This is a genomic window from Rhodoferax sp. SPJ4 (assembly GCF_058216275.1).
The window spans coordinates 717,914-938,441 of the sequence record NZ_JBYZMN010000001.1 but is presented as its reverse complement, the minus strand read 5'-3'; the positions used below and the strand labels follow the sequence as shown (position 1 = coordinate 938,441).

Genomic DNA, 220,528 nt, shown 5'->3' with positions numbered 1-220,528 from the left:
CGGCGTGGCGCCGGGCCGCGGCCAGATTGCCACTGGAGGCATCGACGCCCACCACATGGGCGCCCGCCCGGGCCAGGGGCTCGGACAACAGCCCGGCGCCACAACCCACATCCAGCACACGAAGCTCGGCCATCGGGCGGTAGCCAAAGTGGGCGTTGATCCGGTTCACCAGGTGGAAAAGCCGCAGTTCGTTGACCACGTGCAGGGGGCGCATCGGCCCGGCAGGGTCCCACCAGGTCGAACTCAGCCGGTCGAAGCGGTCGATCTCGGAGGCAATGGCTGTCATGGTTTGCGCCTTCAGAGGTGCCGGCAGACGCCAACCGCCGCCCTGGAGCCGGCGCCCACCAGCCATGCCCAGGCCCGCAGCCACAAGCCGGGCGGGGCCGCGCCTTGTGCCGCGAGGGCCTCGTCACGGTGGGAAATTTCATCGGCCTGGCAGGTTTCCAAGTCCCGCCGCAGCGCCTGCAGGGCGGGTTGGTCGCGCAAGCGCAGGATCTGCTCGGCGTAGTGAAGGTCGACAAAGCGCTCGACCGCCGCGATCGTGGCATAGACCGACCGCGGCCCCGCCAGGGCCGGCAAGGCGCCGGTGAGCCAGCCGGCCACCCGCCACAGCGGCAGCAATCGGCTGTGCTGTGCGGGCGTCAGCCAGCCCTCCATGCAGCGCAGGTGCAACTGCTCGGTTTCCAGGTGCTGCTGCGCGAAGCGCCTGAGCGCTGCGTCCCTGGAAAAGAAGAGCACACCGCGGTAAATGCCCACCGCACCGGTTTCCCCGGCGTGGTCGGTGCGCAGGTCGGCCACCACACCAGCGGGCAAGGTTGGCGGCGGATGAAGCGCCCCCAGGCCTTGGCTGTGAGGGGGCGTGGATTCGCCTGGCACGGTCATCGTCATCTGGCCGCCGGCGCTCAGCCCTTTTTGGCCCATGCGCTGCACCAGCCCTTGGCGGCCACTGGCTTGCCGGCAAACAGCGGGCAAAGTCCGGCGGCATCGGCGCTTTTGCCTTGGTAGAGCGCGCAGCTCTGGCAGTTCTGCCCCGCGGCAAACTTGGGGAATTTCTTGCTGTCCACCTTGCTGGCGTCGGCAACATAGCCCAACGCCACGGCCTGCGGGTCTTTCTCATCCAGCCTGGTTTGGGCTTGTGCGGTGGCAGCCATGGCCATGCAGCCGGCGGCCGTGGTGACAAGGAAGGTGCGGCGGTTGGTTTTCATGGTGATCCTGTGGTTTGCTGTGGTGGGATGCCGGGTTCCCCCTGCGTGGGGGCCAGGGAGCCCGGCATGGGTTCGAAAAAGGGGCATGGCCTGGGTCAAGCGCTCAGGGGGTGCTGCGGGGCGGTTGACGCCAGGCCTGCCGGACGGTCAGGAAAATCCGGTACCCCCACTCCAGCGCCCACAGCGCCGGCCTCGAGCCCAGCAGGGTGGCGAGGAATGACCATCGCGGCAAGGCGCTCCACAGCCCGACGAAAGCCCCTGGGCCACTCACCAGGCTGCCGTCCGGCCGGCGCAGGTGCAGCCTGGCCAATGCCGCCTCGCGGCTCAGGCCGGGACCCAGCGCGGCGGGGTCGCAGGTGGCGGCGTCCACCCAGTCGATGCCTTCAGCCCCGGTCTGGCGCCGGTACAGGCCGATCTCTTTGGCACAGACGGGGCACGCACCGTCGAAGTAAAGAACCGGTCGGGGCGACACGGGTGGAGCAGCTTTGGACATGGCCAAATTCTATGAATAAGCAATTCACTTTAAACTCAACGGGTCAATTTTGATCGATATTGAGCTAATATCGAACTCAAATCAAACTCAAAAGACCATGAATCCCGTCAGCACGCCATCGTCGACAACCGCCCCGGAACCCGTTTTCCGCAGCGGAGCCGTCGCGAAAATGGCAACGATGCCGGTCTCCACCCTGCGGATTTGGGAGCAACGGTACGAGGCCGTGCGTCCCGCCAGCTCGCAGTCCGGGCACCGGATGTACTCTGCAGCGGATGTCGAGAGGGTGTTGCTGTTGCGTGAGCTGACCCAGAAGGGGCACGCCATCGGCACCTTGGCTGGTTTGGACACCACGCGCTTGCAAGAGGTTGCGCGGCTGGCGGCAACCGCACCCGCCGTTCAGCGGGCCGCGAGGACAGCCGCCGCTGCTTCGCTGCGGGTGGTCGTGATTGGGCAGGGCTTGGCCGCCCGCCTGCAGCGCCCGGCGTTGGGGCGGTTCCTGGGGCGGCCGCTGCATGTGCTTGCTGTTTTTGATTCGCTGTTCGAGGCCGCGAGCTCGGCTGCCGAGCGCAAGGCGGATGTGCTGATCTGGCTGTCGCCCGGCCTGCACCCGGAGATGTCAGAAGACCTTCAGGCCGCACAAGGTGCCTGGCAGGTGCGGCTGACCGCCATCGCTTATCGGTTCGCCAGCGCGGCTGCCTGCCAGGCCTGGACCGAGCGTGGTGTGGAAGTGGTTCGGGAGCCCGCCGATGACGAGGCCCTGGGAACCTGGCTGGTCTCGCTGGAAGCCTCGTTGCAGGTGGACAACCCCAGGCCAGAGACCACCCCGGAATCCCCCCTGGGCGCCGAAACCCCGGACGAGCCCGTCGCCCCTCGGCGTTTTGATGACGCGGCCTTGACGGCCATGGCGGCCATCTCGCCGTCGCTTGCGTGCGAGTGCCCACGCCATGTGGCGGAACTGCTGATGCAGCTGGCCAGTTTCGAAGCCTACAGCGCGGAATGCATGAACCGGGACACGGCCGATGCCCAATTGCATGCCTACCTGCACCAGGTCGCCGGGCGCTCACGGGCGATGTTCGAGACGGCGCTGGAACGTGTGGCCCAGCATGAAGGTTTGCCACTTCGCTGACACGCCGGCTTTTCTCCAACCTGCATCGACACCACTTCCCCCATGAGCCTGAGCTTTGCCATTCTGATCACTGCGTTGCTCTTTGGCGGCATGACGCTGTACGCCTTCGGCTTTGCGGCGCTGCTGTTTTCCGCGTTGCCACCGCAAACCGCCGGCGCGGTCATTCGCAAGGGGTTCTCCTGGTTCTACCTGTTCGTCATGGTCACGGCCGCGCTGGGCGCCTCGTCGTGGTGGCCAAACGACCCATGGTCTGCCGCTGTGATGGCGGTGGTGGCCGTCACCACCCTGCCCTTGCGCCACTGGCTGATGCCGGCGATCAACCACGCCACCGACACCGGCCTGAAGCGACGCTTCAAGTGGCTGCACGGCCTGTCGGTGCTGGTCACGCTAGGCCACATTGGCGCCAGTGGCTGGCTGTTGGCCCGGCTCGCCTGAGGTCAAGGTCATCCGACCCGCCGGCCATGCCGCGCCGCAACAGCCCAGTGAGCTCAGAGACCTGGTCGTGGAAAGGCGTTTGGGCCGATGCTCGGCCGCCCAAAAGAGCCAGCGAAACCGGCAGGCTGAAAAGCAGTGCATCCGTCATACCCTGACGCAGAAATTGCTGGCCGATGCCGCCCTGATTGGCGAGGGCGCTCGCGCCTGAACAAGGCGGTGGGCGCAGCGACTGCGCCATCGCTTCATGGGGGCCTGGTGCGGGCCTGGCCGGTTTCGGGGTCGCCCCCGGGTTTACCAGAGTCCATTTTTTGCTGCAGCCATCGAAAACAAGGGGGTTCCCCTTCCCTCCGCTGACGTGGCGGGCTTCTGTGCCTGTCATCGCGCAGTGATGTGCATTGGATCGATTCCCCGATCGCCACCGAAAGACGCCCATGCTTGTTGAAATGATCTATGCCAGCAAGGTGTCCAAGCCTTTGGATTCCAGCACGGTGACCGACATCCTGCTGGCAGCGCGGCAGCACAATGCCCGTCATGGCCTGACGGGCCTGCTGGTGTTCAACCACGAGTATTTCCTTCAGGTCATCGAGGGTGATCGCGCCCAGCTGAAGCGTTTGTTGCCCCGCCTGATGGCCGATCAGCGGCACACCGATTTCGCCCTGATCCGGTTCGCTTCCATCACGCAGCGGCAGTATGGCCACTGGTCGATGGGCTTCGTGGCGGCCCATGCCGTGAACCGGGCCGTGCTGCTTCGACACGGGGTGTCCGACAGCTTTGACCCCTGCAATCTGACGGAATCCGCCGCCATCGCGTTGTTGCGTGACCTCCGCGAGTCGTTGGTGGCCGAGCCGCTGGCCAAAGCCGCCTGAGTCACGTCGCCCCGTCGACCAACTGCAGCGCTGTGCAGGGGTCGGCGGATCGGCACACCGGTGGAGGACATCCGAAGCTGTCCTCCACCGGTCAGTCGCTGACCCAGGGCTGGACAAACGCAAACCAGCCACCGATGAGGTAGAAGGTCACGCTGGCCGCATACACCCCCAAAGACACCCGGCGCGTTCTCAGGCAGGCATCTCGCAGGGCCGGATCAACCGGGCAAGGGGCCTTTCGGTTGCGCCATTGCAAGACGCCACTGCCCGCCATCATCAAGCCGGCCAAGGAAAAAACCACCGCCTTGTGCTCGCTGAGCCAGACCACCTGCGGGAAGACGGCCACCAGTGACGACAGGGCAGCACCCGCTCCCAGGGCCACCAGCAAGGCCGGCACAGCGCAGCACACCAAGGTGCTGGAGGTGGCGAACAGGCTCGCCACCGAGGTCCAGAAGCCGCGGCGTGATTCGGTGATGCCGTCAGCGCTCATTTGCGCCCCTTGGTTTCCGTCTTGATGTCCTCGACGGACTTCTGCACGGTTTCGAGTTTCAACACGTCATAGCCGGCATCGGTGATCGCTGCAGTGATGGCTTTTTCGTCCAAGGCCAGTCCTTCCCTGGCTTCGATGGCGACCGTTTTCCTTTTCAGGTCCACATACACCGCCTTGGTTGCGGGCATGCCGGAGAGGTGCTTTTCAATGCCCTGGGCGCAGAAGGCGCACACCATGCCGTTGACGGTGGCTTTGATGCTGGTGGCGGCGAAGGACGGCAATGTGGTCAGGGCGATGGCCAAAGTGATGGTCAATTTGTTCATGGTGAGAGCCTCAAAAAATGTACATAAAGTTGATGCGGCCTTGGGCGCTGTTGTTGATTCCCAGCTCCACAAAGTAGCGCTTGTGAATGAAGCGCAGCATGGGCGTCACCTCGGTCTTGGCGGACAGGCCGTTCATACGCCGTACTTCAAGCACCAGCCAGGGCTGGGTCTCGTCGTAGTCCACTTCATGGAAGGAGAAACCCAGGCGAGCAGCGGCGTAGTCGTGGTTGATGCCTTCCGCCCGGTAGAGCCTGGCGGTTGCCGACGCATAGAAGCGGGTGGTTTCGTAGTCCACCTGGACACCGGGAGAGGCCATGGCCTTGTCGCCCGAGAAGTCGTTGCCGGTCACGCGGCCCAAACCACCCACGAACCAGATGTTGGCCTGGGCATCCGGCAGATTCCAGCGCTTCACCAGCCGGGTGTAGGTGACATCCACCAGGTGCCGGCTTCGCGTCTCGTCGTCGGAGCGCATGGAGAGCGTTGAAACACCGATGGCGTCCCGGGGCGTCAGTGCGTGGTTGACAAAAGCCTCTTGCCAATTGGGGCCGAAGTCCCCCATCGCCATCCAACTGCCTTTGAACCCCATGGGACCGCTGAAGGCCGGCATGGCCAGCAACAGCATCAGGCAGCCCAGCAGCGGGTGGCGAATGCGGCGGCTCATGGGGCGGCCTCCATCCGGTCAACCACCAGATGGTGGTTCTTCTGGGTGACCGTGAAGCGGACTTGCTGACCGGCCTTGAACGGCCCGAGTACAAGCGATTCATCCACCTTGAAGGGCATGGTCATGGCGTCCATGCCAATGCTTTTGATGTGCTGGTGCCTGAGGGTGACCCGGGCTTTTTCGGGTTCAATTTTGACGATGCTTGCTTGCGTCCAGTCAGGCGCTGCCCAGACAGACGTTGTACAGGCCAGCAAGACGGCCGCAATCCAATGTTTCATGACAATCCTTGGTCAGCGGGGCACGGGCCCCATCAACGATCCGCACTGGGCGGACGTGCTTGTGCTGTCAGGACCAGAGGATGGGTGGCTTGACCTAGCGCGCCAGATCGGCGCTGATGAAACTCCCGGCGATGGACACCGGGGGGGCCTGCTGTTCGCAGGCCTGGAGGCCGGGAGACGAGAAGTTTTGGGCGGTCAGCGACATGCACAGTTGGCATGTTTGGCAACCCACGTGGCTTTTGGAGGGGCTTGGAGACGGCTCGGTTTCCGACGCCGGCTGCGACAGCATGGGACAGTCGGCCGGCATGGCCATGGTGGCGGCCTGCTCCCCAGAAACTGCCACACTCAGTGAACCCTGGGTCATCTGCATGGCCATGTACTCCGCGCTCCAACCGCGCAGAGGCAACAGCATGACCAGCAGGATGAGCAACCAACGTCCCATAGGAAAATGGTATCGGGAAACAAAGACCCGCACCGGCACTGTGCGGTTTTCACGCGCCACCGGTTGCGGTCGGGGTGGGTCTGAAGCCCCCTTGCCGACCCGCCCATCCCTGTCGGCCGGATGGCATGGAATTCAGCGTCCGGGCAAACCACCGCGGGGCGCAAGCGGTCGGCCGTGCCTGCCACAGCGGCCGAACGCAGGCTGCGTGTACCATCGTCAGGCTTTGCGGGACCACCGCTTCCATCCTGCACCGAACCCCCTTTCACTCCCCCTTCTTCCCATGTCCCAACTCCTTCATGACGTCCTCGGCATCGGCAACGCCATCGTTGACGTGCTTGTTCAAGTCGACGATGCCGTGCTCGCCGAGCATGGTCTGCACAAGGGCGCGATGGCGCTGGTGGACGCCGATGCGGCGGCCGCGCTGCTGGCCAGCCTGCCGCCGGGCATCGAGTGTTCGGGTGGCTCGGCTGCCAACACGCTGGCCGGGTTGGCCGAGCTGGGCATTCAGACCGCCTACATCGGCAAGGTGGCGCCCGACCGGCTGGGCGGTGTGTTTGCGCGCGACATGCAGACCCTGGGTGTGGACTTCAACACCCAGCCCGGTGGCCGCCAGCCGCCCACCGCGCAGTGCGTGGTGCTGGTCACACCCGACGGCCAGCGCACCATGCAAACCCACCTGGGCGCCTGTGTGGAACTGGGCCCCGAAGACGTGTCCGACTCGCTGGTGGCCAGCGCCGGCATCCTTTACCTCGAAGGTTATCTGTGGGACCGGCCGGCCGCCAAGGATGCTTTCCGCAAGGCCATGCGCATCGCCCATGGCGCAGGCCGCCGCGTGGCGCTGACGCTGAGCGACGCCTTTTGTGTGGACCGCCACCGCGCCGAGTTCGCCGCGCTGGTGCAGCACGAGGTGGACATCCTGTTCGCCAACGAGGCCGAGATCATGTCGCTCTACCAGGTGGCCACGGTGGAAGAAGCCCTGGCCCGCGTGCCGCGCAAGGAGGGCCGCATCACCGTGGTCACGCGCAGCGAAAAAGGCGCTATCGTGATGGACCACGCCACCCAGGTGGCGGTGCCGGCCCAGCCCGGCGTGCAGGTGGTGGACACCACCGGCGCCGGTGACCTGTTTGCCGCCGGCTTTCTGTACGGCCTGGTGTCGGGCTTCGAGCTGGCCGACTGCGCCCGGGCTGGTGTGGTGGCCGCAGCCGAGGTCATCTCGCATGTGGGCGCGCGCCCGCAGGCCCCGCTGCTGCCGCTGATGCAGGACCGGCTGGGCCTCTGAGCCAGCCCGCCCGCCAAAGCCCACGGTGCCGCCTTCGGCACAGGCCTTCTGCTAACCTCGAACGGATGCCTGCCCCGGCCCGCCGTTCGCCCTCTCCGCCGCCCCTGCCCGCCCTCACCGCCCACGCCATGTCGCCGGGCCGGGTGGTGGCCGTGCTGGCGCTGCTGATGGGCATCCAGCCCGTCACCACCGACCTCTACCTGCCCGCCCTGCCGGCCCTCACCCAGAACCTGGGCGCCGGCGTGGCCCAGGCCCAGCTGACCCTCACCGCGCTGCTGCTGGCTTTTGGCACCTCGCAGCTGGTCTGGGGCCCGCTGTCCGACCGTTTCGGCCGCCGGCCCATCCTGCTGTGGGGCCTGGTGGCCTACATCCTCGCCTCGGTGGCCAGCGTGCTGGCGCCCAGCATGGCGCTGCTGATCGCCTGCCGCACGGTGCAGGGCGCGGCCATGGGGGCCAGCGTGATGGGTGCCCGCGCCATCGTGCGCGACCTCTACCGCCCGGCCGAAGGCGCACAGGTCATGGCCAAGGCCCTCACCGGCCTGGGTGTGATTGCCTGCGCCAGCGGGCCGCTGGGCGGCCTGCTGACCGAAGCCTTGCACTGGCGTGCTGCACTCGCCGCGCTCACCGTGTTCGGTGTGGCCACGCTGGCCGTGGTGGTCTGGGGCTTTGAGGAATCGCTGCCCCAGCCCAACCCGCAGGCGCTGCGGCCGGCGGTGCTGCTGGCCACCTGGGGACGTATCCTGGGCCACCCCACCTTCTGGGCGTTTTCAGCGCTGTCCATCTGCACCTATTGCGGGCTGTTCACCTTTCTGGCGGCCTCGTCCTTTGTCTTCATTGGCCAGCTGGGCCTGAGCAAAACCGGCTATGGCCTGGTGATGGGCTGGATGGCCGTGGCCTACATCGCAGGCACGGTGCTGTGCCGCTGGCTGCTGCGCCGGCTGGGCCTGGTGAACACCGTGGCGGTGGCCGGCGGGCTGTCGCTGCTGGGTGGCACCGGCATGGGCCTGGCCGGCTGGCTGGGCTGGCACACGGTGCCGGCGCTGATGCTGCCGTTTTCGCTGTTCGCCGTGGGCCATGGCATCCACCAGCCCTGCAGCCAGAGCGGTGCGGTGGGCCCCTTCCCGGAGGCCGCCGGTGCCGCGTCGGCGCTCAACGGCTGTTTGATGATGCTGGCCGCCTTTGCCATGGGCGCCTGGCTGGGCGCCCACCTCGACCAGGGCGTGACCGCGCTGACCCAGGGCCTGTGGTTCTGGAGCACCGCGCTGGCGCTGGCCGCCTGGACACTGGTGCGCCGCCATGGCCACAGCCTGCCGCCCCCCCAACCGACACCATGAGTTTGCTTCCCGTCATCTGCCTCACCGGCCCCACCGCCTCGGGGAAAACCGCCGCTGCGCTGGCGCTGGCCAGCCGCCACCCGGTGGAAATCGTCAGCGTCGATTCGGCCCTGGTCTACCGCGGCATGGACATCGGCACCGCCAAGCCCAGCGCGGCCGAGTTGGCCGCCGTGCCCCACCACCTGATCGACATCCGCGACCCCACCCAGGCCTACAGCGCGGCCGAGTTCGCCCGCGACGCCGGCGCCTTGATCACCGACATCCGCCAGCGCGGCAAGCAGCCCTTGCTGGTGGGCGGCACCATGCTGTACTTCAAAGCTTTGTGGGACGGCCTGGACGCGATGCCGGCGGCCGACCCCGCCGTGCGCGCCGCCATCGAGGCCGAGGCCCAGCAACAAGGCTGGCCGGCGCTGCACGCCCAGCTGGCCCAGGTGGACCCGGTCACCGCCGCCCGGCTGCCGCCGGCCGACAGCCAGCGCATCGCCCGCGCGCTGGAGGTCTACCGCCTCACCGGCCAGCCGCTGTCGGCCCTGCACCGCGCGGCCAAGGCCGACAAGCCCGCCGCCGAGCCCATGCACCACATCAGCCTGGAGCCCACCGACCGGACCTGGTTGCATGAACGCATTGCCCAGCGTTTTGATGCCATGCTGGCGGCCGGCTTCCTGGCCGAAATGCGAACCCTGCGCGCCCGCGGCGACCTGACACCCGACCTGCCGGCCATGCGCTGCGTGGGCTACCGCCAGGCCTGGCAGGTGCTGGACGGCGAACAGCCACTGGATGCGCTGCGCGACCTGGGTGTGTTCGCCACCCGCCAGCTGGCCAAACGCCAGCTGACCTGGCTGCGCAGCCTGCCCCAACGTCAGGTGGTGGCCTGCGACGCGCCCGATGCGCTGGCGGCGGTGCTGGCGCTGGCCGCCAAGGTCTGGCCATGATTCTGCAGGTGCAAGGCCTGGCCAAACGTTATGGCGACACCGCGGTGTTCAGCGGTGTCAACCTGGCGGTGGCGGCGGGCGAGTTTGTGGCCATCGTCGGCGAGTCGGGCGTGGGCAAATCCACCCTGCTCAACTGCCTGGCCGGGCTGGACCACTGGACCGAGGGCCGGGTGACGCTGGCCGGCACCGACCTGGCCACACTCAGCGACGACGGCCGGGCCCTGCTGCGCCGCCGCGCCGTGGGTTTTGTGTTCCAGGCCTTCCATGTGCTGCCCCACCTGGACGTGGCGCAAAACGTGGGCCTGCCGCTGCTGCTGCTGGGCCAGCCCGACCCCGCCCGGGTGGCGGCCATGCTGGCCGCGGTGGGCCTGGACGGCCTGGGCGCGCGCCTGCCACAGCAGCTCTCGGGCGGGCAGTTGCAGCGGGTGGCCATGGCCCGCGCGCTGGTGCACCGGCCGGCGCTGCTGCTGGCCGACGAACCCACCGGCAACCTCGACCCGGCCACCGCCGCCCGGGTGATGGACGCGCTGCTGGCACAAACCCGCGAGCAAGGCGCGGCGCTGGTGCTGGTCACCCACTCCGAGGCCGCCGCCGCGCGGGCCGACCGGGTGCTGCACCTCACACCCCAAGGCTTTGCCTGAGCATGCACAGCCGGCTTGAACTGCTGCGCCAGTTCTCGGGGCGCGAATTCGTCCACCACCCCTGGCGCAACGCCGCGGCGGTGGTGGCGGTGATGCTGGGCGTGGCGCTGGCCTTTGCGGTGCACCTGATCAACGCCTCGGCACTCAGCGAGTTCTCGCAGGCGGTGCGCGCGGTCAACGGCCAGCCCGACCTGGAGGTGCGGGCGGTGCAGGGCCAGTTTGACGAAGCCCTGTACGGCCGGCTGGCCCGCCACCCCGACGTGGCGGTGGCCAGCCCGGTGCTGGAGCTGACCAGCCTCACCGGCGCCGCCAATGGCCAGCGCAGCCCTGTGCGGGTGCTGGGGCTGGACGCCCTGGTGGCGGCCGCCGTGTCGCCGGCCCTGCTGCCCCGGCCGGCCGAGGGCGCCGACCGCTTTGCGCTGTTCGCCCCCGCCACGGTGTTTCTGAACCCCGCCGCCCGCGCGCTGGTGGGCCCCGGCGCCACCACCCTGCCCTTGCAAAGTGGGCTGGCGATGACGCCGATGGCGATTGCCGGCACCGTGGCGGCCGGCGGCGGCCCGCTGGCGGTGATGGACCTGGGCGCCGCGCAAGACGCCTTTGGCCGCGGGGGCCAGCTCAGCCGCATCGACCTCAAGCTGCGCCCCGGCGTGGACCGCCCGGCCTTTGTGGCGGCCTTGCTGCGCGCACCCGACTGGCCGGCCAACGTGCTGCTGAGCGAGCCCGGCGACGACGCGCAGCGCGTCAGCAATTTGTCGCGCGCCTACCGGGTGAACCTGACGGTGCTGGCGCTGGTGGCGCTGTTCACCGGCGCATTTCTGGTGTTTTCGGTGCTGTCGCTGAGCGTCGCCAAGCGGGCGCCGCAGTTCGCCTTGCTGGCGGTGCTGGGCCTCACCGCCCGCGAGCGGCTGGGCCTGGTGCTGGCCGAGTCGGCGCTGCTGGGCGCCTTGGGCAGCGCCCTGGGCATTGCCTTGGGCAGCGGCCTGGCCTGGGCCGCGCTGCGCCTGCTGGGCGGCGACCTGGGCGGCGGCTATTTCGCGGGCGTGGCCCCCACGCTGCAGTGGGACGGCGGGGCCGCGCTGGTGTACGGCGGCCTGGGCCTGGTGGCGGCCTTGCTGGGCGGCTGGTGGCCGGCCCGCACCGCCCAGGCCCTGCCGCCGGCGCAAACCCTCAAGGGCCTGGGTGCGGCCCATGGCGGGCGGCAACGCGGCTGGCCCGGCCCGCTGCTGATGGTGCTGGGCGGCCTGCTGGCGCTCACCCCGCCGGTGTTCGGCATCCCCTTGGCGGCCTACCTCGCCGTGGCCTTGCTGCTGCTGGGTGGCATTGCCACGCTGCCCAGGCTGGTGGCCTGGCTGTACGACGGTTTGAGCCCCTGGGTGGCGCAGCGGCTGCTGCCGCTGCTGGCGGTGGAGCGGGCGCGCCGGGTGCGCGAAAGCGCGGCGGTGGCGGTGAGCGGCGTGGTGGCCGCCTTGAGCCTGGCGGTGGCCCTCACCGTGATGGTGGCCAGTTTCCGCGACTCGGTCAGCGGCTGGCTGGACGTGGTGCTGCCGGCCGACCTCTACGCCCGCAGCGCCAGCGGCCTGGCCGTCGGTGACACGGTGTACTTCGGCCCGGCGCTGTTGCAAACGCTGGGCCTGCTGCCCGGCGTGGCGCGCTGGAGCGGCCAGCGCAACAGCCAGTTGCTGCTGGACACCAGCCGCCCGCCGGTGGCGCTGCTGGCCCGGCCGCTGGACCGGCCCGCCCGCGACCTGGCGCTGGTGGGGCCGGCGCTGCCGGTGCCGCCCGGCCGGGTGGGCATTTACGTCAGCGAGGCCATGGTGGACCTGTACCAGGCCCGGCCGGGCAGCGACTTTCCGCTGCTGGCGCGGCCCTTCCAGGCGCTGGCAGGTGGCACGGCGCCGCCGGCATTCTTTGTGGCCGGCGTGTGGCGCGACTACGCCCGGCAGTTCGGCGCCATCGCCATGGCCCAGGCCGATTTCCAGCGCCTGACCGGCGACACCCGGGTCAATGACCTGGCGCTGTGGCTGGCCGACGGCGCGGATGTCGCCGCGTTGCAGCGGGCGCTGCGCGACGCCGCCGAGGCCAGCCAGCCGGGGGCTGGCGCGCTGATCGAGTTCGCGTCGGCGCGCGAGATCCGGGCCATTTCGCTGCGCATCTTCGACCGCAGCTTTGCCGTGACCTATTGGCTGCAGGGGGTGGCGATCGCCATCGGCCTGTTCGGCGTGGCGGCCAGCTTCTCGGCCCAGGTGCTGGCGCGGCGCAAGGAGTTCGGCCTGCTGGCCCACCTGGGCCTGACCCGGCGCCAGATTCTGGCGGTGGTGGCCGGCGAAGGCGCGGCCTGGACGCTGATCGGCGCCCTGGCCGGGCTGGGCCTGGGGCTGGCGGTGGCCGTGGTGCTGGTCCATGTGGTGAATCCGCAGAGCTTCCACTGGACCATGGACCTGGCCCTGCCAACGGGCCGGCTGCTGGCCTTGAGCGCTGCGGTGGTGCTGGCCGGCACCGCCACCGCCTGGCTGGCCGGCCGGGCAGCCGCTGGCCGCGACGCGGTGCTGGCGGTGAAGGAGGACTGGTGATGCCGTTGCCCTTGTCGCGCCGCGCCTGGCTGGCCACGCTGGCCGGCCTGGCCACGGGCGGCGCCAGCGCCCCGCTGCAGGCGCTGACGCCCCGGCCGCTGCGATTCCCACGCGACCATGGCAGCCACCCCGAGCACCGCACCGAGTGGTGGTACATCACCGGCCACGCCCAGGCCGGTGCCCGCGAGTTCGGCTTCCAGGTGACGTTTTTCCGGGCCCGGGTGGCCGCCACCCAGGCCTTGCGCTCCGGCTTTGCCGCCAAACAGCTGCTGTTTGCCCATGCGGCCGTCACCGACGTGGCCGGGCAGCGGTTGCGCCACGACCAGCGCATTGCCCGCGATGCAGGCCACCCGGCACTGGACCAGGCCAGCGCCAGCGAGGCCGACACCGCGGTGCGCCTGCGCGACTGGTCGCTGCACCGCCGGGCTGGCGACGGCTACCGCACCCGGGTGCAGGCCGACGGTTTTGCGCTGGCGCTGGAATTCGCCACCACCCAGCCGCTGCTGCTGCAGGGGGCGCAAGGCCTGTCGCGCAAGGGGCCCGACCCCCGGCAGGCCAGCTTTTATTACAGCCAGCCCCAGCTGGCCACCACCGGTCAGCTGACCCTGGGCGGCGAGCGCTTCGAGGTGACCGGCAGCGCCTGGCTGGACCACGAGTGGAGCGACGAGCTGCTGCACCCGCGCGCGGTGGGCTGGGACTGGCTGGGCATGAACCTGTTCGACGGCAGCGCACTCACCGCCTTCCGGCTGCGCGACGCCCAGGGCGGGTCGGTCTGGGACGGTGGCTCTGTCCGTCGCCCGGGCGCCGGCGCCGCCAGCTTCCCACCGGGCAGCACCCGCTTCGAGCCGCTGCAGCACTGGACCAGCCCGCTGACGCAAGCCCGCTACCCGGTGGCCTGGCGCGTCAGCACCCCGGCCGGGGTGTACACCGTGCGGGCGGTGATTCCGGCCCAGGAGCTGGACAGCCGGGGCTCCACCGGCGCGGTGTACTGGGAGGGCCTGAGCGAGCTGTTTGACAGCCAACAGCGCCGCGTGGGCCGGGGCTACCTGGAAATGACCGGCTACGCCGGGCCGCTGCGTTTGTAAACCCTGCGAACTTTGGGGGGCCCCGGTCGGGCCGGGCAAAGCTTGAGGCCTGAACGGGCCACAAAAACCGCTCAATCGGGTCGCATATCGGCCGATCAAGAAGGCAGGGCCAGTTTCATACTGGCCAGCAACTTCGCATCACCCGTGTGGCCCTGGAACCCAATGACCGTGCCCAACCCTTCACCACCCGACCGGCCGACCCTGAGGCTCGAAGCCGCGCCGCCCGCCCTGGCTGCCAACGACGGCGGCATGGAGGCCAGCTGGCAAGAGGTGCTGAACCAGCATTCGCTGGTGGCGATCACCGACACCCAGGGGGTGATCAGCTACGTCAGCCCGCCCTTTCTGACGCTCAGCGGCCTGCAACGCGACGAGCTGGTGGGTCAGCGCTTTGGCGCGCTGCAGTCCGGCCAGCACCCGCCTGAGTTTTTCCACGGCCTGTGGCAAACCCTGGCCGAGGGCCGGTCCTGGAAGGGCGAGATCTGCAACCGCCACGCCACCGGCGCGCTGTACTGGGTGGACGCCACCATCGTGCCGGTGCGAACCCCCGACGGCAGCGTGACCCACCATGTGGCCACCTTCCACGACATCACCGCCTCCAAGCTGGCCGCGCAGTCGCTGGAGCAAAGCCAGCAACGTTTCCGCAGCCTGCTGGCGCTGTCCACCGACTGGTTCTGGGAACAGGATGCCGAAGGCCGCTTCACCCGCGTCTCCGGCGGGCCCGACTCCCCCACGCCCCAGCCGCATTGCCTGATGGGCAAATGCCGCTGGGAGCTGGACGTGGACCTGAACGACGAAGGCTGGGAAGAGCACCGCGCAGCGGTGGCCGCCCACCTGGCTTTCCGCAACTTCGAGTACCGGCTGCGGCTGTCGCAAACGCCGGACGACTGGCGCTGGTACAGCGTGTCGGGCGAGCCGGTGTTTGACACCGAGGGTCACTTCACCGGCTACCGCGGTGTCAGCCGCGAGGTGACTTCACGGCGCAGCGTGCAAGACCGGCTGTGGCGGCTGGCCAATGTCGACCCGCTGACCGGCCTGCCCAACCGCATGATGTTCCAGGAGCGGCTGGCCAAGGCGGTGCAACAGGGCCGCGACCAGGGCATTCCGTTCGCGCTGGCGCTGATCGACATCGACAACTTCAAGGAAATCAACGACACCCTGGGTCATGACGGCGGCGACCTGCTGCTGCAGGCGGTGGCCGGGCGGCTCGAAGGCGTGCTGCGGCAAAGCGACATGGTGGCACGGCTGGGCGGCGACGAGTTCGCGGTGATCATCGAGGGCGCCGACAGCGTGACCACGCTGCGCCGGCCGCTGGACGCGATGCACGAGGCGGTGGCTGCCCCGGTGGCGATTGGCCAGGAAATGCGCCACTGCACCTTCAGCATGGGCGTGACGCTGTTCCCCACCGACGCCAGCGACAGCACCGACCTGGTGAAGAACGCCGACATCGCGCTGTACCGGGCCAAGGCCTGTGGCCGCAACCGCTACGACTTTTTCAAGATCGACATGCGCAGCGCGGTGCAGCGCCGTGCCTCGCTGCTGCGCGAGATGGAAACCGCGCTGCAGACCGACGCGCTGATGCTGTACTACCAGCCGGTGATCGACCTGAGCCATGGCCGCGTCACCGGCGTGGAAGCGCTGATGCGCTGGCGCCACCCGACGCTGGGCGTGCTGACCCCCGGCACCTTTGCCCGGGTATTCGAAGACCCCGGCCTGGCCGCCCGGCTGGGCCAGCATGTGGTGAACATGGCCTCGCGCCAGGCCGAGCAGTGGCTGAGCCAGGGCATCGACTTCGGCCGGCTGGCCATCAATGTGGTGGCGGCCGATTTTGCCGACGGCTATTTCGCGGTCAACCTCGCCGCCACGATGGCGCAGCACGGCGTGCCGCCGTCGCGCATCGGCATCGAGGTCACCGAGGGCATGTTCCTCGGCCGCTCCACCGGCCACGCCATCGCCGGCCTGCAAGACCTGCACGACATGGGGGTGGAGATTGCCTTTGACGACTTCGGCACCGGCTACGCCTCATTGACCCACTTGAAGAGCCTGCCCATCGACCGGCTGAAGATCGACCGCTCCTTTGTTTCGGGCCTGACCCGCGACGGCGCCGACGCCTCCATCGTGGTGGCCATCATCCAGCTCGGCAAGAGCCTGGGCAAGGCCGTCACCGCCGAGGGCGTGGAGACCGAGCAGCAGATTGCGCTGCTGCGCGAGATGGGCTGCCACGAGTTCCAGGGCTATGCGCTGGCCCGGCCCATGCCGGCGGCCGAGCTGCCTGCCTTCATCGCCCGTTTCGAGGCCGGCCACCGGCCCGACCCGCTGGCCTTGCGCGCCGCCTGACACCCGCCTTCCAGCGGGCCGGGCCGCCGGCCTTTTTCATGGGGCAGGGCTACACTTGCCCGCATGTCCGCCCCCTCCCCCGCCAAAGCCTCGCCCCGTTCACTCTCGGGCCTGAAGCCCTTTCTTCGCCCCTACCGCTTCCGCATCGGCTTGGCGCTGGTGTTCCTGGTGCTGGCCGCCGGCGCCACGCTGGTGTTTCCGGTGGCGCTGCGCAGCCTGATCGACGGCGGCCTGGTCAAAGCCGACAAGGGGGCCCAGGCCATGGCGCTGCAGGAGCATTTCCTGGCGCTGTTCGGCGTGGCGGTGGCGCTCGGCGTGTTTTCGGCCGTGCGTTTCTACACCGTGAGCTGGCTGGGCGAGCGGGTCACCGCCGACCTGCGCAACGCGGTGTACGCCCATGTGCTGGAGCAAAGCCCGCAGTTTTTTGAATCGACCCAGACCGGCGAGGTCTTGTCTCGGCTGACGGTGGACACCACGCTGGTGCAGACCGTGGTGGGCTCGTCGCTGAGCATGGGCTTGCGCAACGCGGTGATGGGCATCGGTGCGCTGGCCATGCTGGTCTGGACCAACCCCTATGTGATGTTCCAGGTGCTGGGTGTGCTGGTGCTGATCGTGTTGCCCAGCGTCTGGTTCGGCCGCCGGGTGCGCAAGCTGTCGCGGGCCAGCCAGGACCGGGTGGCCGATTCCAGCGCCATTGCCGCCGAGGTGCTGAACGCGATTCCCGTGGTGCAGAGCTACACCGCCGAGGGCCGCGAGGCGGCGCGCTTCGACGCCTCCACCGCGGCGGCCTTCAAGACCGCGGTGCGGCGCACCAAGGCCCGCTCGGTGCTGGTGGCCTTCATCATCATCGCCACCTCGGCCGCGCTGCTGTGGGGCCTGTACCAGGGCACGCAGGCGGTGGTGCGCGGCGACATCAGCGCCGGTCACCTGGGCCAGACCGTGGTCTACGTGATCATCCTGGCCGGTGCGGCGGCGGTGCTGGGCGAGGTCTATGGCGACCTGCTGCGCGCCGCCGGCGCCACCGAGCGGCTGATGGAGCTGCTGGACAGCCGCTCGCCCATCACCTCACCCGCCACACCGGTGGCGCCACCGCCCATCACCAGCGGCAGCGCGCTGCATTTCGAGGCCGTGACCTTCCACTACCCGTCGCGGCCCACCCAGGCGGCGCTGAGCGATTTCACCCTGACCGTGGCGCCGGGCGAAACCGTGGCCCTGGTGGGCCCCAGCGGCGCCGGCAAAAGCACGGTGTTCCAGCTGCTGCTGCGTTTTTACGACCCCGACGCCCGCCACGCGCTGCGCACCGGCGCCGGCACCATCACGCTGGACGGCGTGCCCACCCATGCCATGGCCTTGAGCGAGCTGCGTCACCGCATCGGCATCGTGCCGCAGGACGCGGTGATTTTCTCGGCCAACGCGATGGAGAACATCCGCTACGGCAAGCCCGAGGCCAGCGACGCCGAGGTGGTGGCGGCCGCCGAGGCGGCCTTTGCCCATGGCTTCATCACCGCCCTGCCCGAGGGCTACCAGACCTTTCTGGGCGAACGCGGTGTGCGTCTCAGCGGTGGCCAGCGGCAACGCATCGCGATCGCCCGGGCCATGCTGAAAAACCCGCCGCTGCTGCTGCTCGACGAAGCCACCAGCGCGCTGGACGCCGAGAGCGAACGGGTGGTTCAGGAGGCGCTGGACTCGGCCATGCGCGACCGCACGACGCTGGTGATTGCGCACCGGCTGGCGACGGTGCAAAAGGCCGACCGCATCGTGGTGCTGGACCATGGCCGCATCGTCGAGCAAGGCACGCACGACAGCCTGGTGGCACTGGGTGGCACCTACGCCCAGCTGGCCGCGCTGCAGTTCCTCGACTGAGCACCCTGCCCTGGCCGTTGACCGGCCCACTCAGTGCAGCGGGTTTTTCAGGGCCTCGGGGATGGGCAGCGGCAGCACCGTGATGCCTTCGTCGCGCAAGGCCTCGGTCTCGGCGCGGCTGGCCTGGCCGCGGATGCCGCGGGCCTCGGCCTCGCCATGGTGGATGCGGCGGGCCTCTTCGGCAAACCGCGGCCCGACATCCTCCGTTTGTGCCATCACCTGGCGGGCCATCTGCAACCAGGCGGCCTGCAGGGCCGGCGGCATGGCCGGGCCGGGCGCGGCCACGGACGGCGTGGCGGTTTCAGGGGCTGCATGCTGGCCATGGCCCAGGTTGAGCCGGGGGGCGCTGAGCCGTTTGTGCACGGTGCTGTCGCCACACAGCGGGCAGGCGATGGCCTGCGAGGCCAGCTGGGTTTGGCATTCAGCCTCTGAGCCAAACCAGCCCTCGAAGCGGTGGCCCTGGGCGCATTGCAGGTCCAGCACCTTCATCGCGCGGCCGGCCTCAAAGGGCCTGGATCTGCCATTCCAGCGGCCAGTGGCCGGCCAGCACGTTTTGCAGCCACAGCGCACCGGCCAGGGTTTTGGCGTCGGTGACACGGCCGTCGAAACAGCCCTGCAGCAGATCGGCTGGCGGGGTGCTGAAAACGTCGAGGAATTCACCGTCATCGAGCTGGCTGGGGCCGGCCACTAGGCGCCGGGCAAACCAGACGTCGATGCGCTCGGTGGAGTAGGAGATGGACGGGTGCAGGCTGCCGGCCAGTGCCCATTCACGGGCCCGGTAACCGGTTTCTTCCAGCAGCTCGCGCTGGGCGCAGACCAGCGAGGGCTCGCCCGCATCGAGCTTGCCGGCCGGAAATTCGATCATGACCTGCTGCACCGGGTGGCGGAACTGGCGCTCCAGCACCACCTGACCATCGTCCAGCAGCGCAATGACCATCACCGCACCGGGGTGCAGGATGTACTCGCGCGAGGCGCTGTTGCCGTCGGGCAGGCGCACCGTGTCGCGGACGGCGTGCAGGAAATGGCCCTTCAGCAGGGCCTCGCTGTCGGTGCGGTGCTCCACCAGGTGGGCGGCGGTGTCCAGGCGCATGGGGTGGCGCTCAGTCGTTGCGCTTGACCAGGTAGCGGTAGACAAAACCGGGGAAGGCCAGCACCAGGAACAGCGCGGCGGTGGTGGCGTAGAACTCCCAGGTCTGCGGCGCGATCTGGCCGGCCCGGTGCTCCAGCGCAAGGCCCACACCACCGACCACGAAATACATCAGCACCAGCTCACCCAGCCGCCAGACCAGCGGCTTGGGCCGCGCAGACGGGCCCACCAGCGCCAGGCGCTGGCTCAGGAAAGGCAGGTTGGCGGCGACCAGGGCCAGCACGACAACCAGCCAGATGGAGAAGGTTTGCGACATCGCGACTGAAGCCTTGGCTTCAGGTGCCCAGGGTCTTGACGATGGCCTGGGCGCACAGGGTCATCAGGCCGCCGGGCACGATGCCCAGCACCAGGATCATCAGGCCGTTCAGCGACAGCACCACGCGGACGTCGCTGCCGGCCTGGATGGGTTCGGTGATGGTGGGTTCGTCGAAGTACATGACCTTGACGACACGCAGGTAGTAGAAGGCGCCGATCAGCGACATCACCACCGCGAACACCGCCAGGCCAATGTAGGCCGGGGCGCTGGAAGACACCAGGGCCTGCAGCACGGCCAGCTTGGCGTAGAAGCCCACCAGCGGCGGGATGCCGGCCAGCGAAAACAGGCACACGGCCATCACGCCGGCGTACAGCGGGCTGCGCTGGTTCAGGCCAGCCAGGTCGCTGATTTCCTCGCTCTCGAAACCTTCGCGGGCCAGCAGCAGGATGATGCCAAAGCTGGCCAGCGTGGTCATCACATAGGTCACGGTATAGAACATCGACGAGCTGAGCGCGTTCTTGGCCAGCGTCAGGTCGGTGTCGACCACCACCGCCACAAAGCCAAGCAGCATGAAGCCGACTTGGCCGATGGTGGAGAAGGCCAGCATGCGCTTGAGGTTGGTCTGGGCGATGGCCGCCAGGTTGCCCACCAGCAGCGAGCCGATGGCCATGAAGGCCAGCATCTGGTGCCAGTCCACCGCCAGCGGGATCAGGCCCTCCACCAGCAGACGGATCATGATGGCGAACGCCGCCAGCTTGGGCGCGGCGCCGACCAGCAGCGTGACCGCCGTGGGTGCGCCCTGGTAGACGTCGGGGATCCACATGTGGAAGGGCACGGCGCCGAGCTTGAAGGCCAGGCCGGCGACGATGAACACCAGACCGAACACCATCACCTGGTGTTTGATGTAGCCCGAGGCCACCGCGTTCAGCACCTCTTGCAGGTTCAGCGAGCCGGTGGCGCCGTACAGCATGGACAGGCCGTACAGCAGGAAGCCGCTGGCCAGCGCGCCCAGCACAAAGTACTTCATCGCCGCTTCGGTGGCGGTGGCGTTGTCGCGGCGCAAGGCCACCAGCGCGTAGCTCGACAGCGTGAGCAACTCCAGGCCCAGGTAGATCACCAGGAAGTTGTTGCCAGAGATCATCACGAAGATGCCCAGCAGCGAGAACATGCTGAGGGTGAACAGCTCACCACCCTGGGTCATGCCACGCACGGCGGCATAGGGCCGGCCATAGACCAGGCTGACCATGGTGGCCAGCGTGGCGAAGCACTTGAGCCAGCTGCCCATGACGTCGCTGACCACCATGTTGCCGAAGCCGTACACGGTGTCGCCCTGCATGGCGTATTGCGCTTCCATCCAGGCCACGACACCCAGGGTCAACAGGGTCAGCACATAGGTGGGGGTGCGGCGGGCATTGGTGACGCCCAGGTCGACCAGGGCGACCACGCAGGCCATGCCGAGGAGCACCAGCTCCGGGTAGACGGTGATCCAGCTGAGTTTGTCAATCATCGGGGTTTCTTCAGTTCAGTTTGGACATCGCCAGGTGCTTGAGCAAGCTGGCCACCGAGGCGTCCATCACGTCGGTGAACGGTCGGGGGTACAGGCCCATGGCCAGCACCGCCACCGCCAGCAGGGCCAGCATCAGGAATTCACGGCCATTGATGTCGGTCAGGGTCTTGACGTCGTCGTTGGTCACCGGGCCCAGGTAGACGCGCTTGAACATCCACAGCGTGTAGGCGGCACCGAAGATCAGCGCCGACGAGGCCGTCAGGCCCAGCCAGAAGTTGGCCTTGACCGCGCCCAGAATGACCATCCACTCGCCGACGAAACCGGCGGTGGCAGGCAGGCCGCAATTGGCCATGGCGAACAGCAGCGCAAAGGCGGTGAACTTGGGCATGGTGTTGACCACGCCGCCATAGCTGGCGATCTCACGCGAATGCACCCGGTCGTACAGCACACCGATGCAGAGGAACATCGCGCCCGACACAAAGCCGTGGGCAATCATCTGCACCAGGCCACCGGCCACACCGAGGTCGTTGAAGATGAAGAAGCCCAGCGTGACGAAACCCATGTGGGCCACCGACGAGTAGGCCACCAGCTTCTTCATGTCCTGCTGGACCATGGCCACCAGACCGACATAGACCACCGCGGTCAGCGACAGCCCGATCATCAACCAGGCGTATTCGTGGGCCGCGTCAGGGGCGATCGGCATGGCGAAGCGCAGGAAGCCATAAGCGCCCAGCTTCAGCATGATGGCCGCCAGCACGGCCGAGCCACCGGTGGGGGCCTCGACGTGCACGTCGGGCAGCCAGGTGTGGACCGGCCACATCGGCACCTTGACCGCGAAGGCCGAGAAGAAGGCGAAGAACAGCAGGGTCTGGGCCTTGATGCCCAGCGGCAGCTGGTGCCAGGCCAGGATGTCGAAGCTGCCACCGGCCTGGGTGTACAAATAGATCAGCGCGATCAGCATCAGCAGCGAGCCGAGCAGCGTGTACAGGAAGAACTTGAAGGCCGCGTAGATCTTGTTCGGGCCGCCCCAGATGCCGATGATCAGATACATCGGGATCAGCGTGGCCTCGAAGAACACGTAGAACAGCATGCCGTCGAGCGCGCAGAACACGCCGATCATCAGGCCGCTGAGGATGAGAAAGGCCGCCATGTACTGGCTGACCCGCTCGGTGATGACTTCCCAGGCGGCGATCACCACCACCACGGTGATGAAGGCGGTGAGCAGCACAAACCACATCGAGATGCCGTCCACGCCGAGGTGGTAGTTGACGTTGAAGCGCTCGATCCAGGACGTCTTTTCAACGAACTGCATCTCGGCCGTGCCCAGCTTGAAGCCGCCGTAGACCGGCAGCGTGACCAGGAAGCTGACGATTGCGCCCACCAGGGCCAGCCAGCGCGCCGCGCCGGCCTGCGAATCTTTGCCAAAGGCCAGCAGGACCACACCAAACAGAATGGGTGTCCAGATGGCCAGACTCAGGGTACCGAATTGGTAACTCATTTCTCGTTCTTCTCCGCGAGTTACTTGTTGAGCCAGGCGAAATAGGTCATCAGCACGAACACGCCGAGGATCATCACCAGCGCGTAGTGGTAGATGTAGCCGGTCTGGGCGCCGCGCACGATGCCCACCACCCAGCGCACCAGCTTCCAGGAACCGTTGACGACAGCGCCGTCAATGACCGCCTGGTCACCGCCCTTCCACAGGCCGGTGCCCAGCGCACGGGCGCCACGCGCCAGCACCTGTTCGTTGAACCAGTCCATGTAGTACTTGTTCTCGAGCAGCGTGTAGAGGGGCTGCGCGATGCGCTTGATGGCCGCCGGCAACGCCGGGTTGACCATGTACATGTAGTAGGACAGCGCCACACCCGACAGCGCCAGCCAGAACGGCAGTGTGGTCAGGCCGTGGGTCGCCATGGCCAGCGCGCCGTGGAAACCTTCCTTCAGCTCCTCCATCGCGCCATGGGCTTCGCCATTGACGAAGATCGCGTCCTTGAAGAAGTCGCCGAACAGCATGGGTTCGATGCCCAGGTAGCCGATCACCACCGAGGGAATGGCCAGCAGCACCAGCGGCACGGTGACTACCCAGGGCGATTCATGGGGCTTGGCGTCGTGGCCGTGGCCATGGTCGTCGTGACCGTGGTCGTCGTGACCGTGGTCGTCATGGTGGTGGGCGTCGGGGTTCTGGTCGTAGCGTTCCTTGCCGTGGAAGACCAGGAAGTACATGCGGAACGAGTAGAAGGCGGTGACAAACACCCCGGCCATCACCGCGAAGTGCGCGAAATGCGCGCCCGGCAGGTGGCTGGCGTGCACCGCCTCGATGATGCTGTCCTTGGAATAGAAGCCGGCGAACAGCGGCGTGCCAATCAGCGCCAGCGAGCCCAGCAGCGAGGTGATCCAGGTGATGGGCATGTACTTGCGCACGTTGCCCATCCAGCGGATGTCCTGGTTGTGGTGCATGCCCATGATGACCGAGCCGGCGCCGAGGAACAGCAAGGCCTTGAAGAAGGCGTGGGTCATCAGGTGGAACACCGCCACCGAGTAGGCCGAGGCGCCCAGCGCCACCGTCATGTAGCCCAGCTGCGACAGCGTGGAATAGGCCACGACGCGCTTGATGTCGTTCTGGATGATGCCCAGAAAGCCCATGAACAGCGCGGTGATGGCACCGATCACCAGCACGAAGTTCAGCGCGGTGTCGCTCAGCTCGAACAGCGGCGACATGCGGGCCACCATGAAGATGCCGGCCGTCACCATGGTGGCGGCGTGGATCAGCGCGGAAATCGGGGTCGGGCCTTCCATCGAGTCGGGCAACCAGACATGCAGCGGGAACTGCGCGCTCTTGCCCATGGCGCCGATGAACAAGCAGATGCAGATCACCGTGACCAGCATCCAGTCGGTGCCGGGGAAGCCCAGCTTGGCGAGTTCGCCGGTCTGGCCGAACAACTCGCTGTAGTTCAGCGTGCCAGCGTAGGCGGCCAGCAGGCCGATGCCCAGGATGAAACCGAAGTCACCGACACGGTTGACCAAAAAGGCCTTCATGTTGGCGAAGATGGCGGTGGGCTTGTTGAACCAGAAACCGATCAGCAGATAAGACACCAGGCCCACCGCTTCCCAGCCGAAGAACAGCTGCAGCAGGTTGTTGCTCATCACCAGCATCAGCATGGAGAAGGTGAACAGCGAGATGTAGGCGAAGAAACGGTTGTAGCCCTCGTCTTCTTCCATGTAGCCGATGGTGTACAGGTGGACCATCAGCGACACAAAGGTCACCACCACCATCATCATCGCGGTCAGGCCGTCGATCAGGAAACCGACCTCCATCTTCAGGCTGCCCACCACCATCCAGGTGTAAATGGTCTCGTTGAAACGGGCGCCGTCGACGGCCACGCTGTACAGCGTCATCGCCGACAACACCAGGGCGATGAACACCCCCAGGATGGTCAGGCTGTGGCTGACGCGACGGCCGATCTGGTTGCCACCGAAGGCGGTGCCGAAGATGCCGGCCATCAACGCGCCCGCCAGGGGCGCCAGGGGCACGGCCAGCAGGGTCGCTGCGGAAAGGGTTTGGCTCATGGTTCTGTCTTTTCGGTGTCCGGGGCTCAGCCGCGCAGGGTGTTGAGTTCGTCCACGTTGATGCTGGCCTTGTTGCGGAACAGCAGCACCAGAATGGCCAGGCCGATGGCCGATTCGGCCGCCGCCACCGTCAGGATGAAGAACACGAACACCTGGCCATGCAGGTCATTCAGGTAGTACGAGAACGCGACAAAGTTCATGTTGACCGCCAGCAGCATCAGCTCGATGGCCATCAGCAGCACGATCAGGTTCTTGCGGTTCAGGAAGATGCCCACAACAGACAGTGCGAACAGCACCGCGCCGAGCGACAGGTAATGTCCCAGGGTCAGGCTCATGCTTGTTTCTCCTCGGTGACCACCGGCGCAGGGGCCGGCTGGGTGACGGCCAGCTTGACCACTTCCATGCGGTCACGCGCCCTCACCCGCACCTGGTCGGCCGGGTTGACGTATTTGCTGTCCTTGCGCTGGCGCAGCGTCAGCGCAATCGCGGCAATGATGGCCACCAGCAGCAGCACTGCGGCCACTTCCAGCGGGTACAGGTACTCGGTGTAGAGCAGCTTGCCGAGTTCCTTGGTGTTGGACACCTGGACACCCACCTGGGCCACGGTCTCGGCGGCCTTGGTGGTGTCGGTGACGCGGAAGCCGCCCAGCAGCATGTAGGACATTTCCAGTGCAATGACGGCACCCACGGAGCCGGCCAGCGGGAAATGCTTCCAGAAGCCCTGGCGCAGGCTGTCGAGGTTGATGTCCAGCATCATCACGACGAACAGGAACAGCACCATCACCGCCCCCACATAGACCAGCACCAGCGAGATGGCCAGGAACTCGGCCTTCAGCAGCACCCAGATGGCGGCGGCCTGGAAAAAGGCCAGCACCAGGTAGAGCGCGGCGTACACCGGGTTGCGCGAGGTGATCACCTTGAAGGCGGCGAACAGCAGCAACGCGGCAAATGCGTAAAAAAGACCAGTCTTGACGTCCATGGGTCGCTTCGTGTGTGGGTGGGGTTCAGCGGTACTTGGCGTCGGCCGCCTTGTTGGCGGCGATGGCGCTTTCGTAACGGTCGCCAACGGCCAACAGCATGTCCTTGGTGAAGTAGAGGTCGCCCCGCTTCTCGCCGTGGTATTCGAAGATGTGGGTTTCAACGATGGAGTCGACCGGGCAGCTCTCTTCGCAGAAGCCGCAGAAGATGCACTTGGTCAGGTCGATGTCGTAGCGGGTGGTGCGGCGCGAACCGTCGGCCCGCACATCGGACTCGATGGTGATGGCCATGGCCGGGCACACCGCTTCGCAGAGCTTGCAGGCGATGCAGCGCTCCTCACCGTTCTCATAGCGGCGCAACGCGTGCAGGCCACGGAAGCGCGGCGAGATCGGGGTTTTTTCTTCCGGGAACTGCACCGTGATCTTGCGACGGAAGGCGTGTTTGCCGGTCAGCGCCAGGCCCTTGAACAGCTCGACCAGCATGAAGCTGGACAAAAAGTCCTTGAGGGAAAAGGCGGGAGATGCGAGGGCACTCATGGGCAGCTCCTTATTTCCAGATGTTGAACGGGGTCTGCATCCAGCCCCCCACGACCACCAGCCACACCAGCGTGACCGGGATGAAGATCTTCCAGCCCAGACGCATGATCTGGTCGTAACGGAAGCGCGGGAAGGTGGCACGCACCCACAGGAACATGGTGACCACGCAGAAGGTCTTGCCGAACAGCCAGACCCAGTTCCACAGCCAGGCCGAGGCCTCGATCCAGGCCGGCGTGCTCATGCCAAAGGCGCTGAACGACACCGGTGCGGCCCAGCCGCCGAGGAACATGATGGCGGCCAGGGCCGACACCAGGATCATGTTGGCGTACTCGGCCAGGAAGAACATGGCAAACGCCATGCCCGAGTACTCGACCATGTGGCCGGCGACGATTTCCGACTCGCCTTCCACCACGTCGAAGGGATGGCGGTTGGTTTCGGCGATGCCGGAGATGACGTAGACCACGAAGATGGGCAGCAGCGGCAGCCAGTTCCACGACAGCACGTTGACGCCCATGGCGGCAAAGTAGCCGGTGTTCTGCGAGGTCACGATGTCGGTCATGTTCAGGCTGGCCGATACCATCAGCACCACCACCAGGCAAAAGCCCATGGCGATTTCGTAGCTGACCATCTGGGCCGAGGCCCGCAGCGCGCCCAGGAAGGCGTACTTGGAGTTGGACGCCCAGCCGGCAATGATCACGCCGTAAACCTCCATCGAGGTGATGGCCATGATGAACAGCAGGCCGGCATTGACGTTGGCCAGCGCGGCATCGGGACCGAAGGGCACGACCGCCCAGGCCGCCAGCGCCGGCATGATGGTCATGATGGGGCCAATGAAGAACAGGTTGCGGTTGGCCGCGGCCGGAACAATGATTTCCTTGGTCAACAGCTTCAGCGCATCGGCAATCGGCTGCAGCAGGCCCAGCGGACCGACGCGGTTGGGGCCGATGCGGATCTGCATCCAGCCAATGGCCTTGCGCTCCCACAGCGTCAAGTAAGCCACGCAGCCCATCAGCGGCAGCACCAGGGCCACGATCTTCAGCACGTTCCACACCACCGGCCAACCCATCTCCACCCACCAGGGGGCGGCGATCAGGCCTTGGCCCAGACCAAACAGAGCGTCGATCATGCGGCCACTCCCTCATGCGCGGCGCTTTTGGCGTCGGCCGTGCGCTGCAGCGACGGCGAGCGACGGACCAGGCCGTCCAGCTGGTAGATGGAGGCCACGCAAGGCGCGGCGGTGGCGGGCGTCAGGTCGATGCCGGCCGAGGTGGTGTTGGACAAGGCGGCGACCAGATTAGCCGGCAAGGCCTTGGCGCGCACGTCCTCGACGGTTTCGGCGTCAAAGCCCGGCAGGCCCAGCAGCGAACCCAGCACGCGCAGCACCTTCCAGCCGGGGCGGGTTTCGCCCAGCGGACGCACCACACCGTGGAAGCTTTGCAACAGGCCTTCGGCATTGACAAAGCTGCCGGCGGTCTCGGTGAAGGGGGCGATGGGCAGCAACACGTCGCTGATGTCCAGGTTGGTTTTGAACGGGCTCAGCGTCACCACCATCTGGGCGTGGCCCAAAACGGCGGCATTGGCACCGGCGGCGCTGTCCAACACCGGTTCGGTATTCAGCAGCAGCAAGGCTTTCAGGGCCTTGCCGGACAGCATCTGGCCGGCGTTCAGGCCAGCGGCCTGCGGCTGGGCACCGACCAGCTGCGCACCGACGGTGTTGGCGGCTTCGGTCAAATAACCGACGCTGGCACCGGTTTCGGTGGCAATCCACTGCGCCAGCGCCAGCAGGCTGGAGGCCTTCGCATGGTGGGCGGCGGCGTTGCCGAGCAGGATGGCTTTGCGCTCACCGCCCAGCAGCGCGCGGGCCATGGTGGCACCGGCCTGGGCGTTGCCCGCGGCGGGGGCGGCCACGCCCTTCTCGGCGGCCACGGCAGCGGCCACGTCGGCCAGGGCCTGCACCCACTCGGCGGCAGGCGCCAGCTGGGTGTGGGCAATGGGCAGGGCCCAGTCGTTGGCCTGGTCGTTCAACACCACCACCTGGGCGCCCTTTTTGACGGCCTGGCGGATGCGTTGTGCGAACAGCGGGTGGTCTTTGCGCAGGTTGGAACCCACGACCAGCACGCGCTGCAGATGGGACAGCGAGGCGATCGAGGTGCCCAGCCAGCGGGCGCCCTGGGCGGCCGGGAACTCGGCGTGGCGCAGGCGGTGGTCGATGTTGTCGCTGCCCAGGCCACGCACCAGCGCGGCGACCAGCGACAGTTCTTCGACCGTGCTGTGCGGGCTGACCAGCGCGCCGATGGCGGCGGCGCCATGGTCGGCCTTGATCTGTTTCAGGCCATTGGCCACGTACTCGAGGGCGGTCTGCCAGTCGACGGTTTTCCACGCGCCGCCCTGCTTCAGCATGGGCGCGGTCAGGCGGTCGTCACCGTTCAGCGCTTCGTAGGAGAAGCGATCACGGTCGGCAATCCAGCATTCGTTGACGGCTTCGTTTTCCAGCGGCACCACACGCATGACCTTGTGATTCTTGACCTGAACAATCAGGTTGGCACCGGTGCTGTCGTGCGGGCTGACCGACTTGCGGCGGCTCAGCTCCCAGGTGCGGGCGCTGTAGCGGAAAGGCTTGCTGGTGAGCGCGCCCACCGGGCAGATGTCGATCATGTTGCCCGACAGCTCGGAGTCCACGGTCTCATTGAGCACGGTGGTGATTTCAGCGTGTTCACCGCGGTGCACCATGCCCAGCTCCATCACGCCGGCCACTTCCTGGCCAAAACGCACGCAGCGGGTGCAGTGGATGCAGCGGCTCATCTCTTCCATGCTGATCAGCGGGCCAACGTCCTTGTGGAAGACCACGCGCTTTTCTTCCTCGTAGCGCGAGGTCGAGCCGCCATAGCCCACGGCCAGGTCTTGCAGCTGGCATTCGCCGCCCTGGTCGCAAATGGGGCAGTCCAGCGGGTGGTTGATGAGCAGAAACTCCATCACCGACTGCTGGGCCTTGATGGCCTTGTCGCTCTTGGTGCGGACGATCATGCCCTGCGTCACCGGCGTGGCGCAGGCCGGCATGGGCTTGGGTGCCTTTTCGATGTCCACCAGGCACATGCGGCAGTTGGCCGCGATGCTGAGCTTCTTGTGGTAGCAGAAGTGCGGAATGTAGGTGCCGGCCTTTTCGGCCGCCTGCATCACCAGGCTGCCTTCGGCGACTTCCACCTTCTTGCCGTCGAGTTCGATTTCAACCATATGCTTTTCCCGCGCTCAAGGCTGCGCCGCAGCCTGGGGCGACTTGTGTTGGATCAGGGCTTCAAACTCAGGGCGGAAGTGCTTGATCATGGCGCGCACCGGCATGGCCGCCGCGTCGCCCAGCGCACAAATGGTGCGGCCCTGGATGTTGTCGGCGATCGAGTTCAGCAAATCCATGTCGCTGGACTTGCCATCGCCACGGTGCACCTTGTCGACCAGGCGCCACAGCCAGCCCGTGCCTTCGCGGCAGGGCGTGCACTGGCCACAGGACTCGTGCATGTAGAAGTAGGACAAGCGCTTGAGCGATTCCACCATGCAGCGCGAGTCGTCCATCACGATGACGGCGCCCGAGCCCAGCATGGAGCCAGCCTTGGCGATGGAGTCGTAGTCCATCGTGCATTCCATCATGATGGCCGCCGGCAGCACCGGGGCCGACGAGCCGCCGGGGATGACGGCCTTCAGCTGGCGGCCCTTGCGCACGCCACCGGCGAGTTCCAGCAGCTTGGCGAACGGCGTGCCCAGCGGCACCTCGTAGTTGCCCGGCAACTCCACATCACCCGACACCGAGTAGATCTTGGTGCCGCCGTTGTTGGGCTTGCCACATTCGAGGTAGGCCTGGCCGCCGTGGCGGATGATCCAGGGCACGGCCGCGAAGGTTTCGGTGTTGTTGATGGTGGTCGGCTTGCCGTACAGGCCGAAGCTGGCCGGGAACGGCGGCTTGAAGCGGGGCTGGCCTTTTTTGCCTTCGAGCGACTCCAGCAAGGCCGTTTCTTCGCCGCAGATGTAGGCACCAAAACCATGGAAGGCGTGAAGCTGGAAGTTGAAGCCGCTGCCCAGGATCTTGTCGCCCAGGTAGCCGGCGGCACGGGCTTCTTCCAGCGCTTCTTCAAAGCGGTCGTAGGTGTCGAAGATTTCACCGTGGATGTAGTTGTAGCCCACGCTGATGCCCATGGCGTAGGCGGCAATCGCCATGCCTTCGATCACGATGTGCGGGTTGAACTGCAGGATGTCGCGGTCCTTGCAGGTGCCGGGCTCGCCCTCGTCCGAGTTGCAGACCAGATACTTCTGGCCCGGGAACTGGCGCGGCATGAAGCTCCACTTCAGGCCGGTGGGGAAACCGGCGCCGCCGCGGCCGCGCAAGGCCGATTCCTTGACGGTGGCAATCACCTGGTCCTGGGTCATGCCCTCACTCAGGATTTTTTTCAGGGCCTGGTAGCCACCGCGGGCCTCGTAGTCTTTGAGGCGCCAGTTGGTGCCGTCAAGGCCGGCATAGATTTGCGGGTTGATGTGGCGGCCATGGAAACAGGTTTGCACCCCTGTGGCCTGGAACTGCGAGAGCACTTGCTGCGCGTTCATGCGTTGGCCTCGGCTTTCTTCAAACCATCGATCAGCTGGTCGAGCTTGTCGTTGCTCATGAAGCTGCACATGGTGCGGTCGTTGACCAACATCACCGGCGAATCGGCGCAAGCGCCCAAGCACTCGCTTTGCTGCAGCGTGAACAGGCCGTCGGCGGTGGTTTCGCCCATGTGAATGCCCAGCTTCTGCTCCAGGTGGTGCAAGGCCTTCTGGCCGTCGCGCAGCTGGCAAGGCAGGTTGGTGCAGACGTTGAGCTTGTACTTGCCCACCGGCTGCTGGTTGTACATGTTGTAGAAGGTGGTGACCTCGTGCACCGCGATAGGCGCCATGCCCAGGTGGGCGGCAATCGCCTTCTCGCTCTCGGCACTCACATGGCCTTGTTCCTGCTGAACAATCGCCAGACAGGCCATCACCGCCGACTGCTTCTGGTCGGCCGGGTACTTGGCCACTTCCCGGTCGAACCGGGCGCGGGTTGCTTCAGAGATCATCGGTCAATTTCTCCAAACACAATGTCCATCGTTCCAATGATGGCCACCGCATCGGCAATCATGTGGCCACGGCCCATCTCATCAAGCGCCGCCAGGTGGGCGAAACCGGGGGCGCGGATCTTCAGCCGGTAAGGCTTGTTGGCGCCGTCACTCACCAGGTAAATGCCGAACTCGCCCTTGGGGTGTTCCACCGCCGCATAGGCCTCGCCTTCGGGCACGTGGAAGCCTTCAGTGAACAGCTTGAAGTGGTGAATCAGGTCTTCCATGTTGGACTTCATGGACTCGCGCGGGGGCGCGGCAACCTTGTGGTTGTCGGTGATCACCGGGCCGGGGTTGACGCGCAGCCAGTCGACGCATTGCTTGATGATGCGGTTCGACTGCGCCATCTCTTCCATGCGCACCAGGTAGCGGTCATAGCAGTCGCCGGTCTTGCCGATCGGCACGTCGAAGTCAACCTTGTCGTAGGCGTCGTAAGGCTGCTGCTTGCGCAGGTCCCAGGCGACGCCCGAACCGCGCAGCATGGCGCCGGTGAAGCCCAGGTTCAGCGCCCGCTCCGGCATGACCACGCCGATGCCCACGGTGCGCTGCTTCCAGATGCGGTTGTCGGTCAGCAGCGTGTGGTACTCGGCCAGGTACTTGGGAAAGCGCTGGGTGAAGTCGTCGATGAAGTCCAGCAGCGAGCCGCTGCGGCCGTCGTTCAAGGCCTTGATGGCCTTGGCGTTGCGCACCTTGCTGGGCTGGTACTGCGGCATGCTGTCGGGCAGGTCACGGTAGACACCACCGGGACGGAAATAGGCCGCGTGCATGCGCGCACCCGACACCGCCTCGTACATGTCGAACAGGTCTTCCCGTTCGCGGAAAGCGTACAAAAAGATGGTCATCGCGCCGCAGTCCAGGCCATGGCAGCCCAGCCACAGCAAATGGTTCAGCAAGCGGGTGATTTCCGAGAACATCACGCGGATGTACTGGGCGCGGATGGGCACATCCACACCCAGCAGCTTCTCAATGGCCAGGCAGTAGGCGTGCTCGTTGCACATCATGGACACGTAGTCCAGCCGGTCCATGTAGGGCAGCGACTGGATGTAGGTCTTGCTCTCGGCCAGTTTTTCGGTGGCGCGGTGCAGCAGGCCGATGTGCGGGTCGGCGCGCTGGATGACCTCGCCGTCGAGCTCCAGCACCAGACGCAGCACGCCGTGGGCGGCCGGGTGCTGCGGACCGAAGTTCAGGGTGTAGTTCTTGATTTCAGCCATTACTTCAGACCACCGTAGTTGTCTTCACGGATGATGCGCGGCGTGATTTCGCGCGGCTCGATGGTCACCGGCTGGTAGATCACCCGCTTCTGCTCGGGGTCGTAGCGCATTTCCACATGGCCCGAGGTTGGGAAATCCTTGCGGAAGGGGTGGCCGATGAAGCCGTAGTCGGTGAGGATGCGGCGCAGGTCGTTGTGACCCTCAAAGACGATGCCGAACAAATCGAAGGCTTCGCGTTCGAACCAGTTGGCGGCGCTCCAGATGCCGTTGACCGAGGCCACCACCGGAAAGTCGTCGTCGGTGGCAAACACCGTCAGACGCACCCGCTGGTTCAGCGTCACCGACAGCAAATGGCACACCACCGCGTAGCGCGCGCCGGCCCACTGGCCGTCCTTGTACTCGGAGTAATCGACACCACAGAGGTCCATCAGTTGCTCGAACTGGCAGCCCGGTGCGTCGCGCAGGGTCTCGGCCGCAGCCAGGTAGTCGGCGGCCGACACCACCACCGTCACCTCACCCAGACGGGTGCTGATGCGCTTGGCCTTGTTGCCCAACGCAGCCGCCACAGCGGCCTGCGTGGACGCAGCATCCACAGAATAAACAGTCATGTTGGAACCTCAGGCGCGCGCGATGGTCTGGGTGCGGCGGATTTTTTGCTGCAGCTGGATGATGCCGTACATCAGCGCCTCGGCCGTGGGCGGACAGCCCGGCACGTAGACGTCAACGGGCACGATGCGGTCACAGCCGCGCACCACCGAGTAGCTGTAGTGGTAGTAGCCGCCGCCGTTGGCACAAGACCCCATGGACAGCACCCAGCGCGGCTCGCTCATCTGGTCGTAAACCTTGCGCAAGGCCGGTGCCATCTTGTTGCACAGCGTGCCGGCCACGATCATCAGATCGCTCTGGCGCGGGCTGGGACGGAAGACCACGCCGAAACGGTCGAGGTCGTAGCGGGCCGCGCCCGCGTGCATCATTTCCACCGCGCAGCAGGCCAGACCAAAGGTCATGGGCCACAGCGAGCCGGTCTTGGCCCAGTTCACCACCGAGTCGTAACTGGTGGTGATGAAGCCCTCTTTGAAAACGCCTTCAATGGCCATCGTGCAGTCCTTCGCTCATTCCCAGTCGAGGGCGCCTTTTTTCCACTCGTAGGCGAAGCCTACGACGAGGATGCCCAGAAACACCATCATGGCCCAGAAGCCCGTGGCGCCGATCTCCTTCAGCGCAATGGCCCAGGGAAACAGAAACGCAATTTCGAGATCGAAAAGAATGAACAGGATGGCGACCAGGTAGTAGCGCACATCGAATTTCATGCGGGCGTCTTCAAAGGCCTCGAAGCCGCACTCGTAAGGGGAGTTTTTTTCGCCGTCGGGGCGGTTGGGACCGAGCAGAAAGCCCAGCGCCTGGGGCACGATGCCCACACCGATGCCGACCAAGATGAACAACAGGACGGGGAGGTATTGATCGAGGTTCATCTTGGGGGTCTGATCACCACTGGGCCCGCGGGCTGCGGGCATTCATGTTGGTGCCGTCGGCGAGACTCGAACTCGCACAGCTTTCGCCACTACCCCCTCAAGATAGCGTGTCTACCAATTTCACCACGACGGCGGTTTTTGCTGACTGGATGGCGTGAGGAGCCCGAGGGCGTTTTGCTTGTCCAGCCAGCCCTAGAGTTTACCCTCAAATGGCGCGTTTCCCGGGCGGCGGACGCGCAATTTGTGCCGCTGTTCAGCGGACAGGAATCTGGCCCGCGCCCGAAGCGGCTTTGGCAGGCGCCGAAGCCGCCGGTGCCGGGCTGGCCGTACCGGGAATCTGGCCGGCGGCGCCGGCTTCCGAGGCGGCCGTGGCCGGTGCGGTGACGGCCGCACCTTGAAGCACGCTGTTGCCCGAGGCCGCAGGCCGCAGGTTGCCGAAATAGGCCAGCATCAAGGTGCAGACAAAGAACAAGGCCGCCAGCACCGCCGTGGTGCGCGACAAGAAGTTGGCACTGCCGCTGGCGCCGAACAGGCTGCCCGAGCCGCCGCTGCCAAAGGCCGCACCCATGTCCGCACCCTTACCGTGCTGGATCAGGATCAGGCCCACCATGACGATGGCAGACAACATCTGCACCGCCAACAAAATGTTCAACAAAACGCTCATCTCATTTCTCCTAAAGGGGTTCGGCGGTGCGCGCTCAGCGGGCGGCCGCGATGATGGTCAGGAAGTCGGCCGCCTTCAGGGCGGCGCCGCCGATCAGACCACCGTCAATGTCGGGCTGGGCCAGCAGCACCGCGGCATTGGCCGCGTTCATGCTGCCGCCGTACAAAATCTTCACCCGCTCGGCATGGCTGGATGCCGCCTGCAGCTGGGCCCGCAGCACCGCATGCACCTGCTGGGCCTGCTCGGGCGTGGCGGTCTTGCCGGTGCCGATGGCCCACACCGGCTCGTAGGCCACCACGATCTCGCTGATGCAATGGCCGTTGGTGTGGATCACCGCGGCCAGCTGGCGCTTGACCACCTCTTCGGTGTGGCCGGCTTCACGTTCGGCCAGCGTCTCGCCGACACAGACGATGGGCGTAATGCCCGCGGCCAGCGCACGCTGGGCCTTGGTGGCCACCAGCGCATCGGTCTCACCGTGGTACTGGCGGCGCTCGGAATGGCCGACGATGGCGTAGCGCACCGCAAAGTCGTGCAGCATCGCCGCCGACACCTCGCCGGTGTAGGCACCGGCCTCGTGGGCCGACACGTCCTGTGCGCCCAGGGCCACCGCGCTCTGCGCGGCCAACAGACCAGCCACCTGGGCCAAATAGGCCGCCGGCACACACAGCGCCACCTCACAGGCCGGTTGGCCCGCGCCGGCCAGCACGGCCTGCACCAAAGCCTGGTTGGCGGCCAGGCTGCCATTCATCTTCCAGTTGCCGGCGATCAGCTTTCGGGTCATGCAGAACTCCAGGTCAAAACAATCTTGCCCACATGCTGGTTCGACTCCATCAGCGCATGGGCCTGCGCCGCCTGCGAGGCGGCAAACACCTGGTGCACCACGGGACGCACCAGGCCTTGGGAAAGCCAAGGCCAGACCCGCGTGCGCAGGGCCTGGGCAATGGCCGCTTTGAAAGCCAGCGGCCGGGCGCGCAGCGTCGAGCCGGTGACGGTGAGGCGTCGGCGCAGCACCTGGCCGGCGTCGAACTCGCTCTTCACACCGCCCTGCACCGCGATGATGACCAACCGGCCGTCGTCGGCCAGGCAGGCGATCTCACGCGCCACATAGGGGCCGGCCACCATGTCCAGCACCACGTCGGCGCCGCGGCCAGCGGTCAGGGCCAGCACCTCGGCCGTGAAGTCTTGTGTGCGGTGGTTGATCGCATGGTCGGCCCCCAGGGCCAGGCAGGCGGCGCATTTGTCGTCGCTGCCCGCGGTGACGATGACCGTCGCACCGGCCGCCTTGGCCAGCTGGGTGGCCGCCACGCCGATGCCGCTGGTGCCGCCCTGCACCAGCAGGGTCTCGCCAGCTTGCAAGCGGCCGCGGTCAAACACATTGCTCCAGACGGTGAAAAAGGTTTCGGGCAGCGCAGCGGCCTCGACGTCGCTCAGGCCCGCCGGCACCGGCAGGCATTGGCCGACTGGGGCCACACACCATTCGGCATACCCACCACCAGCCACCAGCGCACAGACCCGGTCCCCCACGGTCAGACCGGCCTGGGCCATGGCCTGGGCGTCGCCCGAGTCAACGACCCCGGCGATCTCCAAACCAGGAATGTCGGACGCCCCCGCGGGTGGCGCGTAATGCCCCAGCCGCTGCAGCACATCGGGCCGGTTGACCCCGCTGGCGCTCACCCGCACCAGCACCTCGCCCGCCCCGGCCACCGGCCGCGGGCGCACCCCCACCTGCAGCACGTCTGGCGTGCCGAAGCGGGTGATTTCAATGGCGTTCATGGCCGGTGGGTGCGGTTTCAAGGCATGGCGCGCGGTGGCGACCACGCGCCACCGGCGAAACGGCTCAGTGAGCTCCGTCGTTGTAGGCCGGACGGTCCAGCAAGGCCTTCATGGACAGCTTGACGCGGCCCTTTTCGTCGGTCTCCAGGACCTTGACCTTGACGATCTGGCCTTCGCTCAGGTAGTCGGTGACCTTCTCCACGCGCTCGTGGGCGATCTGGCTGATGTGCAGCAGGCCGTCCTTGCCGGGCAACAGGTTGATCAGCGCGCCGAAGTCCAGGATCTTGGTGACCGGGCCTTCGTAGACCTTGCCGATTTCAACTTCGGCGGTGATCTGGGCGATGCGCTGCTTGGCCACCTCGGCCTTGGCGCCGTCGGTGGCGGCGATCGTGATGGTGCCGTCTTCCTCGATGTTGATCTGGCAGCCGGTTTCTTCGGTCAGCGCACGGATCACGGAGCCGCCCTTGCCGATCACGTCACGGATCTTCTCGGGGTTGATCTTCATGGTGTACAGCTTGGGCGCGAAGTTGCTCACCTCGGTCTTGGCTTCGCCCATGGCTTGCTGCATCTTGCCCAGGATGTGCAGGCGCGCTTCCTTGGCTTGCGCCAATGCGACCTGCATGATTTCCTTGGTGATGCCCTGAATCTTGATGTCCATCTGCAGCGCGGTGATGCCACCGGTGGTGCCGGCGACCTTGAAGTCCATGTCGCCCAGGTGGTCTTCGTCACCCAGGATGTCGGTCAGTACGGCAAAACGGTTGCCGTCCTTGATCAGGCCCATGGCGATGCCGGCCACATGGGCCTTCATCGGCACGCCGGCGTCCATCAGGCTCAGGCAGCCGCCGCAGACCGAGGCCATCGACGAGGAGCCGTTGGATTCGGTGATTTCCGACACCACACGCATGGTGTAGGGGAAGTCTTCCTTGCTCGGCAGCACCGCGGCCAGCGCGCGCTTGGCCAGGCGGCCGTGGCCGATTTCGCGGCGCTTGGTGCTGCCCATGCGGCCCACTTCGCCGGTGGCGAAGGGAGGCATGTTGTAGTGCAGCATGAAGCGGTCTTCGTACTCGCCGGCCAGCGCGTCGATGCGCTGGGCGTCGCGTTCGGTGCCCAGCGTGGTGACCACCAGGGCCTGGGTTTCACCGCGGGTGAACAGGGCCGAGCCGTGGGTGCGCGGCAGCACGCTGTTGCGGATTTCGATGGGGCGCACGGTGCGGGTGTCGCGGCCGTCGATGCGGGGCTCACCCTGCAGGATCTGGCTGCGCACGATCTTGGCTTCGATGTCGAACAGCATGGATTCGACCTTGACCGAATCGAACTCCACGCCATCGGCCTTCAGGCCGGCCATCACGGCGGCGTAGGCTTCGCGGCAGGCCTGGGTGCGGGCCTGCTTGTTGCGGATCTGGTAAGCGGCGCGCAGCTTGTCTTCGGCCAGCGCACCGACCTTGGCGATCAGCGGCTCGTCCTTGGCCGGCGCTTGCCAGTCCCAGACCGGCTTGCCGGCGTCACGCACCAGTTCATGGATGGCGTTGATGGCGATGTTGGCCTGCTCGTGGCCGAACACCACGCCACCCAGCATGACTTCTTCCGACAGCTGTTGGGCTTCGGATTCGACCATCAGCACGGCGGCTTCGGTGCCGGCAACCACCAGGTCCATCTGGCTGTCCTTGCGCTGGGTCTGGCCCGGGTTCAGCACGTAGGCGCCGTTGATGTAGCCCACGCGGGCCGCACCAATGGGGCCAGCGAACGGGATGCCGGAGATGGCCAGCGCGGCGCTGGAAGCAATCAGCGCGGCGATGTCGGCGTCAACTTCCGGGTTCAGCGACACGGTGTGGATGACCACGTGCACTTCGTTGTAGAAGCCTTCGGGGAACAGCGGGCGGATCGGGCGATCGATCAGGCGGCTGGTCAGGGTTTCGTGTTCGCTGGGCTTGGCTTCGCGCTTGAAGAAGCTGCCGGGGATCTTGCCGGCGGCGTAGGTCTTCTCGATGTAGTCAACGGTCAGCGGGAAGAAGTCCTGGCCGGGCTTGGCCGACTTGGACGCCACCACGGTGGCGAGCACCACGGTGTCATCGATGTTGACCAGCACGGCGCCAGAAGCCTGGCGGGCGATTTCGCCGGTTTCCATGGTGACCTGATGCTGGCCCCACTGGAAGGTCTTGGTGACTTTGTTGAAAATGGACATGCGATTCTCCTGTGGTTGGCGGGGTTATGGCCACCCCGCTTGGCCTGAAGCCCACAACACAGAACACGATGCCATCCCAGTGGGGTTCGCGGCAGACCCGCAAGCACCATTGGAATGACACAGCTTCGCTCTGTTTTTGCAGCCTTCGAAATCTGAAAACAAGAAAGCGCCTGAGCTAGTGGTGCACTAACCCAGACGCCTTCGTGGTGAACTTACCGATTACTTGCGCAGGCCAAGCTTGGCAATCAGGGCAGCGTAACGGTCAAAATCCTTGGACTTGAGGTAGTCCAGCAGCTTGCGGCGGCGGCTCACCATGCGCAGCAGACCGCGGCGGCCGTGGTGGTCCTTGGCGTGGGTCTTGAAGTGGGGGGTGAGCTCGTTGATGCGGGCGGTCAGCAGCGCAACTTGCACTTCTGGGCTACCGGTGTCGTTGGCGCTGCGGGCATTGGCCTTCACAACGTCGGCTTTGATCAAAGCGGTCATGGTTTTCCTTGGGGTTTGGCAATGAAGCCAGTGGATCGACTTGCGCTGGGCAACGGAACGGCGCCCAGCGTGCGCTTCGGCACCAATGCCAAAGCCTGTCGATTATAGCCCAGACCAGGCCGGCGGCGGCGCCCGGCAGACCCCCGAGGCCGGGTTGGCACAACCCCGGTCTTGAAAACCCCCAGCCCACGCCCATCTGCCAGCCATGTGGCAATCGTGTTGAGCGCCGCGCTGATTCACAGGAGAACCCCGATGTTTTTTGCCGCCACCACCCCCGTCGCCCTGCGCCGCCAGACCCAGGCCGTCGCCCCCCGCCACCTGGACCAGGCGCTGGAGCGATTCCTCGACAACGCCTTCCAGACCCCAGCCCGCCGCGCCCAGGCCCGCTTCGGCCAGACCGACACCCATTACACGCTGACGCTGGACCTGCCCGGCATTCCCAAGGCCCAGCTGGCCCTGGGCATCGATGGCCAAGAGCTGCGCATCGAAACCACCGCCGAAGCGCCGCGCGCCTTCCAGGCCAGCTACGAGCTGCCGCAGGACGTGGACGCCGCGGCCAGCCGCGCCACGCTGGAAGACGGTGTGCTGACCGTGACCCTGGCCCGCAAGCAGCCGGTCGACAGCCGGGTCAAAATCGCAATCGACTGAGTCCCTGGGCGCTGCTGCGGCCAGCTCAGGCCGTCGGCAGCGCCTCGGCCAGCAGGGTCTGGGCCAGCGGCCAGCGCGGCTTGACGTCAAAGGCGTAAGTCCGGCTGGCCGACTCCACCCCCGATTGCAGCCGCATCGCGGCGGCCATGGCGATCATGGCGCCGTTGTCGGTGCACAAATGCAGCTCCGGGTAGTGCACCCGCACGCCGGCGCGCTGGCAGGCCTGGTTGAGCTGGGCTCGCAACGGCCGGTTGGCGCCCACGCCGCCAGCCACCACCAGGCGCTTGAGCCCGGTGTCTCGCAACGCGGCCATGGACTTCTTCAGCAACACCTCCACGATCGCCGCCTCGGTGGAGGCCGCCAGGTCGGCGGTGCGCGCCGGCAGCGCAGCCCCCAGCTTTTTGGCCTGGGTCAGCACCGCGGTTTTCAGCCCGGCGAATGAAAAATCCAGGTTGCCACTGTGCAACAAGGGCCGCGGCAGCTTGAAGGCTGCGCCATCGCCCTGCTCGGCCAGCCGCGACAACGCCGGCCCACCGGGGTAGCCCAGGCCCAGCAACTTGGCCGATTTGTCAAAGGCCTCGCCGGCCGCGTCGTCGATGGTTTCGCCCAGCAAGGCGTACTGCCCCACCCCGTCGACCCGCATCAGCTGGGTGTGGCCGCCCGACACCAGCAGGGCTACGAAGGGGAACTGCGGCGGGTCGGCGCTCAGAAAGGGCGACAGCAAATGCCCTTCAAGGTGGTGCACACCCAGCACCGGCCGGTCCAGCGCCGCACCCAAGGCGCAGGCCACGCCGGCGCCCACCAGCAAGGCACCGGCCAGGCCAGGGCCGCGGGTGAAAGCCACCACATCGACCTGGTCCAGCGAGGCGCCCGAGGCCTTCAGCACCTCCTCGGTCAGCGGCAGCACCCGGCGGATGTGGTCGCGGCTGGCCAGCTCCGGCACCACACCGCCATAGGCTTGGTGCATCTCGATCTGGCTGTGCAAAGCATGGGCACGCAGCAAAGGCACGCCTTCGGCGCGCGCCTGCACCAAAGCCACGCCGGTTTCATCACAGGACGATTCGATGCCCAGCACGAGGAAGTTGGTCAACATAGGTCTTTGAGTTTAGGGGAAGCCCGCCGACGTCCCCGAGGGCCGATGCGCTCAGGGAACGACACAGTGCGCGAGCTGGGAACGCTGGCCGCAGCGCCGGGCCGCCCCAAGCAAGGCACGGCCCCCTCGGGGGGCAGGGAGCGACACGCAGTGCGCGACCGTGGGGGCCACCCTGGCTCGAATCTTGCGCCACCATCCGCATGAAAGAAGCCTTGCGCATTGTGGTCATTGCCCCCGATCTGGTGGTGGCCGACCCAGCCGACGACCACGCGGTGGCGCAGGCCGAGCGTTCGCGCAGCCTGCGCATCGGCTTGCTGGAAAGCGGCTTCAACTTGATCGCCATCTTGCCGGCCGACGTGTTTCTGACCGAGCGCCTGCACCAGTTGCAACCCGACATGGTGATCGTTGACGCCGAAAGCGAGGCCAGGGACGCACTGGAGCATGTGGTGATGGCCACCCGTGACGAGCGCCGGCCGATTGTGATGTTCACCAACGACGACGACAGCGCGCTGGCCCGCGACGCGGTGGCCGCCGGCGTGTCGGCCTATGTGGTGGCCGGCCTGTCGGCCGACCGCATTCGCCCCATCCTCAATGTGGCCATGGTGCGCTTTCAGCACGAGCAGGGCCTGCGCCAGGAACTGGCCAACGCCAAGTCGGAGTTGTCGGGCCGCAAGGTGATCGAGCGCGCCAAGGGCCTGCTGATGCAGCGCCAGCAGTTGTCGGAGCAGGAGGCCTACGACAAACTGCGCCGCGCCGCGATGAACCAGGGCCTGAAGCTGCACGAAGTCGCACAGCGCATGCTGGACATGGCCGATTTGCTTGGCTGAAATGGTGCGTCGCACCATCGCGGTGCTGAAACGCCCCATTCCCTGCACTCTCCCGTCTTCTTGCTGTGACTTTTTCCACGCAGGCCAGCCCGTGGGGCGGGATCAGCGGTTGCGGCGGCATTTCACCTCCCTCACAAAAGCTGGCACAGCGATTGCATAACTGATCGCAAGACTGAACAAGTCACCAGTGCAGCAGCCCAACGGCGGGTTGCAAGCCCTGGTCAAGGACAAAGGCGTCCCCATCCCTGCTCCTGTGCGCACTGCGCGCGGCGGCGGCTGATGTGGACGCCTTTTTTGTTTTCTGAACCACTAGGAGTGCCTCATGACCGACCTGTTGAAACACAACCTCAGCCGCCGCACGGTGCTGCAAGCTGCCGCCGTGGGTGCAGTGGGTTTGTCACCCGCCCTGCGCGCCACGGTGTACGCCGCCGGCTCGGACAAGCCCGAAAAGGAAGAAGTGAAGATCGGCTTCATCCCGCTGACCGACTGCGCCAGCGTGGTGATGGCCTCGGTGCTGGGTTTCGACAAAAAGTATGGTGTCAAGATCATTCCCAGCAAGGAAGCTTCTTGGGCCGGCGTGCGCGACAAACTGGTCAACGGCGAGCTGGACATGTCCCATGTTCTTTATGGCCTCGTCTACGGCGTCCACTTGGGCACCTCCGGTCCCAAGAAGGACATGGCAGTTCTCATGAGCATCAACAACAACGGCCAGGCGATCTCGCTTTCGAAAACACTGGCTGACAAAGGCGCAGTGGATGGTCCGTCGCTGGCCAAATACATGGCAGCCAACCCGAGGGAGTACACCTTTGCCGGCACTTTCCCGACCGGCACCCATGCGATGTGGATGCATTACTGGCTGGCCGCCGCCGGCATCAATCCGGTATCCGGAGCGAAATTGATTACCGTGCCGCCGCCGCAGATGGTGGCCAACATGCGCGTGGGCAACATGGACGGCTTCTGCGTCGGAGAGCCGTGGAATCACCGCGCCATCATCGACGGCATTGGCATCACCGCCAACACGACGCAGGACATCTGGAAGGACCACCCCGAGAAGGTCTTGGGTACCACCGCCGATTTCGTGAAGAAGTACCCCAACACGACCCGCGCCGTGATGATGGCGGTGTTGGAGGCCAGCCGGTGGATTGATGCTGGCCTGCAGAACAAGATGAAGATGGCCGAGACCGTGGCTGAGAAGAGCTACATCAACACCAGCGTGGACGCCATCAACCAGCGCATCCTGGGCCGCTACCAGAACGGCATGGGCAAGACCTGGGACGACCCCAACCACATGAAATTCTTCAATGACGGAGCGGTGAACTTCCCCTACCTCTCCGACGGCATGTGGTTCCTGACGCAGCACAAGCGCTGGGGCCTGATCAAGGAGCATCCGGACTACCTGGCCGTGGCCAAGCAGATCAACCAGATCGAACTGTACAAGCAGGCTGCGTCTGCGCTGAATGTCAGCGTGCCCAAGGATGTGATGCGCACCAGCAAGCTGATCGACGGCGTGGTCTGGGACGGCAAGGACCCGAAGAAATATGCCGACGGCTTCAAGGTCAAGGCCTGAGCCGCCCTGCCCCTCATGCCCCATCCACCCATCTTCCAGAGGTGACACCATGGTCAGTGCTGTTTTTCATCTTCCCCTCGATGGCCCCGCTGCCGCCGTCACGCCGGCGGTCCCCAAGGCCGTGGTCCGTCCGGTCCAGGCGGCCAACGACGCCACCCCGGTGGTCGCGAAAGCGCGCATCCGGGCCCCGATCGACTGGCGCGCCATCGCGCAGCGGGTCTTGCCACCGGTGGCTGGCCTGGGCGTGCTGGTGGGCATCTGGGCCCTGGTGTCCATGACCACCAAGGGCAGCATCCCGTCGCCGCTGGACACCCTGGCCCAGGCCATCGCGGTGTTCAGCGACCCCTTCTACATCAAGGGTCCGAACGACCAGGGCGTGGGCTGGAACGTGCTCAGCTCGCTGAAGCGGGTGGCGCTGGGCTTTGGCCTGGCGGCACTGGTGGGTATTCCGTTGGGCTTTGCCATCGGCCGCTTCACCTTTCTGAGCCGCATGTTCAACCCGCTGATCAGCCTGCTGCGCCCGGTGTCGCCACTGGCCTGGCTGCCGATCGGCCTGCTGGTCTTCAAGGGCGCCAACCCGGCCGCCATCTGGACCATCTTCATCTGCTCCATCTGGCCCATGATCATCAACACCGCGGTGGGCGTGCAACGGGTGCCGTCCGACTACATGAACGTGGCCCGGGTGCTGAACCTGAGCGAGTGGAAGATCATGTCCAAGATCCTGTTCCCGGCGGTGCTGCCCTACATGCTGACCGGCGTGCGGCTGGCGGTGGGCACGGCCTGGTTGGTGATCGTGGCGGCCGAGATGCTGACCGGCGGCGTGGGCATCGGCTTCTGGGTCTGGGACGAGTGGAACAACCTGAACGTGAAGAACATCATCGTGGCGATCTTCGTCATCGGCGGTGTGGGGCTGCTGCTGGAGTTCGCGCTCATCAAGCTGGCCACCGCGTTCACGTTCGAAGAAGTCAAGATGTAAAGGGAGCACACCATGAGCGAACACCTGACCACCAAGTACATCCAGATCGACAACGTCGAGCAGGTCTTCAAGACCGCCAAAGGCCCTTTCTGTGCGCTGCAAAACGTCAACCTCACCGTGGCCAAAGGCGAGTTCATCACGCTGATCGGCCACTCGGGCTGCGGCAAGTCCACGCTGTTGAACCTGATCGCCGGCCTGACCCTGCCCAGCAGCGGCAGCCTGATCTGCGCCAACCGCGAGATCAGCGGCCCCGGCCCCGACCGCGGCGTGGTGTTCCAGAACCACTCGCTGCTGCCCTGGCTGACCTGCTTTGAGAACGTCTACCTCGCGGTGGAGCGGGTGTTTGGCGCCTCCAGCCGCGTCACCGGCAAGGCTGCCGAAACCAAGGCCCAGCTGGTGGCCCGCACCGACGCCGCACTGGCCTTGGTGGGCCTGACCCACGCCGCCCACAAGCGGCCCGGGGAAATCTCTGGCGGCATGAAGCAGCGCGTGGGCATTGCCCGTGCGCTGAGCATGGAGCCCAAGGTGCTGCTGATGGACGAGCCCTTTGGCGCCCTGGACGCACTGACCCGGGCCAAGCTGCAGGACGAATTGCTGGCCATCGTGGCGGCCACCAAGAGCACGGTGGTGATGGTGACCCACGACGTGGACGAGGCAGTGCTGCTGTCCGACAAGATCGTCATGATGACCAACGGCCCGGCCGCCACCATCGGCGAGGTGCTCAGCGTGGCCCTGCCCCGCCCCCGCTCTCGGGTGGAACTGGCCGAGAACACCGACTACCTGCATTACCGCAAGGCCGTGATCGACTTCCTGTACACCCGGCAGTCACACGTCGAGAAGCAGGCCGCCTGACGACGGACGGGCAGTGGCACAATGCCGCGCAACAGGGCGGGCCGGGTGGCCTGCCTTGCTTCAGAAAGCCTTCACCATGCCCTTGTTTGCCCGCCCTGTCCTGTCTTCGCCCCGCTTGATAGCGGCCGGCCTGTGCCTGCTGGCCGCCTTGGCAGCCGGCTGCGCCAGCGGCCCGCGTGCCGAAGGCGAACAGCGGCTGAACGAGGCCATCGGCCGCTCGATTGCCGGCAGCTTTCTCGACACCGACGAACGCATCCTGAAAAAAGACTTTGACGCCAACCGCCTGCAGTACGTGATGCCCGACCAGAGCGGTTGCAGCATCGGCTTCCTGGTGGACCGCCGCACCCGCATCCTGCTGTCCTGGTCCTACCTGCAGTCGCCCGAGAAATGCTGGGTGAGCCGCAGCGCGCTCTGAGCCCGGTCGGCTGATCAGGTCAGCCAGGCAACCAGAAAAACCAGGTTGGCGGCCAGCGACAGCAAGGCCACCACCTGCCAGGTGCGCAGCAGGTTGCGGGTGGCCAGGGGCCGGCGCTTGAGCGGCGCGGACTGGGCCAGCGGGCCCTGCTCCAGCGCCAGCAGCAACTCCTCGGCAGTCTCGAAGCGCGCCTCCGGTGACACCGCCACCGCCCGCAGCACCACATGCTCCAGCCAGCCCGGAATGTCCGGCCGCCAGCGGCTGGGTGGCACCGGTTCGCCGAAGCGGGGGGTCTGAAAAGGCTCCACCTCGCCATAGGGGTAGCGCCGGGTCAGCAGCTGGTACAGCGTGACGCCCCAGGCATAGAGGTCGGAGCGGGCGGTGGGCGTGCCCTCGCCAAACAGCTCGGGCGCCAGGTAGGACGGCGTACCGGCGCGGCGCGCCTGGGCCAGTTCGGCCACATCAAACCCTGACACAGCCACCCCCAGGTCGAGCAGGCGCAGCTGGCCGTCGTCGCCCAGGTGCACGTTGTCGGGTTTGACGTCGCGGTGCACGATGCTGCGGCGGTGCAAAGCACCCAGGGCCCGGGCCAGCTCCATGCCGGTTTTCAAGGCCTCGGGCACAGTGAAATGGTGGCCGTCGGCCAGTTGCTGGCCCAGCGTGGCGCCCGCATGCCAGGTGGTCAGCGCGTACAGCGCCGACGGTGGCCCGGCCAGCTCCACCACCTGGGCAAAAAAGCGGGCCACAGCGCGCCGGCCCAGCCAGTGCTCATGGGCAAAGGCCAGCCGCTCGTGGGCGTCGGCCTGGGCCGCGTCGGTGAGGGTCTTCAGCACCAGCGGCCGGCCGGCCGCGTCGTGCACCCGGTAGACCAGCGTGACCCGGGATTCGTGCAGCAGTTCGTCCACCACCAGGCCGTCGTACTGGTCGCCCACCGCCAGCCGGGGCAAGGCCGGCAGGTCGCGCTGCAGTTGCAGGCTGTCGCGCAGGCCCAGCGCATCGATTTCGTCGACCCGCACCACCACCGCGGTGGCGTTGTCGGTGCCGCCCAGGTCCAGCGCGGTGTGCACCAGCGCCCGGGCGCAGTCCTCGGCGCTGCCCTCGCGGGCATGCAGGCGGCGCAGCGAGGCCGCGATGTCGCTCGGCGCGACCTTGGCCCAGACGCCGTCGGACACCAGTGCAAACACATCGCCGGCATGCAGCGGGCCAAAGCCATGGTCGACCGCCAGCTTGCTGTCCAGCCCCACGGCCCGGGTCAGCACATGCTCCATTTCCGGACGCTGCCACACATGGTCGGTGGTGAGTTGTTGCACCGTGTCGGGCGTACCCGGCCGCCACAGCAGCAAACGGGTGTCACCCACATGCGAGAAGTAGTAGGCATTGCCACGCAGCACCAGGCTGGTCAGCGTGGTGGCCATGCCCACCCGCGAATGGCGGGCCCGGGCCTGGGTCTGCACCCAACGGTTCAAGGCCTGGACGATGCGGTCCAGCGCCTGCGACACCTCCCAGTTGTCGGGCGTCGAGTAGTAGTCGGCCAGCACGTTGCGGGCACAGTGCTCGGCCGCCTCGCGGCCCCCATCGCCCCCGGACACGCCGTCGGCCACCACCGCGGCAAAGCCCTTGCGTGACAACTCGTCCCCGGTGGGGATGACAAAGCCACCGAAGTCTTCGTTGGCCTCGCGCGGGCCGGTGGCGGAGTGGTGGGCGGCGCTGATGCGGAGCGGCATCGCGAGAGCTTAACCGGCGGAACCGGTCAGATCTTCGCGGTGGTCATGGCCGCCGAGCCCCAGGTGGTGCGCCAGCGTTGCTTGACCACGGTCAGGCCCACCAGGGCCACCAGCGCCAGGCCGGCAAAGATCAGGAAGCCGGTCTGGTAGCTGCCGGTGACCTTTTGCGAGTAACCGAGCGACGAGGCCAGGTAAAAGCCGCCAATGCCGCCGGCCATGCCAACCATGCCGGTCATCACACCGATTTCTTTGCGGAAGCGCTGCGGCACCAGTTGGAACACCGAGCCGTTGCCCATGCCCAGGGCCAGCATGCCAATCACGAACACGGCCAGGGCGGCCCAGGACGACGACAGGCCGATGCTGACCACGGCCAGCGCGCAGGCGGCCACGACGTACATCACCGACAGGCTTTTGATGCCGCCGATGCGGTCGGCCAAGTTGCCACCGATGGGACGCATCAGCGAGCCGGCGAACACGCAGGCCGCGGTGTAGAAACCGGCGGTCTTGGCGTCCAGACCGTACTGGGTGTTGAAGTAAATGGTCAGCGACGCGGCCAGGCCCACAAAGCCGCCGAAGGTCACGCTGTAGAAAAACATGAACCACCAGGCGTCCTTGTCCTTCAGCACTTTGAGGTAGTCGGCCAGCGGCTTGGCGGGCGGGCAGTCGGGCGCGTCCTTGGCCATGACGAGGTAGATCACGAACACCAAGGCCAGCGGGATCAATGCCAGGCCGAACACATTGCCCCAGCCGAACCAGGCCGCCAGCGAAGGAGCGATCAGCGCGGCGATGGCGGTGCCGGAGTTGCCGGCACCGGCAATGCCCAGGGCCGTGCCCTGGTGTTCCGGCGGGTACCAGCGCGAGGCCAGTGGCAGCGCCACGGCGAACGACGAACCGCCCACACCCAGCAACACACCCAGCACCAGCACTTCGGTGTAGTTGTGAATGCCGGCCAGCCAGGCCCAGGCCAGGGCCCCCATGACGATGAGCTGGGCAATGATGCCGGTCTTCTTGGGCTTGAGGTGGTCCACCAGCACCCCCATGACGATGCGCAACAGCGCCCCCGAGAGCACCGGAACGGCCACCATCAGGCCTTTTTGGGCGGCATCCAGCTGCAGATCCTTGGCGATTTGCACGCCCAGCGGCCCCAGAATCACCCAGACCATGAACGCCAGGTCGAAATACAGGAAGGCGGCGATCAGGGTTGGCGGGTGGCCCGCGCTCCAAAAAGAGGATTTTGATTTCATGAATGCTCGGTCAAGAGGAGTTGCTGACTGTTTTTTGGTGCATCTCCCTGCGCAAGCTGCGTGCCAGCCTGCTTTTGAGGCAAAGACCCCAGGAATCCCCTGATTGCGCACGCAATTGGTGCCGGCTAGCCACCAAATCGGGGCTAGCGCCTCATGCTGGCGCAGAACCGGCATGCACCATGCCGGTACAGAGGCCGTCTGGCTGGCCCGCTGTTTGCTTATTCAGACCATCACGCAATTTCTGGAACAAGCATGAAAAAATCAAAACTCGTGATGGTGGGCAACGGCATGGCAGGCGTTCGCACCATTGAGGAACTGCTCAAGATCGCGCCCGAGCTCTACGACATCACGGTGTTTGGCGCCGAGCCCCACCCCAACTACAACCGGATTTTGTTGTCGCCGGTGCTGGCGGGTGAGCAGACGCTGGACGAGATCGTGCTGAATTCCTGGGAGTGGTACACCGACAACCACATCACCCTGCACGCCGGCAAGAAGGTCACCGAAGTCGACCGGGTCAAGCGTGTGGTGCGGGCAGTGGACGAGCAAGGCAACGTGGTGGAGGCCGAGTACGACCGGCTGCTTATGTGCACCGGCTCCAACCCCTTCATCCTGCCGGTGCCCGGCAAGGAGTTGCAGGGCGTGATCGCCTACCGCGACATCGCCGACACCAACGCCATGATTGACGCCGCGGCCAAGTACAAAAAGGCGGTGGTGATTGGTGGCGGCCTGCTGGGCCTGGAAGCCGCCAACGGCCTGATGCTGCGTGGCATGGACGTGACCGTGGTCCACGTCATGCCCTGGCTGATGGAGCGCCAGCTCGACGACAAGGCCGGCAAGCTGTTGCAGAAGTCGCTGGAAGACCGCGGCCTGAAGTTCATGATCGGCGCCCAGACCGAGTCGCTGCTGGGCGGCGCCGATGGCCGCGTGACGGCCATCAAGTTCAAGGACGGCAGCGAGGTGCCGGCCGATCTGGTGGTGATGGCCGTGGGCATCCGCCCCAACACTGAGCTAGCCGAGAAGATGCGCCTGCATTGCAACCGCGGCATCGTGGTCAACGACACCATGCAGACCGTGACCGACGCCCGAATCTACTCGGTGGGCGAATGCGCAGCCCACCGCGGCATCGCCTACGGCCTGGTGGCCCCGCTGTTCGAACAGGCCAAGGTCGCCGCCAACCACCTGGCACAGTTCGGCATCGGCCGCTACGTCGGTTCGCTGACCTCCACCAAGCTCAAGGTCACCGGCATCGACCTGTTCTCCGCCGGTGAGTTCATGGGCGGGGAAGGCACGGAAGAAATCGTCATGTCCGACCCCTATGGCGGCGTCTACAAAAAGCTGGTCATCAAGGGCGACAAACTGGTCGGCGCCTGCTTGTACGGCGACACCGTGGACGGCAGCTACTACTTCAAGCTGCTGCGCGACGGTCGCAGCATCAACGACATCCGCGACAAGCTGATGTTCGGTGAGGCCGGCGCCAACATCGGCGACGTTGGCCACGAAGGCCACACCAAGGCCGCCAGCATGCCCGACGACGCCGAGGTTTGCGGTTGCAATGGCGTCAACAAGGGCACCATCTGCAAGGCCATCCGCGAGAAGGGCTTGTTCACGCTGGAAGAGGTGAAAAAGCACACCAAGGCCAGCGCCTCCTGCGGCTCCTGCACCGGCCTGGTGGAACAGATCCTGATGTTCACCGCCGGCGGTGACTACTCGGCCACGCCCAAGCTCAAGGCCATGTGCGGCTGTACCGACCATGGCCATCAGGCGGTGCGCGACGCCATCCGCACCCCGCTGCCCGATGGCCGCAAGCTGCTGACCACCGGCGACGTGTTCAAGTACCTCGACTGGAAGACCCCCAACGGCTGCTCCAGCTGCCGCCCGGCCGTCAACTACTACCTGATCAGCACCTGGCCCAAGGAGGCCAAGGACGACCCGCAAAGCCGTTTCATCAACGAACGCAGCCACGCCAACATCCAGAAGGACGGCACCTACTCGGTCATCCCCCGCATGTGGGGCGGCGAAACCACCGCCGACGAGCTGCGCCGCATTGCCGACGCGGTGGACAAGTACCAGATCCCCACCGTCAAGGTTACTGGCGGCCAGCGCATTGACTTGCTGGGCGTGAAGAAAGAAGACCTGGTCAACGTCTGGAAAGACATCGGCATGCCCAGCGGCCACGCCTACGCCAAGGCCTTGCGCACGGTGAAGACCTGTGTGGGCAGCGAATGGTGCCGCATGGGCACGCAGGACAGCACCCAGATGGGCAAGGACCTGGAGCGCGCGATGTGGCGCATGTACGCACCGCACAAGGTCAAGTTCGCCGTGTCGGGCTGCCCGCGCAACTGCGCCGAGGCCGGCATCAAGGACGTGGGTGTGATCGGTGTCGACAGCGGCTGGGAGATGTACATCGCCGGCAACGGCGGCATCAAGACCGAAGTGGCGCATTTTTTCGTCAAGGTCAAAACCGCCGCCGAGGTGCTGGAGTACACCGGCGCCTTCTGCGAGCTCTACCGCCAGGAAGGCTGGTACCTGGAGCGCACGGTGCATTACGTGAACCGCGTCGGCCTGGACTACGTGAAGAAGCGCATTCTGGATGACCACGAGGGCCGCAAGGCACTGTGGGCTCAATTGCAGTTTGCCCTCGACGGCGAACCCGACCCCTGGTTCGAGTTCGACAAGGCCGCGGTTGACACCCGGCAGTTCGCGCCCCTGTCCGCCTGAGGCTCAGCATGCAGCGCAGAACGCTCCTGCTCGGCACCGCAGCCTGCGGCGCAGCGTCCTACCTGCCGTTGCGGGCCCAGGTGACGGGCATGAACGACGCCATCAACAAGGCCGGCCGCCAGCGCATGCTGTCGCAGCGCATGGGCAAAGCCTGGCTGGCACTGGTGCACCAGTGCCAGCCAGGCAGCGCCCAGCAGGTGTTGGACAAGTCCATGGCCTTGTTCGACCGCCAGCTGGTGGAACTGAAAGCCTACGCGCCCTCCGTCGAGATCCGCGACACCTATGTCAAGCTTGATGCGGTGTGGAGCGAATACAAAGCCGCCCTGGTGGGCAGCAAGCCTGGCAAAGGTGGCGCCATGGACCTGCTGGCCACCGACGCACGGGTGCTGGCGCTGGCCCACCAGGGCACGCTGCAGTACGAGGCCACCTCCGGCAAACCGGTGGGCAAGCTGGTCAATGTGGCCGGCCGCCAGCGCATGCTGTCACAACGCATGGCCAAGTTCTACTACGCCGCCGCCTTGCCGGTGGACCCCGACCGTGCAAAGGACGAGATCACCAAAGCCAGGAGCGAGTTCATGGCCGCCATGACGCTGCTGCGCAACGCGCCCGAGGCCACCAGCAGCATCCGCGACGAACTCCTGCTGGCCGACAGCCAGTGGGTGTTTTTCGACCATGCGCTGCAACGCATCCAGGGCACCAGCCCGACCGCGCTGTCCGACGTCTTCGTCACCAGCGAGAACCTTTTGAGTGTGATGGACCGGGTGACCAGCATGTACTCGGCCCTCACCGCCTGATTTCTAGGAAAAAAAATGAGCGAGTGGAAAAAGATCTGTTTGGTGAGCGACATCCCGGTGCTGGGTTCGCGCCGCGTGACCCGCGCCGAGGGCATGGACGTAGCGGTGTTCCGCAACAGCGAAGACAAGGTGTTTGCCTTGCTCGACCGTTGCCCCCACAAGGGCGGACCACTGAGCCAGGGCATCGTGCACGGTGAAAGCGTGGCCTGCCCCCTGCACAACTGGAATATCGGTCTGGACGACGGCTGCGCCAAATCGCCCGACGAAGGATGTGTGCCCAGGTTCGCAGTGAAGGTGTCCGATGGCACGGTGTTCCTGAACGCAGCGGAGTTGAAAACCCACGCGCTGGATCTGCCCAAGCCTCTGGCTGGGCCGGCACTCAAAGCCACCATGGCATGACGATTCACGAAACCAAATCCACCTGCCCCTACTGCGGGGTTGGCTGCGGTGTGGTCATCGAAGCCCGGGGGGACCAAATCACTGGCGTGCGCGGTGACCCTGACCATCCGGCCAACTTTGGCAAGCTGTGCAGCAAAGGGTCAACCCTGCACCTGACCGCCAGCGCCGCCGTGACGCGGCAAACCCGGCTGTTGCACCCGATGCAAAGACTGCAACGGGGTGCGGCACCCCATCGCATTGGATGGGATGCCGCGCTTGACTTGGCCACCACCGAATTTGCCAGCGTGATACTGACCCATGGACCGGACGCGGTGGGTTTCTACATCTCAGGCCAATTGCTCACGGAGGACTATTACGTCTTCAACAAACTGGCCAAGGGTCTGATCGGCACCAACAACGTGGACACCAACTCCCGACTGTGCATGAGCAGCGCAGTGGCTGGCTACAAAATGACACTGGGGGCTGATGCCCCGCCGACCTGCTACGACGACGTGAACCATGCCCAGTGCATCTTCATCGTCGGCAGCAACACCGCCTACGCCCACCCCATTCTGTTTCGACGAATCGAGGAGGCCAAGCACGCCAATCCCCAGATGAAGATCATCTTCTGCGACCCGCGCCGCACCGACACGGCCGAAATCGCCGACTTGTTCCTTCCCATCCAGCCCGGTACCGATGTGGCCCTGTTCAACGGCTTGCTGCACATCATGTTGTGGGAGGGCTGGGTGGACACCGCCTACATCGCGGCACACACCACGGGGTTCGATGCACTCAAAGCCACGGTGCGCGACTACACACCGGACCTCGTGGCTGACCTGTGCGGGCTCCCCAAGACCGATCTGCTAGAGGCTGCGCGGCTGTTCGCCACGTCGCCGGCCACCCTCAGTCTTTATTGCCAAGGTCTGAACCAGTCCAGCAGCGGCACAGCCAAGAATGCCGCCCTGATCAATCTGCATTTGGCCACCGGTCAGCTTGGCAAACCGGGGGCAGGCCCCTTCTCTCTGACCGGCCAGCCCAATGCCATGGGTGGCCGCGAGGTGGGTGGACTGGCCAACCTGATCAGTGCCCACCGCGACATGGCCAACCCAGAACACCGCGCGGAAGTGGCACGGCTGTGGGGGGTGCCAGATGTTCCGTCGAAACCTGGCAAGACCGCGGTGGAAATGTTTCAAGCGGCAGCTGACGGCGAGATCAAGGCCCTGTGGATCGCCTGCACGAACCCGCTGCAATCCATGCCCGACCAGGCCACGGTGCGCCGTGCGCTGGAGCGTGCCGAGTTTGTGGTGGTGCAAGAGGCGTTCGCGACCCCTGCCTCATGCGACTACGCCGACCTTCTGTTGCCTGCCACCACCTGGGGAGAAAAAGAAGGTACGGTCACCAACAGCGAGCGTCGTGTGTCCCGCGTGCGCCCGGCAGTGCCTGCGCCTGGCGAGGCGCGGCATGACTGGTCGATTGCAGTGGCCTTCGCCAAGCGACTTGAAGCAGCGCTGGCCAGGCACCAGCCCATGTTTCCATACACCAACGCGGAGTCCATCTGGTTGGAGCACAGGGAGTCAACCCGCGGGCGTGACCTTGACATCACCGGCATGAGCTATGCCATGCTGGAAACTGCACCCCAGCAGTGGCCGCTGCGGGAAGGCCAGACCACCGGCAAGGCCAGGCTCTACGGAGACGGTATATTCCCCACCCCCAATGGCAAGGCCAGTTTTGCCAACACCGTGTACAAGCCGGTGGCCGAACCCCGCGAATCGCGTTTTCCCTTTTCACTCACGACTGGACGCCTGCGCGACCAGTGGCACGGTATGAGTCGAACCGGCACGCTGGGCCGGCTGTTTGGTCATGTGGCCGAACCCGCCGTGCAGATGCACCCGCAGGACATGGCACGGCGGCAGCTGCGCGACGGGGATTTGGTTCATGTGACCTCCAAGCGTGGCTCCATCGTCGTGCCGGTGCAGGGCAGCGCAGAAATGGGCGCCAGTCAGGCATTCATTGCGATGCACTGGGGGGCGGAATACCTCAGTGGGCGCGCCAGCACCGGTGAGTCACTGGCCGGTGTCAACGCCCTGACCACCTCCGCTTACTGCCCCTCCTCCAAGCAGCCCGAGTTGAAGCATGCGGCAGTCAAGATTCTCAAGGCCGAGTTGCCATGGGCTTTGCTCGGTGTGGCTTGGCTGCCCGAGGCCGAAGCACTCGCAGTCCGGGAGAAGCTGAAACCGCTGATGGCGCGTTTCTCCTTTGCCAGCTGCGTGCCTTTCGGTCGGGAACGCACGGGCATCCTGTTTCGCGCCGCCGACGATTACCTGCCACCCCACGAGGTGCTGGCAGAGTTGGAATCGTTGTTGGGGCTGTCGGGCAGTGACGTGTTGCGTTATGCCGATCTGAAGAAGGGCCAGCACCGATCGGTGCGGCTGGTGCGTCAGGGCGAGGATGCCAGGTTGGAAGGTTTCCTGCTTGCGGGGGACACCAGCGCCGAAGCCTGGATCAAGACCTTGTTGCAGGACGAACTGCCGGCCCAGGCTTATGGCCGCCTGCTGCTGGTACCAGGCGCCAAGGCGCCGGTGGCCGTACAGTCCAGAGGCAAACAGATTTGCACCTGCTTGAATGTCACAGACGAAGCCATCCAGACTCACCTGGCCACCTGCAACGGTACGGAAGATGCGCGCCTGGCATCGCTGCAAGACACGCTGAAATGCGGTACCAACTGTGGCTCCTGCGTGCCCGAGCTCAAGCGCATGGTGCGCTCCGTGATACCTCTGAAACAGGCGGCCTGACCGGGGCCGGCGGTCATTTGGCTTATGGCAAAAAGTCATGAGCCATGACCGACAATCGCGACATGGGCATCAGTCAGTACATCAAGGAAATCGGTCGCGGCAAAGATGGTGCCCGAGCGCTCGACCGGGCGCAAGCCGCCGACCTGCTGGGCCAGGTGCTCGACGGCACGGTGACCGACCTCGAGATCGGCGCTTTTTGCCTGGCCATGCGCATTAAGGGCGAAACGCCGGAGGAAGCCGCCGGCTTCCTCGACGCCATCCACGCCCGCCTGCGGCACTTTCCTACCAGCACCCGGCCGGTGGTGGTGCTGCCCAGTTACAACGGCGCCCGCAAACTGCCGGTGCTGACGCCGCTGCTGGCCCTGTTGCTGGCCCGTGAGGGCCTGCCGGTGCTGGTCCATGGCGCGGCCACCGAAACCCGCCGGGTGTTTGCCTCCGAGGTGCTGCAGGCCTGCGGCGTGGCCCCGCTGTCGGCGGTGGAAGAAATCGTGCCCGGCCAGGTGGTGTTTGCCCCCACCGCGCTGCTGTGCCCCGGTCTGCAACGGCTGCTGGAGGTGCGCCGGGTGGTGGGACTGCGCAACCCGGCCCACAGCCTGGTGAAGCTGATGAACCCCTGCGCCGGCCCCAGCCTCATCGTCAGCAGCTACACCCACCCGGAATACGCGGTGTCCATGGCCGCCACCTTCACCCTGATTGGCGCCAACGCCCTGCTGCTGCGTGGCACCGAGGGCGAGCCGGTGGCCGACCCGCGACGCACCCCGGCCATGCTGGCCTTCAAGGACGGCCAGCGACGCGAGGTGCAGGCCGCCCAGGACGGCCCGCTGCTGCAGGTGCCCGAGTTGCCCAAAGCCATTGACGCCGCCAGCACCGCCGCCTATGTTCAGCAGGTGATGGCCGGCCACCTGCCGGTGCCGGCACCGATTGCCCGGCAGGTGGAACACATCTTGCAACTGACCGCAACATGACGAATTTCACCAACAACCTGTCCCGCACCCAAGGCAGCTGCACCCTGGTGGGTGCCGGCCCGGGCGACCCGGAACTGCTGACGCTCAAGGCCGTCAAGGCCATCCAATCTGCCACCGTGCTGCTGGTCGACGACCTGGTCAGCGACGAGGTGGTGGCCTTCGCCTCGCCCAACGCCCGCATCGTCCATGTGGGCAAGCGCGGCGGCTGCTCCTCCACCCCCCAGGCCTTCATTGAGAAGCTGATGCTGGTGGCAGTGCAGGAGGGTGAACGGGTGGTGCGGCTCAAGGGCGGCGACCCCTTTATTTTTGGCCGTGGTGGCGAAGAGGTGGAGCACCTGCGCGCGGCCGGCGTCGAGGTCAAGGTCATCAACGGCATCACCGCCGGCCTGGCCGGCGTGACCTCGCTGGGCGTGCCGCTGACCCACCGCGAGCATGCCCATGGTGTGGTGTTTCTCACCGGCCACGCCAAGCCCGGCCACGACCACATGGACTGGCCGGCCATCGCCCGGATGGCCCACGACGCCAAACTGACGCTGGTGATCTACATGGGCGTCAGCGGCCTGTCCGACATCCAGGGCGGCCTGTTGACCGGCCTACCGGCCGACACGCCAGTGGCCGTGGTGCAAAACGTCAGCCGGCCCGACCAGCGCCACCGGGTGACGCGGCTGGGCGACCTGGTGCGCACAGTGCGCGACGGTGGCTTCGCCAGCCCCTCAGTGATTGTGGTGGGTGAGGTGCTGCAAGGTCTGGCGGCCGCCAGCACCTCGGCCGACGGCCAGGCCTTCACCCGCGCCGCCTGACCCGGCCCGCTGCCCTTCCCTGCCCGGCCCATGGGCGACAATGCGCGCCGGTGCGGCCCTTCCCGGCGCCGCCGCTGAAGGTGGTGTGTGTTGGAGTTTGATGCGGTGATTGTGGGCGCCGGTGCCGCCGGCCTGTTTTGTGCCGGTGTGGCCGGCCAGCTGGGCCTGAAGGTGCTGGTGATCGATCACAGCGACAAGGTGGCCGAGAAGATCCGCATCTCCGGCGGTGGCCGCTGCAACTTCACCAACCGCGACGCCACGCCCGCCCAGTTCGTCAGCGCCAACCCGCATTTCTGCCGCTCGGCCCTGTCACGCTACACCCCACGCGACTTCATCGCGCTGGTGCAGCGCCACGGCATCCCCTACCACGAAAAACACAAAGGCCAGCTGTTCTGCGACCGCTCGGCCGAAGACATCATCCAACTGCTGCTGCGCGAGTGCGACGCCGGCCGGGTGACACGCTGGCAGCCCTGCCGGGTGGCCGCCGTGCGCCACACCGAGGCCGGCTACGAACTCGACACCGACCGCGGCATGGTGCGCAGCGCCACGGTGGTGATTGCCACCGGCGGCCTGTCCATCCCCAAGATTGGCGCCACCGATTTCGGCCACCGCATCGCCCGCCAGTTCGGCCTGCGCCTGACCGAGCTGCGGCCGGCGCTGGTACCGCTGACCTTTGACGGCGCGGCCTGGGCGCCCTATGCCCAACTGGCCGGCCTGTCACTGCCGGTGCGCATTGCCACCGGCGCCAAGAAATCCGCCACCGCCTTTCTGGAAGACCTTCTGTTCACCCACCGTGGCCTGAGCGGGCCGGCGGTGCTGCAGATTTCCAGCTTCTGGCGCGAAGGCCAGCCGCTGCAGCTCAACCTGGCCCCCGAGGTCGATCTGGCCGCCCTGCTGGCCCAGGCCAAGGTCCGCTCACGCAAGCTGATCGCCAACGAGCTGGCCGGTGCCTTGCCGGCCCGGCTGGCCGACGCCTGGGCGGCCCAAGACCCGGCCTGGCAGCGGCCGGTGTGCGACGCCAGCGACAAGGCGCTGCAGGCGCTGGCCGACAAGCTGGCGCGCTGGGAGCTGCTGCCCAACGGCACCGAGGGCTACCGCAAGGCCGAAGTCACGCTGGGCGGGGTGGACACCCGCGACCTGTCGTCGCAGACCCTGGCCGCCACCCAGCAACCCGGGCTGTATTTCATCGGCGAGGTGGTCGACGTGACCGGCTGGCTGGGGGGTTACAACTTCCAATGGGCCTGGGCCAGCGGTTTTGCCTGCGCCCAGGGCCTGGTGGCGCACAAAAACGCCGCCCTTTCGGCCTGAATCCACCCGGGGCAGCGTTGTGGCGCCACCGAATCCCGCTATAATTTCAGGCTTTACTGGCACCACCCCGCTGCCTGACATTCATTTTGGCGGGGAACCCCGCTCATGGGCCCGATCTTCCCAGAGCACAATTTTGGAATCTGTTCACCCATGACGATGATCCGTGTTAAAGAAAACGAGCCGTTTGACGTGGCCCTGCGCCGCTTCAAGCGCACCATTGAAAAGCTCGGCCTGCTGACCGACCTGCGCGCCCGTGAGTTTTACGAAAAGCCCACCGCCGAGCGCAAGCGCAAGAAGGCGGCCGCTGTGAAGCGCCACTACAAGCGCGTGCGCAGCATGCAGCTGCCCAAAAAGCTGTACTGAGCGCAGCCGCCTCGGCGGCTCCCAAACAACCCGCTGCGACCTGTTCCAGCGGGTTTTTTCATGCCCGACCTCATTTCAAGGAACACCCCATGGCCCTCAAAGACCAGATCACCGAAGACATGAAGACCGCGATGCGCGCCAAGGACAGCGAGCGCCTGGGCACCATCCGCCTGCTGCTGGCCGCCTGCAAGCAAAAAGAGGTGGACGAGCGGATCGAGTTGGACGACGCCATGGTGATCGCCATCGTCGACAAGCTCATCAAGCAGCGCAAGGACTCGATCGCCGCCTACGAGCAGGCCGACCGGCCCGACCTGGCCGAGAAGGAAGCCAGCGAACTGAAGGTGCTGGCGGCCTACCTGCCGGCCCGCATGAGCGCCGACGAAGTCACGGCAGCGGTGTTGGCCATCGTGGCCGGGCTGGGCGCCAAGGGCCCCGGTGACATGGGCAAGGTCATGGGTGCGGTGAAAGCCCAGCTCGCCGGCAAGGCCGATATGGCGCTGGTGTCGGCGGCCGTCAAGGCGGCGTTGGCCAACTGAGCACCCCGCCCGCCGCCCTGGCGGGTGCTACGGGGGTGGCGCAGGCTTGGGTCAGCTCCCCGCCACCTTCATCCGGTTCACCAGGATGGAGCCCACGGTCTTGGCGCCGAAGTTGTAGGTGTCGGCACCCACGGCCTCGATGCCCTTGAACATGTCTTTCAGGTTGCCGGCGATGGTGATCTCTTCCACCGGGAAGGCGATCTCGCCGTTCTCCACCCAGAAGCCGCTGGCGCCGCGCGAGTAGTCGCCGGTGACGTAGTTCACGCCCTGGCCCATCAGCTCGATGACGAACAGGCCGGTGCCCAGCTTTTTCAACATCGCGTTCAGGTCGTCGCCCTTCTTGGTGCGGCGCGAGCTCAGCGTCAGGTTGTGCGAGCCGCCGGCGTTGCCGGTGGTTTTCATGCCCAGCTTGCGCGCCGAGTAGGTGCTGAGGAAATAGCCCTCGACCCGTCCCGCTTCCACCACTTTGCGCGCTTGCACCGCCACACCCTCGTCGTCAAACGGCGAGCTGCCTTTGCCGCGCAGCACAAACGGGTCTTCGGCGATGTCGATGTGTTTGCCAAACACCGGTTTGCCCAGCGAGTCGAGCAGGAAAGAACTCTTGCGGTACAGCGATCCGCCGCTCACCGCCTGCACAAAGGCACCCAGCAGGCCGGCCGCTGCCGGTGACTCGAACAGCACCGGGCATTGCGTGGTGGGGATCTTGCGGGCCTTGAGCCGGCTTAAAGCGCGCTCGGCGGCGTAGCGGCCCACCGCCTCGGGTGAGGCCAGCTCGGCGGCGTGGCGCATGGAGCTGTACCAGGCGTCGCGCTGCATGTCGCGGCCTTTGCCGGCGATGGGCGCCACCGAGATGGAATGGCGCGAGCTGGCGTAGCCACCCCGGAAGCCATGGGTGTGGGCGCTGAAGAAATGGCTTTGCTGGGCCGACACCGCCGCGCCCTCGCTGTTGGTGATGCGTTTGCTGGTGCGCAGCGCCGCGTCTTCGCAGGCCATGGCCATGGCCGCGGCCTGCTCGCTGGTGATGGCCCAAGGGTGGAACAGGTCCAGGTCGCGCTGGGCGGTGGCGATGTCGGCCACATCCGGCAGGCCGGCCACCGGGTCTTCAGCGGTGAAACGGGCGATGTCGTAGGCCGCCTGCACCGTCTGCTGAATGGCGGGCTTGGAAAAATCGGAGGTGCTGGCATTGCCACGGCGGCTGCCCAGGTAGACGGTGACGCTGAGCGACTTGTCGCGGTTGCGCTCTACGTTCTCCAGCTCACCCTTGCGCACCGACACACTCAGACCACAGCCCTCGGAGGCCTCGGCCCCGGCGTCGGTGGCCCCCAGCTTTTTGGCATGGGCCAGCGCGGTGTCCACGAGGTCTTCAAACTGGGCACGGCTGTGGCTGAAACCGTCGGCGGGGGTGTGTGCGGGTGTGGTCATATCGGCGGCTATGATACTTGGGCACTGCCTGCGCGCGTCGCAGCGCCCGCTTTACCCACACCGCCCCCAGATGTCCAGAAAATTCAAAAAAGGCTACTTCGTTCAGGGCCAGTTTGTTGCCGAGGGCAGCGAGTTGGACCTGCAGTTGAAAGCCGAGCTCAAAGGCACGAGCGAGGCCAGCCGGACCGAGCTCAAGCGCGAGAGCGATGCGCTGCAGAAACTGGGCGAAGACCTGCTGACGCTGTCCGCTGACAAACTCGGCTCGCTGGGCCTGTCCGACAAAATGGTGGACGCGGTGACCGAGGCCAAGCGCATCACCAACTTCGAGGGCAAACGGCGGCAGCTGCAGTTTGTCGGCAAGCTGATGCGCCAGCTCGACGAGACCCAGCTGGCTGCGGTGCGCGAGGCCCTGACCGCCCAGCACAGCAGCTCGGCCGCCGACACCCTGGTGCTGCACCAGATCGAGCAGTGGCGCGACGCCTTGCTGGCCACCGACGAGGCCCTGGCCCTGTGGCTGGAGGCTTTTCCCGGCACCGACACCCAGCAGCTGCGTGCGCTGATCCGCCAGGCCCGCAAGGACGCCGCCGCCCTGCCCAATGCGCCCGCCGGTGCCGCGCCCCGCCATGGCCGGGCCTACCGGGACATTTTCCAGTTCATCAAGGAGCACCTGAGCCATGTTTGACCCGGTCAAGATCGGCATCGTCTCCATCAGCGACCGCGCCTCCAGCGGCGTCTACGAAGACAAAGGCCTGCCCGCGCTGCAAGACTGGCTGGGCCGGGCGCTGAAGAACACCCTGCGCTTTGAGCCCCGGCTGATTCCCGACGAGCAGGCCCGCATCAGCGAAACGCTGATCGAGCTGGTGGACAGTGGCTGCGCGCTGGTGCTGACCACCGGCGGCACCGGCCCGGCGCTGCGTGACGTCACGCCCGAGGCCACGCTGGCCGTGGCGCACAAGGAAATGCCGGGTTTTGGCGAGCAGATGCGCCAGATCAGCCTGCAGTTTGTGCCCACCGCCATCCTGTCGCGCCAGGTGGCGGTGATCCGCGGCCAATGCCTGATCATCAACCTGCCCGGCCAGCCCAAAGCCATCCAGGAAACGCTGGAAGGCGCACGCAACACCGATGGCAGCCTGAAGATGGCCGGCATCTTTGGCGCCGTGCCCTATTGCATCGACCTGATCGGCGGGCCCTACCTCGAAACCGACGAGGCCGTTTGCAAGGCCTGGCGGCCCAAGAACGCGGTGCGGCCCAGCCAAGCCGGCTGAGCCTGCCTCACTTGCCGATCAGCTGGTTCAGCTTGTCGGCTTCGAAACATTCGCTGCGCGCCGCGTCGGTGGGCACACAGTCACCGGCCTTGCGACTGGCCGACAACTTCTCAATGGCTTCCCACAGCAACGCAATCTGGTGCTCCTGCGACGAGGCGTTGTCGATCAGGCCCCGCAAGGCCTGGCTCAGCGGGTCGTCGTTCTGCGTCACGCCATAGGCTGAAAAGCCCATCTTGGAGGCCACGGCCTCGCGCTTGGCGTCGGACTCGGCCTGGATGATGCGCGCCGGATTGCCCACCGCGGTGGCGCCCGGGGGCACCTCCTTGGTGACCACCGCGTTCGAGCCCACCTTGGCGTTGTCGCCCACGGTGAAGCTGCCCAGTACCTTGGCGCCGGCGCCGATCACCACGTTGCGGCCCAGCGTCGGATGGCGCTTGGCGCCCTTGGTCAGCGAGGTGCCGCCCAGCGTCACGCCCTGATAGATGGTGCAGCCCTCGCCGATTTCGGCGGTTTCGCCGATCACGATGCCCATGCCATGGTCGATGAACACGCCCGGCGCGATGGTGGCACCAGGGTGGATCTCGATGCCGGTGAAACCGCGCGAGCAATGCGAGATGAAACGCCCCAGCCACTTGAAGCCATGGTGCCAGCACCAATGGGCGCGGCGGTGCAGCACCAGCGCATGCAGGCCGGGGTAGCAGGTCAGCACCTCCCAAACGCTGCGGGCGGCCGGGTCCCGCTCCTTGATGCAGCGCACGTCGGCTCGGAGACGTTCAAACATTTGCATACAACCAGTTTATCGTTTGGCCTCGATCGCTGCGCGCTGCATGGCTTTGGCCACGCCACGCAGGATGTGAATTTCTTCCGGCGTCAGGGCCGCGCGGTTGAACAACTGGTTCAGCCGAGGCATCAGCTTCTTCGGCGCCTCGGGGTCCAGAAAGCCAATGTCCACCAGCGCCTGTTCCCAATGGGCCAGCATGCCCGCCACCTGCGGCGCGTCGGCCAGCGTGGCCTCGGTTACCGGGGAGGCTGGCGAGGTGGGGGCCTCAAAGCCGCCCAGCGTCTGTCGCCACTCGTAGGCAACCAGTTGCACCGCAGCCGCCAAGTTCAGCGAGCCGAAACCCGGGTTGGTGGGGATGCTCAGCGCCACATGGCAGCGGTAAACATCTTCGTTGCGCATGCCGAAGCGCTCCGAGCCAAACAGAAACGCCATGCCTGCGCCCGGGCTGTCCATGCGGTGGGCCGCGGACCAAGGGCTTTGCAGACCCACATTGGCAGGGCTGGAGAGGGCCTCGAAGCAGGCCCGGGGCGCCATGGTGGGCGGGCCGAAATCACGCGGCGTCATCGCGGTGGCGCACAAATGGCTCATGCCGTCCAGCGCCTCGTCCAGCGTCTCGACGATGCGGGCCTTGGCCAGCACATCCAGGGCACCGCTGGCGCGCTGAACGGTTTCCTCGCGGCGCAGCACATTGGGCCAGCGCGGCGCCACCAGCACCAGGTCGTCGAACGCCATCACCTTCATGGCACGGGCGGTGGCGCCCACATTGCCGGCATGGCTGGTGTTGATCAGGACAAATCGGGTGTGCATGGCAGAAACAAGGGGCGGTCAGGGCCCGCCGCCCACGCCGTGGCGTGCAAAACAGGGGCCTGCGGGTAAAATGCAGGATTGTCGCCGCTCGCATTGCCGGGCGACCGAATGGCTCATCCTCTGCGCACGCCGACCCCGTCGGTGGGCCCAACCTCACAATTTATGTCGCTCAACCTGCACCCCATGCTCAATGTGGCCGTCAAGGCCGCTCGCGCCGCCGGCGCCATCATCAACCGCGCCGCACTCGACGTCGAGGCCGTCCGGATCTCGCAAAAGCAGGTGAACGACTTTGTGACCGAGGTCGACCACGCCAGCGAACAGGCCATCATCGAGACCCTGCTCACCGCCTATCCGGGCCACGGCATCCTGGCCGAAGAGTCGGGCAGCCAGCATGGGGCCAAGGATTCGGAATTCGTCTGGATCATCGACCCACTGGACGGCACCACCAACTTCATCCATGGCTTTCCGGTCTACTGCGTCAGCATCGCGCTGTCGGTGCGCGGCAAGATCGAACAGGCGGTGGTGTATGACCCCACCCGCAACGACCTGTTCAGCGCCACCAAGGGCCGCGGCGCCTACATGAACGACCGGCGCCTGCGGGTGTCCAAACGCATCCGTCTGGCCGACTGCCTGATTTCCACCGGCTTCCCCTTCCGTCAGGGCGACAACTTCAAGAACTACCTGGCCATCATGTCCGACCTGATGCCGCGTTGCGCCGGCCTGCGCCGGCCCGGCGCGGCCGCGCTGGACCTGGCCTATGTGGCGGCTGGCTTCACCGACGGCTTCTTCGAGACCGGCCTGCAGCCCTGGGACCTGGCGGCCGGCTCACTGCTCGTTCAGGAGGCCGGCGGACTGGTCGGTAACTTTACCGGTGAGGCGGACTTTCTGGAGCACAAGGAGTGCCTGGCGGGCAGTCCAAAGGTCTATTCGCAGCTGGTCAGCGTGTTGTCGAAATACAGCAAATTCGCCACCGCCGGCGAAAAAGCCCAGGTTCGCCAGGCTGGCGCGCAAGCCACGCTGGGAATGCCCGATTCGGGTGCGGAAGGCGGCGCGAACTAATTCACAAATGGGCGTTTTAGGTGCATTCATCTACGGTAAATAAGTAGTAACCCGGGCGGCGAAAAGGGTATCCAAAGGTACTATCCAGTACCGAAAAAAAGAACGGGCGTTCTTTTTTTAACCCTAACCTCTCGCCCCCATGAAACAACGCATCCTCACCTGCCTCGCGCTCGCCACCGCTGCCTTGCTGACTGCCTGCGGAGGCGGAGCGGCCGGCACCAAGACCCAGACGTCACGCGTGCAAGTGGTGGGCGATGACCAAGGCGACGCCGGCACCTTCGGCTACAAGTTCACGGTGCAAAGCACCACCAACGCCAAGGGCTACCCCGTCTTCACCGAGCTGGTGGCGGCCAGCATGGGCGCGCCAGCCCTGTGCAACTACTACACCGGCGCCAACGGCAGCATCGCCTTCACCACCACGCTGGGATGCTCCAGCTACGCCATCGGCGGCAGCCGCATCAACTTCCAGCCGACACTGGCCAACAACCTGGTGGCCCTGCCAGTGATCGGCCCGGCGATCAATGGCGCCCTGCCCCCTGGCAGCCAGCTCAATCAGGTGCTGTCCTTCCTGCCCGGCCTGGGCAGTCTGCTGGCCAATGCGCCCGCACTGCCGCTGATCGGTGGCACCATCGCCGGCATCACCCAGCAGGTGGCCGATTCGCTGCCCGGCACCACCGGCGCCAACACCCCACTGTCGGTGCTGAAGCAGTTGGAAACCCTGGGCACCAATGGCGTGGGCGAAAAAGACCTGGTGATCGTCATCGCCGGCACCAACGACGCGTCTGACCTCGCCACCGCCTACATCCAGTCTGACATTGACCAGGGTCTGGCCTTCACGACCTTGGTGGGCACCCAGGGCATTTCCAACAGCGACAAGGTGGCCGCCGGCAACGCCTACATGGCCAAACTGGCCGACCAGCTGTACACCTCGGTCACCGCCAATGTGCTGGCCAAGGGTGGCAAGAAAGTGGTCATCCTCAATCTGCTGAACGTCACCCAGGCGCCGCGCCTGACGCAGGCGCGCACCACCATCCAGGGCGCCGAAGCCAAGGTCCCGGCCATCGTGGAATGGGTCAACACCTTCAACCGCCAGCTGGCTGCCAACATCGGCACCGACAAGCGCATCATCCCCATCGACTACCGCAAGCTGGTGAATGACGCGATCACCGACAAAAACCTGCTGGTGGCCAACTCCGACACCCCCGTCTGCCCCGAAACGGGCAAGGGCACACTGGACATGTTGCCGACCTACGACCTGAAGAACTGCACCGACGCGATGCTGAGCGCCAACCCGCCGGCCGGCATGGGGCCTGACTGGTGGGTGCGCTATTACTTTGCCGACAGCGCCCACCCCACGCCCTATCTGCACAACCTGCTGGCCCGTGGCGTGAACCTCGAGCTGGTCCGTGCCGGTCTGCTCTGATTTCCACCAACAATTCGCCTTGACGGGAGACTCATCCATGAAACATGCCATCGCCCTGCCCCTGTTCGCGGGCTTGCTCGCCCTGGGAAGCACGACGGCCTTTGCCCAGTATGAAGGTACCTTCATGGTGCGCGGCGGCGTGATGCGCGTCGCACCCCAGGTGAAGAGCGGTGAGTTGTCGGGCCCGGCGCCGTCCGGCTCCACCACCGACAATGGCCCCAGCACCAAGATCGGCGGCGGCATCACGCTGATGCTGACCGACCACCTGTCGGTGGACCTGCCGCTGGCGCCGCCGTTCCGGTTTCCGGTGTACGGCACCGGTTCCATCCAGGGTGTGGGCCAGCTGGGCACGGTCAAGTCGCTGCCCGCCACGCAATTCGTTCAGTACCGCTTCATGTCGCCCGAGTCCGCCTTCCGCCCCTATGTGGGTCTGGGCCTGACCTACGCCTACTTCTTCCACGAGCGGGGCAGCGCCGCATTGTCCGGCCTGACCAATCCCGGCGGTGAGACCACGCTCAAGGTCAAGTCCAAGTTCGCCGCCACCGTGCAGGTGGGTGCCACCTACATGATCAGCGACCCCTACTACCTGGACGTCTGGATGGGCAAGACCTTTTTGAAGACCACCGCCACGCTGTCCACCGGCCAGACCCAGCAGTTGACGCTGAACCCGCGCACCGTGCAGGTCAGCCTGGGCATGGCCTTGTAAACCGCCGCGCCCATCTGGCCTCCCGCGCCGACCTCGCCCCTGCGGCAGGTCGGCGTTTTTCATGGGGCCGGCTGGCTACACTGCAGGGCTGCGATCCACGCCCCACCCACCGTGTCTGCCCCCGTGACCTCCCCCCCTGCCGACCTGAGCGGCCACACGCCGATGATGCAGCAGTACCTGCGCATCAAGCTGGACCACCCCGCCACGCTGGTGTTCTACCGCATGGGCGATTTCTACGAGCTGTTCTATGCCGACGCCGAAAAGGCCGCCCGTCTGCTCGACATCACGCTGACCCGGCGCGGCCAGTCGGCCGGCGAGCCGGTGGTGATGTGTGGCGTGCCCTTTCATGCGCTGGAAGGCTACCTGGGCAAGCTGATTCGCCTGGGCGAATCGGTGGCCATTTGCGAGCAGGTGGGTGACGTGGCCACGTCCAAAGGCCCGGTGGAGCGCAAGGTGGTGCGGGTGGTGACACCCGGCACCGTGACCGACACCGAGTTGCTGAGCGACAAGACCGAATCGGTGCTGCTGGCGGTGCACCAGGGCGCCCGCAGCGCCAAGGCCAACGGCGTCGGCCTGGCCTGGCTCAGCGTCACCCAGGGCAGCCTGCGGCTCGCCGAATGTGCGCTCGACGAACTGCCGGCCTGGGTGGCCCGCATCGCGCCCAGCGAGCTGCTGCACGGCAGCGACGTCACCGCGGCCTTCGAGCAGACGCTCAAAGCCATCCGCCAGGGTACAGGCCTGCTGCTGACCGAGCGGCCGGGCTGGCAGTTCGACGCCGCCTTGGGCCAACGCAAGCTGCTCGAACAGCTGGGTGCGGCCAGCCTGGCCGCCTGGCAGGCCGAGGGCCTGACCCAGGCCCACGCCGCCAGCGCCGCGCTGTTGGCCTACGCAGAACACACCCAAGGCCGGGCGCTGTCGCACATCACCGGCCTGCAGGTGCAGCGGCGCGACGAGCTGATCGATTTGCCCACCACCACCCGGCGCAACCTGGAGCTGGTGCAAACGCTGCGCGGTGAAGACGCGCCCACGCTGTTCTCGCTGCTCGACAGCTGCATGACCGGCATGGGCAGCCGGCTGCTCAAGCAATGGCTGCTGGCCCCGCGGCGCGACCGCGGCGAGGCGCTGGCCCGGCTGGCCGCCATCGACGAGCTGCAGGGCCCGCAAGGTCAAGGGGCGTGGCATGGGTTGCGCGAGCGTCTCAAGGGCAGCAGCGATGTGGAGCGCATCACCGCCCGGCTGGCGCTGCGCCAGGTCAAACCACGCGAGCTGGTGGCGCTGGGCGACACGCTGCTCAAAGCCGAACACCTGTTGCAGCAGTCGCACTGGGACGCGCCCCTTCTGACGGAGCTGGCAGCGGCGCTGGTGCCACCGGCTGACGCGCTGGCCCTGCTGCGCCGCGCCCTGCTGGACGAGCCAGCCGCGCTGGTGCGCGACGGTGGCGTGATCGCGCACGGCTTTGACGCCGATTTGGACGAGCTGCGCGCCATCCAGACCAACTGCGACGGTTTTCTGCTCGACCTGGAAACCCGGGAGCGGGCCCGCACCGGCATTGCCAACCTGCGGGTGCAGTTCAACAAGGTGCACGGCTTCTACATCGAGGTCACCCAGGGCCAGGTCGACAAGGTGCCCAGCGATTACCGTCGCCGCCAGACCCTGAAGAACGCTGAGCGCTACATCACGCCGGAACTCAAGGCCTTTGAAGACAAGGCCTTGAGCGCACAAGACCGCGCGCTGGCCCGTGAGAAATGGCTGTACGAGCAACTGCTCGACCAGCTGCAGGCCCATGTGCCTCGGCTGGGCCGGCTGGCCACCGCGCTGGCCTCGCTGGACACGCTGTGTGCGCTGGCCGAGCGCAGCCTGACGCTGGGCTGGTGTGCGCCGCAGTTTGTGCGCGAGCCCTGCATCGACATCAGCGCCGGTCGGCACCCAGTGGTCGAGGCCCGCTTGGCCGAGTTGAGTGGCGGCAGCTTCATCCCCAACGACACGCGGCTGGGCCCCAAACAGCGCATGCAAGTCATCACCGGCCCCAACATGGGCGGCAAATCGACCTACATGCGCCAGGTGGCGCTGATCGCGTTGCTGGCCAGCATGGGCAGCCATGTGCCGGCGCGGGCCTGCCGGCTCGGGCCCATCGACGCCATCCACACCCGCATCGGTGCGGCCGACGACCTGGCCAATGCCCAGTCCACCTTCATGCTGGAGATGACCGAGGCGGCGCAAATCCTGCACAGCGCCAGCCCGCACAGCCTGGTGCTGATGGACGAGATCGGCCGCGGCACCTCCACCTTCGACGGCCTGGCGCTGGCCAGCGGCATCGCCGCCCATTTGCACGACAAGACCCAGGCCTTCACGCTGTTTGCCACCCATTACTTCGAACTCACCGAGTTTCCGGCCCAGCACCATGCGGCGGTCAACGTCCATGTCAGTGCGGCCGAGGCTGGCGCCGACATTGTTTTCCTGCACGAGATCCAGCCCGGACCGGCCAGCCGCAGCTATGGCATACAAGTTGCGAAGTTGGCTGGCATGCCCGCCGCCGTCCTCCACCACGCCCGCCATGCGCTGCAAGCGCTGGAGGCGCAGCAATCGGAAACCCGGGCCCAGGTGGATTTGTTCGCCGCCCCGGCCGAGGCCGACAGCCGCGGCCCCAGCGCGCTGGAGTCCGCGCTGACCCAGCTCAACCCCGACAGCCTGAGCCCGCGCGAAGCGCTGGACGCGCTGTACACCCTGCACAAGCTCCATGCGGCCTCGCGTTGAGACCGCATTCAACCACCCTGACCCACCATGACCTACTGCGTCGCCATCAAACTCAACGCCGGCCTTGTCTTCCTGTCGGACTCGCGCACCAATGCCGGCCTCGACCAGATCAGCAGCTTCCGCAAGATGATCGTCTACGAGAAGCCGCACGACCGCTTCATGGTGCTGCTGTCGGCCGGCAACCTGAGCATCTCGCAGTCCATCCGCGAGATCCTGCAGATCGAGCAACTGAAGGACCCCGAGGACGGCCCGCCCATCACCATCTGGAACGCCACCAGCATGTTCGACGCCGCCCGGGTGCTGGGCGCGGCGGTGCGACGGGTCTATGAACGCGACGCGGCCTCGCTGAAACAGGCAGGCGTGGAGTTCAACGTGTCCATGATCTTCGGTGGCCAGATCGCCGGCGAAGGCATGCGGCTGTTCCAGGTCTACTCGGCCGGCAACTTCATCGAGGCCACCTCGGAAACACCTTACTTCCAGGTCGGCGAATCCAAGTACGGCAAGCCGGTGCTCGACCGCGTCATCACCCCCGAGACACCGCTGGACGAGGCCGCCAAATGCGCGCTGGTGTCGATGGACTCGACGCTGAAGTCCAACCTGTCGGTGGGCCTGCCACTGGACATGGTGGTCTACGAGGCCAGCAGCTTCCACACCGACAAGGTCTTGTGCATCGACGAGAACAACCCCTATTTCCGCATGCTGCGCGGCAGCTGGGGCCAGAAGCTGCGCGAGGTGTTCGATGGCATCCAGCAGCCGGTCTGGGACGGCAGCCACACCGACACCCCGCTGATGGTGCAGTCCAGCCGGGCCCAGCCGCTGAAAAAAATCACCTCGCCGTCCGAAAAGCTGATCTGACTCTGCGGGCGATATGGGCTTGATCGTTTTTTCGCACGGCAACGGCTTTCCCGGCGCCACTTACAACACGCTGTTCAAGGCCTTGCGGGTACGCGGCTTCAAGCTGCGCGCCATTGACCGGTTGGGCCATGACCCGCGCTTTCCAGTCAGCAACAACTGGCCCCATCTGGTGCGCCAGGTGGCCGACTTTGCGGCCACCGAGATCGCCCGCGCCGGTGAGCCGGCCTGGCTGGTGGGCCATTCGCTGGGCGGCATGCTGAGCGCCATGGTGGCGGCCCGCCACCCGCAGACTGGCGCCGACGGCCTGGGCGGCCATGGCCTGGCCGGCGTGGTGCTGCTGGACTCGCCCATGGTGGGGGGCTGGCGCGCCACCGCGGTGAACATGGCCAAACGCACACCGCTGTTTGGCAGCATGACGCCGGGCGCGGTGAGCCGCAAACGCCGCCACCAATGGCCAGACCGCGATGCGGCGCTGGCCCATTTCGCCAGCAAGAAGGCCTTTGCCCGCTGGGACCCGCAAGCCCTGGTCGACTACATCGACCACGGCACCGAAGACCTGGACGGCAAACGGGTGCTGCGCTTTGACCGCGAGGTGGAAACCGCCATCTACAACACCCTGCCCGACCACCTGGACCGGCTCCTCAGCCGACACCCGCCGCGCTGTCCAGTCGCCTTTGTCGGCGGCTTGCAATCGGAAGAACTGCGCCAGGCTGGCCTGGCGCTGACCGAGAAAGTCACCCGCGGCCGCATGGCCATGCTGGATGGCAGCCATCTGTTCCCGATGGAAAAGCCGCTGGCCACCGCCGCCGCGGTGGAAGCCGCCATCCGCGGCATGCAGGGCTGAGCGCCGGTCGTCAGCGCAGGCGGTTGAGCCGCGATTCGATGGCCGCCAGCGTGATCGGACCGGCCACGCCGTCGGCCTTGAGCCCGGCCGCGGCCTGGAAACCGCGCACGGCACGGGCCGTGCCCGGCCCGTAACGGCCATCGACCTCCAGCACCGGGTCGGCACCGAGGTCGTTCAGCGCCTCCTGCAGCCAGGCCGTGTCCTTGCTGCGTTTGCCCGCCTGCCAGCTTTCCTCGGGCTGGGCGTCGGTGCGCAGCATCGGCCAGAGCCGGTCGAACCAGGACTGGCGGTCCTGGATGCCGTTGAAACCGCCATTGATGACGCGGGTGATGCCGTTCAGGTCGTTCAGGTCGGCCAGGCGGTTGAGCTTGCCCCGGGTCCATTCGTTGAGCGCCGGCTGCAGCGCATGTTCCGGCGTGGTGGCCAGGCTGGGGTCGCTCTCCAGGTCCAGGCCACTGAGCTCGCCCATGGTGCGGTGGTTGGCCCGGCCGGTGGTCTGCAGCAGGCCATTGCCGCGGAAAAGGAAACCGTCGCCCGGCTCGGTGTTGCCCAGCTCACGGGCCTTGCGGGGGTTGCCCAGGCCATAAACCCGCTCGGCAAAGGCCCGCTCGTTGAAGGCCAGCTGTTGTGCCTCTTCGGGCAAGACCTTGGCCGAATGCTGGTTGACACCAAACACCTCCAGGATGCGGGACGCGCTGTATTTCATGCTTTCCCGCAGCAAGGTCATGCCACCCGATTCATGCAGCACCTGGGCCAGAAAATGCGCCTGCCGCAGCGGCGTGTTGAGTTCGTGTTCGGCCAGCAGGGTGGCGTGTTCACCCAGCGCCTGCAGGTACTCGGGTCGCGCCTTGGAAGACAGTCGGCGCACCGCCGACACCAGATCGAGTGCCATGGGACCCTCCTCCCGGTCAAAACCACCCCCGCTGTGGTTTGCCTTCCGTGCGCCGGGGGTGCGGCACGGCCCACGCCCCGGATTGTGCGGAGCGGACCCCGGCTTGCAAACCCTCCGTTGGTTGGAGAACGGTGGCTCAGGCGGCCCAGGTCACCAGCCCGCTCCAGGCCGTGCCCAGCACCACCAGGCCGAAGGCGATGCGGTACCAGGCGAACGGCACAAAGCTGTGGCTGCCGATGTAACGCAACAGCCAGCGCACACACAGCCAGGCGCTGAGGAAAGAAAACACCAGGCCGACCGCGAACAACGGCACATCGGCCAGGCTCAGCAGCGCCCGCTCCTTGTACAGGCTGTAGGCGCCGGCGCCGATCAGCGTGGGAATGGCCAGGTAGAACGAAAAGTCGGTGGCGGCCTGGCGGCTCAGGCCCAGCAGCATGCCGCCGATGATGGTGGCGCCGCTGCGGCTGGTGCCGGGCACCATGGCCAGGCACTGCACCAGCCCGACCTTGAGCGCGTCCAGCGGCCCCATCTCGTCCACGCTGTGGATGCGGGTGGCAGCGGGCGGCCGGCGCTCGGCCCACAGGATGATCAGCCCCCCCACAATGAAGGTGCTGGCCACCACCACCGGGGTGAACAAATGGGCCTTGATGGCCTTGCCGAACAGCAGGCCCAGCACCACCGCCGGGATGAAGGCAATCAGCACGTTGAGCGCAAAACGCTGGGCCTGGCGCTCGCTGGGCAGGGCCACCAGCGTTTGCCGGATCTTCTGCCAGTAGACCAGGATCACCGCGAAGATGGCCCCGGTCTGGATGGCGATGTCGAACACCTTGGCCTTGTCATCGTCAAAACCCAGCAAGGCACCCGCCAGGATCAGATGCCCGGTGGACGACACCGGCAGGAACTCGGTCAAGCCCTCCACCACCCCCATCACCATGGCCTTGGCCAACAACACGATGTCCACACGCGCTCCTGAAAAAAGAGCGCGCATTATCGCTCCGGTGACCACTGCCGCCGCTTAACACGCCCGTCGTCTGCGGCCCGCTGGACGGTCTGGCCGGCCGTGAAAATGTCACATTCACGCGGGTTTTTCCCTAGGTTTGGTCTGGCATTCCGGCTGGTTTGGGGGGTGTTGTTCTTGGACAATCCTGTCAAGGCCAGGGGCCAAACTGAATACAAAGGTACTCAAGTGGGACAACGTGTCAATTCATTGCTCGTGCTGATTGGCCTCGGCTTGGCCTCCGGCGCCGCCATCGGTCAAACAAAAGAATACATTGTTCGTTTTGCCGAAAACAAGCTGCCGGCCGTGCGCAGCAAGCCGGCCGACGACCGCATCGCCACCCAAAGCCGGGCCTGGGGCTACCTCAAGCCCACCACGCTGACCGAGGTCTTGCGACTGGAAAAAACGCTGAACTTCACTGTGCGACAAGCCTACAGCACGGTGCTGAGCGGGTTTTCGGCCCACCTGACCCCGCAGCAGGTGACGGCGCTGCAGCAAGAGCCCTCGGTGGAAGCCATCGAAGAGGTCAGACCCACCCGCATCGCCCAGTTGTCGCTGCTGAACAACCTGGGGGGCCTGACCAACCTGTTGGGGGGGCTGTCCTTCGGCGGCGGCAAGCCCGGCCCCGCGCCCGGCGCTGACCCGTCGCAGGGCGACGAATCGGTCAACGTGCCGGTGCTGCAGACCCAGCCGGCACCCGCCGGACCCGCCCCCGAGCCGGTGCCCCAGGTGACGCCCTATGGCATCCGGGTGTCGGACGGCGTGAACAGCTGGACCGCCCCCGGCGACGGCAGGGGCAGCGTGGACATCCCCACCGCCTACGTGATCGACACCGGCGTGGGCAGCAGCGGCAACGAGCTGAACCTGGTCGGCCATGTGAATTTTTACGGTGGCAGCAACACCGACTGCAACGGCCATGGCACCCATGTGGCCGGCACCATCGGCGCGCGCGACAACGAATTCGACACCGTGGGCATGGCCCCCGGCGTCAAGCTGGTCGGGGTGAAAGTGCTGGGCTGTGACGGCACCGGCACCACCGCCATCGCCATCAAGGGCCTGGACTGGGTGGTGGCCAACGCCATGCGCCCGGCCGTGGCCAACATCAGCCTGACCTCCTCGCCCAGCAAGATGTTTGACGACGCGGTGCGCCGCGTGGCTGCCGCCGGCATCGTGATCTCGGTGTCGGCCGGCAACGAACGCACCGATGCCTGTACCGAATCGCCCACCCGGGTGGGCGGCAGCACCGAAGGCGTGCTGGTGGTGGCGGCCCACGACGAGAACTTTGCCGAGCCCGGCTTCAGCAACTACGGCCGCTGCGTCGACCTGTGGGCCCCCGGTGTCAATGTGGTCTCGACCCGCAACGGCGGTGGCCAGCTCATCCTGTCGGGCACCTCCATGGCCGCCCCGCACGTGACCGGCGCCGCCGCCGTGTACCGGGGCCGCTACCCCGATGCCTCGGCCGCCACCGTGTGGAGCTACCTCAAGAACACCGCGGTCACCACCAACCAGGCCAGCAAGGACGGCGCCAAGGTGCGCCGGCTGCGGGCAGACATCCAGTAAGACCCTCCCTCGGCCCTGCATCGCCCCGCCTTCCTGCACAGGAGCCGGGGCTTTGTTTTGCCGCTGGTGGACACGTTTCGACACAAGGCCTGGTCACATCCACCTGCGATACTGAAGCCTTGTTCATTTTGCGAGCTTGTCTGCCCATGTTTCGTCCCCTTGCTGCTGCCGCCACGCTGGCGGTGCTGGCCGGTTGTGCCGGTCCCAGTTCCATGGCTTTTGACGTCGAGGCCGCACCGGCCGCCATCAAGGTGCCCGCGGGTCACCGCATCGCGCTGGAAACCGTGGCCAGCGGCAAGATCACCTACGAATGCCGGCAGAAATACGAGCAGCCCAGCCAGTTTGAATGGGTGCAGCTGGCCCCCGACGCCACGCTGAACGACCGCAACGACCGCCTGGTTGGCAAGTACTACGGGCCGCCCGCCACCTGGGCCAACCTGGACGGCTCCAGCGTCACCGGCAGCCAGGTGGCCACCGCCCCCGGCACCCCGGGCAGCATTGCGCTGCAGCTGGTGAAAGCCAACAGTTCCAGCGGCAACGGCGCGTTCACCAACGTCAGCTACATCCAGCGCGTGGCCACCCGCCACGGCACGGTGCCGGCCGACACCTGCCATGCCCAGGCCAACGGCGCCAAGGCCGACGCGACCTACACCGCCGATTACATTTTCTGGAAGCCGCTCTGAAGCCAAGCTGACCGGCCCAGACGACAGCAAGGGCTGCAAGCGGTGAGCTTGCAGCCCTTTTTCATGGGGTCAGCGAAACGCGGGTTCAGCGGGCCCAGCGGCCGTCGTAATAACCACCCCGGTGATGGTGGTGGCCGCCGTAATAGGCGGGGGCCACATACACCGGCGCGGGCCGGTACACCACCTGGGCCGGCCGGGCGTAGTACACCGGCGCCGGCTGGTAATAAACCGGGGCTGGCGAGTAAACCACCGGCGGCGGCGCGTAGTACACCGGGGCCACGTAGGCCGGCGCGTAATTGCCCACCGTCACGCCCACGCCGGGTGCGGCAATGCCGATGGAAAAGGCCACGTCACTGCGGGCCTGGGCGGCACTGGCGCCCATCAGGGCAGCGCCTGCCACCGCGGCGGTGGCGGCAAAAGCAGCAAATTTGCGAACGGTCATGTCAATCTCCTGGGTTGGCCCATGGGGGCGACAAGCCTGACACACCGGCGGTGTTTCGGGCCTTGGTGAGGAATTAACGCACCGGCACCCGTTTTCGATGCCATGGCGGCGGTGAAAGTTGGTTGCCAGAGGTAACAGACCCGACGGCTAAAACCGCCAGCGCGCCATCGGCTGCTCCACCCAGCGGTGAAACGCCGCCCCGGCCAGGTTGCTCAAGCCCCAGGACAGCAGCAGCCCCGCCGCCTGCCAGGCCGGCTCGGCCGGCACAAACACCGCAAACACCGCGTTCACCAGCAGCGCCACCGGGAAATTGAGCAGAAACACCGCGTAGGAGATGTTGCCCAGCCAGGCCAGCAGCCGGCTGCGTGGCCAGGTCAACGCCCAGCCCATGCCATGCCCCAGCGCCAGCAGCACCGCCACCGCCAGCGCCACCGCCAGGCGGCTGCGGAAGTCCAGCGCCAGCGCGGCCAGAGCCACCCCGCCCACCAGCAAGCCCCAGCGCCAGTGCAAGGTCCGGCTGGCCACCCACCAGGCCGCTGCGCCCAGGGCGTAGCTGCCAAAGAAATACAGTGCCAGGGCGTCCAGCGACACCAGGCGGTTGAACCAGACCATGGACGCCACGGCCATGGCCAGCACCAGCGCCACCCCCAGCGCCCGGGTGCCCGCCTCGCCCCAGCCCCAGCGGGCGCCCAGCTGGCGGGCCAGCCACAACAACCCCAGCAGCAAGGCGAAGGCCTGGAAATCGATGGCCACGTACCAGACCCCGGCCGACAAGGCCTCCTGGCCCAGCAGGTCCTGCAACAGCATCAGGTGGGACAGCAGTTGCACCAGCGTGGGGGCCGCCGGCGTCACCTCATGGGTGTGCAGGCTGCGCACCAGCGCCGAGGCCAGCACCGCCAGCAGCAGCGCCACCGCATAGGGCAGGACCAGCTTGAGGTAGCGCCGACGCAAGGTGGCCCCGGGTGCGGTGCTCACCAACCGGCCCATGGGCGCCAGGCTGCGCGCCGCCAGAAAGCCGCCAATCGCCAGAAACACCGCCACCGCCAGCCGACCGTATTGGCTGAACCAGGCCATCAACCCCGGCGCCAGTGGCTCGGCCAGGTCAGACATCGGGCCGTAAAACGCCAGGTGGTGCAGCACGATGAGCTGCGACGCCACCGCCTTCAGCGCGTCGATCAGCGCAAAGCGGGGGCTGGCAGTGGGTGACGGGGGGGCAGACATCGGCAAACGGAGGTGGGGGCCGGGCACGGGCCGCCGGTGCGGGCAAAGGCGCGGATGTTACCCGCTCTGCCCCCGCCTTGCTGACGCCCCCGCTACAACCACTGTGGTGAACAGGCTGCAATCGGGCCTGGACGAGCCACCGCCGCCAGCCCCACGGCGCGGGATGGCATGGCCCCCTCATAGAATGAACGGCATGAGCGCCCCCACCTCCACCGACAACAAAGAACCCCCCAGCAAGCCGAGCAACTTTCTGCGCCAGATCATTGAGCACGACCTGGCATCGGGCGCCTACGCCAGCCGCCGCTGGGCCGGCAGCCCAGGTGACGCCGCCCACCACGCCGCCGGCCAGCCCGACCCGGCCAAAATCCGCACCCGTTTCCCGCCCGAGCCCAACGGCTACCTGCACGTGGGCCACGCCAAAAGCATCTGCCTGAACTTTGGCCTGGCGCGCGACTACGGCGGCGTGTGCCACATGCGCTTTGACGACACCAACCCCGAGAAGGAAGACACCGAGTACGTCAATTCCATCCTGGACGCGGTGCAGTGGTTGGGCTTTGGCTGGGATGCCCACGGCACCAGTCACCTCTACCAAGCCAGCGACTACTTCGACTTCATGTACCGCGCGGCCGAGCACCTGATCGAGGCCGGCCACGCCTATGTGGACGAACAAACCGCCGAAGAAATACGCGTCAACCGCGGCGACTTCGGCAAACCCGGGGTGGACAGCCCCTTCCGCAACCGCAGCCCGGCCGAGAACCTGGCCCGCTTCCGCGCCATGCGTGCCGGCGAACTGGCCGACGGTGCCGCCGTGCTGCGCGCCAAGATCGACATGGCCTCGCCCAACATCAACCTGCGCGACCCGGCCATCTACCGCATCCGCCGCGCCACCCACCACAACACCGGCGACCAATGGTGCATCTACCCGATGTACACCTTTGCCCACCCGATCGAGGACGCGCTGGAGCAAATCACCCACAGCATCTGCACGCTGGAATTTGAAGATCAGCGCCCGTTTTATGACTGGTTGCTCGACCGGCTCTGCGAAGGCGGCCTGCTGGCCCAGCCCCACCCCCGTCAGTACGAGTTTGCGCGGCTCAACCTCACCTACGTGATCACCAGCAAACGCAAGCTGGCGCAGTTGGTGAACCAGGGCCATGTGAGCGGCTGGGACGACCCCCGCATGCCCACCATCGTGGGCCTGCGCCGGCGCGGCTACACACCCGAAGCCATCCAGCTGTTTGCCGAACGCATTGGCGTCACCAAATCCGACAGCTGGATCGACTACAGCACGCTGGAAGGCTGTTTGCGCGAAACCCTGGACGTCAGCGCCCCGCGTGCCATGGCAGTGCTGGACCCGGTCAAGTTGGTCATCACCAACTGGGACGCCTTGCATGGTGCCGGCACGTTGGACACCTGTGGCGCCCCGGTCCACCCCCACCTGCCCGAGCTGGGACGCCGCAGCTTCAGCTTTGGCAAGGAGCTTTGGATGGAGCGCAGCGACTATGAAGAGCTGCCGCCCAAGGGCTACAACCGCCTGTACCCTGGCAACAAGGTGCGGTTGAAATACGGCCATGTGATCACCTGCACCGGCGCGCTGAAAGACGCCAGCGGCGTGGTGACCGAGGTCCACGCCGAACTGGTGCTCGACACCAAGAGCGGCACCCCCGGCAGCGATGCGGTCAAGGTCAAAGGGGTCATCACCTGGGTGGGCGTGGCCGACGCCCTGCCGGCCGAGGTGCGGCTGTACGACCGCCTGTTCAGCGTGCCCCACCCCGACACCACCGACAAGGACTTTCTGGAAGAGCTCAACCCTGACAGCCTGAAGACCGTCGCGGCTTATGTCGAGCCCTCACTGGCCAGCGTCCAGGGGGATGCCCGCTTCCAGTTCGAGCGCCACGGTTACTTTGTGACCGACCGCAAGGACCATGGCGCGGGCCAGTTGGTGTTCAACCGGGTGACGGGTTTGAAGGACAGCTGGGGCAAGTAAACCATGCCCGTCGGCATGGGGAACCGTGGGCCTGGTGGCGGCAGCGTACGTGGCACAAGCGGTTTTGGATTTCTCCCACCGCGCGCCGGGCCCATGTGAATGCCCCTCACCCATTTGTAAGATTTTGCGTATCGTCCACGACTGTGATTCTGTGACAGATGCGCCGAGGGACAGGCCCGCGGTGCGTGCGTTTCAACCCGAGGAGCTCCCATGAACAAACTGATTCTCACCGCTGTGGCCATGGCCACCATCGCCTTCATCTCCGGCTGCGCCACCGCGCCCGCTGGCCCTGCCCCGGTGGACCCGAACACCATGGTCAACCAGTTCGAGGCCACCTTCGGCAAGTTCGAGGGCTACCGCCGTTCGGGCGCCAAGGGCATCTGCGCCACCGGCGAATTCGTCGGCTCGGCCGAGGCCCGCGCCCTGTCCACCGCCTCGGCCTTCAGCGGCAAGCCGGTGCCGGTGGTGGTGCGCTTCTCGGTGGGCGGCGCCAACCCCAAGGTGGCCGACAACGGCAAGACCCAGCGCAACATGGCGCTGCAGTTCAATCTGCCCGACGGTGAAACCTGGCTGATGGGCAACATCAACGCCCCGGTGTTCGGCGCATCCAGCCCCCAGCAGTTCCTGGGCCGCGTGGCCTCGCTGCAGCCCGATCCCGCCACCAAAATGGCCGACCCGGCCAAGGTCAAGGCCTTTGCGGACGCGAATCCCGAGGTGCTGCTGCAGGGCAAGTATTTCGCCTCCCAGCCGGTGCCGGCCAGCTATGCCGCGATCAACTACTGGGGTGTGCACGCTTATGGCTTCGTCAACGCCAAGGGCGACAAGCAGTTTGGCAAGTGGATTTTCGAACCGGTGGGCGGCGTGCAAGGCCTGACCGACGACGAAGCCAAGGCCAAGGGCGCCAACTTCCTGTTTGACGACCTGCGCCAGCGCGTGAAAGACGGCAAGGTGGCCTTCAACTTCAACCTGGAACTGGCCCAGGCCGGTGACAAGCTCGACAGCGCCACCGTGCCACTGCCCGCCGGCCGCCAGAAGGTCAACCTGGGCCAGCTCAAGGTGACCTCGGTGTCGGCAGACGCTGGCGGCGCCTGCCTGACCATCAACTTCAACCCCATGGTCATGCCCAAGGGCATGGAGCCCTCGGCCGACCCGATGTTGGCCGCACGTGCCGCGCCCTACGGCGTGTCATTGGGTCGCCGCGTCAGCGAAGGCGCCAAGCAGCAATGAGTTGATGCCCGTTGAGGGCTGGTGATGCGGGCCAGCCGCATCACACCCCTCAGCCCAAGGCCCCGGTCGTTCACCGACACCGAGCGGCTGCCTCCCTTGCGGGAGGCAGCCGCTCTTTTTTTACCGGTAGGCGGGGTAGTTGGGTGAAGGCATGGGCTGGGGCGCTGGGTAGGCCGCGCCCACCGGCTGGGGGCCGTTGATCACCGGCGTGATCTGGATCGCCAGGCTGGTTCCGGGGTCATAGGGCATCTCGACCTGGTAGGTTTTGCCGGCGTACTCGTAGGTCACCTGGTAGCCACGCACCCGGGTCTCCACCACGTTCTCGTTGGTGCAACGCTGCACCACGTCGGTTCTGGGGGTGCTCGGGCTTTCGATGCTGTTGCCCAGCACCGCGCCGCCAATCAGGCCGATGGCGGTGGCCGCCGCGCGGCCGTTGCCATGGCCGATCTGGTTGCCCACCGCGCCACCGGCCACCGCACCGATGGCGGCGCCGGCGCCGCTGGTGCGGCCAGGACTGGTGACGGCCTCGTCCCGGCAGACACGCCGCGGCACGGACACCTGCTCTTGCAGCACGACCTTGTTGACCACCCGGGCCATTTCGGTGGCGTGGGCCGGGGACAGCGCGGCAGCCGTCAAGGCAGTCAGGGCCAGGAGTGTTTTTTGCATGGGTGTGTGGTTTCGCATGGGATGTGAAAGGTGGTTCAGCGCATCAGGCCAACGGGGCCTGCCATGCTGTTTGGATCAATGTAGGGCCGCTTGGTTTCCGGCCGATGCCTGCGGCGTAACCACATGCATCACAGCGCCGACTCGCAGCGTCAGCGGTAAAAAGCCTCGACCTTGCCTTTGAGCGTGATCAGCAGCGGCTTGCCCTTGCGGTCCACGGTTTTGCCGGCCGGCACCTTGACCCAGCCTTCGCTGACGCAGTATTCCTCCACGTCAAAACGCTCCTTGTCGTTGAAGCGGATGCCGATGTCGTGCTCGAACACGGCGGCCAGGTGGAATTTGCTGCGCGCGTCCACTGACAGGCGGTCGGGCAAGGCGGGGCGGTCGGTGGTGGTGGTGGTGGTGGTGGTGGTGGTGGTTTGGGAGGTGTCGGTCATGGAAAGTTCTCAAATCAATTCAACAACGCCGATTTTCGGCGAGTTCAGTCCTCGCATTCGTCGTCCACCGGTTTGCGCTTGCTGGAACGGGCGGCTTTTTTGGCCTCGCGCTCGGCGTCTGCGGCCAAACCGGCGGCCAACCAGGCGGCGTACTCGTCGGGCGATTCCAGCGTGATGCGGCCCAGGATGGCGGTGCGGAACTCGGTGAGCAAGATCTCGGCGGCCTTTTGCAGGTTGACCCGGCCCTTGCCCAGCAGCGCGCCGCGTTTGGCGCCAATGGCCGTCAGCACCGCGTCGTCGGTCATCTGGGCCACGCCGCTGAGCTTGTAGCGGGCTTCCAGCCGCTCGGGGTAGCCCAACCGCAGCCGGGCCAGCAGCTCCAGTGCCACCTCCTCGTCGTCGTAGGCGTTGCGGCCCACCGCGCCGCTGGCCGCCAGGTGGAAGCCGCTTTGCGCCACACCGATGCGCGGCCACAGCAGGCCGGGCGTGTCCCACAGGTAAAAATCATCGGCCAGCACGATGCGCTGCTCCAGCTTGGTGATGCCGGCCTCGTCACCGGTTTTGGCCTGGCGCTTGTTGCTCAGCGCGTTGATCAGCGTGGACTTGCCCACGTTGGGCACGCCACAAATCAGCACCCGCATGGGTTTGGCCATGCCACCACGGCCGGGTGACAGCGCCTGGCACAGCGTGGCCAACTTTTGCACCGCCGCGCCGTCGGTGGCCTGCAGCGCCAGCGCCCGGGTGTCGGGCTGGGCGTTGTAGTGGGCCAGCCAGACCTCGGTGAGCGCGGGGTCGGCCACGTCCTGCTTGTTGAGGATTTTCAGCGTGGGCTTGTGGCCGGTGAGCTCGGCCAGCAGCGGGTTGGCGCTGGAGCCGGGCAAACGGGCGTCCAGCACCTCGATGACGACGTCGATGTCCTTCACCCGCTCGGCAATGGCTTTGCGGGTCAGGTGCATGTGTCCGGGGAACCACTGGATGGCCATGGTCAGGTCGGCCGTTGGGTGTTGTGCATGGCCGGGATGCTAACGCCTGCCGACCGGTCCGCCGAGAAATGGCCTGGCGCACAAGGTCTACAGTGGAGGCCATGACCCTCGTGCGCCCACCCTTCCCCACCCGCCGTCAGGCACTGGCCAGCGCCGGTCAGGCCGTGCTGGCACTGTGCGCCGGCGGTTTGCCGCCGGCCCGGGCACAGGGTGGCTACACACTCACCGAGGCCCAGATGCAGGCCACGCTGGCACAGCGCTTCCCGCTTCGCTACCCGGTGGCCGGTTTGCTGGAACTGCAGGTGGGCCAGCCCCGGCTGCGGCTGTTGCCCGACATCAACCGCCTGGGGCTGCAGCTGGGCCTGTTGGCCGGTGGACCGGCATTGGCGCGGACTTATCCCGGCCTGGCCGACCTGGTGTTTGCCCTGCGTTACGAGCCGCGCGACCAGACGCTGCGGGCCCACCAGATCGAGCTGCGCAGCCTGCGGCTAGAGGGGCTGGCGCCGGCCGCGGCCGAGCTGCTGCAGGCCACCCTGCCCGGCCTGGTGCGCGACGCGCTGCTGGAAGTGGTGGTGCACCGGCTGCGGCCACAAGACCTGGCACTGTCCGATGGGCTGGGCCTGCGGCCCGACACATTGACCGTCACCGCCGATGGCGTGGTGGTCGGCTTTACCGCCAAGGGGGCCGAGGCGCCGGCCCGCTGAGGCCCAGCCCGCGTTTCAGCGCGCCTGGCCGGCCTCGACCAGCTTGACCAGCGTCAGCAGCACCCGGTTGGCCGGTGTGGGCACGCCCAGGGCCTCGCCGCGGCGCACCACATGGCCGTTGAGGTGGTCGATCTCGCTGGGTTTGCCGCGCATCAGGTCTTGTGCGGTGGACGAGAACTGGCCGGGCATGGTCTCGGCGATGCGGCGCACCGCCGCGTCCACATCGGGCGGCAGCGTCACGCCGTCGGCCTGGGCCACGGCCCGGCATTCGGCCACCACGTCACGCATCACCTCTTTGACCCCCGGGGCCCGCACCAGCGGCCCATAAGGTTGGCGCGCCAGTGCCGACAAGGCGTTGTAGGCGCAGTTCAGGATCAGCTTGGCCCACAGCGCCCCACGTACATTGGCCGACACCTCGGTGGGCACACCGGCCGCGATGAAATGGCGGGCCACCGCGTCGCTGGCGGGGCCGGGCTCGATCAGCAGTTCGCCCCGCCCGTGGTGAAGCACATGGCCGGGGCCGGCCATCTCGGTGGCCACGTAGACCACCGCCGCGGCCACGGTGTGCTCGGGCAGCACGCGGCGCAGGCGCTCGGCGTTGTCTACCCCGTTTTGCAGCGTCAGCACCAGCGTGCTGGGCTTCAGGTGGGGCCGCAGCTGCGCACCGGCCGCCTCGGTGTCGGGCGATTTGACGCAGAACAGCAGCAGGTCGGCGTTCTGGGCGGCGCTGGCCTCGGTGCTGGCGGCCAGGGCCAGATGTTCGTCAAAGGCCTGGGTCTGCAGTCGCAGGCCCTGCTGCCGCACTGCATCCACATGGGCTGGCCGGCCAATCAGCGTCACCGCATGGCCGGCGCGGGCCAGCATGCCGCCGTAAAAGCCGCCCACGGCGCCCGCACCCATCACGGCAACGTTGAGCAAAGCGGACATGGCGAGGGCTCCAGGAAATTTGCCGGCATTCTAGGGCGAGGGCCGATCATTTAACTTTTCAATTAGACCGATTGGTTCATTTGTCTTTTTAATTACCCGGGCTAACCCTATGATTCACACCCTGCGACACCCGTGCGCAGCCTGTTCAACCATCGCCAGAAGAGAGAAAACCATGTCTTTGATCAACACCCAGGTTCAACCGTTCAAGGCCCAGGCCTTCCACAACGGCAAGTTCATCGAAGTCACCGAGCAGTCGCTCAAGGGCCGCTGGTCCACGCTGATTTTCATGCCCGCCGCTTTCACCTTCAACTGCCCGACCGAAGTGGAAGACGCAGCCGACCACTACGAGTCCTTCCAGAAACTGGGTGCCGAGGTCTACATCGTCACCACCGACACCCATTTCGCCCACAAGGTGTGGCACGAAACCTCGCCCGCCGTGGGCAAGGCCCAGTTCCCGCTGGTGGGTGACCCCACTCACCAGCTGACCCGCGCTTTTGGCGTGCACATCGAAGAAGAAGGCCTGGCCCTGCGCGGCACCTTCGTGATCAACCCCGACGGCGTGATCAAGACCGCTGAAGTGCATGACAACGCCATCGCCCGCGACGTCAAGGAAACCCTGCGCAAGCTGAAAGCCGCCCAGTACGTGGCCAAGAACCCCGGCCAGGTGTGCCCCGCCAAGTGGAACGACGGCGCCAAGACCCTGACCCCGTCGCTGGACCTGGTCGGCAAGATCTAACTCTGCCAACGCCGGTGGCCCTGGCCACCGGCCGCGCGAGCCGCGCTGCCAGCCCCTTGGTCCAGGGGGCTGCCAACCCGGTTTGACCGTTCAGCACAACTCGAACAAAAGGACTCCCCATGCTCGACGACAGCCTCAAGACCCAACTCAAGGCCTACCTGGAACGGGTGCAACACCCGGTGGAACTGGTGGCCTCGCTCGACGACCGCCCGGCCTCGGCCGAGATGCGTGCACTGCTGGAAGACATCGCCAGCCTGTCGGACAAGGTCACGGCCCGGTTTGACGGCCAGGACGCCCGCCGCCCCTCGTTCCAGATCAGCCGCGTGGGCGCCGACATGGGCGTGCGTTTTGCCGCCATCCCCATGGGCCACGAGTTCACCTCGCTGGTGCTGGCGCTGCTGCAGGCCGGCGGCCACCCACCCAAGGTCGACGCCGAGGTGATCGAACAGGTCAAGGCGCTGGACGCCGACCTGGTGTTTGAAACCTACATGTCTTTGACCTGCCACAACTGCCCGGACGTGGTGCAGGCGCTGAACCTGATGGCGGTGCTGAACCCGCGCATCCGCCATGTGGCGGTGGACGGCGGCCTGTTCCAGGCCGAGGTGGACGCGCGCCAGATCATGGCCGTGCCGGCCATCATCTTGAACGGCCAGCCCTTCGGCTCGGGTCGCATGGAACTGAGCGAGATTCTGGCCAAGGTGGACACCGGTGCGGCCGCCCGCGACGCCGCCAAGCTGGGCCAGAAAGACGCCTTCGACATGTTGATCGTCGGTGGTGGCCCGGCCGGCGCTGCCGCGGCGGTGTACGCCGCCCGCAAGGGCATTCGCACCGGCATCGTGGCCGAGCGCTTCGGTGGCCAGACCCTGGACACGCTGGGCATTGAGAACTTCATCTCGGTGACCGAGACCGAAGGCCCGAAATTCGCTGCCGCCCTTGAGGCCCATGTGCGCGCCTACGAGGTCGACATCATGAACGGCCAGCGGGTCGAGGCCTTGCTGCCGGCCACCCAGCCCGGCGGCCTGGCCACCGTGCGGCTGGCCAATGGCGCCGAGCTGCAGGCCCGCTCGGTGGTGCTGTCCACCGGTGCGCGCTGGCGCAACGTCAACGTGCCCGGCGAGCAGGAGTACAAAAACAAGGGCGTGGCCTATTGCCCGCACTGCGACGGCCCGCTGTTCAAGGGCAAACGGGTGGCGGTGATCGGCGGCGGCAACTCCGGTGTTGAAGCGGCCATTGACCTGGCCGGCGTGGTGGCCCATGTGACGCTGGTGGAGTTTGCCGACCAGCTGAAGGCCGACGCGGTGCTGGTGAGCAAGCTCAAGAGCCTGCCCAACGTGAGCATCCACACCAACGCCCAGACGACCGAGATCACCGGCGACGGCCAAAAGGTCAACGGCCTGCGCTACAAGGACCGCGTGAGTGGCAGCGAACACAGCGTGGAACTGGCCGGTGTGTTTGTGCAGATCGGCCTGGTGCCCAACACCGAATGGCTCAAGGGCACGGTGGAATTGTCCAGGTACGGCGAGATCGTCATCGACGCCAAATGCGCCACCAATGTGACGGGCGTGTTTGCCGCCGGTGACGTGACCACCGTCCCGTTCAAGCAAATCATCATCGCCGCCGGCGAAGGCGCCAAGGCCGCGCTGTCGGCCTTTGACCACCTGATCCGCAGCCCTGTGGCTGCCGTGGTCAACAGCGCGCCCGCGGAACTGGCCGAGATGACCTGACCTCACCGCCGACCGCCCATGAAAAAGGGCTGGTGGTCTCACCGACCACCAGCCCTTTGGGCTTTCAGATTCGCATCAGAACGGGTTGATGGTCTTGTTGCGGGTGTAACTCATGTAGCCGATGCTGGCGCCGGCACGCAGGCCCACACCCAGGCGGATCGGGGCCAGGATGATGTTGCCGCGCTGCTGGTAGTTGATGCCCACGCCACCCACGTAGTAGAAGCTGCCGTCCACCGAAGGGAAGCGCTTGAACAGCTGCTCGGGGTTGGTCATGTGGTAAACCAGCACAAACACCTTGGAGGCATTGCCGCCCACGTCAAAGCCGATCGACGGGCCCTGCCAGTACACCTTGCGGTTGCCGCCGGCCTTCAGCTGCAGCGTGCCGTTGCCGTAACGCAGGCCCACCGTCAGCGCACCGCTGGCCTCTTCGCCCTTGATGTAGCCGGTGGGTCGGCCATGCTCCTTGAACGCCTTCTCGATCACCGTGGCCAGGCCCTCGGTGGTGGCCCCGAAGAACTCGGTCGCGTCCTTGAGGATGGAGTCCTGGTCGTAGGTGTTCTTGTCGGTCGGCTTGGCGGCCGGCGCAGGGTCGGCAGCCAGTGCCGGCAGGGCCACCACGGACGCGGCCATCAGCGCGGCCCGCAGGCTCGCACGCCGACCCTGGCTGGGCTCGTCGGAGGGGGAAATCGATGGAATCGGGTGTGGCATGGAAGCTCCTTTTTTGGTTTTTGCCGTTCGCCGATCCAAGGTGTGGAGGCAAACGGCCGATCCATTCTGTCACCGTTCGGTGAAGTACAGGTCAAGCGATGCAACAGACGGCAGCCCCCCGGGCCGCACCGCACCTCGGGCGCTATCATGGTCCCATGCTGAGCCGGGCCACCGTGGCGTACCGGCCTGTTTCTGAGGACGTCCCCATGAAATCGCTCTCCCTCTGTCTGGCCGCTGTGTTGGGCCTTGGTGCGCTCGCCACCCTGCCCGCCCACGCCACCTCGACCACCGCCTCGTCGCTGTCGGACAGCATCGCCGCCTCGGTGGGCAGCATCTCGGACTCGCTCCGCGGCATCAGCAACAGCTCGGGCCGCGTGGTGGGTGCGGCCGAGGGCGACTACCGGGTGGTGGAAGTGGCCGCGGCCGACGAGGCCGGCCTGGTGCGCATGGTGCTGGCGCCGATGGACCCGCAGGCCGCGCAAAATGCCGACGCCCACTTTGCCTTGCTGCTGCCGCAAAAGGCCTTTGACGCCAGCGGCCTGGCCGCCGACGGCACGGTGCAGGTCAAGCACCGGCCCTACGGTCTGGAGTTTGCCAATGGCCAGACCCGCCAGGCCTTCTTTCTCGCGATGACCGAAGACTGGTACCGCGAACTGCCCAGCCACGCCGTCAGCCTCTGAGCCCGCGCGCCCTGCCCCTGGCGGCCCTGCTGCTGGCCGGCGCCAGCGCCGCACAGGCCGGCGCTGTCCAGTTCTGCAGCCGCGACGCCCGCCTGACACCGGCCCAGCAGGACCGGCTGTTCCGCTTTGGCGCGGCCATCAAGGCCGAACTGGAGGCCTCGGGCCGGGTGCTGGCCATCGTTTCGCGCTCCGGCACCGACCTCGACCGTTTTGGCGTGCGTTACTCGCACTCCGGCATCGCACTCAAGAACAGCCCCAACATCCCCTGGTCGGTGCGCCAGCTGTACTACGCCTGCGACGAAGGCCAGCCCCGGCTCTACGACCAGGGCTTGTCGGGCTTTGTGCTGGGGGGCTCCGAGACCGATCGCGGCCATGCGGCGCTGTTGCTGCTGCCGCCAGACCAGGAACAGGCGCTGGAGCGGGTGGCGCTGAACAACCCGCTGGCCTTGCAGCTGCTGGGCGGCCGCTACAGCGCCAACGCCTACCCCTACAGCACCACCTACCAGAACTGCAACCAGTGGACCGCCGAGCTGCTGGCCACCGCCTGGGGCTGGCCGGCCGACGCCACCCCTGCCGAACACCCACGCAGCGAGGCCCAGCGCTGGCTGATCGAGCAGGGCTACCGGCCCACGGTGTTCGAGGCTGGCAACCCGTTGATGCTGGCCATCAGCACCTGGGTGCCGCTGCTGCACAGCGACGACCACCCGCCCGAAGAGCTGGCGCGCTTCCGCTACCAGGTCAGCATGCCGGCCGCGGTGGAAGAACTGGTGCAACGCACCGTGCCCGGCACCCGCCGGGTGGAGCTGTGCCACACCCGCCAGCACATCGTGGTGCGGCGGGACGGACCGCCGCTGGCCGACGGCTGTGTGCCCGAGCCGGGCGACACCGTGCTACCGCTCGACTGAGGCCCTCCGGCCGGCGTGGCACAGTGGGGCCCCAGGCCCTCGAAAAACGGAGACACCATGACGCTGCGCCCTTCACACCTGCTGGCCCCGCTGCTACTGGCCGGCGGCCTGGCCCTGAGCCTGCCTGCGCTGGCCTGGGACATGGTTGGCAGCAAAACGCTGAGCCTGGTGGGCCGCGACGGCCGGGCCACCGCCATCGGACAGGTCGAGTTCAGCCCGCAGAACGGACGCACTGACTTTCGTGTGGTGATGGACCACGCGGTGGTGAAAGACTATTTTTTGTCGATGCGGGAGTTCAAATGCCTGGCCGGTGGCCCCGAGGTGCAATGCCATGTGCCCTACCCGTACAAGAACCCGGCCAGCGTGACGGCCGACGACCTGGCCTGGCTGGAACACGCGCTGCTGTTCTTCTTCAAGCAACCCACCGACTTCGGCGCCAAGCTGTGGAACGGTGTGTACTACCGGCTGGCCATCACGCCACAAGGCCTGGTGGGCACGCCGCAGGCGATTGACCTGAACGCCATCGGCGCGCCGCCGGCACAGGCCGATCTGCCGCCTTATGGCGCGGCCGAGCGCAGCGACATTCCGGCCGGCGCACGATGGTTTGGCCAGTTGCTGATTCAGTGAGGCGTTGGGCACGGTGTCGCGTAACATCGAAGCCCTTGGGGCCGCATGCGTGGCTCCTTCCACCAGGAGCACCCCATGGCCAAAGGCGAACAGCGCAGCAACAAGATGGAAAAAAAACCCAAAAAGGACACCTCGGCGCCCAAGCCCCTGGTGTCAGACCGCCCCACACCACCGGTGACGGCGGTGGTGCCGCGCGGCAAGCTCAAGACCAAGTGAGGGCCGGGCTAGACGCGGCCCTCTAGCGTTTTGGCTGCCATTAGGGCCCGCCCACTAGTGCAAGCGGACAGAATTTCCCCATCCACATTGAACCCAAGGAAATCACCATGTCCGCTCCCCAACTCTCCACCGTCACCGTTGACCTGATCGAGTCCTACGGCAACACCGCCAAGAACGTCATCCTGGCCTACCGCACCGGCGGCGAGCGCCTGGTCGGCTATGTGGAAACCCGCTGGGAAAAGGCGCTGAACCAGTCGCGCCCCCAACTCGCCGACGAAGTGGCCAGCAACGCATCGGCCGCGCAAAAGGTGTTCGGCTCCTACTACGTCAAGGGCATCACGCTGACCGCCGACGGCGCCGACGCGGTGGTCAACAACGTGGTCCGCCTGGCTGGCCGTGGTGTCGCCCAGGTCGCAGCCAACGCCCATCTGCTGGAAGAAAAAACCGGCGTCACCGCGCTCAACCTGCTGGCCCAGGCTGCCATCCCGGCCGCCGTGGCCGCCACCCAGCTGGCTGGCCAGATTGAGCAAAAGTCGGCCCAGCTGGTGAACCGCGTCGCCGGCAGCACCAGCAAGGCCTCGGTGGCCGGCGTCAAGCGCGCTTCGGCTTTCAAGAAGGCCCGCGCCCGCAAGGCCAGCTGAGTCGCCGACCGGTCAGACCCGGCCCTGGCACTGCCCGGGGCCGGTGGCACAATCAATCCAACAGAACAACCAACAACCGCCGCGGAGACAAGCATGGCCATCACTGTCAAGATCGAACTGGGTTACGAGTTTGCCGTCAAGGCCAAGGCCGCCGACGTGTTTGCATTGCTGAGCGACGTGCCGGCCTCGGTGGCCCACTTCCCCAAGGTCGAAGAATTGAAGGACCTGGGCGACGGTGTCTACGAGTGGAACATGGAAAAGGTTGGCACGGCCCAGGTCAACATCCAGACCGTGTACGCCAGCAAATACGTCAGCAACAAGGCCAAGGGCACGGTGGTCTGGACCCCGGTCAAGGGCGTGGGCAACGCGCTGGTCGGCGGCAGCTGGACCATCACCGACAACAAAACCTCCACCGGTCTGGTGTTGTCCATCGAAGGCACGGTCGACGTGCCACTGCCCGGCCTGATGAAGATGGTCGTGGCCCCGGTGGTCGAGGCCGAATTCGAGAAACTGGTCGACAAATACGTCGCCAACCTGGTGAAGAAGTTCGGCGGCGAAGCCTGAACCACCGGCACGGCCGGTCACCAGCCCTCCCATGGAGCTGAGCTCCGACATCGTCACCACCCCACCGCTGGACGCGGCCTCCATCGTGCTGTTGCGCGATGGGGAGGCCGGTCTGGAGGTGTTTCTGATGCGCCGCCACGGCGACTCGCGGGTGCTGGCCAATGCCTATGTGTTTCCCGGCGGCAAGGTCGATGCGGCCGACGCCACGCTGAACCCCACCCACCACCTCGACCAGGCGCCCGAAGCCCTGCACGCGGCGCTCTACGAGCCAGCCCTGCCGGTCACCACCGCCACCAGCTTGTATGTGGCGGCGGTGCGCGAGGTCTTCGAAGAGTCCGGTGTCTTGTTCGCCCACACCGTCGACCATGCCGCGCCCGACCTGACAAAAGCCCAGGCCCGGCTGCGCGACGGCATGGGCTTCGGCACGCTGCTGGCCGACATGGGCTTGCGGCTGCAGACCCGGGCGATGGCGCCCTGGTCGCGCTGGGTCACGCCGCGCATGCCGTCCATGGCCATGGGCAAACGTTTCGACACCCGGTTTTTTGTGGCCGCTGTGCCCCCGGGGCAGCTGGCCCGCCACGATGCGGTGGAAACCACCGCCAGCCTGTGGCTGCCACCGCGCCAGGCGCTGGAAGGCTACTGGCAACATGCGCTGCCGATGGCGCCGCCCCAGGTGATCACGCTGGCCCACATCGCCCGGTATGCCACGGTGGACGCGGTGCTGTCGGCCGCCCGGGCCGGTGCGCCGCCCACGGTGGAGCCCGAACCTTTCGATCTGAATGGCGAGCGGGTCATCTGCTACCCCGGTGACCCGGCCCATTCGGTGGCCACGCGCGCCCTGCCCGGCCCGACCCGGGTGGTGTTTCGCAACCAGCGCTTCGAGCCCGAGGGCGGTTTCGACGCACTGTTTGCCTGACACCGAACTCGCAAGCCTGCAAACAAACGGACACATCCCCTGCCATTTGCGTTTTCACAGCCCGCGCTTGTGGTGCACACTGGGGCCATGGTCCGCATCACGGCGGGCCGCTTGAACCGAAAGGACAACAGCGATGCAGATTCAGGTGAATGCCAGCGGCGTGGTGGGCAACAAAGAAGGTTTTGAGCGCTGGGCCACGGCCGAGTTGAACGAGCGGCTGAGCCACTTGTCGGCCGAGGTGACGCGGATCGAAGTGCACCTGAACGACGAGCATGGCGCCAAGGCCGGACCAGGTGACACCCGCTGCAGCCTGGAAGCCCGGCTGGTGCACCTGCCGGCGGCGGCCGTCAACCACCATGGTGCGACCCAGGACGACGCCTTCCGGGGTGCGGCCGACAAGCTCAAGCGGCTGCTGGACAGCCAGTTGGGAAAACAGAAAGACCACCGCGACCGCAGCTCCATCCGCCATGCGGACGGGCTGGCCGCGGACGACGCCGCTCAGTAGTTGCTGGTGCGCCCGGCGATGTGGCGGAACATGATGCGGGCTTTGGACAGGTCGTAGGGCGACATCTCGACCGAGACCTTGTCGCCCGCGATCACGCGGATGTGGTTCTTGCGCAGCTTGCCGCCGCTGTAGGCGATGAGTTCGTGGCCGTTTTCCAGCACCACGCGAAAGCGCGAGTCGGGCAGGACTTCAATCACCTGCCCCTGCATTTCAATCAGTTCTTCCTTGGCCATCCGCCGTGCTCCGTCCACAGTCCACTGGGTTGTGTGCACCCGCAGCGGGAGCACGAGTGCCGTTCGCTCCGTGCAAACGGCTAACCTGAGATTGTAGGCGCTTGCGGCCGGGTGCGCTGGCGAATTCCGCCAGCTGCTCAGGCCCGATGTTCGGTGCTGGCCAGCACCGGCACCGGTTTCGGCAGCCCCAACCGGGCCGGCGACAGGTACTGCACGCGGTACTGCTCGAAAGGCAGGCTGTCGGCGGCCTCCAGGCGGGCCTGTTCCGCCAGTGACTCGGCGCTGAACGCCTCGAAACGCGATTGCGCCACGGCGTCCAAAGGCTGGGCCCGCAACGCGGCCTGGGTGCGGGCCGATTGGACCTGGCCAAAGGCCACAAACGAGCCCCCATGCTCGCCCTGAATGGCCGCCAGCACCCGGGCCGACGGCAGGCGGCTGGGGTCGTTCAGCGCCGCCACGGCATCGGCCAGCGCGGCGCTGTAAGCGTCGGTGCCATGGGCGGCGTCCAGCGCCGCCGCGAAAGGCGCGCAGCCGGCCACGATCTCATGGCCCCAGTCGGTCAGGCCCACCGAGACGCCCTGGCGCTCCAGCAACAGCCCCGGTTCGCGGCCGCGCTCGGCGGTGCGGTGCTGGTTGCGGCCCAGGGCCGCGATTTCGGCCGGCGAATCGGGCGGGCTGTCGGTCAACAAGCAGTGCAGCAAAAACACGTCAAGGAAACGCAGCGTGGCCGCGCCAATGCCGATGTCGACAAAGGGGTCGAGGTCCATCAGCCGCACCTCGATGTACTCCACCCCGCGTTCGCGCAGCGCGTGCAGCGGCCGCTCGCCGGAGAAGATCACCCGCTTGGGCCGGATGGTGCCGTAGAACTCGTTCTCGATCTGCAGCAGGCTGGTGGCCAGCTGGCGGTAGCCACCTTGGCCGTCGCGCACGCCAATCGCCTCGTAGGGTGGGTAGGGCCGGGTCAGCGCGTCCTGCAGCGACAGCGCGTAGCCGTCCAGGCCGTTGTAGCTCACCGCCAGCGAGGCCTGGGCGTCGCTCTGGTAGCCCAGCCGGCCCATGCGCAGCGAGGTGGCGTAAGGCAGGTGCAGGCTGTCGCTGCCCAAGGCTTGCAGGCCATGGGGCTGCCCGGCCACGAAGCAGCGGGTCACAGCCGGCGAGGCACCGAACAGGTACAGCAGCAAGAAGGCGTGGCGGCGGAAATTGCGGATCAGGCCAAAATAGGCCTCGTTCGACACCGCCGGCAACGACCAGTTGTAGTGGATGCCGGAGATGGTCTGCATGCGCCGGCCATAGCGGTGGCCCAGGCCGGTGCGGTAAACCGTCTTGGCCTGGCCCACATTGGCGTGGCCGTACTGGCCGATGGGAATCTGCTCGTCGGCCGGCAGCACACAAGGCATGCTGGACACCCACATGCGCTCGTCCCCGAGCGCGGCGTCGGCAAAACGGTGGATGTCGGCCAGTTCGTCCAGGCAGGCCTCCACCCCGGCATGCACGCCGGTGATCAGCTCCAGCTGCGACTCGCTGAAATCGGTGGTGATGTGCGGGTGGGTCAGGGCCGAACCCAATGCGGCCGGGTGCGGCGTGGCCGCCAGCCGGCCATCGGCCTGCGCGCGCAGGCTCTCTTTTTCTATCCCCCGCCGCAGGCCCCGCAAGCGTTCGGGCACCAGGGCGGCCTGGCCTCCGTGCGTCAACGCCTCAGGGTGCGCTGCTTGACTGCTCATGCCATGGCCCTTGGAAACTTCAAGGGCCGGAAGGTAACACAGCCAGACAAGACCTGCAGGCCGAGGGCTCAGGCGGCCAGCGCCAGCGGGTGGGCCGCGCTGGGCGGCGCCGCCTGTGCCATCCAGCGGTCAACCGCCAACGGGTCGGTGACGCTGCGCAGCGCCTGGTAAGCGGCTTCGGCCTCGGCATGGCGGCGGCGCAGAAAGTTCAGCCACTGCTTGAGCCGGCCGGCCTGGTGGCGCGGTTCCAGCTGGCCACGCACCAGGGTCCAGAACCCGGCCAGCATGGGCAACAACTCGGCCCAGCCCAGCGGCGGCAGCGCGTGTTCGCCATCGGCCACCCGGATAGCCCGCGCCAGCCCTGGGTCGGCCACCATGCCGCGGCCCAGCATCAGCGATTGGCAGCCCGAAACCTCGCGGCAACGCAACGCGTCGGCCACGGTCCAGATCTCGCCATTGGCCACCAGCGGGATGGCAACCACCGCCCGCAGGTCGGCGATGCGCTCCCAGTAGGCCGGTGGCCGGTAGCCGTCGGCCTTGGTGCGGGCATGGACCACCAGCTCGCTGGCACCGCCCTCGGCCAGGGCCAAGGCGCATTCTTCGGCCCTTGTGCCGTCGTTGAAACCCAGCCGCATCTTGGCCGACACCGGCAGATCGGCCGGCACCGCCCGGCGCACCGCCGACACGATGGCCAGCAGCAGCTCGGGCTGGTCCAGCAAGGCCGCGCCGCCGCCATGGCGGTTCACCACCTTGGCCGGGCAGCCGAAGTTGAGGTCGATGCCGGCGGGGCCCAGCGTGGCCAGGCGGGCGGCGTTGTCGGCCAGGCAGGCCGGGTCGGAGCCCAGCAGCTGGGGCCGCACCGGCACCCCGGCCAGGGTGCGGCTGCCGTGCCGCAGCTCGGGCACGATGCGGGTGAAGACCCGGGCCGGCAACAGCTGGTCGGTGATGCGGATGAACTCCGAGACGCAGCGGTCCACGCCGCCGGCCCGCGTCAGCACGTCGCGCAGCACCCAGTCGAGCAAACCCTCCATCGGGGCCAACAAAATCGCCATGGGGCCGATGCTACCCGCCAGCCGGCCGCACAAGCCGGCGCAGTTGTTGCATGATGGCGGCATGGAGGGCCAAGCGATGAACAACAATTTGTTGCCAAGACGCCGCTGGCTGTTGTGGGGGGCGGCCATGCTGGTCGGCCTGCAGGCCCCGGCCCAGGCCGGGGGGGTCAGCCGGGAGGTTGAAAAAGCCATCCAGGCGGTGGTGCAGGCGCAGCTCGACGCCTTCGCCCACAACGACGCCAAGCGCGCTTTTTCGCTGGCGGCGCCCGACATCCGCAAGCAGTTCGGCACACCCGAGCGCTTCATGACCATGGTGCGGGTCGGCTACCCGGTGGTGCACCGGCCACGCAGCGTGGTGTTTCTCAAACCCGTGATGGAAGATGGCGAACTGCTGCAGCCGGTGCAGATGACCGATGCCGACGGCCAAGTCTGGATTGCCACCTACCTGATGAAGCGGCAAAAAGACAAATCCTGGCGCATCGGCGGCTGCACCGTGGTGGAAGACGAAGGTCTGGCCACCTGAGCCGCCGGGCCGGCGTCAGTAACTGCCCATGTAGTCCTTCTTGCCCAGCACCACGCCGTTGTGGCGCAGCAGCGCGTAGGCGGTGGTGATGTGGAAGAAAAACTGCGGCAGGCCGTAGCTCAGCAGGTAGGCCTGGCCGGCAAACACCCGCTCGCGCGGCGTGCCGGGCTGGATGGTGATGGGGCGGCTTTCGCTGCCATCGATCTGCGCCGCTGACAGGCCGCCAATGAAGGTCAACACCCGGGCAATTTTGGCCAGCGCGCTGGCGAAATCGGGTGTGCAGTCCTCGTAGACCGGCACCTCGACGCCGGCCAGCCGCGCGCACACGCCCTTGGCAAAGTCGCAGGCGATGTCGACCTGGCGGATCAGCGGCAGCATGTCGGGGAACAGCCTGGCCTGCAGCAGCGCCAGCGGGTCGATCTTGCGCTCGCTGGCATGGACCTCGGCCTTGGCCAGGTTGGCCGACAGGCTGCCCAGCATTTGTTGGAACACCGGCACCGACGCGGCGTGCATGGAAATCGTCATGGAAACTCCTTGAAAAAAATCAGCGGGGTCGCCGCAGGCGCTTGACCAGGTGCACCCCGGCCAGCACCACCGCACCGGCCACCAGGCCCACCAGGGCGTCCAGCAGCAGCGGCAGGACCGCCTGTGACAGCGGGCCCACGCCAGGGACGGTACCGGCCTGCAGGGTCAGCGCCTCGATGCCATGGTGCAGCACTGGCACGCCATGGGTCAGGATACCCCCACCGACCAAAAACATCGCGGCGGTGCCTGCGACCGACAGCAACTTCATCAAACCGGGGGCCGCGGCCAGAATGCCACGACCCAAGCCACGGCGCAGCGCCGAGCCGGCACGGCTCAGCCACAAACCGAGGTCGTCGAGCTTGACGATGGCCGCCACCAGGCCGTACACCCCCACCGTCATCGCCACCGCGATGCCACCCAACACCACCACCTGGGTCATGAAGGGGCTGGCGGCCACCGTGCCCAGCGTGATGGCGATGATTTCGGCCGACAGCACAAAGTCGGTCCGCACTGCGCCCTTGACCTTGTCCTTTTCCAAAGCGACCAGGTCCACCGCCGGGTTGCTCAGCGCGGCCACCAGCGCGTCGTGCTCGGCGGCCACCTCGGCCGGGCTGTGCAGGAACTTGTGGGCCAGCTTCTCAACGCCTTCGAAGCACAGAAAGGCGCCACCCACCATCAGCAGCGGCGTGACCGCCCAGGGCGCCAGCGCGCTGATGGCCAGCGCCACCGGCACCAGAATCGCCTTGTTGACCATGGACCCCCGGGCCACCGCCCAAACCACCGGCAGCTCGCGGTCGGCTTGCACGCCAGCCACCTGTTGGGCGTTCAGGGCCAGGTCATCGCCCAGCACACCGGCGGTTTTTTTGGCGGCCACCTTGGTCAGCAAGGCCACATCGTCCAGCACGGTGGCGATGTCGTCGATCAATGCCAGCAAGCTGGACGCCATGGGATGGCCTTTCTTTTTCTGTGGGGTGGTGCACCGGATTGTCACCGGGCAGGCATCGGATCTTGGGCAGAATGGCCCCGTTGCCATGAACGCCCCCCGCACTGTCATTTTCACTGCCCAGCTGGTCCCGTCGGGCCAGACCTTCGCGGCCCCGGCCGACCAACCCCTGCTGCTGGCGGCCCAGGCGGCGGGCATTGTCCTGCCCAGTTCCTGTCGCAACGGCACCTGCCGGACCTGCATCTGCCTGGCCAGCGCGGGCGCGGTGGCCTACCGCATCGAATGGCCGGGGCTGAGCGCCGAAGAAAAGGCCCAGGGCTGGGTGTTGCCCTGTGTGGCCTACCCGCTGTCGGACGTCACCCTGCTGCAATCGGCGACCCCGGGTGCCCAACGATAATGCAGACGCAATCCGGCCCGCTGGACTGCCAGCCGCCCCTGTGACGCCGGTGAAACGCACCCTTCCTCTGACACCCTCCTTCCTCCATCACCCATGGCTTTGCCTGACGCCCGACTTTCCGGCCTGCTGAACCGGCTGCACCACGCGGGTGTGCTGCGCCACCACCAGCCCCGTCCCAGCGACCTGCTGCCGGCGTTGGGCCTGCCGCTGGCCCTGGCTGGCTACCTGGTGCTGCGCGGCTGGCTCAACGCGCTGCTGGTGCTGCTGTGCCTGGCGGGCCTGTGGCAGCTGTTCCGCCAGCGGGCCGAACTGCGGGTGCTGCTGCGGCGCCCCGCGGTGCGCTGGCTGCTGGCAGCGCTGGTCTCGCCCTTCATCGCGGTGGTGGTCTCGCAATGGGCCCACCACGAATGGGTGCCGCGGGCCTTCGACTCGCCCTTGCGGCTGATGTTGTCGGCCGTGCTGCTGCTGTGGCTGCTGCTGCGCCGGGTCAACCTGCTGCCACTGGCGGCCTGGGCGCTGCCACTGGCGGTCTGGCTGTGCGCCGCATCCATCTTTCTGAACCCCAACGCCGCCCGTTATTTCTGGGATGGCCGCTTCGCCACCTATTTTGTCGACCCGCTGACCTTGGGCCAGCACATCACCATCCTGGGTTTCATGGCGCTTTTTTGCGTCGGTGTGCTGCGCGCGGGCGGGCTGGGCCTGTCAGTGCTGCAATGGGGGGCGGTGCCGGTGGCGCTGGCGGTGTCACTGGGCACGCAGTCGCGCAGCGCCTGGGTCATCGTGCCGGTGTTGGCGCTGTTGTGGATTGTGGGCGTCAAGCGCCACAGCAGCCCACTGAAGATCGGCCTGGCGCTGGTGGCCGTGGTGGCGGTGTGCTGGCTGGCCTATGCCGGCTCGGCCACCGTGCAAATGCGGGTGGACTTGGCGCTGGGTGAATACCAGGCCTATTTCAATGGCAGCAACCGCGACACCTCGCCGGGCATCAGGCTGTCGATGTGGCGGGCCAACTGGCTGCTGTTCCTCGAGCAGCCCTTGGCCGGCTGGGGCTTTGCAGCACCGCCGCCGCTGCGCGCCATTCCGGCGATTGCCGCGTTCTCCACCCCGCTGTTCGAATTCTGGTACCTCAGCTACGGCGGCCACAACGAGGTGCTGAGCAGCATGATGCACACCGGCAGCCTGGGGCTGCTGTCGCGGCTGCTGCTGTTGGGCGTGCCGCTGGTGGTGTTTGCCCAGGCGGCCCGCCGGGGTGGCCACCAACGGCGCCTGACCGGTTTTCTGGGCCTGGCCCTGGTGCTGGGCTATCTGGTGTCCAGCATCAACACCGAAGTGTTCAATTTGATTTACATCGCCTCGTTCTACGGCCTGCTGGTGGCAGCGCTGGGGGCGAGCGCGCTGCTGGAGGATGACCATGAACCCGCCTGACTACGCCATCACCTTTGCCTGCTACAACCAGGTCGACTACACCCGCCAGTGTGTCGACAGCCTGGTCAAGCACGGCACCGATTTGTCGCGGGTGGTGGTGGTGGACAACGGCTCCACCGACGACACCCGGCACTACCTGCAGACCCTGCCGCTGGGTGGCCGGGTCTTCAACCAGGGCAACCTGGGCTGCGGCGTGGCCTGGAACCAGGGCGCGCTGGCGCTGCAGGCCGAATGGACGGTGGTGATGAACAACGACGTGCTGGTGTCGGCCGGCTGGCTCGACAGCCTGGTGGCCAGCGCCCGCCAGCACGGGCTGCAATTCGTCTGCCCGGCGCTGGTCGAAGGCCCGCTGGATTACGACTTTGACGCCTTTGCGGTGGACGCCAGCGCCCGCATGCGCGACGTGGTGCGCCGCGGCGCCCGCCATGGCGTGTGCATGCTGGTGCACCGCTCGGTGTGGGACCAGATCGGCTACTTCCAGCCCACGCCCTCGCTGTGGGGTTTTGAGGACACGCTGTTCTTCAACCAACTCGACCGCGCCGGCATCCCCAGCGGCACGGTGGGCTCGTCCTGGCTGCACCACTACGGCTCCATCACCCAGAAGGCGATGAAACAGGAGCGCGGCCTGTCGGAGAAACAAGGCCTGAGCGACCGCCACAACTACCGGCTGCTGGGCCAGTCCTTCATCGAGCGCAAATGGAAAAAGCACCAACGCGTCAAACAGCTGAAGGCCTGGAATGCCCAGGAGCGGGCCGAGTTTGGCCTGTGCCTGCACGGCGTGCGGGAGAACGGCCAGTTCAACTGGGCTTACTAGCCCGCAGCTTGCTCCCTGGCCAACGCCCCCAGCGTGGCCATGGCGGTCTCGAAGCGCGGCTCCCAGGGGTGGCCGTGGTTGAGCCGCAGGCCATGGCGGTGGCCACGGTGGGCTGAAAAAATCGGGCCCGGCGCCACGCTGATGCCTTCGGCCAGCGCCTGCTGGTGCAGGCGCAGCGCGTCAAAGCCTTCGGCAAACTGCACCCACACAAAGTAGCCGCCCTGCGGCCGCGACACCCGCACCCCAGGCGGAAAATGGCGGGCGATGGCCTGCAGCATCTGCGCCTGCTGGGCCTCCAGCGCATGGCGCAGTTTGCGCAAATGCCGGTCATAGCCACCATGTTGCAAATAGTCGGCCAAGGCCATCTGCGCCGGCAGGCTGGCCGACAGCGTGGTGGTCAGCTTGAGACGTTCGACGCGTTCACCAAAACGCCCCGGCGCCACCCAGCCGATGCGGTAGCCCGGCGCCAGCGTCTTGCTGAACGAGCTGCAGTGCATCACCAGGCCCTGGGTGTCGAAGGCCTTGGCTGGCAAGGGGCAACGCGGACCGAAGTACAGCTCGCCGTACACATCGTCCTCGATCAGGGGCACCTCATGGCGGGCCAGCAAGGCCACCAGCGCGCGCTTTTTCTCCTCACTCATGCTGGCACCGGTGGGGTTCTGGAACGAGGTCATGCACCAGCAGGCCTTGATGGGGTGGCGCTTCAGCGCCTGCGCCAGGGCGGCCAGGTCCAGCCCGCCGTCGGCATGCACCGGAATCTCCACCGCCTTCAGCCCCAGCCGCTCCAGCGCCTGCAGGCTGGCATAGAAGCCCGGTGACTCGATCGCCACCAGGTCGCCCGGCCGGGTCACCGCGCTCAAACACAGGTTCAGCGCCTCCAGCGCGCCATGGGTCACCACCAGTTCTTCGGCCGGCTGGGCCATGCCCATGGCCAGGTAACGCAGCGCGATCTGCTGGCGCAGGCCGGCATGGCCGGGTGACAGGCTGGACACGGTGTCGGCCGGCTGCAGGCTGCGCGCCGAACGGGCCAGCGAGCGTGCCAGCCGGGCCAGCGGGAACAGCGTCGGCCCGGGAAACGCCGAACCAAAGGGCACGATGCCGGGGTCTTGCATGGACACCAGCACAGAAAAAACCAGCTCGCTGATGTCCACCACCGCCGGCGCCCGTCGCACCGCGACCGGGTGCACCGGCGCGGCTAGCGTCCGCGCCGGGTGGCCGGTGACGAAGTAACCCGAGCGTTCCTGGGCCCGCACCAGGCCTTTTTCTTCCAGCCGGTAATAGGCCTGGAAGGCAGTGGAGGCGCTGAGGCCATGCTGGGCAGTGAGGCTGCGGATGGACGGCAGCCGCGTGCCCGGGGCCAGCCGCCCGTTGCGGATGTCGGTGGCCAGCCACTCGGCCAGCTGTTCGTAGCGCTTCATTGTTGGGCATCCATCATCTGATATGGTGAATTCTCACAAAAAACCATCTGGTATGGTTTTAATCGTGGCATCTGCTGCTTACCCGCAGCGCTGCCCGGCGGCATGATGCAAACACCGTGAACACCAACGCACCCCACTCCCCCCTGCTGCGGCGACTCGCCCGCCTGCTGGCGCTAGCCATCGCACCCGTGGCCGCCATGGCTGCCCCCGCCCCGTTCGAAGACAGCATGGCCCAGCGCACGCTGGCCTGCACCGCCTGCCACGGCCCCCAGGGCCGCGCGGCCAGCGACGGCTACTACCCGCGCATCGCCGGCAAGCCGGCCGGCTACCTCTACAACCAGCTGCTGAATTTCCGCGATGGCCGCCGCCACTATGGCCTGATGGCTGGCCTGACCGCCCCGCTCACCGACGCCTATTTGATGGAGATCGCCCGGTACTTTGCGGCGCTGGACCTGCCCTACCCGCCACCACAGCCGCCAGCGGCCCCGGCCGAGGTGCTGCGCCGGGGCGAGCAACTGGTGCGGCAAGGCGACCCGGCCCGGGGCCTGCCGGCCTGTGTGCAATGCCATGGCGAGGCCATGACCGGCGTGTCGCCGGCCGTGCCCGGCCTGCTGGGCCTGCCCCGCGACTACATCAATGCCCAGCTCGGCGCCTGGCGTGCCGGCCAGCGCCAGGCCCATGCGCCCGATTGCATGCAGCAGGTGGCCCAGCAGCTCAGCGGCGACGAGGTCACCGCAGTGGCCAGCTGGCTGGCCGCCCAGCCCCTGCCCGCCAACCCCCACCCTGCGTTGCGGGCCCCGACACGCGCGGCGGCGGTGAAAACACCCGATTGCGGCAGCGCCGTCCCGATGGGGGTGCGATGAGCAAGCGCCTTGCCATGGTCCTGGGGGCCAGCCTGTTGCTGGCGGCCGGCACCGCCGCGCTGATCTGGCACCTGAACCTGCGCGGCGAAGCCCCGCTCGATGCCAGCGCCTCCACGCTGGCCGCCTGGAAACCGTCGGCCGAACAGCTCGCCCGCGGGGCCTACCTGGCGCGGGCCGGCAACTGCGCCGGCTGCCACACCGCCCAGGGCGGCGCGGCCTATGCCGGTGGGCGCGGCATTGCCACGCCCTTCGGCACGGTCTACGCGTCCAACCTGACGCCCGACGCCGACACCGGCCTGGGGCGGTGGACGGCCGACCATTTCTGGCGCGCGCTGCACCATGGCCGCTCCAAAGACGGCCGGCTGCTCTACCCCGCTTTCCCCTACCCCAACACCACCCAGATCGGCCGCGACGACGCCGACGCGCTGTTTGCCTTCCTCGGCAGCCTGCCGCCGGTGGCCCAGGCCAGCCCGCCCCACACGCTGCGTTTTCCGTACAACACCCAGGCCGCGCTGGCAGTCTGGCGGGCGCTGTACTTCAGCGCCGGCGCCAGCGCACCCGACCCACAGCGCAGCGCCGAATGGAACCGCGGCGCCTATCTGGTCAAGGGCCTGGGGCATTGCAGCGCCTGCCACAGCGCCCGCAACGCGCTGGGCGCCACCGACGACACGCTGGACCTGGCGGGCGGCCTGATCCCCTCACAGAACTGGTACGCCCCCTCGCTGACCGACGCGGGCGAGGCCAGCCTGGCCCACTGGCCGCTGGACGAGGCGGTGCAGCTGCTGAAAACCGGCCAGACCGACCGCGCGGTGGTGACCGGACCGATGGCCGAGGTGGTGCGCCACAGCACCCAGCACCTGAACGACGCCGACCTGCGTGCCATGGTGACCTACCTGCAGGCCCTGCCCCCTGCGGCACCGGCCCCCACGCCGGCCAAGGCCATCGCTTCCGCCGCCTTCGCGCAACTGGGTGCCAAGGTCTATGAACAGCATTGCGTGGCCTGCCATGGCGAACGTGGCCAGGGGGTGCCCGGCGCCTACCCGCCCCTGGCCGGCAACCGCGCGGTGACCCTGGCCCAGACCACCAACCTGGTGCAGACCGTGCTGCAGGGCGGCTTCGCCCCGGCCACCGCTGGCAACCCGCGGCCCTTTGGCATGCCGCCCTATGTGTTGGTGCTGAGCGACCGCGAGGTGGCGGCGGTGCTGAGCCATTTGCGCAGCCACTGGGGCAACGACGCCGGTGCGGTCAGTGAGCTGGACGTGGCCCGCCACAGGGACAGCGCGCGCCCCTGAACCGGCCCGTCGGCCTCAGGGCACCTTGGTCAGCGCACCGCTTTGCCGGGTGCGCACCACCTGCTCGGTGGCAAAACCCTCGGCCTTGGCCTGGGCCAGCCAGTGGTCGACCACCGCGTCGGGCAGTTGCGGCTCGCGGGCCAGCAACCACAGGTAGCGGCGATTCGGCGCCCCCACCAGCGCCACCCGGTAGCTGGTGTCCAGGCCCATCACCCAGTAGTCGCCCCAGACCAGCGGCAACCAAGACAGCCAGGCCGGGGCAAAACGCACCTGCAGCTGGCCGGCGTCCGGCGCCCCTGGCTGGTTCACCCGACGGGCCAAGCCACTGGCCGACAGGCGGTGGCCATCGGCCTCGGCGCACTGGTTCAGCACCGCCACCGTGCCATCGGGCTGTGGCGTGTACTGCGCCACCACATCGCGGTCGCAGTTGCGCTGGAAAAAATTGGGCAGCCGGGCAATCTCGTACCAGGTGCCGGCGTAACGCGCCAAGTCGACCGACACCACCGGCAACGGCTCCTCTGCGCGGGCCGCCGCGCTCAGGGCCACGCCCACACAGACGACCGCCAAGGCCTTGGACCAGCGGCTCATTGCAGCTGCACCGAGCCGGACACGTTGACCGTCACCGTGGTCTTGCCCGCCGCCACCGGCACTGCGGCGTCGGCCATGGCCGCGCGCGCCTCCATGGCCATCATGCGCGGCATGGGCTGATGCCCCTGGTCGTTGGCCTGCACCGCCACCTCGCGCAGCGTGTAGCCGGCAAAACCAAAGGCCTTGGCAATCTCGCCGGCCTTGTCACGGAAACGGGCAATCGCCTGGGCCTGCACCTCGGCCTCGGCCCGCTGGCGCTGTTCGCGGCTCAGGCCGAAGCCGACCTGCGACACGCTGAGCGTCTGCAGCCGCCCGGCGGTGGCGGCGATCCGGGCCATGTCACGGCCTTCCAGCACCAGCTCGGCCGAGCCCAGCCAGCCGTTGAGCTTGCCGTCCTTGCCATAGCGAGGCGACAGGTGGAAGCCGCCGGTGCGCAGGTCCAGCTGGCCAGGCTGGGCGGCCTTTCTGGCCTCGGTCAGCGCGGCATCCAGAGCGGTTTTCAGCTGGGTCTGGACCTGCTGCGCGTCAGCCCCCTCGCGCTGGGTCGCCAGCGTCATGGACAGCAGGTCTTGTGGCACATCGACCGCGGCACTGGCCGCCAGCTGAACGGTGTTGCTCGGTGGGGCCGCCAGCGGCTGGGCGCCGGCGGCACCCGCAGCGGCGCACAGCAGCGCCAGGGTCCAAAGGGTTCTCGACATCGGGGGCTTTCAATCGGTTGCAAATGGCCCAAAGGGCCGGGCCGAAACGTCAACGGCGCTGGAATTGCCCGTTGTGCTCGCGCAACTGGGAGCGCAGCTGCGCCCGCTCGTCGGCGTTCAACTGGCGCTGACTCGGCATGGGATTGGCGTCGCCGGGCGCCGAACGTTCCTGGGCCCGGGTCAGCGCCCAACGCAGGTCCATGCGGCGCTGCGCCGGGTCGCCCTGCACCGTCTGCACCGTGGCCTGCTGGGCCCACGCCGGCGGCAACACGGCCCAACAGGCCAGTGCAACGACGGAGAGGAAACGGCGGATCGCGGTCATGGTGCTACCTTAACGGCTGAACGCCGCAGCGAGACGACCCATTGTCGCCAAGCCGCCTGACGATGTCACAAGTTTTGTAACAGTGTGTCAACCCTTCGCCACACCCTCGCGCACCCCGGTTCGCCCCGGCACAATGCGCTTGTTACAACTTCCGGCGAAGCCCCACGGCCATGAATGCCCCCACCCCCCGCCTCGACAAAATCCTGGTGGTCGACGACGACACCCGCATCCGGGACCTGCTGCGCCGCTACCTGGCCCAGGAAGGCTTTGACGTGCTGCTGGCCGAAGACGGCAAGGGCCTGACCCGCGCGCTGCTGCGCGACACGGTGGACCTGATCGTGCTCGACCTGATGATGCCCGGCGAAGACGGCCTGTCGATCTGCCGCCGCCTGCGCGCCGCCAACGACCGCACCCCCATCATCATGCTCACCGCCAAGGGCGAGGACGTCGACCGCATCGTCGGTCTGGAGGTCGGCGCCGACGACTACCTGGCCAAGCCCTTCAACCCGCGCGAGCTGCTGGCCCGCATCCATGCGGTGCTGCGCCGCCGCCCGCCGGCCGAGGTGCCGGGCGCGCCGTCCAGCGAAGACGAAACGGTGAGCTTTGGCGCCTTTGTGTTCGACATGGGTCAGCGCACGCTGCACAAGGGCGGCGACGAGGTGCCTTTGACCACCGGCGAGTTCGCGATGCTGAAGGCCCTGGTGCGCCACCCGCGCCAGCCGCTGTCGCGCGAGAAGCTGGCCCAGCTGGCGCGGGGCCGCGGCTTCGAGCCCTTTGACCGCAGCCTGGACGTGCAGATTTCGCGGCTGCGCAAGATGATAGAGACCGACCCGGCCACGCCACGCCACATCCAGACGGTGTGGGGCGTGGGCTACGTGTTTGTGCCGGACGGCGCGGCCTGAGCCCCGCCTCGCCCACACCACCCCACCGAAGGCCGCCGCCTTGAGACTGTCCGACCTTCCGCCCGCCAACACCGCGCCGCCGGCGGACGTGGCCGAGGCCGAGCCGGTCGTCCCGCCGCGGCCGCGCCTGACGCTGAGCCTGTTCTGGCGCACCTTTGTGATGCTGGCCGCCTTGCTGCTGGGCAGCATCATGGTCTGGCAACAGACCTTCCGGGCCCAGGAATTCGAGCCGCGCGCCATTCAGAGCGCGCACCAGATCGCCACCCTGGTCAACCTGACCCGGGCCGCGCTGGTCTATGCCGACGCGATTGCCCGGGTGTCGCTGATCAAGACGCTGGCCGAGCAGGAAGGGGTGCGCATCGCGCCGCGCGAACCCACCGACACCTACACCCCTTACGCCCGCGACTCGCTCAGTGGCCGCATCTCGGCCGAACTCACCACCACACTGGGCCCGGGCACCGCGGTGGCCAGCGAGGTCAATGGCGAGCCCGGCCTGTGGGTGGGGTTCAACATCGACGGCGACGACTACTGGCTGCTGACCGACCCCGAGCGCATCGGCCCGGTGGGCGGCAAGACCTGGCTGATCTGGCTGGCCAGCGCGGTGCTGCTGTCGCTGCTGGGCGCGGCGCTGATGGCGCGGCTGATCAACCGGCCGCTGCAGCGGCTGTCGTTCGCCACCAGCCGGCTGCGCGACGGCGATTTCGCCGCCAGCCGGCTCGACGAGCACGCGATGACCAGCGAGATCCGCCAGCTCAACGTGGGCTTCAACCGCATGGCCGAGCAGCTGTCCAAGGTGGAGCGTGACCGCGCGGTGATGCTGGCCGGCATCAGCCACGACCTGCGCACCCCGCTGGCCCGGCTGCGTCTCGAAACCGAGATGAGCGTGTCGGACCCCGACGCCCAGGCCCACATGGTGGCCGATATCGCCCAGCTCGACGCCATCATCGGCAAGTTCCTCGACTACGCCCGCCCGGAACAGGTCACGCTGACCCGGGTGCAGCTGAACGGCGTGGTGGAGGCGGCGGCCTTTGCGCTGCGGCAGGCGCCCGACATCGAGGTCACGCTGGACATGCCGCAGTCGCTGCATGTGATGGCCGACGCGGTGGAGCTGTCGCGGGTGGTGTCCAACCTGCTGGAGAACGCCCGCCGCTACGGCAAGAGTCCCAGCGACGGGGTGGCCCGGGTCCACATCTCGGCGCGGGCGCGCGACCAGCGGGTGATGTTGCGGGTGCGCGACCAGGGCCCCGGCGTACCACCCGACCTGCTGCCCCAGCTGACCACCCCCTTCTTCCGCGGCAACCAGGCCCGCACCTCGGCCAAGGGCGCCGGCCTGGGGCTGGCCATCGTGGACAAGACCGTGACCCGCATGGGCGGCCGACTGGAGCTGGTCAACGTGCAGGCAGGCGGTCTGGCGGCCCACATCGAGTTGCAGCAGGCCAAGAAGGCCTGAGCCGCTTCAGCGGAACAGCAGCACCACGGCCCTGGCCTCGATGGCCAGACCCTGGCCCACCGGGCCCAGCTTCTCGGCCGTCTTGGCCTTCACATTGACCTGCTCGGGCGCCAGGCCCAGCGCTTCAGCGATGCGACCACACATGGCCGGGATGTGGGCCGCCAGCCGCGGCGCCTGGGCCACTACCGTGCTGTCCACATTGCCAATCTGCCAACCCTGCGCCACCACCCGGCGCGCGGCCTCGGCCAGCAGCACGGCCGAATCGGCACCACGGAACTGCGCGTCGGTGTCCGGAAAATGGCGGCCGATGTCGCCCAGGCCGGCCGCGCCCAAGAGCGCGTCGGTGATGGCGTGCAGCAGCGCGTCGGCGTCCGAGTGGCCCAGCAGACCGGCGCTGTGCGGAATGCTCACCCCGCCCAGCACCAGCGCCCGCCCGGGCACCAGCGCGTGCACGTCCCAGCCTTCGCCGACACGGATGTTGAACGCAGTCATTGGCGGCTCCTCAAAACGGCCTCGGCCAGCACAAAGTCATCGGGGTAGGTCACCTTGAAGTTCTGCGCGCCGCCGGGCACCAGCAGGGGCTTGCCGCCGGTGGCCTCGATGGCGCTGGCCTCGTCCGTCACCAGGGCGCCGGCCTGGGCATAGGCCGCGGCCAGCGTGCCCAGGCGGAACATCTGCGGCGTTTGCGCCAGCCATTTGTCGCTGCGGTCGATGGTCTGCGCCACCCGGCCGGCGGCAGCACTTTTCAGTGTGTCGGGCAAGGGCTGGGCCAGCAGACCACCCACGGCGTCGGCCCAGCAGGCGTCGATCAGCGCGTTGATCTGCGCCGGTGTCACCAAACAGCGCGCCGCGTCGTGCACCAGCACCCAGTCGTGCGGCAGCGCGCCCTGCTGCGCCAGCGCCTGCAGGCCGTGGGTCACGCTCTGCGCCCGGGTCTCGCCACCGCAGGCTTCCGCCGACCAGCCGGCGGCGGCATGGCCGTCAAAGAAGCCGTCGCCCGGCGACACCACCAGCAGCGTGTGGGCGATGCGTGGCACGGCCAGAAAGGCCGCCAAGGTGTGCCACACCAGCGCCTGGCCGGCCACCGGCCGGTACTGCTTGGGCGGGCCCTCGCCGGCCCGCGAGCCGGTGCCGGCACAGGGAATCAGGGCGAAGCAGCGGGGGCGAAGTCCTCGCGTCGGGTCGGGATTGGGCGAGGCGTCGTTCATGGGTGTGGGGCCCATTCTAAAATCAGCCCCGCACACCCCCCGCCATCCAGCGGGGGGTGTTTGCCATTGCTGAACCCCAGTGGACCTTCCCAAACTCACCCCCGGCAAGCGCTACACGCTGCCCCGACCCGCCGGCTCGGCCGACGCCTTGCTGCTGGCCCGCCTCGGCGAACGCGAACGCGCGGCCGGCCGGCGCACCCTGGTCGTCACCGCCGACGCCAACGACGCCCAGCGCCTGCTGGACGAGATGGCCTTCTTCCAGCCCACGCTGCGGCTGGCGCTGTTCCCCGACTGGGAGACCCTGCCCTACGACGCCTTCTCGCCGCACCAGGACCTGATCAGCGAGCGCCTGGCCACGCTGTGGCGGCTGTCGCAAGGCGAGGCCGACATGGTGGTGGTGCCCGCCACCACCGCGCTGTACCGGGTGGCGCCGCCGGCCTTTCTGGCCGGCTACACCTTCCAGTTCAAGGTCAAACAAAAGCTGGACGAGGCCAAGCTCAAAGCCCAGCTGACACTGGCCGGCTACAGCCATGTGACCCAGGTGGTCAGCCCCGGCGAGTACGCGGTGCGCGGCGGCCTGATCGATCTCTTCCCCATGGGCTCTCTGGTGCCCTACCGGGTGGATTTGTTCGACGACGAGATCGACTCCATCCGCACCTTCGACCCCGACAGCCAGCGCAGCCTCTACCCGGTGCCCGAGGTGCGGCTGCTGCCCGGCCGCGAGTTCCCGATGGACGACGCGGCCCGCGCCAAGTTCCGCAACCGCTGGCGCGAGCTGCTGGACGGCGACCCCACCAAAAGCCGCATCTACAAGGACATCGGCAACGGCGTCGCCACCGCTGGCATCGAGTACTACCTGCCGCTGTTTTTTGACGACACCGCCACCGTGTTCGACTACCTGGGCGCCAGCGCCGAACAGACCGCCACCGTGGTGTTGCACGGCGAGCTGGAGCCGGCCTTCCAACGCTTCTGGCAGGACACCAAAGACCGCCACCGCCTGGTGCATGGCGACCCCGAGCGCCCGGTGCTGCCGCCCGAGGCGCTGTTCCTCGGCACCGAGCAGTTTTATGCACTGGCCAACCAGCACGCGCAACTCGCCATTCGCCCGGCACTGAACGAACTGGTCGACGACGCCGCCTTCACCCAGCTCGGCAGCCTGGCCGTGGTGCGCGGTGCCGACGAGCCCCTGGCCAAACTGCAAGACCACATTAGCCACAGCGCCCACCGGGTGCTGGTGCTGGCCGAAAGCGAAGGCCGCCAAAGCAGCCTGCTGGACTTTCTGCGCGCCAGCAACATTTCGCCGCCCGCCTTCGACTCGCTGGCCGAGTTCGAGGCGAGTGACGAAAAGCTGGGCATCACGGTGGCCCCGCTCACCGTGGGATTTGGCTGGGTGGAGCCCGGCATCGACTTCGTCACCGAGACCGAGCTGTTCGCCGCCGGCCCCACCACCCGCCGCCGCAAAAAACAGGAACAGGTCAGCGACGTCGAAGCGCTGATCAAGGACCTGAGCGAGCTCAATGTGGGCGACCCGGTGGTGCACAGCGCCCACGGCATTGGCCGTTACCGCGGCCTGGTGAACCTTGATTTGGGCGAGAAGAACGCCGACGGCAGCGCCGCCGTTCAGGAGTTCCTGCACCTGGAATACGCTGACAAGGCCACGCTCTATGTGCCGGTGAGCCAGCTGCATTTGATCAGCCGCTACACCGGCGTCAGCGCCGACGAGGCGCCACTGCACAAACTGGGCAGCGGCCAGTGGGAAAAGGCCAAGCGCCGCGCCGCCGAGCAGGTGCGCGATTCGGCCGCCGAGCTGCTGAACATCTACGCCCGCCGCGCCGCCCGCGAAGGCCATGCCTTCCGCTACGCGCCCAAGGACTACGAGACCTTTGCCAACGACTTCGGTTTAGATGAAACCGCCGACCAGCGCGCCGCCATCCATGCGGTGATTCAGGACATGATCAGCCCGCGGCCCATGGACCGCCTGGTCTGCGGCGACGTGGGCTTTGGTAAAACCGAAGTGGCGCTGCGGGCCTGTTTTGTCGCCGTCACCGGCGGCAAGCAAGTGGCCTTTCTGGCGCCCACCACGCTGTTGGCCGAACAGCATTACCAGACGCTGAAAGACCGCTTCGCCAAATGGCCGGTCAAGGTGGCCGAGGTGAGCCGCTTCCGCTCGGGCAAGGAAGTCAACGCCACGCTCAAGGGCCTGGCCGACGGCACGGTGGACATCGTGGTCGGCACCCACAAGCTGCTCAGTGAATCGACGAAGTTCGCCAACCTGGGCCTGCTGGTGATCGACGAGGAACACCGCTTCGGTGTGCGCCACAAAGAAGCGATGAAGGCGCTGCGCGCCGAAGTCGATGTGCTGACGCTGACCGCCACCCCCATCCCGCGCACGCTGGGCATGGCGCTGGAAGGCCTGCGTGATCTGAGCGTGATCGCCACCGCGCCGCAGCGCCGGCTGGCCATCAAGACCTTTGTGCGCAACGAGGGCAACGGCGTGGTCCGCGAAGCGGTGCTGCGCGAATTGAAGCGCGGCGGCCAAGTCTACTTTCTGCACAACGAGGTCGAGACCATCGAAAACCGCCGAGCCCGGCTGGAAGAAATCCTGCCCGAGGCCCGCATCGCGGTGGCCCATGGCCAGATGCCGGAGCGCGAGCTGGAGCGGGTGATGCGCGAGTTCATCGCGCAAAAACACAACCTGCTGCTGTGCTCCACCATCATCGAGACCGGCATCGACGTGCCCACCGCCAACACCATCGTCATCAGCCGGGCCGACAAGTTCGGCCTGGCCCAGCTGCACCAGCTGCGGGGCCGCGTGGGTCGCAGCCACCACCAGGCCTACGCCTACTTGATGGTGCCCGACAAGGACAGCCTGACCAAACAGGCCTCGCAGCGGCTGGACGCGATCCAGCAGATGGAAGAACTGGGCTCGGGCTTTTACCTGGCCATGCACGACCTGGAGATCCGCGGCGCCGGCGAGGTGCTGGGCGAGAACCAGAGCGGCAACATGCTGGAGGTGGGTTTCCAGCTCTACAACGAGATGCTCTCAGAAGCGGTGCGCTGCCTCAAAGACGGCAAGGAACCCGACCTGCTCAGCCCCCTGTCGGTCACCACCGAGATCAACCTGCACGCCCCCGCCCTGCTGCCCAACGACTACTGCGGCGATGTGCATTTGCGCCTGAGCTTTTACAAAAAACTCGCCACCGCCAAGAACACCGACCAGATCGACGCGCTGCTGGAGGAAATTGTTGACCGCTTCGGCAAGCTGCCGCCGCAAGCGCAAACGCTGGTGGACGTGCACCGGCTGCGGGTGCTGGCCAAGCCCTATGGCGTGGTGAAGGTGGACGCCGCACCCGGTGTGACCCACATCACCTTCAGGCCCAACCCACCGGTGGACTCGATGAAAATCATCCACCTGATCCAGAAGAACCGCCACATCAAACTGGTGGGCAATGAAAAGCTGCGCATCGAGCGCGAACTCAAAGACCCCAAAGACCGGGCCCAGATGGTGCGCGACGTGCTGCGCAGCCTGGGCCAGCCGACCACGGAAACCAGCCCCGCATGACCCGCACCGCATTCGCCCCCGGCCTGACCGTTCAGGGCTTCACCCCGCCGCTCCAACTCAGCGATTTCAAGCTGATCGCCTTCGACATGGACTCGACGCTGATCAACATCGAGTGCATCGACGAGATCGCCGACGCGGTGGGCAAAAAGGCCGAGGTGGCCGCCATCACCGAGGCCACGATGCGCGGTGAAATCAAGGACTTCAAAGAGAGCCTGCGCCGCCGCGTGGCCTTGCTCCAGGGCGTGCCGGTGGCCGCGCTGCAGCAGGTGTACGACGAGCGCCTGCGGCTGAACCCCGGCGCCGACACGCTGGTGGCTGCCTGCCGGGCCGCCGGCCTGAAGGTGTTGCTGGTGTCGGGCGGCTTCACGTTTTTTGCCAACCGGGTCAAGGCGCGGCTGGACATCGACTACGCCCGCTCCAACCTGCTGGCCGAGGCCAACGGCCAGCTCACCGGCGAGGTGGTGACGCAGAGCTGGGGCGACATCTGCGACGGCGCCGAGAAGCGCCGCACGCTGCTGGAAGTGGCCTCGCTGTTGGGCATTGAGCCCGGCCAGTGCATCGCCGTGGGCGACGGCGCCAACGACCTGCCCATGATGGCCGCATGTTCGGAAGCTGGCGGCCTGTCCGTGGCCTACCACGCCAAGCCCAAGGTCCGTGAGCAGGCCATGGTGGCTATCGAGTCCGGCGGGCTGGACCGGCTGCTGGAACTGCTGCGCTAAACGGCGTTTCCCTGCGCCTCGGCCTGCAGCCAGCGCATGAAGTCCTGTGCATCCGGGTTGTGGGTGGCACGCCGGCCCGGGACGACAAAGTAGCCACGGCTTGACGCGGCCCGGGCGCCAAACGGCGCCACCAGCTGGCCGCTGCGCAGCAGCCCATCGAGCAGCGGCAGCCGGCCAATCACCACCCCCTGGCCGGCCACGGCGGCCGCCACCGCGTCGGCGTACTGGGTGAAACGCAAGGTGTTCTTCACCGTCAGCCCGTCCAGCCCCATCACCGCCAGCCAGGGCGACCAGTCCACCGGCACCGCATCGCCCGTCGGGGCGTCCACCGCCAGCAGCGTGTGCCGCACCAGGTCGGCCGGCTGGCGCAGCGGCGCGCCGCGCTGTCGCACCAGGGCCGGCGCACACACCGGCAGCACCGTCTCCTCGAACAGGGGCACGCCGGGCTGGCTGGTGCTGGGCGCGAAACGCACCGCCAGGTCCATCTGCTGGCGGGCCAGGTCCACCACCTCGAAGGTGGCCGAAATGCGCACGTCCACCGCCGGGTGGGTGGCGGTGAAGCCGGCCAGCCGGGGAATCAACCACAGCGAGGCAAAGCCCGGTGTGGTGGTCAGCGCCACCTGCCGGCTGGCCGGTCCGGCCCGCACCCGCGCGGTGGCGTCGCGCAGCCGCTCCAGGCTGTCGGCCACCGCCCGCTGCAGCACCAGCCCTGATTCGGTGAGCGCCAGCGCGCGGTGCCGGCGCTCGAACAGCAGCACGCCCAGCGACCGCTCCAGCTGCTGGATTTGCCGGCTCACCGCCGACTGCGTCAGGCTCAGGGTGTGCGCCGCCTCGGTGAAGCTCAGGTGGCGGGCCGCCGCCTCGAAGCTGACCAGCAGGTCCAGCGGCGGCAAGGCGCCCCGCCCTGGCAAGGGGGCTGGGGTTGGGGTGGTGGTTGGTGTTTTCACATTCCCATTGTGCATGCAACGAGTTCCATATGAACGCTGTCGCTGCAACACCAGGCGGCCTACAGTGAGGCCATCGTCACCCCCACCGAAAGGAACAGCGATGCGATACCTTAGTGAAAAAAATGCCCCGCCCCCGCAACGCTTTGACCTCGGCCTGCGCCGCGACGCGCTGTTCAGCGTGCCCGACGCGGCGGGTGTTCACATCCTGTGCCGGAATGGCACGGTGTGGATCACGCTGGACGGTGACCCGCGCGACATCGTGCTGGAGGCCAGCGACAGCTTCACCACGCCGGAGCACCGGCGGGCGCTGATTTACGCGATGAAGCCGTCGTGCATCAGCGTGCAGGCTGCGGCCCAGCCCAGCGGCTGGCGCCTGGGTGCCGCCAAAGGCCTGCGGCTGGAGCCGCTGCCACAGTGAACCTGTCGGGCTGAGCGCCCACGCCCGCTCAGCCCGTCCGGGGGCCCTGGCCGCTCTGTCGCGCCAAGTGCACCTGGTGCAGCGTGATCTTGCGCACCTCTTTCTGGCTGGTCTCGATGTGGGTGCGCAGCAGCAGGCTGGCCTGGTCGGCCCGGCCCCGCTGCACCGCCTGCAGGATCTTGGCGTGTTCGTCGTAGGTGGCGTCCATGCGGGGCTGCTGGGTGAAGTCGAGGCGGCGGATCATCCGGATGCGTTCGGTCACCTCGCGGTGCACCCGCGCCATCTCGGCATTGCCCGCACCCGCCACCAGCGCGCAATGGAAGGCCTCGTCCCACTCGGCCACCTGGACCGGGTCTGAAAAGCGCTGGGCCGCTGGCACCAGCCAGATGGCCGCCAGCGCCGCCATCTCCGGCCTGGCCATGGCACCGGTGTCGGCACACAGCCGCTGCACCGCGGTGGTCTCCAGCACCATGCGCAGGTCGTAGAGCTGCTCGAAGCGTTCGAAGTCAAACGGCAGCACCCGCCAGCCGCTGCGGAACAAGACCTGGATCAGCCCCTCCTGCTGCAGCCGGGTCAGGGCCTGGCGCACCGGCGTGCGCGACACACCCAGCCGCTCGCTCAGTTCGTTCTCGGTGAAACGGTCGCCCGGCACCAGCGTGAACTCGGCAATGTCGCGCTTGAGTTGCTCGTAAACCGCATCGGCGCGGGACCGAAAGGCCTTGTCGCCGGGCACCGCCCCACCGGTGGCCATCATGGCAGCAGGCTCACATGGGCGGCCACCACCCGCCAGCCCTCGGGCTGGCGCACCCAGGTCTGGCTTTGCCGGCCAGTGGCCACACTGCCGTCGCGCTGGAACTCGATGTTGGCGGTGGCGAAGTCGTTGCCGTAGGTGGTGATCACGGTTTTGAGCACCCGCCGCGCCAGGCCCGAGGGGCTGCGCGCCTGGCGAAAGGCGTTGATCTGGTCATGGCCGTAGAGGTTTTCGGTGACGCCGTAGCGCAGCGTGTGCGGGCTGTCCCAGAACAAGGCCATCAGGGTGGCCACGTCGTTGCTCACCAGGGCCTGCTCGTAGCGTTCGAAAGCGGCGGTGACCTCGGCCAGCACCGCGGGAAGGTTGACGTCCATGGGCTTACTCTACCGCGTTGGTGTGGGCCACCCCGGCCTGCTCCAGCACCCGGGCCGCACGCAGCGCCAGGTCCTCGCGCCAGGGGGCGGCAATGAGTTGCACGCCGATGGGCAGGCCGTCGGTGCCCTGCGGCCACAGCGGCGCGGCCACCACCGGACAGCCCGACAGCGAGATGGGCTGGGTCAACAGGCCCAGCGAGGGCCGGCAGGGGTGGCGTTGGCCGTTGATCTCCAGCCACTCGGTGCCCAGCGGCGGTGCGGCCACCGGCGTGGCCGGGGCCAGCAACAGATCCCATTCCGTGAACAACGCGTTGACCCGCTCGCGGTGCAGGCGGCGGAAACGCTGGGCACGCACATACCAGGCGGCCGGCTGCAAGGCACCAGCGATGAAACGGTCCACCGACAGCGGCTCGAAATCGCTGGCCCGGGTGCGCAGGTCGTCCAGGTGCAGGCTGCCGCCTTCGCTGGCGGTGATGACAAAGGCCGCCGCACGGGCCTGGGCCGCGTCGGGCCAGGTGACCGTGTCCACCGCGCCCAGGGCCTGGGCTGCCGTGGCCAGCACCGCGCGCGCGGCCGGGCTGGCGTGGTCGTGGAAATGGCCGCCCAGCACCCCGATGCGCAGACCGGCCACGCCCTCGTCCAGCAGGGGCGTGACGGCCTGCACGGCGGTGGCCTGGCAGCCCGGGTCCAGCGGGTCCGCGCCCTGCAGCGCGTCGTAGGCCCAGGCCAGCAGCGTCACGCTGTCGGCCAGCGGGCCCAGGTGGTCGATGCTGTGCACAAAGGGGTAGCTGCCGCGCCGCGACAACCGGCCGAAGGTGGGCTTGAGCCCCCAGACGCCACACAGCGAGGCCGGCACGCGGATGGAGCCGTTGGTGTCCGAGCCCAGCGCCAGCGGCACCTGACCGGCCGCCACCGCCGCGCCCGAGCCGCCAGACGACCCGCCGGCGGTGCAGGCCAGGTTGTGGGGGTTGTGGCAGGCGCCGTCGTGGCTGTTTTCGGTGGTGAAGCCGTAGGCGTACTCGTCCATGTTCAGCGCGCCCAGCAGCAAGGCCCCGGCGTCACGCAGCCGCTGCACCAGCACCGCGTCGGTGGTGGCCGGTGGGTGGTCGCGGTTGATCCTGGAGCCGGCCCGGGTGGACAGGCCCTGGATGTCGAACAAGTTCTTCACCGCATAGGGCACACCGGCCAGCGGCGACAAACGTTCGCCCTGCTGGCGGCGCCGGTCCACCGCATCGGCCTCGGCACGGGCCCGCGCAAAGCAGCGGTCGGTGAAGGCGTTGACGGCACCGTCGCTGGCCTGCACCCGGGCGATGCAGGCCTCCAGCCAATGGTGCGCGCCCACCTCGCCACGGGCCAGCGCGCCCAGCATCGCGGCCGAACCCGTCAATGCGCTGGTGGTCATGACGGTCTGGGCACGGCGGCGGGCCGGTAGATTTCGGCCAGCTCGTCGTGCGGCGTCAGGGCCAACGCGTCCAGCAGCACGGCCATGGCTGCCGTGCGCTGCAAATGGCCGGCCACCCGCTGGGCTTGCACCGCGTCCAGCGGCAGGCCCAGCGCGGCGGCGCTGGCGGTCACATAGGCCAGGGCCTGGCTGTCGTTCATGGCGGGCCTCCCGGTTCAGCGCCGCACTTCGCGCTGGAAGATCTCCAGGCTGAGCTTGCGCATCGCAATGAAGCTGGGCTCCGACAAGGTGGCCACGGTGCGTGGCCGTGGGTCGTCGTAGCGCAGGATTTCGGCCACCCGGGTGGGGCGTTTGGTCAGCAGCAGCACCTGGTCGGCCAGGTAGACCGCTTCTTCGAGGTCATGCGACACCAGCAGCATGGTGGTGCCGGTTTGCATGAAGACCTCTTGCAGCTTTTCGCGGATGAACAGCGTCATCTCGAAGTCCAGCGCCGAGAAAGGCTCGTCGAGGAACAGCACCTCGGGACCGGGTGCCAGCGCCCGCATGATCGATGCCGTTTGCTGCTGACCGCCCGACAGCTCGTAGGGGTAGCGGTTGAGGTCGAACTTCACGTCGAACGAGGCCACCAGCTCGGCCATGCGACGGTCCACCTCGGCCTTGCTGCGGCCTTCGAGCTGCAGCGGGTAGGCGATGTTGTCGATGGTGCGCATCCACGGGAACATGGCCTCGCGGTAGTTCTGGAACACGTAGCCGATCTTGGTGTCTTTGAGGCTTTTGCCGTCGAAAAGGATCTCGCCCGAGTCGATGGGGATCAGCCCGGCGATCATGTTGATCAGCGTGCTTTTGCCACAGCCGTTGGGGCCGAAGACCGAGACGATTTTTCCTTTGGGGATGTCGAGGTCGAAGTTCTCGTACAGCGGCCAGCCGGCGAAGTACTTGGTCAGGCCGCGGATGGTGATGTGGGTGCCTTCGGGGCCGGGCTTGAAAACGGGCGCCGGCACGTCGGCGTAAACGGGGCCATTGAGGACGGTGCTCATCTTCCACTCCAGTGCACGATGCGGCGCTCGGCCACGAGGAAAAGAATGTTCAGTGCGTAACCCAAGGCCCCGGCGGCCAGAATGGCCGCGTACATGGTCTTGACGTTGAGCACCTGCTGGGCGTCGATGATGCGGTGGCCCAGGCCGTTGTCGGAGCCGATGAACATCTCGGCCACGATGACGATCACCAGCGCCATCGACACCGCCGAGCGCAACCCTACAAAACTGGGTTGCAGGCTCTCCCAGATCAGCACGTCCTTGAAGATCTGCCAGCGCGAGGCCCCCATCACCTTGGCCGCCATGACCCGCTGCTTGCGTGCGTTGATGACACCGTAGGCGCTGTTGAAGACCACGATCAAAAAGGCGCCAAACGCGGCAATCGCCACCTTGTTGATGTCCGACACCCCGAAGATCAGCAGAAACAGCGGGATCAGCGCCGAGCTGGGCGTGGAGCGGAAAAAGTCGATCAAGAACTCCACGCTGCGGTAGGCCTTCTCGTTGCTGCCCAGCAGCACCCCCAGCGGCATGCCGATGACGGCGGCAATCAAGAACGCCTGCACCGTCCGCCAGACCGTGACCGCAAAATCCAGCAACAGCGGGCCACCCAGCAGGCCGGTGACCAGGGTGGCGATGGTGTCGGACGGCGCCGGCAGCAGGATGGCCTTGATCCAGCCAGCCCGCACCACGATGTCCCAAAGGATGAACAAGGCCAGCGGGCCGACGAAGGGCAGCAAACGGCCCCAGGGCCAGGCCTTGGGTGCGGTGGGTGGGGCCGGGTTGCTGGCGCTCCAGGGCGCCGCCGGGGCGCCGGGGGTGAGTGGGGTGTCGGCCATGGCTCAACCTTTGTAGAGCAGGTTGTCCACCACCAGCTTCTTGTCGAAGACACCCTTCTCGGTGAACAGATCAAAGAACTTCTGGAAGGCCGCGATGTCGGACGGCTTGAACTCGTTGTAGAGCATGTAGGAGGCCAGCGGCACCTCGCCGGTGAGCGGCCCCTCGATGGCGGTGTAGCCCTTCAGGTACTGGCGGGCCTCGTCGGGCTTGTTGCGCACCAGCGCAATGCCCTTGGCGTAGGCCGCGATGTACTTCTTGGTTTCAGCCGGGTGCTTCTGGATGAACTCGGAGGTCAGCGCCGCCGAGCCGCCATGCCAGGGCGCCAACGGATCACCCAGGATGTATTTGGCGATCACCCCCGCCTCCAGCAGCCGGGTCGTGCCATTGAGCCTGCCCACGGTGCCGGTGGGCTCCAGCGTGTAGACCGCGTCCACCTGGCCGGCCGCCAGCGCAGCCACATGCTGGCCAATCGGCAGTTCGACCACGGTGGCGCCGGTGGCGCCAGCCCGCTCCAGCACCACCATGGCCAGGGTCTTGTTCTGGATACCGGGGCCCGACGCCACCCGCTTGCCTTTGAGCTCGGCGATGCTTTTGACCGGGCTGTCTTTCGGCACCAGAAACTCGTCCAGCACGTACTTGGCGTTGCTGGGGTTGGTGGCGATGATTTTGTACAGCCCCGGCGAGGCCAGCTCGCCCACCCCCAGGTTGCCCGAGCCGGTGCCGTTGGCACTGCCGTCCGAGCGGCCAGCCAGCATGGCCTCCATCACCTGCTGGGCGCCAGCGAACTTCAGCGCCTCGACCTGCAGGCCCTCGTCCTTGAAATAGCCTTTCTCCATCGCCACAAAAAAGGGCAGACCGGCCGCCACCGGCCAGTAACCGATGCGGATCTTGGGGCCACTCTGGGCCCGCACGATGGCCGGTGCGGCCAGCGCACCCAGGGCCACCGCCGAGGCGGCGCCGGCCAGCAGCTGGCGGCGCTGGCCATCGGGCACGGCGGCGTTGATCACGGGGGGGCGGGTGTCGGTCATGGCGTTCTCCAGGTGGGTGGGTCGGATGGGATGAAAACAATCGGTTCAGGCACCGAGGGCCGGCAACGAGGCGATGTAGCGGCGCCAGCCGCCGAGGTGCGAGATGTCCTGGGCGCCGGCCAGCGCAGCCGGCTCGCAGACAAAGCCCTGCACCGTGCTGCCATCGGCCAGCGTCAAAGTGCCAATGCCCAGCGGCGAGGGAATCAGGGCCACAAAACTGCCGTACTGGGCCACAGGCATCTGCCACACCTCCAGCGCAATGGCCGCGCCTTCGCCCGGCGCTACCCGCAGCAGGCCGGGCTTGGGTGGCTGGGTGCCGGGCAAGGCATAGAGGCGGTAGAGCGGCGCGGTCTCGGTCACCGCCACCCGCGTGGCCCCGCGCTCGGTGAGCTGGCCGTTCAGCGGCATGCCCGACAAATGGGCACCCACCACCGCCACCCGCACCGTGGCCGGCCGGGCCAGCCCGGCGATGACCTGCGGGGGTGGCAGAGGCTCTGGCGTGGCGCCCTGCAACAAACCGGTGGCTTGGTGGTAGCGCTGGCCCAGCTCGGCCAGTGCCCAGTCGCTGCCGGCCTGGCCGATCAGCGTGACGCCGAACGGCAGGCCGTCGGGCCGCAGGCTGCTGGGCACCGACAGCGCGGCGTAGTCCAGCAGGTTGACGAAATTGGTGTAGGCCCCGAGGTTGCGGTTCAGCGCCACCGGGTCGGCCAGCATCTGCGCAATCGGGTAGTGGGTGGGCGCGGTGGGCACCAGCAGCAGGTCCATGCCCTGCCACAGCCGCGCGGCCTGCTGCGCCAGGCTGTGCAACCGGGTCTGGGCATCGCACCAGTCGGCGGCACTGTACCGCCGGCCCTGGGCCAGGATGCCGCGCACCGGCTCCATCACCTGGTCTTCGTGGGCGTCAAAAAAGCCGCGCACCGCGGCATACCGCTCGGCCACCAGGGCGCTGTCGTAGAGCAAGGCGGCCACCTGCTGCAGCGGGCTGAAGTCAATCACCACGGGCTCCCCGCCCAGGGTTTGCAGCCGGGCCACCGCCTCGGCAAACGCCGCCTCGGCCAGGCCATCGCCAAAAAAGTCCAGCCGGTCGGGCACACCGAAGCGAAAGCCCTGCCCCCAGGCCGGCTGGGTCATGGGCAGGTGGCGGCTGTACGGGTCCAGCGGGTCGGGCGCCATGGCCGCGGCCAGCACCTGGGCGGCCAGGCCCACGTTGCGCGCGAAGATGGACACGCAGTCCACGCTCTGGGCCGCCGGCACCACACCGCGGGCGCTGACCAGGCCCTTGGACGGCTTCAGGCCGACGATGTTGTTGAGTCCCGCTGGCACCCGGCCCGAGCCGGCGGTGTCGGTGCCCAGCGCAAAGTCGACCTGGCCGGTCGCCACCACATGGGCCGAGCCGGAGCTGGAGCCGCCCGACACCAGGGCCGGGTCGAAGGCATTGGGCACCGCCCCGAAAGGTGAGCGGGTGCCATTCAGGCCACAGGCGAACTGATCAAGGTTGGTTTTGCCCACCAGCGATGCACCGTGGTCGAGCAGGCGCTGCACCACGCTGGCGTGGGCGGTGGGGGTGTAGGCAAAGGCCGGGCAGGCGGCGGTGGTGGGCCAGCCGGCCACGTCGATGTTGTCCTTGACCGCAAAGCACAGCCCGCTCAACGGGCCCTTGTCCGCCCCTGGCAACACCGTGCCAGGCCGCAGTGTCCAGGCCGACGCGGCCGAGGCCGGGGCACCCACCGGCGTCGTCGATGGGGTGGCCACAGCGTTTGCGAGGATTTGCACCATGATGAAGCATCCAAACTTGTATACAAGTTGAGATGCAAGCGGCGTGCCAAGCCCAGGACGGGTCTCACAGCAAGGGCATCAAGAAAGCCGCACGGCGGGGTTGGGGGTGCCGGTGGGTCGACCGGTCGGCCACCCCTCCGGCGGGCTCAGACCGAAGTCGGGCGGCGGCGGGCCGTCAGCGACCCAGCGGCCGGCCGAAGTTCAGCATGCGGGTGGCAATGACCGTCTCGGCCAGGAAACACACCAGCGCCAGCAGAAAACACACGACGCCGGCCAGAAAGCCCACCACCGCGATGCGCAGGATCTGCAACTCGGTGGTCTCACCGATGAATAACACGATGATGGTCAGGCCGATCATGAAGGCGCACAGCGTCAGCAAGGCGATGGCGCCATTGGCCAGCAGGCCACGGGTGCGCAGCTCGGCCAGCTCCTGCCAGCCGGTGGCGCGGCGCTGCGGGTCCTGGCTGATGTCCAGGCCGCCTTCAACGATGCGGGCCCGGTCGATGATGCGGGCCAGCCGGGTGGCGACCGCGCCAATCATGCCGGACACAGCGGTCAGCAGAAACACCGGCGCCACGGCCAGCTGGATGCCGTGGGCGACGGTGTTCGGGTCGATCGGGAAAGCCATGCCCGACGAATTTACCTCAATGCCCGCCGAGGTAGGCCGCTTTCACCGCCGGGTCGTTGCGCAGTTTGTCGGCCGGGCCGTGAACCGAGATGCGGCCGTTTTCCAGCACATAGCCGTAGTCGGCCACCGCCAGCGCCGCGGCCGCGAACTGCTCCACCAGCAGCATGGTGACGCCCTCTTTCTTCAGCCGGCTGATGATGTTGAACACCTCTTCCACCAGGATGGGCGCCAGGCCCATCGAAGGCTCGTCGAGCAGCACCACCTCGGGGTTGAGCATCACCGCGCGGGCCATGGCCAGCATCTGCTGCTCGCCGCCCGACAGGGTGCCGGCCAGCTGCAGCCGGCGCTCCTTCAAGCGCGGGAACAGCTCCATGGCCTTCTCCAGGTCGGCCGCCACATCGCCCTTGGGGCGGGCGCCGGTGAAGCGCGGGAAGGCGCCCAGCAGCAGGTTGTCGTTGACCGTCATGGTGGCAAACACGCGCCGGCCCTCGGGCGAGTGGGCCAGGCCCAGCTTGGCGATGTGGTAAGACTCGCGGCCGGTGATGTCCTTGTCGCCGAGCAGGATGGTGCCTTCGCGCGGCGCGATCATGCCGGAGATGGCGCGCATGGTGGTGGTCTTGCCGGCGCCATTGCTGCCGATCAGCGTGACGACGCGGCCCTTGGCCACCTCGAGGCTGATGCCGTGCAGCACCTCGACCTTGCCGTAGCCGGCGTGCAGGTTGGAAATTTTGAGCATGGTGGGTATCCCCTGGGGTCGGTCAGGCGGCTTCGAGCGCGGCCGCGTCGCCACCGAGGTAGGCCTCGATGACCTTGGGGTCGGATTGCACCGCCGCCGGCGTGCCTTCGGCGATCTTCTGGCCGAAGTCGAGCACGGTCACGGTGTCGCAGATGGACATCACCACGTCCATGTGGTGCTCGATCAGCACCACGGTGATGCCTTCGCCACGGATCTTGCCGATGATGGCCACCAGCTCCTTGATGTCGGGCGCGGTCAGGCCAGCGGCCGGCTCGTCGAGCAGCAGCAGTTGGGGGTTCAGCGCCAGCGCGCGGGCAATTTCCAGCAACCGCTGCTTGCCGTACGGCAGGTTGCGCGCCTCTTCACCGGCGAGGTCGCTCAGGCCCACGAACTGCAGCAGCGCGTGGGCACGGGCGGCACTCTGGTCACGTTCGCGGCCGTAGCGCGGCGTGTGCAGCGCCACGTCGATCAGGTTGCTGTGGAAGGTGTGGTGCAGGCCCACCAGCACGTTCTGCAGCGCCGTCATTTCGCCGAACAGCTGCACGTTCTGGAAGGTGCGGGCAATGCCCGACAAGGCGATGTCCGACGAGGTGCGGCCCACCACAGAGCGGTTTTCGAAATCAATGCTGCCGGCGGTGGGCACGTAGATGCCGGTCAGCACGTTCATCATCGTGCTCTTGCCGGACCCGTTGGGGCCGATCAGGCCATGCACCGTGCCGCGCTGCACCCGCAGGTCGACATTGTTCAGCGCCTTCAGGCCGCCGAACTGCATCAGCACCTGCTTGGCCAGCAGCAACTCGGGCGCGCCCGAGCCGGTGGCGTGCTGCAGCGCCAGCGTGCCCGTGGCCAGGCTCCGGGTGGCCTCGGCGTCGGTGCGGGCGTGGCCTTCCATGTTGAGGGTCTGGCGCACAAAACCGACGATGCCGTCTTGCAGGAAATACACCACAAACAAGGTGATCAGGCCGAAGATGGACAGCCGCCAGTCGGTCATGGTGGTCAGCACATAGGACACGCCGGCCAGCGCGATGCTGCCCACCACCGGGATTGCCACCCGCGACACGGTGGTTTTCTGGCGCGCCAGCAGGTAGGCACTGCCCAGCGCGATCAGCACCGCAAAACCCACCGAGGCGGTGCGGAAGATCTCGATGTCGTCCAGCAGCTTGGGCAGCATCACGATGATGGCCGCGCCCAGCAGCGCACCGGTGCGGGTCTTGCGGCCGCCCATGATGGTGGCCAGCAGGAACAGCACGGTCAGCTCGAAGTTGTAGGTGTTGGGCGAGATGTACTGCTCGGAGTAGGCGTACAGCGAGCCGGCCAAACCGGCCAGGCCGGCGCTGATCACAAAGGCGTAGACCTTGTAGCGGTAGACCGACACGCCCATGCAGTCCGACGCCACCGGGCTGCCGCGCAGCGCCTCGAAGGCCCGGCCCAGCTGCGAGCGCAGCACCCGGTGCACAAACACCAGCGAGGCCAGCAGCGCCACACAGACCACCCAGTAGAACTCGTGCTCGTTGAACTTGTGGCCGAACAGCTCGGGTTTGTCGACCTTGATGCCCAGCGGGCCTTCGGTGAGGAAGGTCATCTCGTTGATCAGGATCTGGATGATGGTGCCAAAAGCCAGCGTCACCATGGCCAGGTAAGGCCCGGTGACCCGCAGCGCCGGCAGCGCCAGCAGCGCACCGGCAAAGGCGGTGATGGCAATCGCCGCTGGCAGCGTGACCCACAGCGGCGCGGAGAGCTTCATCACCAGCACGCCAGCGGTGTAGGAGCCAATGCCGAACAAGCCGGCATGGCCCAGCGACACCTGACCGGTGTAACCGACCACGATGTCCAGGCCGAACAGCAGGATCGCGTAGATCATGATGGTCTCGACCAGGTGGATGTAATACGGGTTGCCCGACACCATAGGGAAGACGGCGACGGCCGCGATGCCCAACAGGGCCAGCACCATTTGCAAAGGCTTCATGCTCAGACTTTCTTGATCGCAGATTTGCCAAACAGGCCGGCCGGTTTGAGCGCCAGCACGATCAGCAGCAGCACCAGACCGGGCACATCCTTGTAGCCGGTGGACAAATAGAAACCGGTGGTGGTCTCGGCCACGCCGAGGATGATGCCGCCGATGATGATGCCCATGCCGCTGGTCAGGCCACCGATGATGGCCACCGCAAAGGCCTTCAGGCCCAGCACCGCGCCCATGGTGGCGCCGGTGAGGGTCAGCGGGGCGATCAGCACGCCGGCGAAGGCGGCAGTCATCGACGACAGCGCGTACGAGAAGGTGATCACCAGGCCGGTGTTGATGCCCATCAGCTTGGCCGCGTCGCGGTCATTGAAGGTGGCCACCACGGCCTTGCCGTAGATCGATTTGCGGTTGAACACCTCCACCGCCAGCATCATCAGCACCGCACCCACCACCACCAGGATTTCCATCGGCAGCACGTTGGCGTTGAGGAACTTCATCGGCGACTCGGGCAGCGGCGACGGAAACTTCAGGTCGTCCCGGCCCCAGACGTTCTCGGCCACGTTCTTGAAGATGATGCCCAGCGCGATGGTGGACATGATCCAGCCGAACTCGCTCTTGATCTTGATCGCCGGCCGCACGCCGATGCGCTCGACCACCGCGCCCTGCAGCGCTCCGAACACACAGACGATGGGAATCATCAACCAGTAGTTGACGCCCAGGCCCACCAGGCTCAGGCCCACCAGCGCGCCCAGCATCAGCGCGTCACCCTGGCCGAAATTCAGCGTGTCCGAGGTGGCAAAGGTCAGCTGGTAACCGAACGCGATCACCGCGTAAATCATGCCCAGCGCAATGCCGCTGAACACCAGTTGGGTCAGGATTTGCATACCGTTTCCGTCCGTTCAAACCGCGGTGCCGCAGGATGCGCACCGCTCAAAAAAACCGCGCCGTGCGGCTTTCACCGGCACGGCGCGTTGCTTGGATCCAAGCTTACTTCTTGACCGGTGCCAGGGCACCCTTGGCATTCACGTCCTTGACGCGAATTTCCGAGGCCTTCTTCTGGTCGTCCGGGTAGGCGTACACCACACGCTGGCCCTTGACCTCACCGAACACCGGGATGTTGGCGGTGATGGCCTCGTGGTCGGTCTTGGAGAAGGGCTTGTTGTAGGTGGTCACCACGCCATCCACCGGCGTCTTCAGGTCTTCCAGGGCGGCCTTGACCTTGGGGCCATCGGTGGTGCCGGCCTGCTTGATGGCCGCGGCCAGCAGGTAGATCGAGTCATAGCCCTGGGCGGCCGACACCGGCGAGTCGATGCGGCTGTTCTTGGGGTTGAAGGTCTTCAGGTAGGACACGATGAAGGACTGGCGCTTGGGCGTGGTCGGTTCCTGGATGAAGGTCTGCGGCATGCGCGCACCCTCGCCGCCGGGGCCGGCGTTGTCGATGTAGTTGGCCATGGACAGCGTCCAGCTGCCGATCATCGGTACCTTCCAGCCCAGCTTGGTCATGCCGTTGGCGATTTGCGCCAGCTCGGGGCCGATGGCGTAGGTCAGGATGGCTTCGGCGCCGGCTTCCTTGGCCTTCAACAGCTGGGCCGTCATGTCGACGTCCTTGATGTTGAACTTCTCCACCGCCACCGGCTTGATGTTTTTCAGGCCCAGGGCCTTTTCCAGATCGGCCCGGCCCAGCTGGCCGTAGTTGGTCGAGTCGGCCAGAATGGCGACCTTCTTGAAGCCGCGGCGGGTGATGGCCTCTTCCACAATCATCGGCGCCTGGATGCTGTCGTGGGCGGCGTTGCGGAAGATGTAGTTCTCGGGCTGGTCGTCAAACTGGTGGGTGATCAGCGAGCCGGTGGCCACGTTGTTCATCACCGGGATCTTGGCTTCCTGGTAGAAGCGCTGGGCCGCCAGGGCCACGCCGGTGTTGATGAAGCCCACCGTGGCGGCGACCTTCTCCTTGTTGATCAGCTCCTGGGCGATCTGCACGCCGCGCTCGTTCTTGGCCTCGTCGTCGCGCTCCACCAGCACCAGCGGCCGGCCCATCACGCCACCGGCCTTGTTGATTTCTTCGGTGGCCAGGCGCACGCCGTCGCGCATGCTCACGCCCATGGACGAGGAGCCGCCGGTGAAGGGCCCGGCCACGCCGATCTTGATCGGGTCGGCCGCCAAAGCCGCCAGGCTGGAACAGGCCAGGGCCACCACCGTCAGTGTTTTCTTCAGGTTCATCGCGTCGTCTCCATGGAAAAATAGGGTGCACCCCCTAAAAAGGCGCTGGCCCATTCTAGGACTGCAGCAACGCCAAAAACAGGGTGCTGTCGTGTTGGCGACGGAGTGAAAACCCTTGCTACTTTGGTGCTCTGCCGCACAGAGGCGGGGGGCCGCCGCAGGGTCGACCGTTACACTCGCCCCACCCCATGCCCTTCCAAGAATTCGGCCGCACCGCAGGCCTCGCCCCGGCCCTCGCCCAGGCAGCGGCCGAACTCGGCTTCACCACCCCCACCGCCATCCAGACCCAGGCCATCCCGCCGGCCTTGAACGGCCAGGACGTGCTGGGCTCGGCCCAGACCGGCTCGGGCAAAACCGCCGCCTTTGCCCTGCCCCTGCTGCAGCGCCTGACAGCGCCGCCGCCCAGCGGCAAGCGGCGCACCCAGGCGCTGGTGCTGGTGCCCACCCGCGAACTGGCCACCCAGGTGGGCGATGTGCTGCGCCGGCTGTCACTCCATCTGCAGCCAGCGCCCCGGCTGGCGGTGCTGTTCGGCGGCGTGTCCATCAACCCGCAGCTGCTGGCCCTGCGTGGCGGCGCCGACGTGGTGGTGGCCACCCCCGGCCGGCTGCTCGACGTGGTGGCCCACAACGGCCTGCGCCTGGGCGACGTGGGCCTGCTGGTGCTCGACGAAGCCGACCGCCTGCTGGACCTCGGCTTCGCCGACGAACTGGCCCGCGTGCTGGCGCTGTTGACCGCCCCGTCCCGCCAAACGCTGATGTTCTCGGCCACCTTCCCGCCAGCGCTGGAAGCCCTGGCCCAGGGCCTGCTGCGCAACCCGGTGCGGGTGACGGTGGACGACGCGCCGGCCCATGAGCCGCAAATCGTGCAGCGCGCCATCGCGGTCGACACCGCCCGCCGCACCCAGTTGCTGCGCCAGCTCATCAAGGACAACGGCTGGCAACGGGTGCTGGTGTTTGTGGCCACCCGCCACAGCGCCGACATGGTGGCCGAAAAGCTCTACCGGGCCGGCGTGTTTGCCACCGCCTTCCATGGCGAGCTGAGCCAGGGCGCACGCCAGCAGGTGCTGGACGAGTTCAAGGACGAGCGCTGGGAGGTGGTGGTGACCACCGACCTGGCGGCCCGCGGCATCGACCTGCCCGACCTGCCGGTGGTGGTGAATTTCGACCTGCCACGCTCGGCGGTCGACCATGTGCACCGCATCGGCCGCACCGGCCGGGCCGGCGCCAGCGGGCTGGCGGTGAGTTTTGTCACCCCGGCCAGCGAAGCCCATTTCCAGCTGATTGAAAAGCGCCAGCGGCTGAGCCTGCCGCGCGAGGTGGTGGCCGGTTTCGAGCCCACCGAGCCGGTGCCGCCGCCGGCGCCGGGCAATGGCGGCATCAAGGGCGTTCGGCCCAGCAAGAAAGACAAGCTGCGGGCCGCCCCAGCCAAGGCCGCTGCCGGCCAAACACCAGACTGAACGGCGGGACTGACGCGGCAGCGCCCAGCGGCTCAGGCCTCTGGGCTGTCGCCAGCGGCCGGAGCGGGCTCAGCGCCCTCTTCACTTTCGACCACCGGCCGCTGCGTGCGGTGGCCATGCTTGGCCAGCACCTCGGCGTAGGCATGGGTGGCGCCGCCCTTGGCCAGCGCGTCCAGCGCGCCAATCAGCGCCGCCACATGCACCACCTCGGCGGTGTCGGCGCTGGCGCCGATGCGGCAATCAAAGTCCCAGAAATCCACGCCCGCGGGGGGCGTGCGGCGGCGCTCGCGCCGCAGGTATTTGCGAATCTCGTGTTTCACCGCTTCCAGCACCCGGTCGGGGTGTTTGCCTTCGGGGCGCAGTTCGAATGTTTTTCTCATGGCGGGCTTTCGATGGTGCCCTGGCGGGACGGTGGGAAATCGGGGGTGGGGGTGGCGATGGTACACGGGCCAGCGTGGCAGGCCTGCGCCTCAGCCCGGCCCCAGCTCGTACATCGCGTCGCCCATGTAGCGGTGCGGGCCAAAAGCCGCCGTCACCGCGGCCAGCTCGGCCGCCTGCCATTGTTCAAACACCAGCCGCTCGGCCTCGGTCAGCGCGTCGGCCTCGGGGGCTTCGCCGTAGATGCCGACCAGCCGGCGGTGGGCACTGAACATCGGCCAGACCAGCGCAGCGTCGCCCAGCACCGCCTCCAGGGCCTGGCGGAAACGGCGCTCGGCCGCGGCGCGCTCGGTGGGCGAGGCGTCGTCGGCGTCAAACAGGGTCAGGGTGTAACTCATGGGCAGGGTGGGATTGTCGCGCCTGCCGGCACCCAAACCCGGCTATGCTCTGCCCCGATGAACCCCACCCCCCGCCCCCAGGTCCCCGGCAAGGAAGCCATCGCGCTGCTGCCGCCGTTCGAGCGCCTGGGCCTGGCGCAGATCACGCTGGTGGCCGACGGCCCGCAGGCCCGCGAGGCGCGGGCCGCGCTGCTGGACGCGCCGGTGTGGGGCTTTGACACCGAGTCCAAACCCACCTTCGTCAAGCTGGAGGTGTCCGACGGGCCGCATGTGGTGCAACTCGCCACCACCGAGCGGGCCTGGGTCTTCCAGCTGCACGACACCGCCTGCCGCGACGCGGTGGCGGCGCTGCTGGACGCGGCCCACATCACCAAGGCCGGCTTTGGCCTGGGCGACGACCGCAAACGCATCGCCAGCAAACTGGGCGTCACCCCCGAGGGCGTGCTGGACCTGAACCATGTGTTTCGCCAGCGCGGCTACCGGCAAGAGGTGGGTGTCAAGGGCGCGGTGGCGGTGCTGTTCAACCAGCGCTTTGCCAAGTCGGGCAAGGCCAGCACCTCCAACTGGGCCGCCCCGCGCCTGAGCGAGGCCCAGCTGATGTACGCCGCCAACGACGCCTGGGCCGCGCTGCGGGTCTACCAGGCGCTGAGCCTGTCGCCGCGCACCGAGCCGGCCGCGGCCTGAACCCTTCAAGGATTTTTTCTCATGGCACGCACCAACCCCTGGGCCGACAAGGTGGCCGCCATCCTGCGCGGTGGCAACACCGCCGCGGCCATCGCACAGATCAAGGTCGCCCCCACCGTCAAGGACCTGATGGCGCTGCGCAAACTGCTGGCGGTGCCGCCACTGGCCGGGCGCTGGCCCGAGGTCGACGACGCGGTGACCGACAACCTGGCCCTGCTGTCGGCGCCCCGGCTGCACCGGGCGCCCTGACCCGCCCTGCCCTCAGTCGGGCGTGAACTGCGCCTGAAAGCGGGCCATGTCCTCGGCCAGCTCGAAACTCACCAGCTGGCCCATCTTGTGGTCGGCCAGCCGGCAGGCGGCGAACAGGCTGGATTTGCCCTTCAGGTGGAAGCTGGGCAGGTCGATCAGCGCATAGGGGTAAGGCACAAACAGCTCGTGCTCGAACAGCACCCGGTGCCGGTTGCGCGGCGACGGGAAGAGCTTGTAGTCGTCGGTGCTGAAGGCCTCAGCCACCGGCGACCTCCCTGGGCATTTTTTGCAATGGCTGCCAGCCGGCAAACTCCGGGTGCAAGCGGGCCACCACCGGGCCGTTGAAGTCCCAGGCCAGGCAACGACCCAGGTGGTAAGGCGGCTGGCCGTCGGCCACCACCGGCAGGCCGGCCTCGCGGCGCAGTCGCCACTGGTAGACCGGAATGGTCTGGTAGGCGGCGGTGGCCATGTTGAACAGCAGCTCGCGCAAATGGGTGCAGCCTTTCACGCCACCCAGCGCCCGCTCGATGGCCTGGCGCCAGCCCGGGCCCATCTTCACGCCCACCATGCGCTGCATGGGCGAGCCGCCCTGCTGGCATTCGTCGAACGGCGCCGACTCGGTGCTGCTGGCGATGGCCTGGATCACCAGCTCGTCGTCCACCGTGGCGCGGATGGTCATCGCGTGGATGGGGGTGCCGGGCGGCAGGTCGCCGCGCTCCGTGCCTTCGAGTTCATAGGCCTTGGTGTCGGTGAGTTCGGCCTCGATGTCCCACAGGCCGTCGGCGCGGTGGTAACCGCGGTAGACCACGGCACGGGTGTGCAAGGGGGTGCGCTCAGTGGGTTCGGGCAGCGGCATGGCGGGCACCAATCTCAGGGGAAACCCGTATTCTCTCAGCCTGGCGGATTTTCCGGCTGTCACCTGCGGGCAAGGCCCTGCCCACAGGCCCTCAGCCGCCGGCGCGCTTGGCCTTCAGCCCCTGCTGCACCAGCCAGGCCACCACCCGCTCGGCATGGTCGCCCTGCACCTCCAGCACCTGGTCTTTGACCGTGCCACCGGCGCCGCAAAAGGTGCGCAGGCGTTTGCCCAGCGCCTCCAGCGCCGCCGCGTCCAGCGGCAGGCCCCGCACCACCGTCACCGCCTTGCCGCCGCGGCCCTTGGTCTCGCGGCTGACCCGGGCCACGCCGTCGCCGGCCGGCACCGGCTTGGCCTGCTGGCACACACAGGCCGCCACCGGCTGGCGGCAGGCCGGGCACATGCGGCCGCTGTCGGTGGAATAGACCAGGCCGCCGCCCTCGCGTTTTTGCATCTGTGGTTCTCCTGGAAGCGCTGTCTCGCGCCTGACGCGGCGATTGTGCCCGGCCCGTTAGACTCCCGCCCCATGCAAAACACATTCAAGGCGGGCTGCCTCGCCATTTACGTTGCCAGCCTGGTGGGCGCGGTCTGGCCCTTCCCGACGGTGACGCTGGTGCATTACCTGGCGCTGGGCCTGCTGGCCATCCACACGCTGGAGCTGTTGGCGGTGCTGCGCCTGCTGCGTCGGCAGCCCGGCCCGCTGATCGACGGCATCACGCTGACGCTGCTGTTCGGCCTGCTGCACTGGGCCAAGCTCAAGCCGGGCGCACCGACCCGGCCCTGAGCCTCAGGCGCGCAGGCGGCGGGTGCGAAAGCTGCCCCAGCCGCTGTGCGCCACCGAGGCCAGAAAGGCCCACAAACCGCTCTCACCGGGGCGCGGCTGGCCGCCGTCACCGATGCGCTTGAGCTGGCGGGTGTACCACATCACCTCCATCATCGCGGCGCGGTCCACCAGGCCGATGCCGGTGCGGATGGGTTTCACCCGCTGCCGGCTGTCCTGGCCACGCAGCAGCGCGGCCGGGGCGTCGGGGTCGATGGCCAGCAACCGGGCCACACCCACCAGGTCCAGCGCGCCGCTGGCCAGCGCGGCGTTCATGCCGGCGGCGCTGCGGAAGCCCCCGGTCACCATCAGCGGCACCTTGACGGTGCGGCGCAGGCTTTCGGCAAAGTCCAGAAAGTAGGCCTCGCGGGCCGCGGTGGACGCCTTCTGCTTGGTGACCCCGGTCATGGCCGGTGCCTCGTAGGTGCCGCCCGAGACCTCGATCAGATCGATGCCAGCCTCGGCCAGCGCGCGCATGGTGTCGGCCGACTCGGCCTCGTCCATGCCGCCACGCTGAAAGTCGGCCGAGTTGAGCTTGATGCCCACCGGGAAATCCGGCCCCACCCGGCGGCGGATCTCGGCATACACCGCCAGCACAAAGCGGCGTCGCTTCTCGGCGCTGCCACCCCAGCCGTCGGTGCGCTGGTTGTGGTGTGGCGACTGAAACTGGCTCACCAGGTAGCCGTGGGCACCGTGGATTTGCACGCCGCTGAAGCCGGCTTTTTTGCAGATGGCGGCGCTGCGGCCAAAGCGCGCAATGACGTCCTGGATCTCGGCCTCGGTGGCCTCGTGCGGCGTGTCAAAAAAGGCCTGCAGGTCGGGCCGGAAGGGCACGGCCGAGGGCGACAGGTTGCGTGCGTTCAGGCCCTTGGGCGACTGCTTGCCGGGATGGTTGAGCTGCACCCACAGCGCCACGCCCTGGTCGGTGGCGGCGCGGGCCCATTGGCGCAGCAGCGGCAGATCGGCCTCGTCTTCGATCACCACGTTGCCCGGCTCGCCCAAAGCGCGGCGGTCGATCATCACATTGCCGGTCATCAGCAGGCCAATGCCCGACGCTGCCCAACGCCGGTACAGCGTGACCAGCCGGGGCGTGGGGTGGTTGTCGTAGGTGCCCAGGGCCTCGCTCATGGCCGACTTGGCCAGACGGTTGCGCAGCACGCTGCCGTTGGGCAGGGTCAGGGGTTGATTCAGCAGCGGCTGGGCAGTGGGCATGGCGGACTCGGTGAAAATGAAGGACGGGCTCAGCGCAGCAAGGCGCACAGCATGGCGAAGAACAGGCCCAGCTGGGCGCTCCAGAAGGTGGCGCGCAGCAACACCAGCGGGCCGCTGGTGCCCAGCAGATGGACCAGGCTCTGGCCCAGGCGGGCGTACAGCACCCAGGCGGCCAGCGGCGCGATCAATGCGGTCTTGTCGAGTGCGGCAGCGGCCAGCACGATGACGGCAAAGGCCGGCAGGTTTTCCAGGCAGTTGGCATGGGCGTCTTCGAGCCGGCGCATGAAGGCCGGGTCGGTGGCGGGCTTGGCACCGCGTGGCCAGTTGTTGATCGGCGTGCCGGTCACGAAGCGCAGGCCACGGTACAGCAGCACCGCGGCCACCAGCAGCAGCGTCCAGCCGGTGAAGCCCAGCAGGGCCTGAAGAGGGGTCATGGTCGGTCTCCGGTGTCGCGCCGCCCACCTCGGACGGCTGCGGCGCATTACAGCACCGGGCCGGGGTCGGCCACTGAGCCGTGGGTGACGCAGATGTAGACCAGCCCCTCTAAACCGCTGTGGTAGTGCGGGCGCTCAGAGCGCCCGGGCCAGCCGGGCCACGCCGTCGTTGATCTTGGCCACGTCGGCGGTGGCAAAGCTCAGGCGCAGGGTGGCGGGGTCCGGGTGGGTGGCGTAAAACGGCGCGCCGGGCACAAAGGCCACCAGCTGGTCGATGGCGCGTTTGGCAAAGGCGGCGGCGTCCTGGGTGTGGCCGTTGGCGCCGGTCAGCCGGGCCCAGAAGAACAGCCCGCCCTGGGGCTGGGTGAAGGCGATGGCCTCGCCCAGCTCGCGGGTCAGCGCCGCGCCCATGGCCTGGGCGCGCTCGGCGTAGACCTGGCGCACCTTGGCCAGCGTGGCCGGCATGCGGCCGGCCCGCAGGTAATGCGCGGCGGTGGCCTGGGCAAAGGTGCTGGTGTGGGCGTCGCTGAACTGCTTGCACATGGTGGCGCGGGCCAGCAGCTCGGGCGGCGCCACCATCCAGCCAATGCGCAGGCCGGGGCTCAGCACCTTGCTGAGTGAGCCGCAGTGCACCAGGCGCTCGCGGCTGCCCGGCACCTGGTCGCTCAGCGCCAGCAGGCTGGGCGGCGGTGGCGCACCAAAGTACAAATCACCATAGGGGTCGTCTTCCACCACCACCACGTCGTGCTGCACCGCCAGCGCCAGCACGCGGCGGCGGCGCTCCAGGTTCAGCAGCGCGCCGCTGGGGTTGCCAAAGGTGGGGATGAGGTAGATGAACTTGGGTTTGTGTTCGACGATCAGCCGCTCCAGCGCGTCGGTGTCCACGCCCTGCCCGTCTACAGGTGCACTCACCAGCTCGGCGCCGTAAAGCCGGAAACACTGGATGGTGGCGAGGAAGGTAGGCCCTTCGACGATGACCTTGTCGCCCGGGCTGATGAGGGTTTTGCCCAGCAGGTCCAGCGCCTGCTGGCTGCCGGTGGTGACGATCAGGCCCTCGGGCTTGACGTCGGCCCCCTTGGTCTGCATGAAGGCGCTGATCTGTTCGCGCAGCGGCTGGTAGCCCTCGGTGGCGCCGTACTGCAGCGCCGCACCCGGCTCCTCCCGCAGCGCGGCCTCGCTGGCCGCGCGGATGCCCTCGACGTCGAACATCGCGCTGTCGGGAAAGCCACCGGCAAAGCTGACGATGCCGGGCTTGCCCAGCAGCTTGAAAAGCTCACGGATGGCGGAGGTTTCGATCTGGTCGAGGCGGGAAGCGAATTGCATGGTGGGGCGGGCGTGAAGGTCGGGACAGAACTGCCCATTTTAGGGAGGGCCACCGCAAGCTCGCATCTCAGGGCCGCCGGGGCAAAGGCAGGGGCTGGCCCTCGGCGCTGGACGGCACCGGCAGGCCCAGGATGGCGGCCAGCGTGGGCGCGATGCCGCTCACCTCCACCCGGCCGTCGACCCGCCCCGGCGCCACCCAGCGCGGGCCATAGAAGGCCAGGGGCACCTGGGTGTCGTAGGCGTGGGGCGAGCCGTGGGTGGCGGCGTAGCCCGTGCCCACCATCCAGTTCGGCAGGATGGTGAACTGCACCTCGCCCGACACCTCGGGGTGCCAGGACTTGCGCATCGCGGCAAACAGCGGCGCGTCAGCGGCTGGCGGCGGATTGCCCAACAGCTCGCGACGGGTGTAGGCCGCGGCAATGCCGGGCTGGGCCAGCAGCAGGCGGCGGGCGGCCTCGGCCACCGCGTTGGCGTCAGTGCCGGTACTGGCGAGCAAGGCCTTGTTGAGCCACAGGCTGGAGGCCGAAAAGCGTGCCCATTCGCCGGGGCCGAACTGGGACTGCAGGCCGGCGTTCACCGGGGCCAGCGTGCGGCCCAGCGTGATGCGGGCGCTGGGCTGGCCGCGCCGCGCCAGGTCTTCCGGCGCCGGCATGAAGCCGTGGTCGGCGGTCAACACCACCAGGTGGCCGTCGGGCCCCAAGCGCGCATCAAGGTCGCGGAAAAAGGCCTGCAGCTGCCGGTCGAGCTGCAGCAAATGGTCGTGCGACAGCCGCGACTCGGCGCCAAAGGCGTGGTTCACGTAGTCATGGCCCGACAGGCTGATGCTCAGCAGGTCGGTCACGCCACGCTGGCCCAGGCGCTCGCCTTCGATGGCGGCGCGGGCAAAGTCCAGCGTCAGCGCGTCGGCAAAGGGGCTGCGCAGCAGCGCGGCGTAGAAGGCCGGCGTAGGCGCGGCCGCGTCGGCGTCGAGCATGGCCATGGGCAGCTGGCCGCCGGGGGCATACCAGGGCTGGTTATCGGGCAGCGAACGGGCGTAGGCCGCCTCGGGCAGCAGCGGCGTCCAGGCGGTTTTGAAGAAGCGGTCAGCCGGCCGGGCGGCATTGAAGGCCTCGACCCAGGCCGGGTGGGCCGCCATGTAGTGGGTGCTGGAGGCAAAGCGGCCGGTGCTGGCCATGTACATGTAGGGCGTGCCGCGCTGGCCGGCCGGCAGGATGGCGCCGCGGTCTTTGCCCGACACCGCCAGCACCTTGGAGCCGGGCTGGCGCTGCACCAGCACATCGCCCAGCGACTCGGCGCGCAGGTTTCTCGGGCTGGTGCCGTCCAGAGGCTTGGTGGGGTGGCCGATGTAGCGGGCGGCACTGTCGCTGGTGCAGTACACCGGCTCGCCGCTGGCCGGGTCACGCCAGTCGTTGCCGATGATACCGGTGCGCTGCGGCGTGGCGCCGGTGAGCAGCGTCGCATGGCCGGCGGCGGTGACAGTGAAGGCCTGGCCGTGGTGGGCCTGGGCAAACCAGGCGCCGCGGTTCAGCAGCCGGGCCAGGCCGTCGTGGGCCAGCTGGTCGCGGTAGTCGAGCAGCTGGCGCTGCGGCAGGCCGTCCACCACCAGCAACACCACCAGCTTGGGCGGTGCGGATGGCGCGGCCTGCGGCGTGGTGCAGGCCCCCAGACCCATGGCCAGGGCCAGCGCGCACAGCGCAGAAAAATGGCGGCGGGTCAGGCTCATGGTGGGCTCCGGAAAAAGCGTGGTGGGGGCGGTGGCAGCGGCGATTGTCACCCCGCACAGACCCTACACTGGGCGCCATGCGCAAGGACGATATCGCCCCCTTTTTTGCCACGCTGAAGGCCGCCAACCCGCAGCCCACCACCGAGCTGGAATTCACCACCGTGTTTGAGCTGCTGGCCGCGGTGCTGCTGAGTGCCCAGGCCACCGACGTGGGCGTGAACAAGGCCACGCGCAAGCTGTTTCCGGTGGCCGGCACGCCGCAGAAAATCCTGGCGCTGGGCCTGGCCGGGCTGGAGGAGCACATCAAGACCATCGGCCTGTACCGCAGCAAGGCCAAGCACCTGATGGAAACCTGCCGTATTCTGGTGGAGCAGCATGGTGGCGAAGTGCCACGCACCCGCGAGGCGCTGGAGGCCCTGCCCGGCGTGGGCCGCAAAACCGCCAACGTGGTGCTGAACGTGGCCTTTGGCGAACCCACCATGGCGGTGGACACCCACATCTTCCGGCTCGGCAACCGCACCGGCCTGGCGCCGGGCAAGAACCCGCTGGCGGTGGAACGCAAGCTGATGCAGCGCATCCCGGCCGAGTACATGGTGGACGCCCACCACTGGCTGATTCTGCATGGCCGCTATGTCTGCCAGGCCCGCAAGCCGCTGTGCTGGCAATGCGGCGTGGCCGCCTACTGCAGCTTCAAGCCCAAGACGCCGGCGCCCTGAGCGCGGGCTTCAGTGGCGACGGGTCGTGGGCCGGGTGCCGGCGGCCATGAACACCGTGTCAAGCCACAGCCGCTCCAGCTGCAGGCCGTCCAGCCGCTCGGCCAAATGGCTCCAGGGCGCGTCCAGCCCTTCGAAGGCCGTCACCGAATAACCGGCGGCCTGGCCCACCCACCAGTTGACCGGCCAGGCCCAGGCGTAAGCGCCGCCCCCCGCCCATTTGAGGCCGGTGGCCACCACCTGGCCGCCCGGCCGCAGGTGGGCCAGCACATGGGCCAGCGTGGCCGGTTGGCGCAGCACGTCGTGGGTGAAATGGAACAGCGCGGCATCGGCCTGGGCCGGCAACGCGGCCGTCGCGGCCGGGGACTCCACCAAGGTCACGTTGGCCCAGCCCTGCTCCGCCACCCGGGCCTGGGCCAGCGCCAGCATCTCGGGTGAGGGCTCCACCCCCACCACCCGGCCCCCAGGGCCCACCGCAGCCTGCAAGGCCGCCAGGCTCAGGCCGGTGCCACAGCCGATGTCGAGCACGGTGGCGCCGGGCCGCAGGCCCAGCCGGGCAATGGCCCGCACCCGCAGGGGCTCGAAGCTGGCCAGTTCCAGGTCGTAGGTGGCGGCGCGCTGCCGGTATTGGGCCAGCGCCTGCGGGTTGTCGCGGGCGCCCGTCGAGGGGGTCATGGGTTGCGAGGAGGTCAGTGGGTAATGACCACCAGCACGCTGCAGGGCGAATGCTCGATCAGCGCGCCCGACACCGAGCCGCGCCACCAGCGGGCGGCCCAGCCGTCGAGGTGCTTGTGGCCCACCACGATCAGGTTGGCGTCGATCTTGGTGGCGTAGCGGGTCAGTTCCTGGATGGTTTCGCCAATCAGCACCTCGCCGCTGGCGGTGAATCCGGCCTCGCCCAACCGGCGCAGGCCGTCGGCCAGCACCGCGTCGTAGCGGGCGCGTTCGCGGTCGGCCAGGGCCTGGTCGTACACCCCGCCCTCCAGGCTGACGATGCCGGTGGTGGCGGGCATCACCGCCACCAGAAACAGCTCGGAGCCGCTCCAATGTGCCAGGTCCCGGCAGTCGAGCAGGGCTTTTTGCCCCGGCTCGGTGCCGTCATAGGCCAACAGGATGCGCTTGTACACGGTGTGCCTCCGATTCATGCGCCCACGGGGTGAGCGATTCAAGTGAGGATAGACCGATTGCCGGGCCCGCACAACTGATCTGGCGCAAGGCAGGGGCATTTGCCAGGCGGTAGGTGCGCGCTCAGTCGGCGTCGAACTGCAGGCCCAGCTTCAGCACCCATTTGTCGTCGCTGCCCGCGCGCGGCCGCAGGGCCTGGCCCAGGCCCAGATTGAAGCGGCCGAAAGAAGCCTGTTTGTCCCACACCAGGTACAGCGTCTCGTTGCGCTGGCGGGGCACCAGCAGTTGCCGGGCAGGGCCCCAGTCTGAAAAATACTCCAACCCCACCTCGGTGCGGCCAGAGGCGCGCACCGCCCACTTGGCCGAGGGCTGGAAGCGCGGCGTGGTTTCCGGACCGCGCAGCGCCTTCTCCACCGAGGGGTTGAACACCAGCCGGTAACCGGCGCCGCGGTAGCCGATGATGGGGTTGACCTCCAGGTGCAAGGCCGTGTCATCCTCGTACACCGAGGCGATGCGCCCCAGCCCGCCCCGCACGCCCCAGAACCAGCCGCCGGCCTTGTCGTGCGGCGCCACGTACTGCAGCTCGACGGCCATGCCCTGCAGCTTGCGGGTGTGGGCGGTGTACACCGCGGGCAGCTCCAGGCCGATTTCCAGCCCTGGCGCCAGGCCGTGCGTCACCTCCAGCAGCATCTGCCCCACATGGCCGGTCGAGACCGCCGTGCTGCGCGGCCGGGCCACGGAAAAGGTGGTTTCCAGCTCCGTCTCGCCCGGTGCGGCAACGTCGTCGGCATACACCGTCAGTTCATACGGTGCGGCCTGAACCGCCGTGGCGGCGCACCAGACCAGGGTGAAAGCGAGCGCGGTGGGAGAGGTGTTTTTCAGCATGAGGTGGGCAACAAGGCCCTCCATTATTGGCTGGCCGTGTGCCCGCCCCCTGCCCTGCAACACCATGGCCCAAGCCATCGGCGTTGCCGGTTGAAACGCCGCGTGGGCCCGGGCTATTTGCGCTGGGCCAGATGCCAGGCCACCAGCGCGTTGGCGTGGCCATGGCCCAGTGCGTGCTCGGTTTTCAGTAGCGCCACCAGTTCCATGTGCTCGCGCGGCCCCGCCTGGGCCAGCACCTGCATCCAGTGCGCAATCGGCTGGCCGTAGGTCTTCTCGATCGACGGGAAGTACGAGGCCGGCCCGGTCACTTTGCCTTCGGAAGCCATGACGTCAATGCCCGGATGCGTTCACGCCGGCCGGTGCAGGGCGCAGAGCTTGTTGCCGTCGGGGTCGCGCACATAGGCCAGGTAGACCGCGCCCGCGGGCCCATCGCGCAGACCAGGCGGCGCCTCGATGGACACACCGCCATGCGCCACCGCCACGTCGTGGAACTGCTGCACCTGCTCGGGCGAGGTGCAGTTGAAGCCGATGGTGCCGCCATTGGCACAGGTGGCCGGCTCCCCGTTCAGCGGCTCGCTCACGCCGAACGACACGCCGTTGTGACGGTAGAACAGGCGCGCCTGCCCGGTGGCGTTCTGGTGGCGGAACGGCTCGCCCGCCCCTACCACGCCCAACACGGCGTCGTAGAAGCGCTTGGCTCGCGCGATGTCGTTGGTGCCGACCATGACGTGGCTGAACATGGGTGTCTCCTGATGGTTTGTGGGTGACAGTGCGGGTGGTTTGCTGGAGCGCCCGAGTGCTTGGTTGGCCCTGCATTCTGCAGCGAAGCCCGAGTAAGCCCGACCGTAGACAATGACTAACTTACTTTATCAAAGCGCTTTGATGGCCGATATCGACGCGACGGCTGCGGATTCCATGATTCGCCCGCCACACACGTGCGAGGAAACCACGGGGTTAGAGACCGCTTCAGGCTGGTTGCGGTCGTTCAGCAGATGCTTAACGAGCGACAGCTACCGACCCAAAGCGGACGGTCTACCTGATAAATAAATCTGACTGATTTCCCGCAGGCCCGAATTTAAGTGTCAAACCGGGTGCCATAGTCCACTTGCAGATCTTCAACGCGGATTCCTGAGGAATGAAATAGTGCTCCAAACGTACACCCTTCTATGTTCCCAGCGGAGTCATGTGACAGAGGTATTGGTAGGCCCTCCCTGGGATCAAACCGTCCAATGCATTCTCCGCTCACCTGGAAAGGACATCCGTTGAAAACGTTAAATTTAGAAAAGCCACATTCGATGCTATTGGTTTTGCGTGCGGACGCAGAAGGACTACCAAGTAACTGATCATTAAACGCTTGGTAGTGCAGCTCTCCAATCAGCTCTGTGACCATGTCGGCATTTACGGGTGATTGAGCCTGATAACGCCCCTCAACTAGCACCGCCGGAATGCGAAATTCCTCGAAGAGCTTCATGAGTTCAACTTCGGTGCCGGTGGGGTAGACCGAAATCCATGGTTGGTCGATCCTGAGTTCCACGGCTTTCTTCATGATGCGCTGCATAGGCGATATACCAGGATGGCGCTCAAGATCGATGAGTGCTTGCAATCGTTCAAAAAGAATCTGATTTAGCCCTTTGAATTGGCAGCTTTCTAGTAGCTGATCGCAGAATTCCACGTAGCGTTCTTGCCAGCCCCCTTCCATATCTATGATGATCTCTGGCGCAGCTGCGAGCGTATCGGTTAGCAAATGGAACCGCCATGAAGGGTTTGATGCCCGCCATTCATCTTCAGTAGAGGGTATCAGTGGCTTCCAACTTATCTGCAAAGAAAGATCGCACACAATGGGGAATAGCTCGCGGGCGGACTCTCCGCACCGCTCCACAAACCAATCGTATGCCGTGGTGTAAACATCAGGGATCCCCGATCTGTCCCATGCAACGTCCTGCGGCATTCCAAGGATCTGATTTGCGAAAGAGCGTTCAATGAAAAAGGCGTGACCTTCCAATATGTCCTTGGTACACAGCTCTCGTGCTCCCTTGGCTGTTGTGATCTCTGGGTTGATTCGCCAAGATTGAGTGATAAGCGTCAGCTTCAAAGCGTCAACTGTCTTGGCGCCGGGGATCGTGACGAACCGAGCTTGGCCTATCTTGTTCTGCTCCTCGAACACTTTGTAGAGGAAATGGGCGTTCTGGTGTATGTCCAAACTCGTATTGCAGTTGGCTAGAGGAATCCTTGGCCCGCCCATAGCCGGCCAAAGCTCTTGCCATTTACGGTGAGTAAAGCCTGAAGCTTGCCTGAAACTACTCCATTGAATATGGCCGTAACCTGTGAACAGTGTCTGAAAATAGTGAACGTGCTCGTGGACATATGTGAGCAAGTTCCCATTCGTTGCGGCTTCCGCTGTAAATTTCTCCGCCTTATCGAAAAGGCGCATTTCCATCCGAGGGGTAAAAAATGTGCCCAGGGTTGCATTAAGAAAGGAGTCCATTGCATTCCTACAATTTTTATGATGACCTCGGTCATGAAGCTGACGCAGAGTTTGTTTGGTCGCTGCGCTCACTTACATGACTGAGTGTGCCTTGACTTACTAGAGACCTACCTGCCCGTGAAACGTCCGCTTCGGGCCGGCAGCGGTCACCTGGCTTGTTGTGGCGACCGGCAGCAATCGCTGCATACCGGCCATCCCCACTGCCACTCCTGGCCTTATCCCCCCAAACAAAAACCGGTCTCCCGAACCATTCGGAAGACCGGTTTCAAGGGTCTGTTCAAACCGCGCCCACCGGGCGCAGCGTCAAACTCAGTTGCAGCCGCAACCACCGCCTTGCGCAGCCGCCGGCACGGCACAGCTGCCGCCTTGTGCCGCCGGCACCGCCTCGGGCAGCTGGCCGCCGCGCGGGTACATGCCCAGCTTCTTCATCAGCGCCAGGTCGTCCAGTGACTCGGGGTTGTCGGTGGTGAGCAGTTTGTCGCCGTAGAAGATGGAGTTGGCGCCGGCCAAAAAGCACAGGGTTTGCACGGCTTCGCCCATCTGGCGGCGGCCGGCGGACAGGCGCACGCGGGCGGTGGGCATGGTGATGCGGGCCACGGCGATGGTGCGCACAAACTCCATCGGGTCGAGGTCGGGCTGGTCGGCCAGCGGCGTGCCTTCCACCTTCACCAGGTGGTTGATGGGCACCGACTCGGGGTAGGGGCTGAGGTTGGCCAATTGGGCAATGAGGGCGGCGCGCTGGCGGCGGCCTTCGCCCATGCCGACGATGCCGCCACAGCAGACCTTCATGCCGGCGGTGCGCACATGGCCCAGCGTGTCCAGCCGGTCCTGGTAGTCGCGGGTGGTGATGATCTGGCCGTAAAACTCGGGCGCGGTGTCGAGGTTGTGGTTGTAGTAGTCCAGGCCGGCGTCGGCCAGCGCCTGGGCCTGGCTTTCTTCCAGCATGCCCAAGGTGCCGCAGGTTTCCAGGCCCAGCGCCTTGACGCCGCGCACCAGCTCGCTCACCTTTTCGATGTCGCGGTCTTTGGGGGCGCGCCAGGCCGCGCCCATACAGAAGCGGGTGGCGCCGGCCTGCTTGGCGGCGCGGGCGGCGGCCAGCACGTCGGCCGGCTCCATCAGCTTGGTGGCTTCCACGCCGGTGTCGTAGCGGGCGGCCTGCGGGCAGTAGGAGCAGTCTTCGGGGCAGCCGCCGGTTTTCACCGACAGCAGCGTGGCGAACTCGACCTCGTTGGGGTCGAAGTTTGCACGGTGCACGGTCTGGGCGCGGTGCATCAGGTCAGACAGCGGCAAGGCCATCAAGGCCTCGACGGCGGCCACCGTCCAGGGCGCGGCGCCCTGTTTTTCAGCCTGCTGAACCGCGGCCATTGCTTGCACTTCGGTGGAACCCATAGACACTCCTGAATGAAAGATGAAGGGGCAAGGCACCCGGCCCTGTTGGGGCAACAAGGGAACCTCTGGCCTGGCGCGCCATGCGCTTCGCTGGCATCGCCTCCGCCCCGGCATGTTGCCTGGGGGCGGGACACATAGGCGGCCAATCTGGCACCGATTGGTGCCAGCGGCACGGTGGGTTTCACCGTCGACCGCCGCGTGCCAGACAGGGAAACGCCTGGCACGACCATCCTATTTTGCCACGGGCTGTGTTTGCTCACGCTGACAGCTGCAGCACCGCCCAGCCGCCGGGGGCCGGGGCCTCGGTGGGCCAGTGGCGGGCGTCGGCGATCGGCAGGGCCCCGCCGCCGGCGAGAAAGGTGGCGGCGCGGATCACGCCGGCATGGGTGACCCACACCGCCTCGCCGCCCTGCCCCACCTGGGCCTGCAACGCGGTCAGCGCCGCAGCCACCCGGGTGATCACCCCCTGGGTGCTTTCCACGCCGCCAAAACGGTGGTGGGCAAAGTCGGCCAGCCAGGCGTCAAAGGCGGCCTCGGGTACCGCCGCCCAGGGCTGCTGCTCCCAGTGGCCGAAGTTCATCTCGTTGAGCCGGGCGTCGGTGTGGGCCGGCCCCAGGTCGGGCCGCAAGGCACACAGGGCGTCGGCCAGCTGGCGCGCCCGCTGCAGGCCCGACACCCAGACCGGCAGGCCGGCGGGCAGTTGCGCGGCTGCCGCTTGCGCGGCCTGGGCGGTGAGCGCAGGGTCGGCCGGCAGGTCGGTGGCGCCGTAGCACAGGCCGGGCGCGGCCAGCACCGCCGCATGGCGCAGCAGCCACAGCCTCATGCGGCCGCCGCGCCCAGGCCCAGGGCCAGCCCGAGGTAGAAGGCGGCTTCGCAGACCTGCTGGGTCGCGCCCAGGCCGTCGCCGGTGAAGCCCTGCAAACGCCGCTGCAGCAGCCGGTGCATCCAGGCCAGGCCCAGCAGCGCCCCCAGCACGGCCTGCAGCCAGGGCGCACCGGGCAACCACCACCACAGCAAGGCCATGGCCCCGCCCCACCACAGCAGCGCCACGGCCAGGCCGGGTGCGCCGATGCTGTCGGCCAGCGGCTTGCTCTTGGAGCGGGCAGTGTCGCCCACATGGGCCAGGCGGTGCACCAGCCACAGCGGCGCGGTGCGCGAGCTCACATGGGCGCCAAACAGCGCCGCGCAGACCAGGGCCACGCTGTGCTGGCCCAGCAGCGCCAGCAGCGCCACCTTGGCAAGGCCGGCCAGCACCAGGGCCAGCGCGCCGTAGCTGCCGATGCGCGAGTCTTTCATGATGTCGAGCGCGCGCTCGCGGTCCAGGCTGCCGCCCAGGCCATCGGCCAGGTCGGCCAGGCCGTCTTCGTGAAAGGCACCGGTGAGCAGCACGCTGAAGATGGTGGTCACTGCCGCCGCCACCCAGGGTGCGGCGGGCAAGGCCGGCAGGCCGGCCATCAGCAAGGCGAACAGACCGGCGCTGAGCCCGCCCACCAGCCAGCCCACGCCGGGAAAATGCGCGGCGCTGGCCAGCAGCATGGCCGGGCTGAAACCCACCCAGTCGGCCAGCCGGCCGGTGACCGGAATGCGGGTGAAGAACTGCAGCGCCAGCAGGTAGTGGCGCACCAGGCCCGCCAGGGTTTTCATGGCGTGGTGGCCTCGGCCTCGCTGCGCGACACACCGGCGGCATCGAAGCTGGCCATCTCGCGCAGGATGGCGCAGGCCGACACCAGCAGCGGCCAGGCCAGCGCCGCGCCCGAGCCCTCGCCCAGCCGCAGGTGCAGGTCCAGCAACGGCTCGGCGGCCAGAAAGTCCAGCATCAGCGTGTGGCCACGTTCCCCCGAGCGGTGGGCAAACACGCAGCGCTGCAGCACCGGCGGCGCCAGCCGGCTGGCCACCAGCACCGCGGCGCCGGCAATGAAACCGTCCACCAGCAGCACCCGGCGCTCGGCCGCGGCCTGCAGCACCGCGCCCACCATGGTGGCGATCTCGAAACCGCCCAGCGCCGCCAGCGCGTCCAGCGGTGCCTGGGCCTGCTCGTGGCGGGCCAGCACCTGGCGCAGGATGGCGGTCTTGCGAATGATGGCCTCGGCGTCCAGGCCGGTGCCAGCGCCTGTGACCTCGGCAATGTCCAGGCCGGCCAGCCGGGCCAGCAGCAGCGATGCCGCCGAGGTGTTGCCTATGCCCATCTCGCCCAGCAGCAGCACATTGCCGGGCAGCTCGCGCACCAGGGCGGCGCCGTTGTCCATGGCCTGCCGGCATTGGGCGGCGCTCATGGCCGGGCCGTCCAGCGCGTCGGCGGTGCCGGGCGCCACTTTCAGATTGCGCAGGCCGGGCCGGGGCGCGAAGTCATGGGCCACACCACAGTCGACCACGGTCAACGCCAAGCCATGCTGGCGGGCCAGCACACTCACCGCCGCGCCACCGGCCAGAAAGTTCTCCACCATCTGCCAGGTCACGTCGCTGGGGTAGGCCGACACGCCGCGCGCGGCCAGGCCGTGGTCGCCGGCAAACACCACCAGCTGCGGCGCCACCAGCGCCGGCGCCTCGGTGCCCAGAATCAGGCCCAGGCGCTCGGCCAGCGCCTCCAGCCGGCCCAGCGCGCCCAGCGGCTTGGTTTTGTTGTCCAGCAAGAACTGCAGGCGCTGGGCCAGCGCGGGTTGGTACAGGTCGGCCAGGGGCAGCGTGGGTGTGGTCATGGCATCAGGGACGGATCAGGTCCTGGAGCAGCTGGAGCCCCATGTGGGTGTGGATGAAATCGGCCAGGCCGTCGAACACGGTGTCCAGCCGGGGCGCGTCGGCGCCGAACAGCGCGGTCAGCACCTGCGGGTCTTCGAACAGGCCGTGCACATAGACGCCCAGCACGTTGCCGGCGGCGTTCTGCCAGCCCAGGCCGGGCAACACCTCGCGGGCGATGTCGCCGGCGGCGGCCATGGCCGGGTGCTGGGCGGTCTGGCCGTGGTGGATTTCGTAGCCGGCCGCGGCCACGCCCGACAACGGGGCCCAAGGGCCGGTGAGCTGACCGAAAGCACCTTGCCAGTGGCGCACCGTCTTGTCGGCCTCGAACACCGTGGCCAGTGGCAGCAGGCCCAGGCCAGGGCCGTTGCCGTCGATGCCGTGAGGGTCCACCAGGGCCTCGCCCAGCATCTGCAGGCCGCCGCACACCCCCAGCAGCCGGCCGCCGCGTTGGGCATGGTCGACCACCGCCTGGTCCAGCCCCTGCGCACGCAGCCAGGCCAGGTCGCCGCTGGTGTGTTTGGAGCCGGGCAACACCACCCAGTCGGCCCCGGCCAGCTCGGCCGGGCTGCGCACCCATTTCACCCGCACGCCGGGGATGTTTTTCAGCGGCTGGAACTCGTCGAGGTTGCTGATGCGGGGGTAGGCGACGATGGCGATGGTGGTGTGCACCGCGCGGCCGGCGGCGGTGGTGCGGTCGTCAAACACACCGTCTTCCTCGGGCAGGCCGTGCTGCCACCACATCGGCAAGGTGGCCACGGTGGGCACGCCGGTCAGGTCTTGCAGCATCTGGGGCCCGGGCGCCAGCAGCGCCGCGTCGCCACGGAACTTGTTCAGCACAAAGCCGTGGATCAGCGCCTGCTCCTCGGGCGGCAGCAGGGCCCAGGTGCCGTACAAATGGGCGAAGGCGCCGCCACGGTCGATGTCGGTCACCAGCAGGCAGCGGGCGTTGGCATGCAACGCGGTACGCATGTTGACGATGTCGCTGTCTTTGAGGTTGATCTCGGCCGGCGAGCCCGCGCCCTCGATCACCACCACGTCGTTCTCGGCCATCAGTTCGTCCAGCGCCTGCGCCACCACCGGCCAGACCGAGGCGCTGCGGCCGCGCCAAGCCATGCGCGACAAGGCCTCGTCGACCTGGCCCATCAACACCACCTGGCTGCGGGTGTCGGCCTCGGGCTTGAGCAGCAAGGGGTTCATGCGCACGTCGGGCACGGCCATGGCAGCCAGGGCCTGGAAATACTGGGCGCTGCCGATCTCGCCGCCGAGGTTGGGGCGCCGGGCCGCCCCAAGGCCCAACGCGGCCCCCTCGGGGGGCAGCGAGGACACATCCGTGCCGAGCGTGGGGGCAACAACTCTTGCGTTGTTGCTCATGTTCTGCGCCTTGTACGGCGCCACCCTGAGGCCTTGGCGCGCGTACCAGCGGCACAGCGCGGTGGTGAGCCAGCTTTTGCCGGCGCCACTGGTGGTGCCCAGCACCATCACGGCACGGGCTCTTGGGTTGTCAGGGTTCATGCGGTGGCCAGCCACGCGTCGCGCAGCGCCTGTTGAGATTCGGGGGACTGGACGCTCAGCCGGGCATGGCCGGGCAGGCCAAAGGAGCTGGCGTCGCGCAATTTGACACCGGCCAGGCGCAACCGGTCCAGCCGGCGGCTGAGCGCAGCGGGGTCGTCGGCGCCGGGCAGGCGTGCGGTGAAGAAATTGGCCTGGCTGGGCAGCAGTTCGAAACCCAGTGCGGTACACAGCGCGGCTTGCGGGGTTTTCCAGGCCGACAGTGTCACCCGGCCCTCGGCCACCCAGGCCTGGGTGTCGGCGTTGACCCAAGAGGTCAGCATGGCCAGGCCATGCGCGCCCAGCAGCCAGGACGCGGCCAGTTGCTGCAACCGCTGCACCTGGGCCTGGGCGCCGCGTGGGGCGATGGCATAGGCGCCGCGGATGCCAGGCAGGCCCAGCACCTTGTTGGGGGTCCACAGCTGCCAGACGCGGTCCAGACCCTCGGCGTCCAGCAGGCTGTGGCCGGCCAGGCGCAGCGGCTCGTAGGCCCGGTCCAGCACCACGGTGCCGGGGAGTTCATGCAGCCGGGGCAGCAGCGCATCGGGCTGGCCCAGCGGGCTGCTGGGGTCACAACACCAGAGCAATGCGGCCTCTTCCGGCACGTCGGCCAGTGGCAGGCCCTGGGCCTGGGCGGCGGCGCGGTAGTCGGCGTAGCTGTGCGGCGGCAGCCACACAGCGCCGGGGCGGTCCAGCGCGGTCAGCGCGGTGATGCGGGTGATGAACTCGCTGCCGCTGGCGGCGATGGCAATGCGGTCCATGGCCACGCCGTGGAAATTGGCCAGCTGCCGGCGCAGCGTGAGGTAGCCCGACTCGGGGTAACGGCTGGGATCGACCTGGGCCAGCGCCTGCACGGTGGCTGGGCAGGGGCCACAGGCATTGGCGTTGCTGGAGAAATCGATGGCCGGCTGGCCCAGCAGGTCGTTGCCGCCATGCACCCGCAGCGCGGTGGGGAGGGTCTCAGCCATGGGGCCTGCCTTCGATCGCCAGGCCGGCCAGGGCCAGCGCCGCCACGGCCAGCAGCGGGGGCAGCACCTGGCCCGCCAGGCACAGGGCGCGCACGGTGTCGGCCGCTTGCGGCGCCTGGCCGGCCGCGTTCAGCACATACACCCCCGGCTTGCCCAACCGCACCCGCAGCGCCAGCGCCATGGCCGCCATGGGCCAGCCGCTGTTGGGCGAGGCGGTGCGACCGGCCTCCACCGCCAGCGGGCCCCAGGCCGGGCGCTGGGCACCGGCCACAGCCCACAGCAACAAGGCCGTGAGGCGGGCTGGAAACCAGGACAGCGCGTCGTCGGCCCAGGCCGCCCATTTGCCCGCCCATTCCCAGCGGCCGCGGTAGCCCCACATCGCGTCGGCGGTGTTGGCGAAGCGGTAGACCGCCGCGCCGGGCAGGCCCAGCAGCACAAACCAGAACACCGGTGCCACCACCGAGTCGTTGAGGTTTTCGGCCAGGGTTTCGATGGCGCTCTCGCGCACCTCGGTCTCGGTGAGTGACGCGGTGTCGCGGCTGACGATGCGCGACAGCCGCTGCCGCCCGGCGGCCAGCGACTCGCTCAAGCCCCCCTCCACCGCCGCCACCTCATCACGCAGCATGCGCCAGGCCAGCAGCGGCTTGAGCAGCAGCGCCAGCACCGGCACCGCCAGCCAGACCGGCATTTCAGCCCACACCGCCTGCTGCAGCCACCAGGCCAGCGCGCCCACGCCCAGCGCGCCCAGGCCCCAGGCCAGGGCGCCGCAGACAAAGGCCACGGCGGGCCGGGCACTCAGCAAACGCGGCCCCAGCGCGCCCAGGTACTGGCCCATGGCCACCACCGGGTGGATGGCGGCCGGCGGCTCGCCCCACAGGCGGTCGATCAGCAGCGCGCCCAACAGCACCGCCAGCGTCGCGACCACGGGCACCCACTCAAACAGCATCGATCTCCCCCAGGCCCTGGGCTGGCTGGCCCCACTGGTTGTCGAAGAGCACCGCCGACAGCGGCGCGCGGCGGGCCCAGCCCTGCTGCTGCAGCATGGGCTGGTCGTAGTAGCCGTCCACCGGGCCCAGGCACAGCAAGGCCACCGGCTCGGCGCCTTGTGGCAGGGCCAGCAGCCGGCCCACCTCGGCCGGGTCGAACAAAGACACCCAGCCCATGCCCAAACCCTCGGCGCGGGCGGCCAGCCACAGGTTCTGGATGGCGCAGGCGGTGGACGCCAAGTCCATCTGCGGCAAGGTGCGGCGGCCGAACAGATGCGCCTCGCGCCCGTCGGCCAGCGCCACCACCAGCAGTTCGGCGGCGTCCAGCACACCATGGACCTTGAGTGCCATGAACTCGTCTTCACGCTGGCCCAGGGCCCGGGCGGTCAGCACCCGCTCGGCCTCCACGCCCTCGAACAGCCGCTGGCGCAACGCCGCATCGGTGATGCGCAGAAAACGCCAGGGCTGCATGAAGCCCACGCTGGGGCCCTGGTGCGCGGCACGCAGCAGGCGCAGCAGCACCTCGGGCGCCACCGCACCGCCGCTGAAATGCCGCATGTCGCGCCGCTCGGCGATGGCGCGGTAGACCGCCGCCGCCTCGGCGGGCGTGAAGGGCTGGCTGGCGACGGTGGTCACTCAGTCCTCGATGCCGCGCTGCGCCGGGATGCCGGCGTTGAAGGCGTGCTTGACCTTGGTCATCTCGGTCACCGTGTCGGCCAGCTCGATGATCTCGGGCGGGCAGCGCCGGCCGGTCAGGCAGACATGCACCTGCTTGGGCCGCTCGCGCAGCGTGGCCAGCACATCGTCCAACGGCAGCCAGCCGTAGATCAACGGGTAGGTGATCTCGTCCAGAACGACCAGGAACAACTCACCGCCGAGGATGGCCGCCTTGGCCTTTTGCCAGCCGTCGCGTGCCAGCTGGGCCGAGTGCTCCAGGTCCTGGCTTTTCCACGAGAACCCATCGCCCAATCCTTCGATGGGCAGGCCGATCTGCTCGAACATCCGGTGCTCGCCAAAACGCGCGCTGGGCACCTTCATGAACTGGTAAATCTTCACCGCCTTGCCACGGCCATGGGCGCGCAGCGCCAGGCCGAAGGCGGCGGTGCTTTTGCCCTTGCCGTCGCCGGTGTTGACGATGACGATGCCGCGGCGTTCTCCCTCGGGCTTCTCGTAGGGTTTGCTGGCGGGTGGGGTTTCGATATGCATAGCGGTCTTGTCTCAAAAAATATCACAGGCGGGGCACGGCCACCCATTGGCCGGCCAGTGCGTGGATGGCAATGCGCTGCTCGAACACCTCGACCAGCGCGGCATGGGTGGCGACGTCGCCGCTGGGGCCGAAATGCTGGACGCGGCCGCGCGCCATCACCAGCACATCGTCGGCCTGCAGCGCCAGCGACAGCTCGTGCAGCACGCTGACCACGGTCTTGCCCTCGGCCACCAGCGCACGCACGGTGTGCAGCCAGTCGGCCTGGTGGGGTGGGTCGAGGTTGGCCAGCGGCTCGTCCATCAGCAGCACCTCGGCCTGCACCGCCAGCGCACGGGCCAGCAGCACCCGCTGGCGCTCGCCACCAGACAGTTGGCCCAGCGGGCGTTCGCGCCAGTCCCAGGCCTGGGTGGTGCGCAGCGCCTGCTCCACCGCGGCATGGTCTTCCGGGCCGGGGGCGGCCAGCCAGGCCTGGTGGGGCAGCCGGCCCAGCATGGCGACGTCGTAGACTCGCAGGTCGTCGGCGGCGGCCTCGTTCTGGCCCAGCCAGGACAGCACCCGGGCCCGTGGCCGGGCCGGCCAGTCGTGCCAGGGGCGTTCGTTGAGCCAGACGCTGCCGGTGGACGGCAGCAGGCCGGCGATGCCCTTGAGCAGGGTGGATTTGCCGGCGCCGTTGGGGCCGACGATGCTGGTCCAGCGGGCTGCCGGCAGGCTCAGGCTGATGCCGTGCAACACCTCGCAGGGGCCCATCTTGACCCGCAGGTCATGGGTGCGCAGTGCGCTGACTTGTGCAGAGTGGCTCACAGCCCCCCTCCCCGGCCGCTGCGCCGGTGCATCAGCACCAGCAAATAGCCGCCGCCCAGCACCGCGGTGAGGATGCCCACCGGCAGCTCCTGCGGCGCCAGCACCCAGCGGGCCAGGATGTCGGCCGCCAACAGCAGGGCGCCGCCCATCAGGCTGGCCAGCACCAGCAGCCAGGCGTGGGTGGTTTTGACCAGACTGCGCGCCAGATGCGGTGCGGCCAGGCCGACAAAGGCGATCAGCCCGGTTTGGGCCACCGCGGTGCCGGTGGCCAGCGCCAGCAGCAGCACCAGCAGGCCACGCAGCGGCGCCAGCGGCAGACCCAGGCTGTGGGCCGTGGCCTCGCCCAGCGACAGCGCGTCCAGCACCCGCGACAGCCCCCAGGCGCCGGTCTGGCACAGCAGCCAGACCACGCCCATCAGCACACAGGCGCTCCAGCCCACAAAGCCGGTGCTGCCCAGGTTGAAGGCCTGCATGGCCGACAGGATGTCGGGCGCGGCCAGGCCGATCAATTCCTTCACCGCGCCCAGCACAAAGCCCACCACCACGCCGGCCAGCAACAGCCGCAGCGTGTGCTGCACGCCGCGCGCCAGCACCAGCGTGAACAGCACGCCGCCGACCGCGCCGACAAAGGCCGCGCCGGTCAGGCCCAGCCGCACCAGCCAGGGTGTGGCCGCCGCCGACACGCCCCACAGCAGCAGCGCCACCGCCACGCCCAGTGAGGCGCCCGAGGCACTGCCCAGCAAATAGGGGTCGGCCAGCGGGTTGCGGAACAGGCCCTGGGCCACCGCACCGGCCAGGCCCAGCAAGGCCCCGGCCAGCCAGGCGCCCAGCGTGCGCGGCAGCCGGATCTCCATCACGATCTGCCAGGCCAGCGGGTCGGACCAGGCGTTCAGCACGCTCTGGAAACCGGTGCTGCCCACGCCGGCGCCCACCGCCAGCAGCAGGCCGCCCACCGCCACCAGGGCCAGCACCAGCCACTGGGCGCGGTGCTGTGTCAACGGCGCCGTCATGGCCGGTCCCATTGCGCCAGGTGCAGCAACACGCCCGACGGGTCCCAGACATGGGTCACGGTGGCGCCATAGGGCTGGGCCTTGGGCGGCGCGACGCGGGCGCCGGGGAATTCACCACTGGCCAGCACCGCCGTCACATGGTCGTGCCAGGCTTGGGCGTCGGCCACCGAGACATGCAGCATGCAGTTGTCGGCCCATTGCTGCACGTGGTAGGCCTGCAGGTAAAACCGCATGTCGCCCAGCTCGAACAAGGCCAAGGCCTCATCGGCATAGGCCTCGCGCCAGCCCAGCGCGGCGTAGAAGCGGCGCGACAACGCAAAGTCTTTCGCGGGCACAAAGGGGCGCAGGTCGGAAGCGCTCAGATTCATCGCCATGTCTCCGCTCAGCCGGCCTTGTCGCCGGCTTTGTCATTCAGGCACTGGGCCATGATGCGGGCAGCCTCGGCCATGCGCGGGCCGGGGCGCACCAGCACGTCGGACTGGTCAATGGGAAACACACAGATGCGTTTGTCACGCACCGCGTGGATGCGCTCCCAGCCCGGGCGCTGCGTCAGGCCCTGGAAGTTGCGGGCGCCGACCATGATCAGGTCGGGGTTGGCGCGCACCACGAACTCGGGGTTGAGTTTGGGGAAGGGCCCCAGTTCGGGCGGGATGATGTTCTTCACCCCCAGCCGGGTGAGGGTTTCGCCGATGAAGGACGAGGTGCCGGCGCCATAGGGCGCGCGGTTGACCTCGAAGTAGACCCGGGTGGCTTTGACGCGGGCCGGCAGCGACTGGGCGGCGGCCGACACGCTGGCGTCGATGACGCGCCAGACCCGCATGGCGTCGGGCACCTCCAGCAGCTCGCCCAGCTTGCCCAGCACCCGCTGCACGTCGGCATGGGTTTTGGGTTCCAGCGCCACCACCTTCAGGCCCAGGGCCTCCAGCCGGGCGCTGGCGCGCGAGGCGGTGGCCAGCAGCACCACGTCGGGCTTGAGGGCCAGCACCGCCTCGATGTTGGGGTCCAGCCCGCCACCGACCAGCGGCAGGGTTTTCACAAACGCCGGCCAGTTGGAATAGCGGTCCACACCGATCAGCCGCTGGCATTGGCCCAGCTCGCAGACGCTTTCGGTCAGCGAGGGCAGCAGGCTGACGATGCGCTGCGGCGATTTGTCGAAATGCACGCTCACACCGCGGTCGTCGGTGATGTCCAGCGCCATGGCATTGAGTGCGAAGGCGCTCAGCAGCGCCAGCCAGAGGTGTTTCATGCGGAATCCTTCAGTGTCAGCGGCAGGCCGGCCGCCATCAGGGTGACGCGGTGGCAGCGCTGCGCCACCGCCTGGTTGAGCCGGCCCAGGGCGTCGACAAAGGCGCGCACCTCGCGCCCCATGGGAATCACACCCAGGCCGATCTCGTTGCCCACCAGCACCAGCGGGCCGGGGGCCTGGGCCAACACGTCCAGCAAGCCGGTGATGGCATCGGCCTCGTCGGCCAGCGGCGCACCGGCGGCCGGCATGCGCCAGTTGGTGAGCCACAGCGTCAGACAGTCGACCACCAGCAGGCGCTCGGGCCGGCTGTGTTGGGCGATGGCCTGGGCCAGCTGCAGCGGCGCCTCCAGCGTGGCCATGCCAGGCACACGTTCGGCGCGGTCTTGCTGGTGGCGGGCAATGCGTTCGCGCATCTCGTCGTCCCAGGGCTGGGCGGTGGCGATCAGCGCAGCCTGGTGTGCCGGGTCGGCGGCCAGCCAGGCCCGCGCCAACTCTTCGGCGCGGCGCGACTTGCCGCTGCGCTGGCCGCCGAGGATGAATTCACTTTGGGCCACTGTCGTTCCACTCATGCCTCGGACCCCGCGACGCCGGGCCGCCCCAAGGCGCGGACGGCCCCCTCGGGGGGCAGCGAGGACACGCCAGTGCCGAGCGTGGGGGCAACATCTCGGCTCCAGGCCATGATGATCTTGTGCAGTTGTGCCACGCCGTCGGTCAAGGCCGCTGGCCCCGGCTGCAAGATGTCGGCCGACTTGATCTCGAACAGCTGGTTGTGCTTCACCGCCGGCACGTCTTGCCAGCCGGACCGGGCCGCGACCTTCTCGGGGCGGAATTTCTTGCCGCACCAGGAGCCGATGACGATGTCGGGCGCGCGGCGCACGATCTCATTCCCGCTGGCGATGATGCGGTTTTTGCCCAGCGATTCCTTGGCCAGTTCGGGGAAACAGTCGTCGCCGCCAGCGATGCCCATCAGCTCCGAGACCCAGGCGATCGCGCTGATGTGGGGCTCGTCCCATTCCTCGAAGAAGATGCGCGGCCGGCGTGGCAACGCGGCCGCCGCGTCCTGAATGGCGGTCAGTTGCTGACGCATGCCGTCCACCAGCGCCAGGCCCTTGTCGGCCTGGCCCACCATGGCCGCCACCTGGTACAACATGGCGAAGATTTCCGCCACGCTGCGCTGGTTGAACACCGTGACCTGGATGCCATGGCGGATCAGCGCCGAGGCGATGTCGGCCTGCAGGTCGGAAAAGCCGAACACGCAGTCGGGCTGCAGCGCCAAAATCTTGTCGATCTTGGCGCTGAGGAAGGCGCTGACCTTGGGTTTTTCATCACGGGCCCGGCGCGGCCGCACGGTGTAGCCCGAGATGCCCACGATGCGCGCCTCTTCGCCCAGCAGGTAAAGCCATTCGGTGGTTTCTTCGGTCAGGCAGACGATGCGCTGCGGGCCGCGGGGAAAGTCAAAACGGGTGCTCATGCGGGCGGTCCTTGTGGAAGAAACAGGCTGGCCGCGGCGACCGGGTCGGACGCGAACCAGGCATGGAAGTAACTGGCCCGGATGCTGCCATGGGCGTACACCGCTTCGCCAGGGCCGGCACGGCGCGCCGGTGTGGTGCGGGCCAGCACCGGCAACGGGGTCTCGCAGGTCGAGTAATGGAAGGTGTGGCCGCGCAGCGTGCCGGCAGGCAGGGCCAGCTGTTGCGGCCCCAGCGCGGCCAGGCGTTTTTGCAGCCTCACCTCGCCGGGCAGAAGGCCCCAGACCGCATGGGTCTGGCCGTCGCCATCGTGCAGGTGCTCGAACAAGGCCATCATGCCGCCGCATTCGGCCCACACCGGTTTGGCTGCGGTCACATGGGCCTGCAGGCTGTCGCGCAAGGCGTGGTTGGCGGCCAGGGTGGCCGCGTGCAGCTCGGGGTAGCCACCGGGCAGCCACAGGGCGTCGCAGGGTGGCAGCGCGGCATCACGCAGCGGCGAGAAAAACACCAGTTCGGCGCCGAGGGCGCGCAAGGTGTCCAGGTTGGCATCGTAGACAAAACAAAAGGCCGCGTCGCGGGCCACGGCGATGGTCTGGCCTCGCAGCGGCGTGCCCGGCACGGGCTGGCCTTCCGGCGCGGGGAAGTCCACCCGCCAGCGCTGCAGGTCGGCCGGCGTCATCTGCCCCAGCGGGGTGCTGGCCAAGGCGTCGGCAGCGGCGTCCAGCCGGGCCAGCGCGTCGCCCACGTCGGTGGTGGTGACCAGGCCCAGGTGGCGTTCGGGCAGCGAAAAATCAGTCTGGCGGGGCAAGGCGCCCAGCCAGTGTTCAGGCTCGCGCAGGCTGACCCGAAGCATGTCGGCATGGCGCTCGCCAGCCACCCGGTTGGCCAGCACACCGGCCCAGCACAGGCCGGGCCGGTAATGCTGCAGGCCCCAGGCCAGCGCGCCAAAGGTGCCGGCCATGGCCGAGGCGTCAACCACCGCCAGCACCGGCAAGCCGAAGCGCTGGGCCAGGTCGGCCGCGCTGGGCTCGCCGTCGAACAAACCCATCACGCCTTCGATGACCAGCAGGTCGGCTTCCTGCGCGGCGGCAGCCAGCCGGGCCCGGCAGTCGGCCTCGCCGGTCATCCACAAATCGAGCTGGTGCACCGGCGCACCGCTGGCCAGGGCCAGCCAGTGCGGGTCCAGAAAGTCGGGCCCGCACTTGAAGACCCGCACCCGCCGGCCCTGGCGGGCATGCAGCCGCGCCAGCGCGGCGGTCACGGTGGTCTTGCCCTGGCCGGAGGCGGGTGCCCCCACCAGCAGCGCGGGACAGGTGGCAGAGCGGCTCATGGGTGCGCCTTACTTGGGTGTGTAGCGCACGGTCAGGTAGGCCGCACGGCCCGACTGGTTGTAGCCATAGGCAGTCTCATAGGTGCGGTCGGTCAGGTTGTTCAGCACCGCCTGCAGCTTCCACTCCGGGCTCAGCGTGTAGCCCACGCTGAGGTCCACCGTGGTGTAGCTGCCCAGCGCACGCGCCGGGGTGTTGGCCGCGTCGTCAAAGCGCTGGCCCACGGTCAGCAGCGTGGCGCCGAACTGCCAGGCCCCCATGCGGTAGTCGGCCCCGGCGTTGAGCTGGTGTTCGGCGCGGCGCGGCAACTGCTTGCCGGTGAGCTCGTTGCGCGGGTCCAGCAGGTCGAGCGCAGTGTGCCATTGCAGGTTGCCGGCGCGGTCGTCGTAGGACAGGGTCCAGCCGTCGATGCGGGCGCGCGGAATGTTGGACGCGATGGTGGTGTTGCTGATGAAGCCGCGGATCTTGTTGTCAAAGCGCACCAGCTTGATCTGCTGCTCGCCCTGGGTGTAGCTCACGCCCACATCGGTGTTGCGGCCCCGCTCGGGCTGCAGGTTGGGGTTGCCGAAGTTGGGGAAATACAGCTGGTTGAACGACGGCGCCACAAAGCTGGTGCCATGCGACACCAGCGCCCGCCAGGCCGGCGCGAACTGGTAGCCATAGCCCAGGAAATAGGTGTTGTTGTCGCCGAACTGCGAGTTCTGGTCGCGCCGCAGGTTGGCCTGCCAGCTGTGGCCAGCGGCGCTGCCATTGAGACCGACAAAGCCGGAGGTGATGGTGCGCTCGGTGACGGTGTAGACCGTGGTGCTGTCGACCTTCTGGTCGCGCCGCTCCAGACCCAGCAGCGCCAGACCCAGCGGCGTGGCCACGTTGTTCTGCCAGCTCAGTTCGTTTTGCCGGGTGTTGAAACGGCCAGGAAAGGACGCCACGATGGACTCGGACTTGTCGGCGCTGGTGCTGGTGCGCAGCTCGGTCTGCCAGCCGGGGCTGATGCGGCCCTTCAGGCCCAGGCTGGCCAGCTGCGAGCGGATGGCGGTGCGGGCATCGCGGCCGGGGCCGTCGTCCAGCCGCGACACGCCGTCGGTGGCCAGCAGCGTGCCGCTGGCGCTCCAGTCGGCATTGAACTGGTGGCTGACCGAGGCGGTCAGCGAGTCCTGCCGCAGGCCGTCGCGGTCGGGGTTGTAATTGCCGAACTGCACATGGGGGTTGGTCGACGAGAAGCCCTTGTCATAAAGGCCTTGCACCCCCAGCGCGTAGCGCCAGCCGCCCTGGCCGCCGGACACGCCGGCGCCCAATTCGGAGTGGCCCTCGCTGCCCACGGTGACCGAGGCATAAGGCGAGAAACCGGTGGCGCCGCGGCGGGTGAACACCTGCACCACGCCGCCCACCCCCTCGCTGCCGTAGAGCGCCGAGGCCGGGCCCTTGAGCACCTCGATGTGGTCGATCAACTCGACCGGCAGGTTGTCGAAATTGGGCGCGCCGGTGGTGGCCGAGCCGTAGCGCACGCCGTCGATCAGCAGAATGGTGTGGCGGCTTTCGGTGCCGCGGATGAAGACGCTGGAGTTCTTGCCCAGGCCACCGTTGGAACTGATCTGCAGGCCGGCGTTGCGGGCCAGCAGCTCACTCAGGCTGCGGGCGGTGGAGGCCTCGATGGCCTCGCGGTCGATCACCACCACATCGGCCACCACCTCGTTGGTGCGGGTGGGGGCTCGGGTGGCGGTGACCACGGTCTCGGCCAGCCGGCGATCGGAGGCCTGGGCCAGCAGCGTGCCGTCGGGCAGGGATTGGGCAAAAGACGGCAAGGCAACGCCCAGCGCCAGGGACAGCGCGGCGCGCCGAAAGGGAATGACTGCGAAGTTCATGAGAAACCAATGAGACAAGTGCCCTCACCGGCTTCCCCGCCGGTGCATGGGCGTCACGATGGCGCGCGCAGTTGCACACACCACCACCGTGTTGGCCGGTATCCGGGCTGGCGGACTTGCACGCATCGCCTTCCCAGAGCCGGTGTGGAAACACCGGCGACCAGTGGCCTGGATGAATGCTGAACGGCGCCTGAGACCAGGGCCGGTTCGTCTGCTTACCGTTGCGGGGGCAGCGCAGGTTAGGCCACCGCGTGGGCGGCCCTCCTGCTTCCCGTTGAACTGCAGCGCGAGAACCACACTGCGAGCACCAACCCCTGCATTTTAAGTCGCAAAATCCGGCCTCACCCTAGAATGGCGCCGATATGCCGGAATCATCGCCCATTGACCAGATCGCCGAGCGGGTGGACCGTCTGCTGGTTCGCCACGAGGAACTGCAGCGCACCAACGCCTTGCTGACCGCCCGGCTGGACCAGGTCACCCACGAGCGCGACTCGCTGCAGTCGCGTTTGAACGCGGCCCGCCAGCGGGTGGAAGCGCTGCTGGAGCGCCTGCCCGAAGCGGCGCAAAAATCCGACGAATGAGGGCCCGCGCATGAAGCAGTTGGAAGTGCAGATCATGGGCCAGAGCTATCTGCTCGGCTGCCCCGAGGGCGGCGAAGGCCGGCTGCTGGAGGCGGTGGAGCGGGTCGACACGGCGATGTGCAAGATCCGCGACGCCGGCAAGGTCAAGGCGCGTGACCGCATCGCGGTGCTGGCGGCGCTGAACCTGGCCTTTGACGTGCCCGCACCGGTGCCGGCCATGCCGGTTGCCAGTTCGGCCGAACAAGCCCATGACCCGCGTCTGACCGCGCTGGTGCGCCGGCTCGACGACGTGCTGGGCGACGACGGCCGGCTGCTGTAAACCGCCCCCTTGCCGCCCGTCGCGGCGGTATTCCTTCACGCCCCCAAGCCCCAGCCTGCGGCCTACAATGGCAACGCTTGCGGTGCTGCCGGGCTTTATATTTCCTTGAACCAATGCTCTTAGAGCACGGACTTGGTACATCGCCCGACTGGTGTGATCATCTCGCGTCAGATGAACCCGATGTGGGGCTGCCCTCGCCCACCTGAACCCCGGTTCAGGATGACGGTCTGGTGGCGGCCGCAAGCACCTCTTCCCTGCGGGCGGCTCTGGTGGCCGCCCGTGCTGTTTTTGGACACACCCCCATGCCACTCGAACCGCTGTTGATTGTTGAACTGGCCGCGCTGGGCCTGGGCACGGGCCTGCTGGCCGGCCTGCTGGGCATTGGCGGCGGCATGCTGATGGTGCCCTTCATCACCCTCATCCTGTCGGGCCGCGGCGTGGCCCCCGACCTGTCGGTGAAGATGGCGATTGCCACCTCCATGGCCACGATTCTGTTCACCTCCATCTCCAGCGTGCGCGCCCACCACCAGCGCGGTGCGGTGCGCTGGGACCTGGTCAAGGGCCTGGCGCCAGGCATCGTGATCGGCAGCATGGTCGGCAGCCTGGGGGTGTTCGCCATCCTCAAAGGCTCGTGGCTGGCGCTGTTTTTTGCGGTCTTTGTCAGCTTCTCGGCGACCCAGATGTTTCTGGACAAAAAACCGGCGCCCACCCGGCAGATGCCCGGTGTGCCCGGCCAGCTGGCGGCGGGCGGCTTCATTGGTTTTCTGTCGGGGCTGGTGGGGGCCGGCGGCGGCTTTGTCAGCGTGCCCTTCATGACCTGGTGCAACGTCGCCATCCACAACGCGGTGGCCACCAGCGCGGCGCTGGGTTTTCCGATCGCACTGGCCAACGTGGTGGGCTACATCGTCAGCGGCCAGGGCGTGCAAGACCTGCCGGCCTATTCGTTTGGCTACATCTGGCTGCCGGCGCTGGTGGTGATCGCCAGCGGCAGCGTGTTCACCGCGCCGGTGGGCGCCCGCCTGGCGCACAAGCTGCCGGTGAAAAAACTCAAACGGGTGTTTGCCAGCATCCTCTACCTGCTGGCGGCCTACATGCTGTGGAAGGGCCTGGCCTCGCTCTGAGGCCTCAGGCGAACAGCCCCTTGTGCTGTTCGCGCAGCAGGTTTTTCTGCACCTTGCCCATGGTGTTGCGTGGCAGCTCGGCCACCACCACACAGCGCTTGGGAATCTTGAAGTTGGCCAGCTGGGCCTTCAGGCTGGCCAGCATGGCATCGGGTGACAGCCGCGCGCCGGGCTTGGCGATCACCACCGCCACGCCCACCTCGCCGAAGTCCGGATGCGGCACACCCACCACCGCGCTCTCGGCCACGCCGGGCATCTCGTTGAGCACGGCCTCGATCTCGGCCGGGTAGACGTTGTAGCCACCGCTGATGATCAGGTCCTTGCTGCGGCCAACGATGGTGACGTAACCGTCGGTGTCGACCTTGCCCACATCGCCGGTCTTGAAATAACCGTCGGCGGTGAACTCCTCGGCGGTTTTCTCCGGCATGCGCCAATAGCCCTGGAAGACATTGGGGCCCCGGACCTCGATGCCACCGATCTCACCCACCGCGCAGGGCGCCCCGCCCTCACCCACCACCCGCAGGTCCACGCCGGGCAGGGCCGGCCCCACCGTGCCGCCACGGCGCTCGCCGCCGGCCCAGGGGTTGGAAGTGAGCATCGCGGTTTCGCTCATGCCGTAGCGCTCCAGGATGGTGTGACCGGTGCGGCGTTGCCACTCGGTGAAGGTCTCGATCAGCAGCGGCGCCGATCCGGAAATGAACAGCCGCATGTTGGCCACCGCTTCGCGGGTCAGCCCTGGCTCCTGCAGCAGCCGCACGTACAGCGTGGGCACCCCCATGAAGACCGTGGCGCGCGGCAGCATCTGCAGCACGGTCTGGGGCTCGAACTTGGCGCACCACAGCATGGGGCTGCCATTAAGCAGCGCACCGTGGATGGCGACAAACAGGCCGTGCACGTGGAAGATGGGCAAGGCATGAACCAGCACGTCGCCAGCCCGCCAACCCCAGAAGGTTTTCAGCACCTGGGCGTTGCTCAGCAAATTGCCGTGCGACAGCATCGCGCCCTTGCTGCGGCCGGTGGTGCCGCTGGTGTACAAAATGGCGGCCAGGTCGTCGGCCTGGCGCGGCACCACGGTGTGCTGGTCGGCGCAATGGGCGGCGCGCTGCAGCAGCGTGCCGCTGCGGTCGTCGTTGAGTGTGAACACATGGCGCACGCCGGCCTGGAAGGCCAGCTTGCTGACCCAGCCGAAGTTGCGCCCGCTGCACACCACCACCTCGGGCTCGGCGTTGCCAATGAAATAAGCCATCTCGCCGCCCTGGTAGGCGGTGTTGAGCGGCAGAAACACCAGGCCGGCACGCAAGCTCGCCAGGTAGAGCACCAGGGCCTCGACCGATTTGTCCACCTGCACCGCCACCCGGGCGCCGGGCGCCACGCCCAGCGAGGTGAACAAATTGGCCAGCATGGCGCTGCCACGCTCCAGGTCGCGCCAGCTGTAGGCCAGGCCGCGGTCGGTTTCCACAGCCACCGCGTCGAGGTCGGCCGGGAAGGCCGCACGCAGGGCGGCATAGAGGTTGTCGCTGGCAGAAGCGTTCATGGCGTGGAGAAGCGGGGTGGGCGTTTTTCTGTGAAGGCGGCAATGCCTTCGCGGTGTTCGGCGCTGTCGGCGTAACGGTAGGCGCTGGCCAGCAGCACGGCCAGTTCGGTGTCCGGCGCCGGATTGAGGGCCCGAAAAGCCTGCTTGTTGAGCCGTGCGGCCTGGGGCGCCAGCGCGGCGATGCGCTGGGCCGTGGCCTCGGCTTCGGCCGCCACCTGGTCGTCGGGCCGCAGCCGGTTCAGAAAGCCGCGCGCCTTCATCTCGGCAGCGTCCAGCACCGCGGCCTCCAGCAGCATCTCGCGGGCGGTGAGCGCGCCGGCCGCGGCGGCCACCAGCGCGGCCTCGCGCGGCGCCATCGGGAAACCGAGCTTGGCAATCGGCGCGCCAAAGCGGGCGGACACGCCAGCGATGCGCAGGTCACAGCAGCTGGCCAGCTCCATGCCGGCGCCCATGCAAACGCCGGCGATCTGTGCCACCAGCGGCAGGTCACAGTCCAGCAAGGCCTGCAGACCGCCCCAGACGTCGTTCTCATGGAAGTCGCGCAGGCCGGCCTCGCTGAAGCGAAAGTCCGGGTACTCGGAAATGTCGCCACCGGCGCAGAAATGGCCGTCGGCGCCGCGCAGCACCACACAGCGCAACCCTGGCGTCTGTGGCAAGGCCAGCGCCAGCGTGCGCAGCTGGCGCCACATGGCACGCGACATCGCGTTGCGTTTGCCCGCGTGGTGAATCGTCAGCCAGCCCACCGCGCCGTCGCGCGAAAAAACCACCTCTCCGCTCATGCGTCCCCCTTCAGACAGGGCCCAGGCGGGTGACGCGGGCCGCGCGGCGCCACAGCCACAGGCCAAACACCACCATGGGCACACACAGCCATTGCCCCATGCTCATGCCCAGGGCCAGCAGGCCCAGAAAGCTGTCGGGCTCGCGGAAAAATTCGGCGATGAAACGGAACAGGCCATAGCCGATGAGGAAGGCCGCCGCCACCCGGCCTTCGGGCCTGGGCTTGCGGGCGTACAGCCACAGCAGCACAAACAGCAACACCCCCTCCAGCAGGAACTGGTAGACCTGCGAGGGGTGGCGCGGCAATGGGGAGCCGCTCTGCGGGAACACCATGGCCCAGGGCAAATCAGCCGCAGCGAAACGGCCCCACAGCTCGCCGTTGATGAAATTGCCCACCCGACCACAGGCCAGGCCCAGCGGCACACAGGGGGCAATGTAGTCGGCCACCTGCCAGAAGGTGCGCTGGCGGGTGCGGGCAAACCAGACCATGGCCGTGATCACCCCCAGCAGCCCGCCGTGGAAACTCATGCCACCCTGCCACAGCGCAAAAATTTCCAGCGGGTGGCTGGCGTAGTAACCGGGCTTGTAGAACAGACAGTAGCCAATGCGGCCGCCCAGGATCACGCCCAGGATGCCGGCGAACATCAGGTCTTCCAGGTCGCGTGCCACCCAGGGCCGGGGCGCGTTGGTGGAGGCGAAAGGTTGGTGGCGGATGCGGCGCAGGCCGGCCCAGGTGGCCAGCGCGAACGCGGCCAGGTAGGACAGGCCGTACCAGTGCACCGCGATCGGGCCCAGTTGCAGCGCGATGGGGTTGAATTGGGGGTGGGTCAGCATGGTGGCGCGTATTGTGCCCGGACCACCCAGGGTTCAACCGCCGGCGGTGCCCGCGGCCGGGGCCAGCCGGGAGCTCACAAAGGCCAAGAAACGGGCCAGCGCCGGCACCTTGTCGGCGTCTCGCCACACCAGGCTGGTTTCGCACAGCGCCGGCTGGCGGCCGGTTTTCACCGCGCGGTAACGCACGCCGGGCCGCTGGAACTGGCGCACGCTGTCGGGCACCCAGGCCAGGCCCAGCCCGGCCGACACCAGGTTGACGATGGTCTGCATCTGGATGGCCTCCTGCGCCACCACCGGCAGCCGGCCGGCACCGTGGTACAGCCCAAACACCGCGTCGTACAGCGAGGGCGCGATGTGGCGCGGAAAAATCACCAGCGGCTGGTCCAGCACCTCGGCCAGCCGCAGCGGGGCCGCCTCGGCCAGCGGGTGCGACTCGGGCAGGGCCAGCACCAGCGGCTCGCTGGCCACCCGCAGGTGGGCCAAGCCGGCCGGCACAAAACCAGGGGCGTGCAGCACAAAGCCGGCGTCCACCTCGCCGGCCTGCAGCGCCGCTACCTGCACGTCGCCGGTGGCCTCCACCAGTTCGATCTTCACATCGGGAAACTGGCCGCGGAACAGCCGCACCCATTCAGGCAAATGCGAAAAGCCCACGGTGGACACAAAGGTCAGCCGCAGCCGGCCCAGCTCGCCGGCCGCCGCCGCCCGGGCCTGGACGGGCAATTCCCGGGCCCGGGCCAGCAGCTCGCGCACGCCCGGCAACAGCGCCTGGCCGGCGGCGGTGAGTTTGACGCTGCGTTTGGTGCGGTCGAACAGCCGCACCGCCAGCGCCGCCTCCAGGCCGGCAATGGCCTGGGTCAGCGGTGGCTGGGTCATGTGCAGCCGGGTGGCGGCCCGGCCGAAGTGCAATTCCTCGGCCAGCGCCACAAACTGCCGCCATTGGCGCAGCTCGATGGTCGTTTCTTTCATACGCCATGCATATTAATCTAACGATAAAAATAGATTGGAGTCGATTTTCCATTCGGCGCATACTTCCGCCTGCAGCAAAACCACCCCCGCCAAAGAGGCCCCGCCATGGACAAAAAAGTCATCAAAATCAACGCCCGCTCCAGCCACATCACCGAAGGCAAGTCGCGCGCCCCCAACCGCTCGATGTACTACGCCATGGGCTACGAGCAGGGCGACTTCAAGAAGCCCATGGTGGGCGTGGCCAACGGCCACAGCACCATCACCCCCTGCAACTCCGGCCTGCAAAAGCTGGCCGACGCGGCCGTGGCCGGCATCGAGGAGGCCGGCGGCAACGCGCAGATCTTCGGCACGCCCACCATCTCCGACGGCATGGCCATGGGCACCGAAGGCATGAAGTACTCGCTGGTGTCGCGTGAAGTCATCAGCGACTGCGTGGAAACCTGCGTGCAGGGCCAGTGGATGGACGGCGTGGTGGTGGTCGGCGGCTGCGACAAAAACATGCCCGGCGGCCTGATGGGCATGCTGCGTGCCAACGTGCCCGCCATCTATGTGTATGGCGGCACCATCCTGCCGGGCCGCTACAAGGACCAGGACCTGAACATCGTCAGCGTGTTCGAGGCCGTGGGCCAGAACGCCGCCGGCAACCTGAGCGACGAAGACCTGTTGCAGATCGAGCAGCGCGCCATCCCCGGCACCGGCTCCTGCGGCGGCATGTACACCGCCAACACCATGTCCAGCGCCTTCGAGGCCCTGGGCGTGTCGCTGGCCTACTCCAGCACCATGGCCAACCCGCACGACGAGAAGATGAACTCGGCCAAGGAATCGGCCCGCGTGCTGATCGAGGCCATCAAAAAAGACATCAAGCCACGCGACATCGTCACCAAGAAGGCCATCGAGAACGCGGTGGCGGTCATCATGGCCACCGGTGGCTCGACCAACGCGGTGCTGCATTTCCTGGCGATCGCCCACACCGCCGGTGTGGAATGGACCATCGACGACTTCGAGCGCATCCGCAAGCGCACCCCCGTGCTGTGCGACCTGAAGCCCAGCGGCAAGTACCTGGCGGTGGACCTGCACCGTGCCGGCGGCATCCCGCAGGTCATGAAGGTCTTGCTGAACGCCGGCCTGCTGCATGGCGACTGCCTGACCATCACCGGCCAGACGGTGGCCGAGGTGCTGAAGGACGTGCCAGATGAGCCGCGGGCCGACCAGGACGTGATCCGCCCCCTGTCCAACCCGATGTACGCCGAAGGCCACCTGGCCATCCTGAAGGGCAACCTGAGTCCCGAGGGCTGTGTGGCCAAGATCACCGGCCTGAAAAACCCGGTGATGACCGGCCCGGCCCGCTGCTTTGACGACGAGCAGTCGGCACTGCAGGCCATTCTGGACGGCAAGATCAAGGCCGGCGACGTGATGGTGTTGCGCTACCTGGGCCCCAAGGGCGGCCCCGGCATGCCCGAGATGCTGGCCCCCACCGGCGCGCTGATCGGCGCCGGCCTGGGCGAGTCGGTGGGCCTGATCACCGACGGCCGCTTCTCTGGCGGCACCTGGGGCATGGTGGTGGGCCATGTGGCGCCGGAAGCGGCGGCCGGCGGCACCATCGCCTTTGTGCAGGAAGGTGACAGCATCACCATCGATTCGCGCCAGTTGCTGCTGCAACTGAATGTGAGCGACGCCGAACTGGCCAAGCGCCGCGAAGGCTGGACGCCGCCCGCCCCGCGCTACAACCGCGGTGTGCAGGCCAAGTTCGCTTTCAACGCCTCCAGCGCCAGCAAGGGCGCGGTGCTGGACGACTATTGAACCCCTGAAAGCACAACGCAGCCCCACAGGCCGCGTTGTCGGTCTTCAGAAGCGCTGCAGCCGGCAAGGGCTGCAGCGTTTTTTCATTTGTCTTTGCGCAAATGCGGCAGGTTGGCCTTGCGCAATTTGTCGATGCGGGCCTTCGTCCGCTCGTCAATCTCGCGCGAGGCCCGCTTTTTGGTGATGCCCAGCATCGGGTCGATCAGCTCCCAGTAGACAAAGGCCAGTGCAAACGGCGCCAGCACCACCCACCAGCTCCAGGTGGCGACCACACCGAACTCCAGGTACTTCATCAGCGACAGCGCCAAGCCCAGCAACATGAAATACATGTTTCACCCCCAATCAATGTGTGCCCATTGCCAGGCTTGTCCGGCAACCCTGTCAACGGCGTTGACTACAATTTCGTTGAAGCTAGAGCGTAACCCAACCCCGGAGACACATTCCATGAAACGTGCCCTTTTGACCCTGGCTGCACTGGCAGCCGTTGCCGGCCCCGCGCTGGCCGACATGAAACTGGCCCAGGAAAAGAACTGCCTGGCCTGCCACGCGGTGGACAAAAAGGTGCTGGGCCCGTCCTACCAGGATGTGGCGGCCAAGTACGCCGGCCAAAAAGACGCGGTCGACAAGCTGGCCGTCAAGGTGCAAAAGGGCAGTTCGGGTGCCTGGGGCCCGGTGCCCATGCCCGCCAACCCCCAGGTCAATGACGCCGAAGCCAAGAAGCTGGTGACCTGGATCCTGGCCCAGAAGAAGTAAGTCTTTGCAAGCCCCACAAAAAGCCCCCGGTGGTGACACCGGGGGCTTTTTGCATGGGCGCCCGCCTCAGGCCGCCGCCGCCACCGCCTCGAAGCTGAACTGGCCGGGGGCCTGGATCGGGTCCACCCCCACCGGGATCACGCTCTTGGGCGGGAAGCGGCCCTCCAGCAGCAGCTTGGACAGCGGGTTCTCGATGCGCTGCTGGATGGCCCGCTTCAGCGGCCGGGCGCCAAACACCGGGTCGAAACCCACCTTGGCCAGCTCGGCCAGCGCCGCAGGCGACACCTCCAGCTGCAAATCCATCTTGGCCAGCCGGGCCTGCAAGGCCTGCAGCTGGATGCCGGCGATCGCCTCGATGTGGGCCGCGTCCAGCGAATGGAAGACCACGGTCTCGTCGATGCGGTTCAGGAACTCGGGCCGGAAGTGGTTCTTCAACTCGCCCCAGACCGCGTCCTTCACCTCGTCGTACTCCTGGCCCACCATGGCCTGGATCAGGTGCGAGCCGATGTTGCTGGTCATCACGATCACGGTGTTCTTGAAGTCCACGGTGCGGCCCTGGCCGTCGGTCAGCCGGCCATCGTCCAGCACCTGCAGCAGCACGTTGAACACGTCGGGGTGGGCTTTCTCCACCTCGTCGAGCAGCAGCACGCTGTAGGGCTTGCGGCGCACCGCCTCGGTCAGGTAGCCACCCTCCTCGTAGCCCACATAGCCGGGCGGTGCGCCGATCAGCCGGGCCACCGAGTGCTTCTCCATGAACTCGCTCATGTCGATGCGGACCAGGTGGTCTTCACTGTCAAACAAAAAGCCGGCCAGGGCCTTGCACAGCTCGGTCTTGCCCACGCCGGTGGGGCCCAGGAACAAAAAGGAACCGGTGGGCCGGTTGGGGTCGGACAGGCCGGAGCGCGAACGGCGGATGGCATTGGCCACCGCAGAGATGGCCTCGTCCTGGCCCACCACGCGCTGGTGCAGCTTGGCCTCCATCTGCAGCAGCTTGTCTTTTTCGCCCTGCAGCATCTTGGCCACCGGGATGCCGGTGGCACGGCTCACCACCTCGGCGATTTCTTCCGCGCCGACCTGGGTGCGCAGCAGCTTGGGCGCACTGCCAGCGCCCTTCTGGCCCTCGCTGGCCTGGGCCTGTTGCAACCGTTTTTTGAGCTCAGGCAGCTTGCCGTACTGCAGCTCGGCCACCTTGTTGAAATCGCCCTTGCGGGTGAAGCCCTCGATCTGCGAGTTGATGCGGTCAATTTCTTCCAGCACGTCCTTGGAGCCCAGGGCCTGGGCCTTTTCGCTCTGCCAGATCTCGTCGAGGTCGGAGATTTCCTTTTGCAGTTTGACGATCTCTTCCTCGATCAGCGCGAAGCGCTTCTGCGAGGCTTCGTCCTTCTCACGGCGCACCGCCTCGCGCTCGATCTGCAACTGGATCAGCCGGCGGTCGAGCTTGTCCATCACCTCGGGCTTGGAGTCCAGCTCGATCTTGATCTTGGACGCCGCCTCGTCGATCAGGTCAATGGCCTTGTCGGGCAGGAAGCGGTCGGTGATGTAGCGGTGGCTCAGCTCGGCCGCGGCCACGATGGCCGGGTCGGTGATCTGCACACCATGGTGAACCTCGTACTTCTCCTGCAGTCCGCGCAGGATGGCGATGGTGGCCTCCACCGAGGGCTCGCCAACGATGATTTTCTGGAAGCGGCGCTCCAGCGCGGCGTCTTTTTCGATGTACTTGCGATACTCGTCCAGCGTGGTCGCGCCCACGCAGTGCAGCTCGCCACGGGCCAGCGCGGGCTTGAGCATGTTGCCGGCGTCCATCGCGCCCTCGGCCTTGCCGGCGCCCACCATGGTGTGCAGCTCGTCGATGAAGACGATGGTCTGGCCCTCGTCCTTGGCCAGCTCGTTGAGCACGGTTTTCAGTCGCTCCTCAAACTCGCCGCGGAACTTGGCGCCGGCCAGCAGCGCCGCCATGTCCAGGCTCAGCACCCGCTTGCCCTTCAGCGATTCGGGCACCTCGCCGGCCACGATGCGCTGGGCCAGGCCCTCGACGATGGCGGTCTTGCCCACGCCGGGCTCGCCAATCAGCACCGGGTTGTTCTTGGTGCGGCGCTGCAGCACCTGGATGGCGCGGCGGATCTCGTCGTCGCGGCCGATCACCGGGTCCAGCTTGCCGATGCGGGCCCGCTCGGTCAGGTCGATGCAGTATTTCTTCAAGGCCTCGCGCTGGCCCTCGGCGTTGGCGTTGTCCACGCTCTGGCCGCCCCGCACGGCCTCGATGGCCGACTCCAGGCTTTTGCGGGTCAGACCCTGGCTGCGCGCCAACTGGCCCAGGTCGCCCTTGTGGTCGGCCAACGCCAGCAGGAACAATTCGCCGGCGACAAACTGGTCACCGCGCTTGATGGCCTCCTTCTCAGCGCCCTGCAGCAGGCCGGCGGTGTCGCGGCTGATCTGCACCGTGTCAGCGCCCTGCACCTGGGGCAGGCGCTTCATCGCCGCCTCGGCCGCGGTGGCCAGGCCGGCCACCTGCACGCCGGCGCGCTGCAGCAAGGCCTTGGGGCCGTCGTCCTGGCGCAGCATGGCCAGCAACAGATGGACCGGTTCGATGAAGGCGTGGTCGTTGCCCAGGGCCAGGGTCTGGGCCTCGCTCAAGGCTTCCTGGAACTTGGTGGTCAGTTTGTCGATTCGCATGGGTTCTCCGTGATCAGGTCGGCCCTCACCCCTGTGGTGGCTCGTGCAATGGGGTCTAGCTGAGGCTGTTGCCCCCGAGTTCAAGCCCAAAATGCCGAGCCCATCTTGCGCCAGCGCAAAAGGCGCTTGTTTTCAGCCACCCTGCCGACCGGCGGGCTTTGGGACGACGCCTAAAATTGTGGCCATGGACATCCACCAGCTGTCAATCAGCTATGTGCGCGAGCAAGACCGCATTCTGTTGCGCGTCAACACCAGCGAGGGCGAGGAGTTGCGCCTGTGGCTGACCCAGCGGCTGCTGAAGGGCTTGCTGCCCCATTTGGGCCATGCGGCGGCCGACCTGGAAGCCAGCTGCACCCCGCTGGCCGATCAGAGCGAGGCCAGCAAACAGCTGCTGACCGAGTTCAGGAAAGAAGAAACGCTGAAGACCGCTGATTTCAGCACCCCCTACAAGGCCGACGCGGTGACACTGCCGCTGGGCGCCGAGCCGCTGCTGGTGACCGAGGTGACGATGAAGGCGCTGGGCGCAGGCCAGCTGGAAATCAGCTTCGACGAGAAACTGCCCCACACCCCCAACCCGCGCGGCTTTCGCATGGCGGTGCAGCCGCCGCTGATGCACGGCATGATGCATTTGCTGGCCTCGGCCATCAGCGCCGCCGAGTGGCCCATCAGCCTGCCCACCAACGCCCTGCCCTCGCCGGTGCGTGACAGCCTGGACTTCACGACGGCCGAGCGGCCCAAATACCTGAATTGAGCCGCGGCGCGGCTCAGGTGTTGGGCGCGTCAATGCCCCAGCGGGCCAAGGCGGCGTCGTCGCTGACCCGGGCATCGACCCAGCGCGCACCCTCGGGGGTTTCTTCCTTTTTCCAGAACGGGGCCTGGGTTTTCAGGTAGTCCATCAGGAACTCGCAGGCCTGGTAACTCTCGCCGCGGTGGGCCGAGGTCACGGCCACCATGACCACCTGGTCCAGCGGGGCCAGCAGTCCCACCCGGTGGATGACCCGGGCACCGAAGATGTCGAAGCGCTGCAAAGCCTGGTCGATCATGGCCTCGATGGCCTTCTCGGTCATGCCAGGGTAATGCTCCAGTTCCATGGTGGTGACGGTGCTGCCGTCGTTGCGGTCACGCACCGTGCCGATGAAGCTGCAGACCGCGCCCACCCGCTTGTCGCCGGCCCGCAGCGCGGCGATCTCGTCGCTGAGGTTGAAGTCCTGAGTCTGGATGGTGACGCGTTCGGCCATGGTCTCAGCCTCCGGTGACGGGCGGGAAAAACGCCACTTCGCTGCCCTCGGCCAGCGCGGCCGATTCGTCGCTCATGACCTGGTTCAGCGCCACCCGCACCGCCTTGCCACGGGCCAGGCTCTCGGCATGGGCGCCGCCGCGGGCGATCAACTCGTCGCGCAGCGCCTGCAGCGTGGCGGCCCCGGTGGCCAGCGTTTCGCTGCCCCGGCCAATGGCCTCGCGGATGGAGGCGAAATAACGCACGGTGATGTTCATGACTGCAACTCGGAAAAAGCCAGGAAACGGACGGTGTCGCCGGGCGCGATGGCCTGGCCAGGCGGGTTGTCCACCAGGCCGTCGCCCCACACGCCGGAGGTCAACACCCCCGAACTCTGGTTGGGAAACAAATCCAGCCCGCCGGCCGCGTTGCGCCGCACCCGCAGGAACTCGCGCCGCTTGTCGGGTCGGGGCCAGGCGAAATGGGCTGGCAGGCTCACCGCCGCCGGGGCCACCGCGTCCACGCCCTGCAGGCGCAGCACAAAGGGCCGCACCAGCAGCATGAAGGTGACAAAGCTCGACACCGGGTTGCCCGGCAGGCCGATGAAATGCGCTGAACCCACCTGGCCGTAGGCAAAGGGCTTGCCCGGCTTCATGGCGATCTGCCACAGGTTGAGCTGGCCCAGCGACTGCACCGCCGGCTTGATGTGGTCTTCCTCGCCCACCGACACGCCGCCGCTGGTGAGGATGAGGTCATGGCTCTGGCTGGCGCTTTGCAGCGCCGCCACGGTGGCGTCCAGCTTGTCGGGCACGATGCCCAGGTCGGTGACCTCGCAGCCGGCACGCTGCAGCAGCGCCCGCAGGAAAAAGCGGTTGGAGTTGTAGATCGCGCCCGGTGGCATGGCCTCGGGCGGCACCGCGCCCGGCATCACCAGCTCGTCGCCGGTGGAGAACAGCGCCACCCGGGGCTTGGCCACCACGTTCAGCGCGGCCAGGCCGATGCTGGCAGCCAGGCCCAGCGCGGCCGGGCCCAACCGGCTGCCCTGGGGCAGCACCACTGCGCCACGCGCCACGTCTTCGCCGGCGCGGCGTATCCACTGGCCGGGCTGCGGCGCGGCCTTGACGGCAATGCGGGGCAAACCATCGGCACCAGCGGGCAGGGCCTCGCAGTCCTCCTGCATCACGATGCAGTCGGCGCCCTCGGGTACCGGCGCGCCAGTGAAGATGCGGGCGGCCGTGCCGGCCTGCAACGGCTGGCCGAAACTGCCGGCTGGAATGCGCTGCGACACCGCCAGGCCGTCGGCGTCTGCGGCGGCCGCGTCGGCGCAACGCAGCGCATAGCCGTCCATGGAACTGTTGTCCTGCGGCGGCACATGCAGGGCCGAGGCCACCGCCTGGGCCAGCACCCGGCCGTCGGCCTCGAAGGTCGACACCGCCTCGCTGCGGCCCAGTGGCTTGGCAAAGGCCAGCAACTCGGCCAGCGCCTCGTCGAGCGGTTTCAGCGGGGCACGGTGGGCGGGGGATGTCGGGGCGGCGGTCATGGGGCAGGCGGTTGGCGGTATTCGAAACGGCCTTGATTGTCCACCAGCCAGTCAACCAAGGCATCGGGGTTATTCAGGTCCAGCACCGGCCGCAGCGTGGGCTGGGGCAGCGCTTCGGGCGAGTCGGTGGCAATCGCCACAATGAAGTCGTCGTCCACGTAGCGCACCGGCTGGCCGGCGCTGGCGCGCCAGACCTCGACCTTCAGCAGGTCGCTGGTTTTGAAGCCTTCCACCAGCACCCAGTCCACGCCCTCGTAGAGCTCGGCGATCAGGTGGTGCACCGACAGCAGCGCCGGCTGTTCGAACTCGCGCATCAGCGCCAGCCGCTGGTCTGACGCCACCACCACCTCGAAGGCGCCGGCCTCGCGGTGGCGCCGGGTGTCCTTGCCCGGTTGGTCGATGTCGAAATCGTGGTGGGCGTGCTTGACCACCGAGACCCGCAGGCCGCGCAGCCTGAGCTGCGGGATCAGCGTCTCGACCAGGCTGGTCTTGCCCGCGCCGGAGTAACCGGCAAAGCCAACCACCTTCATGGCGTCACGCCGAGCCCGCGGTTGTGCACCGCGCGAAAAAGCAGGGCCACCGGCGCTCAGTCGCAGTGGGTGGCGATGTAGGCCTTGACCTGTTCCACATCGGCCGGCAGTTCGGCCACCCGTCGCGGCAAGGCCTCGATGCCATTGAACTTGGCCGGCCGCTCGGGCTCGCGGCCCAGGGCCTCGACGATGGTGGCAGCAAACTTGATGGGCAAGGCGGTTTCCAGCACCACCATGGGCACGCCAGGCTGGTGGTGTTCGCGGGCCACCTTCAGGCCGTCGGCGGTGTGGGTGTCGACCATCACGCCAAAACGCGCAAAGGTGTCGCGGATGGTGGCCAGCCGGTCGGCATGGGTGCTTTTGCCGCTGCGGAAGCCGTAGCGGCTGGCGGCCTGGGCAAAGGCCGGGTCGGCGCCCAGCTCGAAGCGACCCTGGCGGGCCAGTGCCGGGCCGAACAGCTCGGCGGTGCGGGCGGCGTCGCGGCCCAGCAGGTCGAACACAAAGCGCTCGAAGTTGCTGGCCTTGGAGATGTCCATCGACGGGCTGGACGTTTCGAAGGTGTCGGCGCTGCCACGCACCCGGTAGGTGCCAGTGCGGAAGAACTCGTCGAGCACGTCGTTCTCGTTGGTGGCCGCCACCAGCGTGGCGATCGGCAGGCCCATCATGCGGGCCACATGGCCGGCGCAGATGTTGCCGAAGTTGCCGCTGGGCACGGTGAACGAGACCTGTGGAAGGTTGGGGTTCGCCGCCGGGCCGCCCCAAGGCGAACCAGCCCCCTCGGGGGGCAGCGAGGACACGCCAGTGCCGAGCGTGGGGGCACCGTTGGTCGCCTGGAAGTAGCCAGCGAAGTAGTACACCACCTGGGCCATCAGGCGCGCCCAGTTGATGGAGTTGACGGTGCCGATGCGGTACTTGCGCTTGAACGCCAGGTCGTTGGAAACGGCCTTGACGATGTCCTGGCAGTCGTCGAACACACCTTCAATCGCCAGGTTGTGGATGTTGGCATCCATCAGGCTGAACATCTGGGCTTGCTGGAAAGGGCTCATGCGGCCTTGCGGCGAGGTCATGAACACCCGCACGCCCTTCTTGCCACGCATCGCGTACTCGGCGGCGCTGCCGGTGTCGCCCGAGGTGGCGCCGAGGATGTTGAGTTCTTCGCCGCGGCGGGCCAGCTCGTACTCGAACAGGTTGCCCAGCAACTGCATGGCCATGTCCTTGAAGGCCAGCGTCGGGCCGTTGGACAGGGCCTCCAGGAACAGGCCGTTCTCGAGCGGCTTCAGCGGCACGATGGCGGCGCTGCCAAACACCGCCTCGGTGTAGGTTTTGTGGCACAGCGCGCGCAGGTCATCGGCCGGGATGTCGTCGATGTACAGCGACAAGACCTCGAAGGCCAGGTCGGCGTAAGACAGGCCGCGCCAGCGGGCCAGCGTGGCGGCGTCCACCTGGGGGTAGGTTTCGGGCAGGTAGAGGCCACCGTCGGGCGCCAGGCCCTCGAGCAGGATTTCGCAGAAACGTTTGCGGTCGGCATGGCCGCGGGTGCTGAGGTATTTCACGGTTGTCTTCTCTTCGGTTCCCGGCCTGTCACAGGCCAATCGTGTACTGCCTGACGTCCAGCCAGAAGCGGCTGCCCAGCAGGGCCACAAATCCCACCACCAACACCAGCCAGTGCAGCGCCCGGTCGGTGACGTTGTCGGTGCGTTCCAGCAGGCTGAAGTAAAGCCATGCCGCCAGAAAGCTGCCCAGGCCGTTGGCCAACAGATGCCAGCGTGGCATGGCGCCGTTCAGAGCTGCCGTCACCAGCACCGCAAACCAGAAGGCCAGGTGCCAGCGCGGCAGGTCCAGATGGGCCATTTTCAGCAAGGCCGCCAGCGTCAGCGCGGCCACCAGGGTGGGCATGACCGCCTCGGGTGGCTCAGTTCAGCTCCTCTTTGCGGATGCGGGTGATGGGCGCCAGCACGGTGGGCAGGCCTTGCATTTCGGCCATGGCGGCGTTCATCGTGCCTTCGCGGGTGTCGTGGGTCAGGATGATCAGGTCGGTCTGGGTCGAGCCTTCGCCACCGACCTCATCGGCCTCGCGCTGCAGCATCGCGTCGATGCTGATGCCGGCCGAGGCCAGGATGCCGGTGACCTTGGCCAACACGCCGGCCTGGTCGGCCACGCGCAGCCGCAGGTAATAGCTGGTGACAACCTCGCTCATGGCCAGCACCGGCAGATCGCCCATGGCCGAGTCGATGCTGTCGGGCTGGAAGGCCAGGTGGGGCACACGCTGGGCGGCGTCGGCGCCGTGCAAGCGGGTGATGTCCACCAGGTCGGCGATCACCGCGCTGGCGGTGGGTTCGCTGCCCGCGCCCTTGCCGTAGTACAGCGTGGTGCCCACGGCGTCACCGTGCACCATGACGGCGTTCATCGCGCCTTCCACATTGGCGATCAGTCGCTTGGCCGGCACCAGGCTGGGGTGGACCCGCAACTCGATGCCGTTGTCGCGGCGCTTGGCAATGCCCAGCAATTTGATGCGGTAGCCCAGCTGCTCGGCGTAGCGGATGTCCTGCGCGCCGAGCTGGGTGATGCCTTCCACATAGGCTTTGTCGAATTGCACGGGGATGCCAAAAGCGATGGCGCTCATCAGCGTGGCCTTGTGGGCCGCGTCCACCCCCTCGATGTCGAAGGTGGGGTCGGCCTCGGCGTAGCCCAGTCGTTGCGCCTCCTTCAGCACCACGCTGAAGTCCAGGCCCTTGTCGCGCATCTCTGACAGGATGAAGTTGGTCGTGCCATTGATGATGCCGGCCACCCACTGGATGCTGTTGGCGGTCAGGCCTTCGCGCAGCGCCTTGATGATGGGGATGCCCCCGGCCACCGCGGCCTCGAAGGCCACCATCACGCCCTCGGCCGACGCGGCGGCAAAAATCTCGGTGCCATGCACCGCCAGCAGCGCCTTGTTGGCGGTGACCACATGCTTGCCGGCGGCAATGGCTTCCAGCACCAGGGCCTTGGCGATGCCATAGCCACCGATCAGTTCGACCACGATGTCGATCTCGGGGTTGGCAATCACCGCGCGGGCGTCGCTGACCACCTGTACATCAGGCCCCACCACGCTGCGGGCGCGCTCGACGTCCAAGTCGGCCACCATGGTGATGGCGATGCCGCGGCCGGCGCGGCGCTGGATTTCCTGCTGGTTGCGTTGCAGCACCTTGAAGGTGCCGCTGCCGACGGTGCCGATGCCGAGCAGGCCTACTTGGATGGGTTTCATGACAATTTCAGGTTCAAAACGGGCACCGGGCCCAGACAAAAAAACTCAGGCGGCGTGGCGGTTGCGGTAGCTCTCAAGGAACTTGGCCACCCGGCCAATCGCCTCGCGCAGGTCGTCCTCGTGGGGCAGGAAGACGATGCGGAAATGGTCGGGCTGCGGCCAATTGAAACCGGTGCCCTGCACCAGCATGACCCGGGTTTCCTGCAGCAGTTCGAGGAAAAACTGCGCATCGTCCTTGATCGGGTAGACCTTGGGGTCCAGCCGCGGGAACATGTACAGCGCCGCGCTGGGCTTGACGCAGCTGACCCCGGGAATGGCGGTGATCAACTCATAGGCCAGATCACGCTGGCGGCGCAGCCGGCCGCCCTCGCCCACCAGTTCGTTGATGCTCTGGTGGCCGCCCAGCGCGGTCTGGATGGCCCACTGCCCCGGCACATTGGCACACAGCCGCATGTTGGAGAGCATGTTCAGCCCCTCGATGTAGTCGCGGGCGGGCTTCTTGTCGCCCGACACCACCAGCCAGCCGGCGCGGTAGCCACAGGAGCGGTAACTCTTGGACAGCGAGTTGAAGGTCAGCGTCAGCACGTCCTCGCTGAGCGAGCCGATGGCGGTGTGCTGGACCCCGTCGTACAACACCTTGTCATAGACCTCGTCGGCCAGGATCACCAGGCCGTGTTCGCGGGCGATGGCCACAATGCCCTTGAGCAAGGCGTCGGAATACAGCGCGCCGGTGGGGTTGTTGGGGTTGATGACCACAATGCCCTTGGTGCGCGGCGTGACCTTGGCGCGGATGTCGTCCAGGTCGGGCATCCAGCCGTTGGCTTCGTCGCATTTGTAGTGCACCGGCGTGCCGCCCGACAGGCTGGCTGCGGCGGTCCACAACGGGTAGTCGGGGGCGGGCAGCAGCAACTCGTCGCCCTGGTCCAGCAGGCCGTTGGTGGCCATGACGATCAGTTCGCTGGCGCCATTGCCCAGGTAGATGTCATCCAGCGTGACACCCTTGATGCCTTGCTGCTGCGTGTAATGCATCACCGCCTTGCGCGCCGCGAAGATGCCCTTGCTGTCCGAGTAGCCGGCCGAGTTCGGCAGGTTGCGGATCATGTCCTGCTGGATTTCTTCGGGCGAATCAAAGCCGAACACCGCCAGGTTGCCGATGTTGAGCTTGATGATCTTCTGACCCTCGTCCTCCATCTGCCGGGCCTTGTCCATGATGGGACCCCGGATGTCATAGCAGACGTTGGCGAGCTTGGCGGATTTCTGGATCGTCTTCAATGTCTCTCCCGACGCAACAAGGGCGGGCCCGGCGCGGCGCGCGAGGGCGAAAACATATAATTTGACCACAGTTGCTTCTACCCCATGAAACTCCAACCCGACAAATTCGATGTGCAGGCCATCCAGGCCTACGGTCCCGGCTGGGTGAGCGTGAGTGGCGAAAAAATCACCCACAGCGTGGTGATTGGCTCCCAGGGGCAGCGCATTGCCTGGGATTGCAGCCGCTTTGACGAGCTGACCGAGGCCCACTTTGAGCAACTGGCCGGCCTGAACGCCGAACTGGTGGTGTTTGGCAGTGGTGCGGCCCTGCGTTTTCCCAAGCCGCAATGGCTCAAGGGCTTGTACAGCCGCCGGGTGGGGCTGGAAACCATGGACACCCAGGCCGCCTGTCGGACCTACAACATCCTGGCCGGCGAGGGCCGCCATGTGGTGGCTGCCCTCCTCATCGAAACGGTGGAGTGAGCGCCGAAGCGATTCAGGTTAAAATTGTGGGTTAGGGGCAAGTCGAACGCTCAGCCCCTCAACGAGCACACCACAAGAGACAGAACGCCATGGCCATCGTTGTCAACAAACCGCTGCCCGAATTCGAGGCCATCGCCACCGGCGGCCTCAAGGTGTCCAATCAGTCCCATCTCGGCAAGGTGGTGGTGCTGTACTTCTACCCCAAGGACAACACCCCTGGTTGTACCACCGAAGCCATGCAGTTTCGCGACAAGTACAAGGATTTCGTGAAAGCTGGCGCCACCGTGTTCGGTGTGTCGCGCGACAACATGAAATCGCACGACGAATTCAAGATGAAGCTGGAACTGCCGTTCGAGCTGATCGCCGACACCGAAGAAAAAATGTGCCACATGTTCGGCGTGGTCAAGAACAAGATCATGTACGGCAAAAAGGTCAAGGGCATCGAGCGCTCGACCTTCCTGATTGGTGCCGACGGCACGCTGCAACAGGAATGGCGCGGCCTGAAGGTGCCAGGCCATGTGGACGAGGTGCTGAAAGCGGTCAAGGCGCTGAAAAAAGCCGCCTGAACCGGGGCGGCGAACGGCGCTGCCAGACCGTCACCGGGGTCGTGCATAATGAATTCATGCCTCTGAGTGCAACGAACGCTCCCACCGAACAAGCCGCCCGGGCAACCTGGCGGCTTTTTTGTTTTTTGCACTGAGGATTTCCTTCCCTTCACCACCGCCCTCAATGCCCCCACTGCCCCCCGCACCGGCCAAGCGCGCCGCCATCCTCACCCCTGACGCTTACGACACCCCCGCGCGACGACCGGCCGCCAAACCCGCCAGACGCCCTGCACAAACCGATCAGACCCCACCGGCCGTGGTGAGCGCCACCGCGCCGCCGCCGGCAACCAGCAACTTGCTGGCCCCATCGGTCGCGCCGGTGGCCGAGGTCTGGGCCGACAGCCTGGCGGCCAACACCAGCCCGCGGCGCCCCGCCCGCCCCCGGACCGAGGCTGCACCCAAACGCGCTCGCCGCACCGGACCGACCAAGCTGTTCGTGCTCGACACCAATGTGCTGATGCACGACCCGATGTGTCTGTTCCGCTTCGAGGAACACGATGTCTTCCTGCCGATGATCGTGCTGGAAGAACTCGACGGCCACAAAAAGGGCATGACCGAGGTGGCCCGCAACGCCCGCCAGACCAGCCGCTCGCTGGACGCGCTGGCCGGTGGGCCGGGCGCCGACATCACCGCTGGCGTGGCCTTGGACGCCACCGGCCACAGCGGCGCCGGTGGCCGGTTGTTTTTCCAGACCCAGCAGCTGAATTACGACCTGCCCACCAGCCTGCCCCAGGGCAAGGCCGACAACCAGATCCTCGGCGTGGTGGACGCACTGCGCCAGCAACACGCGCCGCGCGAGGTCGTGCTGGTGTCGAAAGACATCAACATGCGGGTCAAAGCCCGGGCCCTGGGCCTGGCCGCCGAGGACTACCAGAACGACAAGACCCTGGAAGACGGCGACTTGCTGTATTCCGGCGCACTGGCCCTGCCGGCCGACTTCTGGCTCAAGCACGGCAAGACCGTGGAAAGCTGGCAACAGGGCAGCCACACCTTCTACCGGGTGACCGGGCCGGTGGTGCCCAGCATGATGATCAACCAGTTCGTCTACTTTGAGGCCCCGGGCGAGCCCAGCCTGTACGCCCGCGTGACCGAGATCCGTGACAAGACCGCGGTGCTGAAGACGCTGAAGGAATACAACCACCTGAAAAACGCGGTCTGGGGCGTGACCACCCGCAACCGCGAGCAGAACTTCGCGATGAATCTGCTGATGGACCCGGAGGTGGACTTCGTCACCCTGACCGGCACGGCCGGCACCGGCAAGACGCTGATGGCGCTGGCCAGCGGCCTGACCCAGGTGCTGGACGACCGCCGCTACACCGAGATCATCGTCACCCGGGCCACGGTGTCGGTGGGCGAGGACATCGGTTTCTTGCCCGGCACCGAAGAAGAAAAAATGGGCCCATGGATGGGTGCGTTGGACGACAACCTGGAGGTGCTGGGCAAGACCGACACCGCCGCCGGCGAATGGGGCCGGGCCGCCACCAACGAGTTGATCCGCAGCCGCATCAAGATCAAGAGCATGAACTTCATGCGCGGGCGCACGTTTTTGAACAAGTACGTCATCATCGACGAGGCGCAGAACCTGACGCCCAAGCAGATGAAGACGCTGATCACCCGGGCCGGCCCCGGCACCAAGATCATCTGCATGGGCAACCTGGCGCAGATCGACACGCCCTACCTGACCGAAGGCTCGTCGGGCCTGACCTACGCGGTCGACAAGTTCAAGGGCTGGCCCCACAGCGGCCACATCACGCTGGCCCGCGGCGAGCGTTCGCGCCTGGCCGACTTCGCCAGCGAGGTGCTCTGAGCCCTGACCGAGGTGTGCCCAGGCCAGGCCTGGCCACCTCGGTCAAAGTGCTTCAGACATGAAAAAACCCCGCCGAGGCGGGGTTTTTTCTGGGCGGTGCGAATTACTTCGCGGTGCGGGTACCAACCACTTCGATTTCCACGCGGCGGTTCTTGGCGCGGCCTTCGGCGGTCTTGTTGTCGGCCACAGGCTGCTTCTCGCCCTTGCCTTCGGTGTAGACGCGGTTCTTTTCCACGCCCTTGGACACCAGGTAGGCCTTGACGGCTTCCGAGCGGCGGATGGACAGCTTGTCGTTGTAAGCGTCAGAGCCGACAGAGTCGGTGTGGCCCACAGCGATGATCACTTCCAGGTTGATGCCTTGGACCTTGCCGACCAGATCGTCGAGCTTGGCCTTGCCTTCGGGCTTCAGCACAGCCTTGTCGAAGTCGAAGAAGGCGTCAGCGGCGAAAGTCACCTTGGAAGCCACGGGCGGTGCAACGACCACAGGGGCGGGAGCAGGTGCGGGGGCCGGAGCCGGTGCAGCGGCCGGAGCCGGTGCGGGGGCTGGTGCGGGCGGCACGATGGCGCCGTCGCAGCCCTTGGCGGCCGTGGCGGGCGTCCAGTTGGCATCGCGCCAGCAGAGTTCGTTGGTGCCGTTCTTCCAGACCTGTTCGGAAGACGCATTGCGCCAATTGTCAACGGTTTGTGCGCCAGCCGCGGTCAAAAAGGCGGCTGAGGCAAGCAACATCGCCACATTATTGAGTTTCTTCATGGTTCTCCTCGAGGGGGGAAAGGGCGCAGACTCGCTGCGATATTAATACGCTCCAGGTGACCACCACCCAGACCGCTGAGAGTCATTGTGCCATAGGGACTGTGACACTAAGGGGGCTGCGGGCCACCATGGAAAGCACATCCGCCCGAATCGACCCCGCTTGTTGCGCGGGAGCGACAGCCACAAGCACATAAAATGCCAGCTGCGCAAGATTCACCAAAGTTGTCCTCCATGACCCAGTTCGCCAAGGAAACCCTCCCCATCAGCCTTGAGGAGGAAATGCGGCGCAGTTACCTCGACTACGCGATGAGCGTGATCGTGGGCCGGGCCCTGCCAGACGCCCGCGACGGCCTCAAGCCGGTGCACCGCCGGGTGTTGTACGCGATGCACGAGCTGAGCAACGACTGGAACCGGCCATACAAGAAGTCGGCCCGCATCGTCGGCGATGTGATCGGTAAATACCACCCGCACGGCGACCAGTCGGTTTACGACACCATCGTGCGGATGGCGCAGGACTTCTCCATGCGGCATTTGCTGGTCGATGGCCAGGGCAACTTCGGCTCGGTCGACGGCGACAACGCCGCCGCCATGCGCTACACCGAAATCCGCCTGGCCAAGATCGCCCACGAGCTGCTGGGTGACCTGGACAAGGAAACGGTGGACTTCGGCCCCAACTACGACGGCAGCGAAAAAGAGCCGCTGGTGATGCCGGCGCGTTTCCCCAACCTGCTGGTCAATGGCTCGGGCGGCATCGCGGTCGGCATGGCAACCAACATACCGCCGCACAACCTCAACGAGGTGGTGGACGCTTGCCTGCATTTGCTGCGCCATCCCGAGGCCAGCATCGACGAGCTGATGGAAATCGTGCCGGCGCCCGACTTCCCCACCGCCGGCATCATCTACGGCATCAACGGGGTGAAAGACGGCTACCGCACCGGCCGCGGCCGGGTGGTGATGCGCGCCAAGTGCCATTTCGAAGACATCGACAAAGGCCAGCGCCAGGCCATCATCGTCGACGAGCTGCCCTACCAGGTCAACAAGAAGACGCTGCAGGAGCGCATGGCCGAGCTGGTGCACGAGAAAAAGATCGAAGGCATCAGCCACATCCAGGACGAGTCCGACAAATCGGGCATGCGCCTGGTGATCGAACTCAAGCGCGGCGAAGTGCCCGAGGTGGTGCTGAACAACCTGTACAAACAGACCCAGCTGCAGGACAGCTTTGGCGTCAACATGGTGGCGTTGATCGACGGCCAGCCGCGTTTGTGCAACCTCAAAGACCTGCTGCAGGTCTTCCTGAAACACCGCCGCGAGGTGGTGACCCGCCGCACCGTGTTCACCCTGCGCAAGGCCCGCGAACGCGGCCATGTGCTGGAAGGCCTGGCGATTGCGCTGGCCAACATCGACGACTTCATCGCCATCATCCGCAACGCACCCACGCCACCGGTGGCCAAGGCCGAGCTGATGACCCGCCCCTGGGACAGCCAGCTGGTGCGCCAGATGCTGACCCGCAGCCGCGCCGACGGCGGCGTGGTGAATGCCGACGACTACCGCCCCGACGGCCTGGAGCGCCACTTCGGTCTGGGCCAGGACGGCCTGTACCGCCTCAGCGAAACCCAGGCCCAGGAAATCCTGCAGATGCGTCTGCAACGCCTGACCGGCCTGGAGCAGGACAAAATCGTCGGTGAATACAAAGAGGTGATGGCCGAGATCGACGACCTGCTGGACATCTTGGCCCGGCCGGAACGCGTGTCCACCATCATTGGTGACGAGCTGTCGCACATCAAACAGGAGTTCGGCCAGACCAAGCTGGGCGCGCGCCGCAGCGTCATCGAGCACAGCTCCTATGACCTCAGCACCGAAGACCTGATCACGCCCACCGACATGGTGGTCACACTCAGTCACAGCGGTTACATCAAGAGTCAACCGCTCAGTGAGTACCGGGCGCAAAAACGTGGCGGCCGTGGCAAACAGGCCACCGCCACCAAGGAAGACGACTGGGTCGACCAGCTCTTCATCGCCAACACCCACGACTACATCCTGTGCTTCTCCAACCGCGGCCGGCTGTACTGGCTCAAGGTCTGGGAGGTGCCCACCGGTTCACGCGGCTCACGTGGTCGGCCCATCGTCAACATGTTCCCGCTGCAAGAGGGCGAGAAGATCAACGTGGTGTTGCCGCTGACCGGCGAGAAGCGCAGCTTCCCGGCCGACCAGTTCGTCTTCATGGCCACCTCCATGGGCACGGTCAAGAAGACCGCGCTGGACGAGTTCAACAACCCGCGCAAGGGCGGCATCATCGCCGTCAACCTGGACGAAGGCGACTTCCTGATTGGCGCGGCACTGACCGACGGCCAGCACGATGTGATGTTGTTCAGCGACGGCGGCAAGGCCGTGCGCTTTGACGAAAATGACGTGCGCCCGCTGGGCCGCAACGCCCGCGGCGTGCGCGGCATGACCATCGAAGACGGCCAGAGCGTCATCGCCATGCTGGTGGCCGAGGACGAGCAGCAAAGTGTGCTCACCGCCACCGTCAACGGCTATGGCAAGCGCACGCCCATCACCGAATACACCCGCCATGGCCGCGGTACCAAGGGCATGATCGCGATCCAGCAAAGCGAGCGCAACGGCAAGGTCGTGGCCGCCACGCTGGTCCATGCCGACGACGAGATCATGCTGATCACCGACAAGGGTGTGCTGGTGCGCACCCGGGTCAGTGAAATCCGTGAGCTGGGCCGCGCCACCCAGGGCGTGACACTGATCTCGCTGGACGCCGGCACCCAGCTCAGCGGCCTGCAGCGCATCGTTGAAAACGACGCCAACGCAGTGCTCAATGGCAGCGACGAGGACAACGAAGGCGCGGCCGACGCCGCCCCGGATGCCGAGGCCCAGGACTGAGCAGGCCACCGCCCTTTATGACCAAGACCCTGTCTGAACTGCGCGTGGGCATCGACGCGCTGGACCTCGAGATCCTGCAACTGCTGAGCCGGCGCGCCGCGCTGGCCAACGAGGTCGGTGAAATCAAGCGCGCCGAAGGCTCGGCGGTGTTCCGACCCGAGCGCGAGCTGCAGGTCATTGAGGCCATGCAGCAAGCCAACCCCGGGCCGCTGAAGAACAGCAGCCTGGCGCCGATCTGGCGCGAGATCATGTCGGCCTGCCGGGCCCTGGAAGCGCCGCAGCGGGTGGCCTACCTGGGCCCCACCGGCACCTTCAGCCAGCAGGCCGCGCTGCAGTTTTTCGGCAGCAGCATCGAGCCCGTGGTCTGCGCCAGCATCGACGAGGTGTTCCATGCCACCGCCGCCGGCCGGGCCGACTTCGGCATCGCCCCGGTGGAGAACTCCACCGAGGGCATGGTCTCGCGTTCGCTGGACCTGCTGCGTGACTCGCCGCTGCACATCGTCGGTGAAACCAGTCTGCTGATCCGCCACCACCTGCTGCGCAGCAGCCCGTCGCTGGACGGCATCGAGGTGGTGCTGGCCCATCCGCAGGCGCTGGCCCAGTGCCAGCAATGGCTCAACACCCATTTGCCCCATGCCGAGCGGCGCGCCGCGGCCAGCAACGCCGAAGGCGCCCAGCTGGCGGCCAGCCACCCGAACTGGGCCGGCATTGCCAGCGAACGTGCGGCCAGCGCGTACGGCCTGCATGTGGTGGCCCACGCCATCCAGGACGACGCCCACAACCGCACCCGCTTTGCCGCCATCTGTTTGCCGCAGACCCTGGCCGCGCCCCAGGCGTCGGGCCGGGACTGCATCAGCGTGGTGCTGTCGGTGCCCAACCAGCCCGGCGCCGTGCACGACCTGCTGGCGCCGCTGAAACAGCACGGCGTGTCCATGACCCGCTTCGAGTCGCGGCCCGCCCGGTCCGGCCAGTGGGAGTACTACTTCTACATCGACATCCAGGGCCACCCCTCGCAGCCCCCGGTAGCCGCCGCGCTGGCCGCGCTGAAGGCCCAAAGCGCCTTCTACAAGGTGCTGGGCATTTACCCGGTCAGCGAATGAACGCACCGATGTTTGACCAACTGGGCCTGATCGGCTGCGGCCTGATGGGTGGCTCGTTCGCGCTGGCGCTCAAGCGCGCCGGCCTGGTGCGCCGGGTGGTGGGCTACAGCAAGTCGCCCTCCACCACCGAGCGCGCCAAGCAAATGGGCGTGATCGATGTCGAGGCCTCGTCGGCGCTGCTGGCGGTGTCGGGCTCCGACATCGTGTTGGTGGCGGTGCCGGTGGGCGCCATCGAATCAACGCTGAAAGCCATCCGCCACCTGGTGACACCCGGCATGCTGGTGATGGACGTGGGCTCGACCAAGGTCGACGTGGTGGACGCGGCCCGCCGCATCCTGCGTGACCAGGTCGGCGCCTTTGTGCCGGCCCACCCCATCGCCGGCAAGGAACAGGCCGGCGTGGACCATGCCGATGCCGATCTGTACTGGGGCCGCCAGGTCATCCTGACGCCCATCGAGCGCACCCTGACCGCCCAGCTCAGCAAGGCCAGCGCGGTGTGGAAGGCGCTGGGCTGCCAGGTGGTCACCATGTCGCCCGACGCCCACGACGCCACCTACGCCGCGGTGAGCCATTTGCCGCACCTGATTGCCTTTGCCTACATGCAGGGCCTGGCCAGCCAGCCCCGCGGCGAGGACTACCTGGACATGGCCGGCCCGGGTTTTCGCGATTTTTCCCGCATCGCCGCCAGCGACCCCAAGGTCTGGCGCGACATCCTGCTGGCCAACAAGGACGAGGTGATTCGCCAGTCGGCCGCCTTCCGCAGCGCCCTGCAGTCCTTTGAAGACCTGATGGCCAACGGCCACAGCGCCGCGCTGGAATCCGCCATCGCCCGCGCCAGCGCCGCCCGCAGCCGGTGGCAGATGCCCACCACCAAACCCGATTTCCTGCCCTGATGTTTGCCACTGAATTCCTGGACCTTCCGCCCTTGCGCCATGCGGACGGCACGGTGCGCCTGCCCGGCTCCAAAAGCATCTCCAACCGCGTGCTGCTGATGGCCGCCCTCAGCGAGGGCCGCACCGAGGTCTGCGACCTGCTGGACTCCGACGACACCCGGGTCATGCTGAACGCCCTGAGTGCGCTGGGCTGCACCGTGGTGCGCGAAGGCAGCACCGCCACCATCACCGGCCTGGGCGGGCGCTGGCCCACCATCGGCGCCAAGCTGTTCATGGGCAACGCTGGCACCGCCATGCGACCGCTGACCGCCGCGCTGGCCGTGCTGGGCGGTGAGTTTGAGCTGTCGGGTGTACCACGCATGCACGAGCGGCCCATCGGCGACCTGGTGGACGCGCTGCGCCAGCTGGGTTGCCAGATCGACTACCTGGGCAACGAGGGCTACCCGCCGCTGCGGCTGGGCGCTGGCGGCCAACCACCCCGGCTGACGCTGGACCAACCCATCCGCGTGCGCGGCGACGTGTCCAGCCAGTTCCTCACCGCGCTGCTGATGGCCCTGCCTGCCGCGACAGGACCGGCCCCCACGCTCGGCACTGACATGTCCGAGCTGCCCCCCGAGGGGGCTGCCCCGCCTGGGGGCAGCCCGGCAGCGGGGCGCGACATCGTGCTGGAGGTGGTGGGTGAACTGATCTCCAAACCCTACATCGAGATCACGCTGAATCTGCTGGCGCGTTTTGGCGTGGTGGTGCAGCGCGAGGGCTGGCAACGCTTCACCATCCCCGCCGGCAGCCGCTACCGCTCGCCCGGCGTGATCCATGTCGAGGCCGATGCATCGTCGGCCAGCTATTTCATCGCGCTGGGCGCCATCGCCACCCAGGGCCGGAGCGAGGCCTGCGTCCGCATCGAAGGCGTGGGCGCCGATTCCATCCAGGGCGACATCCGCTTCATCGAGGCCGCCGAAATGATGGGCGCCAAGGTGGCCAGTGGCCCCAACTGGCTGCAGGTGTCCAACGCCTGCTGGCCGCTGCGCGCCATCACGCTGGACTGCAACCACATCCCCGACGCCGCGATGACGCTGGCCGCCATGGCCTTGTACGCCGATGGCACGACCCGGCTGACCAACATCGCCAGCTGGCGCGTCAAGGAAACCGACCGCATCGCCGCCATGGCCATCGAGTTGCGCAAGCTCGGCGCCCAGGTGGAAGAAGGCGCGGATTTCATCGCGGTCACGCCGCCCACCTCCACCGATTGGCAAGCGGCAAGCATCCACACCTACGACGACCACCGCGTCGCCATGTGTTTCTCGCTGGCCGCGTTCAACCCGGCCCGGTTGCCGGTGCGCATCGAAGACCCGAAATGTGTCGGCAAGACCTTCCCCGACTACTTCGAGGCCTTGTTCGGCCTGGCCCATGCCGAGCCGGCCGACATCCCGGTGCTGTGCGTCGACGGCCCCACCGCCTCCGGCAAGGGCACGCTGGCCGCGCTGTTGGCGCACAAGCTGGGCTACCACTACCTGGACTCGGGCGCGCTGTACCGGCTGACCGCGCTGGCCGCGCTGCGCGCCGGCCTGGCGCTGGACACGGCGCACGAAGCGGCCATCGCCGGCCTGGCCCGGGCGCTGCCGGTGCGTTTTGTCGGTGAGCAGGTGCTGCTGGCCGGTGAAGACGTCAGTGCCGCCATCCGCACCGAAGACGCCGGCATGAACGCCTCCAAGGTCTCGGTGCTGCCGGCGGTGCGTGAGGCCCTGGTGGCCTTGCAGCACCGCTTCCGCGCCCTGCCCGGCCTGGTGGCCGACGGCCGCGACATGGGCACAGCCATCTTCCCCGCCGCTCCGCTCAAGGTCTACCTCACCGCGAGCGCCGCACAGCGCGCCGAAAGGCGTCATAAGCAATTGATTTCAAAGGGTTTTTCGTCTATACTGGAAGACCTCCGGCGAGATTTGGAGGCGCGCGATCTGCGGGACTCGTCCCGCGCCGTGTCACCGCTGAAGCCCGCCGAAGACGCCTTGCTGCTGGACAACTCCGCGCTGTCGATCGATGACTCGGTCGAACTCGCGTTGTCCTGGTGGCAGGCAAAACAGCCGTTTGCACCCCGCTGACGGCTGAACTGGCCCACCCGGTCCCCACCGCGCTGTCATTGCGCACCGACCGGTTGGTTTCGCAACACAACCCGCGGACCCGTCCGCAAGCTAGTCGCCGTCCAGTCCTAGAAACAGCCGCAATGGTGCGGCTGGAAACCTGCGACGGTTGAGGAAATCACATGTCTGAATCTTTTGCCGCCCTTTTTGAAGAATCCCTGCAACGCTCTGAGATGCGCACCGGCGAGGTCATCACCGCCGAAGTCGTCCGCATCGAACACAGCTTTGTGGTGGTCAACGCTGGCCTCAAGTCCGAAGCCTACGTGCCAATCGAGGAATTCAAGTCCGACAAGGGCGAGATCGAAGTCAACGTCGGCGACTTCGTGTCGGTGGCCATCGACTCCGTTGAAAACGGTTATGGCGACACCATCCTGTCGCGCGACAAGGCCAAGCGCCTGGCCTCGTGGATGAGCCTGGAAAAGGCCCTGGAATCCGGCGAATTCGTCACCGGCACCACCAGCGGCAAGGTCAAGGGCGGCCTGACCGTGCTGGTCAATGGCATCCGCGCCTTCCTGCCAGGCTCGCTGATCGACACCCGTCCCATCAAGGACCTGTCGCCCTACGAAAACAAGACCCTGGAATTCAAGGTCATCAAGCTCGACCGTAAGCGCAACAACGTGGTGCTGAGCCGCCGTGCCGTGGTCGAAGCCTCGATGGGCGAAGAGCGCGCCAAGCTGATGCAGACCCTGAAAGAAGGTTCTGTGGTGCAAGGCGTGGTCAAGAACATCACCGAATACGGTGCTTTCGTTGACCTCGGCGGCATCGACGGCCTGCTGCACATCACCGACATGGCCTGGCGCCGTGTCCGCCACCCGAGCGAAGTCGTTCAGGCCGGCCAGGAAATCACCGCCAAGATCCTCAAGTTCGACACCGAGAAGAACCGTGTCTCGCTGGGTCTGAAGCAAATGGGCGATGACCCGTGGATGGGCGTGAACCGCCGCTACCCGCAAAGCACCCGTTTGTTCGGCAAGATCACCAACATTGCCGACTACGGCGCGTTCGTGGAACTCGAACCCGGCATCGAAGGCCTGGTGCACGTGTCCGAGATGGACTGGACCAACAAGAACATCGCTCCCGCCAAGCTGGTCACGCTGGGCGACGAAGTCGAAGTCATGGTTCTGGAAATCGACGAAGACAAGCGTCGCATCTCGCTGGGCATGAAGCAGTGCAAGGCCAATCCTTGGCAAGAATTTGCCCAGGAAACCAAGCGCGGCGACCGCGTCAAGGGCCCGATCAAGTCGATCACCGACTTCGGCGTGTTCGTCGGTCTGGCTGCCGGCATCGACGGTCTGGTGCATTTGTCCGACCTGTCCTGGAACGAGCCCGGCGAAGCCGCCGTGCGCAACTACAAAAAGGGCCAGGAAGTCGAAGCCATCGTGTTGGCCGTTGACGTGGACCGCGAGCGCATCAGCCTGGGCATCAAGCAGCTGGACAGCGACCCCTTCACCACCTTCTCGACCATCAACGACAAGGGCGCCATCGTGACCGGCAAGGTCAAGACCGTGGACGCCCGTGGCGCTGAGATCGACCTGGGTGAAGACATCCTGGGTTACCTGCGTGCCTCCGAGATCAGCCGCGACCGCGTCGAAGACGCCCGCAACGTGCTGAAGGAAGGCGACGAAGTCACCGCCGTGGTGGTGAACATCGACCGCAAGACCCGCAACATCCAGTTGTCCATCAAGGCCAAGGACATGGCCGATGAGCAAGGCGCCATGGCCACCCTGAGCCAGCAGTCGTCGCGCGAAAACGCCGGCACGACCAGCCTGGGCGCCCTGCTGCGCGCCAAGCTGGACAACTCGGAAAAGTAAGCACCCCGGGGGCCTGTCCGCCGGGTGGCGTTCCTCACCGAACGCCGCTCCCGGCCAGGCCCCTGCTTCGTTTTGCCGATCCATCCTGTTGAACAATGACCCGCTCTGACCTCGTGGAGGAACTGGCTGCCCGGTTCAACCAGCTCACCCACCGTGACGCTGAGTACGCCATCAAAACCATCCTCGATGCGATGGGTGACGCCCTGGTGCGTGGCCACCGCATCGAGATCCGTGGTTTTGGCAGCTTTTCCATCAACCACCGTCCGCCACGCATGGGCCGCAACCCGCGCTCGGGCGAGAGCGTGGCCATTCCCGAAAAACGCGTGCCGCACTTCAAGCCGGGCAAGGCCTTGCGCGAAGCGGTCGACCAACGCACCGCAGAAATGCAGGCCGAGGCCCAGAAGCCGGCTCGGTAGAATCGGCGGGTCACAGAGGACCCGCATGAAACACCTCATGTGGCTGCTTGAGTGGGTACTCAAGGCAGCCATTTTTTTCACCCTGTTCGCGTTCGCTCTGAACAACCAGCAAGACGCTGTGCTGCACTTTTTCTTCGGCACCGAGTGGCGCACGCCCATGGTGCTGGTGGTGCTGACCGCGTTCGCCGTGGGCGTGGCCGTCGGTGTGCTGGGCATGGTCCCGCGCTGGTGGGCCCATCGCCGTGTGGCCAAAAAGGCCTTGCAAGCGTCCGCCCCCGTCACGCCCTCTGCCGCTGCACCGCTGCCCACCGATCCCCCCACGCCACAGCCCCCCACTTATGGACTTTGATTTCAGCTGGGTCTTGCTGGGCCTGCCACTGGCCTTTGTGCTGGGCTGGGTGGCCTCGCGGCTGGACGCCCGCCAGCTGCGCATGGAAAACCGGCAGGCGCCCAAGGCCTATTTCAAGGGCCTGAACTTCCTGCTCAACGAGCAGCAGGACAAGGCCATCGACGCCTTCATCGAGGCAGTGCAGATCGACCCCGACACCTCCGAGCTGCACTTCGCGCTGGGCAACCTGTTCCGCCGTCGCGGCGAGTACGAGCGTGCAGTGCGGGTGCACGAGCACCTGCTGTCGCGCGGTGACCTGGCCCGGACCGACCGCGAACGCGCCCAGCACGCGCTGGCGCTGGATTTCCTGAAGGCCGGTCTGCTCGACCGGGCCGAAGACGCCCTGCGCAAGCTCGAAGGCACGCCCTTCGAGCCCCAGGCCCTGCTGGCACTGCTGGCCATTTACGAACGTTCGCGTGACTGGCCGCAGGCCGCCGAGATCGCGCGCAAGCTGGAGCAGGCCGGCCAGGGCAGCTTTTCCGGCCGCCTGTCCCATTACCTGTGTGAACAGGCGGCCAGCCTGCAGGGCGCCGGCCAGGCCGAACAGGCCCTGGCCTTGCTGACCCAGGCCCAGGACACCGCCCCCCAGGCCGCCCGCCCGCCCATCGACCGGGCCCGGCTGCTGCGCCAACAAGGCCAGGCCCCTGCCGCGTTCACCGCCCTGGCACCACTGTTCGACGGCAGCTCCCCCGCAGCCCCGCTGGCCGCGCCGCTGCTGGCCGAACTGGCCATCGCTGCAGAGCAGACCGACGCGGCCCTGGCACTGCTCAAAGCCTGTTACGACACCACCCATTCGCTGGACCTGCTGGACGCCATCGTGGTACTGGAAGCCACCGCCACCGGCGCCACCGACTCGGCCCGCGACTGGTACGCCCGCCACCTCGGCACCGAACCCTCGCTGGTGGCCGCCGCCAAATGGATTGCCGGCGAAAAGATGGAACACGAACAATTCCATCCGCAGGTTCAGCGCGCGCTGGACCACGCGGTCAAGCCGCTGCTGCGCTACCGCTGCGCCGCCTGCGGCTTCGAAGCCAAACAACATTTCTGGCATTGCCCCGGCTGCCAGGCCTGGGACAGCTACCCGCCACGCCGGGTTGAAGAACTCTGACCACCCCATGACCTTCCTCTCCCCTCCGCTGTCTGTTGCCGCCCTGGCCCAGGCCCATGTGCTGGTCGTCGGCGACGCCATGCTGGACCGTTACTGGTACGGCGCCGTCGACCGCATCTCGCCCGAGGCCCCGGTGCCGGTGGTGCGTGTCACCCGCGAAGAAGAACGCATCGGTGGTGCCGCCAACGTGGCCAACAACGTGGTGGCGCTGGGCGCCCAGGCCGCGCTGCTGACCGTGGTGGGCGACGACGCGGCCAGCCACACGCTGGAAGCCCTGGTGGCCCGTACCGGCATCCAGCCCCACTTTGGCCGCGACCCACAGCTCAAGACCACGGTCAAGCTGCGTGTCATTGGCCGCCAGCAGCAGCTGCTGCGCATGGACTTCGAGAACACGCCGCAAAGCGAGGTGCTGGCCTCGCAGACCAGCAGCTTCCAGGCCCTGCTGCCCCGCCACCAGGCGGTGCTGTTTTCCGATTACGGCAAGGGTGGCCTGGCCCATGTGGCGCAGATGATTGCCGCCGCCCGCGCCGCCGGCAAGGCCGTGCTCATCGACCCCAAGGGCAGCGACTACTCGCGCTACAGCGGCGCCACCTGCATCACGCCCAACCGGGCCGAGCTGCAGCAGGTGATTGGCCCCTGGGCCACCGAGGCCGAGCTGCGGGCCAAGGCCCACGCCTTGCGCGAGTCGCTGGCGCTGGACGCCCTGCTGCTGACCCGCAGCGAAGAAGGCATGACGCTGTTCGACGCCCAGGGCGAACTGCATGTGGGTGCCCAGGCCCGCGAAGTGTTTGACGTGACCGGCGCCGGCGACACCGTGATCGCCACGCTGGCCACCGCGGTGGCGGCGGGCCTGAGCCTGCGCGAGGCGATGCCGCTGGCCAACCGGGCCGGTGGCATCGTGGTGGGCAAGTTCGGCACCGCCACCGTCAGTTACCAGGAGTTGTTTGCATGAGAGTGGTAGTGACCGGGGCTGCGGGTTTCATCGGCAGCAACATCGTGGCCGGGCTCAACGCCCGTGGCATCACCGACATCATCGCGGTGGACGACCTGACCCAGGGCGACAAGTTCCGCAACCTGGCCGACCTGCAGATCGCCGACTACGTGGACGCCGGCCAGTTCTACAGCCGCTTTGCCGCCGGTGGCTACGGCAAAGTGGAAGCGGTGTTCCACGAAGGCGCCTGCAGCGACACCATGGAGGCCAACGGCCAGTACATGATGGCCAACAACTACACGCTGTCGTGCGATCTATTCACTGCCTGCCAGGCCCAGGGCACGCGGCTGCTGTACGCCTCGTCGGCCGCCACCTACGGCGGCTCGGCGGTGTTCCGCGAAGAGCCGGCCTTCGAGGCGCCGCTCAACGTCTATGGCTATTCCAAGCTGCTGTTCGACCAGTGGCTGCGCCGCGCCATCGGCCTGAACTTCGAGCGCGCCGCCCCGCAGACCGTGGGCTTTCGCTACTTCAACGTCTACGGCCCGCGCGAGCAGCACAAGGGCCGCATGGCCAGCGTGGCCTTTCACCAGTTCCACCAGTTCCGGGCCGACGGCCAGGTGCGCTTGTTCGGCGAGTACGGCGGCTACGCACCGGGTGACCAGCAGCGCGACTTTGTGTTCATCGACGACGTGGTCGCGGTCAACCTGTGGTTCTTCGACCACCCTGAGGTGTCCGGCCTGTTCAACCTGGGCTCGGGCCGGGCCCAGCCCTTCAACGACGTGGCCTTGTCGGTGGTCAATGCGCTGCGCGCACAAAAACAGCAGCCGGCGCTGAGCCTGGCAGGCGCTGCCGAGGCCGGCCTGATCAGCTACGTGCCCTTCCCCGACGCCCTGCGTGGCAAATACCAGTGCCACACCGAGGCCGACCTGGGCCGGCTGCGCGGCGTGGGCTGCGACCACCGCTTTGCCGACGTGGCCACCGGTGTCGGCCGCTACATGGACTGGCTGGCCAGCCGGCCGGCCTGAGGCCCCCATGAACCGTCTGATGCGGTCGCTGCTGCTGGTGCTGGCCGGCCTGTTCGCCACGGCCTCGATGGCGGCGGTGGACGCCAACCGGGCCACGCCGGCGCAGCTGAGCCGCGTCAAGCACATGACACCGGCGCTGGCCCGCGCCATCGTCCAGACCCGGCAAAAAGCCCCGTTCACCGACTGGGCCGGCTTTGTCGCCCGCGTGCCTGGCATGCGCGAGGCCACCGCGGTGCGGCTGTCCGCCGGCGGCCTGACGGTGCAAGGCATGCTGTTCACCGGCTTTGAGGCCCAGAAGGGCCTGGCCGACCCCCAGGCCCAGGCCAGGCTGGCCGCCCAAGACCAGGCCCAGGCCGCCGAAGACGCCCGGGTGATGCGGCAAGCCGAGCAAATCATCAAGGGCGGCTCGCCGCGCTGACGCCGCTGAGGCCCACCCCATGCGCCACACCTTTCTCGCGTTGCTGCTGTGGGGCCTGGCGCTGGCCGCCCAGGCGGGTGTGGAGTTGAACAGCGCCACCGTGGCCGAACTCGACAGCGTCAAAGGCATCGGCCCGGCGCTGTCACGCCGGGTGCTGGAAGAACGGCAAAAAGCGCCGTTCGCCGACTGGGCCGATTTCATCGCCCGGGTGCGCGGCGTGGGCCGCCTCGCGGCGGCGCGCTGGTCGGCCGCTGGCCTGACCGTCAACGGCCAGGCCTTTGTTGACAGCCCTGCGCCCGCCGAGCGCTAAGCCAAGCCAAAACCCCCGCCGCCCGGCGTGTGGATCTCCACCATGTCGCCGGGGCCCACCTCGGTCTGGCCGATGTGGCCCAGCGTCTCCACCCGGCCATCGGCCCGGATCACCCGGTTCAGCCCCACCTGGCCGGGCTGGCCGCCGGCCAGGCCAAAGGCGCCACGGAGCCGCCCGTTGGACAAAATGCCCACCGTCATCGCTTCCAGAAAACGGATGCGCCGCACGCCACCGTCACCACCCGGCCAGCGGCCGGCACCGCCCGAGCCCGGTCGCAGCGCAAAACTCTCCAGCCGCACCGGGTAACGGAACTCCAGCACCTCGGGGTCGGTCAGGCGCGAGTTGGTCATGTGGGTCTGCACCACCGCCGTGCCGGCAAAACCGCCCACCAGCGCCCCGCTGGCGTCCCACAGGCCGCCGGCGCCCGAGCCACCGGCAATGGTCTCGTAGTACTGGTGGCGGTCGTTGCCAAAGGTCAGGTTGTTCATGGTGCACTGGCTGGCCGCCATCACGCCCAGCGCACCGTACAACGCGTTGGTGACGCAGGTGGAGGTTTCCACGTTGCCAGCCACCACCGCCGCCGGCGGCTGGGGGTTCAGCAGGCTGGCGGGCGGGATGGTCACGGTCAGCGGGCGCAAACAGCCGGCGTTGAGCGGGATGTCGTCGCCCACCAGCGTGCGGAACACGTACAGCACCGCCGCCATGCAGACCGCGGTGGGCGCGTTGAAGTTGTTGGGCTGCTGCGCGCTGGTGCCTGTGAAATCAATCTCGGCGCTGCGGCGCACAGCGTCAACCCGCACCGCCACCCGGATCTCAGCGCCGTTGTCCATGGCCAGCGTGAACTCACCGTCTTTCAGCCGGGAGATGGCCTGGCGCACCGCGGCCTCGGCGTTGTCCTGCACATGGCCCATGTAGGCCTGCACCACCGCCAGGCCACATTCGTCGGCCAGCCGCTGCAGCTCCAGCGCCCCCTTCTCATTGGCAGCGATCTGGGCCTGCAGGTCGGCCAGGTTCTGCGCCGGGTTGCGGCTGGGGTGGGCCGAGCCCGACACCCCCGCCACCTCGCCGCGCAGCAGCGCCAGCAACTCGGTTTCGCGCAGCACGCCACCGGCCACCAACTGAACGTTGTCGAGCAGCACCCCCTCGTCGCCGATGCGGGTGGAAAACGGCGGCATCGAGCCCGGCGTGGTGCCACCGATGTCGGCGTGGTGACCTCTGGAGCCCAGGTAGAACACCGGCTGGCCTTCATGGAACACCGGCGTGATGACGGTCACGTCGGGCAAATGGGTGCCGCCGTGGTAGGGGTCGTTGAGGGCGTACACGTCGCCGGGCGCCATGCGGCCGGCGTTGGCCGCAATCACCGCGCGGATGCTCTCCCCCATCGAGCCCAGGTGCACCGGCATGTGGGGTGCGTTGGCCACCAGCTGGCCCTGGGCGTCGAACAGCGCACAGCTGAAGTCCAGCCGCTCCTTGATGTTGACCGAGTGGGCGGTGTTCTGCAGCTGCAGCCCCATCTGCTCGGCGATGTTCATGAAACGGTTGTTGAACACCTCCAGCAGCACCGGGTCCACCGTGGTGCCGGCCGCCAGGCGGCGCGGCAGGGGCTGGCGGCGCTGCAGCATCAGGTGATTGAGCGCGGTGACCTCGGCCTCCCAGCCCGGCGCCACCACCGTGGTGGTGGTGGCCTCCACCACGATGCAGGGCCCGGGCAGGCGGTCGCCGGGCAACAGGTCTTGCCGGGCCAGCAGCGCGGCCTCGTGCCACTGGCCGCCGGCGTACAGCCGCACCGGCTCGCGCACCGGCAGGGGCCGCGTCGGGCACAGGGCCTGGCGGGCCTCGGCCGGCGCGTCGCCGGGCAGCACGGCTTCTACCGACACCGACTCGACCACCAGGCCCTTGCCCGGCATCAAAAAGGCAAAGCGCTGGCGGTAGGCGGCCTCGAAGGCCGCCACCAGCGCGGCCAGCGCCGGCGGCTCGCCGTCCCAGGCCAGCGTCAGCGCGGTGTCGCTGCCCTGGTATCGCAGCAGCACCCGGCGCTGCACCTGCAAGGTGGCGGCGTCGCCAGTGCGCTGGCGGGCCAGCAGCTCGACCCGTGCGGCCTCGGCCAGCGTGGCCAGAAGGGTTTGCAGCGCGGACAACAGCGCGTCGCTGAGCGGCTGCTCGACGGCCTGCTCGCGCATCACCGACTGGTCGGCCAGGCCCATGCCGTAGGCACTCAGCACGCCGGCCAGCGGGTGGACCAGCACCCGCTGCATGCCCAGCGCGTCGGCCACGCCGCAGGCATGCTGGCCGCCGGCGCCACCAAAGCATTGCAGCAGATAGCCGGTGACGTCGTAGCCGCGCGCCACCGAGATTTTCTTGATCGCGTTGGCCATCTGCTGCTCCGCGATCTGCACAAAGCCCTCGGCCACCGCCGCCACCGTCAGCCCGGTCTGGGCGGCCAGCGCCGCAAAGCCGGCCTGGGCGGCCTCGGCGTCCAGCGGCTGGCGGCCGTCGGGCCCGAACAGCGCCGGGAAATGACGGGGCTGGACCTTGCCCAGCACCAGGTTGGCGTCGGTCACTGTCAACGGCCCGCCGCGCCGGTAACAGGCCGGCCCGGGGTTGGCGCCGGCGCTGTCGGGGCCGACACGGAAGCGGGCGCCATCAAAACGCAGGATGGAGCCGCCACCGGCAGCCACGGTGTGGATGGCCATCATGGGCGCACGCATGCGCACCCCGGCCACCTGGGTGTCGAACTCGCGCTCGAACTCGCCGGCGTGGTGCGACACGTCGGTGGAGGTGCCGCCCATGTCGAAGCCAATCACCTTGGTCGGCAGGCCGGCCTCGCGGCAGGCCAGCGCCGCGGTGCGGGCCATGCCCACGATGCCACCGGCCGGGCCGCTGAGCACCGCGTCCTTGCCGCGAAAGGCCTGGGCGTCGGTCAGCCCGCCGGAGGACTGCATGAACAGCAGCGGCACGCCGGGCATGGCCTGGGCCACCTGGGCCACGTAGCGCTGCAGGATGGGCGACAAATAGGCGTCCACCACCGTGGTGTCGCCCCGGCCGACGAACTTCATCAGCGGGCTGACCTCGTGCGACACACTCACCTGGGTGAAGCCCACTTCCTCGGCAATGCGTTTGGCCGCGCACTCGTGGGCGGTGTGGCGGTAGCCGTGCAGGAAAACGATGGCCACGCTGCGCAGGCCACTCTCGTGGTGCTGCTGCAGCGCGGCCCGCAGGCCAACCTCGTCCAGCGGCGTGACCACCTCGCCGTGGGCGCTCATCCGCTCGTCGGCCTCCACCACGGCGCTGTACAGCCGCTCCGGCAGCACGATGTGGCGGTCGAACAGCCGGGGCCGGTTCTGGTAGGCGATGCGCAGCCCGTCGCCGAAGCCGCGGGTGGTCACCAGCAGCGTGGGCTCGCCGCGCCGCTCCAGCAGCGCGTTGGTGGCCACGGTGGTGCCCATCTTGACGCAGGCCACGCGGTCGGGGGTGACGGGCTCATTCGGCCCCAGGCCCAGCAGCGCGCGGATGCCGGCCACCGCCGCGTCGGGATAACGCTCGGGGTTGTCGCTCAGCAGCTTGTGGGTGTGCAGCCGCACCGAGCCGTCGGCCAGGGTCTCGCGGCCCACCACGTCGGTGAAGGTGCCGCCCCGGTCGACCCAGAATTGCCAGCGCGGCGGCTCAGACGGAGGCAGGGTGTCGGGCATGGTGTGTGGACTTTGCGCGGAAAAACACGGGGGCGGTCAGGGCCCAAGGGTACAGTAGCCGCATGCCCCTGTCCCGCCTGACTGGCCTGCTGAAACGCCTGGCCCGCGCCGCACTGACCCCCTTGCTGGTGGCCTTGCTGCTGTTCGAGGAATGGGGTTGGGAGCCACTGGCCCGGCTGGCAGCGCGGCTCAACCGGCTCCCGGTCTGGGCCGCGCTGGAGCGCTGGATTGCCGGCCTGCCGCCTTACGCCGCCTTGGCCATGTTTTGCACCCCGGCGCTGGCGCTGTTCCCGCTCAAGCTGCTGGCGCTGTACTGGGTGGGCCAGGGCCATGTGGCGGCCGGGCTGGTGGTGATTCTGGGGGCGAAGGTGGTGGGCACGGCCATGGTGGCGCGGCTGTTCCAGTTGACCCAGCCGGCGCTGATGCGGCTGGCCTGGTTTGCGCAGGGGTATGGCCGCTGGAAAAACTTCAAGGACAGCCTGCTGGCCCAGGTGCGGGCGTCAAGGGCCTGGCGCGGCGCGCGGGCCCTGCGGCGGCGGTTGCACCGCTGGGCCACGACGGCCTGGCAGGGGCTGCGCGGGCGCCCTGGCGACTGACTCAGCGGTTGCGGCCAGGGATGCCGCAGACCAGGTCGCCCGGGTCGTTGGCCTGGATGGCGCGCTCGTTCTTGGCATGGGCCACGTCCATGTCGCGTGGCAGGGTCACATTGTTTTTCACCGCCAGGATTTCCGCCATCACGCTGACCGCGATCTCGGGCGGGGTCTTGCTGCCGATGTAGATGCCGATGGGGCCGCGCAGCCGGCCCAGCGTGGCCTCGGTCTGTTCGAAATGCTCGATCATGCGCTCGTGGCGGGCGTCGTTGTTGCGGCGCGAACCGATGGCGCCCACGTAAAAGGCGTCGGTCTTCAGCGCTTCCAGCAGCGCCAGGTCGTCGAGCTTGGGGTCATGGGTGAGCGCCACCACACAGCTGCGGCGGTCGGGCCGGAAGGCCGTGACCACGTCGTCGGGCATGTCCGACACCACCTTGGCGCCGGCCACCGACCAGGCGCCGCGGTACTCTTCGCGCGGGTCGCAGACCGTCACCGCGAAGCCGCTGAACAGCGCCATGGTGGCCAGGTACTCGGTGAGCTGGCCGGCGCCGATCAGCAGCATGCGGTACTCGGGGCCGAAGGTGTTGACCAGCTCGGTGCCAGACACCGCCAGCTCGGCCGGTGCCTGGGCCTCGGTCTGGCTGATGTGGCCGTCGCTCAGGCGCACCGTGCGCTGCACCAGCCGGCCCGATTCCAGCAGGGTGACCAATTCCGACAGCGCCGCGGCGTCGGGGTCGTATTCCAGCAGCAACTCCAGCGTACCGCCGCAGGGCAGGCCAAAGCGGTGGGCCTCGTCGGCGGTGATGCCGTACTTGACGAAGCCCGGCGCGCCGGAAGGAATGGCGTTCTGCGCATCCTTGCCGGCATAGGCCTGGGTGAAGCGGTAGATCAGATCGTCCTCGATGCAGCCGCCGGACACCGAGCCCACCACCGCACCGTCTTCGCACAGCGCCATGATGGAGCCGATGGGCCGGGGCGACGAGCCCCAGGTCCGCACCACCGTGGCCAGCAGGCCGCGTTTGCCGGCGAGCCGCCAGTCACGCAGGGTGCGCAGCACCATGACGTCGAGATTTTCCATTTGCTTGGTTCCAGTGCAGTGCGTGTAGATGTTGTTCAGCAGCCACCCGGTTGCGTTTTGTGACAAAACGTCCCAGGTGGCTTGGCCGGTGCGCGATCGGTGCGCGCAGCGCGCCATTATCGAATTGCCACTCGGCGAAATTGGGGCACTTGAACCCGATCACACCTAGGCGAAACCCTGAAATATGCACGGATTCACCCCTTGCCCGAGGGGATCGCCCTCTGACGCCCGTGCTGCAATCGCTCTATAGTCTTTTTTAGATTGCCATCGCCACCATGATGATTCCCAACGCCACCCAGGACGTGCAAGCGCGTCTGCTCGCCATCGAGCAGGCTCGCCGCACCGTCATGGCCGATGGCAACAGCGCGCTGGCCAGCCACTGGCAGGGCCGGCACTACATCGAAGAGTCGTGGCGCCGCTGCCTGGGCGTGGGCTACACACCCACCCAGTCGGTGGAGTTTGACGTGGTGTCGCACTACACAGCCAGCCGGGCCATCGACGCCAACCGGCTGCTGCTGGAAGCGGGCCGGCCGGTGCTGCAAAACCTGGGGCGGGCCATTGCCGGCACCCATTACTTCGCCATCCTGACCAACGCCGACGGCGTGGTGGTGGACACCAACGGCCCGATCGACCGGCACGACCGGCGGGCCGAACTGATCACCCGCATCGGCGTGGACCTGTCGGAGCATGGCATCGGCACCAGCGCCATCGGCACCGCCTTGCACCAGCTGCACCCGGTGTGGCTGCACCGCGGCGAGCATTTCTTCAGCGGACTGCAGCACTACAGCTGCGCCGGCGCGCCGGTGTTCAATCCCGACGGCCAATGCGCAGGCATGCTGGACCTGACCGGCATTGACCAACCCGAACGGCCGGAACTGATCCACCTCGCCGCCCAGGGCGCGCGGTGCATCGAGAACGCCATGGTGCTGAACCGCCCGCATGCGCTGCTGCTGCGGCTGAACTGGCCTGGCCGCACGCTGGGCGACGAAACCGATGGCCTGGTCTGCCTGGACGGCGACGGCTGGGTCACCGCCGCCAACTCGATGGCCCGGCAGATGGTGCAGCCGCTGAGCCAGACCGGCGCGCCGGTGCATTGCCGCGACCTGCTGGCCATGCCCTACGAGACCCTGTTCAACGCGGCCATGCACAACGGCCATGCGATGGAGGTGCCGCTGTGGTCGGGCTTGCGGCTGAACGCGCTGGCCCTGCCCCATGGCCAGACCACGGCCCTGGTGCCCCCCGCGCAGGCCATGCCAGGGGGTGACACGCTGCCGCTGCGCAACGTGGAAATCGCGCTGATCCAGAAGGCTGTACAAGAAGCCCGCGGCAACGTGGTGGTGGCCGCCCGTGCGTTGGGCATCAGCCGCGCCACCATCTACCGCAAACTGGGCATGGCCAAGGGCCGCTGAGGCCGCGCAGCCCGCCGCACCCGGTTCACTGCCCCGCGTTGGGGAAGAACAACTGCTCGCCGGCGATCTTGTAGCTGGCGATCGCCGCCTGACCAGCGGCAGACACCACCCAGTCGGCAAATTTTTGCGCCTCGGCCTGCTTCACATGCGGGTGTTTGGCCGGGTTGACCACCATCACGCCGTACTGGTTGAACAAACGCTTGTCGCCTTCCACCAGGATGGCCAGGTCACCGCGGTTCTTGAAGCTGAGCCAGGTGCCGCGGTCGGCCAGCAGGTAGGCGCCGCTGGAGGCGGCGATGTTAAGCGCCGGGCCCATGCCACAGCCACATTCCCTGTAACCGCTGCCTTTGGCGCCCTCGCCCACCGCGAGTTTCCACTGGCGCAGCTCGGCAGCGTGGGTGCCGCTCTTGTCGCCGCGCGAAATGAAGCTGCCATTGGCCGCCGCCAGCTTTTTCAGCGCGGCGGCGATGTCATGGCCACGCACGCCCGCCGGGTCGGCGGCCGGACCCACCAACACGAAGTCGTTGTACATCACCGGCAACCGCTTCAGGCCGAAGCCGTCGGCGACAAACTTCTCCTCGGCCACCTGGTCGTGCACAAACACCACGTCGGCGTCGCCTCGCCGGGCCATGTCCAGCGCCTGGCCGGTGCCCAGCGCCACCACCTTGATGTCGATGCCGCTGGCCTTCTTGAATTCGGGCAACAGATGCGCGAACAGGCCCGACTGCTCGGTGGAGGTGGTGGACGCCATGACGATGGCCTGGGCCTGCACCGCGCCGCTGGCCACCAGCATCAGCGCCAGCAGAACCGACTGGGCACGCAAAGATTTGAGAAACATCACACCTGCTCTCCTTTGACAAACAAATGGGCTTCGGGGTGCTGCGCCTGCAGCAACGGCCCATGAAAAAACGATGCGGTGTCGAGGTCGGCCAGCACCCGGCCATGCTCGAGGTAAACCACCCGGGTCGCCAGGCGCTTGACCTGGCCCAGGTTGTGGCTGGCAAACACCAGCGTCATGGGCTGCTCGCCCCGACCCTGGGCAAAGTCGGCCATCAAGGCCTCGACCTCGCGTTTGGCATGCGGGTCCAGGCTGGCCGTGGGTTCGTCCAGCAGCAGCACATCGGGCTGCAGGGCCCAGGCCCGGGCCAGCGCCAGCCGCTGCTGCTGGCCACCCGACAAGGCGCGGGCATTGCGGCCGGCCTGGTCGGCCAGACCGACCCGGTCGAGTGCAACGATGGCCTGGCCGCGGGCGGCACGCCAGGGCGTGCCGGCCAGCCACAGGCCCAGAGCCACGTTGTTCTGCGCCGAGGTGCGCAGCATGTGGGGCCGCTGGAACAGCATCGCCTGGCGGGCCAGGCCGTCGTGGCTGAACTGGCCAGCGCTGGGCCGGGCCAGGCCATGCAGCAGGCGCAGCAAACTGCTTTTGCCGCTGCCGTTGGCGCCCACCAGCGCCACCCGCTGGCCGCGGGCGATGGACAGGCTGACCTGTTGCAGCGCCGGCACCCGGCCGAAGGCCAGGTCGACCCGGTCCAGCGCAAACAGCGGTGTGCTCACGCGCTCACCCCGGCCAGCATGGCGCTGCTGCCACCGTCGATGCGCTCGCGCCAGCGCCGCAGCAGGGCAATCACGCTGTTGAGCACCAGCACCACCGCCAGCAGCACCAGGCCCAGGGCCAGCGCCAGCGGCAGGTCGCCCCTGCTGGTTTCCAGCGCGATGGCGGTGGTGATGACGCGGGTGAAGCCGTCGATGTTCCCACCCACCACCATCACCGCGCCGACCTCGGAGATGGCCCGGCCGAACGAGGCAATCAACACGGTGAGCAAGGCGTAGCGATCGTCCCAGGCCAGCATCAGGCTGCGCAGCAGCGGCCCGGCGCCCAGCGAATCCAGTTGTTCGCCATGGGACCGTTCGGCGTCGGCCACCACCTGGCGGGTCAAGGCGGTCACCACCGGCAGCACCAGGATGGCCTGGGCCAGCACCATGGCCTTGAAGGAAAACAGCCAGCCCAGAAAACCCAGCGGACCGGAACGCGAAAGCAGCAGGTAGACCAGCAAGCCCACCACCACCGACGGCAGGGCCAGCAGGGTGTTGAGCAGCGTCAAAAGCAGGTCCCGGCCGGGGAAGCGGGCCACGCCCAGCCAGGCGCCCAGAGGCAAGCCCAGCAGGCAGGCCAACACCAGCGCGCAGGCGCTGACGGCCAGCGAACGCCCCACGATGGCCAGCAACTGCGCATCCAGAGAACCAATGAGCTGCAGCGCCGTGCCAACGCTTTCGGAAATCGAATTCATGAACCCAGGTATCGTAGGAGGGTCGCTATTCCCTGACCATATGAACAACGGTGCATAAGTCCATCCACCTCAGTTACGCGCTGTCGGCCGACACGCCCACCGGCGCCGGCCATGCCCCCATCCGCAACCTGTTGCTGGACATGCTGCACGCGGTGCAGGTGTCGGGCTCGATCTCGGCGGCCGCCCGGTCGCTGGGCTTTTCCTACCGCCATGTGTGGGGCGAGCTGAAGCGCTGGGAAGAGCGCCTGGGCAGCGAATTGCTGGTCTGGGAAAAAGGCCAGTCGGCCAAGCTCAGCGAGTTCGGCGACAAACTGCTTTGGGCCGAGCGCCAGGCCCAGGCCAGGCTGGCGCCGCAGATCGAGGCCTTGCAGGCCGAGTTGCAGCGCGCCTTCGCGCTGGCCTTCGACCCCGATGTGCATGTGCTGACCTTGTACGCCAGCCACGACGACGCACTGACCGCGCTGCGCGAGCATGCCGCCAGCCAGGCCCAGCTGCACCTGGACATCCGCTTCACCGGCAGCGTGGACGCGATCAGCGCGCTCAACGAGGGCCGCTGCGCGATGGCCGGTTTCCACACCCTGGTGCAGCCCGACCGCCATTCGCTGGCCGCCCGCACCTACCGCCCGCTGTTGAAACCGGGCCAGCACAAGGTGATCGGCTTCACGCTGCGCCAGCAAGGCCTGATGCTGCCGCGCGGCAACCCGCAGGGCCTGCTTCAGCTGGCCGATCTGTTCCAGCCCGGTGTGCGTTTTGCTGGTCGGGCGCTGGGCACCGGCACCCGGCTGGTGCTGGACGAATTGCTGCAGCAGGCCGGCCTGCCGCCGGCCGAGCGGCTGGGCAGCCACACCGAGCCCACCCATGCGGCGGTGGCCCAGGCGGTGGCCAGTGGCACGGCCGACGTGGGCCTGGGCATTGCCTCGGCGGCCCAGGCGCGCGGGCTGGACTTTGTGCCGCTGGTGGAAGAGCAGTACCGGCTGGTGTGTTTGAAATCCTCGCTGGAGCAGCCGCCCACACGCACGCTGCTGGCGGTGCTGCAGCAATCGGCTTGGCAGCAGCGCCTGAGCCAGATCACCGGCAACCGGCCGGCCCGCTGTGGCCAGGTGCTGCCGCTGAGCCGCGAGCTGCCTTGGTGGCAGTTCAGGGGCGCGGCCACGCCCCACTGAAACGGGCTACAGCGCGCAGGAGCGAAAGCCCACAAAGTGGGTGTCGTCGTCGGGCAAGGCCCCACCCCGCCAGCCGGGGTAGCGCAGCCGCTCGGCGGTGGCGAACGAGGCCCCGCGCAACACCTTGCCCAGGCCGAACAGCCGGGCACTGCCCTCGCGCCAGGGCCCGGGCTGGTAGCCGGGGTAGGGCCGGAAGGTGGTGGCCGTCCATTCGTGCACATCGCCCCAGCGGAACCCGCGTCGCACCGCGCTGTGGGCTGCCATGTCCCATTCCACCTCGGCTGGCAGCCGGCGGCCGGCCCAGCGGCACCAGGCGTCGGCCTCCCACCAGCTGACATGGCACACGGCCTGCTGGCCAGCCAGCCGCACGGCCCGGCCCAGCCGCTGCTGCAACACCGCGCCGCTGGCCGCGCCGATCTGCGTCACATGGCGTGGCGCGCGGCGGCCTTCGCGCACCGCGGTCTGCTGCAGCCAGTCCCAGCCGGCCGGCAGCCACAGCTCGGGGCGGTCGTAGCCGCCGTCGTCGGCAAACTCGACAAACTGCGACCAGCTCACCGGCTGGGCGTCGATCTCGACCTCGGGCAGGTCGATCGCATGGGCCGACTGTTCCTCGTCCGCGACAAAGCCGCCGCCCACCGCGCCCTGGGTCGTGCCCAGGGTCCAGCGCACCGCCGGCAGCCACAGCGGCTCGCGCAGTGGGCTGGTGGCGGGCTGGGGAATGTCCAGCCCCACGCCCAGCGCCTGGGCGGCCCGGATCAAGGCCTCGGCACAGGCGTCTTCATGGAACAGCGCCAGCCGGAAAAAATACAGCGCCTCGGGCTGGTGCGGGGTTTTCTCCAGCAATTCCAACGTGCCCTCCAGGCCATCGAGCAAATAGGCCTTGAGCCGGCCGGCCTCGGGCAGCGCCAGCGCCCAGCGCTCCGCTGGCGTGCTCTGGGCCGGGTCCCACCAGGCGTCGGCCATGGGTTCGATGGCGCCCAGCCGCAGGCCATCGGGGGCACAGGCCGCGCCCTGGCCACGCTGGGGGTTGCGGCCGATCCAACGCTCCTGAAACCAGCCGGCATGGCCGGCGGTCCACAGCGGCGGCGGCAAATGGACCAGCGAGGGGCTGTCGTCGGGCTGGCGATGCAAGGCATCGCCAAAGGCGTCGAGCAGGGCCAGGGTCTGGTTGCGCGCGTTCAGCAGGCCCAGTGACAGGGTTTCGGCGCCGGCATGGCGCATGTCGGGCGAGTCAACCGGAATGGTGGCGTGGGCTCGGCTCATGGCGGGGTCTTCAGGCGGCCAACAGGCCGCTGGCCACCGTGGGGTGCTGCAGCACCAGGCGCAGCTCGCGTTTCATGCGGCGATTGTCCAGCCGGCGCGACTCGCTCATGAAGCTCAGCAGCATCAGCGGCAACGCGTCCTGCGCGGTGCTGCGCGGCAGCCTGGGTGGGCGCGGCAGGCCGTACAGGTCGGCGGCCAGGTCGAAGTAGTCGCCCATTTTCAGTTCGCTGTCGTCGCTGACGTTGTAGCAGCGCTGCGGCCGGCCGCGCCACAGCGCCGCCAGACAGGCCCGGGCCAGGTCGTCGGCATGGATGTGGTTGGTGTACACATCGTCCTTTTCGACCAGAACCGGGGTGCCCTTGAGCAGGCGTTCGCGCGGCGTGCCGCCCTCGCGGTCGGGTGCGTAGATGCCGGGAATGCGCAGCACACAGGCCCGCAGCGGCCCGGCCGTCTGGCTGGCCAGCGCATGGAAACGGATCTGGGCCTCGGCGTCCGACCGGCGCCAGGCGCGGGCGGTGTCGGGCTGGACCGGGCGCGACTCGGCCACCAGCGCCCCGGCACAGTCGCCGTAGACGCCGCTGGTGGAGCCGTAAACCAGCGAACGCACCCGGCCACGCTGGCGCAGGGCCCGGGTCAGCGCCGCGGTGCGCGGGTCGCCCCAGCCCTCGCGCGGCGGCGGGGCCAAGTGGATCAGCCGGGTGGCCAGGCCACCCAGCCGGCGCAGGCTGCGCGGGTCGTCCAGGTTGCCCAGCAGCGGCGTGGCGCCGGCAGCCCGCAGTTCGGGCGCGCGGTCCGGGCTGGAGGTCAGCGCCAGCAACCGCGGGCCATGGGGGTGGGGGGAACGGTTCTGCAGGTGCAGCACCCGCAGGCCGACGTCGCCACAGCCGACGATGAGCAGGCGTTCGCGGCGGAAGCGGGCGGGCAGAGCGCCCAGGGGGTTCTGGTTTGAAGGCAAAATTGGCGGTTTGGGTCGACAAGAGATTCACCCGCAAGGATAACGACACATGAGTTTTGTCATCACCGTGCAGCCCAGCGGCCGCACTTTCACCGCCCATGCCGATGAGGCCATCCTGGCCGCCGGCATCCGCACCGGCATTGCCTTGCCCTATGGCTGCAAGGACGGCGCCTGCGGTTCCTGCAAATGCAAAAAGCTCTCCGGCGAGGTGGTCCATGGCCCGCACCAGAGCAAGGCGCTGAGCGCCGACGAGGAGGCCGAGGGCTTTGTGCTGACCTGCTGCGCCGTGCCCCATTCCGACGTGGTGCTGGAGTCCAAGCAGGTCACGCTGGCCGGCGCTTACCCCATCAAGAAGATGCCGGCCCGGGTGATGGCGCTGGAGAAAAAGTCGCCCGACGTGATGCAGCTGCGCCTGCAACTGCCGGCCAACGACGCCTTTCTGTACCACGCCGGCCAGTACGTGGAGTTCATCCTGCGCGACGGCGCCCGCCGCGCCTACTCCATGGCCAATGCACCGCACACGCTGGCCGAGCCGGGCACCGGTGTGGAACTGCACATCCGCCACATGGAAGGCGGAAAGTTCACCACCCATGTGTTCAGCGCGATGAAGGAAAAGGAAATCCTGCGTGTGGAAGGGCCGTTCGGCAGCTTCTACCTGCGCGAGGAATCGACCAAGCCCATCGTTCTGCTGGCCTCGGGCACCGGTTTTGCGCCCATCAAGGCGGTGATCGAGCACATGCAGTTCAAGGGCATTGCCCGGCCCACCACGCTGTACTGGGGCGGCCGGCGGCCAGAAGACCTGTACCTGGAACACTGGGTCAAGACCAAGTGCGCCGAGATGCCCAACCTGCGCTATGTGCCGGTGGTCTCCAACGCTTTGCCGGAAGACGGCTGGACCGGCCGCACCGGCTTCGTCCACCGGGCGGTGCTGGAAGACCTGCCCGACCTGTCGGGCCACCAGGTCTATGCCTGCGGCGCGCCCATCGTGGTGGACTCGGCCCGGGCCGACTACACCCGCCTGGCCGGGCTGCCGGAAGACGAGTTCTATGCCGACTCCTTCACCACCGAGGCCGACAAGCACGCCGGGGAGGCCGCGCCGCCGGTGTTTTCGGCCGAGATGCTGGCCGAGGCGGCCGCCAAAAACCTGTCAACCGACGGCTGAGCCGCTGGCCCGGCCGGTGCCGGGCGAGGTCAGCGTGCCGGCGCCACCGTCTGGCGGTCGTGTTTCTGCCGGTAAATGGCGCGGCTGGCGCGGTTTTCTTCGCGCCGCAGGTGGCGGCGCTCGGCCGCGGTCACCTTGCCGTCGGACTTGGCCTGCGCCTCGTCGCGCTGGATCTTGGCCTCGCGCTGGTCCAGCCGGGCGGTTTCTTTGGGCGTCAACTGGCCGGAGGCCACCCCCTGGGTGATGCGCTCCTGCTGGCGCACCTCGCGCCGGTCGATGCGCGGGGTGGCGGTGGGGTCGGCCGCGGGGGCCGGGGTCTGGGCCGAGGCGATGCCAGCGGCGGCCAGCGCGAAGACGGTGAGCAGGGTGTTGACGCGCATGGCGAATCCTTGAATGAAGCCGGGAAAATCCCCGTGCGAAGTCAACGGCGCCACCCGCGTTGGCGGTGACAGCCTGGCGCCGCATTTTGTAAGGGCATGTCACCTCCATCACAGCGGCAGGCCGGGCCCACGGCCTAGAATCAACACGTGACTTCCATACTCAATGCTGACCTCCATTGCCACTCGGTGGTGTCCGATGGCACGCTGACGCCCGAGGCGCTGGCCGCGCGGGCCAAGGCCAACGGGGTGGAACTGTGGGCGCTGACCGACCACGACGAGATCGGTGGCCAGCACCGGGCCATTGCCGCCGCACACGACCAGGGCCTGCACTACCTCACCGGCACCGAGATCTCGGTGACCTTTGCCAACGTCACGGTGCACATCGTGGGCCTGGGCTTTGACCCCGACAACCGCGCGCTGGCCGAGGGCCTGCACGCCACCCGTGGTGGCCGCGACGCCCGGGCCATGGAAATGTCCGACGGTCTGGCCAAGGTGGGCATCCGCGGCGCCTACGACGGCGCACTGGCCTATGTGGGCAATCCGCAGCTGATTTCGCGCACCCATTTCGCCCGTTTTCTGGTCGAGACGGGCGTGTGCAAAGACACCAACGAGGTCTTTCGCAAATACCTCACCGAAGGCAAGCCCGGCTATGTGCCGCACCGCTGGGCGTCCCTGGGCGACGCGGTGCGCTGGATTGCCGAGGCCGGCGGCGTGGCGGTGATCGCCCACCCGGCGCGCTACAAGTTCACCGCCAACGAAGAGTACGCGCTGTTTTCCGAATTCAAGGCCCATGGCGGCCGAGGGGTGGAGGTGGTGACCGGCAGCCACACACCGCCCGAGTACGTGCGCTACGGCGAGATGGCAGCCGAGTTCGGTCTGGCTGCCTCGCGCGGCAGCGATTTCCACAGCCCTGACGAGAGCCACACCGACCTGGGCAGCCTGCCCTACCTGCCCGGTGGCCTGACGCCGGTGTGGGACTTGCTGGCCGACCGCATCCACCGCGCCCCCCTCGTCGCCGCGCACTGAGCGGGGGCCAGCGCGGCAGGCCGCGCCAAAGCGGCTACCATGCCTGCCCACCATGGCCCAATTTCTCCAAGTTCACCCCGACAACCCGCAACCCCGTTTGCTCAAACAGGCGGTGACGCTGCTGGAATGCGGCGGCATCGTGGCCGTGCCCACCGACTCCAGCTACGCGCTGGTTTGCCACCTCGATGACAAAACCGCCGCCGACACGCTGCGCCGCATCCGCGGGGTGGACGACAAACACCACCTGACGCTGCTGTGCCGCGACCTCAGCGAGCTGGCCACTTACGCGCGGGTGGACAACACCCAGTACCGGCTGTTGAAGTCGGCCACGCCAGGGCCTTACACCTTCATTCTGGAAGCCACCAAAGAGGTGCCGCGCCGGCTCAGCCACCCCTCGCGCAAGACCATCGGCCTGCGGGTGCCCGACCACCCGACGCTGCAGGCCTTGCTGGCGCTGCACAACGGGCCGCTGCTGGCCACCACACTGATCCCGCCCGGCGAGACCGAGCCACTCAACGACGCCGAGGAAATCCGCGAGCGCTTCGAGCGCCAGCTGGCCGCGGTGATCGACGCCGGCCCCTGCCCGCTGGAACCGACCTCGGTGATCGACCTGAGCGGCAGCGAGCCCACGGTGCTGCGCGAAGGCCGGGGCGACGTGGCCCGCTTCGGGCTCTGACACCACCCTCTGAGACAATCACGCTGTGGACTTTGCCAACATCATCCAGACCATCGCGGTCTACGCCCTCCCCGTTTTGTTTGCCATCACCGTGCACGAGGCCGCCCACGGCTACGTGGCCCGGCACTTTGGCGACAACACCGCCTGGCTGCTGGGCCGGGTGACTCTCAACCCGATCAAACACATCGACCCGGTCGGCACCATCGTGATGCCGCTGGTGCTTTACATCGCCACCGCCGGCACCTTTTTGTTTGGCTACGCCAAGCCGGTGCCGGTGCGTTTTGGCCAGTTGCGCAATCCCAAACGTCACATGGTCTGGGTGGCGCTGGCCGGGCCGGCTGCCAACCTGATTCAGGCCATTCTGTGGGGCGTGCTGTTCTATCTGCTGCAGGGCACCGGGCTGACCGAAGATTTCTTTCTGAAGATGTGCCGCGCCGGCCTGCTGGTCAACGTGGTGATGTTTGTCTTCAACCTGTTTCCGCTGCCACCGCTGGACGGTGGCCGCATTCTGGTGGGCCTGCTGCCTTACAAGCAGGCCGAACTGCTGTCGCGCATCGAGCCCTGGGGCTTCTTTGTGGTGATGGCCTTGATCCTCGCAGGGGTGCTCAGCAAGTTCTGGATGCAGCCCCTGATGGCTGCAACCTATGCGGTGATTCAGCTGCTGCTGAGCCCGCTCGCCTGGCTGATGACATGACCGCTGATTCCTCTCCCCTCGTCGCGCCCCAAGCCGTGGAACGCGTGCTCTCGGGCATGCGGCCCACCGGTGCCCTGCACCTGGGCCATTACCACGGTGCGCTGAAGAACTGGGTGCGGCTGCAGAACGAGCTGGACTGCTACTACTTTGTGGCCGACTGGCATGCGCTGACCACCCACTACGAGAGCCGCGAAGTCATCGAGAAAAACGTCTACGAGATGGTGATCGACTGGCTGGCCGCCGGGCTGGACCCCAACAAGTGCACGCTGTTCCTGCAAAGCCGCATTCCCGAGCATGCCGAGCTGTTCACGCTGCTGGCCATGGGCACACCGATTGGCTGGCTGGAACGGGTACCCACCTACAAGGACCAGCAGGAAAAGCTCAAGGACAAGGATTTGTCCACCTACGGCTTCCTGGGCTACCCGCTGCTGCAGGCGGCCGACATCCTGATCTACCGCGCCAAATGGGTGCCGGTGGGCGAAGACCAGGCCAGCCATGTGGAGCTGACCCGCGAGGCCGCCCGCCGCTTCAACCACCTGTATGGCCGCGAGCCCGACTTCGAGGCCCGCGTCCAGGCCAGCCTGGACAAGCTGGGCAAAGACAGCGCCAAGCGGCTGGAAAAATCGCGCAAGGTGTTCCAGGAAACCGGCGACACCAAGGCCTTGGAAGGGGCCTTCGGCTTCATCGCCAGCAGCCCGCTGATCGACGCCAAGGAGCGCGAGCGGCTGGAAGGCTGGTTCCGGGGTACCGGCAAGGCGGTGCTGGTCGAGCCCCAGGCCCTGCTCACCGAAGCCAGCAAGCTGCCCGGCCTGGACGGCGCCAAGATGAGCAAGAGCTACGGCAACGCCATTGCCATGCGCGAAGACGTGGCCAGCATCACACACAAGGTCAAGCGCATGCCCACCGACCCGGCCCGGGTGAAGCGCACCGACGTCGGCGACCCGGCCCGCTGCCCGGTCTGGCAATTCCACAAGGTTTATTCGGACGCGGCCACCCAGCAATGGGCCAGCGCCGGCTGCCAGAGTGCCGGCATCGGCTGTCTGGAGTGCAAACAACCGGTGATCGACGCCATCGTGCGCGAGCAGCAACCCATGCTGGAACGCGCCGCCCCCTATGTGGCCAACCCCAAGGTGGTGCGCGACATCATCGATGCCGGCACCGACCGGGCCCGCGCCACCGCTCAGGCCACGATGCGGGATGTGCGCGAGGCCATGGGCCTGAATTACTGAAATGGTGTCTGTTTTCGCGCCAAATCCGGGCCTCAGGCCTTGGACAATCGCGCAAAATGCAGCATATTGGCACCGATCCGCAGACCGCGGACGCCACCCTCGATCGGGACGCCTGGCCGGATGGCCGGCCGGCTCCCCTGTTTAGTAGAAAGCGTGACCGCTGTGAGCTTGTACGTCATTGATGACCACCCCCTGATGCGCGATGCCATCTCCACCGTGCTGCGGCGCCTGCGCCCCGGCACCGAGGTGGTGGAACTGGAAAGCATTGGCGCCATGGACGCCGCCGTGGTCAAACACGGCGAACCCACGCTGATCTGCCTGGACCTGAAGCTGCCCGACGCCCGTGGCGTCTCGGGCGTGCGCGAACTCACCCAGCGCTACGCCAAGGTGCCGCTGGCGGTGATCTCCGGCTCCCCGGCCGAAGACTTTGAAGAGCTGTGCATCGAAAGCGGTGCCGACGTTTACATTGAAAAATCGGCCGGCGTGACCGAAATTGGCGCCGCCCTGCGCGCCCTGCTGACCGCCGACGCTGGTTTTGAAGAGCTCGAAGCGGTGGACGAGAAACTGTCCAAGCGCCAAAAGCAGTTGCTCATCATGCTGGACCGTGGCCTGAGCAACCGCGAAATCGCCGACGAGCTGGGCATCAGCGAACACACGGTGAAAGTGCACCTGTGGCGTTTGTTCCGTCGCCTCAACGTCAAGAGCCGCACCCAGTCGATTCACTACGCCCGCACCTACGGCCTGCTCGGCTGAACGGCCTGCGGCCGCGCGGTGCCGAAAGCCCGCGCCGCGCTGCTACAATCCTCAGCTGATCACCCCGGAGAGATGGCAGAGTGGTCGAATGCGCCGGACTCGAAATCCGGTATACGGTCAAACGTATCCAGGGTTCGAATCCCTGTCTCTCCGCCAGTAAGTCTGAAGCCCCTGTCCCAGGGGCTTTTTTCTTGGGAAGCGCCCAGCGGCGCGGTCGGCTCCGGCATGGTACGAACTGGGACAATCCCTTTTCATGCCCTCGCCCGCCATCTCATCAGCCCAACTGGCCTCCAAGGCAACCCGCGCTCGCCCACCAATGACCGCGCAGCCCTGTGTGCTGTGCGCAGCGGGCCCAGGCCCATGAGCGAAGCGCTGCTTGGGGTGGCCGAGCGCGCGGGCGTGGCAGCGTCGGACACCGCCACCTACGCCGTCACCGTGCGCGACCTCTGTGCCTTCACCGCCAAGGTCGGCAGCCTGGACCTGCGTTTCACGCCCTCACCCACCGCAATGCAAGGCATCGCTGGCCACCTGGCGGTGGCCCAGCGCCGCGGGCCGGCGCACGAGACCGAGGTCAGGCTCACCGGCCAGTTTCAGGAACTGCGGGTGTCGGGCCGGGCCGACGGCTTCGATCCGCTGCGCAACGAGCTGGAAGAGGTCAAGACCTACCGTGGCCGGCTGGAAGACATGCCACCCAACCACCGGCGACTGCACTGGGCCCAGGCCAAGGTCTATGGCTGGCTGATGTGCGAGACCCGGGGGCTGGCCGAACTCACGGTGACACTGGTCTATTTCGATGTGATGGCCCAGACCGAGACGCTGGAGTCCGAGGTCTTCACCGCCGACGCAATGCGGGTGTTCTTCGAGGCCCAGTGCCAGACCTTTCTGGTCTGGGCCCGGCAGGAGCTGGCCCACCGCCGCCAGCGCGACCAGCACCTGCAGGCGCTGGCGTTTCCCCAGGCACCGTTCCGGCCCGGCCAGCATGGGCTGGCCAGCGCGGTTTACCGCGCCTGCATCCAGTCGCAGGTGCTGCGGGCCCAGGCCTCCACCGGCATCGGCAAGACCATTGGCGTGCTGTTCCCGGCGCTCAAGGCCATGCCCACCCGAGGCCTGGACAAGGTGTTTTTTCTGACGGCCAAGACGCCGGGCCGCCAGGTGGCGCTGGACGCCCTGGCACGCATGAACCGGGCGCCCTTTCCGGTGCGGGTGGTGGAGCTGGTGGCCAAGGACAAAAGCTGCGAACACAAGGACAAGGCCTGCCATGGCGACTCTTGCCCGCTGGCCAAGGGCTTTTACGACAAGCTGCCGGCGGCGCGACAAGCCGCGGCCCAACACGGCTGGCTGGACCAGGCCGCCACACGGGCGGTGGCACTCAGCCAGGGTGTCTGCCCCTACTACCTGGCCCACGAGATGGTGCGCTGGGCCGATGTGGTGGTGGGCGACTACAACCACTACTTTGACCGCTCGGCCCTGCTCTACGCACTGACGGTGGCCCAGGACTGGAAGGTGGCGGTGCTGGTGGACGAGGCCCAAAACCTGTACAGCCGGGCCTGCAGCATGTACAGCGCCGAGCTGAGCCAGGTCGAGGCCATCGCCTTGCGGCCCCAGGTCAACCCCGGCATCCGGGTCAAGATCGACGGCCTGCTGAACGAATGGCAGCTGCTGCTGGATGCCCAGGCGCGCAAAGCACCAGGCGGCGACTGGGCCTTACTGGACGAGTTGCCCGAAGACTGGCTGCGGGCCTTGCAAAAGCTCAACGCCACCCTCAGCGAGCACCTGAACAACCACCCCACCGCCGCCCATGGCGCCTTGCTGCCGTTTTACTTTCGGTCCTTGAGTTTTGCCGGGCTGGCCGACGCGCTGGGGGAGCATTCGCTGTGTGAGCTCGACAGCACCGTCCAAATGCCCACCACCCCGACGGTGGTGGACGAAGCCGCAGCAGTCATCCAGCTCAGCCTGGACGCACCCGCCTTTGAAGCCGACGCCGGTGCGGCGGGCCGGCTCACGCTGCGCAACTTTGTGCCGGCGCCGTTTCTGAAAGCCCGCATCGAAGCCGCAGATGCGCTGGTGCTGTTCTCGGCCACGCTGTACCCGCAGGACTTTGACGCGCAGTTGCTGGGCCTGCCGGAGTCCACCCGGCAGCTGCAGGTACCCAGCCCCTTCCATGCCGAGCAGTTGGCCGTCAAGGTGCTGCCCCTCTCCACCCGGGTGGCTGACCGGGAGCGCACGCTGGAGGCGCTGGTCAGGGCAATGGCCACCCAGTACCACGAGGCGCCGGGCAACTACCTGGCTTTTTTCAGCAGCTTTGACTACCTGCACAGGGCCCAGCAGCGGCTGCAGCAACGGCACCCGGACATTCCCCACTGGGCGCAAGCCCGCACCATGGACGAGCCCAGCCGGCAGGCGTTCTTGGACCGGTTTGCCCAAGCCGGGCAAGGCATTGGTTTTGCGGTGCTGGGCGGGGTGTTTGGTGAAGGGGTGGACCTGCCGGGCAGCCGATTGATCGGCGCCTTTGTGGTGACGCTGGGCTTTGCCCAGCATGACAAAGTCACACAGGCCATCTGTGAACGGCTGGAGGCGCTGTTCGCGAAGGGCTATGACTTCACCTATGTCTACCCGGGCATCCAGAAGGTGATTCAGGCGGCTGGCCGGGTGATACGCACCGAAACCGACACCGGGGTGTTGGTGCTGGTGGACCAGCGGTACCAGGATGAGCGGTATCGGGGCTTGTTGCCGGGGGAATGGTGGGTGGCGCGGTCGCCGGGTGTCTAGATGGCTGCGGGAAGACCGACATCGGTCAGGAGCGGTGGTTCGTAACCACGGCACCAGAGTCCGATCAAGCCTGATGTCGTTCAGTTGGCGGCCACCCACGCCATCGGCCGCCGGTGTGAGCGTGCGATGTCCCACAGACATTCCCGGCATGGGCGACTAAGGTGTTTCTTACCATGCCATCGACACCGGCGGACGCCCCTCCTTCTTCGTGCAGGCATGCCCTGGGCAAGGGGCTGGGCCGGGCACACGCCCGCACACCACCGACGCAGCGCGGCCCGGGGCAGCCGACATGGTGGGTACGGTGATCCGCGTCTTGGTCGTCGACGACGACGACTTCATGCGCGCGCTACTCAGCCGGGTGCTCGCGGATGCCGGCATGCAGGTGACCGCCTACGCCTCTGCGGCCGAGCTGCTCGGCGCGGGCAACCTGGCCTCGGCGAGCGTGCTGCTGCTCGACCTGAAGCTGCCCGGAATGTCCGGTCTGGAACTGCATGTGCTGCTGCGGCGGCGCGGCGTCCACCTGCCGGTGGTGTTCATCAGCGGTGCGGCCGATCTGGCGCTGGCCGTGACCGCGATGCGCAACGGCGCGGTCGACTTCATTGAGAAGCCTTTCCAGGGAGCCTCGCTGGTCGAGCGGGTGCGCAGCGCTGCCGACCGGTTGGCGGCCGCCGGGCCGCCGGCAGACCCACAGGTCCGGGCGCGTTTTGCGAGCCTGACCCCGCGGGAGCGTGAGGTCTTCGGTTTTTTGGTGGCGGGCCTGAGCAGCAAGCTGATCGCCCGCGAACTGGGGGGAAGCTTCCGCACCATCGAGATCCACCGGGCGCAGGTCATGCGCAAGATGGCGGCCCAGCACCTGCCCGAGCTGGTGCGCATGAGCATCGAGTCGCTGGAGCCCGGGCATGCCCGCTCACCCTAGGTGTGCGTACGTATGGGATGTTTGCCCGTGGCCGCCTAAGGTTTGGCGTGGGTGTTGGAAAACACACCTTGGCTGCGCGGTGAACCCGCTTTTCCTGGGCTTGGACCGGTCATGAATTCAATCTCAGCGTCTCCCCCCACACCGCCTGCGGTGGCGGAAACCACCGTGTTCGCCCGGGCCCCTACCGGCATCGAGGGTTTTGACAACATCAGCGGCGGTGGCCTGCCGCAGGGGCGCACCACGCTGCTCATTGGCGGGCCGGGTTCGGGCAAGACCATCTTTGCCATGCAATGCCTGGTGCACGGCGCCCGTCATTGCCAGGAGCCCGGCATCTTGGTGGCGTTTGAAGAAAGCCCGCAACGCATTGCCGTTAACTTTCAGGGCTTCGGCTGGGATCTGGCGGCGCTGCAGCCCAGCCTACTGGCCATGGTTGATGCCCAGCCACCGCCGGACCTGGTGCAGTCCGGCACCTTTGATTTCGGCGGCATGCTGGCCGCGCTGGAGGCGCAGGCCCAGCACATGGGCGCCCGCCGCATCGTGTTCGACGCGCTGGACATCATGCTCGCCCTGCTGCCCGATGCCGGCGCTCGGCGGCGCGAGGTCTACCGGCTGCACGACTGGCTCAACGCCCGCGGACTCACCGCCATCATCACCGCCAAGGCCGATGGCGACACCTTGCACGGCATTGGCCAGCAGCCATTTGGTTTCATGCAGTTCATGGTCGACTGCGCGGTGGTGCTCAACCACAGCATGGCGTTGGGCGTGTCGCAGCGCAACCTGCGGGTGCAGAAGTACCGTGGCTCGGGCTTCGACGAGAACGAGTCGCCTTTCGTCATCGGCGCCTCAGGCTTTGACGTGGCCATGACACGCAAGCTGGACCGGGTCGACACCGTCGTCAGCACCGAACGCATTGGCAGTGGGGTGACCAGGCTGGACACCATGCTGGGCGGCGGCTACTACCGCGGTGCCACCGTGCTGGTCACCGGCTTCCCCGGCACGGCCAAGACCACGCTCAGCGGCGCCTTCGCCGAGTCCGCCTGTGGCCGGGGCGAGCGAACCCTCTTCGTCAGCTTTGACTCCGACGGCGCCGAGGTGGTGCGCAACCTGGACTCGGTGGGCATCCAGCTTGGCCCCCATGTGGAGAGCGGGCTGCTGCGCATGGTCTCCGCGCGCACCATCCTCGGCAGCGCCGAGTCCCTGCTGGTGCGTATCAAGGCGCTGGCCCGGGCCCATGGCGCGCGCTGCCTGGTGATTGACCCTGTGTCCACGCTGTCGACGGCCGGCAACGAGCTGACCGCCCATGGCGTGGCCGAGCGCCTGATCGACTGGTCCAAGGCCGAGGGGGTCACGCTGGTGTGCACCAGCCTGCTCGACGAGCTGAGCGCAGGATCGGGCTCGCCGCTGCACGTGTCCACACTGGCCGACACCTGGATCCACCTCAGCTACCTGGTGCAGGCCGGTGAGCGCAACCGCGGTCTGTCCATCATCAAGTCGCGAGGCACGGCGCATTCCAACCAGGTGCGGGAACTGGTGCTGGGCCAGGAAGGTGTCACGCTGGCAGACATCTACACTGCCGGCGGCGAGGTGCTGATGGGCACGCTGCGCTGGGAGAAGGAGCGCGCGGTGCGGCAAGCGGCCGAAACCGCCGAGGTGGCGGCGCGGCTGAAGCGAGTGCGGCTGGACACCGAAGAGGCCGAACTCGAGGTGCGGCTGCGGTCGGTGCAGACCGAGCTGGTGGCCAAGCGCACAGAAAAAGCCTTGCTGGCCAGCGCCACCGAGTCGCGCGAGGGCGAGGCCTCCGAGGGCAACACCCAGCTGCGCGAATTGCGCGGCGCCGACCACAACCCGAGTGCCGGGCCCTGCTGACATGGCAGTCTCGGAAAGCATTCCCCACCGCTTCCGGCTCTACGTCGCCGGCGAGGCGATGAACTCGGGCCAGGCACTGGCCAACCTGAATGCGCTGTGCCGCAGCGCGCTGGCCGGCCGCCACAGCATCGAAGTGGTGGATGTGTTTCGCGAACCCGGGCGGGCGCTGGCCGACGGCATCTTCATGACACCGACGCTGCTCCGGCTGGCGCCGCTGCCCCTGCGCAAGGTGGTGGGCACGCTCAGCGACAGCGCCACGCTGCGGCAGGCACTGGACCTGCCGCCTGACGACGCACCGGCCGGCGCCACACCATGAGCGCGGCGCCCGTCCCCAGCGACAACGACCGCCAGGCGCGGATTTCGGCGTTGATCGAGACCCTGCACGAGACCGAGCAGCAGTTGGAGGCGCTGACCGCCGGCCAGGTTGACACCGTGGCCAACCAGGCCGGCCGCATCTTTGTGCTGCGCAGCGCCCAGGAGCAGCTGCGTCACCAGGAGGCCGACAAACAAACGGCGCTGCTCAACGCCCTGCCCGCCCACATTGCGGTGCTCGACGCCCAGGGCGTGATCGTCGCCGTCAACGCGGCCTGGCGCCGCTTCGCCGACGACAACGGCTTGTGCGACGCCAGCCACGGCATCGGCCAGAACTACCTGGACGCCTGCGGTCCGCCGCCAGGCCCGGAGGCGGCCCAGACCTGGGCCGTGGCGGCGGGCCTGCGCGAGGTGCTGGCCGGCAACCGCAGCAGCTTTTCGGTGGAATACCCCTGCGATTCACCGGTCGAGCAGCGCTGGTTTCTGCTCATCGCCACACCGCTGGAGTCGGGGCGCCCGGCCGGCGCCATCGTCATGCACATCGACGTCAGCGCCCGCGCGCGGGCCGAACAGGCCGTGCTGCGCAGCACCGAGCTGCTGCAGGCGGTGGCCGACGGCACCCCCGACATCGTCTACATCAAGGACACCCAGGGCCGCTACCTGCTTTGCAACCAAGCGCTGGCCGACTTCACCGGCCGGCCCATCGAACAAATCCTCGGCCGGGACGACCTGGCCTTGTACAGCGCCGCCGAGGCCAGGCCATTGATTGACCAGGACCGCGCGATGTTCGCCAGCGCCACGGTACAGCCCACCGAAAAATGGCTCACCGGGGTGAACGGGCGGCGCCTGCTGCATTCGGCGCGCGCGCCCTACCGCGACGCCCTGGGCGCGGTGATCGGCGTCATCGGCATCGCCCGCGACATCACCGATGAGCGGCTGGCCCAGCAGGCCTTGCGCGACAGCAAGGCCATGCTGGACATGGCCGGCCGGACGGCCAAGGTGGGCGGCTGGACGGTGGACGTGGCGCAAGGGCGCCAGCATTGGTCGGACGTCGTGGCCAGCTTGCACGACGAGCCGGTGGGCTACTCGCCCCCGCCCGGGCTGGGCTGGGCCGCCTTTGTGCCCGCGCATCGGGCGCAGGTGCAAGCCGCGGTGGAGGGCTGCATCGCATCCGGCCAGGCCTTCGACCTGGAGGCCGAGAAAACATCGGCCACCGGCCGCCGCTTCTGGGTGCGCCTGATCGGTGAGGCGGTGCGCGACGCCGAGGGCAAGATTGTGCGTGTTCAAGGCGCGCTGCAGGACATCACCGAGCGCCGCCGCAGCGAAGAGGCGCTGCACGAACTGAACGCCGGGCTGGAAGAACGGGTGCGCCTGCGCACGCTGGAGTTGGACGGCGCACGGGAGCTGGCCGAACAGGCCAACCGGGCCAAGTCGTCCTTCCTGGCAATGATGAGCCACGAGATCCGCACGCCGATGAACGGCGTCATCGGCATGATCGATGTGCTGGAGGAGAGCCGGCTGCACCCCAACCAGCGCGGCATGGTGAAGACCGCGCGCGAGTCGGCCTATGCCCTGCTGTCCATCGTCGACGACGTGCTTGATTTCTCCAAGATCGAGGCGGGCCAATTCCAGATTGATCGCGAGCCGGTGGACATGGTGGCGGTGGTCGAAGGCGTTGGCGACGCCTTGCGTGTGCTGTCCGAGAGCAAGGGGGTGGCGCTTCGCATCCATGTCGATCCCCAGCTGCCGGCCTGCCTGCTCGGCGACGCCGGGCGGGTGCGCCAAGTACTGATGAATTTGGTTGGCAATGCGATCAAGTTCAGCAGCGGCCAGGCGCGCCCGGGGTCGGTGTCATTGCGTGCGCTGCGCGTCACGGCCACTGGCGGCGGTGACGACATGCTGGCGCTGGTGGTCACCGACAACGGCGTGGGCATGGATGCCGAC

Annotated in this window: 226 protein-coding genes, 2 tRNA genes and 1 riboswitch (2 of these 229 cut by a window edge); of the genes, 101 read left to right on the top strand and 127 right to left on the bottom strand. The window is 67.4% G+C overall.

Annotated elements, in window-relative coordinates:
- The 4 genes from ubiG to AC4BAR_RS04695 form a co-directional block, all read right to left on the bottom strand.
- Window positions 1-286, bottom strand: the 5' end (the start) of a protein-coding gene (gene ubiG / locus AC4BAR_RS04710) for a bifunctional 2-polyprenyl-6-hydroxyphenol methylase/3-demethylubiquinol 3-O-methyltransferase UbiG (RefSeq protein WP_490626649.1). Its footprint begins 452 nt before the window's first position; the window shows 286 of its 738 coding nt (coding positions 1-286); it begins with the start codon at window positions 284-286; the stop codon falls past the left edge of the window.
- A gap of 11 nt (window positions 287-297) precedes the next feature.
- The gene (locus AC4BAR_RS04705) at window positions 298-798 is read right to left on the bottom strand and encodes a demethoxyubiquinone hydroxylase family protein (protein ID WP_490626648.1); all 501 of its coding nucleotides are present in this window, start codon (window positions 796-798) and stop codon (window positions 298-300) included.
- Between the two features lie 104 nt (window positions 799-902).
- Window positions 903-1,205: a high-potential iron-sulfur protein gene (locus tag AC4BAR_RS04700; RefSeq protein ID WP_490626647.1), complete on the bottom strand. Its 303-nt coding sequence runs from the start codon at window positions 1,203-1,205 to the stop codon at window positions 903-905.
- A gap of 103 nt (window positions 1,206-1,308) precedes the next feature.
- Complete coding sequence (locus AC4BAR_RS04695) at window positions 1,309-1,698, bottom strand: thiol-disulfide oxidoreductase DCC family protein (protein ID WP_490626646.1); 390 nt, start codon at window positions 1,696-1,698, stop codon at window positions 1,309-1,311.
- A 97-nt stretch (window positions 1,699-1,795) separates the two neighbouring features.
- Between AC4BAR_RS04695 and AC4BAR_RS04690 the strand changes: the two genes are divergently transcribed.
- The 3 genes from AC4BAR_RS04690 to AC4BAR_RS04680 all read left to right on the top strand — a co-directional run bounded on the left by AC4BAR_RS04690 (window position 1,796) and on the right by AC4BAR_RS04680 (window position 4,125).
- Window positions 1,796-2,824 carry a MerR family transcriptional regulator gene (locus tag AC4BAR_RS04690; RefSeq protein ID WP_490626645.1) on the top strand — a complete coding sequence of 343 codons (1,029 nt, stop codon included), beginning with the start codon at window positions 1,796-1,798 and terminating at the stop codon, window positions 2,822-2,824.
- Between the two features lie 42 nt (window positions 2,825-2,866).
- On the top strand, window positions 2,867-3,259 hold the full coding sequence (locus AC4BAR_RS04685) for a DUF4149 domain-containing protein (RefSeq protein ID WP_490626644.1): 393 nt from the start codon (window positions 2,867-2,869) through the stop codon (window positions 3,257-3,259).
- A gap of 431 nt (window positions 3,260-3,690) precedes the next feature.
- Window positions 3,691-4,125, top strand: a complete 435-nt coding sequence (locus AC4BAR_RS04680) for a BLUF domain-containing protein (RefSeq protein WP_490626643.1) — start codon at window positions 3,691-3,693, stop codon at window positions 4,123-4,125.
- Between the two features lie 91 nt (window positions 4,126-4,216).
- Here AC4BAR_RS04680 and AC4BAR_RS04675 read toward each other — a convergent pair whose 3' ends face one another.
- The 5 genes from AC4BAR_RS04675 to AC4BAR_RS04655 form a co-directional block, all read right to left on the bottom strand.
- Entirely contained in the window at window positions 4,217-4,612 is a 396-nt protein-coding gene (locus AC4BAR_RS04675) for a hypothetical protein (RefSeq protein ID WP_490626642.1), read from the bottom strand.
- Window positions 4,609-4,935, bottom strand: coding sequence for a heavy-metal-associated domain-containing protein (locus AC4BAR_RS04670; RefSeq protein WP_490626641.1), 327 nt, complete (start codon window positions 4,933-4,935; stop codon window positions 4,609-4,611). The genes AC4BAR_RS04675 and AC4BAR_RS04670 overlap by 4 nt, the downstream gene beginning before the upstream one ends.
- Before the next feature lie 10 nt (window positions 4,936-4,945).
- A complete protein-coding gene (locus tag AC4BAR_RS04665) occupies window positions 4,946-5,596 on the bottom strand; it encodes a hypothetical protein (RefSeq protein WP_490626640.1) in 651 nt (216 codons plus the stop codon).
- Window positions 5,593-5,874 (bottom strand): copper-binding protein, encoded by a 282-nt coding sequence (locus AC4BAR_RS04660; RefSeq protein WP_490626639.1) that lies wholly within the window; start codon window positions 5,872-5,874, stop codon window positions 5,593-5,595. Before AC4BAR_RS04660 ends, AC4BAR_RS04665 begins: the two co-directional genes overlap by 4 nt.
- A 94-nt stretch (window positions 5,875-5,968) precedes the next feature.
- Window positions 5,969-6,304: a hypothetical protein gene (locus AC4BAR_RS04655; RefSeq protein WP_490626638.1), complete on the bottom strand. Its 336-nt coding sequence runs from the start codon at window positions 6,302-6,304 to the stop codon at window positions 5,969-5,971.
- Window positions 6,305-6,596: 292 nt separating this feature from the next.
- Between AC4BAR_RS04655 and AC4BAR_RS04650 the strand changes: the two genes are divergently transcribed.
- From AC4BAR_RS04650 to AC4BAR_RS04615, 8 genes are all read left to right on the top strand, one after another.
- A complete protein-coding gene (locus tag AC4BAR_RS04650; protein ID WP_490626637.1) occupies window positions 6,597-7,595 on the top strand; it encodes an adenosine kinase in 999 nt (332 codons plus the stop codon).
- A 65-nt stretch (window positions 7,596-7,660) separates the two neighbouring features.
- The gene (locus AC4BAR_RS04645) at window positions 7,661-8,929 is read left to right on the top strand and encodes a multidrug effflux MFS transporter (RefSeq protein WP_490626636.1); all 1,269 of its coding nucleotides are present in this window, start codon (window positions 7,661-7,663) and stop codon (window positions 8,927-8,929) included.
- Window positions 8,926-9,861, top strand: coding sequence for a tRNA (adenosine(37)-N6)-dimethylallyltransferase MiaA (gene miaA / locus AC4BAR_RS04640; RefSeq protein WP_490626635.1), 936 nt, complete (start codon window positions 8,926-8,928; stop codon window positions 9,859-9,861). Before AC4BAR_RS04645 ends, miaA begins: the two co-directional genes overlap by 4 nt.
- The gene (locus AC4BAR_RS04635) at window positions 9,858-10,502 is read left to right on the top strand and encodes an ABC transporter ATP-binding protein (RefSeq protein WP_490626634.1); all 645 of its coding nucleotides are present in this window, start codon (window positions 9,858-9,860) and stop codon (window positions 10,500-10,502) included. Before miaA ends, AC4BAR_RS04635 begins: the two co-directional genes overlap by 4 nt.
- 2 nt (window positions 10,503-10,504) lie before the next feature.
- Window positions 10,505-13,072, top strand: a complete 2,568-nt coding sequence (locus tag AC4BAR_RS04630) for an FtsX-like permease family protein (protein WP_490626633.1) — start codon at window positions 10,505-10,507, stop codon at window positions 13,070-13,072.
- A complete protein-coding gene (locus AC4BAR_RS04625; protein ID WP_490626632.1) occupies window positions 13,072-14,157 on the top strand; it encodes a lipocalin-like domain-containing protein in 1,086 nt (361 codons plus the stop codon). Before AC4BAR_RS04630 ends, AC4BAR_RS04625 begins: the two co-directional genes overlap by 1 nt.
- A gap of 162 nt (window positions 14,158-14,319) precedes the next feature.
- Entirely contained in the window at window positions 14,320-16,491 is a 2,172-nt protein-coding gene (locus AC4BAR_RS04620; protein ID WP_490626631.1) for a putative bifunctional diguanylate cyclase/phosphodiesterase, read from the top strand.
- A gap of 63 nt (window positions 16,492-16,554) precedes the next feature.
- Window positions 16,555-18,354, top strand: coding sequence for an ABC transporter transmembrane domain-containing protein (locus AC4BAR_RS04615; protein ID WP_490626630.1), 1,800 nt, complete (start codon window positions 16,555-16,557; stop codon window positions 18,352-18,354).
- Window positions 18,355-18,384: 30 nt separating this feature from the next.
- Here AC4BAR_RS04615 and AC4BAR_RS04610 read toward each other — a convergent pair whose 3' ends face one another.
- From AC4BAR_RS04610 to rpsO, 23 genes are all read right to left on the bottom strand, one after another.
- Window positions 18,385-18,843 carry a DUF1178 family protein gene (locus AC4BAR_RS04610; protein ID WP_490626629.1) on the bottom strand — a complete coding sequence of 153 codons (459 nt, stop codon included), beginning with the start codon at window positions 18,841-18,843 and terminating at the stop codon, window positions 18,385-18,387.
- 13 nt (window positions 18,844-18,856) lie between these two features.
- Complete coding sequence (locus tag AC4BAR_RS04605; RefSeq protein WP_490626628.1) at window positions 18,857-19,444, bottom strand: NUDIX domain-containing protein; 588 nt, start codon at window positions 19,442-19,444, stop codon at window positions 18,857-18,859.
- Window positions 19,445-19,454: 10 nt separating this feature from the next.
- Complete coding sequence (locus tag AC4BAR_RS04600; RefSeq protein WP_490626627.1) at window positions 19,455-19,757, bottom strand: DUF2818 family protein; 303 nt, start codon at window positions 19,755-19,757, stop codon at window positions 19,455-19,457.
- A 19-nt stretch (window positions 19,758-19,776) separates the two neighbouring features.
- Complete coding sequence (gene nuoN, locus AC4BAR_RS04595) at window positions 19,777-21,264, bottom strand: NADH-quinone oxidoreductase subunit NuoN (protein WP_490626626.1); 1,488 nt, start codon at window positions 21,262-21,264, stop codon at window positions 19,777-19,779.
- A gap of 10 nt (window positions 21,265-21,274) precedes the next feature.
- A complete protein-coding gene (locus AC4BAR_RS04590) occupies window positions 21,275-22,762 on the bottom strand; it encodes an NADH-quinone oxidoreductase subunit M (protein ID WP_490626625.1) in 1,488 nt (495 codons plus the stop codon).
- A 20-nt stretch (window positions 22,763-22,782) separates the two neighbouring features.
- Entirely contained in the window at window positions 22,783-24,828 is a 2,046-nt protein-coding gene (gene nuoL / locus AC4BAR_RS04585; RefSeq protein ID WP_490626624.1) for an NADH-quinone oxidoreductase subunit L, read from the bottom strand.
- Between the two features lie 26 nt (window positions 24,829-24,854).
- Window positions 24,855-25,163 carry an NADH-quinone oxidoreductase subunit NuoK gene (gene nuoK / locus AC4BAR_RS04580; RefSeq protein WP_490626623.1) on the bottom strand — a complete coding sequence of 103 codons (309 nt, stop codon included), beginning with the start codon at window positions 25,161-25,163 and terminating at the stop codon, window positions 24,855-24,857.
- Window positions 25,160-25,807, bottom strand: coding sequence for an NADH-quinone oxidoreductase subunit J (locus AC4BAR_RS04575; protein ID WP_490626622.1), 648 nt, complete (start codon window positions 25,805-25,807; stop codon window positions 25,160-25,162). Before AC4BAR_RS04575 ends, nuoK begins: the two co-directional genes overlap by 4 nt.
- 25 nt (window positions 25,808-25,832) lie before the next feature.
- Window positions 25,833-26,342 (bottom strand): NADH-quinone oxidoreductase subunit NuoI, encoded by a 510-nt coding sequence (gene nuoI / locus AC4BAR_RS04570; protein ID WP_490626621.1) that lies wholly within the window; start codon window positions 26,340-26,342, stop codon window positions 25,833-25,835.
- A gap of 10 nt (window positions 26,343-26,352) precedes the next feature.
- Window positions 26,353-27,468, bottom strand: coding sequence for an NADH-quinone oxidoreductase subunit NuoH (gene nuoH, locus AC4BAR_RS04565; RefSeq protein ID WP_490626620.1), 1,116 nt, complete (start codon window positions 27,466-27,468; stop codon window positions 26,353-26,355).
- On the bottom strand, window positions 27,465-29,573 hold the full coding sequence (nuoG, locus tag AC4BAR_RS04560) for an NADH-quinone oxidoreductase subunit NuoG (protein ID WP_490626619.1): 2,109 nt from the start codon (window positions 29,571-29,573) through the stop codon (window positions 27,465-27,467). Before nuoG ends, nuoH begins: the two co-directional genes overlap by 4 nt.
- 15 nt (window positions 29,574-29,588) lie before the next feature.
- Window positions 29,589-30,929, bottom strand: a complete 1,341-nt coding sequence (nuoF, locus tag AC4BAR_RS04555; RefSeq protein ID WP_490626618.1) for an NADH-quinone oxidoreductase subunit NuoF — start codon at window positions 30,927-30,929, stop codon at window positions 29,589-29,591.
- On the bottom strand, window positions 30,926-31,417 hold the full coding sequence (gene nuoE / locus AC4BAR_RS04550) for an NADH-quinone oxidoreductase subunit NuoE (protein WP_490626617.1): 492 nt from the start codon (window positions 31,415-31,417) through the stop codon (window positions 30,926-30,928). Before nuoE ends, nuoF begins: the two co-directional genes overlap by 4 nt.
- The gene (locus AC4BAR_RS04545) at window positions 31,414-32,667 is read right to left on the bottom strand and encodes an NADH-quinone oxidoreductase subunit D (protein WP_490626616.1); all 1,254 of its coding nucleotides are present in this window, start codon (window positions 32,665-32,667) and stop codon (window positions 31,414-31,416) included. The genes nuoE and AC4BAR_RS04545 overlap by 4 nt, the downstream gene beginning before the upstream one ends.
- Window positions 32,667-33,275 carry an NADH-quinone oxidoreductase subunit C gene (locus AC4BAR_RS04540; protein WP_490626615.1) on the bottom strand — a complete coding sequence of 203 codons (609 nt, stop codon included), beginning with the start codon at window positions 33,273-33,275 and terminating at the stop codon, window positions 32,667-32,669. Before AC4BAR_RS04540 ends, AC4BAR_RS04545 begins: the two co-directional genes overlap by 1 nt.
- A 9-nt stretch (window positions 33,276-33,284) precedes the next feature.
- The gene (locus tag AC4BAR_RS04535; RefSeq protein WP_490626614.1) at window positions 33,285-33,764 is read right to left on the bottom strand and encodes a NuoB/complex I 20 kDa subunit family protein; all 480 of its coding nucleotides are present in this window, start codon (window positions 33,762-33,764) and stop codon (window positions 33,285-33,287) included.
- A gap of 15 nt (window positions 33,765-33,779) precedes the next feature.
- A complete protein-coding gene (locus AC4BAR_RS04530) occupies window positions 33,780-34,139 on the bottom strand; it encodes an NADH-quinone oxidoreductase subunit A (protein ID WP_490626613.1) in 360 nt (119 codons plus the stop codon).
- A 48-nt stretch (window positions 34,140-34,187) separates the two neighbouring features.
- A tRNA-Leu gene (locus tag AC4BAR_RS04525) sits at window positions 34,188-34,272 on the bottom strand.
- A 120-nt stretch (window positions 34,273-34,392) separates the two neighbouring features.
- Window positions 34,393-34,803 (bottom strand): preprotein translocase subunit SecG, encoded by a 411-nt coding sequence (secG, locus tag AC4BAR_RS04520; protein WP_490626612.1) that lies wholly within the window; start codon window positions 34,801-34,803, stop codon window positions 34,393-34,395.
- Window positions 34,804-34,837: 34 nt separating this feature from the next.
- On the bottom strand, window positions 34,838-35,584 hold the full coding sequence (gene tpiA / locus AC4BAR_RS04515; protein WP_490626611.1) for a triose-phosphate isomerase: 747 nt from the start codon (window positions 35,582-35,584) through the stop codon (window positions 34,838-34,840).
- Window positions 35,581-36,576, bottom strand: a complete 996-nt coding sequence (locus AC4BAR_RS04510; protein ID WP_490626610.1) for an NAD(P)H-quinone oxidoreductase — start codon at window positions 36,574-36,576, stop codon at window positions 35,581-35,583. Before AC4BAR_RS04510 ends, tpiA begins: the two co-directional genes overlap by 4 nt.
- A gap of 64 nt (window positions 36,577-36,640) precedes the next feature.
- Window positions 36,641-38,758: a polyribonucleotide nucleotidyltransferase gene (gene pnp / locus AC4BAR_RS04505; RefSeq protein ID WP_490626609.1), complete on the bottom strand. Its 2,118-nt coding sequence runs from the start codon at window positions 38,756-38,758 to the stop codon at window positions 36,641-36,643.
- 219 nt (window positions 38,759-38,977) lie between these two features.
- On the bottom strand, window positions 38,978-39,241 hold the full coding sequence (gene rpsO / locus AC4BAR_RS04500) for a 30S ribosomal protein S15 (protein WP_490626608.1): 264 nt from the start codon (window positions 39,239-39,241) through the stop codon (window positions 38,978-38,980).
- Window positions 39,242-39,493: 252 nt separating this feature from the next.
- Between rpsO and AC4BAR_RS04495 the strand changes: the two genes are divergently transcribed.
- Window positions 39,494-39,889, top strand: coding sequence for an Hsp20/alpha crystallin family protein (locus AC4BAR_RS04495; protein ID WP_490626607.1), 396 nt, complete (start codon window positions 39,494-39,496; stop codon window positions 39,887-39,889).
- A gap of 25 nt (window positions 39,890-39,914) precedes the next feature.
- Here AC4BAR_RS04495 and tsaD read toward each other — a convergent pair whose 3' ends face one another.
- Window positions 39,915-40,982, bottom strand: a complete 1,068-nt coding sequence (gene tsaD, locus AC4BAR_RS04490) for a tRNA (adenosine(37)-N6)-threonylcarbamoyltransferase complex transferase subunit TsaD (protein ID WP_490626606.1) — start codon at window positions 40,980-40,982, stop codon at window positions 39,915-39,917.
- 200 nt (window positions 40,983-41,182) lie between these two features.
- Between tsaD and AC4BAR_RS04485 the strand changes: the two genes are divergently transcribed.
- From AC4BAR_RS04485 to AC4BAR_RS04465, 5 genes are all read left to right on the top strand, one after another.
- Window positions 41,183-41,809, top strand: coding sequence for an ANTAR domain-containing response regulator (locus tag AC4BAR_RS04485; RefSeq protein WP_490626605.1), 627 nt, complete (start codon window positions 41,183-41,185; stop codon window positions 41,807-41,809).
- Window positions 41,810-42,131: 322 nt separating this feature from the next.
- Complete coding sequence (locus AC4BAR_RS04480) at window positions 42,132-43,376, top strand: CmpA/NrtA family ABC transporter substrate-binding protein (protein ID WP_490626604.1); 1,245 nt, start codon at window positions 42,132-42,134, stop codon at window positions 43,374-43,376.
- Between the two features lie 49 nt (window positions 43,377-43,425).
- Window positions 43,426-44,352, top strand: coding sequence for a nitrate ABC transporter permease (ntrB, locus tag AC4BAR_RS04475; RefSeq protein ID WP_490626603.1), 927 nt, complete (start codon window positions 43,426-43,428; stop codon window positions 44,350-44,352).
- Between the two features lie 12 nt (window positions 44,353-44,364).
- Entirely contained in the window at window positions 44,365-45,204 is an 840-nt protein-coding gene (locus tag AC4BAR_RS04470) for an ABC transporter ATP-binding protein (protein ID WP_490626602.1), read from the top strand.
- A 76-nt stretch (window positions 45,205-45,280) separates the two neighbouring features.
- A complete protein-coding gene (locus AC4BAR_RS04465) occupies window positions 45,281-45,619 on the top strand; it encodes a hypothetical protein (RefSeq protein ID WP_490626601.1) in 339 nt (112 codons plus the stop codon).
- Between the two features lie 14 nt (window positions 45,620-45,633).
- Here the strand turns inward: AC4BAR_RS04465 and AC4BAR_RS04460 are convergent, their stop codons facing one another.
- Both AC4BAR_RS04460 and AC4BAR_RS04455 read right to left on the bottom strand, forming a co-directional pair.
- Window positions 45,634-47,343, bottom strand: a complete 1,710-nt coding sequence (locus AC4BAR_RS04460) for a bifunctional protein-serine/threonine kinase/phosphatase (protein WP_490626600.1) — start codon at window positions 47,341-47,343, stop codon at window positions 45,634-45,636.
- A 26-nt stretch (window positions 47,344-47,369) separates the two neighbouring features.
- The gene (locus tag AC4BAR_RS04455; protein WP_490626599.1) at window positions 47,370-48,587 is read right to left on the bottom strand and encodes a nitrate/nitrite transporter; all 1,218 of its coding nucleotides are present in this window, start codon (window positions 48,585-48,587) and stop codon (window positions 47,370-47,372) included.
- Between the two features lie 252 nt (window positions 48,588-48,839).
- Between AC4BAR_RS04455 and nirB the strand changes: the two genes are divergently transcribed.
- From nirB to AC4BAR_RS04410, 9 genes are all read left to right on the top strand, one after another.
- Complete coding sequence (nirB, locus tag AC4BAR_RS04450; RefSeq protein WP_490626598.1) at window positions 48,840-51,305, top strand: nitrite reductase large subunit NirB; 2,466 nt, start codon at window positions 48,840-48,842, stop codon at window positions 51,303-51,305.
- An 8-nt stretch (window positions 51,306-51,313) separates the two neighbouring features.
- Window positions 51,314-52,099 carry a type IV pili methyl-accepting chemotaxis transducer N-terminal domain-containing protein gene (locus tag AC4BAR_RS04445; RefSeq protein ID WP_490626597.1) on the top strand — a complete coding sequence of 262 codons (786 nt, stop codon included), beginning with the start codon at window positions 51,314-51,316 and terminating at the stop codon, window positions 52,097-52,099.
- Between the two features lie 15 nt (window positions 52,100-52,114).
- A complete protein-coding gene (gene nirD / locus AC4BAR_RS04440) occupies window positions 52,115-52,498 on the top strand; it encodes a nitrite reductase small subunit NirD (RefSeq protein ID WP_490626596.1) in 384 nt (127 codons plus the stop codon).
- 2 nt (window positions 52,499-52,500) lie between these two features.
- Complete coding sequence (locus AC4BAR_RS04435; RefSeq protein ID WP_490627193.1) at window positions 52,501-55,269, top strand: nitrate reductase; 2,769 nt, start codon at window positions 52,501-52,503, stop codon at window positions 55,267-55,269.
- A gap of 62 nt (window positions 55,270-55,331) precedes the next feature.
- Window positions 55,332-56,234 carry a DNA-binding protein YbiB gene (gene ybiB / locus AC4BAR_RS04430; protein ID WP_490627192.1) on the top strand — a complete coding sequence of 301 codons (903 nt, stop codon included), beginning with the start codon at window positions 55,332-55,334 and terminating at the stop codon, window positions 56,232-56,234.
- A complete protein-coding gene (cobA, locus tag AC4BAR_RS04425) occupies window positions 56,231-57,034 on the top strand; it encodes a uroporphyrinogen-III C-methyltransferase (RefSeq protein ID WP_490626595.1) in 804 nt (267 codons plus the stop codon). The genes ybiB and cobA overlap by 4 nt, the downstream gene beginning before the upstream one ends.
- A gap of 87 nt (window positions 57,035-57,121) precedes the next feature.
- Window positions 57,122-58,342, top strand: coding sequence for a BaiN/RdsA family NAD(P)/FAD-dependent oxidoreductase (locus AC4BAR_RS04420; protein WP_490626594.1), 1,221 nt, complete (start codon window positions 57,122-57,124; stop codon window positions 58,340-58,342).
- A gap of 150 nt (window positions 58,343-58,492) precedes the next feature.
- Window positions 58,493-58,705, top strand: coding sequence for a 30S ribosomal protein S21 (gene rpsU, locus AC4BAR_RS04415; protein WP_490626593.1), 213 nt, complete (start codon window positions 58,493-58,495; stop codon window positions 58,703-58,705).
- Between the two features lie 89 nt (window positions 58,706-58,794).
- Window positions 58,795-59,241 carry a GatB/YqeY domain-containing protein gene (locus tag AC4BAR_RS04410; RefSeq protein ID WP_490626592.1) on the top strand — a complete coding sequence of 149 codons (447 nt, stop codon included), beginning with the start codon at window positions 58,795-58,797 and terminating at the stop codon, window positions 59,239-59,241.
- 51 nt (window positions 59,242-59,292) lie between these two features.
- Here AC4BAR_RS04410 and pmbA read toward each other — a convergent pair whose 3' ends face one another.
- Window positions 59,293-60,663 carry a metalloprotease PmbA gene (pmbA, locus tag AC4BAR_RS04405; RefSeq protein WP_490626591.1) on the bottom strand — a complete coding sequence of 457 codons (1,371 nt, stop codon included), beginning with the start codon at window positions 60,661-60,663 and terminating at the stop codon, window positions 59,293-59,295.
- Between the two features lie 70 nt (window positions 60,664-60,733).
- Here pmbA and yjgA point away from each other — a divergent pair, with 70 nt between their 5' ends.
- Together yjgA and mog are read left to right on the top strand one after the other, a co-directional pair.
- Complete coding sequence (gene yjgA, locus AC4BAR_RS04400; protein WP_490626590.1) at window positions 60,734-61,345, top strand: ribosome biogenesis factor YjgA; 612 nt, start codon at window positions 60,734-60,736, stop codon at window positions 61,343-61,345.
- Window positions 61,338-61,928 carry a molybdopterin adenylyltransferase gene (gene mog / locus AC4BAR_RS04395; RefSeq protein ID WP_490626589.1) on the top strand — a complete coding sequence of 197 codons (591 nt, stop codon included), beginning with the start codon at window positions 61,338-61,340 and terminating at the stop codon, window positions 61,926-61,928. The genes yjgA and mog overlap by 8 nt, the downstream gene beginning before the upstream one ends.
- 7 nt (window positions 61,929-61,935) lie before the next feature.
- Here mog and cysE read toward each other — a convergent pair whose 3' ends face one another.
- Window positions 61,936-62,709, bottom strand: coding sequence for a serine O-acetyltransferase (cysE, locus tag AC4BAR_RS04390; protein ID WP_490626588.1), 774 nt, complete (start codon window positions 62,707-62,709; stop codon window positions 61,936-61,938).
- Window positions 62,710-62,724: 15 nt separating this feature from the next.
- Window positions 62,725-63,516 carry an RNA methyltransferase gene (locus AC4BAR_RS04385; protein ID WP_490626587.1) on the bottom strand — a complete coding sequence of 264 codons (792 nt, stop codon included), beginning with the start codon at window positions 63,514-63,516 and terminating at the stop codon, window positions 62,725-62,727.
- A 162-nt stretch (window positions 63,517-63,678) separates the two neighbouring features.
- Between AC4BAR_RS04385 and AC4BAR_RS04380 the strand changes: the two genes are divergently transcribed.
- The 6 genes from AC4BAR_RS04380 (at window position 63,679) to AC4BAR_RS04355 (ending at window position 71,157) form a co-directional block, all read left to right on the top strand.
- Window positions 63,679-64,575: an inositol monophosphatase family protein gene (locus AC4BAR_RS04380; RefSeq protein ID WP_490626586.1), complete on the top strand. Its 897-nt coding sequence runs from the start codon at window positions 63,679-63,681 to the stop codon at window positions 64,573-64,575.
- A 139-nt stretch (window positions 64,576-64,714) separates the two neighbouring features.
- Window positions 64,715-65,998 (top strand): hypothetical protein, encoded by a 1,284-nt coding sequence (locus AC4BAR_RS04375; RefSeq protein WP_490626585.1) that lies wholly within the window; start codon window positions 64,715-64,717, stop codon window positions 65,996-65,998.
- Between the two features lie 37 nt (window positions 65,999-66,035).
- Window positions 66,036-66,704 carry an OmpW/AlkL family protein gene (locus tag AC4BAR_RS04370; RefSeq protein ID WP_490626584.1) on the top strand — a complete coding sequence of 223 codons (669 nt, stop codon included), beginning with the start codon at window positions 66,036-66,038 and terminating at the stop codon, window positions 66,702-66,704.
- A gap of 162 nt (window positions 66,705-66,866) precedes the next feature.
- A complete protein-coding gene (gene mutS / locus AC4BAR_RS04365) occupies window positions 66,867-69,458 on the top strand; it encodes a DNA mismatch repair protein MutS (RefSeq protein WP_490627191.1) in 2,592 nt (863 codons plus the stop codon).
- Between the two features lie 27 nt (window positions 69,459-69,485).
- Entirely contained in the window at window positions 69,486-70,313 is an 828-nt protein-coding gene (locus AC4BAR_RS04360; protein ID WP_490626583.1) for a proteasome-type protease, read from the top strand.
- A 13-nt stretch (window positions 70,314-70,326) separates the two neighbouring features.
- Window positions 70,327-71,157, top strand: coding sequence for an alpha/beta hydrolase (locus AC4BAR_RS04355; RefSeq protein WP_490626582.1), 831 nt, complete (start codon window positions 70,327-70,329; stop codon window positions 71,155-71,157).
- Window positions 71,158-71,167: 10 nt separating this feature from the next.
- Here the strand turns inward: AC4BAR_RS04355 and AC4BAR_RS04350 are convergent, their stop codons facing one another.
- Together AC4BAR_RS04350 and AC4BAR_RS04345 are read right to left on the bottom strand one after the other, a co-directional pair.
- Entirely contained in the window at window positions 71,168-72,049 is an 882-nt protein-coding gene (locus tag AC4BAR_RS04350) for a peptidoglycan-binding protein (protein WP_490626581.1), read from the bottom strand.
- Window positions 72,050-72,185: 136 nt separating this feature from the next.
- Complete coding sequence (locus AC4BAR_RS04345) at window positions 72,186-73,010, bottom strand: undecaprenyl-diphosphate phosphatase (RefSeq protein ID WP_490626580.1); 825 nt, start codon at window positions 73,008-73,010, stop codon at window positions 72,186-72,188.
- Window positions 73,011-73,262: 252 nt separating this feature from the next.
- On the opposite strand from AC4BAR_RS04345, the gene AC4BAR_RS04340 reads away from it, so the two are divergent.
- Window positions 73,263-74,606 (top strand): S8 family peptidase, encoded by a 1,344-nt coding sequence (locus AC4BAR_RS04340; protein WP_490626579.1) that lies wholly within the window; start codon window positions 73,263-73,265, stop codon window positions 74,604-74,606.
- A 146-nt stretch (window positions 74,607-74,752) separates the two neighbouring features.
- Window positions 74,753-75,289: a DUF3455 domain-containing protein gene (locus tag AC4BAR_RS04335; RefSeq protein ID WP_490626578.1), complete on the top strand. Its 537-nt coding sequence runs from the start codon at window positions 74,753-74,755 to the stop codon at window positions 75,287-75,289.
- Window positions 75,290-75,374: 85 nt separating this feature from the next.
- Here the strand turns inward: AC4BAR_RS04335 and AC4BAR_RS04330 are convergent, their stop codons facing one another.
- On the bottom strand, window positions 75,375-75,731 hold the full coding sequence (locus AC4BAR_RS04330; protein WP_490626577.1) for a hypothetical protein: 357 nt from the start codon (window positions 75,729-75,731) through the stop codon (window positions 75,375-75,377).
- A 147-nt stretch (window positions 75,732-75,878) separates the two neighbouring features.
- Window positions 75,879-76,952: an acyltransferase family protein gene (locus AC4BAR_RS04325; protein ID WP_490626576.1), complete on the bottom strand. Its 1,074-nt coding sequence runs from the start codon at window positions 76,950-76,952 to the stop codon at window positions 75,879-75,881.
- A gap of 193 nt (window positions 76,953-77,145) precedes the next feature.
- On the opposite strand from AC4BAR_RS04325, the gene AC4BAR_RS04320 reads away from it, so the two are divergent.
- Window positions 77,146-78,939 (top strand): glutamine--tRNA ligase/YqeY domain fusion protein, encoded by a 1,794-nt coding sequence (locus AC4BAR_RS04320; RefSeq protein WP_490626575.1) that lies wholly within the window; start codon window positions 77,146-77,148, stop codon window positions 78,937-78,939.
- 210 nt (window positions 78,940-79,149) lie between these two features.
- The gene (locus AC4BAR_RS04315; protein ID WP_490626574.1) at window positions 79,150-80,166 is read left to right on the top strand and encodes a catalase family peroxidase; all 1,017 of its coding nucleotides are present in this window, start codon (window positions 79,150-79,152) and stop codon (window positions 80,164-80,166) included.
- Between the two features lie 120 nt (window positions 80,167-80,286).
- On the opposite strand, the gene AC4BAR_RS04310 is transcribed toward AC4BAR_RS04315, so the two are convergent.
- The 3 genes from AC4BAR_RS04310 to ylqF all read right to left on the bottom strand — a co-directional run bounded on the left by AC4BAR_RS04310 (window position 80,287) and on the right by ylqF (window position 82,249).
- Window positions 80,287-80,832: a glycine zipper 2TM domain-containing protein gene (locus AC4BAR_RS04310; RefSeq protein ID WP_490626573.1), complete on the bottom strand. Its 546-nt coding sequence runs from the start codon at window positions 80,830-80,832 to the stop codon at window positions 80,287-80,289.
- 149 nt (window positions 80,833-80,981) lie between these two features.
- Window positions 80,982-81,266 carry a DUF3297 family protein gene (locus tag AC4BAR_RS04305; protein WP_490626572.1) on the bottom strand — a complete coding sequence of 95 codons (285 nt, stop codon included), beginning with the start codon at window positions 81,264-81,266 and terminating at the stop codon, window positions 80,982-80,984.
- 44 nt (window positions 81,267-81,310) lie between these two features.
- The gene (ylqF, locus tag AC4BAR_RS04300; protein ID WP_490626571.1) at window positions 81,311-82,249 is read right to left on the bottom strand and encodes a ribosome biogenesis GTPase YlqF; all 939 of its coding nucleotides are present in this window, start codon (window positions 82,247-82,249) and stop codon (window positions 81,311-81,313) included.
- 101 nt (window positions 82,250-82,350) lie between these two features.
- On the opposite strand from ylqF, the gene AC4BAR_RS04295 reads away from it, so the two are divergent.
- Window positions 82,351-82,953 (top strand): DUF1439 domain-containing protein, encoded by a 603-nt coding sequence (locus tag AC4BAR_RS04295; RefSeq protein ID WP_490626570.1) that lies wholly within the window; start codon window positions 82,351-82,353, stop codon window positions 82,951-82,953.
- A 15-nt stretch (window positions 82,954-82,968) separates the two neighbouring features.
- On the opposite strand, the gene AC4BAR_RS04290 is transcribed toward AC4BAR_RS04295, so the two are convergent.
- Window positions 82,969-83,880 (bottom strand): ketopantoate reductase family protein, encoded by a 912-nt coding sequence (locus AC4BAR_RS04290; RefSeq protein WP_490626569.1) that lies wholly within the window; start codon window positions 83,878-83,880, stop codon window positions 82,969-82,971.
- A gap of 172 nt (window positions 83,881-84,052) precedes the next feature.
- On the opposite strand from AC4BAR_RS04290, the gene ahpC reads away from it, so the two are divergent.
- Both ahpC and ahpF read left to right on the top strand, forming a co-directional pair.
- Window positions 84,053-84,616 carry an alkyl hydroperoxide reductase subunit C gene (ahpC, locus tag AC4BAR_RS04285; RefSeq protein WP_490626568.1) on the top strand — a complete coding sequence of 188 codons (564 nt, stop codon included), beginning with the start codon at window positions 84,053-84,055 and terminating at the stop codon, window positions 84,614-84,616.
- A gap of 119 nt (window positions 84,617-84,735) precedes the next feature.
- Window positions 84,736-86,340, top strand: a complete 1,605-nt coding sequence (gene ahpF, locus AC4BAR_RS04280; RefSeq protein ID WP_490626567.1) for an alkyl hydroperoxide reductase subunit F — start codon at window positions 84,736-84,738, stop codon at window positions 86,338-86,340.
- Between the two features lie 75 nt (window positions 86,341-86,415).
- Here ahpF and AC4BAR_RS04275 read toward each other — a convergent pair whose 3' ends face one another.
- Window positions 86,416-87,048, bottom strand: coding sequence for a DUF1134 domain-containing protein (locus tag AC4BAR_RS04275; RefSeq protein ID WP_490626566.1), 633 nt, complete (start codon window positions 87,046-87,048; stop codon window positions 86,416-86,418).
- A gap of 206 nt (window positions 87,049-87,254) precedes the next feature.
- On the opposite strand from AC4BAR_RS04275, the gene AC4BAR_RS04270 reads away from it, so the two are divergent.
- The 8 genes from AC4BAR_RS04270 to AC4BAR_RS04235 all read left to right on the top strand — a co-directional run bounded on the left by AC4BAR_RS04270 (window position 87,255) and on the right by AC4BAR_RS04235 (window position 92,102).
- Window positions 87,255-87,728, top strand: coding sequence for a hypothetical protein (locus tag AC4BAR_RS04270; RefSeq protein WP_490626565.1), 474 nt, complete (start codon window positions 87,255-87,257; stop codon window positions 87,726-87,728).
- Complete coding sequence (locus AC4BAR_RS04265; RefSeq protein ID WP_490627190.1) at window positions 87,689-88,633, top strand: DUF2145 domain-containing protein; 945 nt, start codon at window positions 87,689-87,691, stop codon at window positions 88,631-88,633. Before AC4BAR_RS04270 ends, AC4BAR_RS04265 begins: the two co-directional genes overlap by 40 nt.
- Before the next feature lie 57 nt (window positions 88,634-88,690).
- A complete protein-coding gene (locus AC4BAR_RS04260; RefSeq protein WP_490626564.1) occupies window positions 88,691-89,260 on the top strand; it encodes a hypothetical protein in 570 nt (189 codons plus the stop codon).
- A 75-nt stretch (window positions 89,261-89,335) separates the two neighbouring features.
- Window positions 89,336-89,476, top strand: coding sequence for a hypothetical protein (locus AC4BAR_RS04255; RefSeq protein WP_490626563.1), 141 nt, complete (start codon window positions 89,336-89,338; stop codon window positions 89,474-89,476).
- A gap of 107 nt (window positions 89,477-89,583) precedes the next feature.
- Entirely contained in the window at window positions 89,584-90,117 is a 534-nt protein-coding gene (locus AC4BAR_RS04250) for a hypothetical protein (protein ID WP_490626562.1), read from the top strand.
- 93 nt (window positions 90,118-90,210) lie between these two features.
- Window positions 90,211-90,681, top strand: coding sequence for an SRPBCC family protein (locus tag AC4BAR_RS04245; RefSeq protein WP_490626561.1), 471 nt, complete (start codon window positions 90,211-90,213; stop codon window positions 90,679-90,681).
- A gap of 31 nt (window positions 90,682-90,712) precedes the next feature.
- Window positions 90,713-91,597 (top strand): NUDIX hydrolase, encoded by an 885-nt coding sequence (locus tag AC4BAR_RS04240; RefSeq protein WP_490626560.1) that lies wholly within the window; start codon window positions 90,713-90,715, stop codon window positions 91,595-91,597.
- Between the two features lie 133 nt (window positions 91,598-91,730).
- Complete coding sequence (locus tag AC4BAR_RS04235) at window positions 91,731-92,102, top strand: HPF/RaiA family ribosome-associated protein (RefSeq protein ID WP_490626559.1); 372 nt, start codon at window positions 91,731-91,733, stop codon at window positions 92,100-92,102.
- On the opposite strand, the gene infA is transcribed toward AC4BAR_RS04235, so the two are convergent.
- From infA to AC4BAR_RS04220, 3 genes are all read right to left on the bottom strand, one after another.
- The gene (gene infA / locus AC4BAR_RS04230) at window positions 92,096-92,335 is read right to left on the bottom strand and encodes a translation initiation factor IF-1 (RefSeq protein ID WP_490626558.1); all 240 of its coding nucleotides are present in this window, start codon (window positions 92,333-92,335) and stop codon (window positions 92,096-92,098) included. The genes AC4BAR_RS04235 and infA overlap by 7 nt on opposite strands.
- Before the next feature lie 137 nt (window positions 92,336-92,472).
- Window positions 92,473-94,056 carry a glutamate--cysteine ligase gene (gene gshA, locus AC4BAR_RS04225; protein ID WP_490626557.1) on the bottom strand — a complete coding sequence of 528 codons (1,584 nt, stop codon included), beginning with the start codon at window positions 94,054-94,056 and terminating at the stop codon, window positions 92,473-92,475.
- Window positions 94,057-94,124: 68 nt separating this feature from the next.
- Entirely contained in the window at window positions 94,125-95,108 is a 984-nt protein-coding gene (locus AC4BAR_RS04220) for a tRNA dihydrouridine synthase (protein ID WP_490626556.1), read from the bottom strand.
- Between the two features lie 76 nt (window positions 95,109-95,184).
- Here AC4BAR_RS04220 and AC4BAR_RS04215 point away from each other — a divergent pair, with 76 nt between their 5' ends.
- Window positions 95,185-95,631 (top strand): DUF4864 domain-containing protein, encoded by a 447-nt coding sequence (locus AC4BAR_RS04215; RefSeq protein ID WP_490626555.1) that lies wholly within the window; start codon window positions 95,185-95,187, stop codon window positions 95,629-95,631.
- A gap of 15 nt (window positions 95,632-95,646) precedes the next feature.
- On the opposite strand, the gene AC4BAR_RS04210 is transcribed toward AC4BAR_RS04215, so the two are convergent.
- Together AC4BAR_RS04210 and AC4BAR_RS04205 are read right to left on the bottom strand one after the other, a co-directional pair.
- A complete protein-coding gene (locus tag AC4BAR_RS04210; RefSeq protein WP_490626554.1) occupies window positions 95,647-96,156 on the bottom strand; it encodes a DUF1993 domain-containing protein in 510 nt (169 codons plus the stop codon).
- Between the two features lie 19 nt (window positions 96,157-96,175).
- Window positions 96,176-97,102 (bottom strand): DUF808 domain-containing protein, encoded by a 927-nt coding sequence (locus tag AC4BAR_RS04205; RefSeq protein ID WP_490626553.1) that lies wholly within the window; start codon window positions 97,100-97,102, stop codon window positions 96,176-96,178.
- An 85-nt stretch (window positions 97,103-97,187) separates the two neighbouring features.
- On the opposite strand from AC4BAR_RS04205, the gene AC4BAR_RS04200 reads away from it, so the two are divergent.
- The 3 genes from AC4BAR_RS04200 to AC4BAR_RS04190 all read left to right on the top strand — a co-directional run bounded on the left by AC4BAR_RS04200 (window position 97,188) and on the right by AC4BAR_RS04190 (window position 99,732).
- Entirely contained in the window at window positions 97,188-97,496 is a 309-nt protein-coding gene (locus AC4BAR_RS04200; RefSeq protein ID WP_490626552.1) for a 2Fe-2S iron-sulfur cluster-binding protein, read from the top strand.
- 93 nt (window positions 97,497-97,589) lie between these two features.
- Window positions 97,590-98,918, top strand: a complete 1,329-nt coding sequence (locus AC4BAR_RS04195; RefSeq protein WP_490626551.1) for an O-antigen ligase family protein — start codon at window positions 97,590-97,592, stop codon at window positions 98,916-98,918.
- Complete coding sequence (locus AC4BAR_RS04190; RefSeq protein ID WP_490626550.1) at window positions 98,905-99,732, top strand: glycosyltransferase family 2 protein; 828 nt, start codon at window positions 98,905-98,907, stop codon at window positions 99,730-99,732. The genes AC4BAR_RS04195 and AC4BAR_RS04190 overlap by 14 nt, the downstream gene beginning before the upstream one ends.
- On the opposite strand, the gene AC4BAR_RS04185 is transcribed toward AC4BAR_RS04190, so the two are convergent.
- A complete protein-coding gene (locus AC4BAR_RS04185; protein WP_490626549.1) occupies window positions 99,729-101,150 on the bottom strand; it encodes an aminotransferase-like domain-containing protein in 1,422 nt (473 codons plus the stop codon). The genes AC4BAR_RS04190 and AC4BAR_RS04185 overlap by 4 nt on opposite strands.
- Before the next feature lie 197 nt (window positions 101,151-101,347).
- Between AC4BAR_RS04185 and AC4BAR_RS04180 the strand changes: the two genes are divergently transcribed.
- Both AC4BAR_RS04180 and AC4BAR_RS04175 read left to right on the top strand, forming a co-directional pair.
- On the top strand, window positions 101,348-102,013 hold the full coding sequence (locus AC4BAR_RS04180; protein WP_490627189.1) for a c-type cytochrome: 666 nt from the start codon (window positions 101,348-101,350) through the stop codon (window positions 102,011-102,013).
- Complete coding sequence (locus tag AC4BAR_RS04175; RefSeq protein WP_490626548.1) at window positions 102,010-103,305, top strand: c-type cytochrome; 1,296 nt, start codon at window positions 102,010-102,012, stop codon at window positions 103,303-103,305. The genes AC4BAR_RS04180 and AC4BAR_RS04175 overlap by 4 nt, the downstream gene beginning before the upstream one ends.
- Before the next feature lie 15 nt (window positions 103,306-103,320).
- Here AC4BAR_RS04175 and AC4BAR_RS04170 read toward each other — a convergent pair whose 3' ends face one another.
- The 3 genes from AC4BAR_RS04170 to AC4BAR_RS04160 are packed head-to-tail and all read right to left on the bottom strand — an operon-like array spanning window position 103,321 to window position 104,913.
- On the bottom strand, window positions 103,321-103,893 hold the full coding sequence (locus tag AC4BAR_RS04170) for a lipocalin family protein (protein ID WP_490626547.1): 573 nt from the start codon (window positions 103,891-103,893) through the stop codon (window positions 103,321-103,323).
- Window positions 103,890-104,591, bottom strand: a complete 702-nt coding sequence (locus tag AC4BAR_RS04165; RefSeq protein ID WP_490626546.1) for an SIMPL domain-containing protein — start codon at window positions 104,589-104,591, stop codon at window positions 103,890-103,892. The genes AC4BAR_RS04170 and AC4BAR_RS04165 overlap by 4 nt, the downstream gene beginning before the upstream one ends.
- 49 nt (window positions 104,592-104,640) lie before the next feature.
- Window positions 104,641-104,913 (bottom strand): hypothetical protein, encoded by a 273-nt coding sequence (locus AC4BAR_RS04160; protein ID WP_490626545.1) that lies wholly within the window; start codon window positions 104,911-104,913, stop codon window positions 104,641-104,643.
- Window positions 104,914-105,083: 170 nt separating this feature from the next.
- On the opposite strand from AC4BAR_RS04160, the gene ompR reads away from it, so the two are divergent.
- Both ompR and AC4BAR_RS04150 read left to right on the top strand, forming a co-directional pair.
- Entirely contained in the window at window positions 105,084-105,815 is a 732-nt protein-coding gene (ompR, locus tag AC4BAR_RS04155; protein ID WP_490626544.1) for an osmolarity response regulator transcription factor OmpR, read from the top strand.
- A gap of 88 nt (window positions 105,816-105,903) precedes the next feature.
- Window positions 105,904-107,265 (top strand): sensor histidine kinase, encoded by a 1,362-nt coding sequence (locus tag AC4BAR_RS04150; protein ID WP_490627188.1) that lies wholly within the window; start codon window positions 105,904-105,906, stop codon window positions 107,263-107,265.
- Window positions 107,266-107,271: 6 nt separating this feature from the next.
- On the opposite strand, the gene ispF is transcribed toward AC4BAR_RS04150, so the two are convergent.
- Together ispF and ispD are read right to left on the bottom strand one after the other, a co-directional pair.
- Window positions 107,272-107,757, bottom strand: coding sequence for a 2-C-methyl-D-erythritol 2,4-cyclodiphosphate synthase (gene ispF, locus AC4BAR_RS04145; protein WP_490626543.1), 486 nt, complete (start codon window positions 107,755-107,757; stop codon window positions 107,272-107,274).
- On the bottom strand, window positions 107,754-108,488 hold the full coding sequence (gene ispD / locus AC4BAR_RS04140; RefSeq protein WP_490626542.1) for a 2-C-methyl-D-erythritol 4-phosphate cytidylyltransferase: 735 nt from the start codon (window positions 108,486-108,488) through the stop codon (window positions 107,754-107,756). Before ispD ends, ispF begins: the two co-directional genes overlap by 4 nt.
- A 64-nt stretch (window positions 108,489-108,552) precedes the next feature.
- Here ispD and mfd point away from each other — a divergent pair, with 64 nt between their 5' ends.
- Entirely contained in the window at window positions 108,553-112,035 is a 3,483-nt protein-coding gene (gene mfd / locus AC4BAR_RS04135) for a transcription-repair coupling factor (protein ID WP_490626541.1), read from the top strand.
- Window positions 112,032-112,754, top strand: coding sequence for a phosphoserine phosphatase SerB (gene serB, locus AC4BAR_RS04130; protein ID WP_490626540.1), 723 nt, complete (start codon window positions 112,032-112,034; stop codon window positions 112,752-112,754). Before mfd ends, serB begins: the two co-directional genes overlap by 4 nt.
- Here serB and AC4BAR_RS04125 read toward each other — a convergent pair.
- Entirely contained in the window at window positions 112,751-113,647 is an 897-nt protein-coding gene (locus tag AC4BAR_RS04125) for a LysR substrate-binding domain-containing protein (protein WP_490626539.1), read from the bottom strand. The two genes, serB and AC4BAR_RS04125, sit on opposite strands and share 4 nt — an antisense overlap.
- Window positions 113,648-113,801: 154 nt before the next feature.
- Here AC4BAR_RS04125 and AC4BAR_RS04120 point away from each other — a divergent pair, with 154 nt between their 5' ends.
- Complete coding sequence (locus AC4BAR_RS04120) at window positions 113,802-114,119, top strand: DUF2917 domain-containing protein (RefSeq protein ID WP_490626538.1); 318 nt, start codon at window positions 113,802-113,804, stop codon at window positions 114,117-114,119.
- A gap of 28 nt (window positions 114,120-114,147) precedes the next feature.
- Here the strand turns inward: AC4BAR_RS04120 and AC4BAR_RS04115 are convergent, their stop codons facing one another.
- The 13 genes from AC4BAR_RS04115 to AC4BAR_RS04055 form a co-directional block, all read right to left on the bottom strand.
- Window positions 114,148-114,873: a GntR family transcriptional regulator gene (locus AC4BAR_RS04115; protein ID WP_490626537.1), complete on the bottom strand. Its 726-nt coding sequence runs from the start codon at window positions 114,871-114,873 to the stop codon at window positions 114,148-114,150.
- Window positions 114,870-115,244 (bottom strand): oxalurate catabolism protein HpxZ, encoded by a 375-nt coding sequence (gene hpxZ, locus AC4BAR_RS04110; RefSeq protein WP_490626536.1) that lies wholly within the window; start codon window positions 115,242-115,244, stop codon window positions 114,870-114,872. Before hpxZ ends, AC4BAR_RS04115 begins: the two co-directional genes overlap by 4 nt.
- 4 nt (window positions 115,245-115,248) lie before the next feature.
- Window positions 115,249-116,646, bottom strand: coding sequence for an AtzE family amidohydrolase (locus AC4BAR_RS04105; protein ID WP_490626535.1), 1,398 nt, complete (start codon window positions 116,644-116,646; stop codon window positions 115,249-115,251).
- Window positions 116,643-116,846 (bottom strand): DUF4089 domain-containing protein, encoded by a 204-nt coding sequence (locus AC4BAR_RS04100; RefSeq protein ID WP_490626534.1) that lies wholly within the window; start codon window positions 116,844-116,846, stop codon window positions 116,643-116,645. Before AC4BAR_RS04100 ends, AC4BAR_RS04105 begins: the two co-directional genes overlap by 4 nt.
- A 15-nt stretch (window positions 116,847-116,861) precedes the next feature.
- Window positions 116,862-117,683, bottom strand: coding sequence for an ABC transporter ATP-binding protein (locus AC4BAR_RS04095; protein WP_490626533.1), 822 nt, complete (start codon window positions 117,681-117,683; stop codon window positions 116,862-116,864).
- Window positions 117,680-118,516 (bottom strand): ABC transporter permease, encoded by an 837-nt coding sequence (locus AC4BAR_RS04090; RefSeq protein ID WP_490626532.1) that lies wholly within the window; start codon window positions 118,514-118,516, stop codon window positions 117,680-117,682. The genes AC4BAR_RS04095 and AC4BAR_RS04090 overlap by 4 nt, the downstream gene beginning before the upstream one ends.
- A gap of 3 nt (window positions 118,517-118,519) precedes the next feature.
- Entirely contained in the window at window positions 118,520-119,545 is a 1,026-nt protein-coding gene (locus tag AC4BAR_RS04085) for an ABC transporter substrate-binding protein (protein WP_490626531.1), read from the bottom strand.
- A gap of 45 nt (window positions 119,546-119,590) precedes the next feature.
- The gene (gene atzF / locus AC4BAR_RS04080; protein WP_490626530.1) at window positions 119,591-121,321 is read right to left on the bottom strand and encodes an allophanate hydrolase; all 1,731 of its coding nucleotides are present in this window, start codon (window positions 121,319-121,321) and stop codon (window positions 119,591-119,593) included.
- A gap of 175 nt (window positions 121,322-121,496) precedes the next feature.
- Window positions 121,497-121,949 (bottom strand): DUF2721 domain-containing protein, encoded by a 453-nt coding sequence (locus AC4BAR_RS04075; RefSeq protein WP_490626529.1) that lies wholly within the window; start codon window positions 121,947-121,949, stop codon window positions 121,497-121,499.
- Window positions 121,950-121,965: 16 nt separating this feature from the next.
- The gene (locus AC4BAR_RS04070) at window positions 121,966-122,685 is read right to left on the bottom strand and encodes an ABC transporter ATP-binding protein (protein ID WP_490626528.1); all 720 of its coding nucleotides are present in this window, start codon (window positions 122,683-122,685) and stop codon (window positions 121,966-121,968) included.
- A 22-nt stretch (window positions 122,686-122,707) separates the two neighbouring features.
- Complete coding sequence (locus AC4BAR_RS04065; RefSeq protein WP_490626527.1) at window positions 122,708-124,651, bottom strand: branched-chain amino acid ABC transporter ATP-binding protein/permease; 1,944 nt, start codon at window positions 124,649-124,651, stop codon at window positions 122,708-122,710.
- 2 nt (window positions 124,652-124,653) lie between these two features.
- Window positions 124,654-125,529, bottom strand: coding sequence for a branched-chain amino acid ABC transporter permease (locus tag AC4BAR_RS04060; protein WP_490626526.1), 876 nt, complete (start codon window positions 125,527-125,529; stop codon window positions 124,654-124,656).
- 103 nt (window positions 125,530-125,632) lie between these two features.
- Window positions 125,633-126,865, bottom strand: coding sequence for an ABC transporter substrate-binding protein (locus tag AC4BAR_RS04055; protein WP_490626525.1), 1,233 nt, complete (start codon window positions 126,863-126,865; stop codon window positions 125,633-125,635).
- Between the two features lie 188 nt (window positions 126,866-127,053).
- Between AC4BAR_RS04055 and AC4BAR_RS04050 the strand changes: the two genes are divergently transcribed.
- Window positions 127,054-128,322 carry a DEAD/DEAH box helicase gene (locus AC4BAR_RS04050; RefSeq protein ID WP_490626524.1) on the top strand — a complete coding sequence of 423 codons (1,269 nt, stop codon included), beginning with the start codon at window positions 127,054-127,056 and terminating at the stop codon, window positions 128,320-128,322.
- 32 nt (window positions 128,323-128,354) lie between these two features.
- On the opposite strand, the gene AC4BAR_RS04045 is transcribed toward AC4BAR_RS04050, so the two are convergent.
- Complete coding sequence (locus AC4BAR_RS04045) at window positions 128,355-128,702, bottom strand: DUF6172 family protein (RefSeq protein ID WP_490626523.1); 348 nt, start codon at window positions 128,700-128,702, stop codon at window positions 128,355-128,357.
- Window positions 128,703-128,792: 90 nt separating this feature from the next.
- The gene (locus AC4BAR_RS04040) at window positions 128,793-129,098 is read right to left on the bottom strand and encodes a hypothetical protein (protein WP_490626522.1); all 306 of its coding nucleotides are present in this window, start codon (window positions 129,096-129,098) and stop codon (window positions 128,793-128,795) included.
- Window positions 129,099-129,155: 57 nt separating this feature from the next.
- Between AC4BAR_RS04040 and AC4BAR_RS04035 the strand changes: the two genes are divergently transcribed.
- Together AC4BAR_RS04035 and AC4BAR_RS04030 are read left to right on the top strand one after the other, a co-directional pair.
- Entirely contained in the window at window positions 129,156-129,782 is a 627-nt protein-coding gene (locus AC4BAR_RS04035) for a 3'-5' exonuclease (RefSeq protein WP_490626521.1), read from the top strand.
- A 21-nt stretch (window positions 129,783-129,803) separates the two neighbouring features.
- Window positions 129,804-130,031, top strand: a complete 228-nt coding sequence (locus AC4BAR_RS04030; RefSeq protein WP_490626520.1) for a hypothetical protein — start codon at window positions 129,804-129,806, stop codon at window positions 130,029-130,031.
- 12 nt (window positions 130,032-130,043) lie between these two features.
- On the opposite strand, the gene AC4BAR_RS04025 is transcribed toward AC4BAR_RS04030, so the two are convergent.
- The 3 genes from AC4BAR_RS04025 to AC4BAR_RS04015 form a co-directional block, all read right to left on the bottom strand.
- The gene (locus AC4BAR_RS04025) at window positions 130,044-130,295 is read right to left on the bottom strand and encodes a hypothetical protein (protein WP_490626519.1); all 252 of its coding nucleotides are present in this window, start codon (window positions 130,293-130,295) and stop codon (window positions 130,044-130,046) included.
- A complete protein-coding gene (locus tag AC4BAR_RS04020; RefSeq protein ID WP_490626518.1) occupies window positions 130,288-130,854 on the bottom strand; it encodes a DUF2889 domain-containing protein in 567 nt (188 codons plus the stop codon). Before AC4BAR_RS04020 ends, AC4BAR_RS04025 begins: the two co-directional genes overlap by 8 nt.
- Before the next feature lie 124 nt (window positions 130,855-130,978).
- Complete coding sequence (locus AC4BAR_RS04015) at window positions 130,979-131,338, bottom strand: translation initiation factor Sui1 (protein ID WP_490626517.1); 360 nt, start codon at window positions 131,336-131,338, stop codon at window positions 130,979-130,981.
- Window positions 131,339-131,410: 72 nt separating this feature from the next.
- Between AC4BAR_RS04015 and AC4BAR_RS04010 the strand changes: the two genes are divergently transcribed.
- On the top strand, window positions 131,411-131,668 hold the full coding sequence (locus AC4BAR_RS04010) for a hypothetical protein (RefSeq protein WP_490626516.1): 258 nt from the start codon (window positions 131,411-131,413) through the stop codon (window positions 131,666-131,668).
- A gap of 3 nt (window positions 131,669-131,671) precedes the next feature.
- Here AC4BAR_RS04010 and AC4BAR_RS04005 read toward each other — a convergent pair whose 3' ends face one another.
- From AC4BAR_RS04005 to AC4BAR_RS03990, 4 genes are all read right to left on the bottom strand, one after another.
- On the bottom strand, window positions 131,672-132,916 hold the full coding sequence (locus AC4BAR_RS04005; protein WP_490626515.1) for an NADH:flavin oxidoreductase/NADH oxidase family protein: 1,245 nt from the start codon (window positions 132,914-132,916) through the stop codon (window positions 131,672-131,674).
- Between the two features lie 29 nt (window positions 132,917-132,945).
- Complete coding sequence (locus tag AC4BAR_RS04000) at window positions 132,946-133,350, bottom strand: MAPEG family protein (protein WP_490626514.1); 405 nt, start codon at window positions 133,348-133,350, stop codon at window positions 132,946-132,948.
- Window positions 133,351-133,485: 135 nt separating this feature from the next.
- The gene (locus AC4BAR_RS03995; RefSeq protein ID WP_490626513.1) at window positions 133,486-134,673 is read right to left on the bottom strand and encodes an aminotransferase-like domain-containing protein; all 1,188 of its coding nucleotides are present in this window, start codon (window positions 134,671-134,673) and stop codon (window positions 133,486-133,488) included.
- A gap of 67 nt (window positions 134,674-134,740) precedes the next feature.
- Entirely contained in the window at window positions 134,741-136,396 is a 1,656-nt protein-coding gene (locus tag AC4BAR_RS03990; RefSeq protein ID WP_490626512.1) for an alkaline phosphatase family protein, read from the bottom strand.
- 77 nt (window positions 136,397-136,473) lie between these two features.
- Between AC4BAR_RS03990 and nth the strand changes: the two genes are divergently transcribed.
- Complete coding sequence (nth, locus tag AC4BAR_RS03985) at window positions 136,474-137,112, top strand: endonuclease III (protein ID WP_490626511.1); 639 nt, start codon at window positions 136,474-136,476, stop codon at window positions 137,110-137,112.
- Window positions 137,113-137,121: 9 nt separating this feature from the next.
- Here the strand turns inward: nth and AC4BAR_RS03980 are convergent, their stop codons facing one another.
- From AC4BAR_RS03980 to AC4BAR_RS03870, 23 genes are all read right to left on the bottom strand, one after another.
- Window positions 137,122-137,784, bottom strand: a complete 663-nt coding sequence (locus AC4BAR_RS03980; protein ID WP_490626510.1) for a class I SAM-dependent methyltransferase — start codon at window positions 137,782-137,784, stop codon at window positions 137,122-137,124.
- A 14-nt stretch (window positions 137,785-137,798) separates the two neighbouring features.
- Entirely contained in the window at window positions 137,799-138,236 is a 438-nt protein-coding gene (locus tag AC4BAR_RS03975) for a universal stress protein (protein WP_490626509.1), read from the bottom strand.
- 121 nt (window positions 138,237-138,357) lie between these two features.
- Window positions 138,358-139,119, bottom strand: coding sequence for a hypothetical protein (locus tag AC4BAR_RS03970; RefSeq protein ID WP_490626508.1), 762 nt, complete (start codon window positions 139,117-139,119; stop codon window positions 138,358-138,360).
- Window positions 139,120-139,232: 113 nt separating this feature from the next.
- The gene (locus AC4BAR_RS03965) at window positions 139,233-139,445 is read right to left on the bottom strand and encodes a DUF4287 domain-containing protein (protein ID WP_490626507.1); all 213 of its coding nucleotides are present in this window, start codon (window positions 139,443-139,445) and stop codon (window positions 139,233-139,235) included.
- Window positions 139,446-139,466: 21 nt separating this feature from the next.
- On the bottom strand, window positions 139,467-139,859 hold the full coding sequence (locus AC4BAR_RS03960) for a VOC family protein (protein ID WP_490626506.1): 393 nt from the start codon (window positions 139,857-139,859) through the stop codon (window positions 139,467-139,469).
- Window positions 139,860-140,194: 335 nt separating this feature from the next.
- Window positions 140,195-141,604, bottom strand: coding sequence for a hypothetical protein (locus AC4BAR_RS03955; protein ID WP_490626505.1), 1,410 nt, complete (start codon window positions 141,602-141,604; stop codon window positions 140,195-140,197).
- Window positions 141,605-141,913: 309 nt separating this feature from the next.
- On the bottom strand, window positions 141,914-142,969 hold the full coding sequence (bioB, locus tag AC4BAR_RS03950; protein ID WP_490627187.1) for a biotin synthase BioB: 1,056 nt from the start codon (window positions 142,967-142,969) through the stop codon (window positions 141,914-141,916).
- A gap of 280 nt (window positions 142,970-143,249) precedes the next feature.
- Window positions 143,250-143,816 (bottom strand): histidine phosphatase family protein, encoded by a 567-nt coding sequence (locus tag AC4BAR_RS03945; protein WP_490626504.1) that lies wholly within the window; start codon window positions 143,814-143,816, stop codon window positions 143,250-143,252.
- The gene (locus AC4BAR_RS03940; protein WP_490626503.1) at window positions 143,813-144,637 is read right to left on the bottom strand and encodes an adenosylcobinamide-GDP ribazoletransferase; all 825 of its coding nucleotides are present in this window, start codon (window positions 144,635-144,637) and stop codon (window positions 143,813-143,815) included. Before AC4BAR_RS03940 ends, AC4BAR_RS03945 begins: the two co-directional genes overlap by 4 nt.
- Window positions 144,634-145,689: a nicotinate-nucleotide--dimethylbenzimidazole phosphoribosyltransferase gene (cobT, locus tag AC4BAR_RS03935; RefSeq protein ID WP_490626502.1), complete on the bottom strand. Its 1,056-nt coding sequence runs from the start codon at window positions 145,687-145,689 to the stop codon at window positions 144,634-144,636. The genes AC4BAR_RS03940 and cobT overlap by 4 nt, the downstream gene beginning before the upstream one ends.
- A gap of 4 nt (window positions 145,690-145,693) precedes the next feature.
- On the bottom strand, window positions 145,694-147,241 hold the full coding sequence (locus AC4BAR_RS03930) for a cobyric acid synthase (protein ID WP_490626501.1): 1,548 nt from the start codon (window positions 147,239-147,241) through the stop codon (window positions 145,694-145,696).
- Window positions 147,238-148,245, bottom strand: a complete 1,008-nt coding sequence (locus AC4BAR_RS03925) for an aminotransferase class I/II-fold pyridoxal phosphate-dependent enzyme (RefSeq protein WP_490626500.1) — start codon at window positions 148,243-148,245, stop codon at window positions 147,238-147,240. The genes AC4BAR_RS03930 and AC4BAR_RS03925 overlap by 4 nt, the downstream gene beginning before the upstream one ends.
- Window positions 148,238-149,191 carry an adenosylcobinamide-phosphate synthase CbiB gene (gene cbiB, locus AC4BAR_RS03920; RefSeq protein ID WP_490626499.1) on the bottom strand — a complete coding sequence of 318 codons (954 nt, stop codon included), beginning with the start codon at window positions 149,189-149,191 and terminating at the stop codon, window positions 148,238-148,240. The genes AC4BAR_RS03925 and cbiB overlap by 8 nt, the downstream gene beginning before the upstream one ends.
- A complete protein-coding gene (gene bluB / locus AC4BAR_RS03915; RefSeq protein ID WP_490626498.1) occupies window positions 149,181-149,867 on the bottom strand; it encodes a 5,6-dimethylbenzimidazole synthase in 687 nt (228 codons plus the stop codon). Before bluB ends, cbiB begins: the two co-directional genes overlap by 11 nt.
- Window positions 149,868-150,437, bottom strand: coding sequence for a cob(I)yrinic acid a,c-diamide adenosyltransferase (cobO, locus tag AC4BAR_RS03910; protein WP_490626497.1), 570 nt, complete (start codon window positions 150,435-150,437; stop codon window positions 149,868-149,870). It lies immediately after the preceding gene.
- Window positions 150,438-150,459: 22 nt separating this feature from the next.
- Window positions 150,460-151,185: an ABC transporter ATP-binding protein gene (locus AC4BAR_RS03905; RefSeq protein ID WP_490627186.1), complete on the bottom strand. Its 726-nt coding sequence runs from the start codon at window positions 151,183-151,185 to the stop codon at window positions 150,460-150,462.
- 50 nt (window positions 151,186-151,235) lie between these two features.
- A complete protein-coding gene (locus AC4BAR_RS03900) occupies window positions 151,236-152,249 on the bottom strand; it encodes a FecCD family ABC transporter permease (protein WP_490626496.1) in 1,014 nt (337 codons plus the stop codon).
- On the bottom strand, window positions 152,246-152,617 hold the full coding sequence (locus tag AC4BAR_RS03895; RefSeq protein ID WP_490626495.1) for a VOC family protein: 372 nt from the start codon (window positions 152,615-152,617) through the stop codon (window positions 152,246-152,248). The genes AC4BAR_RS03900 and AC4BAR_RS03895 overlap by 4 nt, the downstream gene beginning before the upstream one ends.
- Window positions 152,618-152,631: 14 nt before the next feature.
- Complete coding sequence (locus tag AC4BAR_RS03890; RefSeq protein WP_490626494.1) at window positions 152,632-153,495, bottom strand: ABC transporter substrate-binding protein; 864 nt, start codon at window positions 153,493-153,495, stop codon at window positions 152,632-152,634.
- Window positions 153,492-154,064: a bifunctional adenosylcobinamide kinase/adenosylcobinamide-phosphate guanylyltransferase gene (gene cobU, locus AC4BAR_RS03885; RefSeq protein ID WP_490626493.1), complete on the bottom strand. Its 573-nt coding sequence runs from the start codon at window positions 154,062-154,064 to the stop codon at window positions 153,492-153,494. Before cobU ends, AC4BAR_RS03890 begins: the two co-directional genes overlap by 4 nt.
- Window positions 154,061-154,966 carry an ABC transporter substrate-binding protein gene (locus AC4BAR_RS03880; protein WP_490626492.1) on the bottom strand — a complete coding sequence of 302 codons (906 nt, stop codon included), beginning with the start codon at window positions 154,964-154,966 and terminating at the stop codon, window positions 154,061-154,063. The genes cobU and AC4BAR_RS03880 overlap by 4 nt, the downstream gene beginning before the upstream one ends.
- On the bottom strand, window positions 154,963-156,294 hold the full coding sequence (locus tag AC4BAR_RS03875) for a cobyrinic acid a,c-diamide synthase CobB (RefSeq protein WP_490626491.1): 1,332 nt from the start codon (window positions 156,292-156,294) through the stop codon (window positions 154,963-154,965). The genes AC4BAR_RS03880 and AC4BAR_RS03875 overlap by 4 nt, the downstream gene beginning before the upstream one ends.
- 9 nt (window positions 156,295-156,303) lie before the next feature.
- Window positions 156,304-158,154, bottom strand: coding sequence for a TonB-dependent receptor domain-containing protein (locus AC4BAR_RS03870; protein WP_490626490.1), 1,851 nt, complete (start codon window positions 158,152-158,154; stop codon window positions 156,304-156,306).
- Between the two features lie 76 nt (window positions 158,155-158,230).
- Window positions 158,231-158,481, bottom strand: a riboswitch (cobalamin riboswitch).
- Window positions 158,482-158,516: 35 nt separating this feature from the next.
- On the opposite strand from AC4BAR_RS03870, the gene AC4BAR_RS03865 reads away from it, so the two are divergent.
- The 3 genes from AC4BAR_RS03865 to AC4BAR_RS03855 all read left to right on the top strand — a co-directional run bounded on the left by AC4BAR_RS03865 (window position 158,517) and on the right by AC4BAR_RS03855 (window position 160,175).
- Complete coding sequence (locus tag AC4BAR_RS03865) at window positions 158,517-158,735, top strand: DUF904 domain-containing protein (RefSeq protein WP_490626489.1); 219 nt, start codon at window positions 158,517-158,519, stop codon at window positions 158,733-158,735.
- Window positions 158,736-158,745: 10 nt separating this feature from the next.
- The gene (locus AC4BAR_RS03860; RefSeq protein ID WP_490626488.1) at window positions 158,746-159,054 is read left to right on the top strand and encodes a cell division protein ZapA; all 309 of its coding nucleotides are present in this window, start codon (window positions 158,746-158,748) and stop codon (window positions 159,052-159,054) included.
- Between the two features lie 302 nt (window positions 159,055-159,356).
- Window positions 159,357-160,175 (top strand): sulfite exporter TauE/SafE family protein, encoded by an 819-nt coding sequence (locus AC4BAR_RS03855; RefSeq protein WP_490626487.1) that lies wholly within the window; start codon window positions 159,357-159,359, stop codon window positions 160,173-160,175.
- 4 nt (window positions 160,176-160,179) lie between these two features.
- On the opposite strand, the gene AC4BAR_RS03850 is transcribed toward AC4BAR_RS03855, so the two are convergent.
- From AC4BAR_RS03850 to AC4BAR_RS03835, 4 genes are read right to left on the bottom strand one after another with little or no spacing between them, the layout of a single operon-like run.
- Window positions 160,180-161,709, bottom strand: coding sequence for a malonate--CoA ligase (locus tag AC4BAR_RS03850; protein WP_490626486.1), 1,530 nt, complete (start codon window positions 161,707-161,709; stop codon window positions 160,180-160,182).
- Window positions 161,706-162,488: an enoyl-CoA hydratase/isomerase family protein gene (locus AC4BAR_RS03845; RefSeq protein WP_490626485.1), complete on the bottom strand. Its 783-nt coding sequence runs from the start codon at window positions 162,486-162,488 to the stop codon at window positions 161,706-161,708. The genes AC4BAR_RS03850 and AC4BAR_RS03845 overlap by 4 nt, the downstream gene beginning before the upstream one ends.
- A 10-nt stretch (window positions 162,489-162,498) precedes the next feature.
- Window positions 162,499-163,320 (bottom strand): prolipoprotein diacylglyceryl transferase, encoded by an 822-nt coding sequence (gene lgt, locus AC4BAR_RS03840; protein WP_490626484.1) that lies wholly within the window; start codon window positions 163,318-163,320, stop codon window positions 162,499-162,501.
- A 33-nt stretch (window positions 163,321-163,353) separates the two neighbouring features.
- On the bottom strand, window positions 163,354-164,286 hold the full coding sequence (locus AC4BAR_RS03835; protein ID WP_490626483.1) for a LysR family transcriptional regulator: 933 nt from the start codon (window positions 164,284-164,286) through the stop codon (window positions 163,354-163,356).
- 105 nt (window positions 164,287-164,391) lie between these two features.
- Here AC4BAR_RS03835 and ilvD point away from each other — a divergent pair, with 105 nt between their 5' ends.
- Complete coding sequence (gene ilvD / locus AC4BAR_RS03830) at window positions 164,392-166,086, top strand: dihydroxy-acid dehydratase (RefSeq protein WP_490626482.1); 1,695 nt, start codon at window positions 164,392-164,394, stop codon at window positions 166,084-166,086.
- Window positions 166,087-166,169: 83 nt separating this feature from the next.
- On the opposite strand, the gene AC4BAR_RS03825 is transcribed toward ilvD, so the two are convergent.
- The gene (locus AC4BAR_RS03825; RefSeq protein ID WP_490626481.1) at window positions 166,170-166,415 is read right to left on the bottom strand and encodes a TIGR04438 family Trp-rich protein; all 246 of its coding nucleotides are present in this window, start codon (window positions 166,413-166,415) and stop codon (window positions 166,170-166,172) included.
- Window positions 166,416-166,530: 115 nt separating this feature from the next.
- Between AC4BAR_RS03825 and AC4BAR_RS03820 the strand changes: the two genes are divergently transcribed.
- Window positions 166,531-166,839 carry a c-type cytochrome gene (locus AC4BAR_RS03820; RefSeq protein WP_490626480.1) on the top strand — a complete coding sequence of 103 codons (309 nt, stop codon included), beginning with the start codon at window positions 166,531-166,533 and terminating at the stop codon, window positions 166,837-166,839.
- A 66-nt stretch (window positions 166,840-166,905) separates the two neighbouring features.
- Here AC4BAR_RS03820 and clpB read toward each other — a convergent pair whose 3' ends face one another.
- A complete protein-coding gene (gene clpB, locus AC4BAR_RS03815; RefSeq protein WP_490626479.1) occupies window positions 166,906-169,512 on the bottom strand; it encodes an ATP-dependent chaperone ClpB in 2,607 nt (868 codons plus the stop codon).
- 184 nt (window positions 169,513-169,696) lie between these two features.
- Here clpB and AC4BAR_RS03810 point away from each other — a divergent pair, with 184 nt between their 5' ends.
- Window positions 169,697-170,263, top strand: coding sequence for a hypothetical protein (locus tag AC4BAR_RS03810; protein WP_490626478.1), 567 nt, complete (start codon window positions 169,697-169,699; stop codon window positions 170,261-170,263).
- A 13-nt stretch (window positions 170,264-170,276) separates the two neighbouring features.
- On the opposite strand, the gene AC4BAR_RS03805 is transcribed toward AC4BAR_RS03810, so the two are convergent.
- From AC4BAR_RS03805 to AC4BAR_RS03770, 8 genes are read right to left on the bottom strand one after another with little or no spacing between them, the layout of a single operon-like run.
- Window positions 170,277-170,750: a molybdenum cofactor biosynthesis protein MoaE gene (locus AC4BAR_RS03805; RefSeq protein ID WP_490626477.1), complete on the bottom strand. Its 474-nt coding sequence runs from the start codon at window positions 170,748-170,750 to the stop codon at window positions 170,277-170,279.
- A 4-nt stretch (window positions 170,751-170,754) separates the two neighbouring features.
- The gene (gene moaD / locus AC4BAR_RS03800; protein ID WP_490626476.1) at window positions 170,755-171,006 is read right to left on the bottom strand and encodes a molybdopterin converting factor subunit 1; all 252 of its coding nucleotides are present in this window, start codon (window positions 171,004-171,006) and stop codon (window positions 170,755-170,757) included.
- Window positions 171,003-172,268 carry a molybdopterin molybdotransferase MoeA gene (locus tag AC4BAR_RS03795; protein WP_490626475.1) on the bottom strand — a complete coding sequence of 422 codons (1,266 nt, stop codon included), beginning with the start codon at window positions 172,266-172,268 and terminating at the stop codon, window positions 171,003-171,005. The genes moaD and AC4BAR_RS03795 overlap by 4 nt, the downstream gene beginning before the upstream one ends.
- Complete coding sequence (gene mobB / locus AC4BAR_RS03790) at window positions 172,265-172,798, bottom strand: molybdopterin-guanine dinucleotide biosynthesis protein B (protein ID WP_490626474.1); 534 nt, start codon at window positions 172,796-172,798, stop codon at window positions 172,265-172,267. Before mobB ends, AC4BAR_RS03795 begins: the two co-directional genes overlap by 4 nt.
- 56 nt (window positions 172,799-172,854) lie before the next feature.
- Entirely contained in the window at window positions 172,855-174,351 is a 1,497-nt protein-coding gene (locus tag AC4BAR_RS03785) for a threonine synthase (RefSeq protein WP_490626473.1), read from the bottom strand.
- A gap of 28 nt (window positions 174,352-174,379) precedes the next feature.
- Complete coding sequence (locus AC4BAR_RS03780) at window positions 174,380-174,694, bottom strand: response regulator (RefSeq protein WP_490626472.1); 315 nt, start codon at window positions 174,692-174,694, stop codon at window positions 174,380-174,382.
- A gap of 16 nt (window positions 174,695-174,710) precedes the next feature.
- Window positions 174,711-176,045, bottom strand: coding sequence for a homoserine dehydrogenase (locus tag AC4BAR_RS03775; protein WP_490626471.1), 1,335 nt, complete (start codon window positions 176,043-176,045; stop codon window positions 174,711-174,713).
- Between the two features lie 45 nt (window positions 176,046-176,090).
- The gene (locus tag AC4BAR_RS03770) at window positions 176,091-177,317 is read right to left on the bottom strand and encodes a pyridoxal phosphate-dependent aminotransferase (protein ID WP_490626470.1); all 1,227 of its coding nucleotides are present in this window, start codon (window positions 177,315-177,317) and stop codon (window positions 176,091-176,093) included.
- 84 nt (window positions 177,318-177,401) lie between these two features.
- Between AC4BAR_RS03770 and AC4BAR_RS03765 the strand changes: the two genes are divergently transcribed.
- The 3 genes from AC4BAR_RS03765 (at window position 177,402) to AC4BAR_RS03755 (ending at window position 180,191) form a co-directional block, all read left to right on the top strand.
- Complete coding sequence (locus tag AC4BAR_RS03765; protein ID WP_490626469.1) at window positions 177,402-177,779, top strand: Mth938-like domain-containing protein; 378 nt, start codon at window positions 177,402-177,404, stop codon at window positions 177,777-177,779.
- Window positions 177,780-177,868: 89 nt separating this feature from the next.
- Window positions 177,869-178,345 (top strand): peroxiredoxin, encoded by a 477-nt coding sequence (locus AC4BAR_RS03760; RefSeq protein WP_490626468.1) that lies wholly within the window; start codon window positions 177,869-177,871, stop codon window positions 178,343-178,345.
- A gap of 163 nt (window positions 178,346-178,508) precedes the next feature.
- A complete protein-coding gene (locus AC4BAR_RS03755; protein ID WP_490626467.1) occupies window positions 178,509-180,191 on the top strand; it encodes a PhoH family protein in 1,683 nt (560 codons plus the stop codon).
- Window positions 180,192-180,294: 103 nt separating this feature from the next.
- Here the strand turns inward: AC4BAR_RS03755 and ompA are convergent, their stop codons facing one another.
- Complete coding sequence (gene ompA, locus AC4BAR_RS03750; RefSeq protein ID WP_490626466.1) at window positions 180,295-180,942, bottom strand: outer membrane protein OmpA; 648 nt, start codon at window positions 180,940-180,942, stop codon at window positions 180,295-180,297.
- Window positions 180,943-181,173: 231 nt separating this feature from the next.
- Between ompA and gyrA the strand changes: the two genes are divergently transcribed.
- The 12 genes from gyrA to AC4BAR_RS03690 all read left to right on the top strand — a co-directional run bounded on the left by gyrA (window position 181,174) and on the right by AC4BAR_RS03690 (window position 194,366).
- The gene (gene gyrA / locus AC4BAR_RS03745; RefSeq protein WP_490626465.1) at window positions 181,174-183,834 is read left to right on the top strand and encodes a DNA gyrase subunit A; all 2,661 of its coding nucleotides are present in this window, start codon (window positions 181,174-181,176) and stop codon (window positions 183,832-183,834) included.
- Window positions 183,835-183,851: 17 nt separating this feature from the next.
- Window positions 183,852-184,934 carry a prephenate dehydratase gene (gene pheA / locus AC4BAR_RS03740; protein WP_490626464.1) on the top strand — a complete coding sequence of 361 codons (1,083 nt, stop codon included), beginning with the start codon at window positions 183,852-183,854 and terminating at the stop codon, window positions 184,932-184,934.
- A gap of 8 nt (window positions 184,935-184,942) precedes the next feature.
- Window positions 184,943-185,827, top strand: a complete 885-nt coding sequence (locus tag AC4BAR_RS03735; protein ID WP_490626463.1) for a prephenate dehydrogenase — start codon at window positions 184,943-184,945, stop codon at window positions 185,825-185,827.
- The gene (locus tag AC4BAR_RS03730) at window positions 185,827-187,923 is read left to right on the top strand and encodes a bifunctional 3-phosphoshikimate 1-carboxyvinyltransferase/cytidylate kinase (RefSeq protein ID WP_490626462.1); all 2,097 of its coding nucleotides are present in this window, start codon (window positions 185,827-185,829) and stop codon (window positions 187,921-187,923) included. The genes AC4BAR_RS03735 and AC4BAR_RS03730 overlap by 1 nt, the downstream gene beginning before the upstream one ends.
- 161 nt (window positions 187,924-188,084) lie before the next feature.
- Window positions 188,085-189,770: a 30S ribosomal protein S1 gene (rpsA, locus tag AC4BAR_RS03725; RefSeq protein ID WP_490626461.1), complete on the top strand. Its 1,686-nt coding sequence runs from the start codon at window positions 188,085-188,087 to the stop codon at window positions 189,768-189,770.
- 95 nt (window positions 189,771-189,865) lie between these two features.
- The gene (locus tag AC4BAR_RS03720) at window positions 189,866-190,186 is read left to right on the top strand and encodes an integration host factor subunit beta (RefSeq protein ID WP_490626460.1); all 321 of its coding nucleotides are present in this window, start codon (window positions 189,866-189,868) and stop codon (window positions 190,184-190,186) included.
- Between the two features lie 25 nt (window positions 190,187-190,211).
- Window positions 190,212-190,535, top strand: coding sequence for a LapA family protein (locus AC4BAR_RS03715; protein ID WP_490626459.1), 324 nt, complete (start codon window positions 190,212-190,214; stop codon window positions 190,533-190,535).
- Complete coding sequence (gene lapB / locus AC4BAR_RS03710; protein ID WP_490626458.1) at window positions 190,525-191,682, top strand: lipopolysaccharide assembly protein LapB; 1,158 nt, start codon at window positions 190,525-190,527, stop codon at window positions 191,680-191,682. Before AC4BAR_RS03715 ends, lapB begins: the two co-directional genes overlap by 11 nt.
- Window positions 191,683-191,689: 7 nt before the next feature.
- Window positions 191,690-192,634, top strand: a complete 945-nt coding sequence (gene rfaE1 / locus AC4BAR_RS03705; RefSeq protein ID WP_490626457.1) for a D-glycero-beta-D-manno-heptose-7-phosphate kinase — start codon at window positions 191,690-191,692, stop codon at window positions 192,632-192,634.
- Window positions 192,631-193,638 carry an ADP-glyceromanno-heptose 6-epimerase gene (gene rfaD / locus AC4BAR_RS03700; protein WP_490626456.1) on the top strand — a complete coding sequence of 336 codons (1,008 nt, stop codon included), beginning with the start codon at window positions 192,631-192,633 and terminating at the stop codon, window positions 193,636-193,638. Before rfaE1 ends, rfaD begins: the two co-directional genes overlap by 4 nt.
- A gap of 7 nt (window positions 193,639-193,645) precedes the next feature.
- On the top strand, window positions 193,646-194,056 hold the full coding sequence (locus AC4BAR_RS03695) for a ComEA family DNA-binding protein (RefSeq protein WP_490626455.1): 411 nt from the start codon (window positions 193,646-193,648) through the stop codon (window positions 194,054-194,056).
- 19 nt (window positions 194,057-194,075) lie between these two features.
- A complete protein-coding gene (locus tag AC4BAR_RS03690) occupies window positions 194,076-194,366 on the top strand; it encodes a ComEA family DNA-binding protein (protein ID WP_490626454.1) in 291 nt (96 codons plus the stop codon).
- Here AC4BAR_RS03690 and AC4BAR_RS03685 read toward each other — a convergent pair.
- Window positions 194,363-198,055, bottom strand: coding sequence for a hydantoinase B/oxoprolinase family protein (locus tag AC4BAR_RS03685; RefSeq protein WP_490626453.1), 3,693 nt, complete (start codon window positions 198,053-198,055; stop codon window positions 194,363-194,365). The genes AC4BAR_RS03690 and AC4BAR_RS03685 overlap by 4 nt on opposite strands.
- Before the next feature lie 62 nt (window positions 198,056-198,117).
- Here AC4BAR_RS03685 and AC4BAR_RS03680 point away from each other — a divergent pair, with 62 nt between their 5' ends.
- Entirely contained in the window at window positions 198,118-198,651 is a 534-nt protein-coding gene (locus AC4BAR_RS03680; protein ID WP_490626452.1) for a hypothetical protein, read from the top strand.
- A 1-nt stretch (window position 198,652) separates the two neighbouring features.
- Here the strand turns inward: AC4BAR_RS03680 and AC4BAR_RS03675 are convergent, their stop codons facing one another.
- Window positions 198,653-199,723 (bottom strand): XdhC family protein, encoded by a 1,071-nt coding sequence (locus AC4BAR_RS03675; RefSeq protein ID WP_490626451.1) that lies wholly within the window; start codon window positions 199,721-199,723, stop codon window positions 198,653-198,655.
- Window positions 199,724-199,998: 275 nt separating this feature from the next.
- Between AC4BAR_RS03675 and AC4BAR_RS03670 the strand changes: the two genes are divergently transcribed.
- The gene (locus tag AC4BAR_RS03670) at window positions 199,999-201,132 is read left to right on the top strand and encodes a helix-turn-helix domain-containing protein (protein ID WP_490626450.1); all 1,134 of its coding nucleotides are present in this window, start codon (window positions 199,999-200,001) and stop codon (window positions 201,130-201,132) included.
- A gap of 25 nt (window positions 201,133-201,157) precedes the next feature.
- Here the strand turns inward: AC4BAR_RS03670 and AC4BAR_RS03665 are convergent, their stop codons facing one another.
- The 3 genes from AC4BAR_RS03665 to AC4BAR_RS03655 are packed head-to-tail and all read right to left on the bottom strand — an operon-like array spanning window position 201,158 to window position 203,420.
- On the bottom strand, window positions 201,158-201,970 hold the full coding sequence (locus AC4BAR_RS03665; RefSeq protein ID WP_490626449.1) for an ABC transporter substrate-binding protein: 813 nt from the start codon (window positions 201,968-201,970) through the stop codon (window positions 201,158-201,160).
- The gene (locus AC4BAR_RS03660) at window positions 201,970-202,686 is read right to left on the bottom strand and encodes an ABC transporter ATP-binding protein (RefSeq protein ID WP_490626448.1); all 717 of its coding nucleotides are present in this window, start codon (window positions 202,684-202,686) and stop codon (window positions 201,970-201,972) included. The genes AC4BAR_RS03665 and AC4BAR_RS03660 overlap by 1 nt, the downstream gene beginning before the upstream one ends.
- The gene (locus AC4BAR_RS03655; RefSeq protein ID WP_490626447.1) at window positions 202,683-203,420 is read right to left on the bottom strand and encodes an ABC transporter permease; all 738 of its coding nucleotides are present in this window, start codon (window positions 203,418-203,420) and stop codon (window positions 202,683-202,685) included. The genes AC4BAR_RS03660 and AC4BAR_RS03655 overlap by 4 nt, the downstream gene beginning before the upstream one ends.
- A gap of 50 nt (window positions 203,421-203,470) precedes the next feature.
- On the opposite strand from AC4BAR_RS03655, the gene AC4BAR_RS03650 reads away from it, so the two are divergent.
- Window positions 203,471-204,583: a substrate-binding domain-containing protein gene (locus tag AC4BAR_RS03650; protein ID WP_490626446.1), complete on the top strand. Its 1,113-nt coding sequence runs from the start codon at window positions 203,471-203,473 to the stop codon at window positions 204,581-204,583.
- A 6-nt stretch (window positions 204,584-204,589) separates the two neighbouring features.
- On the opposite strand, the gene AC4BAR_RS03645 is transcribed toward AC4BAR_RS03650, so the two are convergent.
- Window positions 204,590-205,846: an SUMF1/EgtB/PvdO family nonheme iron enzyme gene (locus AC4BAR_RS03645; protein WP_490626445.1), complete on the bottom strand. Its 1,257-nt coding sequence runs from the start codon at window positions 205,844-205,846 to the stop codon at window positions 204,590-204,592.
- 10 nt (window positions 205,847-205,856) lie between these two features.
- Window positions 205,857-206,801: an SDR family oxidoreductase gene (locus AC4BAR_RS03640; protein ID WP_490626444.1), complete on the bottom strand. Its 945-nt coding sequence runs from the start codon at window positions 206,799-206,801 to the stop codon at window positions 205,857-205,859.
- A 49-nt stretch (window positions 206,802-206,850) separates the two neighbouring features.
- On the opposite strand from AC4BAR_RS03640, the gene AC4BAR_RS03635 reads away from it, so the two are divergent.
- Entirely contained in the window at window positions 206,851-207,963 is a 1,113-nt protein-coding gene (locus tag AC4BAR_RS03635) for a CDP-6-deoxy-delta-3,4-glucoseen reductase (RefSeq protein WP_490626443.1), read from the top strand.
- A gap of 29 nt (window positions 207,964-207,992) precedes the next feature.
- Here AC4BAR_RS03635 and AC4BAR_RS03630 read toward each other — a convergent pair whose 3' ends face one another.
- Window positions 207,993-208,343 (bottom strand): hypothetical protein, encoded by a 351-nt coding sequence (locus AC4BAR_RS03630; RefSeq protein ID WP_490626442.1) that lies wholly within the window; start codon window positions 208,341-208,343, stop codon window positions 207,993-207,995.
- A 147-nt stretch (window positions 208,344-208,490) separates the two neighbouring features.
- On the opposite strand from AC4BAR_RS03630, the gene AC4BAR_RS03625 reads away from it, so the two are divergent.
- The 11 genes from AC4BAR_RS03625 to AC4BAR_RS03575 form a co-directional block, all read left to right on the top strand.
- The gene (locus tag AC4BAR_RS03625; protein ID WP_490626441.1) at window positions 208,491-209,369 is read left to right on the top strand and encodes a 3',5'-nucleoside bisphosphate phosphatase; all 879 of its coding nucleotides are present in this window, start codon (window positions 208,491-208,493) and stop codon (window positions 209,367-209,369) included.
- Window positions 209,370-209,421: 52 nt separating this feature from the next.
- The gene (locus AC4BAR_RS03620) at window positions 209,422-210,045 is read left to right on the top strand and encodes an L-threonylcarbamoyladenylate synthase (protein WP_490626440.1); all 624 of its coding nucleotides are present in this window, start codon (window positions 209,422-209,424) and stop codon (window positions 210,043-210,045) included.
- A gap of 25 nt (window positions 210,046-210,070) precedes the next feature.
- Window positions 210,071-210,739, top strand: coding sequence for a site-2 protease family protein (locus AC4BAR_RS03615; RefSeq protein ID WP_490626439.1), 669 nt, complete (start codon window positions 210,071-210,073; stop codon window positions 210,737-210,739).
- Complete coding sequence (locus AC4BAR_RS03610) at window positions 210,736-211,968, top strand: tryptophan--tRNA ligase (RefSeq protein WP_490626438.1); 1,233 nt, start codon at window positions 210,736-210,738, stop codon at window positions 211,966-211,968. The genes AC4BAR_RS03615 and AC4BAR_RS03610 overlap by 4 nt, the downstream gene beginning before the upstream one ends.
- Before the next feature lie 162 nt (window positions 211,969-212,130).
- Window positions 212,131-212,721 carry a response regulator transcription factor gene (locus AC4BAR_RS03605; protein ID WP_490626437.1) on the top strand — a complete coding sequence of 197 codons (591 nt, stop codon included), beginning with the start codon at window positions 212,131-212,133 and terminating at the stop codon, window positions 212,719-212,721.
- Between the two features lie 66 nt (window positions 212,722-212,787).
- Window positions 212,788-212,877: transfer RNA gene (locus tag AC4BAR_RS03600), tRNA-Ser, on the top strand.
- A gap of 204 nt (window positions 212,878-213,081) precedes the next feature.
- Entirely contained in the window at window positions 213,082-215,490 is a 2,409-nt protein-coding gene (locus tag AC4BAR_RS03595; protein WP_490626436.1) for an ATP-dependent DNA helicase, read from the top strand.
- A gap of 313 nt (window positions 215,491-215,803) precedes the next feature.
- Window positions 215,804-216,406 carry a response regulator transcription factor gene (locus AC4BAR_RS03590; protein ID WP_490626435.1) on the top strand — a complete coding sequence of 201 codons (603 nt, stop codon included), beginning with the start codon at window positions 215,804-215,806 and terminating at the stop codon, window positions 216,404-216,406.
- 111 nt (window positions 216,407-216,517) lie between these two features.
- A complete protein-coding gene (gene kaiC / locus AC4BAR_RS03585) occupies window positions 216,518-218,272 on the top strand; it encodes a circadian clock protein KaiC (RefSeq protein ID WP_490626434.1) in 1,755 nt (584 codons plus the stop codon).
- Window position 218,273: 1 nt separating this feature from the next.
- A complete protein-coding gene (locus AC4BAR_RS03580) occupies window positions 218,274-218,588 on the top strand; it encodes a circadian clock KaiB family protein (protein ID WP_490626433.1) in 315 nt (104 codons plus the stop codon).
- On the top strand, window positions 218,585-220,528 hold the 5' portion of the coding sequence (locus AC4BAR_RS03575) for a PAS domain-containing protein (RefSeq protein ID WP_490626432.1). The gene runs 1,452 nt beyond the window's last position; 1,944 of the gene's 3,396 nt are visible here — the first part of the coding sequence; its start codon is at window positions 218,585-218,587; the stop codon falls past the right edge of the window. The genes AC4BAR_RS03580 and AC4BAR_RS03575 overlap by 4 nt, the downstream gene beginning before the upstream one ends.

Coding starts and splice junctions, on each gene's coding strand:
- AC4BAR_RS04370 (WP_490626584.1), top strand. CDS start 66,036: ATGAAACATGCCATCGCCCTGCCCCTGTTCGCGGGCTTGCTCGCCCTG.
- cobO (WP_490626497.1), bottom strand. CDS start 150,437: ATGCATATCGAAACCCCACCCGCCAGCAAACCCTACGAGAAGCCCGAG.
- AC4BAR_RS04105 (WP_490626535.1), bottom strand. CDS start 116,646: ATGACCACCAGCGCATTGACGGGTTCGGCCGCGATGCTGGGCGCGCTG.
- AC4BAR_RS04465 (WP_490626601.1), top strand. CDS start 45,281: ATGCCCTTGTTTGCCCGCCCTGTCCTGTCTTCGCCCCGCTTGATAGCG.
- AC4BAR_RS04005 (WP_490626515.1), bottom strand. CDS start 132,916: ATGCCCACTGCCCAGCCGCTGCTGAATCAACCCCTGACCCTGCCCAAC.
- AC4BAR_RS04100 (WP_490626534.1), bottom strand. CDS start 116,846: ATGAACGACAGCCAGGCCCTGGCCTATGTGACCGCCAGCGCCGCCGCG.
- AC4BAR_RS04495 (WP_490626607.1), top strand. CDS start 39,494: ATGTTTTTTGCCGCCACCACCCCCGTCGCCCTGCGCCGCCAGACCCAG.
- AC4BAR_RS03620 (WP_490626440.1), top strand. CDS start 209,422: ATGGCCCAATTTCTCCAAGTTCACCCCGACAACCCGCAACCCCGTTTG.
- AC4BAR_RS04625 (WP_490626632.1), top strand. CDS start 13,072: ATGCCGTTGCCCTTGTCGCGCCGCGCCTGGCTGGCCACGCTGGCCGGC.
- AC4BAR_RS04670 (WP_490626641.1), bottom strand. CDS start 4,935: ATGAACAAATTGACCATCACTTTGGCCATCGCCCTGACCACATTGCCG.
- AC4BAR_RS03835 (WP_490626483.1), bottom strand. CDS start 164,286: ATGAAAGAAACGACCATCGAGCTGCGCCAATGGCGGCAGTTTGTGGCG.
- AC4BAR_RS04470 (WP_490626602.1), top strand. CDS start 44,365: ATGAGCGAACACCTGACCACCAAGTACATCCAGATCGACAACGTCGAG.
- AC4BAR_RS04410 (WP_490626592.1), top strand. CDS start 58,795: ATGGCCCTCAAAGACCAGATCACCGAAGACATGAAGACCGCGATGCGC.
- AC4BAR_RS04380 (WP_490626586.1), top strand. CDS start 63,679: ATGTCGCTCAACCTGCACCCCATGCTCAATGTGGCCGTCAAGGCCGCT.
- tpiA (WP_490626611.1), bottom strand. CDS start 35,584: ATGACCCGAAAGCTGATCGCCGGCAACTGGAAGATGAATGGCAGCCTG.
- AC4BAR_RS04170 (WP_490626547.1), bottom strand. CDS start 103,893: ATGAGCCGCTGGTCCAAGGCCTTGGCGGTCGTCTGTGTGGGCGTGGCC.
- AC4BAR_RS04070 (WP_490626528.1), bottom strand. CDS start 122,685: ATGCTCAAAATTTCCAACCTGCACGCCGGCTACGGCAAGGTCGAGGTG.
- AC4BAR_RS03870 (WP_490626490.1), bottom strand. CDS start 158,154: ATGAACTTCGCAGTCATTCCCTTTCGGCGCGCCGCGCTGTCCCTGGCG.
- ispF (WP_490626543.1), bottom strand. CDS start 107,757: ATGACTGCGTTCAACATCCGTGTCGGCGAAGGCTGGGACGTGCACGCG.
- AC4BAR_RS04660 (WP_490626639.1), bottom strand. CDS start 5,874: ATGAAACATTGGATTGCGGCCGTCTTGCTGGCCTGTACAACGTCTGTC.
- AC4BAR_RS03795 (WP_490626475.1), bottom strand. CDS start 172,268: ATGACCGCCGCCCCGACATCCCCCGCCCACCGTGCCCCGCTGAAACCG.
- AC4BAR_RS04195 (WP_490626551.1), top strand. CDS start 97,590: ATGGCTTTGCCTGACGCCCGACTTTCCGGCCTGCTGAACCGGCTGCAC.
- AC4BAR_RS03945 (WP_490626504.1), bottom strand. CDS start 143,816: ATGAGGCTGTGGCTGCTGCGCCATGCGGCGGTGCTGGCCGCGCCCGGC.
- AC4BAR_RS04330 (WP_490626577.1), bottom strand. CDS start 75,731: ATGACCGTTCGCAAATTTGCTGCTTTTGCCGCCACCGCCGCGGTGGCA.
- AC4BAR_RS04215 (WP_490626555.1), top strand. CDS start 95,185: ATGAACAACAATTTGTTGCCAAGACGCCGCTGGCTGTTGTGGGGGGCG.
- gyrA (WP_490626465.1), top strand. CDS start 181,174: ATGACCCAGTTCGCCAAGGAAACCCTCCCCATCAGCCTTGAGGAGGAA.
- lapB (WP_490626458.1), top strand. CDS start 190,525: ATGGACTTTGATTTCAGCTGGGTCTTGCTGGGCCTGCCACTGGCCTTT.
- pnp (WP_490626609.1), bottom strand. CDS start 38,758: ATGTCCATTTTCAACAAAGTCACCAAGACCTTCCAGTGGGGCCAGCAT.
- AC4BAR_RS04590 (WP_490626625.1), bottom strand. CDS start 22,762: ATGAGTTACCAATTCGGTACCCTGAGTCTGGCCATCTGGACACCCATT.
- AC4BAR_RS04015 (WP_490626517.1), bottom strand. CDS start 131,338: ATGCAAAAACGCGAGGGCGGCGGCCTGGTCTATTCCACCGACAGCGGC.
- ilvD (WP_490626482.1), top strand. CDS start 164,392: ATGGACAAAAAAGTCATCAAAATCAACGCCCGCTCCAGCCACATCACC.
- AC4BAR_RS04635 (WP_490626634.1), top strand. CDS start 9,858: ATGATTCTGCAGGTGCAAGGCCTGGCCAAACGTTATGGCGACACCGCG.
- AC4BAR_RS03780 (WP_490626472.1), bottom strand. CDS start 174,694: ATGCCCACCCTGGTGGCCGCGCTGACGCTGGCGGCCTTGCTGAAAATG.
- moaD (WP_490626476.1), bottom strand. CDS start 171,006: ATGAACATCACCGTGCGTTATTTCGCCTCCATCCGCGAGGCCATTGGC.
- nuoH (WP_490626620.1), bottom strand. CDS start 27,468: ATGATCGACGCTCTGTTTGGTCTGGGCCAAGGCCTGATCGCCGCCCCC.
- AC4BAR_RS03675 (WP_490626451.1), bottom strand. CDS start 199,723: ATGGAAAATCTCGACGTCATGGTGCTGCGCACCCTGCGTGACTGGCGG.
- AC4BAR_RS04480 (WP_490626604.1), top strand. CDS start 42,132: ATGACCGACCTGTTGAAACACAACCTCAGCCGCCGCACGGTGCTGCAA.
- AC4BAR_RS03720 (WP_490626460.1), top strand. CDS start 189,866: ATGACCCGCTCTGACCTCGTGGAGGAACTGGCTGCCCGGTTCAACCAG.
- rfaE1 (WP_490626457.1), top strand. CDS start 191,690: ATGACCTTCCTCTCCCCTCCGCTGTCTGTTGCCGCCCTGGCCCAGGCC.
- nuoL (WP_490626624.1), bottom strand. CDS start 24,828: ATGAGCCAAACCCTTTCCGCAGCGACCCTGCTGGCCGTGCCCCTGGCG.
- AC4BAR_RS04605 (WP_490626628.1), bottom strand. CDS start 19,444: ATGCGCCTGGACACCGCCGCCCACCTGGTGGAGCACCGCACCGACAGC.
- AC4BAR_RS04165 (WP_490626546.1), bottom strand. CDS start 104,591: ATGTCGAGAACCCTTTGGACCCTGGCGCTGCTGTGCGCCGCTGCGGGT.
- AC4BAR_RS03965 (WP_490626507.1), bottom strand. CDS start 139,445: ATGGCTTCCGAAGGCAAAGTGACCGGGCCGGCCTCGTACTTCCCGTCG.
- AC4BAR_RS03685 (WP_490626453.1), bottom strand. CDS start 198,055: ATGCCCGACACCCTGCCTCCGTCTGAGCCGCCGCGCTGGCAATTCTGG.
- nuoE (WP_490626617.1), bottom strand. CDS start 31,417: ATGATCTCTGAAGCAACCCGCGCCCGGTTCGACCGGGAAGTGGCCAAG.
- clpB (WP_490626479.1), bottom strand. CDS start 169,512: ATGCGAATCGACAAACTGACCACCAAGTTCCAGGAAGCCTTGAGCGAG.
- AC4BAR_RS03855 (WP_490626487.1), top strand. CDS start 159,357: ATGCCACTCGAACCGCTGTTGATTGTTGAACTGGCCGCGCTGGGCCTG.
- AC4BAR_RS04700 (WP_490626647.1), bottom strand. CDS start 1,205: ATGAAAACCAACCGCCGCACCTTCCTTGTCACCACGGCCGCCGGCTGC.
- AC4BAR_RS04010 (WP_490626516.1), top strand. CDS start 131,411: ATGCAAAACACATTCAAGGCGGGCTGCCTCGCCATTTACGTTGCCAGC.
- AC4BAR_RS03875 (WP_490626491.1), bottom strand. CDS start 156,294: ATGAGCCGCTCTGCCACCTGTCCCGCGCTGCTGGTGGGGGCACCCGCC.
- AC4BAR_RS03845 (WP_490626485.1), bottom strand. CDS start 162,488: ATGAGCGGAGAGGTGGTTTTTTCGCGCGACGGCGCGGTGGGCTGGCTG.
- AC4BAR_RS03610 (WP_490626438.1), top strand. CDS start 210,736: ATGACCGCTGATTCCTCTCCCCTCGTCGCGCCCCAAGCCGTGGAACGC.
- AC4BAR_RS04310 (WP_490626573.1), bottom strand. CDS start 80,832: ATGCAAAAAACACTCCTGGCCCTGACTGCCTTGACGGCTGCCGCGCTG.
- AC4BAR_RS03850 (WP_490626486.1), bottom strand. CDS start 161,709: ATGAACGCTTCTGCCAGCGACAACCTCTATGCCGCCCTGCGTGCGGCC.
- cysE (WP_490626588.1), bottom strand. CDS start 62,709: ATGTTTGAACGTCTCCGAGCCGACGTGCGCTGCATCAAGGAGCGGGAC.
- ylqF (WP_490626571.1), bottom strand. CDS start 82,249: ATGGCCATCCAGTGGTTCCCCGGACACATGCACCTGACCCGCAAAGCC.
- AC4BAR_RS04270 (WP_490626565.1), top strand. CDS start 87,255: ATGAAATCGCTCTCCCTCTGTCTGGCCGCTGTGTTGGGCCTTGGTGCG.
- AC4BAR_RS04375 (WP_490626585.1), top strand. CDS start 64,715: ATGAAACAACGCATCCTCACCTGCCTCGCGCTCGCCACCGCTGCCTTG.
- nth (WP_490626511.1), top strand. CDS start 136,474: ATGCGCAAGGACGATATCGCCCCCTTTTTTGCCACGCTGAAGGCCGCC.
- pmbA (WP_490626591.1), bottom strand. CDS start 60,663: ATGACCACACCCGCACACACCCCCGCCGACGGTTTCAGCCACAGCCGT.
- ahpC (WP_490626568.1), top strand. CDS start 84,053: ATGTCTTTGATCAACACCCAGGTTCAACCGTTCAAGGCCCAGGCCTTC.
- nuoK (WP_490626623.1), bottom strand. CDS start 25,163: ATGAGCCTGACCCTGGGACATTACCTGTCGCTCGGCGCGGTGCTGTTC.
- AC4BAR_RS03760 (WP_490626468.1), top strand. CDS start 177,869: ATGGCCATCGTTGTCAACAAACCGCTGCCCGAATTCGAGGCCATCGCC.
- mog (WP_490626589.1), top strand. CDS start 61,338: ATGTTTGACCCGGTCAAGATCGGCATCGTCTCCATCAGCGACCGCGCC.
- AC4BAR_RS04615 (WP_490626630.1), top strand. CDS start 16,555: ATGTCCGCCCCCTCCCCCGCCAAAGCCTCGCCCCGTTCACTCTCGGGC.
- AC4BAR_RS04055 (WP_490626525.1), bottom strand. CDS start 126,865: ATGAACCTGAAGAAAACACTGACGGTGGTGGCCCTGGCCTGTTCCAGC.
- AC4BAR_RS04095 (WP_490626533.1), bottom strand. CDS start 117,683: ATGAGCACCGTCCTCAATGGCCCCGTTTACGCCGACGTGCCGGCGCCC.
- AC4BAR_RS03890 (WP_490626494.1), bottom strand. CDS start 153,495: ATGAAACACCTCTGGCTGGCGCTGCTGAGCGCCTTCGCACTCAATGCC.
- ntrB (WP_490626603.1), top strand. CDS start 43,426: ATGGTCAGTGCTGTTTTTCATCTTCCCCTCGATGGCCCCGCTGCCGCC.
- AC4BAR_RS04000 (WP_490626514.1), bottom strand. CDS start 133,350: ATGACCCCTCTTCAGGCCCTGCTGGGCTTCACCGGCTGGACGCTGCTG.
- AC4BAR_RS03690 (WP_490626454.1), top strand. CDS start 194,076: ATGCGCCACACCTTTCTCGCGTTGCTGCTGTGGGGCCTGGCGCTGGCC.
- AC4BAR_RS03925 (WP_490626500.1), bottom strand. CDS start 148,245: ATGGCTGAGACCCTCCCCACCGCGCTGCGGGTGCATGGCGGCAACGAC.
- AC4BAR_RS03990 (WP_490626512.1), bottom strand. CDS start 136,396: ATGAGCCTGACCCGCCGCCATTTTTCTGCGCTGTGCGCGCTGGCCCTG.
- nirD (WP_490626596.1), top strand. CDS start 52,115: ATGAGCGAGTGGAAAAAGATCTGTTTGGTGAGCGACATCCCGGTGCTG.
- AC4BAR_RS04535 (WP_490626614.1), bottom strand. CDS start 33,764: ATGGCCATTGAAGGCGTTTTCAAAGAGGGCTTCATCACCACCAGTTAC.
- nuoF (WP_490626618.1), bottom strand. CDS start 30,929: ATGAACGCGCAGCAAGTGCTCTCGCAGTTCCAGGCCACAGGGGTGCAA.
- ispD (WP_490626542.1), bottom strand. CDS start 108,488: ATGGGCCCCACACCCATGAACGACGCCTCGCCCAATCCCGACCCGACG.
- serB (WP_490626540.1), top strand. CDS start 112,032: ATGACCCGCACCGCATTCGCCCCCGGCCTGACCGTTCAGGGCTTCACC.
- AC4BAR_RS04545 (WP_490626616.1), bottom strand. CDS start 32,667: ATGGCTGAAATCAAGAACTACACCCTGAACTTCGGTCCGCAGCACCCG.
- AC4BAR_RS04645 (WP_490626636.1), top strand. CDS start 7,661: ATGCCTGCCCCGGCCCGCCGTTCGCCCTCTCCGCCGCCCCTGCCCGCC.
- AC4BAR_RS04695 (WP_490626646.1), bottom strand. CDS start 1,698: ATGTCCAAAGCTGCTCCACCCGTGTCGCCCCGACCGGTTCTTTACTTC.
- AC4BAR_RS03895 (WP_490626495.1), bottom strand. CDS start 152,617: ATGAATCTGAGCGCTTCCGACCTGCGCCCCTTTGTGCCCGCGAAAGAC.
- AC4BAR_RS04240 (WP_490626560.1), top strand. CDS start 90,713: ATGGAGCTGAGCTCCGACATCGTCACCACCCCACCGCTGGACGCGGCC.
- AC4BAR_RS03735 (WP_490626463.1), top strand. CDS start 184,943: ATGTTTGACCAACTGGGCCTGATCGGCTGCGGCCTGATGGGTGGCTCG.
- AC4BAR_RS03645 (WP_490626445.1), bottom strand. CDS start 205,846: ATGAGCCGAGCCCACGCCACCATTCCGGTTGACTCGCCCGACATGCGC.
- AC4BAR_RS04540 (WP_490626615.1), bottom strand. CDS start 33,275: ATGACTGTTTATTCTGTGGATGCTGCGTCCACGCAGGCCGCTGTGGCG.
- AC4BAR_RS04325 (WP_490626576.1), bottom strand. CDS start 76,952: ATGTCTGCCCCCCCGTCACCCACTGCCAGCCCCCGCTTTGCGCTGATC.
- yjgA (WP_490626590.1), top strand. CDS start 60,734: ATGTCCAGAAAATTCAAAAAAGGCTACTTCGTTCAGGGCCAGTTTGTT.
- AC4BAR_RS03960 (WP_490626506.1), bottom strand. CDS start 139,859: ATGTTCAGCCACGTCATGGTCGGCACCAACGACATCGCGCGAGCCAAG.
- AC4BAR_RS03900 (WP_490626496.1), bottom strand. CDS start 152,249: ATGACGGCGCCGTTGACACAGCACCGCGCCCAGTGGCTGGTGCTGGCC.
- AC4BAR_RS04680 (WP_490626643.1), top strand. CDS start 3,691: ATGCTTGTTGAAATGATCTATGCCAGCAAGGTGTCCAAGCCTTTGGAT.
- AC4BAR_RS03755 (WP_490626467.1), top strand. CDS start 178,509: ATGCCCCCACTGCCCCCCGCACCGGCCAAGCGCGCCGCCATCCTCACC.
- AC4BAR_RS04485 (WP_490626605.1), top strand. CDS start 41,183: ATGAAAGAAGCCTTGCGCATTGTGGTCATTGCCCCCGATCTGGTGGTG.
- ompR (WP_490626544.1), top strand. CDS start 105,084: ATGAATGCCCCCACCCCCCGCCTCGACAAAATCCTGGTGGTCGACGAC.
- AC4BAR_RS04115 (WP_490626537.1), bottom strand. CDS start 114,873: ATGATGGCCACCGGTGGGGCGGTGCCCGGCGACAAGGCCTTTCGGTCC.
- AC4BAR_RS04600 (WP_490626627.1), bottom strand. CDS start 19,757: ATGTCGCAAACCTTCTCCATCTGGCTGGTTGTCGTGCTGGCCCTGGTC.
- AC4BAR_RS03820 (WP_490626480.1), top strand. CDS start 166,531: ATGAAACGTGCCCTTTTGACCCTGGCTGCACTGGCAGCCGTTGCCGGC.
- cbiB (WP_490626499.1), bottom strand. CDS start 149,191: ATGCTGTTTGAGTGGGTGCCCGTGGTCGCGACGCTGGCGGTGCTGTTG.
- AC4BAR_RS03810 (WP_490626478.1), top strand. CDS start 169,697: ATGGACATCCACCAGCTGTCAATCAGCTATGTGCGCGAGCAAGACCGC.
- AC4BAR_RS03970 (WP_490626508.1), bottom strand. CDS start 139,119: ATGCTGAAAAACACCTCTCCCACCGCGCTCGCTTTCACCCTGGTCTGG.
- AC4BAR_RS04460 (WP_490626600.1), bottom strand. CDS start 47,343: ATGCCGCTCCGCATCAGCGCCGCCCACCACTCCGCCACCGGCCCGCGC.
- AC4BAR_RS04175 (WP_490626548.1), top strand. CDS start 102,010: ATGAGCAAGCGCCTTGCCATGGTCCTGGGGGCCAGCCTGTTGCTGGCG.
- AC4BAR_RS04235 (WP_490626559.1), top strand. CDS start 91,731: ATGCAGATTCAGGTGAATGCCAGCGGCGTGGTGGGCAACAAAGAAGGT.
- AC4BAR_RS04630 (WP_490626633.1), top strand. CDS start 10,505: ATGCACAGCCGGCTTGAACTGCTGCGCCAGTTCTCGGGGCGCGAATTC.
- AC4BAR_RS04650 (WP_490626637.1), top strand. CDS start 6,597: ATGTCCCAACTCCTTCATGACGTCCTCGGCATCGGCAACGCCATCGTT.
- AC4BAR_RS04620 (WP_490626631.1), top strand. CDS start 14,320: ATGACCGTGCCCAACCCTTCACCACCCGACCGGCCGACCCTGAGGCTC.
- AC4BAR_RS04530 (WP_490626613.1), bottom strand. CDS start 34,139: ATGAACCTCGATCAATACCTCCCCGTCCTGTTGTTCATCTTGGTCGGC.
- AC4BAR_RS03955 (WP_490626505.1), bottom strand. CDS start 141,604: ATGGACTCCTTTCTTAATGCAACCCTGGGCACATTTTTTACCCCTCGG.
- AC4BAR_RS04210 (WP_490626554.1), bottom strand. CDS start 96,156: ATGACGATTTCCATGCACGCCGCGTCGGTGCCGGTGTTCCAACAAATG.
- cobA (WP_490626595.1), top strand. CDS start 56,231: ATGACGAATTTCACCAACAACCTGTCCCGCACCCAAGGCAGCTGCACC.
- AC4BAR_RS04675 (WP_490626642.1), bottom strand. CDS start 4,612: ATGAGCGCTGACGGCATCACCGAATCACGCCGCGGCTTCTGGACCTCG.
- AC4BAR_RS03715 (WP_490626459.1), top strand. CDS start 190,212: ATGAAACACCTCATGTGGCTGCTTGAGTGGGTACTCAAGGCAGCCATT.
- AC4BAR_RS03805 (WP_490626477.1), bottom strand. CDS start 170,750: ATGGCCGAACGCGTCACCATCCAGACTCAGGACTTCAACCTCAGCGAC.
- AC4BAR_RS03940 (WP_490626503.1), bottom strand. CDS start 144,637: ATGAAAACCCTGGCGGGCCTGGTGCGCCACTACCTGCTGGCGCTGCAG.
- AC4BAR_RS04060 (WP_490626526.1), bottom strand. CDS start 125,529: ATGCAAATCCTGACCCAACTGGTGTTCAGCGGCATTGCGCTGGGCATG.
- AC4BAR_RS03905 (WP_490627186.1), bottom strand. CDS start 151,185: ATGGGCCCCTGCGAGGTGTTGCACGGCATCAGCCTGAGCCTGCCGGCA.
- AC4BAR_RS04290 (WP_490626569.1), bottom strand. CDS start 83,880: ATGTCCGCTTTGCTCAACGTTGCCGTGATGGGTGCGGGCGCCGTGGGC.
- AC4BAR_RS04030 (WP_490626520.1), top strand. CDS start 129,804: ATGGCACGCACCAACCCCTGGGCCGACAAGGTGGCCGCCATCCTGCGC.
- ompA (WP_490626466.1), bottom strand. CDS start 180,942: ATGAAGAAACTCAATAATGTGGCGATGTTGCTTGCCTCAGCCGCCTTT.
- AC4BAR_RS04315 (WP_490626574.1), top strand. CDS start 79,150: ATGAACAAACTGATTCTCACCGCTGTGGCCATGGCCACCATCGCCTTC.
- AC4BAR_RS04090 (WP_490626532.1), bottom strand. CDS start 118,516: ATGGCCGACACCCCACTCACCCCCGGCGCCCCGGCGGCGCCCTGGAGC.
- AC4BAR_RS03680 (WP_490626452.1), top strand. CDS start 198,118: ATGCCCCTGTCCCGCCTGACTGGCCTGCTGAAACGCCTGGCCCGCGCC.
- AC4BAR_RS04045 (WP_490626523.1), bottom strand. CDS start 128,702: ATGAGAAAAACATTCGAACTGCGCCCCGAAGGCAAACACCCCGACCGG.
- AC4BAR_RS04295 (WP_490626570.1), top strand. CDS start 82,351: ATGACCCTCGTGCGCCCACCCTTCCCCACCCGCCGTCAGGCACTGGCC.
- AC4BAR_RS03595 (WP_490626436.1), top strand. CDS start 213,082: ATGAGCGAAGCGCTGCTTGGGGTGGCCGAGCGCGCGGGCGTGGCAGCG.
- kaiC (WP_490626434.1), top strand. CDS start 216,518: ATGAATTCAATCTCAGCGTCTCCCCCCACACCGCCTGCGGTGGCGGAA.
- AC4BAR_RS04690 (WP_490626645.1), top strand. CDS start 1,796: ATGAATCCCGTCAGCACGCCATCGTCGACAACCGCCCCGGAACCCGTT.
- AC4BAR_RS04255 (WP_490626563.1), top strand. CDS start 89,336: ATGGCCAAAGGCGAACAGCGCAGCAACAAGATGGAAAAAAAACCCAAA.
- AC4BAR_RS04190 (WP_490626550.1), top strand. CDS start 98,905: ATGAACCCGCCTGACTACGCCATCACCTTTGCCTGCTACAACCAGGTC.
- AC4BAR_RS04685 (WP_490626644.1), top strand. CDS start 2,867: ATGAGCCTGAGCTTTGCCATTCTGATCACTGCGTTGCTCTTTGGCGGC.
- AC4BAR_RS04180 (WP_490627189.1), top strand. CDS start 101,348: ATGGCTGCCCCCGCCCCGTTCGAAGACAGCATGGCCCAGCGCACGCTG.
- nirB (WP_490626598.1), top strand. CDS start 48,840: ATGAAAAAATCAAAACTCGTGATGGTGGGCAACGGCATGGCAGGCGTT.
- AC4BAR_RS04510 (WP_490626610.1), bottom strand. CDS start 36,576: ATGAACGCCATTGAAATCACCCGCTTCGGCACGCCAGACGTGCTGCAG.
- cobU (WP_490626493.1), bottom strand. CDS start 154,064: ATGAGTGGAACGACAGTGGCCCAAAGTGAATTCATCCTCGGCGGCCAG.
- AC4BAR_RS03860 (WP_490626488.1), top strand. CDS start 158,746: ATGAAGCAGTTGGAAGTGCAGATCATGGGCCAGAGCTATCTGCTCGGC.
- AC4BAR_RS04085 (WP_490626531.1), bottom strand. CDS start 119,545: ATGACCGACACCCGCCCCCCCGTGATCAACGCCGCCGTGCCCGATGGC.
- gshA (WP_490626557.1), bottom strand. CDS start 94,056: ATGAGCAGTCAAGCAGCGCACCCTGAGGCGTTGACGCACGGAGGCCAG.
- mobB (WP_490626474.1), bottom strand. CDS start 172,798: ATGAAGGTGGTTGGCTTTGCCGGTTACTCCGGCGCGGGCAAGACCAGC.
- AC4BAR_RS04665 (WP_490626640.1), bottom strand. CDS start 5,596: ATGAGCCGCCGCATTCGCCACCCGCTGCTGGGCTGCCTGATGCTGTTG.
- miaA (WP_490626635.1), top strand. CDS start 8,926: ATGAGTTTGCTTCCCGTCATCTGCCTCACCGGCCCCACCGCCTCGGGG.
- secG (WP_490626612.1), bottom strand. CDS start 34,803: ATGAGCGTTTTGTTGAACATTTTGTTGGCGGTGCAGATGTTGTCTGCC.
- rpsO (WP_490626608.1), bottom strand. CDS start 39,241: ATGACCGCTTTGATCAAAGCCGACGTTGTGAAGGCCAATGCCCGCAGC.
- AC4BAR_RS03825 (WP_490626481.1), bottom strand. CDS start 166,415: ATGTATTTCATGTTGCTGGGCTTGGCGCTGTCGCTGATGAAGTACCTG.
- AC4BAR_RS04065 (WP_490626527.1), bottom strand. CDS start 124,651: ATGAAGCCTTTGCAAATGGTGCTGGCCCTGTTGGGCATCGCGGCCGTC.
- AC4BAR_RS03775 (WP_490626471.1), bottom strand. CDS start 176,045: ATGAAACCCATCCAAGTAGGCCTGCTCGGCATCGGCACCGTCGGCAGC.
- hpxZ (WP_490626536.1), bottom strand. CDS start 115,244: ATGGACGTCAACCTTCCCGCGGTGCTGGCCGAGGTCACCGCCGCTTTC.
- AC4BAR_RS04360 (WP_490626583.1), top strand. CDS start 69,486: ATGACCTACTGCGTCGCCATCAAACTCAACGCCGGCCTTGTCTTCCTG.
- AC4BAR_RS04035 (WP_490626521.1), top strand. CDS start 129,156: ATGAACCCCACCCCCCGCCCCCAGGTCCCCGGCAAGGAAGCCATCGCG.
- AC4BAR_RS04350 (WP_490626581.1), bottom strand. CDS start 72,049: ATGGCACTCGATCTGGTGTCGGCGGTGCGCCGACTGTCTTCCAAGGCG.
- tsaD (WP_490626606.1), bottom strand. CDS start 40,982: ATGTTGACCAACTTCCTCGTGCTGGGCATCGAATCGTCCTGTGATGAA.
- AC4BAR_RS03765 (WP_490626469.1), top strand. CDS start 177,402: ATGAAACTCCAACCCGACAAATTCGATGTGCAGGCCATCCAGGCCTAC.
- AC4BAR_RS03980 (WP_490626510.1), bottom strand. CDS start 137,784: ATGACCCCCTCGACGGGCGCCCGCGACAACCCGCAGGCGCTGGCCCAA.
- rfaD (WP_490626456.1), top strand. CDS start 192,631: ATGAGAGTGGTAGTGACCGGGGCTGCGGGTTTCATCGGCAGCAACATC.
- AC4BAR_RS03630 (WP_490626442.1), bottom strand. CDS start 208,343: ATGCGCGTCAACACCCTGCTCACCGTCTTCGCGCTGGCCGCCGCTGGC.
- AC4BAR_RS04275 (WP_490626566.1), bottom strand. CDS start 87,048: ATGCCACACCCGATTCCATCGATTTCCCCCTCCGACGAGCCCAGCCAG.
- AC4BAR_RS04120 (WP_490626538.1), top strand. CDS start 113,802: ATGCGATACCTTAGTGAAAAAAATGCCCCGCCCCCGCAACGCTTTGAC.
- AC4BAR_RS04160 (WP_490626545.1), bottom strand. CDS start 104,913: ATGACCGCGATCCGCCGTTTCCTCTCCGTCGTTGCACTGGCCTGTTGG.
- AC4BAR_RS03730 (WP_490626462.1), top strand. CDS start 185,827: ATGTTTGCCACTGAATTCCTGGACCTTCCGCCCTTGCGCCATGCGGAC.
- AC4BAR_RS04610 (WP_490626629.1), bottom strand. CDS start 18,843: ATGAAGGTGCTGGACCTGCAATGCGCCCAGGGCCACCGCTTCGAGGGC.
- rpsA (WP_490626461.1), top strand. CDS start 188,085: ATGTCTGAATCTTTTGCCGCCCTTTTTGAAGAATCCCTGCAACGCTCT.
- AC4BAR_RS04185 (WP_490626549.1), bottom strand. CDS start 101,150: ATGAAGCGCTACGAACAGCTGGCCGAGTGGCTGGCCACCGACATCCGC.
- ybiB (WP_490627192.1), top strand. CDS start 55,332: ATGGGCATCAGTCAGTACATCAAGGAAATCGGTCGCGGCAAAGATGGT.
- AC4BAR_RS04220 (WP_490626556.1), bottom strand. CDS start 95,108: ATGGCGATTTTGTTGGCCCCGATGGAGGGTTTGCTCGACTGGGTGCTG.
- AC4BAR_RS04075 (WP_490626529.1), bottom strand. CDS start 121,949: ATGGCTTTCCCGATCGACCCGAACACCGTCGCCCACGGCATCCAGCTG.
- AC4BAR_RS03635 (WP_490626443.1), top strand. CDS start 206,851: ATGAGTTTTGTCATCACCGTGCAGCCCAGCGGCCGCACTTTCACCGCC.
- AC4BAR_RS04335 (WP_490626578.1), top strand. CDS start 74,753: ATGTTTCGTCCCCTTGCTGCTGCCGCCACGCTGGCGGTGCTGGCCGGT.
- pheA (WP_490626464.1), top strand. CDS start 183,852: ATGACCAAGACCCTGTCTGAACTGCGCGTGGGCATCGACGCGCTGGAC.
- AC4BAR_RS04245 (WP_490626561.1), top strand. CDS start 90,211: ATGGCCATCACTGTCAAGATCGAACTGGGTTACGAGTTTGCCGTCAAG.
- AC4BAR_RS04050 (WP_490626524.1), top strand. CDS start 127,054: ATGCCCTTCCAAGAATTCGGCCGCACCGCAGGCCTCGCCCCGGCCCTC.
- ahpF (WP_490626567.1), top strand. CDS start 84,736: ATGCTCGACGACAGCCTCAAGACCCAACTCAAGGCCTACCTGGAACGG.
- AC4BAR_RS04320 (WP_490626575.1), top strand. CDS start 77,146: ATGAGCGCCCCCACCTCCACCGACAACAAAGAACCCCCCAGCAAGCCG.
- AC4BAR_RS03665 (WP_490626449.1), bottom strand. CDS start 201,970: ATGTTTCTCAAATCTTTGCGTGCCCAGTCGGTTCTGCTGGCGCTGATG.
- nuoI (WP_490626621.1), bottom strand. CDS start 26,342: ATGAGTGCCCTCGCATCTCCCGCCTTTTCCCTCAAGGACTTTTTGTCC.
- AC4BAR_RS04385 (WP_490626587.1), bottom strand. CDS start 63,516: ATGCACACCCGATTTGTCCTGATCAACACCAGCCATGCCGGCAATGTG.
- infA (WP_490626558.1), bottom strand. CDS start 92,335: ATGGCCAAGGAAGAACTGATTGAAATGCAGGGGCAGGTGATTGAAGTC.
- AC4BAR_RS04455 (WP_490626599.1), bottom strand. CDS start 48,587: ATGAAATCAAAATCCTCTTTTTGGAGCGCGGGCCACCCGCCAACCCTG.
- AC4BAR_RS04040 (WP_490626522.1), bottom strand. CDS start 129,098: ATGAGTTACACCCTGACCCTGTTTGACGCCGACGACGCCTCGCCCACC.
- mutS (WP_490627191.1), top strand. CDS start 66,867: ATGATGCAGCAGTACCTGCGCATCAAGCTGGACCACCCCGCCACGCTG.
- AC4BAR_RS03695 (WP_490626455.1), top strand. CDS start 193,646: ATGAACCGTCTGATGCGGTCGCTGCTGCTGGTGCTGGCCGGCCTGTTC.
- bioB (WP_490627187.1), bottom strand. CDS start 142,969: ATGGCCGCGGTTCAGCAGGCTGAAAAACAGGGCGCCGCGCCCTGGACG.
- AC4BAR_RS03880 (WP_490626492.1), bottom strand. CDS start 154,966: ATGAGCACCCGTTTTGACTTTCCCCGCGGCCCGCAGCGCATCGTCTGC.
- AC4BAR_RS04200 (WP_490626552.1), top strand. CDS start 97,188: ATGAACGCCCCCCGCACTGTCATTTTCACTGCCCAGCTGGTCCCGTCG.
- AC4BAR_RS04205 (WP_490626553.1), bottom strand. CDS start 97,102: ATGGCGTCCAGCTTGCTGGCATTGATCGACGACATCGCCACCGTGCTG.
- lgt (WP_490626484.1), bottom strand. CDS start 163,320: ATGCTGACCCACCCCCAATTCAACCCCATCGCGCTGCAACTGGGCCCG.
- nuoG (WP_490626619.1), bottom strand. CDS start 29,573: ATGGTTGAAATCGAACTCGACGGCAAGAAGGTGGAAGTCGCCGAAGGC.
- AC4BAR_RS03580 (WP_490626433.1), top strand. CDS start 218,274: ATGGCAGTCTCGGAAAGCATTCCCCACCGCTTCCGGCTCTACGTCGCC.
- cobT (WP_490626502.1), bottom strand. CDS start 145,689: ATGACCACACCCACGCTGCCCCTGGCCGACCTGTACCAACCCGCGCTG.
- AC4BAR_RS04250 (WP_490626562.1), top strand. CDS start 89,584: ATGTCCGCTCCCCAACTCTCCACCGTCACCGTTGACCTGATCGAGTCC.
- AC4BAR_RS04260 (WP_490626564.1), top strand. CDS start 88,691: ATGACGCTGCGCCCTTCACACCTGCTGGCCCCGCTGCTACTGGCCGGC.
- AC4BAR_RS04575 (WP_490626622.1), bottom strand. CDS start 25,807: ATGGACGTCAAGACTGGTCTTTTTTACGCATTTGCCGCGTTGCTGCTG.
- AC4BAR_RS04355 (WP_490626582.1), top strand. CDS start 70,327: ATGGGCTTGATCGTTTTTTCGCACGGCAACGGCTTTCCCGGCGCCACT.
- AC4BAR_RS03670 (WP_490626450.1), top strand. CDS start 199,999: ATGATGATTCCCAACGCCACCCAGGACGTGCAAGCGCGTCTGCTCGCC.
- AC4BAR_RS03655 (WP_490626447.1), bottom strand. CDS start 203,420: ATGAATTCGATTTCCGAAAGCGTTGGCACGGCGCTGCAGCTCATTGGT.
- AC4BAR_RS03930 (WP_490626501.1), bottom strand. CDS start 147,241: ATGAACCCTGACAACCCAAGAGCCCGTGCCGTGATGGTGCTGGGCACC.
- nuoN (WP_490626626.1), bottom strand. CDS start 21,264: ATGATTGACAAACTCAGCTGGATCACCGTCTACCCGGAGCTGGTGCTC.
- AC4BAR_RS03865 (WP_490626489.1), top strand. CDS start 158,517: ATGCCGGAATCATCGCCCATTGACCAGATCGCCGAGCGGGTGGACCGT.
- AC4BAR_RS03995 (WP_490626513.1), bottom strand. CDS start 134,673: ATGCAATTCGCTTCCCGCCTCGACCAGATCGAAACCTCCGCCATCCGT.
- AC4BAR_RS04305 (WP_490626572.1), bottom strand. CDS start 81,266: ATGACCGACACCTCCCAAACCACCACCACCACCACCACCACCACCACC.
- AC4BAR_RS04445 (WP_490626597.1), top strand. CDS start 51,314: ATGCAGCGCAGAACGCTCCTGCTCGGCACCGCAGCCTGCGGCGCAGCG.
- rpsU (WP_490626593.1), top strand. CDS start 58,493: ATGACGATGATCCGTGTTAAAGAAAACGAGCCGTTTGACGTGGCCCTG.
- atzF (WP_490626530.1), bottom strand. CDS start 121,321: ATGGTGCAAATCCTCGCAAACGCTGTGGCCACCCCATCGACGACGCCG.